The sequence below is a fragment of the Paenibacillus pseudetheri genome, from assembly GCF_924513355.1.
In the GTDB taxonomy this organism is placed as follows: domain Bacteria; phylum Bacillota; class Bacilli; order Paenibacillales; family Paenibacillaceae; genus Paenibacillus_AQ; species Paenibacillus_AQ pseudetheri.
The window spans coordinates 115,343-281,082 of record NZ_CAKMAB010000004.1; the positions used below are offsets into that span (position 1 = coordinate 115,343).

The following is a 165,740-nucleotide window of genomic DNA, read 5'->3' on the forward strand; positions in this document are numbered from 1 at the left end:
CAACAGCAGCATAGTAAATTAAAGGCTTTTTTTCTTAATTTGATTCCTGGAGCAGGTCATTATTATATCGGAAAACGTCCACAAGGAATTGTTTATCTTCTGTTAAGCTTTGGCATCTTGTTTATGTCATTCTTAATAGCTGTGGCTGAAGGAGCTGAGGAAATTTTAATAATGGGTGTGATGGGATTCCTACTCATCGGGATGATCTCGATGGTGCATCTGGTGGTTAAAATGCTGCAGATGCCTGCTCCGATAATGACACCAGATGGATCGAAGTTTGATTTTTCTTCAATGCCCGTTAAGACAGAGGATAATGAGCGTGTACATGTAATCTTATTATCGTTCATTCCAGGATTGGGTCATTTTCATATGGGGTTGATGCAGCGAGGATTGTCTTTCCTCATTTCCTTTTTCGGTTTCATGACCGTGATGTTATTCCTGGCAGGGATTACGTCAAGTGATGCATTCCTTCTCCTATTTGGTGTATTACCAGTGATTTGGTTATATTGTATGTTTGATGCGGTTCAATTAATCCATCGCAAGCAAGCTGGAGAAGAGCTGGTAGATCGCACTTTGTTCGAAGAGATGGAGGCTGGCCGAGAGGAGGGGCGCCGTAGCAAAGTTTTGGCAACACTGCTGTCTGCTTTTCCGGGTGCCGGACAAATGTATCTAGGGCTTCAAAAAAGAGGATTACAGCTCATGTTACTATTCCTAGGAAGCATTTATGTCATGGATCTACTGCGTTTAACGCTACTCTTCTTCCTGATCCCAGTCATTTGGTTTTACAGTTTGTTCGATGGCTTACAGCTTGTCAGCCGACATGGACGTGAACCCCTGCAGGATAAGCCAGTCATAGAAGGATTTTTAAATCATCAAGGATGGCTTGGAGCTGCTCTGATGTGTCTAGGACTGTATTACATTGTAGTTAATGTCGCAGTTCCCGCGCTTGATATCAGATATCCTGAATGGCGTTTGGAGTATAGAGTCAATGAATATTTCAGGACCATTATCGTATCTGTGCTGTTGATTGGCGGTGGTCTGAAGCTAATGGCGGGAAGCAAGAACAATAAAGGGAGAAAAGGGACAGGTGGTCGTTCTTGAATAATCCGACAGAATTACAGCAGGGAGTCATTGTTCCAAGTGAGCGTCCAGTCACTGAAGATAAATCAAGACGCTGGTGTGTAGGAACGTTGTCGATGGGACTGAGCCTTTTATTTCTGGGAGCACTAATTATGGTCTCGCAGTGGAGAGGTGCGGAAGTGTTCGAGACGACTTTAGCTTGGTGGCCGATCATTTTTATATTATTAGGCTTAGAAATAGTAATATACACTTTATGGTTTCGTGGAAAAGGAAAAATGTATTATGACGTGCTAAGCGTTCTGTTCGTAGGGTTTATAGCTGTATGTTGTTTGGTTTTTGCGGGATTTAGTTCTTTAGGATTAACACAGGAATTTCGCCGTACCATTTCAGCTGTGGAAGAAAGCTACGTCTTGCCAGATTGGAAGGGAGCCGTTCCAGAAGGCGTTAGTACCATCATTATCCAAGCAGCTGAGCCATATGGAATTAAAGTGGATCAAACGGGTGGAAACGAGCTGAATGTATTTGGAAGTTATTCTTCAAATATAGGGAAGCTGCAAGAATCACAAGAGCAACAGCTGCTTCAAACTAAGCATGTTGGGAATACGCTATACATCATTTTTGGGGAGACTCCTAGAAATCTGTTATTCGATAATTCTAGGAATACGCTGGACGTGACTGTTGGGGCTCCGGCTAATGTTAAAGTGATTGTTCGAGATACTATGGAAATGTTATAGCGAGCTAATCATGGCCGTTACTTGAAAAAAAGATCGCTTCCTTACCAATGTGGTATGTGAAGCGATCTTTTTTATTTTACGAATGCAGCTCTTTCTCAAGCGCAGCGCCCATTTCACGGGAACGTTCGGCACATCGGTTTACTGCCGCAATGACAGTTTCAAAGAACTCTCCTTGCTCGAGCACTTCTATCGCTGCTTGTGTAGAGCCATTCGGGGATGTCACCTTCTTACGAAGTGTAGCTGGATCCTCACCCGTCTGTTGTACCATTCTGGCAGCGCCTAGCACCGTTTGAACAGTTAGCTGTGTGCTTTGTTCAAGCGGCAATCCACCACGGATGCCTGCGGCGATCATGGCTTCCATCATATAATAAATATAGGCAGGCCCACTGCCGGAGATACCCGTCAAGGTTTCCATACGTTCTTCATCAATGACTGTTGTAAGTCCGACGGCTTCAAAGATGTTGAGTGCAAGGCGTCGGCCTTTCTCATCGACTTCTTTGGAGAAGGCTATGCCGGTGGCGCCAAGACCAATGGAGCTAGAAGTATTCGGCATTGTACGGACGATGGGTTGCTTTTTGCCAAGCAGACCTTGCATCGTTCGAATGGACAGCCCAGCAATTACAGAGACTATGATCTGATCAGGAGAAAGAAGAGGGCCTAGTCCTCGTAGCGTTTCTGCAGCGTCTTTTGGTTTCATTGCTAACACGATTACTGGTGAATTCTTTAGATAATCTGTTTTTTGTTCAGGATCATTTGTACCTATTACGCCGTATCGGCTTCTTAGTTCTGCTAGACGTTCACTACTACTACGGTTAAGCATAACAACATTATCGGATTTCACGATACTACGGCTAATCATCCCGCGAACGATGGCTTCTGCCATAGAGCCTGCGCCATAAAATACAATATTATGATTCATAAGTGGAATGGAAGGTTGCTGACACATGGCTCAAAATCCTCCTAAAAGTGGTGTAATTAAAAACGGATGCATGGACACTAACCCCGAATTTGACCTGTTCCGTAAATCTTATATTTGGTTGAAGTAAGAGCAGGCAGACCCATCGGTCCACGCGCATGGAGTTTCTGTGTACTAATGCCGATCTCTGCACCAAATCCAAATTCAAAGCCATCTGTGAAGCGGGTTGAAGCATTGTGGTAAACAGCTGCAGCATCAACCTCCTGTAAGAAGCGTGAAGCGTTATCCGGATCTTCTGTTACGATACATTCCGAGTGCTTCGTGCCATACTGGGCGATATGCTGCATAGCTTCGTCTAAATCGCTGACGATTTTGATATTCAAGATATAATCATTATATTCTGTGGCATAGTCCTCTAATGTTGCAGGTAATGCCCATGGGACAAAAGATAATGTTTCCTGGCAGCCACGTAATTCAACGTTAATATCACGGAAAGCTTCGGCCAAAGAAAGCAGATACTCGTTTGCGTAATCCCGATGAATAAGTAGCGTCTCCATGGAATTGCAAACCGAAGGGCGCTGTGCTTTAGCATTCAAACTAATGTTCTGAGCCATTTCTGGAAAAGCGCTTGCGTCGAGATAAGTATGGCAGATGCCTGCACCTGTTTCAATGACAGGCACGGTTGCGTTTAGCACAACATTTTGAATAAGTGAACTACCTCCGCGAGGGATAATTACATCAAGTAACCCGTTGAGCTTAAGCATTTCATCAACAGAAGAACGATTGGGATCTTCAATCAGCTGTAGCGCATTTTTCGGCATTGAGGTTTCTGCTAGAGCATTGTGGAGAACTTCGACAATTTTTCGGTTGGAGGACAGAGCGGAGGAGCCACCGCGCAGCAGGACAGCGTTACCAGTCTTAAGACAAAGGCCAGCGGCATCAACAGTTACGTTCGGACGTGCTTCGTAAATGATACCGATGACACCTAGTGGAACACGAAGTTTCTGGATGCCCAGACCATTCGGACGTTCAATAGTTTCTAGCGTGTCACCAATTGGATCAGGTAATACAGCGATTTGTTGAAGTCCTTCTGCGATACTGTTAATTCGGCCTACATCTAACGCTAGTCGATCAAGCATGGACTCAGGAGTACCACTTAAGCGTCCGCGTTCCAGATCTTCTCGGTTGGCAGCAATGATAGCTGGAGCTTCACGGCGCAGCGCATCAGCCATAACTAAGAGTGCTTCATTTTTTTGGCCGGTAGTTAGACTCGCTAATACTCCGGTGGTTTCCTTGGCTAATTTTGCTTTATTGACAACTTCACTCATGACGATTCCTCCTTAAATTTGTATGGACAAAATTTTTACCTCAATGTAATCCATTCGTCACGGTGAATGACCTCCAGCCGGTGTACTTCTCCCAGCTTCGGTACAATCTGACGGCTGGGCAAACCTTGGATACTGCGCAGCTGAGTGTCATCGTAATTCACAATCCCGCGTCCCAGCAATTTGGAGTCTGGTCCAAGGACTTCTACAACATCCCCAGCGTGAAAGTTACCTTCGATCTGCTTGACGCCGACAGGCAGCAGACTATGACCGCCATGAAGCAGCGCTTCAACGGCGCCTTCGTCAACGTACAGGGAACCGAGTGGGGTGGACATGAAGCCAAGCCATTGCTTTTTAACAGGTAAAGAAGATAACTTGGTTGCAAAATAAGTACCTCGGCCCGAGCCTGTCGCTGCGAGTTGTAAATCCCCGGGTTCGGTAGCTCTCCCAACAAAGACGGGCACACCGCCTCGTGTAGCGATCTTGGCAGCATCGATTTTTGAACGCATGCCACCTGTCCCCACACTAGAGCCAGCTCCACCAGCAATAGCATAAATCTCCGGCGTAATATCATCAACGAACTGATAGCGAATAGCGTCGGGATGTTTCCGAGGATCTCCGCTATATAAGCCATCCATGTCGGTTAAGACTAGCAATCTGGTGGCTTTCAACAGGTTGGCAACGAGCGCGGACAAAGTATCGTTATCACCGAACTTTAACTCATCAACGGAGACGGTGTCATTCTCGTTGAATACGGGTACCGCTCCTTGGCGAAGCAGCTCTTCAACCGTCATCATAGCGTTGTTCATAGCTCTGCGACTACAGAAGTCGGTACGGGTTAGTAGGATTTGTGCTGTGGTTATTCCATGCTCGGCAAAAGCTTCCTGATACGCCTGCATGAGCAGAACTTGGCCTACAGCTGCCGCTGCTTGCTTCTCATGTAGCAGCTTCGGACGTGTAGGATATCCGATACTGCGAAAGCCTGCGGCTACAGCGCCGGAGGTTACTAATAACACCTCGCAGCCGTTTCTCTTCAATTCGGCAATCTCTGAAGCGAAGAAGGACACGGCTTCGCGATTCAATCCGCCTTCTGTTCCAGTCAGTGAGCTGCTGCCTATTTTGACTACGATTCGTGTCGTCATATCTGTTCACTTCCTCAGTATTTTTATAGATGCTGAAAACGACAAAAAGCCCCCATCCTTAGACTTAGCAAAGGACGAAAGCTTGTAAACTTCCGCGGTACCACCTTCATTGATGAGGGATCATCCGACTTCATTCTCGTAACGGGAGGATCCGTCCTGCTTAGCACAGGCCGCTCGGGGGTAGGATTCGGAACGAAAACCGCGGTAAATTCTTTCAGCCTATTGGAATTTACTCTCTAGGCGCGGTTAGACTCATTCTTACTGGTCCCGTCTGCACGTTTCACTTATTTTCAATAGAATACCATGGAGATGGTTGCTTTGCAAAGGAAAAACGAAGGAACTATTTCTCGCATTAGAAAGCTTTGATTATTCTGTTTAACCTCTAAGCAAGGGGGTGGAATACTTATAATCTGTTACATACAGGAACACCTAACGATAAAGGACCAGTTAATGAATGTGCGGTTCGGGTTTCAGATGTTCAGAGCAGCCTTCCAAGGGTCTATTCTTCGGTTAATTCAGATACCGTAGATTTAAATGTTTCTACAAAAGCCTTAGCGGCTTTAGATAAATAACGTCCGCGTCGATAGGCTACGACAAGTGTTCGGCTAGGGGCAGGATCAGTGAGCGGTAAGTAGACAGGGACGAATTCACTTCGCGGTGCACGGGCAATAAAATGAGGCACAAGAGTTACACCCATTCCAGTGGCGACCAGCGACTGAACTGTTTCCATGTTATTGCTCTCAAAGACAATTTTTGGTTCGAAGCCAGCGTTTCGGCACAGATCCATAGTCATTTTACGGAAGCCTTGGCCTTCTTTAAGTACGATAAATGGCTCGTCCTTTAGTTCTTCCAAAGAGGTCTTAGTTCCATCTAAGCTACGTTTAGCTAGCGGGTGTTCAGGTGGGACTGCAAGATCGATCCTTTCCTCACCCAGTTCTTCGTAAGCAAGAGCCGGAATTTCGAGCGGCAATGAGAGCAGGCTTAAATCAGTCTGACCACTCGCAGTGAGCTTCTCTAGGTTCATGGAGGAGTCTTCGAGCAGAGAGATTTCTACTTCCGGGTAATTTTGTTTAAAAACCGGAAGCACATGCGGTAGTAAATGTGCACCAGTGATCGGCATACTGCCTACAACGACGCGCCCGGTACGCAGTTCAGAAATATCAGACATTTCTTGTCGCAGCAGTTCTACGCCATCAATGATGATTTGGGCTTGCTCTACGAATTTCGATCCAGCATAGGTCAGTTCAACAGAGCTGGTATTTCGCTGGAACAGCATTACACCGAGCTCTTTTTCCAGCTTGGAAAGCTGCTGACTGAGTGATGGTTGGGCAATGTGCAGCTTGTCCGCTGCACGGGAGAAGTTTTTTTCGGCTGCGATTTGCAGTACATATTGCAGTTGTCTCAGTTCCATGTATAAACTCCTTTAGGAGATTGCTTTTGCTTATAAGTATAACCTATGAAACTGAAGTTTTATATAGGTTCACATGTAAGTTCGTGACGAACGCACTAACCGGCAAATAGGAAGGTATGGTTTACCAGTATTCGCTGGAGTCCTTTATGTTTGCCGGTCTAATTTTGATGCTACGCTATTACGTCTTACTATACTTTGCGGGCTGGAGAGATGCTTTGAGGGTTGTTAAATATATTTCCCGGGTCATATTTAGCTTTGACTCTCCGTAATCTAGGATAGTTTGCTCCATAATATACTGGTCCGGAATTTTTAATTCCCTGGTCTGGAACATTGATGTAGCTCCCCACGATAAATGGCTGCAGTTTCCGACGTGTATTTCGTACTACGAATATATTTCTGGCAGCTTCCGATTTCTTGGTCCATGAGCTATTCCACTCAACATAGAATTTCGCTTTCCGCCAGTAAAACGCTGTAGATTTGGGTGACTTACGGCTCACAGCTCCACCCCAGTTGAGGAAAAAGAAACCTGCGAATTCTCCCTCCACTTTCTCTAAGAACTCACGCATGGACTTAATTGCCTTGCCCGGAAAGGGTTTTCTTACGAAACCGCTGGAGAACTGGTTGCTGACTCTTTGAGTTAGCACTGGATCAGGCGCTAACATAAAACTCACTACTTTTGTATAGGGTAAAGAGCGGATGATTTGATTCGTAGGCGTTCCAACGCTCGTAACGGGCTTTAAGAGGCGGGAAGCCTCTGCCTTTGATCCGAGGAACAGCCCCGTCATAGTGACACTACCGCCTTTTTTCGGACCAATGGATAATTCACTGCCCAGTTTGGTACTAACGCATGGAGCCCAGAGTTGCCAAGCTTTGAATACCTTCACGAACTGATCCCAAGGCCAGGTGATACGAAAAACGGTAGCCGAAGCTGGAGCAGGACGTACTTTGAATTTGTAACTGGTGTAAACACCGAAATTCCCCCCGCCACCTCCGCGGGAAGCCCAGAGGAGATCAGCGTTTCTATTCTTATTGGCACGAATAATTTTCCCTTTGGCATCAACCATTTCGAGTTCGATTAGATTATCACTAACAAGGCCCACGGTTCGCTGGAGCGGCCCGATACCCCCGCCTAGGGTGATGCCACCGATTCCAACTGTAGGGCTATCGCCGAATGGAGCCATATATCCTTGCCAAGCAAGCGTGTGTGCAATTCTCCCCACTGTATTTCCGGTACCCACAACAACAGTTCCTGATTTTTTATTTAGTTTGATTTTCTTTATTTCACTTACATCGATGACAATTCCTCCGGTGACCTGTGAAAGATTAACCTCCAGAGAATGTCTACCGCTTCTTGCACGGATGGGGACTTTATTCTCGTTAGCCCATTTTATGGCGTTCGCAACATCTTGTGTTTTTTGTGCGAAGACAAACACTTTCGGGTATTTGTCAGTATGCGGATCCCAATTCTTACGAGCCGTTTCATACCCTTGATCACCTTTGAAAATAACCCGCCCGGTAAGTCTCGTTCCTGACTTCAATTGTTCCAACTCCTTCTGAGCTAACAAATGCACTGCATTTCAACAACCAGGACCCGATATAGTATGAAGGGCATTCGTCTAAGGAGTGGGCTGACTAGGGTCTCAGTAAAAAAATCATCTTCAATTTATAGGTTAAACCTATCACTTCTATAGATATCATATCTTGGAATTATAAAGACGGTGATGTTATATTTAGATCATTCAAGAGAGACTCCACGCTCTCTTCCAATGAACGATTCTATTAATGAGGTGAAATTATGAGCAACAAGACAATGTTTGAGAAGATTTGGGATAATCATGTTATTCATCAAGAGGAAGGTAAGCCTAGCATTATTTATATCGATCTGCATTTGGTTCATGAAGTAACTTCTCCACAAGCTTTTGAAGGACTTCGCCTCAGTAACCGCAAGGTTCGCCGTCCTGAGCTGACTTTCGCTACGATGGATCACAACGTTCCTACTAAGGATCGTTTTAACATTAAAGATCCAATTTCCAAGCAACAAATTGATACACTTTCCAAGAACTGTGCTGATTTTGGTGTTAGATTGTTCGACCTGAATGATATCGATCAAGGCGTTGTACACGTAATGGGACCTGAGATCGGCTTGACGCACCCTGGTAAAACTATCGTTTGCGGCGACAGCCATACCTCTACACATGGAGCATTTGGTGCGCTGGCTTTTGGTATAGGAACTAGTGAAGTTGAACATGTAATGGCTACCCAATGTTTGCAGCAATCTAAAGCTAAGACTATGGAAGTACGCTTTACAGGTAAAAGAAATCCCGGAGTAACCGCAAAGGATATGATCCTTGGTGTTATTGCTAAGTATGGTACTGATTTTGCAACAGGTTATGTTATTGAGTATACAGGCGAGGCCATTCGTGAGCTGTCGATGGAAGAACGTATGACCGTCTGCAACATGTCGATTGAAGGCGGAGCAAGAGCAGGCTTGATCGCTCCTGACGAAACTACTTTTAACTATCTGCGTGGACGTCAATATGTGCCGCAAGGCGAAGCTTATGACGCTGCTGTTGAAGGATGGAAGAGTCTTGTTAGTGACGAAGGTGCTCAGTATGATACGGTAGTTGAATTCGATGTGGAGACATTGATTCCACAAGTGACTTGGGGTACTAGCCCGGGCATGGGTACAGATATCAACTCTAGCGTACCAAATCCGGCTGACTTCACCACTGAGAATGAACGCAAAGCTGCTGAAAAAGCGCTTGAATATATGGATTTGACTCCTGGAACACCTATTTCTGAAATTCCAATTGATTATGTATTTATCGGTTCTTGTACTAACGGACGGATCGAAGATTTGAGAGCCGCAGCCGTGGTAGCAAAAGGCCATAAAGTCTCTGACAAGGTTACTGCCATTGTTGTTCCTGGATCTGGTCGTGTTAAAATGCAGGCTGAGAAGGAAGGGCTTGATAAAGTCTTTACTGACGCGGGCTTTGAATGGCGCGAAGCGGGATGCAGCATGTGCCTTGCGATGAACCCTGATGTACTGCAACCTGGACAACGCTGTGCATCTACCTCGAATCGTAACTTTGAAGGACGTCAAGGTCGCGGTGGACGCACGCATCTGGTATCCCCAGCTATGGCTGCTGCAGCTGCGATAAAAGGCCGTTTCACTGACGTACGTGATTGGAACTATAAGACGGAAGCTGTCAGCTCATAGAACTAGAGAGAACACGGGAGGATAAAACTATGGATGCTTTTAAAAAATTAACAGGAATTGTTGCACCAGTAGATCGGGTGAATGTAGATACGGATGCAATTATCCCAAAGCAGTTCTTGAAACGGATTGAACGGACAGGATTTGGACAATTTTTGTTCTACGAATGGCGTTTTGATGAAGCTGGTAACGATAACACTGCCTTTGAAATGAATAAACCACGCTATAAGGGTGCTTCAGTCTTGATCTCACGTGCTAACTTTGGCTGTGGCTCCTCACGGGAGCATGCACCTTGGGCGATAATGGATTATGGGTTCAGAGTTGTCATTGCACCTTCTTATGCAGATATCTTCTACAACAACTGCTTTAAGAACGGCATTTTGCCAATTAAGCTTTCGGAAGAGCAAGTGGATGAGCTGTTTAATCGGACAGCCGAGCATGAGGGCTACCAGTTGAACGTGGATCTTGAGAGCAATACACTTCACGATGAATTTGGACTGAGCATCAGCTTTGATCTGGATGAGCACCGTCGTCAGTTCTTGCTGCAAGGTCTGGATGATATCGGACTAACTCTTCAGCATGCAGATGAAATTGCTGCGTATGAAGAGCTTCATGCGGCTAAGTTATTCTCTTAATTATAGGATATAACTGGTTTCAATCTTAACTTTTACAAAAATTACTTAAAACTTCTATTTCCGGGTGTCGGAAATAGAAGTTTTTTTGCTATAATCGAAATATTCATTGGTGATATAGGAAACATTTGGTGATTTCTGTCGTCTTAGTACTTATCTAGATCTATTACTTGCAGAAGGAGCGGGAAAATGAGAAGAGTTGGGTATCGAACGTTGCTACTATTGTTGCTGCCATTATTATTACTATCATTCACTGGACGTGAAGCTGCCGCAGCTGGTAGCAGCTCAGGCAGAATTATTATGGATAATCAAGAGCTTGCTTTACCAAAAGGAATTAAACTTGAGAACGTCAATGGTAGCGTTATGATTCCCGTCAGAGTGGTAGTGGAGAATCTTGGATTTGAGGTATTATGGGAGCAGCAGGCCCGCAAAGTAACGGTTCACCAAGATGGAAAAAGCATTGAGCTGGCTGTAGGGAAAAAAACAGCTGATGCGGATGGGGTAACGTTTGATTTAAATGCAGCACCCAAGCAAAGTGGTGGTACAGTTCTCGTTCCGATTCGCTTCGTAAGTGAGCAGTTCGGTCTAAAGGTTGGCTGGGATAATAGCGATAAAACGGTCTATTTGACGGGTGGACAAGCTTCGGTGGCTACACCAGAGGGAAACGTTACTGGTCCAACAGCAACAAATACTCCTTCTCCAACTCAGATTACTACACCCGGCATGGATAATGGCACAAGCGCTGGAAGTGTTTTGCCCTCACCGACACCACAATCATCCTCAGTACCAGGAAGCACTGGTGTGAATGCAGCAGGTCCGCTAGTAAATGGGGCAGCCTTCACTGAGAATCGATTAATCATCGCTGTTTCTGGGGCTCCTAAACCTAGCATCACAAAAATGAGCAGTCCAGATCGAATCGTCGTAGATTTTCCCGGTGCAGCTTTTGCTCCTGATTTCGTTGGAGGCCTACCGAGTATTACCCCAAACGGAAGTCCGCAAGGGAAGCTGGATGTTACTGGTTACCCTCTAGTTTCTGAGATCCGGTATGCGCTGTTCAGTGTAAGTCCTTCTACCGTTAGGTTCGTGATTCAAACGGTCGGGAGCCAGCCTTATCAATTAAGTACGGATGAAAGTACTGGACTGGTGACACTGGATTTGAATGTTACAGGCAGTGAAGGGAACACCTCAGGCGGTAGTGGAATGACTGGAAAGCCAGTTGTAGTTCTCGACGCGGGTCATGGAGGGACACAATCTGGAGCAGTCAGTCTCACGGGTAAGCTGGAAAAAGACTTCAATCTGGCGGTTATCCGTAAAGTACAAACACTACTTATGCAGGAAGCTTTAGTTGACGTCGTATTTACAAGGACAGAAGACATTACGTTGGGTCTTCAGGATCGAGTAAATATCGCAGAAGCGGCAAAGGCTAATCTCTTTATTTCAGTGCATGGGAATTCACTGGAGCTGGGTTATCCGAATAGAGACAAAATAAATGGCAGTGAAACGTACTATTCGCGGAGTGGGAGTCTGCCGCTTGCTCAGATCATGCACAAACATCTGATAGCAGGTACTGGATTCAAGGACAACGGAGTAAGAACGAAAAGTCTGCATGTTACAAGAGAAACCAGTATGCCGGCAGTACTTCTAGAAGTGGGGTATCTTACTAATTCAGGAAATGAATCAGGGATGTATAGTGAGCAGCTTCAAGACAAATTAGCGAGGGAAATTGTAGCCGGTATTAAGGAATATCTAGGACTTTAATGCTTGATGTTGGTGAGATTTCTCAATTTTTATGGAATATATTCGCAACCTTTATAGATTGTTAGCGTCTAATAGAGGTCTGAGGTTAACGTAGACAGGCCATCACGATCGCCATTCACAGGCGAATACTAGATTTAGAGGTGAAGAATGAAGAAATTCAGTTTGATGTTGTTTTTGTTGCTCTTAGTATTTGTTTTGCCTGAGAACGGACATGCTGCTGCCGGGAATAGCAAGATTTATCTGGACGGCAAGGAGCTGACCGCAGGGCAAAATGTCCCTGTTGAGAATGTGAATGATACAATCATGGTGCCGTTAAGGTTGATCTCTGAAAGCCTTGGATATAACGTGGGTTGGGATCAGAAGAGCAAGACGGTAACGATTGAACAGCAAGGAAAGGTCATCAAACTGGTTGTGAATCAAAAGATAGCCTCAGTTGATGACAAGACAGTAACCCTTACCACGGCACCAATCCTTCGTAGTAATACGACTGTTGTACCGATTCGGTTCATTAGTGAACAGTTTGGATTAAATGTCTCGTGGGACAACGTGAAGAAGAGTGTGTATCTTATTACCCCAGGATCCTCAAATGATAACGGTAGTTCAGGTGGAAATACTGAAAATGGTGGATCTGAGGTTGTACCACCGGTAGATCCTTCTAAGAATTTAACGATGGTAAATGGTGTGAGCTTTAGTGAAAATCGTTTGAGCATTGCTATGGAGGGTAATTCAGTACCGAAAGTGACAGTGATGACTGGGCCGGATCGGTTAGTTGTTGATTTACCTAATGCCACCTTCTCAGACCTTTTTGGTACAGGACAGATCCTTGATCCTGACCTTAACGGTAGCTTGGAAGTGAAAGATTATCCTGATGTATCAGGAGTACGTTACTCCCTTTATAGCACGAATCCTTATACAGTACGTTTTGTAATTGATTTGAACTATGCTAAGAATTACAACGTTAGCGTTACTGGAGACGATTCTAAGCTGGTTGTAATCGATCTAAATGCGGAAAATACTGATGATACTACAACACAACCAGGAAATAACGGCAGAAAGCTAGTAGTATTAGATGCAGGGCATGGAGCTAAAGATTCCGGAGCAGTGGGTGTTACAGGTAAATACGAGAAAAATTTCAATTTGGCCATCGTACTTAAGACAGCTGAATTGCTGAAAAAAGAAAGTAATATTGACGTCGTGTTAACACGAAGTAATGATACATTCTTGGAGCTTAAAGAAAGAGCAGCTATGGCGAATAATTTAAAAGCTGATATCTTCATATCTGTACACGCCAATAGCTCAGGTTCCTCTTCAGCTAGTGGATCAGAAACGTATTATCAACGGGAAGCCAGTAAAGCATTGGCGAACGTGATGCATAAATATCTTGTTCAAGCTACAGGGCTTAGCGATCGCGGTGTACGTTATGGGAATTTCCATGTTATCCGTGAAACGAAAATGCCTGCAGTATTACTTGAAGTGGGATACCTTAGCAACAAAAAAGATGAGGCATTGCTCTTTACAGATGCACTTCAAAACAAAGTTGCGGCTTCAATAGTGAGTGGGATTAAGGAATATTTGGGTATAAAATAACAGACCAGTGGCAGACGAGCGCCGCAAAGTCAGCTTTCTGCTTTTATTTTAAAAGGCAAGAAGTGGTTTTGCGGTACCTGTCTGCCCGTATTCATCTAGAGGAGGCGTTTATTAATGATGAAACAAAAATGGAGTACAATTGGGATCGCTACACTGCTTCTGCTAGTGATTGCTGGCTGTGGAGACAAGCCTACTGCGGCTCCAGCAAATGGTGTGGAGCAAGATACTTCAAATGTTGTAAGTGGTGCGGGAGAAAGTACACCGGCTCCAAGCGATGAACCAGGAAACGAAGTGGCTAGCACTCCGCAACCGACAGCAGATAATAGCAACACAGAAACTCAGGCAACTGCAAAGCCAGTAGCAGATGAGAAGCAAAAACAGAGCCAGAGTATCGATGCATATTATACGGATACACAAGTTATGGATCTGATTCCTGCTAAGACTAGCATTAGCTTCTCTGACGATGTTCAGAAATATACAGAGACGTTCAAAGCATTGCAAAGCAACGAGAATACTGACCTTGTATCGTTATGGGGCAAGATTAAACTGAAATCGTTAAAGTTTGTTGATGGTCAAATTGTGATGGATATTCATAAACCGGATGAAGCACAGCTGGGTGCTGGTGGGGAGTCCTTAGCGATTTCATCACTTGCCAAAACCTATTTTCAATTTGAAGAAGTAAAAAGTATCGAAGTTTTGGTGGATGGTGAAAAGGTTGAAAGCTTGATGGGTCATGTTGACCTAATGCATCCTATGACTAGAGATAATAGCTAATTGTTATTACAACAAAGGATAAAAGCATCTAACTGACGAACTTTAAACTATACTATTTATTTGAGTCATAGAGAGGGGAATAATCTATTGTCCGCGCAAAAAAAGTCAAAACTTCCATTAAAGGCTTATTCTACTAAAGCAGTATCGGCTGTTATGGCTGGAGCCATGATTTTTAGTGGCGCAAGCGCAGTGTTTGCAGATACTGCTGCTACGACAGCAGCAACAACCACTACACAATCTGTAGGCATTTTTAGCGATGTGAAGACAGGCTTCTGGGCTGAAAAGCATATATATAAACTAGCATCACAAGGAATTGTGGTTGGTAATAATGGTTTATTCCGCCCTGGGGATTCTGTAACTCAACAGGAAGCTGTGCTCATGGCATTACGTTTTATGAAGTTGCAGGATAAAGTGGATACTTCTTCAGCTGTGGCCTTGCCAACTGATTTTAAGGTTTCAAATTATTACAAAGATTATGTTGTACTAGCGTTCCAGCAAGGTCTTTTAGACAAAACTTCGGAAATGTCTCCTGATAATTTGAAAACTTCATGGGGAGAACGTAAAGCATCCCGAGAATGGATTGCTGAACTGTTAATTCGTGCACTTGGAAAAAGTGCAGACGCAACTGTAGCAGCTAGCAAACCGACAGGCTTTGCGGATGATTCTAAAGTGTCTGCAAACAAAAGAGGGTACATCAACGTTGCTGTTGATCTAAAATTAGCCAATGGTCTTGACGGTAATCGCTTTGATCCACAAGGGGCTGTGACCCGTGCTCAATTGGCGACTTTTTTCAGCCGTGCGGAAGCTCACAATACGGTTGAATATGACAACACGGCATCAGGAACAATCAGTCAATTAGCAGATGGCAAACTATCCGTTTATAACAACGGAAAGACATCTACATATACCCTGGGAGCGAGCACCGCTTATTACACAAGCGCTTCTGAAAGTAGAATAAATCTAAGTGATATCCAACCTTACACAAGGGTTACTGTAATTGGAGCGACATATAACGCAGCCTATGTTGAAGTGACTGACCCTACACAACAAGTGGAGAGCCTTTCCGGAAGCTTCGCAATGGTAGCACCTGGTAATAAGCTATGGCTGAAATCAGCTACTGGGTTCACTGAATATTATTACGATGAAACGACTACCTTTGTAGATGCGAACGGGACTTCAATTGAACCTGCTTCGCTGGTAGCAGACAGTATAGTTACGTTCCAGCGTGAAACTTATAGTGGTTCACATAAAGTGGTCAAGGTTCAAGTGACTTCAGGCGTTGTTAACAAGACGACAACAGGTACCATTCAAAGTATAGATCTAACTGGGAAAAGCATTACTTTTAAAAATGCTGCTGGTACGGTAGAAACCTTTAAATGGGAGGATGGAACTTCATTATTCACTTATCAAGCATCCGTATTGCAGCCTACAGAATTGAAGACAGGTTCTGCTGTCAAATATACAGTTAAAGAAAATGTGATACGTTCTGTAGAAGTGACAGAAGGTATTGAACGGACCGTTCAGGGTGTACTTACAGAACTGACTAGTTCAACAGTTGTTTATAAAAAAACGGACGGAACTCGTGAAGTTAAGCTACTGGCTACAAAGCCAGCAATTGTTATACCGAACATGAATAGCCCTGTGGCCGATGATCTTATAGCTGATACAGTCGGTGGGGACAAGATTCAGCTTACGCTGAACAGCAGCGATCAAGTCATAAAGATTGAAGTGTTAAGCCGCCAAATTGATCAGTTTAGTGGAGCGACAGTTATTGATTATAATAGTAAAACGCAGCTTCTAACGGTTATGGACACTGATAAAAAAGCCCATGTCGTTCAGTTGGATGAAAAAACAAAACTGTTGATTGAAGGTGCACTTCCTAATTTAGCTAATATCGGTACGAAACTTATTGAGAACCGTAAAGTAAATGTAAAAGCTATAGGACAACGGGCTTTATCGTTGGAAATTGTCACAAAGTATGAAGGAACCTTGGCTGCTGTTAATACTTCCTCTAGAACTATTGTATTGAAGCTTAATGATGGGCAAACTTTAACGATGCCTTATCCACAATTAATTGATCTCTTTGGTAAGACTAGTTCAACTTTAAGTGATGTTCCTGTTGGTAGTAATGTGACAGCCTCAATGACAACTGGTCAGGACATTATTGCAGTACTGAAAGTGAAGACAGCTTTACAAGTTGAAGCAGCAACTGTTAATGCCGGAACCAACCGTTTGAGTGTTAAATGGAACGGTGGAACAAGTGAGATCAATACTGCTGTACTTCCAATAACAAATGAAGCTGGCGAAAGCATTAAGCTGACAGCTGTTAAATCGGGGGATTTTCTTAATGTGACCTTTGATGGAAGCACTCCGCTCGCTATTCAGCTAGTTAAGCTTACAACGGGCCAGATTAGTTCAGTCGATGCTGCAGCGAATAATTTGGTTGTAAAAGAGTATGCTGGAGCGGCACAAAGCTTTGCTGTAAGCGGTGGGGTTAGAATCATTCGTGATGGCGCCACAACAACTGCTCTTAGTAACTTAACAACATCGGACAGAGTAGAGATTCGTAAAGACACGGATGGAGCGACAGTCATTCGTGTGTTACCACAGTTAACTCGTTCATTCTCTCGCTATGACAGTACGACGAGCTCATTGGTGACTAAGAGAGCTAATCTGAACGATAAGTATCAGTTCACTCTTGCTTCAAATGTCTATATTCATCAAGGAGATACGACATTGTCCGTGCAATCTCTTAAAGAAAATGATAATATTATAATGTATTTCAATAATGATATCGTGGTTGAAATTGTGAAACAATAGTAGCAATGGTGGATTTCTGAGTGAATCACCGTCTTGACCCAGGAGCTTTGCCTGCGTCAAGACGTTTTTTTTGAAATATAAGAAAGTATAAGAGTTGTATTTTCTTGAAATGTATGAAACCATACGTTATAATACAGACTTTGCTTATATTTCTTTACATTAGAGAGGACACGCTCATGTGAGTTTTAATGAGCGTAATCGCTCCGTGGAGGGGACACTATGAAAGTTGCAGAGGTCCGCCACATTTTGGATACGATTGGAGACTTGTTCCCTGATGCTCATTGCGAGCTAAATCACAGTAACGCTTTTGAATTAACGATAGCGGTACTGTTATCAGCCCAATGTACGGATGCAACGGTGAACAAAGTGACCGTGGACCTGTTCCAAAAGTACAAAGCCCCCATCGATTATATTTCTGTACCGCTGGAGGAATTGGAGGGGGATATCCGGCGCATCGGCCTATATCGTAACAAAGCTAAGCATATCCAAAGCCTATGCTCGATACTCATAGAACAGTATGGTGGCGAGGTGCCTGAGGCTCATGACTTGCTTGTAACTTTACCCGGTGTAGGTCGTAAAACTGCAAACGTAGTAGTATCCAATGCTTTTGGAGTTCCTGCCATTGCAGTGGACACGCATGTGGAGAGGGTTGCTAAACGACTTGCATTAGCAGGCTGGAAAGATTCTGTGCTGGAAGTGGAAAAGAAGCTGATGAAGGCTGTGCCACGTGACGAATGGACGATCACTCATCACCGGCTTATCTTTTTCGGACGATATCACTGCAAGGCACAGAACCCAAAATGTCAAGTTTGCCCGCTTCTTGATGTATGTCGAGAGGGCAAAAAACGTATGAAAACAGCTGTTGTCAGGAAAGCTAAAGATCATACGCCAAAAAGTTAGAGTTGAAGAAGAGGATGGGATAGAGATGAAATGCATTTCTGTATACACAGATAATTTTGAAGTGTTCTCGGATATTTTTGATCGCGTAGTGGAAAGCCCACTCGAAGAGAACGAAGAGCAAGAAGTAGAAGGTATCACGATCAGTCATTCCGGTGACGTTCCTGAACACTATTTTGAGCGTATGTCAGTGAAACCTGAGGTTGTTGTAATGAGAGATAAATCTCGTGGTTTGACTATTCTGCAGCACGGAAAAGTATTCGAAATTCTGTTGCCTGTTTCGGAAACTGCATAAATTTAGAAGTGATAAAAGGAGTCGGCCCTAGGGCTGGCTCCTTTTTTGCTTTTTACTTTTCTAGCGAAAATAGAAGAAAGATGTTTGAATAACCTCATTTCGTAAGAGATGATAGGTTATTTTGTAAGTAGTGTGTATTTAATTTGTGTCAAACTGGTGATAAACTGTAATTATTATTTATAAAAATAGGTTCTGCGTGACATCACAGAAATTACACCTGTATAAACATTTAAAAATGAGTCTGATTTCGTATTCTTGAATGGGTTATATTCAAAGCATGATTAGATGGTAACAGTGGAGGTGGAGAGTCAGTGAGAGCGGAACAGGTTAGAATCGAGAAAGAGACATTAAGTGAAACGGCATCGCTGCTTTTCCAGTTGCGTGGATTAATGCATCGCTGGGGTGATGAGGGATCTGAACGTATATATGAAGATTTACAACATAAAGAAGGTGGGAATGAACTGACCCTTGCTTTTTGCGGACATTTTTCGGCAGGAAAGTCCAGTATGATCAATCTTCTTTGCGGCAGTTCAGTGCTGCCTTCTGGACCTGTGCCGACTAGTGCGAATATTGTCTCTATTCGCAGTGGAGTTCCACGAGTGCTTATTTATCCTAGAGTTGAAGGAAGTAAAAATGATTCTGCTCCTATAGAGACAACTCCAGAAAGATTACAAGAATACTGTCGAAATGGTGGTGAATATTCCGCAATTGAAGTGTGGAATGAGATACCACTGCTAGGTAAGGATGGCGTACTATTGGATACACCTGGTGTAGATTCTACGGATGATGGTCATCAGGCGGCCACCCGCTCCGCGCTGCATTTAGCTGATGTCGTATTTTATGTAATGGATTATAACCATGTACAGTCAGAGAATAATTTGGCCTTTGCTAAAAATCTTAGTGACTGGGGTAAACCTTTGTATCTGATTGTTAATCAGATCGACAAGCACAGGGAACAAGAGATTTCCATCGAGGAATATAAACGTCAACTTGAAAATGCTTTTGAACAATGGGGGATTCATTGTGCTGGAATTCTATTCACCTCTCTCAAAAAAAAAGAGCATCCTCTTAATCATTGGGATCATCTACTCAGCCTTATAACCGAACTGTTGGAACAAAAGGAGCAGCTACTTCAATATAGCTTGTCTCGTTCCATTCATCATACAGCGGATTCTTCTCTAACTGCATTCCGTCAAGATCAGCAGGAGGAAAGAGCAGCTCTCCTTGAAGATCTAGAAGGTACGAATGCAGAGACAGTGACGAATGAACTGAAATCACTCGAAGAAGAGAAGGAACGACTTGAGGCGTTGCCTCAGCAGTCACGAGCGAGCTTGCGAACTGGCCTAGACACCTTACTTAATAATGCTAATCTAATGCCTGCAGATGTAAGAGAGGCGTCGGGAAGCTATATGGAAAGTGCTAGCCCTACGTTTCGATTAGGGTTATTCTCTACGGCTGCACGGCGGGAGAAGGAACAAAGTAAACGACTGGCAGTCTGGCAAGGACTGTTGACCCGAGAGATTTCCGCTCAGCTGGAATGGCATTTGATTCAGCTGGTACGTGATTGGGCGGAGAGTCTCGGGCTGTGGGAGGAGGAGGCGGAGACGACTCTGAAGCAAGGGTTCCCGGCGGTGAGCCAGGAGTGGCTGGCGGCTGCAGTTAAGCCGGGAACGGGGTATAGCGGTGAGGCGCTGCTCAATTTCTGCCGCACACTTTCGGCTGATATTAAGAGCCAGTTCCGCCGTGCCGCGTTAGCGGTGAGCGATGAGCTGTTAGCGAAGCTGCCACCGCTCATGGATGAGCAGCGTGCCGAACTCCATCGCCGCGAACAGGCTCTTGCGCGGCAGGCGCGCGCCGTTGACGCGCTAGCCGCGCTGGACCGCGCGGCAGCTGCCCGCGCGCACGAGCTCGCGGCGCTGCTGCCGCCGCGCCGGCCCCTCACCCCCGGCATCCTGCCGGAGGTGAGGGTAACCCCGCGTGCGGCCGCACAGAGCGCCGCACCGCGAGAGGCCCAGCCGCCGCAAAGCGCCGCGGCTGGAAGTGCCGCCGCCGCAAGTTGGGCGGCGGGAACGGCTTCGCCGGCGGGAGGCCGCCGCCGGCTATCCGCAGCCGCTGACGCGCTGGCGGCTGCGGCAGAGCTGCTGCGCCGCGAGCCAGCGATGGCATCGGCGGCGCGGAGTTTGGCCGCACGTGCAGAGGATCTCGCCGGCGGCCGCTTTACCCTTGCGCTGTTCGGTGCGTTCAGCGCGGGTAAGTCCTCCTTCGCCAACGCTTTGCTCGGCGAAGAAGTGCTGCCCGTGTCTCCACATCCCGCCACGGCTGCGGTCAACCGCATATTGGCGCCGGAAGGTGACTTTCGCCATGCTAGCGCGGTTGTCACAATGAAGACCATGGCAGATTTCTGGGATGACATCTGCCATTCCTTCAGTGTGCTGCAGCTAGGAGAACCACAGCAAAACTCATGGACAACAGTTCTAACAAACTTGCCTGCAAGGGGAGTTCATCCCTCTGCGTTGCCACATGCTGGATTTCTAAGGGCGGCAGCGGCTGGCTGGGCAGAAGCTGAGCCCTTGCTGGGAACGGTGCGAACGGTTGATTTAGAAGAATACCGAGGCCTTGTAGCGGAGGAGACCCGAGCCTGTTTTGTACAGGGGATTGATTTGTATTATGCCTGTCCATTGACCGAAAGCGGAATTGTACTAGTGGATACACCAGGAGCCGACTCATTGCATGCTCGTCATACCGGCGTAACCTTTAATTACATGAAAAATGCAGACGCGATATGTTTTGTTACCTATTACAACCACGCCTTTTCAAAAGCAGATCGAGGTCTGCTTGCGCAACTAGGCCGAATTAAAGATAGCTTTGCACTTGATAAAATGTTCTTTATTATCAATGCTTCCGATCTTGCTTCAGGCGAAGATGAATTGGAAGAGGTACGAGAGCATGTCGCTCAAAATTTACGTGCAGGTGGCTTACGCTCGCCGAGAATTTATGCACTCTCTAGCTTGCTTGCTCTGGAAGGTAAAACTCAGCATGATTATGAACGCTATGAGGCTTCCCGTTTCCATCATTTTGAGCAAGCCTTATCAAGCTTTGCGGGAGATGAACTTCCTCAGCTTTCACTTAATGCAGCTGCAGAGAGTATCGCATCTGTTCGCCGCAGGGCGGAAGAGTGGCAGAATCTCGCTTCCATGGCGGCAAACGAGCGTGAAGCAGGATTAAAAGAAATGCAAGAACGTCGTCAGTTAGCTATGAAACGGCTATCCCTTTTGGAGATAGAAGAACGTCCAAGCAGAGATCTTGTTCATGAAGGTGAGGAGCTGATCTATCATGTCTGTCAACGGATTAGCTTCTCCTTCACCAGAAATTTTCAGGAATCCTTTCACCCCTCATTACTGCGTGAGGATGCAGGAAATTTAAAAGCTATCTTCGCAGCGTGTGGTGCGGAGCTGATGCGTACCACTCAGCGTGAATTGGAGCAAGAGCTATGGGCGACAACGCTGCGATTAGAGAGTACCGGGCGCAGACTTGTTCATGAAGCGGCTGAAGCTGCTGCTACTGAACTACACTTCTCTACTCAGGAGTTTCATCTGATGGAGAATGAAGAAGCAGCATGGCCTTCTCCTAGTGAACTGGAATGCCAGCTTCAGTCCGTAGAATGGTCAACCTTATGGGGTCATTTCAAATCTCCTCGCTATTTCTTTGAAGGCGCTGGCCGGGAGCAAGTCAAAGGTGCGGCTGAGCCTCTTGTGAAAGAAGCTGTTAATGTTGCGGCGGCAGAGCAGAAGAAAAAATTGCTTGCGCATTATGTCGATTGCATAGCCAGAGAATTAAAGGTTGCTGCAGAACACCTACAAGAAGGGTTAGCGGAGCAAGAGAAAGCGATGTTAGATCTCCTTAAAGGGGGTGAATCCGCAGATCATTGGGGTCAATTAGGTCACCAATTATCTCTCTTGGAACAATCTTTCGTTGATAGATTAGACAAAAATCTTTGAAATTTGTAGGAAAATGTCGAAGAACACTTGCAATCTGGCGTATGATGGATGAAAATAAAGAAGCCTGAAAATATACAATGAAACTGTTTTGTTTTCAGAAAATTATGGAAACGAGATAGTCAAATTGCCGAAAGAGGTTGAAATCGACAATGTGGGGAGCTCCTTTTTCAGCTCAAAGCCGCAAGCTGCTGCTACTGGGCAGCGGGGAACTGGGTAAGGAAGTCATAATCGAAGCTCAACGTCTTGGCGTAGAGACCGTAGCTGTAGACCGTTATAGCGATGCACCAGCGATGGGTGTAGCTCATCGTTCACATGTTATTGATATGCTGGATGCAGAGGCGCTTAAAACGCTTATTCGCTCAGAAAAACCGGATGTTATTGTTCCGGAGATTGAAGCAATCGCTACTCATGCTCTTCAAGAGCTTGAAGAGGAAGGTTTCTTCGTTGTTCCGACCGCACGAGCGGCTCGTCTGACCATGGACAGAGAAGGCATTCGCCGACTTGCTGCTGAAGAACTTGAATTGCCAACAGCGGATTATCGTTTTGCAGATAGTCTGGAAGAACTGCATCAAGCCGTTGCAGAACTAGGCACTCCTTGTGTCATCAAGCCGATTATGAGTTCTTCCGGCAAAGGTCAGAGTGTTTGCAAAAGACCGGAGGATGCGGAAGAATGCTGGAACACTGCTTTTGATGGAGCGAGAGCTAAAGGGACCCGTGTTATCGTAGAGGCATTCGTTACCTTTGAAAGCGAGATTACACTTTTAACGGTGCGGTCCGTGTCTGGCACGATATTTTGTCCACCTATTGGGCATATTCAGAAGGACGGGGATTATGTCGAATCATGGCAGCCTCACTTTATGAAGGCGGAACTTCTGGATGAAGCTCAGTCTATTGCCAAGGCAGTTACCGATCAGCTCGGGGGTTTTGGTATTTTTGGAGTGGAGCTTTTCTTGACGGATCGAGGCGTATTGTTTAGTGAAGTGTCCCCTAGACCTCATGATACGGGGATGGTAACGATGGCAACGCAGGATTTATCTCAATTTGCAGTGCATGTCAGAGCTATTCTTGGTTTTCCAGTCCAGTCAGTACAATTACTGACACCAGGTGCCTCAGCTACGCTGAAGGCTGAAGGAGAAGGACGAGCTTTTGTTGTGACCGGAATTGGTGAAGCTTTGGAACTACCTAGGACTCAGGTTCGGGTGTTTGGTAAACCAGAAGTCCGTCCAGGGCGGCGGATGGCTGTAGCGTTAAGTGCGGCAGAAAATGTGGAAATCGCGCGGACGGTAGCCAAGCAGGCAGCGTCTATGCTAAAAGTGGAGGTAAATGAGGATGAACAGTAGTACCATGGCACCTGTACTGGAAATTCGCAAATGCGGCTTGAATGATCTGGAGAGAGTGACAGCGCTTCTGCGTGAATTCGGCTATCCAACAACGCTTAGCGTGATGAAAGAGAGACTTGAAAGCATGGAGAATAACCATCTTGAGTGCACGCTTGTTGCAGAACTAAACAATGAAGTTGTGGGAATGGTCGGTCTTAGACAAGTTATCTCGTATTACAAACAGACAGATTGTATCACTGAGATTACTGCACTTATCGTATCAGAAGAACTCAGAGGAAACGGACTCGGTAAAAGACTTGTGGCCGCAGCAGAAGAATGGGCACGTGAGCAAGGTTGCTGTCAGCTCTTCTTGAGAAGTGGTAACCGCGTAGAGCGCGCACCGGCACATTCTTTTTATCGTCATCTAGGTTTCGAAAAGACAGCAGGCTATCGCTTTAACAAAGCGTTGTTATAATACTTATAGGTTCCGATCATCCCCATCCCAGCTACGGCGGGATGGTTTTTTTTTGCTCAAAATCTATTTAAATAACTTAACCATAGATGGAATAGTTTGAATCATATAGAATGAATTTTATGACAGTTAAATAAATCGTTTCTAAAGAGGGATGAGAAATGTACAAGCTAATTCTTGCTGAAGATGAAGAAGATGTTAGAGAAGGGGTCATCAGTCAGATTGATTGGGAGGACTATGGCTTCGAAATTGTAGAACAGGCGGAGAATGGACGAGAGGCAGCGGATGCGATTGATCGTCTGCTCCCGGATGTAGTTGTGACTGATATTCAAATGCCTTTTATGAACGGGCTGCAGCTGGCGGAATGGATTCGCGAGCGGCATCCTAATACCAAGATCATTATTCTGACAGGGTATGATGAATTTGAATATGCACAGAAGGCGATTAAACTGCAAATCGATGAGTATATTTTGAAACCGTTTTCTTCACAGGAGTTGATTGATGTTCTGCTAAAGGTCAGAGCCACTATAGAGGCTGAAATCGCAGAGAAAGAGAATGTTTTTGTACTCAGTGAACATTATCGGAAAAGTCTGCCTGTGCTGCGTGAACAGTTTTTATCGTCACTCGTTTCACGCAAGTTACGAATGAATGAAATAGACGAGAAAAGTTCGGAATACGGAATAGATCTACATGGGAAATGGTTCCAAGCCTCGGTAATTAGTGTGGATTATATTCGTCCAGAGCGGGAAACGGTTAGCCTTACTGCAGGTGAGCAAATTTCTTTACGAGACACGGGAGAGAGAAATTTACAGCTATTTGCTGTGCTGAATATTGCAGAAGAATTATGTAATAAGCATAATTTCGGCAGGGTGTTTATCCATCGTGATGAGGTAGTGCTCCTTTCAATTTGTGATGCAAGTGAAGAAGCTGAAATTACAGGGAAGACCTTTGAGATACTAGAAGAAATACGCCACAATGTGCAGCGGTTTCTTAAGCTAACGGTAACCGCTGGTTCTGGAACGGTTTGTCACTCGCCTGCTATGCTATTTAACTCCTTTGGAGATGCCATGCAAGCGTTAGATTATCGTCTCATTCTTGGCAATAACAGAGTCATTTGGATCGAGGATGTGGAGTCACGTTCGAATACACTTTTGGCCTATGATGAATTGACCCAGCAGTCCTTAATCCGAACGATTAAGATGGGAACCGTACAGGAGCTTAAGGAGGTCGTGGAGGAGTTATTTGGCGGATTGAATGCTGAGCAGGTATCTACTCAGGACTATCAGATTTTTTTGCTGGAGATTATTACATCCATCCTGCGTGTAGCCAAAGAGTCCGGTAGTGATGCTGCTAAGTTCGTTGGATCTGGCATTTCCTCATTAACTGAGATGAATAAATTCAATAGTATGAGTGAAGCCAAGCAATGGATTATTACGATCTGCAGCCGACTAATGGACTCCATTGCCTTAGAACGCCAATCTAGCTATAAGCTGCTCATTGATGAAGCTAAAGATTACATCCGTAGCCATTATGAGGAATCGGATATTTCTATCGGAAAGGTCTGTCAGCATTTACATATCAGTACGGGCTATTTTAGCAGTATTTTTAAGAAGGAAATGAAGATGACTTTCGTTAGTTATCTCTTGCAAATCCGATTAGAGGCAGCAAAGGAACTTTTACGCTCCACGGAACTGAAGGCTTTTGAAATTGCCGAGAAAATTGGCTTTGCTGATCCTAACTATTTCAGCTTTTGCTTCCGTAAAAAATATGGTCAGTCTCCCAAAGAGTATAAAAATAGCTCCAGAGGAGGGTAGTTATGCGGCAAGAAAAGCCCTATTTTTTTCGACTGCGGCCGCAGCATCCAACAGGGGGGAAACGTCGATTGTCCTCTAAGCTGCGTAGTATTCAAGTAACGATTACGCTCACTTTTACATCCGTTGCCGTTCTTGTAGCCGTCGTTGTCAGCCTTATGCTGTATAACAAGTTCGCGAAGACAGCAGAAGAGAATGCCAATATGAATATGCAGCAGATTATTGAGCAAGTGAATTACAATTTGGGGATTTATGTTAAAGGAATGCGAAATATTTTTGAAACCGCAGAAGATCAAATTACGAATAGCCCCTCCGTGGACTCCGCTTTACTGATGGAAAGAATGGCTATGTTAATGGGAAGTAGAGAGGATCTGGTTTCTGCAGCAGTTTTTACACCACAGGGGAAATACGTCGTGGGTACAGCAGGACAGAAACTTCGCAGCAACACACAGTTAGAAACCCAGAGTTGGTTTACTACGGCCAAAAAAACATCTGAGATCTCTTACTCAGCGCCCCATATTCAGAACTTGTTTAAAGGTCAATATATATGGGTCGTGTCCATCAGTAAACTCATTCAATATCAGGAGAAGGGTGAACTAAAAACGGGTATCCTCCTGATGGATTTTAATTTTCGCACCATAGATGAGCTGAGTAAGCAGGTTAAGCTTGGTAAAAGAGGATACGCTTACATCCTCGATCAGTTAGGCAACATCGTATATCATCCGCAGCAGCAGCTTATTTATGCTGGCTTAAAGTATGAAAATGTGGAGCCGGTACTGGAATATGCTTATCGCAGCTATTTGGATGAGTCTACAGGTGAAAAACGTTTTATCACAGTACGTACACTAGAACAGACCGGATGGAAAATAGTAGGCGTTGCTTATTATGATGAGATTGTGACCACTAAGCGGGATCTGAACACCTTTTTGTCCTGGTTCTTAGCGGTAGTTATTTTATGTGTAATTATCGTATCCGTCTTTTTATCTGCGCGAATTGCCCGCCCGATCCGTAAGCTGGAACGGACACTTCAGCAGGTAGGAGAAGGGGATCTTAATACTCGAATCGATGTGAGCGGTGCGTATGAGGTGGAACAGTTGTCTAAACGCTTTAACCTCATGCTGCAGCGTATCCGTCAATTGATGGATCAAATTATTTATGAACAAGAGACGAAACGTAAGGGTGAGCTTGAAGTTCTGCAATCCCAGATTAATCCACACTTCTTGTACAATACTTTGAACTCTGTGATCCGACTTGCTGAGCGTGGTAAGACGGAGGAGGTCGTTACAATGATTCAGTCTTTATCTAAGTTTTTCCGAATTAGTCTAAGCAAAGGGAATAATATGATTACTGTGCAGGAAGAGCTTGATCATATTCGTCATTATCTCGTCATTCAGAGCTTTCGTTTTAAAAATAAATTCCGCTACGAGATCATTGCACAGGATGAAGTACTGCAGTGTCAGACGATTAAGCTGATTTTGCAGCCGATTGTAGAGAATGCCTTGTATCACGGAATAGAAATGATGCCTGATGAAGGCTTTATCTCGATCCAAGCAGAACTGAAGGACAATCTTGTCATTATAAGGATTAGTGATAATGGATTAGGAATGTCCAAGGAGACTATGAAGGTTATTTTGACAGGCGGCAGTAAGAGTATGAGTGGTTCCGGGGTAGGCGTAAGAAATGTGAACGAGCGTATTGAGTTGTACTATGGCCGTGAATATGGACTTTCTTTTGAAAGTGAAATTGAAGAAGGCACTACGGTTACCCTTATCTTCCCGGCACTAGCAAAAGGCGAAGGCAATGAAGGGCTTAAGGAGGATGAGACATCGTCATGAAAACCTTTCGTTTTTGGCTAACTTTGTTAATGTGTGCGGTGTTATGGACTACAGTTACCTCTTGTTTTAATTCAGCGCCCAATTACATCAATACAAATAAGACCCGTAATATTCATCTTATTGTGAAAATGAACAGGGGCGATTACTGGAATACGGTTAAATTGGGAGCAGAAGCTGCAGCGCAGGAATTCAACGTCAAACTAACCTTTAAAGCTCCGGACTCCGAGAGTGACATCACAGAACAGGTGAAGATGGTGCAGGACTCCATAAAAGAAAAAGCAGACGTGATTATTTTAGCTGCAAGTAGTTACATGGGGCTTGCTCAGGTTGTAGATCAGGCGGCTTATTCCAAAATCCCTGTCATATCCGTAGATGCGGAAGTAGGTTCAGCAAGAGTAAGGACATATATTGGCTCGAACGGCTATGAGGCAGGTCAAAAATCTGCAGAACGATTGATCAAGCTGTTAAAAGGATACGGCGAGGTGGGCATTATTAACTTCACCAATTCAACACAGAGTGAGGAGCTGGAGTCTTCTAACGGCATTGAGTATGGTGCGAGAGACGCGGAGGAGCGGGAGAAGGGATTTTTAAATTACACTGCACGTTATCCGAATATACAAGTGGTTGAGATTTCATACACGACCTCCAGTATTAAGGATGCAGAAGATCTTACACAACTGATGCTGCTGAAGCATCCGAATCTTCGAGGAATCGCGAGCCTGAATGAGACTGCTTCACAAGGGGCAGCTATGGCTATCCAAAGTCGGGGGTTACAAAATATTAAAATGGTTGCCTTTGATAGCTCCCCCTCCATGATGGAATTGCTGCAGGATGGTACTGTTCAAGCAACAGTGATCCAAAATCCTTTTAGTAACGGGTATTTGGCTGTAAAACATGCCGTTGAAGTGATCGAAGGAATCGATGTACCAGAACGCGTCGATACAGGAACAAAGCTAATTGATTTGGACAATATGTTGTGGCCTGAGAATCAAAAGCTGTTATTTCCGTTTGTTAGATAGGAGCTGTTTTAAAATAGGCACCGAAGGCGTTTATGCTTATACGTTTCGTGTAACGGATACCATCCTTGAATGGGGCGGTATTCGTTTTTTATTTTAGAATATAAGAAAGTATAAATATTTAATGAAAATCATCCTTATATTTCTTCTTGGGTTCATTAGAATTTTTATAGTAATGAGTAGGATTTTATATTCGCAAGCGTTTTCAGGTGATGCATAATATGGATGTACCCGAGACGATCAGGGGCAAACAAAAAAAGAAGTATAAATAGGAGGTCAATGAATAATGAAAAAAATCACTTCCGTTCTATTAGCTAGTGCTTTGCTGGGTGCTGCTCTGACAGGCTGTGGTGGCAACAACAAAACTACAGATAGTGCTACAGACAAGGCAACTAACGCTCCAAAGACTGAGAACTCGGGCACTACAACAGAAACGCCTAAAGTTGGGGTCGCCATTTACAAATTTGACGATACTTTTATGACAGGTGTTCGTAACGCTATCGATAGTGCTGCTAAAGGCATCGCTACAGTAGATATCGTAGATAGCCAAAATTCACAACCAACACAAAATGACAAGGTTGACTTATTCATCACTAAAAAATATAACGGGATGCTGATTAACCCAGTTGACCGTACAGCTGCTGGCGTCATTATCGAAAAAGCAAAAACAGCAAACATTCCAGTGGTATTCCTTAACCGCGAACCGCTTCCTGAAGATATGAAGAAATGGGATAAAGTTTATTATGTAGGTGCGAAAGCAGAAGAGTCTGGTACAATGTCCGGCCAACTGATTGTTGACTACTGGAAAGCACATCCTGAAGCGGATAAGAACGGCGATGGAGTTCTCCAATATGTAATGTTGAAAGGTGAACCAGGACACCAAGATGCTGAGCTTCGTACTACTTATTCTATCCAAGCTATCGAAGATGCAGGAATCAAGGTAGAGAAACTGGCTGAAGATACAGCAATGTGGGATCGCGTAAAAGGACAAGAAAAAATGGCTGCATTCCTGGGCTCCCACGGTGACAAAATTGAAGCTGTTCTTGCTAACAACGATGATATGGCCCTCGGTGCAATCGAAGCTCTGAAAGCTTCAGGCTATTTTACGGGTGACAAATTCATGCCGGTAGTAGGTGTGGATGCAACTGCTCCTGCGATTCAAGCGTTGGAAGATGGAACAATGCTTGGAACGGTGCTGAATGATGCAAATAACCAAGGTAAAGCGGCTATCACAGTTGCTGCTTTGCTTGCTAAAGGCGAAACGCCTACGAAAGATAATGTAGGTTTTGATATCACTGATAACCAATACGTGTGGATTTCCTACAAAAAGATTACGAAAGACAACATAGCTGACGCTAAGTAATTAACCTCGGCTACAGAGTTACTGATGATCATATGACAGCACGGGGAGCGGATAACCGCTCCTCGGTATTTCTTTTAGGCAGGGAACAGGATGGAACCGCTGTGCCTCTCATAAAAAAGAAAAAAAGCGTAGGGGGCGTAACAACATGGAAAAAGCTGAGTTTTTGCTGGAAATGAACAACATTACTAAAGAATTCCCCGGCGTCAAAGCGCTGGATGATGTTAGTTTAAAGGTCAGACCGGGTTCGGTGCATGCCCTTATGGGCGAGAATGGTGCAGGTAAGTCCACACTTATGAAATGTCTTTTTGGTATTTATTCACCGGATGCCGGTGAGATCTTTTTGGATGGTGAGAAGGCTTCTATCAGCAGTTCAAATGATGCTTTAAAAAGTGGTATTTCGATGATTCACCAGGAGCTGCATCCCGTGCCGTTCCGAAGTGTTATGGAGAATATCTGGCTAGGACGTTTTCCAACGAAGGGAATCGGACCGATTCAGTTTATCGACCATAAGAAAATGTACACTGACACGGAAAGTTTGTTTAAAGATCTGGATATCGATCTGAATCCCGAAACATTAGTGGGTATGCTGTCCGTATCCAAAATCCAATCCATTGAAATTGCGAAGGCTGTCTCTTTTCACTCCCGAGTTATTGTAATGGATGAACCCACTTCTTCTCTAACCAGTGTGGAGGTGGAACATTTATTCCGGATCATACGGGATCTCAGAAGTAGAGGCGTAGCTATTATCTATATATCTCACAAAATGGAAGAGATTCTTGCAATCTCTGACGAAGTTACTATTATGCGTGACGGTAAAAAAATTGGTACTTGGCCAGCGGAAGAATTAACTACAGATCTTATCATTTCCAAAATGGTGGGCCGCGAATTGACCAGCCGTTTCCCTGAACGCTTCAACGTACCTGGTGAAGTATACATGAAAGTGGAAGGCTTAACCTCTCCGGAGGAAAGATCTTTTAAAGATGTGTCTTTCGAATTAAGACGTGGAGAGGTCCTTGGTATCGGGGGTCTGGTAGGTGCCCAGAGAACTGAGGTAATTGAGGCGTTGTTCGGTCTGCGAGCCTTGAAATCGGGAAAAATCTCTATTAAAGGCAAGGATGTTACTATTAATTCTCCGAAAGATGCTAAGAAACACGGAATGGCTCTGCTTACCGAAGAGCGTCGTGTAACAGGCATATTTCCAGTCTTGTCTGTTCATGAGAATGGTGCGATTGCTAATCTACATCGTTATCAAAAACCGTATCTCCTGCTGAATAGCAAGAAGAAAAAAGTTGAAGTAGATAAAATGATTGAAAAATTACGAACTAAAACACCTACAACTAAAACGCTAATCATGAATCTTTCTGGTGGTAATCAGCAAAAGGTGCTACTCGCCAGATGGCTGCTTACTGAGCCCGAAATCCTGCTTCTGGACGAGCCGACCCGTGGTATCGACGTAGGGGCTAAATTCGAGATTTACTCCATAATTGCCGACTTGGCCCAGCAAGGGAAGAGTATCATTATGATCTCCTCTGAAATGCCGGAGCTGCTCGGAATGTCTGACCGTGTAATGGTCATGTCGGAAGGACGGCTTACAGGAATATTAGAAGGCGAGCAAGCTACGGAAACCGAAGTTATGCGTCTCGCTGCACAGCATTAAGGAGTATGGATAGGAGAATATGCTTGCGTAATTTTAAGGGGGATCACTACTAATGAACGTTAAAAAAGCTCAATCCTTTGTGACTCAAAACGCAATTTACATCGTGCTGGTACTGCTGATTATGGGGATCATCATATACGATCCAAACTTTATGTCCATCAACACCCTGCGTGACGTACTGATTCAGTCGTCTACACGCGTTATCATCGCACTTGGGGTTGCCTTTATCCTTATTACGGCAGGTACTGACTTGTCCGCTGGACGGGTGGTTGGTTTTACGGCAGTTATCTCCGCTTCGATGCTGCAAATCCCAGACTATTCCCGTCGTTTTTTTCCAGATCTTCCGCAAGTGGAAGTAATCCTTCCTATAGCAATTGCTATCATTGCTGGTCTTCTCTGTGGACTTATAAATGGTATTGTCGTTTCCAAGCTTCACGTTCCGCCATTTATCGCTACCCTGGGTACAATGCTCATCGTGTACGGGCTGAACTCCTTGTACTTTGATATGGACCCGAACCAATCCCAGCCAATCGGCGGTCTGCGTCCTGATTTCACCAAGATCGGCTCGGGCTTCATCGGGAGCGGCCAATATTCAATCCCCTATATCGTGCTGATAGCCCTGGCGGTCGCCGCCATTGTGTGGGTGGTATTCAATAAAACCAAGCTGGGTAAGAACATGTATGCGATTGGCGGAAATATGCAGGCAGCTAAAGTATCCGGTATCGATGTTTCCAAGAACCTGATTTATATCTATGCTATTGCTGGTGCACTTTATGGTCTGGCTGGTGTTCTGGAAGCTGCTAGAACAGGTGGAGCAACTAATAACTACGGTAACATGTATGAGCTTGATGCCATTGCAGCTTGTGTAGTTGGTGGTGTATCTACAACCGGGGGTATCGGTACTGTGCCGGGTGTTCTAGTGGGGGTTATCATCTTTACTCTCATTAACTACGGTCTGACCTTTATCGGCATCAGCCCGTACTATCAATTGATTATCAAAGGTTTGATTATTATAGCCGCAGTCGCATTTGATATGCGGAAGTACTCTTCGAAGAAGTAGCAGCGTGGTGATCGTTTGATGATCGCGTAGTTAGGGGTTAACTCCAGGGAATACTGGGCTTACGAACGCTGTTGTTCTCAGATTCCTAGATTGATACCGCGTTAGCCCCGCTACCTATATCACCTCGCTGGGGTAGGGCAGAAGAAGCGTTTGCTAGTTATCGCAAACGCTTTTTGGCATGTCTGTTTCTATGGCTTCGCTTCGAAAAAATGACAGGTAAAAACAAACAATACACTGTCACAAATAAAACTGCAATAATCAAAACTGCCGCAACTACACTGCTATAACTAACATCGTCGCAACCAACATCACTATATCCAATACCGCTACAACAACATCGTGCGAACACCTTCGCCTACTGCCGCCAGTAATCCTATAGCGACTTAGCCACATCTAAGACCAACTTATATTACTTGCAGACACTTCACTTGTTTTTGTTTGAAATGTGGCAAAAGAACGGTAAAAATCCCGTAGAAGCGGCTGAATTGAGTTATTTGAAGCAGGTGCATGAAGAAACAAGGGTATAAATACCCCAGAAATAGCTGAAACGAGTCATTATAGAAGAATAAAGAGTAAATACCCCAGAAATAGCTGAAACGAGTCAATGTGGAAGAATGAAGGGCATAAATGCTCTAGAATTAACCGATAGGAGCTACGTGAAGGATTAAGAGGTATCACAGCCTTGGATTCGTGGTGAGACTGAATTGACGAAAAACGTTAATAGCAGCTGAAAGAACGGCAGGATAGCGTGCAAGCGGTAGCATTCGTTCTTATCTCTATACTTTAATGCGTGTGTGTTACAAATCAATAAATTTGGAGACAACAGCGATAGGAGCAACGTTTCGTTCGCTGAGCGAACGCCCAGCACAAACCGCCATCCTCAACCACACTCCCTTATTAACTAAACAGCTCCTACGTTACTCCATACCCCGCTCCAAGTACGCTTCGACTTAGCCCCCGAAAATCTCCCCGCCTCGCCTTGTCATAACCTCTGCATCCCACGAACCCGTGACTCCCCTACGGCCCGTTCCATATTCAAGCGCATCCCACAAATCCCAGGAGTCACACGAATCCCCGCACTATCACATCCCCCGTCACCTGCCATAACTACCAGTCATTTCCCCCGCCCAACTCGCTTGAAACGTTTTCAACTTTCTCCCACATCTCAAAGATCAAAATCACATAAACCAACATTCTCCCATATTCTATAGGCAAATGCCTTTGTTAAAGGGGAGCGACTGGATGTTAAGGATTAGATTGAATGAGCTGGGGAAAGGGAATGACAATGGTCCGTTGCAAGCGGATGTATGGAGATGGGACGGCATTGGCTGGAACGAATATATTACGCAGCAAGAAGAAGATTTCATACGTACAGAAGAGGAGCTATTCGTTACGATCCCAGCAGAGGCGGGATTATATCGTGTAGACTACTCTAATAAGCCTTATGAGACGCCGTATGTATTACCGGAGTGGGTGGACGACGAATTAAGGAATACTGGATTACATCCGGCGCCTTTTAATCTTAAAGAGGGCACGCTCTGGGGATATATTAACGACGAAGGTCGTACTCAGATTGAACCTAGATACGAATATGCTGAGGATTTTCAGAAGAATGGGCTAGCCATTGTACAACGAAAAAACAGTAGCGGACTGATCGACAGCTCTGGACGGGAGCGGGTGAAGCCCATTTACTCATTCATTGCGCCTTTTTCGGAAGGACGCGCAGTAGTATCAGATGCGAAAGGGTACACATTTATCGATGAAAAAGGTAAAGAGGTGACTCCAGCCCGTTATGATTATCTAAACTCATTGCATGAGGGACTTGCATTATTTTCGAAACAAAATACAACGGGTGGTCCATCACTATATGGGTATGTAGATGCGCAAGGCAAAGAGGTTTTGCCTGCAATTTATGTGGACGCCAATGATTTCATGAATGGTGTGGCTTTGGTCAAGATTAAAGAGGGGGAGTACGCACTCATTGATCCTGAAGGGAAGATTCTCTATACGTACAATCATCCATTCGTAGGGAGTCCGGGTGATGGGCTGCTCTCCTATCAAGCGACTGAGAACGGTAAGTATGGCTATTTAAACACGGATGGAACAGTAGCTATTCAGCCACAATTCACTTCTGCCTTACCTTTCTCGGAGGGGCGTGCAGTGGTGAATACTGCTGAGAACTATGGCAACGCCTACGGGCTGATTGATAAACAAGGAAAAATGATCATCCCCGCGAAATATTATGAAGTCCTGCAGCTCGGTGAAGGCAGAGCAGCTATAGGAACACCAATATTCCCTAGTCAACCTTATCGAGGCTCACGTTACATTATCGCTGATGCAGAGACAGGAGCGATTCTGAGCAATCACACCCTGCTTGGTGTGAATAATTATCAGGACGGACTGGCGTCTGTGTATGATGCTAAGGAGACTTTTTTTATAGATCGAACTGGAAAAAGAGCAGCTCAGCCTCCAGTTATTCAAGGGTCTGGAACACTTACCCTCAGTGGACGCCTAATTAGAGCAGATATAGATCAACGTATAGCTTATTACGATCGTCAAGGGAAGCAGATTTGGAGGCAAAATGGAGTCATCCCACTGAGACCTCCATATTCCGTAGTCGAGAAGAAGTACAAACCGAACAGGGATTATCTGGTTTACTATCCGGTTGTTGAGGGGATTGCAAGTGCGGAAGTTTCTAGAGAGGTTAATGATAAGTTACGGAAGCTTTCGCTAGTCGAAGACCCAGGTAGTAATGGAGCAACACAGGATTACAGTTATAATGGTGATTTTTCAGTGTCCTTTTTCCGCAAAAACCTTCTAGTGCTGGAGTTAACGGGTTACCGTTATCCTTTTGGAGCAGCCCATGGCATGCCTACCAAAATCTATACACATACTAATTTACGTAACGGAAGGTTCTATAAGCTAGGTGATTTGTTCAAGCCAGGAAGTAGATACGTGGAGAAGCTCAGTAAAATCGTGGGTAAGCAGATTGAGAACGATCCTGAGTACTCCTATGTTTTTCCGGATACGTACAAAGGTATTACCTCGGATCAGCCTTTCTTTGTAGATAATGAAGCATTGTATCTTTATTTCGCACCTTATGAGATTGCTCCTTATTCTGCGGGTTTTCCTACTTTCCGTATTCCTTATGCAGAAATTATGGGACTTATCTCTACTGAGGGAGAATTTTGGCAGTCGTTTCACTAGTTACCTGATATCCATAAGCACACAGAAGTTGCTATTCTCTCGAGAATGGCGACTTTTTTTGCTTTTTAACGTCAATATCGAATGTATTCATGCTCAGGAAACTTACAATCAAGACTATTAAATGTTAAAAATTAGAAGAGCACAGCTGATAGATTTATGCTACAATGACTGAGGAACAAATTACAACTTTGTAACATTTGTAGCTGGTCACTCTAAGCAGGAGCATATATTACACACAAGAAAGAGGAGATGGCAGAATGAAGAATAAGAGATTAAGAGCAATTATTGGTGGTAGTGTAGCAGCTGTTATGGCACTTAGTATTTCTCTTCCACTCGAAGCGAATGCAGCCTCAACTGAAGTAACAGTAATTAAATCAGGTACTAGCTATGAGCAAGTTTTACAATATTTAAAACAAGCTAACCTACAGGGATTCCCTATTTTTAATAGTACAATCGTGGTGTCCAAACCTCAAACAGGAACGGTTCCAAACAAAGATACATCCACCGGGACTCCGGTTACAAAGCCTTCGGATACGACTACTGTAACAAAACCTGTGACTAAACCTACAGAAACTACACCTAGTACAGGTGCTGCGAGCAATAAAGGAACTTATGTTCAACAGATCGTAACGTTGGTAAATAAAGAGCGTGCAGCAGCTGGTCTGAAGCCTGTTGCTGGATTGGACAGCCTTCATAAAGTAGCAGCTACAAAAGCTACGGATATGCGTACTAATAACTATTTTTCACACACCTCACCTACGTATGGTTCACCATTCGATATGATGAAATCCTTTGGGATCACTTATAACGCTGCAGGCGAGAACATCGCTATGGGTCAAAAAACACCAGAAGAAGTAATGAAAGCATGGATGAATAGTGCTGGCCACCGCGCTAATATTTTGAATGCTAACTTCAATTATATCGGTGTAGGTTATGACAATAACTATTGGGTTCAAGAATTTATTGGTAAATAATTGAAAATATTGTTACTGGAATCAAACGTTCTCCGATGAAAATCGGGGAACGTTTTTTTGTGCCCAAACTTTAATCACTAAATTTTTTTGAGAATTTTCGTATTCATATTTGTGTTAAATAAGCGGAGTAGCTGGATTTATTTCTATTTTAGGCATTTGCAAAACCGGTATGGAAGATTTATGTTTATGTACATAGTTAAGATCTTTGTAAAATGTGGAACAATACATAATAGAACGGCACACGGAGGGATGGCTTTGAATGATTCAAAGTGGACATGGCGCACGGTTAGCCTGATTTCCATAGTAACAACAATAATTCTAATTGTAGGTTTAGTTTATGCGGTCAGAGACATCATCTATCCGGTTGGAGAAGCGTCAGGGACCAACTTACCTCAGCAAACAGCCGCTCCAGCGACGGAGACGGTTAAGAAGCTCAAAGTTGTTGCTCTCGGAGATTCGCTAGCCAAGGGAACTGGTGATAACACCGGAGAAGGATTTGTTAAGCGTACGGTTAGTGGTTTATCCGCTAAAGGTGTCGAAGTTGATTTACTAGGTAATATGGGAATTAATGGTTTAACAACTGCAGGACTGCAAAGCAAGCTGGATGAAGATGGTGTAGATTACGCGCTGCATATGGCGAATGTCATTCTGCTCTCGATCGGAGGGAATGATTTATTCAAGGACTCCAATATTTTGCAGAATAGTGGCGCACTTCAAAGTGAATCCACGACCGATCAAGAGCTGACTCCAGAGTCTTTGCTAGCAGCCCTTCCAGAAGCAGTAGGAATTCTAGGTAAGATTCTGGAGAAAGTCACGGAAATCAATCCAAATGCTCAAATTTATTATATGGGGCTATACAACCCCTTTGGAGATATACCAGATCTACTTGTACCAGGTAATCAGGCGGTTGCGAAGTGGAATAATGCAGCAATGGATATTATTAATAAGCACAGCAATATGACATTGGTTCCAACCTTCGACTTGTTTAACAAGCATTTGGACAAATACTTATCAACGGATCATTTTCATCCGAATGGGGATGGCTATCAGCGAATCGGAGAGCGGTTCATTCAGGCTATACACTAGAACACAAGTGAGAGCCAGCTATCTAAGAAAGATGAACTAGCCGAGGAAATGACAGTAACAAGGAGCTAAGGGAAATATGAGAAAAGCGAACAGTGGAGAATCCAGTCCGGTCGTCTTGTCTGTAGACGGGGTACGGAAAAAAATAGGGCGAAAGTGGATTATAGATGATGTTACGTTTGATGTTAGAGAAGGAGAAATTTTTGGCTTCCTCGGACCCAATGGAGCTGGAAAGACAACTACGATTCGAATGCTTGTCGATTTGATTCGTCCCAGTGAGGGCAAGATTACGGTATGTGGTTACAATGTGAACCGAAATCCGGAAAAAGCGTTGCAATTTGTTGGCTCTATCGTTGAGAATCCTGAGGTATATACCTATTTGACGGGATGGGAGAATTTACAGCATTTTGCCCGAATGCAGCCAGGTATAGATAATGAACGTATTAGTGAAGTCGTAGATATCGTTCGGTTGGATCAACGAATCCATGATAAGGTAAGTACATATTCGCTTGGGATGAGACAACGACTTGGTATAGCGCAGGCTCTTCTGGGACGTCCGCGTCTGCTTATTCTGGACGAGCCTACAAATGGCTTAGATCCAAAGGGAATTAAGGAGCTGCGAGAATTTATACGCAAACTAGCAGATGAGGGTTTAGCGGTATTTGTATCGAGTCATTTACTTAGTGAAATCCAGCTTCTCTGCGACCGTGTTGCGATTATTAGTAAAGGGCGAGTACTTGCAGTGGGTGCGGTAGATGAGCTGATCGCTCGAAATTCTCCGTATGTACTTTGGGAGCTGGAGCCTTTTGCTGAAGCTAAGGGATTACTGGCTGATCGCCCAGATATTCAGATTCAGAATCTGGAAGACGTTACCTTGGATGATTCAATAATTGCAGGTATGGGCCCGAATTCTTTAATCACAATTATGGATCAGGATTTGATCCCCGAGATTGTGGCTATTATGGTGACTGCTGAAATCGAAGTTAGGGCTGTGCATAAAATCAATCCGACACTGGAACAGCTATTCTTGAAACTAACGGAGGGTGAGAACGTTGAATAATATGCTTCCGCTAATCCGTAATGAATGTTTAAAAATTATAAAAAAGAAACGGTTTTATGTTATACTGCTGATTCTGATTGTACTGGTGCCTATGTTCACCTACGCTCAAATGCGCTCAGCTGAGCGTAGCCGAGATAAATTCAACTCCGATTGGCGCCTGGAGATCCAGCAGCAGATCATTGATAATCAAAATTCTTTGGGGAGCGACCGAATTCCAGAGGAATGGAAGACTTATCGGCGAATATTTGTACAGCAGCTTCAATATTACCTTCACCATGATGTAAATCCGAACGAACCAAGCGGCGTTACCTTTACCCGTGAGTTTATGGATAATTCCGTTACTTTATTTATTCCGCTACTCATTATGGCGGTAGCCTCGGATTTAGTTTCTGCGGAGCGAACTACAGGGACGATCAAAATGCTGCTGACAAGGCCAGTTAAGCGTTGGAAAGTTTTGTTTAGCAAATTGGCGGCACTGCTTATGTTTGTCTCGCTTATTGTACTCTCCACATTTGTGATCAGCTACCTTATTTCTGGTCTTGCTTTTGGATATAAGGGCTTTAATATCCCTGTCTTTACAGGCTTTAAGATCAGTGGGGACTCGGTGGATATGTCTACTGTACATGCAGTACCACAGTGGAAATATATGCTTATGCAGGGTGGATTGGTCTGGTTTGTTAGCGTCGTAGTTGCCCTGCTTGCTTTTATGATCTCTGTACTTGTAAGGAGCACTGCTGCTAGTATAGTGGTCATGATGGCAGCGCTGATTGCTGGAAATATTCTGACTAATATGGCTTCAGCCTGGACAACAGCGAAATATTTATTTATGGTAAATCTTGGACTGACCGGTTATTTGTCAGGAACTCCCGCACCCATAGAGGGGATGTCCTTGTCATTTTCCATGGCTGTACTGGCTGTATGGGGGGCTGCTTCGGTGATCATTTCATTCGCCGTCTTTACGAAAAGGGATATTTTGAATTAGAATGTACAAAGTGACGAAAACGTTTGTTTGCATTTCTAGAGATATAAGAAAGTATAAGTTTTGCACTTATACTGTATGTCTTATATTTCTCGCTTAAAGGCTTACCGTCTTTATAAGGACGCCGAAGGCGTTAATGCTTGAGTATAGAGAAAAGAAGGAGGAGCATGAATGCTCGAACAGATCGATATGTTTGCTGAAGTTTCTAATAACGGCGAGAATAGCCGTACTGGATACGATGCTGACGACATTCAAGTGCTCGAAGGTCTGGTTGCAGTACGCAAACGACCTGGCATGTATATCGGCAGTACAAGTTCTTCGGGACTACATCATCTAGTATGGGAAATTGTAGATAATGCTGTGGATGAGCATTTAGCCAAGTATTGTACGAAGATTGACTTACTACTTCGCAAAGATGGCTCAGTAACGGTGACGGACAACGGTCGTGGGATTCCAACTGGAATGCATAAGACAGGAGTGCCAACGCCGCAAGTTGTATTTACAATTTTGCATGCAGGCGGTAAATTCGGTGGATCTGGTTACAAGAAATCAGGCGGTTTGCATGGCGTAGGGGCTTCAGTAACGAATGCTTTGTCTGAATGGCTTGAAGTAGAAATCTATCGTGAAGGCAAAATCCATCGTCAACGTTTTGAATATTGGGTGGACAAGAAGGGGAAAGAGCATGTTGGCGAACCTGTAACGGGTCTTGAAATTCTGGGCAACACCAACAAGACCGGTTCGAAAATTACTTTTAAACCGGATATTCGCGTCTTTCCAAATGGAATTGCCCTGAATTATGATACGCTGGCAGAGCGGGTACAGGAGATTGCCTTTCTGAATTCCGGTCTGCGTATTACGCTGCATGATGAGCGGAGCAATCGTCAGGACGAGTTCTTTTACGAGGGTGGAGCAAGCCAATTCGTACAGTTCCTGAATGAGGGCAAGGATGTTCTTCATGACGTTATTCACTTCAGCGCTGAAAAGGACGATATCGAAGTGGAAGTAGCTCTTCAGTACAATGGAGGCTACACAGAAACCTTGGCTTCCTTCGTTAACTCCATTCCTACTCGTAGCGGTGGTACTCATGAGACAGGCTTTAAGACTGCGTATACTCGTGTGTTGAATGATTATGCCCGACGTACACAGTTGCTTAAAGAAAAGGATAAGAATTTAGAAGGAAATGATTTGCGCGAAGGTATGATGGCTGTCATTAGTGTCAAAATGTCCGAGGTTGAATTTGTTGGACAGACGAAGGATCAGCTCGGTAGTGCTTCTGCTCGTAGTGCAGTAGACTATATCGTATCTGAGAATATGGCTCGTTTCCTGGAAGAAAACCCACAGGTAGCACAGAGCCTTCTGAAAAAATCAATTCAGGCTTCGAAAGCTCGGGAAGCGGCTCGTAAAGCCCGCGATGAGATCCGTACAGGTAAGAAACGTAGCGAGAGCTCGAATCTTGGCGGAAAATTATCACCTGCGCAGTCTAAGGACGTTACACGAACTGAGCTGTTTATCGTAGAAGGTGATTCGGCTGGTGGCTCAGCGAAGCAAGGCCGTGATTCAAAGATTCAGGCGATATTGCCGCTAAAAGGAAAACCGATGAATCCGGAAAAAGCTAAGCTGCTGGATATCCTGAAGAACGATGAATATAAAGCGATCATTTCCACGATTGGTGCAGGAATTGGTCCGGATTTTACCGTCGAAGACAGCAATTATTCCAAAATTATCATTATGACCGATGCGGATACAGATGGAGCACATATTCAGGTACTGCTGCTGACATTTTTCTATCGTTATATGAAGCCGTTAATAGATGCCGGAAAGGTTTTTATCGCTCAGCCTCCGCTTTATAAGCTGACCCGCAAAACGGGCAAGCTGGAGACCGTAAGGTATGCATGGAGTGATGAAGAACTGCAAAATTACTTAAAGGAGTTTGGCAAAAACTTCGAGCTTCAGCGTTATAAAGGATTGGGTGAGATGAACCCTGATCAGCTGTGGGAAACAACGATGAATCCAGAGTCGCGTACACTGCTTCAGGTGCAGATTGAGGATGCTGCTAAGGCTGAGCGTCGTGTTTCTACACTGATGGGTGATAAAGTCGATCCTCGTAAACGTTGGATTGTTGAAAATGTCGATTTCACTGAAATTGTAGAGTAGTTGCAGTTAGTAGTGCTGCAAGTGACGATAATCCCGATTTTCAAAAAGCTTGGTGATTCTTGGAACGGTGGGGACTTTTGGAACTGTATGAACGATAGCGCCCGCCTTTGTCTCCGGATTTTATCCGCATAGCGGTATAATCAAAGAAATCTGGAGACAACAGCGGCCGGAAGTCCAAAAATCCCTGGAGTGTTCATGAGAATTACCACACTATTTTAAAACGGGCAGTTTGAGGAACAGAAGGTGAGCAAAGTGAGTAGTTTATCAGAACAATTTTTGCCGGCTTTTCTGGAAGAGGTCGTCGGTGACCGCTTTGGTCGGTATTCCAAATATATTATTCAGGACCGGGCGATTCCCGATGTCCGCGATGGACTTAAGCCTGTACAACGCCGTATTCTTTATGCGATGTACGATTCTGGCAACACGCCTGACAAGCCGTACCGCAAGTCAGCCAAAACCGTCGGGGATGTAATGGGTAATTACCATCCACATGGTGACTCCTCGATTTACGACGGTATGGTTCGTATGGCACAGCCATGGAAGATGGGGCATGTTCTTGTTGACGGTCATGGCAACTGGGGCTCGATGGACGATGACCCAGCTGCGGCAATGCGTTATACAGAAGCACGCTTATCTCCGATTGCAATGGAGATGATGCGTGATATCGAGAAGCGGACGGTGCTGTTTAAGGACAACTTTGACAATACAGCCAAAGAACCTGTGGTTGTTCCTTCCCGGTATCCGAATCTACTCGTAAATGGCACGAGTGGGATTTCCGCAGGCTTTGCCACTGAGATTCCGCCACATAACCTACGTGAGGTTATTGATGCTTGTATCGCAGTGATGCAGAAGCCGGATATTGAACTTGAAGATATCATGACCTTTATGAAAGGTCCGGATTTCCCCACAGGCGGCACTATTATGGGCGGAGACGGCATCATGGATGCTTACCGCACTGGTAAAGGCCGTATTTATTTACGCTCCAAGACTGAGATTGAAAATATGCGTGGCGGCAAGCAACAAATCGTGATTACGGAAGTTCCATTCCAGATTGTAAAATCACGACTAGTTACCTCCATGGAGAATATTCGATTAGAGAAGAAAATCGATGGCATTGCTGAAGTTCGTGATGAGAGTGGACGAGAAGGACTTCGGATTGTAGTAGAACTCAAGAAAGAAGCGGATGCCCAAGGCGTTTTGGCGTATCTGCTCAAAAAAACCGATCTTCAAATCACCTATAACTTCAATATGGTGGCGATCGTCAACAAGGCTCCGCAACAGCTTGGTCTTAAAGCCATCCTGGAGGCTTATATCGCGCATCAGCGTGAAGTAGTGACTCATCGCACCCAATTTGATCTGGAACGCGCAGAAGACCGTGCTCATGTCTTAGAAGGCTTGGTAAAGGCGCTGAATATTCTGGATGAGGTCATCGCTGCCATCAAAGCATCGAAGAACCGTCAGGATGCTCAGAACAATCTCGTGTGGATGTTCGGGTTCAGTGAACGTCAAGCGGATTCTATTCTTACCTTACAATTGTATCGTCTGACGAATTTGGAGATTACTTCACTCCAAAAAGAATTGGATGAAATGATGGCAAAGATTACACATCTGCGTGGCATTTTGGAAAGTGACAAGAAGCTCGTAGCTGTAATCCGTAAGGAATTGCTGGAGATCCGTGATAAATACGGGATCGATCGCCGTTCGCTGATCCAAGGCGAAGTTGAGGAGCTTAAGGTTAGCCTTGAAGCGCTGGTCAACGCAGAGGATGTGTTAGTAGCACTTTCCGCAGACGGTTATATTAAGCGTACAAGTATGCTTTCCTTTACCCGCTCTGGTGGGGAACGTCATACATCAGGCGTAAAAGAAGGCGATCATATCGTTAAGCTGCTCGATGTGAATACCCGTGACAGTCTGCTGGTATTTACGCGCAAGGGGCAGTACTTCTTACTTCCGGTTCACCAGATTCCAGAGTTTAAATGGAAAGAACCAGGTACTGCGATTGTTAACGTTATCGGATTGTCTAAAGGGGATGGAATCATTAGCGTGATTCCGGTCAATAATCTTGATGATCCGCAGCAAAGCCTCGTGTTTATCACCCGCAGAGGTCAGGTTAAGCGTACAGAGCTCAAGGAATACTCTACAAGCCGCTCTGGAGCCGTAGCAGCCTGTAAGGTAGCAGACGGTGATGAGATCATTACAGTGGCTACTAGTACGAATGACAAGGACATTGTACTCGTGACTCGTGAAGGAATGAGTATTAGATTCCATGAGAATGAAGTTAATCCTATGGGCCGTGTTGCATCCGGTGTAAGAGGCATTCAGCTTCGTGAGGGCGATGAGGTGATTTCTTGCTTCTGGGTCAGTGAAGATGAAGGTGAGATCCTTTCTATCTCCGATATCGGATATGCGAAACGTTCATTACTAGTGGATTATCCATCTCAAAGCCGCGGTGGCAAAGGGATGCCAACCTTTGAATTTAAGGAAGGCAAGCGAGTACGACCAAATGGCAGTAAATTGGCAGGGGCTTTCTATTGCAGAGAACCGCTGGAACTTAATGCAATTACACGGGAGAATGCACATCACACATTCTCTTCTGAATCTGCACCACTTGGAGAGCGTCGTTCTACAGGCAAACAGATTGTTCCTGTGGAGAAAAAGGATGAGATTGTTCATCTTTTCCCAGCAGTTAAGTAAAATAAACTAGTAATAAACAGATTTGGTAAAATAACTTATCAAGGTGCTTAGTCAATTCTTCTTGAGAACTGACTAAGTGCCTTTTTTTAATTTTCTCGCTTATCAGTTTAGAAGATTTATTTTTCTTCTTTTGCAGGAAATGGAATTTGTTTCGCGAAAATGTAGTTATACCGGATAGAACCGCAAGGAAAGGAAGGAATCAGTGTGCACGCTTCTGAATTCAGTAAAATTTGGCATAAAATTTTAAAAGATTACAAACTACATATGGACAGTAATCTTGCCCCATCGCTAACGGATGCCCAACTCACTGTACTTGAACTGCTTCAGGAACGTGATGCCATGAAGCCTTCTGATCTGGCTCCACATCTGGCAACCAGTCCTGCAGCGGTTACTATGTTACTTGATCGGATGGAGAAAAATGGGCTTATCATTCGGGAGAGAGATGCTGCGGATCGCCGTATTGTATGGGTGAGTATAACGGAAATTGGAACGCAGGAGACTGTACGTGGTTTGAAGATCCGTAGTGATTTTTTTGCAGAAGCGCTTGATCCGATATCCTCTCATAACCAACAGCTACTACTCTATTTAATGGGCAAAATGGTTGTTACAACTACACCGGAAGGTTCTACACCATGAATATATACAACAACACTTATTTCAAAAAAAGAAGGCCATCCATTAACGGATAGCCTTCTTTTGTAATTCCTTAGACCACAAATCCCAAGGATGGGTTTGCGGGGGCAGGGAAATAAGTTCTACTTCTTCTTTAGTAACAGGGTGGGGAAAGCCTACAAGTGCAGACCACAGTGCAATTTGCTGTCCAGGTCTGTTCACCGAAGCCCCATACTTCTGATCACCGTATAAGGGGCAGCCGATGGAGCTAAGCTGCACTCGAATTTGATGGGAACGACCGGTAAGTAAATCGATCTTGAGCAGGCTGTAACCCTCAGCGCTGCCAAGTACTGTGTAATCCAGAATGGCTTCCTTACCGCCGGGTGTTCCTTTCCGGACTACAGTGACGGTATTGCTCTTGGCGTCTTTAAGCAGCGTATCGGTAAGACGGCCATGAGATGCTGGCGGTTTACCGTGCACGACCGTTAAGTACACCTTATGAAAGCTGTGAGTTCTGACACACTCGGATAGTCTTGAGGCTGCTTTTGATGTCTTGGCAAAGATCATTGCACCCCCAACCGGACGATCCAGGCGGTGGACTAGCCCCATATAGACGTTGCCAGGCTTGTTAAAGCGTTCCTTCACATCTTCTTTGAGCAGGTTGAGCAGATCAGGATCTCCAGTAGCATCCTCCTGAACAGGAATATTCACGGGCTTCACTATGCCTAGAAGATGATTATCTTCGTATAACACTTCAAAGCGCTTCGACATTCCGTCCAGCGGCTCGTTGCTGCCAGATAAATGCTGTGTCATGGCTTACGCCTCCCAGCGTCCCAGAATACCGCATGGCAGGTTCATGCCGGAGGAAGTGATCGGAAGACCGATTTCACCGGAGGTGAGCTTCCCGCCATAACGTTTACCCATGGTCATCGACAACATATTACGTAGGACAGTTGGAGAAATCCCAGTGGTGTATGAATTGATTAGCATAAACAAAGGTTTGTCGCTCATTATTTGCATACAGTTCTCAAGGAATGGATATAAGCTGGATTCCAGCTTCCACATTTCTCCGCCAGGTCCTCTTCCATAGGAAGGCGGGTCCATAATAATCGCATCATACTTACTACCACGGCGTTGTTCACGTTGTACGAATTTGAATACGTCATCTGTGATGTAGCGAACTGGACGCTCGCCCAGGCCGGACAGCTGCACATTTTCTTTTGCCCATTGCACCATTCCTTTGGCTGCATCCACGTGAACAACAGAAGCGCCGGCACTTGCTGCGGCTACAGTAGCTCCACCAGTGTAAGCAAATAGATTTAGTACAGAGATCGGACGGTTAGCAGCCGCAATCTTGTCCATCATCCAGCTCCAGTTGGCCGCTTGTTCAGGGAATAACCCTGTATGCTTAAAATTTGTAGGACGCAAATGGAATTTTAATTTTCCGTAACTAATTTTCCAATCATCCGGAATTGTTTTCTTCATTTCCCATTGTCCACCACCCGCTGAGGAACGGTGATAATGACCGTGTACATCACGCCATTTCGCTGTCTCATTGGAGAGTGGCCAAATAATTTGTGGATCAGGACGGCGCAGGATAATATCACCCCAACGTTCAAGCTTCTCTCCACCGCCAGTGTCAATTACTTCATAGTCTTTCCAGTCGCTAGCTATATACATTTTTTAATCCATCCTTCAAAAATTCATTTAGCCTTTATTGTACATCATTTCACCATATAGCTACAAACAAAATACGCACAAGCCCAACACTCTACTTATTTTATCCAATGAAGATTATGTGTATAATATTTCCATGCTCACAGCTATTATTCTGGCAGATCAAGCAATGATTGTGTATGATCAGATATCAGAGTCTTTACAATATTTATGATCGGAGAATAGCAGCTTATGTTCAATCTCGCGCCTCTATATTTCCCGATAACTGCAAATCCAGCACAAACTAGTGAATTTCTACCTAGTCAAGCTTTGCAGCCATATATTCGCTGTTTCTGGGGCTCTGTTACACCGCGTATTCATACAGAGGCATCCGTTCACGTAGTGGACAAGGCATCTGGTTACGAACCTCGAATGGAAACAATTATTCCAGATACATGCATGGACATTATTTGGAATCTGAATGAATCGACAGGCTTAACAACTACCGTTTTTTCCGGCATCAATGATGCTCCTTTTGAAGTCCCTTCAGACAAGGGGGGAGGTAGGATCTCAACCTTTGGTATCCGATTTCATTTCTGGGCCGTTCATTTTTTTGCGGATGACCATCTCCGTGATGTCCTGAATGCATTTGTAGATGTGGACCAATACTTTTGTACTTTTAAAAAAGAGCTAGGACTTCTGCTGGAACAAGCAAATTCTATGAATGAAAGGATAGCGGCAGCTGAGGCTTATCTTTTTCAGCGTCTTGAGCGTGGTGGACGGACTAATGATCGGATGATGAATGCAATTTATACCCTAATTAAACAAAAGGGTGTGGTAACAGCTGAGGATTTGGAAACCAGCTCTAATCTAAGCCGACGCCAACTCGAAAGACTTTTTCAAGAATACATAGGTGTATCACCTAAAAAAACAGCTGACCTTGTGCGATTTCAGAATGTATGGCGTGAAATGTATCAACTGCCTGTGCAGACGAAGAATATGCAGGATCTTATTTTTACGTATGGATTCAGCCACCAGCCTCATTTTATAAACAGCTTCAAGAAATATGCAGGAAGAACACCACTTGAGGCTTTAGTCTATGCGGGCAGATAAATGTCGCAATTTTGCAATACAAAGGGTAGCTAGCCTTGTTAAAGTAGACCTAAGTAAGAAATGGATACTATGATGATGAGAATGAAAGGGGACAAATTATGATTTCGTCTTTTGAAGGTACTAACATCTACACTAAGGATACTGCAGCGTTGGCTGCATTTTATTCGGAGGTACTAGGGATTCCAATTCCGTTCGAAGGCTACGGCAATTTTGATGGCGCAAAGATTGGATTCGACAAGAAGCAGCCTGGAATCATTATATGGGATGCGACGAAATGGGAAAAGCTCACGACTGGCTTTGTTAATTTAGTATTCGGCTGCGATAATCTCGATGAGACGTATGAGCAGTTAAAGGCTAAGGGACTGGATTGTCAGCCACCGGTTACGATGGCGTATGGCGGGAAAGAAATGAATTTCCGCGATCCAGATGGTAATTACATTACGTTGCTCGAAGGAGCATACTAATTCATTCTTGAATAAAAAAAAGGATTGAACGCAAACATCAACCGTGTGAATAAACGGGAGTTTGCGTTTTTTTTATTTTAATCATTTGACAATGATAATCATTATCAAATAGAATGAGGGTGAAGCACACATCATTTAAATTTTATGTTTAGTAATGGGAGGAACAGAAAGATGACGAAAGTGCTAGTGGCATACGCCAGTCTAACTGGAAATACTGAGGAAATGGCAGAATTAATTGTAGAGGGAATACGTCAAGCAGGCGGTGAAGCCGTTTTGAAATCGGTCACTGAATGTAATGCGGTTGAGATAAATTCATATGAAGGCGTTCTGTTAGGAGCATACACTTGGGGAGATGGAGAGCTACCTGATGAAGCTCTTGATTTCTATGAGGAGATGGATGAGCTTGATTTGACCGCTATGAAGTCAGCAGTTTTTGGCAGTGGAGACACAGGTTACGCGATTTATTGTGGAGCCGTGGACTTATTCGTGGAGAAGTTAAAGGAACGTGGAGCTGTAATATTACAGGATAGTCTTAAGATTGAATATGGCCCGAACGCTGCTGAAAAAGAAGCTTGCCGTCAATTCGGTCGTCAATTTATCGAAGCTTGTATGGTGGCATCATAGGATGGGCGGGCCAGCGGGAAGTTGGATGAAGAAACAAGTGAATTTACATACGCCTCCATATAAACGACTGCATGATTATCGAGTGGAGCACATTATGCTTGGAGGGGCCGAGAATGTATCAAGCGGCGCTCCAGCGACGGGGCTCCCACGCTGGCGCCAGCAAGTTCAATATGCCGTAGGGCATACACTTAACGACTTTTATAGTTTGCTGCCTGAAGTCCGAAGGGAGACGCCGATACAATTTCTGTTAGAGCGTCGTTGGCCACCTAGGGGGGATGCTTTTCCTTCATTGCTGCAATATTGGGATATCAAGACGAGTATAGCGGATGAACTAATGCGTATCGTTTCGACCAATCATCTACTGGAAATTCCGGTAATGCTATACGAGCAGTGGTATGTGCCAGTCCCGGAGCTGAACTTGGAGCTTTCGATGATTACTCAATTAGCTTGGAATTCTACTCAGAATGGTCGAAGCCTAAACATTCAGAAATTTATGGTGAATGGCAATGAGGATACTGTTGCGGGCTTTTTGCATATGACTAACGTCTTTTGTTATGCGGCTTACGGTGAACCTGCGGAGACCGTGGAAATCTACTCCTTGCTAGAGGGTCGTAAATACTCTTACAAGGGAAATGCTGTCCCGTATAAGGAGTCTTTGGATTATGTTCGGTTGCTATCTGTATTTCTGGAGCAGGAAGTGCACGCTGATGGCTCATTAAGCTGCAGTGACCGTAGAAATGATAGAGGAGAAGCTAATGTTGGAGGATTTGGGCTCATGTGATTACTCTAATAATAAAATAAGGCCTCCTGCTCTTCAGGCGAAAATGCCCATTAGAGGGGAGGCTTTATTTCTATGGATTAGCCGATATAACGGTAATAATCCTGTTTATTCTGAATGATAAAGCCACAGCTTTCATATAGCTTAAGCGCATTGGGATTATCTAGAGCGACCTCGAGATTAATTCCATTATAGTTTTTACGTTCTCGTTCGATCGTTTGAAGAAGTGCACTTCGGCCAATGCCTAGCCCCCGAAGCTTCTTGCTGACAGTAAATCCATAAATCCAGGTTTCATTATCTTCGGTCCACAGCCGCATTTTACCAACAGGTTGTCCGTCCATTTCGATCATAATATGTTCTTGCAGGCCTTCCTGTTTCTGCAGGTCATAGAGTTCGGCAGCATCTTCTGTCTTTATGTCAAAACCTCCACAATCCAGCTCAACGAGAATTGGGGCTTCGTCTTCACGAGCAGGGCGCAAGATTACCGTCCCTGTTGCTGAGCTTGCTTCAGAGGAAGCAACCGAATTTCCTCCCCATTTCATTTGGTATTCCGCGTGATTAAATTGTAGGGGGAGAGTCTGAAGGAATGCAGCTCCAGATGACGAGGCAGCGGGAGCGTTTAGAAGTAGGGTAGCAACATTTCCCCGTTTGATAATAGTTTGCGCTCGGTTCCACAGTGAAGTGAAGATGCCCCGTCGCCGGTAGCCTGGTCGAACCATGCCACAGATCTCCATATCGCTTCCGAATCCATAAAGTCCTAAGAAGCCGACGAGTAAATCATCTTCATAAGTCACGAGCCATTCCGTATCTCCTACGCTTGATGGCTGGCGAAGCATATCCCAATTCAATTTCAGTGAAATTCCGTCATATTGCTCACAGCGTTCTTGTAATTCTTCTATATTTCTCAAAGTATCAGTAGTAGTCAAACCCGTTTCCTCCTAAAGTGTATTTGAACTAAGTATATTAGTTCGAATAGGTTAATAAAGCTTCACGGAAACGGGAACGGAGATCAGTCTCGCTCGCCTGTGTTCCCGCTCAGCACGTCCTTATACTCCGGATGCTTCTCAAATTGATGAGCTGCATAGGAGCACACAGGAACAATTTTCATATTTTCATTTCGAGCCTTATCTACAACAGCCCGTACAAGTTCTTCACCGGTACCTTGACCGCGCAGTTCCTCAGAGACACGAGTGTGGTCAATGACCAATTCCCCAGCATCTTTATCCAAACTGTATGTGATCTCGGCAAGGTCCTTACCGTCATTCGCAACAAAAAAACGTCCTGTTCCATTTTGAATTTGCATCTTATGGCTTCACTCCTAAAATGTTATTGCCTATATTTTACTACCATGATTTGCAAAAAGCGAGGAATGAACCAGATTGATTGCTCATCGTTCTACAGAGTTGAGGGCATTACTATTAATTCTGGCAGGCCGTTTGACGCAAATGGACAAAAACACATTGCGAACCATCCGCGGTAACGAGATCGCAGGATCTTCTAGGAGCCCATGTCCTTCCTTAAATCTTGTAATCAAGATCGGTGAACAAATTATGGAGCCAAGGTTGTTGAATTGTTCAACAACCCAAACACCCTTATACTAAAGGGCTGCTCAAATCGAAGCCAGTTATTAATCAGCGGCAAGATGAGCTGTATTCCATAACAGGCCAAGTGCCAAATCTGTTTGAGCTGGTACCCTCTGATGAATATATTGATATGACTATGGGTCGTCAGTATAAGCATTATCTTGATCCGGATGAACTTCCTAAGACGAATGTGGAGATTATGTATGATGAATCGATAGATAATAAATCTAATTCTCACCTGAATGCTGTTTATCGCACGATGATCGAAGAAATGTCTTTGTCGAGTGATCATCTCTTTCATCTACGTAATGTCCGCCATTTCTCTGATAAGGAGATCCAGCTAAGACAATACCGGACGAAGCCAAATACGAATAGACATAAAATTGCTAAAGCTGTAATCAGTCGTGTGAGTGATCAGAATGATTTATTAGGCGTTCCTGGTTTTTTCGCTAAAGAAGGAACCTATGGTTCTTATTGGACTATGGCTGGAGCTGCTGGGCTAATGATTCCGTTCCGATCAATAACAAATGAAATTACAGGCAACCTAATCAATTCGGGATGAGGCGTGCTTGATGATAAACTCTATGTTCAGGGTAAAGAGCTAGAAGTCATCCTTACAGAGAAGGACAAGAAAGAATGTTATTCAAAATCAAAGAAATTTGTATTCAGTGTTGTACTCAAGCAAGGTCTGTGGTACTGGTGGTGGAGTAGCGGTTCCAAAAAAACGGTTCCTCTATCGGTAATCCGCTCCCTTAACAGCTAAAGACTGGATGAGATGGTATCGAAAAGGCAAACGACATGAGGCTTCAGTGCTGCGTGAAGATGAAAAAACGAAAGGTCAATGGGCAATCTGTACACCCCTCAGAAAATCTGTTCAAGCGACAATTTCATGCAGAAGCTCCTCTGCAAAAACTCGTCACGGACATTGCTTATTTGCCATTTGGCGGTAAGATGTTGTACTTCTCCAGCATTCTAGACTTGTACAACGGGGAGATTGTGGCTTACAGTATAGCAGATAAACAAGATACCTCTTTAGTGTTGGATACGTTAAACCAGCTTCCAGAGCAGGAGAAGATGTTACTACATAGCGACCAAGACAGCGTCTATACGTCCTTTGCATACCAGGAAGCTGTAAAAGGAAAAGGCATTACCACGAGCATGTCCCCGTAAAGGAACGCCCGCTGATAATGCCCCCATTGAATCGTTGCATCCCACACTAAAGTCTGAAACATTCTACCTCGAAGATCTCACTACATCATTTAATATAACTCAATTCGAATTCAAGCGAAACTAAATAACCAGTCACCAGTCGATTTCCGGTGACTGGCAGCTTACTTGTAAGGTGTTTTGATCCATTAACCCGCTGTTACATTCCGATTCCGGAAGGATTAGAACTACCTAAGAGAATTATTGGTCATCCATAAATTAATCCAGATACCCTCTTTTTGAAGAGGGTTATGGGCCAACATTACATTCTTGACTGGAGCAATTCTGGATATCATATTCACGAACAAACATTAACCTACTTCCTGGGGGTGTTGGAGGACAAGGCCCTTCATCTCTGTATCTGCAGTTTCTATAATATTTTCCTTCTGGGGAAATGTACTCACAGCATTTTTGAGGCCTACTAAAAAAAGAGTTGGTTGAGTTGGTTGAGCTGGATAAGCTGGATAAGTATAAGGATAAAACCACGGATAATATTGATAGTGCTGAGCCAATTGTTGTGGAATCGCTGTGGAAGCATTGTACCTAACACTAGGTGTAAATCTATACATATATCAGAACCTCCAAAATTTGATGGTATTTCACCTTATATAAGCTTATGCCTAATACATCATGGAGGTGTTAATAACAGGTAACGTTAGTTCAAAAAAACAGCTACGGTTTAAGACTTTTTTTCGTTCCAAGGCTGCCGCTGTCTCTATATCCAGTGAAGGAGTATTTATGGAATCACTATTGGAGCAGCGCCAACAAAATGAATTGGAAGGAAAAGAGGACGTAGCGGTAACGAGTGAGATGGCTTTTGTAGATGATTAACGCCGGATTGATACTGGTTCATTGAAGGAAAGTTCAAGTAGTATGCTTCCGGATAGGCCCGTAGAGAAACAGCATCCGATGCCAGATTCTGCTCCCACAATTGGGATGAGTTGGGGTCCACATTCAGATCCAAATCCTTAAGCACATTGGATAAAGTCAGTGTAGCAGTATCCGATAAGCTCTTTTGCTGCTGTACTTTTTCGTTAAACGTATTTACGCCCAACTCAATTTGTGCAATGAGTTCATCGGCATTAGCTGCTTTGGCTTGATTCTCTCCTCCAAAATAATAAAACTTCTTGCCTGCTTCCGGTGACTCTAAGGAATCTTTGGCTGGTGCACTACTGTATTCTAGTATAGGAGTTATATCATATCTTGCTCCAGAAATAATAGTATCCAACGCTTTGTCCATCATCTATAAGTTGGAAGTAGTAACCCATAATATTATCATGAATATCATACAAGTCTGCACGATGAACTACCTGCACATGATTCCAAAGCCCATAAAATTCATGCTCAGGATTTAAGGATTTGATATCGTTTTCAACAACTTGCATGGCAGTATCAACGGGGATTATTTCACTATTTGCACTTGCCGGAGGTGGGGAAACATGGCTATTGTTTTTTTTACAAACATTCTATCATCTCCTTATGTTTGGATAAATGATCATATTAGTCTATTTTATTCCTTTAATTACATATTATACTATATAATAGAATTTGAGATATGATTTAATTAACTAAATATGGGATTCGAAAAAGAAAAAGCAAGGAATTTTCCGAATTCGGATGATTCCTTGCTTTTTCTAAATAAATAAGCGCAGCTACTTTGCCCCTGCCTTACGTTTATCAAGTTCATATTTATAAAGATCATGAATTTCTTTGTTTTCAATATCTTGACCTACATAAAAAACTAAAGTTGGATCACTCACAGGGTATGCATAAGTAAGGTATGTGCGGTGCATAAAATCAAAGTCCATTTTTTTTAACTTGAATTCAATTTGATATTTATTTTCTAAATAGCTTTCGAATTGTTTTTTCGATGCTATGGACTTCCATGGTAATCCAAAGAATAGAAAGTATATTCCTATAAGGAATATTAAAAAAATCATTAGAAAGAGCGACTTTTTACTGATAATCGGATGTTTCATTATTCACAACCTTCCTTGTGCTATTGAAAGAAAACTATGGGATTTATCAGTGTCGAGATTAGTGAGTTTAAAAGAGTTTTTAAGAAATGATAGCTCATTTATTGCTGTAGATAAAATTCAATTAAAAGTGATCGAAACCTTTAATAAAGTTTGGTTCAGAGAGAATTAATGAAAAAAATAGTTGAGATCAGCATGGGGAAGGAAAATAATTATGGCAATTAGTGCGCAGATACTTGATGCTCAAAATGATTCTGAAAATCGATTATACATTCCAGTTGCTTCTCTATCCTTTTTCAGAGAATGCTGGTTACCTGGCGTCCACGCATTAGGTTTGAGATGGACTGAACTTTTTGAATCAGGTGTTGATGTAACTGTAAAAGAATTGCCAATTATTCTTGATGAACTAGATCAATTGAAAAAGTGGGCAGACCTTAATCTGCATGGTATTAATAAAGACTAATCTCACACTATACGAAGAGAGACTAATATACATACTAGCATCTAGGATTCACCCTGATAATACACAATTTAAGACTCATTTTTTCAAGGTTAAGGATATTGCTGAGAAGCTGGACCTACTGAATCTATAAACGTGTTCGTGATATTGTTGAGGGTTTACAGGATAAAAAGATGATAATCGAAGAAAAGAGCATGCAATCCACTCTGTCAGCACACTGGTTGGCTGCAGCAAGGTACTATCATGGTAAAGGTACGATAGAGCTTAAGTTTTCTTCAATGCTTCGCCCTTATTTACTACAGCTCCAGCAAAACTTTACGAGTGGAATGTGCTTTATTTGAAAAGCTTTTACTCTTCCAAGTTGTACAAGCTACTTAAACAGTATCTCCCGCTCCAAAAGAGAAGATTTACGCTGGACCAGCTACGGGATAGAATGAACATGAGACCGATACAGAAGTTTTCTACCAAAATGCCGGTGAACCCACCTTCTGGCTGTTAATTCTATACCCGGTGTCCCTATGCATAAGAGGTTTGCAGATCTGAAATTCCGGAACGCTGGCAATAACCATTTTGTAGCTTGTCATTTGGTCTGATAGCTGTCAAAGATATAATGATGATTCGCTCTAAGTCTTGAATAATTAATGTTGAATTGTATAATAATAAAATTTGACCTTATTTTTGCCTGTGCTCAAAAAGTTTTTAAGGGTTTCAAAGCCAGGTTAATGGGGTAATTAGAGAGTGGTTAGGTTAGACGTACATATCTAATCGGTCTAGTATAAAATCCCTACTTAGGAGGAATCATCGTGAATACAACAGTACGTTTGACAGAAAGATCCGGCTCGACTTCTTCACAGCGCAGAAAAGGCTTTGTACCGGTCGTCGTGTACGGTGCAGGTTCAGATAGCCAGTCCTTTACAGCGGATGCTAAGACAATTACCGGGATTTTGGCTAATAACCCTCGGGCAGTTCTAACGTTGGAATTGCCAGACTCGGGTAAAAAGAATGTTGTCATCCAAGAAATTCAGCGCCAGCCAGTATCCAAACAACTGCTGCATATTGATTTTCAGCAGATAGACATGAAAGCCAAATTGGACACAAAAGTAGCCTTCCACTTTACGGGTGACCCTGTTGGTGTGAAGAGTGGCGGTGTGCAACAAATTGAATTGCATGAACTTGATATTCGCACACTTCCAGATAAATTAACGGCATCCTTTGAGGTGGATATCAGTGGACTAGATATTGGTGACCAATTGCTGGTATCTGATCTGCCGAAGCATGAAGGCTGGGAAGTATTGACGCCTGAGGACACTTTGATTGTCCGGATCGCACCTCCAGCAGCTCAAGAGCCAACAGATGAAGATGCTGCTGAACCAGCTGCAGTTGAAGCTTCTGGTGAAGATAAAGCAGAATAGAATTGAATCGAATCCAAAGAGCAGATAGATCCTTCCTAAGGAGCTGTCTGCTCTTTTTGTTTTGTCTTCGTGAACACGTAGTAATAAAATAATTGCGGTCTTTCGTATAGTTTCTTAAATGGCAAATATGGTTGTTTCGCCTCATTTAGTTAAAATTTTACAGAAAATCGTTGACGAATTGGCCTCAAAGGCTGAAAATGAGGACAATTACCATGGTAAGGTGTTCAAAAGTTGTTGTTGTCGTTGTTTGAAAACGCTTTATTTACTATGCTTCAAAGATCTCTCATTGCCCAGTTCATCATGATTATGAGGAGGAAAGTTATGAAGATGAGGAAGCTGTTTTCGATCTTAATGACAAGTCTGCTGGTTTTTGGAGTAGCTCTACCTATGGGTGGAAAAGTGAGTGCAGATGCTGCAAGTGACGCTTCAAATCGTGCTTTAATCTGGCTGAAGACTCAGCAAGATGCTACAGCAGGGTATGCTTTTGAAGGCTTGGTAGATAGCTTTGAAGATTTCTGGGGACCTAACAACCCCAAACAGATTGTATACACGTATGATCAAGCGGTTGCAGCCATTGCCTTTATTGTAAAAGGTGAGCGGACACGGGCAGAGCAGGTGTTGAACAAAATGCGGGACATTCAGGACCCTTCGGGCTTCTGGCTGAACTCTTATTGGTATAACAATGGCTACGGAGAAGAAATTCGTAAACATGTGGGGCCGGTTGTATGGATGGCAATGGCAGCTATGGCTTATGAAAAGCAATATAATGACACGCGATATCGTCCGATGGCGCTCAAAGCGCTCGATTGGAGCTTACAGTATAAAAAAGCAAATGGCAGTATCGCAGGAGGATGGAGTGCTTGGAGTAACTCCGATGAGCCTTGGAGCTCTACCGAGCACAATATCGATATTTACCGGGTGCTGCAGTATTATGCATCGGTGGATTCCTCCAAGGCAGCCACTTATAACAGTGCAGCTTCTGGAGTTAAAACCTTCCTGGATAATTATGTATGGGATGACAGTGTCAAACGCTTCAAGGGAGGCTGGAAAAACGATACGAATCTGATTGATCCTAAAATTCCTTTAGACGTGAATCCATGGGGAGTACTGGCTTTAGGCGTATCCGGAACCCATAACTATGGCGCAAGCTTAACTTATGTGGAAAATGCCTCCGGCACCCCGGGTACACTTGCGAATCCGCGTTACAAGCAGACGCTTACTTACAATGATGCTGGAAATACGCTCACCGGCTATGATTTTGATTGGACAGACGAAGTTTTACCGGCATATGACGATAACGGGAATCAAATTGGCAATACAGGTGCTGATGTATGGTTTGAAGGAAGCGCATTTATGTCGCTCGCTTACTATCTGCAAGGCAATGTATCCAAAGCAGATGCCATTAACACTGAAATTATTAAAAAGCAAGGCACAAGCGGCGCTTCGCTTGGGGGAATTCCATACTCGCTGAAAGGGACCAGCAACAGCTATTGGGTTATGGCACAGCAAAACTGCGTGTCCAGCACGGGGTGGTTAATTCTATCACTACACCGGTTTAATCCATTCACAGGTCAATATTTGACGGGTGATGGTAATACTGGAGATACTACAGCACCTACTGCACCCATTAATCTGACGGTAACCAGCAAGACGGATACAGCAGTTAACCTGAGCTGGTCTGCTTCAACTGATAATGTTGGGGTTACAGGATATCTCGTTTATCGCGGAACACAGCAGGTAGCCTCTGTGGCGGGAACTACAGCTACTGTTAGTGGACTAACTCCAAGCACAGCCTATACGTTTACAGTAAAAGCTACGGATGCAGCAGGTAATTTATCATCCGCTAGTAATACCGCAACAGTTACTACTAATCCCACTGGAGGCAGCGGAGGTGGTGATCATGTGACGGCCGACTTTACAGCAGGGGTTACGAGACTTTCTTCGACAGAAGCTAGCATTTATATTACACCTGTGACCAGTGCTCTTTATGTAGATGTGCATTATAAGGTTAACGGGGGACCGCAGCTTAATTACCGGATGACTAACAGCTCAGGTACATGGAAGCAGACGGTGAGTGGATTAAGTGCTGGCAGCAGCATTGAGTACTGGTTCACTTATGAGAAATCCGGGCCACAATATGATTCAGCTCATTATACCTATGTGCAGTGAGGTTCTGAAAGACTTGAACGGTAATATTCGTAGATAGGCAAGTGAAATAGAGAAGGCTGTCCCAGATGCCATAGCAATGGCAAGGGAGAGCTTTCTTTTCTTTTCTTTGTTTTAAATCAGTAAAAGAAAGTTAGCCCTCTGCCTAGCTTAAATCAAAGAATACAATGCGGGTAAAAGAGCGAAGATCCTCCTCCAGACGGAGGTTCGCTCTTTTCTACTGTCGTAAAATCTTGGAGGGAAACATTAATGCAATGATTCGTTGCAGTAGGAGATTTAAGGGGAGTGTTTTGTTTACAACGTAACAGTGTTATGTTACGATGTTTTCAAGGAGTGATCACATATGGAAGATGATTTGATTTCGAAGAAGCAACTGCTGGATTTAACCGGTATTTCATATGGGCAATTGTACCGCTGGAAAAGGAAGCAGTTAATCCCCGAGGAATGGTTTATTCGCAAATCTACCTTTACTGGACAAGAGACTTTTTTTCCTAAAGAGATGATCTTGTCGCGAATTCACAACATTGTGAATATGAAAGATGGGCTTTCTTTGGATGAAATGGCTGATAAGCTATCGGGTAAGGCATCCTTTGAGAAGGTGAGTATAACTGCTAAGGAAATTGTAGAACGTAACATTGTTTCGACAACAACGCTGAGGAAATTTGGAGAAAGTCTTGGTGATGAAAATAAATATACTTTTGAGGGGCTCGTTCATTTATTCGCTGTAGACCGCCTGCTTAGTGCTGGGGAAATGAGTATGGAGGAGGCAGAGCTTCTGTTTCGCACTTTGCAGGAGAAAGTTTCAAGGCTTGAGAATGGAAGCTGGGAGTTGTTTTTTGTCCGGAAAATGGGGGTTTCATCCTTCATTCTGGCTCAAGCGCCAGCGGAGTTATGGTTTGATGAAGGGGTTAGGTTGGTCAGTAAAATGACATATGCAGATTTGATCGAACAATTGAAAGGTAAGCTTGCCTACAAGCTTGTTGAATAGGGGGGAAGAGTAATGGACAAACATCAGCTGCCTGATTTGATAATAAACGGGGTTAGTGGTGGGGCCGGAGGTACTTACAACAACGTAAACATGGATGGTGTAGGTAAAGTTGTCGGACCGATTGTGGCGCGAATGTTTAAAGGAAATGGGCATATGAATTTGAATGATGATCTCGCAGCAGAAGAAGCAGAATGCAACGGGGTCATCAAAGTGATGGGTAATTTAAGTTTTGGTACCCTAAAGGTGGATGGGGTTCTTAATGTAGGTAAGAGTTTTCGAGGTGAAAGCTGTACCCTTAACGGAATGGTGAGTATTAAAGGGGATTGTGAGCTTGAGGATTTCGTAGGTGAAGGTAGCTTTAATGTTGGTGGTTTACTAAGTGCCGGTCATGTGGATTTCAAACTGCAGAGTCAGGCGAAGGCCAATGAAGTTGGTGTGGAGAGCCTCGTGATACGGCAAGTGAATAATGGATTTTGGAGTAAGATGTTTAGCGGAATCATCCCTAAACTTCGGCCTGAGCTATGTGCTCGAACGATCGAGGGAGATTTTATAGATGTAGAATATACAACTGCGGATATCATCAGAGGAAATATTGTCATTATTGGCCCAGGCTGTACACTCGGACAGGTAGAGTATCGGGAACAAATTACAGTGCATCCAGAGGCTAAGGTTGGAAAGGTGGAGAAGGTCGGTGAATGATAATCTGAAAATAATTGGAACGACATCTTCAGCCGGTGGTTCTTTCAAAGATGTTAAGATCACCGGAGAATGCAAATTCGCTGGAGATGTAAATTGCGAGAAGATGAATCTGACTGGAAATGCCAATATAGCTGGAAATCTGCATATGAAGCAAATGAAAATCACTGGCGAAATTGCGCTCGAGGGTAGTCTTGAAGGAGATTCCTTACGTGGACAGGGTGAAATAAAAGCAGCCTCCGTAAAAATCGATAAGCTTCATCTCTACGGAAATCTGGATGTGAAGGATGATTGTGAAGGGGAAAAATTGCAAATTTCCGGTGCCTTAAGTGTAGCTGGATTACTTAGTGCTGAGCATTTGGAGATTAAATTGTTTGGTCCAAGTAGTGCGAAGGAGGTTGGGGGCAGTATCTTAACCATTAAGAAGAGTAAAACGGGAAGACTACTGCATATGATGAAGCCAACTTCGAAAATACTATTTGAAGCGGGGCTAATCGAAGGCGATGTTATTGACCTGGTCAATACAAAGGCTAGTATGGTAAGGGGAGAACGTATAATCATTGGTCCGGATTGTGAAATAGAAACGGTGGAATTCCGCGATACACTAGAAGTTCATAAGCACGCAACAGTGAAGCATCAAGTGAAGATATAAAGACAATTTTATAGTTATTTTTTGAGAAAAAGAGGAGTGGAATATATGAGTGCTGCCAAATCGCCCAATCTGGGTATTGTTATCGCAGGTCTTCTATTAGGAATTCTTATGGCCTCCATGGACAGCACCATCGTTGCTACTGCAATGGGTAATATTGTTGGGGAGCTTGGCGGAATGGACAAATTTGTCTGGGTCACATCAGCTTATCTCGTAGCCGAGATGGCGGGTATGCCCATTTTTGGCAAGCTGTCTGATATGTATGGTCGTAAGAAGTTTTTTATATTTGGAATTATTGTATTCATGGCGGGTTCGGCTCTCTGTGGAACGGCTGATACAATAACTCAGTTAGCTGCGTACCGGGCTATTCAGGGCATTGGCGGTGGTGCGCTGGTGCCAATCGCTTTTGCCATCATGTTCGATGCTGTTCCGCTGGAGACGAGGGGCAAACTCGGCGGGGCATTCGGCGCAGTATTTGGATTGTCGAGTATATTTGGTCCATTACTGGGTGCGTATATTACCGATCATATTGCTTGGCAGTGGATATTTTATATTAACTTACCCCTTGGTCTGTTGGCTTTTGCGATGGTCGTATTCTTTTATAAAGAATCGCATGAGCATTCTAAACAGCCTATTGACTGGTTGGGAGCGGGTACGCTGCTTGGTTCAGTCATTTGCTTAATGTTTGCGCTGGAACTAGGCGGGAAAGAGTATGCTTGGAATTCGTCCATGATTCTTGGTTTATTTGCAGCCTTTGCCATCCTTGCAGCTGTGTTTCTTGTTGTAGAGACTAGAGCGAAAGAACCGATTATTTCCTTTGCTTTGTTTAAAAAAAGATTATACGCGGTGAGCATTATCTGTGCTCTATTTAGCGGTGCAGCTTTTATTGTGGCTTCCGTGTATATTCCGATCTTTATTCAAGGGGTATTGGGCGGATCAGCTACAAATTCAGGACTTGTATTGCTGCCAATGATGGTTGGCTCAGTGGTTACAGCTACGATGGGCGGATTTCTAATGTCAAAAACCAGTTATCGCAGCCTGCTGATTCCTACATTTGCACTTTTGGTGATCGGTACTGGACTTGTAGCGACACTCACGCCAGATGCTTCGCGACTGCTTGTTACTTTGTATATGATTTTAATTGGGCTAGGGATTGGTGCTTCATTCTCAGTGCTAAGTACGGCATCCATTCATGGATTGACCGCACATCAACGTGGCTCTGCCAGCGCAACGTTGAATTTCATTCGTTCACTGGGCATGACGATAGGCATTACCACCTTCGGTATCATTCAAAGTCACTATTTCTCAGGCAGTCTTACCAAGCTACTCTCGGCTAAGGGTGGAGGAGCGGCTCCGGCGGGAGCTATGGATTTTAAAGATCCGCATGCTTTGCTCTCACCTGAGACTAGGGCGCTCATACCACCTGAAATTCTGGGTAAGATTACAGCTGGGTTATCCTCATCCATAGTAAACACCTTTGCTTGGGCGGTGATTCCTGCAGCTTTAGCGTTATTGGCTTCATTCTATATGGGACGTCAGAAGATGGATGCCTCTGCGGAGGGGAATGTTCAGACGTCAGGACATTAGCATGTAGTCTAGAGAATATTCGTTTGATTATGATTCAGTGAAAATAGACATATAAAAAACGACAACCACTTCGGGTACTTCCAAAGTGGTTGTCGTTTTTTTGTCTAAAGTCATATATGCTCTGTATCTCACCAGAAGCTCAGATTCTGATACTCTGAAAACGTAATCAAAATCTGGGTATAGGAGATTCCGATATGGGGTTACCTGCTGGTGAACTGCTTCCCAGCGTCGATCCGGTTCATCGATCACGCTGGAAGATGAAGAACAAACATAAATTGTTCTTCATGGCTTTTCCATTTCTTGTTGTCACCTTTATTTTCTATTATCTGCCGATCAGCGGATGGACTTATGCCTTTTATGATTTCGTTCCCGGAATACCGTTGTCAGACACGCCTTACGTTGGTTTGAAATGGTTCAAGACGATTGTATCTAATCCGACGCAGACCGCAGTAAGAAAAGTCCCGACAACCGTTCTATATACAGAGACTGTGTCGTGGTTACGATGTATTTTAGCGCAGGTCTGATCCCTTGGTACATCACGATGCACAATTTGCATCTGACCAATAACTATCTGGCTTATATTTTGCCTACGATTATTACGCCATTCAACATCATTCTGGTCAAAACGTTCGTTGAGGCCATTCCTCCATCCCTTGAGGAGTCAGCGTCTATGGATGGTGCTGGTTACATGCGGGTGTTCTGGAACATTATTGTACCGCTTACTACACCCATTCTGGCTACGATTACGTTTTTTTTCGCAGTGAATCAGTGGAACTCATTTATTGATACGGCGTTTCTGATGACAGATACGAAGTACTTTACGCTTCAGTTCTTGTTATGGCGTTATTTGAACGAGTCCAGCTCGCTCGCAGCTTTAATTCGTAATTCACCAGATATGGCCGCTAGTGTAGCGAATATGCAGACTCCAACCTCTGTACGAATGACCGTAACGATGATCGTCGTATTGCCGATTCTAATCGTTTACCCATTCTTCCAGCGCTTTTTCGTCAAAGGGATTGATCGGTGCGGTTAAGGGCTATCACCAGTTTCAGCACCTACGAGCCTTCCACAAGTCAGATATTTCGCTATGGGTGTTGCAGGTCAGACAGGGCTCGTGCTGAAGGGTACGGATGGAATGACTATGTATTATTTATCGATTTGACCGGGGGAACACCTAATATCGGGATCCAGCGGGCTTAAATCTGATAACATTAACATCTTCATGCTCTGAACAATAAAAAACAGCAAGTCGCCTAGGTACAAATAGGGACTTGCTGTTTGAGGTTTCTATTAGTTCTTAAAGCTGTGAATTGGAGCAGGAATTCGTCCGCCTCGGTTGATGAAGTTGGCACAATTGAAGCCGTTAACAGCCATGACAGGCGCATATCCAAGGAGGCCGCCAAATTCTACGATTTCGCCTACATCCTTGCCGATGACAGGAATGACGCGAACAGCGGTTGTTTTGTTATTGACCATTCCGATAGCAGCTTCATCGGCGATGATGCCAGAGATCGTCTCTTTGGTGGTACTTCCCGGAATAGCAATCATGTCCAGTCCTACAGAACATACACAGGTCATGGCTTCTAGCTTCTCGAGCGTAAGAGCACCACGCTGTACGGCTTGAATCATTCCGTGATCTTCACTAACTGGAATAAAGGCTCCACTGAGTCCGCCAACATAGGAGGAGGCCATCACGCCACCTTTTTTAACATTGTCATTTAGAATCGCCAGAGCGGCTGTTGTTCCTGGTGCGCCAGCTTCTTCCAGACCCATGACTTGAAAGATCTCCGCAATGGAGTCCCCAATTTCCGGTGTTGGAGCCAGAGATAAATCGATAATCCCAAAAGGCACGTTCAGCCGTTTCGATGCTTCCTGCGCAACTAGTTGTCCGACACGCGTAACTTTAAACGCAGTCCGTTTGATCGTTTCACACAGAGTTTCGAAGTCCTGACCTTTCACTTCCTCTAATGCACGCTTGATTACACCCGGGCCACTGACACCCACGTTGATGACACATTCCCGTTCACCCACCCCATGAAAGGCTCCAGCCATAAAAGGATTGTCTTCGACAGCATTACAGAAGACAACCAGCTTAGCACAGCCGATGGAATCCCGATCCTTGGTGCGTTCCGCAGTTTGAATAATGATATCACCCATTAATTTTACAGCATCCATATTGATTCCACTTCTGGAGGAGCCAACGTTGACGGACGAACAGACTCTTTCAGTGACTGCGAGTGCTTCTGGGATACTGTCGATTAGAATACGATCACCTTTGGTGCACCCTTTTTGCACAAGCGCAGAGAAGCCACCAATAAAGTTAACGCCAACTTCTTTGGCAGCCTTGTCCAAAATTTCCGCTACAGGTACATACGTATCCGTCTTCACGGCACCGGCAGCAATAGCAATTGGGGTCACAGAAATCCGTTTATTAACAATGGGTACACCGAATTGTCTTTCTAGATCTTCACCTGTTTTGACGAGCTTCTCGGCGGATCTAGTGATTTTGTCGTATACGTTTTGGTTAAAGGTTCTCATATCTGTATGCGCACAATCCATGAGGCTGATCCCCATCGTTATGGTACGTACATCCAGATTCATTTCACGGATCATCTTATTCGTTTCTTGTACTTCCACCAGTGATATCATGGTCATCCTCCTAAATGCGGTGCATAATATTAAAAATATCCTCATGCTGAAGCTTGATTTCCACGCCGATCGCTTCGCCGATCAAATGTAAATCTTCAACAATATCCTCAAATGCTTTAGTCGCGCCAGAAATGTCTACAATCATCATCATGTTAAAATAATCTTGTACAATCGTCTGAGAAATATCCAGAATGTTCAAATTGTGCTCGGCAAGATATGTACATACCTTAGCAATAATCCCTACTTTGTCTTTTCCTAATACAGTAATAATCCCCTTCATGATTACAGCCTCCCTTTGTATATGGTGATTACGCCGTGTGAACGGAATGAACCATTCCAATCATTATTACAAATGCTGAAGCAAGCTTCAACCAAAGGTTTTTTGTCAGTTTGATCATTTTTATATAAAGTCCTATGAATTTAAAGGAAATTCGATTGACAGTATATGAAAAATATGATGAAGTGAGAGATTGATACGATACTCTGAAGGAGTAAATATGACTACACAAAAATATAAAGATATGGTTGAAGAGCGGACCAAACAAACCCTCCAGGAATGGTCGGAACTGTCGGGAGTTAACGAGAAGGACATTTATCGTTTTTTGCATAATTTGAAAGGCACGGCAGGAACAGTGGGATTACAAGAAGTTGAACAGTTTGCCAATGCAACGTTGCCCTATTTCATGGAAAGTAGCCTTAAGAGCTGGTCTATTGAAGAGTGGGGCGAATATTTGTATCCGCTTATTCCACTGTTTGATCAAAATTCATCGGTTTCTCTAGGTTCAGTTAAGCTGTTAGACAAACATGGTGACACTGGTGCTCTCCCGCAGAATGATATTTTGCTTATTGATGATGATGTAGAATTAGTAGCTTATTTAAAAGAATCGTTGGAGAAGCAGAACTATTATGTAAGTATTGCCTTGTCCGCTGAACGAGGTCTTAAGATTTTTTATGAAACCAAACCGGATCTAATTCTTCTGGATATTCTTTTGCCTGATATCAGCGGGATTGAGGTCTTGAATCAAATTATCGGCAAAGCCAAAAAAGAACGTATTCCAATCATCATTATAAGTGGGGAGTACTCCAAAGCGACGCAATTACATGCCTATAGGCTGGGCGTGATGGATTTTTTATCGAAGCCTGTAGATATTGATTTATTTCTGGCTTTGATTAAAAACCGCTTTGAGTTAAAGCGGGAATGGCAGGAATCCATCATTGTGGATGAATTGACGGGTGCGTTTAATCGAAAACACTTTAATCAAGTGATGAAGCAGCTGATTTGCGATTTTAAGCGCACGGAACGGGTGTTTTCTTTAGCTCTGATTGATCTGGACTATTTTAAAAAGATTAATGATACATATGGTCATCTAATCGGAGATGAGGTATTACAGTCCTTGTCTGAGCTTGTACAGGGTTCGATTCGTATGGAAGATACCTTTTGCCGCTTCGGTGGAGAAGAGTTTGCTGTGTTCCTGCCAAATACGGATGCGAGTTCTGCATTGACAGTAATAAACCGTATTCAGGAGCGATTTGCTGCCACTGACTTTTTTACGAAGAATGAAGTCTTTCATGTGACCTTCTCGGGTGGGATATCAGAGGTAACAGAAGCTGAGAATATTGCCGATAAAATTGTAGAGGAAGCAGACCAAGCTCTCTATGCCAGCAAAGATGCCGGAAGGAATCAGACTACACTTTACACTGACCATTTATCGTCGACTAAAAAGCATTCGGTTCTAAATGTAATTGTTGTGGATGATGATGCGTTGATTCGAAAAATAGTGACTCATCAGATTGATACTTGGGAGCCGGAGGATATTGCAGAGGTGAATATCAGCAGTTTTGCGAATGGGCTGGATTTCTTGCAATCGGATTGGTATTCCATAGATGAGAAATATATTATTCTACTGGATGGTGTGATGCCGGAACTTGATGGCGTTGAAGTCCTGGAAAGAATTCGCAAGACGTATCCGGAAGTGAATATATTAGTGATCATGCTGACAGGGAGAAATAATCAGGCGGATATTGTACATGCCCTGCAGATGGGTGCCGATGATTATGTAGTAAAACCTGTCCATATGCCTGAGCTGTTGTCCCGAATGGAACGGTTGGCTCATAGATTCTTGTTCTAACACGAAGGGAATTGTACAAATATGCAAAAAATAATGGTAGTGGATGATGAAGAAGTATTACGGATGTTAATCGAGGATACATTGGAAGATTTGGAGAATGTTGAGATTCACACAGCCGAGAATGGGCTGGAGGCTCTAACCAAGCTATCTGCGGATCCTTATGATTTGGTGATTCTGGATTATATGATGCCGGAAATGACCGGGATTGAAGTGCTTCAGCAGCTGGATGAGGAGAAGAAGAAAACTACAGCTATATTAATGTTAACGGCCAAGGCTCAAGATGTAGATCGAATTCGAGCAGTTGAAGCAGGCGCGCGTTACTTCATGCCAAAACCATTTAGTCCGATGGAACTCTTGCAGATTGTGGAGGGGATCCTGCTTGGTGAAGGAAAGTAACGCTAATCACAGTATCAAAAATAAATATTTCCGCATCATTGTACTTGTGTTTTCTTTAATCATTCTTATGGGAACTGTTTTTTTCATTTTCATAAACTACGAGCAAGATGAATTAAGTAGAGAACGTGAAAGTTTGCAGTATAAAGCAGACACGATCAGTGAGATGGCGAGCACGTTAAATGAGGTGTTTTTTCGAGCTAGGGGATTCACTTTGCTTAAGGACGAGAATGAATTAAAGCTCTTAAATGCAGCCCTAGTTAAATTTGATCAGATACTGGATACGTATTCTAATCTTAATTTATCAGCCGAAGAAGCCTTGTTTAGAGATGGTTTAAAATCATTTTATGTCCAGTATAAAAATAAAACCTTACCGGAAGCGATTCGGCTTGTCGAGGCTGATGATTATGCAGCTTTGAGAGTTTTATCCGGAGACGGTATTACTAAATCAGTGAATGATTTTCTAACGTATACGAAAGAGTACAGACAGCGATCCGATGCAGCATTAAATACTATGGCTATGGATTATATCAAACGAGCTAACGAATTCACTTTTATCGCTTTCTTTTTTAGCACGATTATTCTACTGTTCTTTACCTTTATGATCTGGCGGATTCTTAAGAACTTAATTAATCCTATTTTGAAGCTGGAAGCGGCCACTCATTCCCTGGCTGCCGGTGAGGAAATTCTTCTGGGCAAGCTTAAGCATCAAGATGAGATTGGTCGACTTTATAATGCATTTCTAAATATGGCCAGAAGTATTCAGGACAAAGAAGAAGAATTGATGATGCAGAATGAGGAGCTACACGCGCAGCAAGATGAACTTCAGGATCAGCAGTACAGACTGCAACGTTCTCTTAGTGAAATAGAGAGTATGATGAAGGCACTCGATCAATCCTCAGCGGTGGGGATCCTTACAGATAAAGGCGTATTTACCTATGCGAATGATAATTTAAGCAAATATACCGGCTATAAAAATTCTGAAATTATCGGTTTTACCTATAAGTTATTTGAACTCTATAATATATCTAGAGAACAAATGCAGAAGATCTTCAATAAATTAAATACGGGTGGGGTATGGAGCAATGAACTCCAGATTCTGACTAAAGACGGATCGCCAATCTGGATGCATCTGACTGTCGTGCCGTATCTGAACAATGAGGGTGTGATTTATCAGTACATTCTTATCGCGTATGATGTCACTTCTATGAAAAGAATACAGCTGGAGCTAGCGGAAACGCTGAAGAATACGGAACAGACAAAAAAAATGCTTGAGCTTAATAATCAGCTGAATCATGACATTACTTACACCTTAGATAAACATGAATTTGCAGATAAGTTTATTCAGTTCATGCATAACCTGTATTCATTTGATTCGAGTTTCTTCCTTCTTGTAAAAGATAAGATCGCGGCTGTTAAAGGGATTCCTCAGGAAAATGTAGAGCGTTATCTCGATAATGAGAACAATGAAATGTTATATCGTTTGAAGACGGAAAAAACCTATCTGATTAAGCGCCTAGCTACGCAATCGGAACAGGGGATTTCTGCAAATGAGGTCTACTGTTATGATTTCTATACCACTGTTGTAAATGCAGAAGATGAGATTCTAGCTGTATTTTGCGGAACCCGGATTGGACATTCTTTCAGTAAAGAAGAGATTAATGAGGTTCAAGGAATGATGAACCGCGTAGCTCTGGCGATTGAACGTTTGTTCATGTACGAAGAGATTGAACATGGACGAAAGCTGAACCGCGATATCGTGAATAACGTAAACGAAGGCATTCAGTTCGTGAGTACAGAAGGCATGATGCTTCAGATGAATAAGGCGTTGTGCAACATCGTTAACTATGACTGGATCGAAGGAACACTGACTCCTAGACAAGAATGGATGGATTATTTCATCGAACGCTCGAATGAGAACCATGAACTTCGGTCGTTTTTTGAACAAGCAATCTCTGAGGATGCTCTGGAGTCCAGCAGTATGCAATACTCCATTGGAACGGAATCCAAGAAGTATATTGATGTTTATGCGATTCCTGTTTTCCGCCGGGAGCTTAGAATTGGTACATTGTTTGTATATAGAGATATCACTAGGGAGTACGAGCTGGATCTTATGAAATCTGATCTTGTCAGTACGGTAAGTCATGAGCTGAGAACACCATTGTCGAGTGTATTAGGATTCACGGAACTGCTATTGTCAAAAACCATGAAGCCTGAGAAGCAGCTGAAGTATTTGGAGACGATTCATAAAGAAGCGAAGCGGTTGACAGAGCTTATTAATGATTTTCTGGATCTGCAGAGAATGGAGTCAGGGAAGCAGCAGTATATCACGGAGCATGTAAATCTTAGTGAAATTGTCCTTGGGGTTATCGATCAATATAAACTTAGTAGCACACATCATGTGCTATTGGTGGATGAGGCTCTCAATGCAGAGGTAGATGTGGACAAGGATAAGATCGTCCAAGTTCTAACGAATTTGTTAAGTAATGCGATCAAGTTCTCACCGTCTAATAATGAAGTGAAGGTACTGCTGCATAATGAGCCGGATCATATTATTGTGCGTATCCAGGATAATGGTCTGGGCATTCCAAAGGATCAAATCGGACAGCTATTCCAAAAATTCAGAAGAGTGGACAACAGTGCCTCCAAAAGAATTGGTGGAACAGGTCTCGGTCTTGCCATCTGTAAAGAAATTATTGAGAAACAAAAGGGAACCATCGGTATTGATTCGGTAGAGGGAGAGGGGACAACCGTTTGGTTTAGCCTCCCAATCCTTAATGCAGAAGCAAGCCGACAGCAAGATGAGCTGAATAAATGGAATGCCGATAAAGAACTCAAACCTAATGTAATGATTGTTGAAGATGATTATAGTCTTTCGTTGCTTTTATCAGAAGAGCTTAAAGGGAAGGGGTTCCGTGTTACCCATCACTATCATCCACAGCAAGCTTTTGATCAGGCCTTGAAAACACCATTTGTTGCGATCGTGGTTGATTTGATGCTTGGTGAAGAACTGGACGGCTGGGATTTGATCCGAATGCTAAAAGAGGATTCGAGAACAGAGAATATTCCGATTGTAATCTCTTCTGCTCTGGATCAATCAGATAAGAACCAACTGAATGATGGGATACAGAAGTATTTAACGAAGCCTTATCCGCCAGGTGAGTTATCGAATGCGCTAGAAGAGATTGTGAAGATAAAGACGGGGGTAGGCGAGGTATTATTTCCCGAAAGTAAGAAGGATTTATAGTTTTTATTTATCACAATATTTTATAAATAGTATCATTTTTTATAATGAAACCGATCAAATCAGGGTAAATCATACTGTTTTGATCGGTTTTTGCGTGATTTATAGATGTTTTTTCTATAATTAACATTTATTAGGTTAAAATGACTTCATTGATCGTTTACAATTATTGTGATAGCCTGATTTTATGAGGTTCTATAAAAGGCTCAGATCGATTTAAATGAGGTACGGATCATAACCAGATTTCATGTTTAGGAGAGGTGGATATTGTTGCAACTACAGGTAACGAACAGTCCTTTTAACGAGAATCAAGTCGAGCTTCTCAATTGTCTTCTACCATCCTTAACGGAGACTCAGCAAATATGGCTCAGCGGATATTTGTCCGCGATTGGACGTACTGCGGTATCAGCGCCGGCGGGTGCCGAACTTCAAGTGCCATCGAATGCGATTAGAAACGCGGAGGTTGGCGCGGCTGTAACGAGTCAACCAGCAGCATCACGGGAAGTGATCATATTATTTGGATCGCAAACGGGGAATTGCCAGCGACTAGCGGGGAGCTTATCCCGCAAGCTGGAAGAGCAAGGATTTCAGGTCACACTCTCCGCGATGAATAACTTTAAACCTACAGCGCTTAAAAAGGTTGAGAATCTGCTTCTATTGGTGAGCACTCATGGAGAAGGTGAACCACCTGATAATGCACGGATTTTTCATGAATTTCTTTACAGTAAAAGAGCTCCTCAATTAGAGAACCTGCGGTTTTCTGTTCTGGCTCTGGGAGACACCTCTTATGAATTTTTCTGTCAGACGGGTAAAGAGTTCGATCAGAGGTTAAAGGAACTTGGTGGTAAGCGCCTAAGTCCACGTGTAGATTGTGATCTCGATTATGATGATTCCGTTGCCGAATGGTTTGAAGGTGTAATTGGTGCATTAAATGCAAATTTAATTGCTCCAGCCATTGCTGCAAAAGTGGTTCAAGCCGCAGAGGACGCAGAGTCACAAGAACCCCTATATACTCGGAATAATCCTTTTAAGGCAGAGGTACTGGAGAATCTGAATTTGAACGGACGCGGCTCGGACCGGGAGACTCGCCATTTGGAACTATCGCTTGAAGGCTCTAATATACAGTTTGAACCTGGGGATGCACTGGGAGTATACCCAGAGAATCATCCCGAACTGGTGGACGTTATTATTCATACTATGGGCTGGAATCCTAATGATAAGGTTCCATTTAATAAGAAAGGTGATGAAGGAGCCTTACGTGAGGCACTTCTGCATCATTATGAAATCACTGTATTGACCAAACCTTTGCTGGAGCAAGCGGCAAAGCTGTCTGCTTCAAACAAGCTGAGTGAGTTATTAGCTCCAGACCGTGCTTCGGAACTTAAAGAGTATATTCAAGGACGCGATCTACTCGATTTGATTCAGGACTTCTCACCGTGGGAAGGTCCAGCCAGCAGTTTTGTGGCGATTTTGCGGAAGCTTCCTGCACGCCTATATTCTATCGCTAGCAGTTATAAAGCTAACCCGGATGAGGTTCATCTAACCGTCAGAGCTGTACGTTATGAGGCTCACGGAAGGGAACGTTACGGTGTCTGCTCAGTGCATTGTGCAGAAAGAGTAGAACCGGGGGATACATTGCCTATTTACATTCAGCATAATCCTAACTTTAAGCTGCCGACAAATCCGGATGCACCGATCATCATGATCGGACCGGGCACAGGTGTTGCACCATTCCGCTCTTTCTTAGAGGAACGCGGAGAGCTGGGAGTAGAAGGAAAATCTTGGCTGTTCTATGGGGATCGGCATTTTGTAACAGATTTCCTGTATCAGACTGATTGGCAGAGAATGCTAAAGGATGGCGTTCTAAGCAAGCTGGATGTCGCCTTCTCACGTGATACCGAAGAGAAAGTATATGTACAACATCGCATTTTACAAAAGAGTCGTGAGGTTTATGAATGGCTGCAAGAGGGTGCTCATGTCTACGTTTGCGGCGACGAGAAGTACATGGCGCATGATGTTCATTCTGCACTGCTTACGGTGATTCAGAGTGAGGGCGGACTTAACCCTGAAGCGGCAGCGGCTTATCTGGAAGATATGCAACAGACGCAGCGTTACCAGCGTGATGTCTACTAATGGATAGATGGAGTTATCGAATGACTTCGGGAGGAGATAACAACAATGGAAAACAATGAGAAGGTTAAGCCGATCGGCGGGCCTCCAAGTGATGTTGAGCATATCAAGTCGGAGAGTAACTATCTGCGGGGTGCATTGGTTGAGACACTAAGCAATCCGATTACGGGTGGTCTACCTGAAGATGATAATCGGCTGCTAAAATTTCACGGAAGCTATATGCAGGATGACAGAGATTTGCGCAATGAACGGGAACGTCAGAAGCTGGAGCCAGCATTCCAGTTTATGCTTCGCGTAGTTGCCCCAGGTGGTGTAGCTACACCGGAACAATGGCTGGTGATGGATGATCTGGCACAGAAGTATGGTAACGGAACCTTACGTCTGACTACAAGACAGGCATTTCAAATGCATGGCGTTCTCAAATGGAACTTAAAGAAGACCATTCGAAGCATCAATGATACGCTAATGACAACCCTTGCAGCTTGTGGGGATGTAAACCGTAACGTAATGAGCAATCCGAACCCTTATCAATCTGAGGTGCATGCAGAAGTCTATGAATGGGCGCGCAAAGTTAGTGATCATCTATCCCCACGTACTCCCGCTTACCATGAAATTTGGCTAGACGGTGAAAAGGTAGTGGATAGTTTAGGAGATCGGGAAGAAGTTGAACCGATCTATGGTCCGGTATATTTACCGCGTAAATTCAAGATTGGTCTTGCGGTACCCCCTTCAAATGACGTAGATGTGTTCTCGCAGGATCTAGGCTTCATCGCTATTCTTGAGAATGATAAGCTGGTAGGGTTCAACGTTTCTGTAGGCGGCGGTATGGGAATGACGCATGGCGATACCAGCACGTATCCTCAGCTTGGCCGTATCATTGGTTTTTGCCGTCCTGATCAATTGATCGATGTAGCGGAGAAGACAGTAACGATTCAGAGGGACTATGGAAATCGTTCTGTCCGCAAAAATGCACGGTTCAAGTATACGATTGACCGCCACGGTCTGGAATGGTTTGTCGATGAGCTGCATGAAAGACTCGGATGGCAGCTTGAGGCGGCACGTGAGTACCATTTCGACCACAATGGAGACCGCTATGGCTGGGTGAAGGGCACCAATGGAAAATGGAATTTGACGCTTTATATCCAAAGTGGACGGATTCATGACCAAGAAGGGTACACATTGATGACTGGACTGCGGGAAATTTCCAAGATTCATACCGGGGATTTCCGGCTTACGCCGAATCAGAATTTAACGATTGCTAACGTAACCACTGCCAAAAAGCGAAAAGTGGCTGAGCTGGCTAAACAGCATGGACTTACGGACGGAGCTCATCTGTCTGCGCTACGACGCAGTTCGATGTCTTGTGTGGCGCTACCAACCTGCGGACTTGCAATGGCTGAAGCAGAACGTTATTTGCCTTCGTTGATTGATAAGCTAGAGCTTGTCCTTGATGAAGCTGGTCTACGCGATGAGGAAATTGTGATCCGGATGACAGGCTGTCCTAATGGATGTGCAAGACCGGCACTAGGCGAAATCTCGTTTATTGGTAAAGGTCCAGGCAGATATAATATGTACTTGGGAGCAGGGTTTACGGGAGATCGCTTGAATAAAATGTATAAAGAAAACATAGATGAAAAAGAAATTCTGGAGACGCTGGAGCCGATTCTTCATCGTTATTCGAAAGAACGTCTGCATAGCGAGCATTTTGGAGATTTCGTGATCCGTACAGGTTATGTCAAAGCGGTTTCTTCAGGTCTTAATTTTCATGATTAATCTAATATAGACTGAAATGGGTGTCCCAGAGCCTGCATGATGGCTACTGGGACCTCTTTGTGGGTTGGCCTTACCCTAACCACATTTTTATAAGAATAAGGGGAGTTTTTTAGTTTCAGACAGGAATAAATATTTTTTTTGCTTAATGATTTGGATTTCTCGTGTTTTTCTTTCATAATATAAAGGGGAAACTAAATACAAAAGAAGAGCCATTGCCCGAGAGTGATGTGTTCTGTACAGAAGAGGCGATATTATGATTATCATGAAAACGATGGAAGAGATCGAAAAAATGCGCGCGGCGGGAAAAATTCTCGCTGAATGTCATCGTCAAATTGCGCAAATTCTACAGCCGGGAATTACTACCTGGGAGATTGATGAATTTGCAGAAAAATTTATACTGTCTCAAGGAGCGACTCCTGAGCAAAAGGGATATAACGGATATCCGTACGCAACCTGTGCATCTGTAAATGATGTAATCTGCCACGGATTTCCGAAGAAGGAACCACTTAAAGATGGAGATATAGTAACCATAGACATGGTAGTTAACTTAGATGGCTGGTTGGCAGATTCCGCGTGGTCATATGGGATTGGCAACATTAGTGAGCAGGCGACTAAATTGCTAGACACCACAAAAGAATCTTTATTCCGTGGTATCGAGCAGGCAGTTGCAGGCAACCGTATCGGGGATGTCGCTCATGCTATTCAAGTTTACGCAGAGTCTAATGGTTTTTCTGTTGTGCGTGATTTTATTGGCCATGGGATTGGTTCAGAAATGCATGAAGCACCAGAGGTACCTCACTATGGTCCGGCTGGCAGAGGACCTCGTCTTAAAGAGGGGATGGTATTTACCATTGAACCGATGCTGAACACAGGCAGCTACAGAACAAAGATTGATGCGGATGGTTGGACAGCACGTACCATTGATGGCAGTCTGTCAGCACAGTATGAACATACGCTAGCTATCACCCCACAAGGAACCATTATCCTGACTGAACTTTAATTTAGGGTTGAAAATAGACCTGGTTAGCTTCATCTTCTCATGATGTTGCTGATCAGGTCTATTTGTTGTTCAATTAATCAGTTAATCAGTAATGTTGCGAGTATAATATTCAATGATATCTTTTCGACGAATAATTCCGACAAACACGCCTTCTTTATCAATCACAGGAACAAAATTCTGATCTGCGGCGAGCGTCAACATATCCTCCATTTCGGCATTTATGAGAACGCTCTCGTTATGAACATGTTTCTGGATATCACTTACTGGAACTTCTCCTATATTGTCAAAAGTTAGATCTGCTGTGTTTTTCAGCTTCCACAATAGATCACCTTCCGAAAGTGTTCCTACATATTTTCCTTCATTATCAATAATAGGGATAGCCGTATAATGGTGCTGCTCTAATTGTTCTAAGGCTTCCAGCATGGATAGTGAGTTAGTGATATAGGCAACTTGATCTTTAGGCAACAAAAAAGAGGATATTTCCATCGGCATGAACTCCTTTGTATTGAGATTTTTTTAGTTAGGCTACTTTTATTTAAACATACTTTTTGAAGGGATAGGTGTTTTAAATTTTATTATTTAATTATAGGTAAAAAGACCTATTTAATGATAGTCGTATTTTGTCGATTAAAGATAAGGTATATTATCCTAGAGTGGAGTTGTTAAGATGGCGTTATATCGTAGGCTTTCTTTAACGGTTAAATTTGTTCTGGTAGTAAGTTTAGTTATCATTGTTATCTTTTTCTTTAGTCTAATCGCGAATCTGCTTAATCTGCGAAGTGTGAGCATATCGAACGGTGAACTAGGGGCGGAAGTTGCTGGACGAAGTTATGCGGAAACTATTCAGAATAGTATGGTAGACATAGAGTCGGCAGCAAAGGTATTCACAGAAGTACTGGTTGAATCAAGAGAACATCAAACTTTGAGTCGTGAAGAAGTTATTTCTACAATGAAATCGATGCTTGAGAATAGACCCGAGCTTTTTGCAATTAGTACAGTGTGGGAACCCAATGCCTTCGATCAAAACGATAAGGCCAATATCAATAAGACGCCATATGATGATGGTACGGGGCGTTTTATTCCTTATGTTCTTAGGAATCAAGGATCAATAACGGTCGAACCCTTAAAGAATTACGATGTAGAAGGTGCGGGTGATTATTACCTTTTACCTAAAAAAGAGAAAAAACCGATCTACATTGAACCCTATTCCTATGAGACGACTGGTGGGGCTATAGAGATGATTTCGGTTATGCTGCCCATTTTGGACAAATCGGGCACTTTTCTTGGGACGGTAGGATTTGATGTTTCGTTATCAAAGCTCCAGGAGGATGCTGATAAATATAAACCTATGGGTGGATACGTTTCTCTAGTCACGGGTAATGGTAAATATGCAGCTAATCCTAATGATCCAGAAAGTGTACTTAAAGATTTCGGTGATACGGAAGAGAAAGCTACACTGTGGAGACAAGTGAAGAATGGGAAGACGGTTCAGGGGTACACCCTTAATTCCAAAGGAGAAAATGTACTCCGTATTTTTGTTCCGATTCCACTGCCAGAAAGCGATCAGGTATGGTATGCGCAGACTGCGATTCCTAAAGCTACAATCATGGCTGACTACGAACAGACGAAAACAGAATCATTTATCATCATGCTTGTTGGGATGCTGATTCTAGGAATAGTTATAGTCTTTCAATTATGGTTAATGGTGATCAAACCGCTTCGAGTATTATCTGAGAAATTGCAGCTTATGGCTCAAGGGGATTTAACACAAACCTTGCAGGTTCGAAATGATGATGAATTCGGTAAGATGTCTTCACATTTTAATCAGATGACACATAAGCTTCGAGAAATGTTTGGACTTGTGGCTGATTTATCGATGTCAGTGGGTGCTACTTCTGAAGAGTTGACAGCGAACGCTGAACAGACAGGGAAAGCTGCTGAACAGATTGCTGTGGCTATCGGACGAGTCGCCGAGGGAGCGCAACTGCAGAATGGTTATGCAGGAGAATCTTCTCTGGCCATGAGCGATCTTAGCGTTGGAGTGCAACGAATCGCTGACTCTTCATCAGCGGTGTCTGCATCTGCAGATGAAGTAACCGATCAAACGAAGAGAGGCAGTGCACAGCTTCAAATGGCAGTGAACCAGATGACAGAGCTTAAGCAATCCGTGGACGAGACCAGTCTGGCGATTGAACGATTAGGTGAAAGATCTGTACAGATTAGTGGGATTATTGGTCTGATCTCGAATATTAGTAAACAGACTAATCTATTGGCATTAAACGCAGCGATTGAAGCATCCAGAGTGGGTGAACAAGGTCGTGGATTTGCTGTAGTAGCTTCGGAAATACGGATGTTGGCGGATCAAACGAAACAAGCCGCCGAACAAGTTACTGAATTAGTCGAACATGTGGTCCAAGATACTAATCAAGCCTCACAGGCTATGGCCGTTGGTAATGAGCAAGTACGTATCGGTGTGCAGGGTGTATCTGACAGTGATCTTTTGTTTACATCGATTCTTGCTGAAATGACACAGGTTACAGATCAGATTCAGGAAGTATCTGCAGCCGCACAGCAGATGACTGCTGGTACAGAGCAAATTTCAGCTAGTGTAAAAGTATTAGCCGAACTTGCATCAGAAGCGTCCGCGGATTCACAAAGTGTAGCAGCAGCCTCAGAGGAGCAGCTTGCTTCTATGGAAGAAATCTCAGCTTCGACGGAGTCCCTCAGCTCAATGGTGCAAGATTTGCTGGACAAATTGTCTTATTTTAAAATTTAAACTGATGTGATATCGTGATTACAGGTGGGAAACCCTGTCCTTTTCTAAAGGATCAGGGTTTTTCCACTTTTTATACCCTGCTAAAGGGTATCTACATGACTTTAGATGTGATATAATCAATATATCGAAAGTAGTTACCTGCTAATTCACATAGCGTAGAGGGTTATTCTTAAGATGACAATAACCTTGTACCATATGTGAATTTTTATTTTTTAGAGATTTTGTAAGAGATTTTTTTGGGATAAGAATAACATGTAAATTTAAAAAAAGGTGGTAATTCTATTATGCTAACAGGAACAGTAAAATGGTTTAACGCAGACAAAGGTTTTGGTTTTATCGAGGTTGAAGGTGGAGAAGATGTATTCGTACATTTCAGCGCAATCACTGGTGACGGATTCAAGTCTTTGGATGAAGGACAACGTGTAGAATTTAACGTAGTTCAAGGCAATCGTGGTCAACAAGCTGAGAATGTTGTAAAACTCTAAAGTTGTGAAAAAAATCCCCGAACTTAGTTTGGGGATTTTTTTAAATATAAGAAATTATAAGTTTCACACATTACTTTATGTCTTATATTTCTCGCTTAGTAGAAAGGTGGCGGATGTAAGTGCAGGTGTTTGAAGACTGGAATTTAAAAGTGAAGAAAACCTTTAACGCTACAAGTAACAAAGAAGTATTGACTGTGTCTGAAGCCGGTAGCTTGCTTGGTCTGTCTAAAGATCAAATGAAAAGCTATGTAGACCAGCACAAGTTAACCAAAGTTCCAATTATGAGAAGTGTTGTCAGGTATCTTTTACTGAAAAGTGAAATCGATACGATCCTGAACAAAATCTAATGTAACCTCAATAAACCCATCCTTGATTAGGATGTGGTTTTTTTTGTCTCAAAAATTTCTTATAAAAAGAAACTTATCGATCCGATGATCGTCTATAATAATGGGATATTTAGGTAATGGGGGGAGGCATAAATAAAAAGTGATGTTCATTAATGGTGAGAAGTCGCATGTACAGAAAGGGTAATTCATCCAAATGAAAAATAAACAGAGCACTCATCCACCTGCTTCATTTGCTTTAAGTAGAATCGAGAAAAAGAAAGTGAAAAAGAATAAAATCAGCAAGAAAATGAAGATTTGGTACATTTCGATCGCTACCTTACTTCTTGTTGGGCTGGGATCTTTTATTTTTCGTAAAGAACTAATGATTTTTGGGTTTAATAATGTTGTAGCACCAACTATTGAACACACCCTTAAAGAGTCCTATGTGCCGTTAGAAGACACTGAAGAATCTGGATTACAAGCAACGTCGGAGAATAAAGGCCGTCCTTTTTCTATCCTTCTACTAGGCACCGATCAGCGTGGCAAAGAGAATGGACTTTCTGACTCCATTATTTATACAGTTATTCGACCTGAAGACCATAAAGCACTGCTTGTCTCCATTCCCCGTGATTCATATACTGAAATTATTGGAGCAGAAAATATCAAAGGAGCACGAAAAGAAACCAAGATTAATGCAGCGCATTCCTACGGTGGTCCTCAGATGAGTGTGGATACCGTTAAGAATCTACTGAACGCACCTATTGATTACTATGCTACTATTAATTTTAATGGGCTTGTGGGTGTTACAGATGCGCTTGGAGGAGTGGTGCTTCCAATCACCAAGGTGATAGAGAATAAGAGTCCCGATCATGAGAAACTAAGAGTTGAGCCGAACAAACCGATCTATTCCGGTAAGGAAGCTTTAATGTATGTAAGATATCGGGAAGACTCTGACTTTAAGAGAACAGAGAGACAACGGATTTTCCTAAAAGCAGCGCTTGATCGGATGAAAAGAATAGATAATATTCTTAATATACAGAACATTATCGAAATTGCTGGCAGTAACTTTAAAACCAATATGAAGTCAGATTTTATTTTGGATTTGGCTAAGAAGGTAATTCTTGAAGGTAGAACCCCTGAAATAACGAGTCATATGCTCCAAGGGGAAGGAAAACATACGGATCAATGGTATTATATACTCGATGAAAATGATGTAAAGCGTACCCATGATATGATCGGGATTTGGCTTAATCCAGAATCTACGGAGGCTGAACTAATAACTGCTTCTAAGGATGATGCTGCATAATATTTTTGCTATTCTATTCTATTTTATATTCAAACGGAGGTTAGCTTCTATGGCAGTAAAATCAAAGGAGCAAATGATACTCGAATATAAGTCTCTCATTCCATTCGTGAAATCATTAGAAGAGGTGCCAGATAAACATTGGGATAAGCCTATAGCTACTGGTAAATGGACCGTGAAGGATATTCTCTGTCACCTCATGCTCTGGGATAAATATTTCTATGAAGGTGCTATTAAGAAGATTATTTTGAAAGAACCATTAACAACGAAGCATTTGGATTTTAACGAATTTAATGCTAACGCGATTGAGTATGCCAAATTGTTATCCAAGCAAACCTTGATTGAACAATTTGTGCTCTACAGATCTAGAATTTTAGATGCAGTCTCTGGATTAACAGATGAAGAATGCGATTTGGAATATAAGGATGGAGACCGCAAGAAGTTCAGTGTTCGCAAGTATTTGAGAAGTTTTATCCCACATGATAAACATCATAAAAAACAGATTGAACAATTTCTAAAATACATACAGCAAGGTTGAAAGCTTGCCTTTTATGGTTTAAGCTTTAGCACGATTCTGAACTAATTTCATGGATTGGCGAATGAGTATTGGGCCGAACATGCTTCCGGCTGAGGCGGCTATAAAGGAATGTAAGGGAAACCTTATGGCAAAGTAAATGACTGTTCCAGCTACAAAATCAATAAGGATGAATTTCTTGATCTCGGATAGTGGGATTGTGACGAATATAAATGATTCTTTATTTTTCAAATGGTTGACCTCCTAATTGATAATGAAGCATATTAATCCACTGTTCATTCTATTTTGCGAATAAGATGTCCCATTCGAAAAAATTAGACTACCGCATAGAAGAGTTTCGTCTAAATTTACAATCGAACCGTAAGTAAAATAAATAGAAGTATAGTTGTGACTGAAATGCACCCCTTAGAATAAACATTGGAAACCCCTCTGGTTTCGATGTCTTTCTATGAGGTGCATTTTTGCTCAGCTTCTGCAACAGTTAAGATCTCAATGTTAAAAAGACAAATTTCCACTTGGAAAATTTGGTTTTCATAGGTGATATCCCATATTCCGCCGGCTTCCTCTACCGCCTTCTTTACGCTTTTTAGACCAACACCATGAAAATGCTTGTCTCGTTTTGTTGTGGCTAGTTCACCGAAATGGTTAGTACGTATTGAATGCTGATATGGATTCTGTATTCTGATAAATAAAGTACCCTTATGATAATGAAGTTGGAAATTAATATAGGGCCGAGTCACACCTGGATGCTTGCATGCTTCAATGGCATTATCAAGGGTGTTCCCTAGAATAATGCTAAATGTATAAGCATCCAGGTCAAGCTGAGGTGGAATTTTAATGTCCGTTTGAAAGGAGATATCCAGCTTTTTGGCAAATTGAGACTTGTAATTAATGATGGAGTCGATTAGGATGGAGCCGGTATTACAACCCCCTGAAGAGAGTTCGATCACTCCAAGAAGCTTATCCACATCATTCAGTCCGGCTTCTTTCTCCCCAGCTTGTAATTGAGACCTCAGGCTGAGCAAGATATTCCTGAAATCATGTTGAAACGTAAACACTTCTTGCTGCCTTTCTTTCGTGAGCAGATATTGGTTCATATAGTAGGTGTTTTGTTGTTCCAACAAATAGTTTTTATTCTGTGCCGATTGTATGGTTAATACGCGATCACACAAAAGAATGATCAGGAAGTTGATCAACAGCATTCCACCGGACAAAATCGGATACAAGGCGGGATATTCCCGTAATGACAGCTCGCCCGATAATTTTGCAATACTGAGAATGCTGATAAACGGAAAACAGAACAGCCCGATCCAATACCAACTGCTTAGATTCCCCTCGCCAAAGGCTTTGGTAAAACGAAGCGTGATCTTCACCAGTAAAAACATCAGAATCTTAGACAAAAACAAGGTAAAGATGTATTCGCTGGTCGTATACACAGGCGCAGTAGCTGCATCTGACAGCATAATGAGTGCGACGATGAATAAACTGGCGCCAATACGCCATTGTATTTTTCCTTTGTACAAAAAGGACAAGAGAACGATCCCCGTTATATTGAGCCCAAGCATCAACATGCCGGGGAGAGGACTGTGATGCAGGAGCAGTACAAAAACATAATAGGCAGTGTATACGGAATAAAGGATTACTTTAGATTCCCAAAGCCGTGGGAAACAATGGTCATAGAAATAATGAATGATAAATGGGAGAGCTGCCAGTGTGAGGGCATAGAACAGCTCATCCAGTAGAATATTATTCAAGCAGATTCCCCCTGAATTGCAAATAACTCTTTTTCACTACGGTGCTTTGCTTATCGCTAATCGGAAGTTCTTCCCCGTTCGTTAATACAATTTTTTTGCCCTGAATTTGTTTGATGTAATCGAAATTCACAAGATACGATTGATGAATCCGCACAAACTGCTTCGAAGGTAGCTTTCCTTCTTCTATAGATAAAGTACTGTAATATTCTGTTTGATCTTCTGTTGTTTGCAAAATGATTTTTCGGCGATCACTTGCCAAGTACATAATATTACGGATTGGAATAAGCAGTTTAGTTCCACTTTGGTGTACAGGCAGTAATTTTGGTTGGTTTTGCTGACGCTTAACCTTTATTTGCTGAATCATAGAGATTAGTTTTTTTTCAAAAGACTCGTTATGTATAGGTTTCTTTATAAAACCAGAAGGTTGAACGTCAAATAGTTGAACATGATACTCTTCGTGGCTCGATACGTAAATCAACCGAACCGTATCATTATCACAATCTCTCCGTAAGATATGACCCGCTGTTATTCCGCTTATTCCCTTCATCTCAATATCCATAAAAATAAGATCAAATGGACAACCATGTTGAATTGCTTTCGTGAAACTTTCACCAGAATAGAATATGAATACCTCTATTTTTACGGTCTGCTGAATGGGATGGTTAATGATCAATCTCTCAATATATTCCGTTGCCTTGAAATCATCATCACAAATAGCAATATGTATCATGTGAAATTCCCCTCCTGTGTTATAAATAATAATACATTATATGGGAGTGTAATCAACCTTTATCCTTTTAGGGATCACTTGGAAGCGGCGAAAGTTACATTTATTCCCGTGTTTTTTACCATAGCGATTAGTAATTCTAGTAAATATGCTAATTTGATATCAATTAGTAGTAGACGGTATGGAGGAGTTGAAAAATGAATACAACAATCTTTGAAGCTGAGGGATTAACTAAACAGTACGGCAGTGCAAATGCGCTTCAAAATATAAATATGCAGATTAAACAGGGTGATATCTATGGCTTTGTAGGTGAGAATGGAGCAGGTAAAACCACACTCATGAAAATAATTAGTGGATTAGTTTATCCTACAAAAGGGACTATCCAATTGATGGGTAAAAGTGGTGAGAAGGACATCGCACGGATCAGAAAAAAAATGGGAGTTTTAATAGAGCTCCCTGCCCTCTACCCCCATATGAATGCCGAAGAGAATTTAAACTTTTATTGCAAGATTCATGGGATTTCGGATTTCAATAGAATTAAAGATGTACTGCATCTAGTGGGACTAACGGACGTTGAAAACAAAAATACATCAGACTATTCTCTGGGTATGCGTCAACGCTTAGGGCTGGCCATCTCCCTTCTCAACGAACCAGAATTTTTAGTTTTGGATGAACCGATTAATGGACTTGATCCTACAGGAATCGTAGAGATGAGAAAATTATTGGCTAAGCTGGCACATGAAAAAGGGGTTACCATCTTGATTTCTAGCCATATTTTGAGTGAACTCCAATTGCTCGCTACCAAATTCGGATTTATTCATAAAGGGCAGTTAATTAAGGAGGTGTCTGTGGAAGAACTTTTGCAATCAGCCGAAACGCAAATTTGTATTAAAACCGTTGAAATAGAAGCAGCAATAAACGTGCTTAGGAACGATCTTAATATTCATTCGATTACATTGTCAGGATCCGGGGAAATATGGGTTCCCAAGGATTTGACAGATCTTGAACAGTTGATGTCAACGTTAATTAAACATGGGATTCCACTTGAAGGAATCAACCTGTCCACTGCAAATCTTGAGCACTATTACATGGATCTGATAGGAGAATGAGCAATGAGGGATTTTCTGAGAGCTGAGTCTTACTTTATGAAAAGGGATACCATGTTTAAGGGGATTTCTCTGCTGTTCCTTATAGCCAGTCTGGTACTAGCATTCTGGATTGGCAGGAAATCTGGTTTTGAAATCGGTAATCTCGCGGAACCCTTAACGATTGTGACACCTTTATCTTTATTTTTTTATTTTATTATTCCAGTCTACGTATGTTTTTTTGCAACCGAAGGATTTGAATATGGATCTATCAAAGTTATCCTGGCTTCTGGACAAAGTAGGTTTATCTATATCACGGGGAAATACCTATCTGTTTTAAAAATTATTATATGGTGGATTTTACAATTTACAGTAGTGTTTTATCTCGCTTACATGATAGCTGCTTTGATAATTGGGACTGACATCGGTAATCGTAATTTAAATGCTGACTTGATTCAGGTTTCCCGTGTATTGGGATTAAATGTCCTTTATTTATCAGCTTATGCGGCTCTAATCATTATGGTAGGCATTTTTATTAAAAGAACGGCTTCGGCGGTGGTTGTAACTTTTCTAATTGTATTCGGTGATTTTATGATATCGGGTTATTTCCGTGATGTGTCCTCTGCATGGTTAAGGGCGGTTTCAAACCATACCTTAACGACCCAAATTATGAAGTTTTCCGGAATCTACGTCGTTAATTCACAACATATAGTCCTAACTGGAGCAAACAGCTTTATGGAAGTTGTGTTGATTCCTGTGATTATCATAGCTATCAGTTTGTCTGTTACCTATATTTCGTTTGGAAAAAGAGATATACATGCGTAGATAAAAGGAGGAATTGAAATGGATAGGGGCAATAGATCACCTAAAACGATCGTTATTGTAGGTGCGTTGATAGCTATTGTAGTTTTTGTTGTTCTTTTTGTTGGTATTGAGATGGGATGAGGCTAATATACAATCTCCGGCAACAATATTGCCAGGGGATTTTTTTTGTTCAGGGCTTGTTTTTGATTGGACTGTTATCGGAAGAGTACTGAAAGTCACAGAGGATTATTTTAATTATCGATATAATGAAAGCGTTATCTTTTTATAGCGGTTTATACTTAAATTAAAAGGAGATAAGCTATGAGAGTGAGCAAAGTTTCTTTTAACCAGCTTGTGTTTATTTGTTTAGGGATTCAATACATGTTAATGCATTTGTTCTCTGCAGGCGAGGCGATTGTCATCACATCCATAGAGCTTGTTATATACATGGTTTTTACAGTTTTTGGCCTTGTAGGATTATTTATGCGGAGCAGAAAAGTGGATAGTGAGGCTATTTCCGGATTGGTCGCATTATTCTTCAGTGTATTATGGATGGTATCTTTATTCTCGCAATTTAAGAAAGAAAGCTACCCAGATGCTTTAACGGTAATTAATTCGCTTGGCGTAGCTACTGCCTTACTTGTGCTTCTGGCTGAGTTCATCATTATAGCTAAGGCCTAGCGTAAACACGAACAAAAAACAAGACAGGTCTATTTAAGACTTGTCTTGTTTTTTATGCATCCCCAGAAATGAAAGCTCACTCTGAGCATTCCGCTTAAATTCATATTCCGAATCATGCTTCGTATGATGGAATCTTGTTTCCGAGATTGGGTAAAACGGAGTGACCTCTACATCATTCCAGACAAAATAGTAGTCTTGCCCACTACGCTCCACGCTCGCTTTGCAGCCATATCCCTCATAGGATCCCATATATGAAGCATAAATGCTGTCATCAAGCGGGAAGGCTTGCGGGAATATCGGCATCTCGGCAGGTTCACCGAATACTAATCCAGATAGAGATTCCGTTAACTTGGTAATGGGGACACAATCATAATTGGTCAACATGATAACGCTCGTTTGATCTTCAGGATATCTATGCAGTTCGCTTCGGAAGCCGCGATAGGCACCGCCGTGATACATTCTTTTTCGTTCAAAACGTTCGTCCAAGAACCAACCAAATCGATATTTGAGATTACTGGAATGAAAAGCCATCTCTAGGGTGTTATGAGACACTAATTGATCGGAGTATAAGGCTTGATCCCACAGGAAAAGATCGGCAGCCGTCGAATACATCCCGCCAGCGGATAAGATAGAGCTCATATCTATGTATTCTCCCTGAGTATACTCTCCCCAAGAAGAATGATAAGGTGAGGCTAATTTTTGAATAATCTGCTGATTGTTATAAACTCCTGTATTTACCATGCCTAGAGGCTGTAATATAAAAGTAGTGATATAATCTTCAAATGTCATCCCTGTAATCTTCTCAATAATCATTCCCAGCAAATAATAACCTGAGTTGTTATAGGCAAATGAAGTGCCAGGCATAAATGCAGGGGGCTGACTCACAAATAGCTGTAACATCTCCTGTGGAGTCAGTTTTAGCTTATTTAATTTTTGATTATATTCGGGTATGGAAGTGTAGTTGGCTATACCAGAGGTATGTCCCAGCAGGTGAAGGATGGTAATCCCCTCTAGTGCATGCTGCTGAGGAAGATATTTTAGGATTGGATCTTCCAGCCTAAGACGTTTTTGTTCTTTTAGCATCAGGATAGCCATGCCAGTGAATGATTTGGTAAGTGACCAGATCCGGAATCTGGTATCTAAAGTGTTCGGGACCTGATGTTCAAGATTCGCATATCCGTACGCTTTATGTAACTTGATTTCTCCACGCTGAGCTATTAAGACTGTGCCGCTTAATGGCCAGCTTTGTTCGTATTTATCTAAATAGTGCTCCAGACGCTGGAACTGTGTATCCACAGGTAACCCCTCCTTAAAGGCATATTCTAACATAATAATAAATTCAGTTGAAGCGGAGAGAAATCGATGAGATATGATTGTTTGATTATTGATGATGAAATTGAGCTTGCGGAGACCACCTGCGAATATTTTAATTTGTTTGATGTTCAAACCGCATTTGTTACAAACGCCGATGCCTGCCGGAGCTTTTTGAGTGAGCATCAGGTGTCGATGTTACTCCTTGATATTAATTTAGGCGGTGAATCCGGCTTCCAGTTATGCAAAGAGCTGCGTCAGACGACTGGAATTCCCATTCTATTTATTAGTGCCCGCTCCAGTGAGGATGATGTATTAATTGCGCTTGATATCGGGGGAGATGATTATATTCATAAGCCGTATACCCTGAGAGTGCTGCTGGCAAAAGTAAAGGCGGTGCTTAAACGGTACAACAACGAAGTTGTAGCTGAGACCTCCCTTCTTGAATCCGGACCCATCCAGATTGATCCCGAACTCAGAAGGGCAAGCCTTAACGGCGTACCCCTTAAGCTGAAAACAATGGAATATAAATTGCTTAAGTTTTTGATCCAGCATAAAAATCGGGTAATCCCTAAAGAGGAGCTATTTACAGGGGTATGGGGGGATGTTTTTGCGGGAGATGGCACCTTGAATGTACATATCCGTCATCTTCGTGAGAAGATTGAGCAGAATCCTAACGATCCACAGTACATCCGTACCGTATGGGGCATCGGTTATGCTTTTGAGGATAAATAGCTATGACTAAAAAACTGCTGATAGCTCTGATGCTCACTATACTCACTGCAAGTACAACTCTCTTATTGCTGATATTTAATTTGAAGGTGGAGACCTCAACAGACCGAGTGGCGATCAATACCATTGTTAAGCTTACAGAGCAGCATTGGGATAAGCTTGGGCCGAAACTGTACAAGGAAAGTCCTTATGATTTCGCCATTATTGATACCTCTGGTGAACTAAAATATCAGACTGAAAATGCGATTTCCGTTAGCGTTAACGAAGCTATCAATAATCGGGATACCTTAGTTGATGTTGTTGTTAAGGATCAGCTGGTGGGTAAAGTAATTATTAATAATGATTACCGTACGATTTTTATACATATGAAACAACAATTTATACAAGTTTCTGTTGTGATGCTGCTTTTGCTTACAATTCTAGGCATCCTATATATTTGGTTCCTGAATAGATCCATTCTTCGTCCATTTCGCAAAATGCAGCTATTCGCGAACCATATCGCAAGAGGCGATCTTGAAGTGCCTCTGGAGATGGATCGTAATCATCTATTTGGTGCTTTTACCGAAAGCTTTGATATGATGCGGGAAGAGCTTGCGGCGGCTAGGCACAGTGAATATTTAGCGAACAAGAGTAAGAAGGAGCTGGTTGCTAGTCTCAGTCATGATATTAAGACACCCGTCGCTTCGATGAAGGCGATTACGGAACTGATGTTATTAAGCGCAAGAGATGAGAAGACAAGCAGACAGCTAAACACCTTGTATTCCAAAGCGGATCAGATTGATCGTCTGGTCACAGACATGTTCCATTCCACCTTGGAGGAACTGAATGAACTAAACGTCAGCTTAACGGAGGAGCATAGTCACCTGCTGACCCAAATTATAAATAATGTGAACTTCTACGAACGTATTTCAGCTGCATCTGTGCCAGACTGCATCATTATGGTGGATCCCTTACGGCTGCAGCAGGTCATCGATAATGTGGTGAACAATTCCTATAAGTATGCCTACCCCGGTACACCCATCGATATTAAATTCGAGATTAGGGATCATTATCTGGAGATTGATGTTCTGGATTATGGTCCGGGTATTCCTGAGGAGGAATTGCCATTAATATTCAATAAATTCTTTCGGGGCAGTCTGGCCGTAAGCCAGAACGGTGCAGGTCTAGGTCTGTACATTTCTCGTTATATGATGCAAAAAATGCAGGGCGACATTGAATGCTCCAATCGGGAGGATGGATTTACTGTAAAGCTGCTGATTCCTTTAGCCGGGTAGAATTAAGAATTCGCTAAGGATTGCACAAAGACATGTTAAGAACATTTAACGTACGATAAGGTTGCAATTACGAATGAGTCTGTGATTGCAGCCATTATATTGTGCGTAGAGCCAGGGTTACTATTAGCGCAATGAATGAGCATGAATGTAAATGGAGTGTTCAACATGAACGAAGTGAATAATAAAGTATTGATGCAAACCCATAAGCTTGGAAAAACCTTTTCCCATGGAGGAACTCAGCAGCATGTATTAAAAAATCTAGATCTGACCTTATATCATGGTGATTTCACGATTATCATGGGCAGCTCTGGTTCTGGTAAATCAACACTGCTGTATGCCATTTCGGGAATGGATAAGCCAACGCTTGGAGAGGTTTTGTTTGAAGGTCAGGATATTACGGCGATGAGTAATGATCAGCTGGCGATATTCCGGAGGAAGAATTGTGGATTTGTATTTCAGCAGATCCATCTACTCGATTCAATGAGTGTTCTCGACAATGTATTATCAAGTGCTTTTCTTGTACAAAAGGATAGAGCTGGAGCTGTGGAAAAAGCCAAAAAGCTGCTCTTAGATGTAGGCCTGGATGACTCCATCTGGGGTAAGTTTCCGGCGCAAATCTCAGGAGGCGAAGCTCAGCGTGCCGGAATTATCCGGGCCTTAATCAACAGCCCAAAGGCGGTATTTGCTGATGAGCCGACTGGAGCGCTAAATAGCTCAGCTGGATTAGGGGTACTGCGTGTCCTGACAGAGGTGAATAAGCAGGGGCAAAGCATAATTATGGTAACACATGATCTCAAAACTGCGCTGCGTGGTAATCGGATCTTGTACCTGCAGGATGGAGTAGTCATTGGAGATTTGCGCCTTTCCCCTTATAGCGAAGATAGTGGACCTGAACGACAGCAGCAATTACAGTCCTTTCTGACCGAATTGGGGTGGTAAGGATGAGAAGCCTAATTGGAAAACTTGCTTGGTCCAATATTCGCAAAAGAAAAAGTGCAACGATTACGCTCTTCGTATTGATTATGATTGCTGCGTTGCTGCTGAACATTGGCCTCACGGTCAGCTTGAAGCTTAATTTTTTTCAGCAAGAAAAAATATCAAAGCTAAATACACCTGATATCACCGCTTATTTTCCTAAAAACGAGCATGTGAAGGATTATGAATCTCTGGTGGATAGTTATCCATATACTGAAACATGGGAGAATGAGTCGGCGCTTCTGCTGCCGGACGTAAAGATTAACTACGGGGGAAACAATACAGCTATTGCTTTTTTGATGCTTAATAAGGATTCGCAGCGGTCCATGGGTTTATTTAATACAACGTCTCGGTTGGAAGCTGCGGATCAAAATACAATTTATTTGCCGTATATTTTTCACGGAGGCTCAGGGTATAACCTTGGGGATACGATCTCGTTTGAATATGATAACAACAAATTCACTTATACTATCGGCGGCTTTACGGAGGAACCCCTTTTCGGGACATTGACGAATGGGGCTTTGAAAATATTTTTAAACGATGAAGGTTATAAGCAATTGGAGGCAAGCCTTGGGAAAGAGGTCCAATTTAATTTTTTATCTGTACAACTAAATGAACGGGCGAAAGAGGTCAAGCTGGAGCAAAAGCTGAGTGAACAGATTTTTGGCTCAGGAAATGCGAGTTTATTTTTAGTCATGCGGACAGAGGTAGGTCTCGAAGGCAATCGTGTTTTTGTGAATATTTTAGCCGCCATCCTGATTGTATTTGCACTGATTATGGTTGTAATCTCTTTAATTGTGATCAGGTTTCAGATCTTCGGGAATATTGAGGATAATCTAACCAACATCGGTGTTTTGAAAGCAAACGGTTATACGTCAAGGCAGATCATATCCTCATTTCTGTTACAGTTCGTCTCAGTTTCTATAATGGCTTCCATACCGGGGAGTTTGATATCCGTTCTAGTCATGCCTTTAGTAGGTAATATGATCTCGTCTTCGGTTGGACTGTTGTGGCCGACAACCTTTGAATTAGTAAGTGCTATATTTAGTTTGCTTATCGTTACGGTACTGATTCTGTTTGTTGCCTATCTGTCTAGTAGGAAGATTCGTAGGATTACTCCAATAGCAGCTCTTCAGAGCGGGCTTCTCACTCATAATTTCAAGAAAAATCACTTTCCACTAGCAAGCACAACATTGAATTTGCAAATCACTTTAAGTCTAAAGTCTTTATTTAGGCAGACCAAACAGAATTTTATGATTGTTCTGATCGTTGCAGGATTGACCTTTTCTAGTATTTTTTGCTCTATCCTTAATTTTAACTTTAAAGGGGATACTTCAGCCGTTTTAGATTTAGTGGGTTTAGAACGTACCAATTTGCAACTTGATCTAAAAAAAGCTGATCATGATCCAAGGATATTTGCAGAAGTAGAGGCTATGCCTGAGGTTCAGAAGATCTCCATATTGGAAGGTAGAGTAGCTTCTATAGATGATTCCAGCTTTATGCTCCGTGTATCTGATGATTATGCCAAGTTGGAGACGCAGACGGTCTATAAAGGTAGGCAGCCCATTTATGATAATGAAATTGCGATATCCGGTGTAATTGCGAAAATGAAAAATAAATCGCTTGGGGACGAGATTCCAGTCACGTTTAATGGTGAGACCCAAAGTTATTTGATCACGGGTCTTAGCCAGCAGATTAATCAGTTAGGGATGGTTGCTACCATAACAGAAGACGGAATGAGGAAATTGCAGCCGAATTACTCAGTCCAGTCCATTAATGTGTATTTAAAGGAAGGGGAAGATCCTCAAGTGTTCATCCAAAAGCTTGAAGAGCGTTTCTCTGGACAATGGAATGTAACGAACATTTTAGATATGTTAGAAAGCACGCTTAGTACATTCACTGCAGCAGTATCTTCTATGACAGCAGTCATTACCGCGGTCACAATTATAGTGGTTAGTCTAATTTTGTATTTGGTGATTAAGACATTGATTATGAAACGTAAGCGGGAATTCGGTATTCTTAAAGGTATCGGATATACGACCTTTAATCTGATGACACAGATTACGTTCAGTCTTTTTCCGGTGATTGTAGTTGGAGTATTATTGGGGAGTTTAGCAGGTTATTTTTTCTCGGACTCAGCTTTTGTGTTATTGCTTTCTAGTCTAGGGATTTATAATGTTCAACTGGCGGTTAGTTTGCCTCAAGTGCTTCTACTGTGTGCGGTCATTCTAGTGGTTGCTTATGTGGTGTCTATGCTAGTTGCAAGGCGGATTCGGAAGGTTAGCGTATACGATTTGATTATGGACTAAGCGATTGAACAAAAAAACGAGCTGGAGGTAGGCTGCACCCGTAGTAAAAGGATTCGCAGCCACTCCAGGCTCGTTGTTATTCTGTATTACATATTCATGCGTCCGTCATCATAATTGAATTGCCAATCGATGCCAAACTTATCTTTTAGACTACCATAACAGCTGCTCCAGAAGGTTTCTTGTAATTCCATACCTACTGTGCCGCCTTCTTTAAGCTTATGAAAATAGTTCTTTATGCCATCCAAATCTTTACTAACTACCGAAAGACTAATGTTGTTTCCTTCCACAAAAGGCATGCCCGGAAAAACATCAGAGAACATTACATTACTACCTTCGATATTCAAGCGAGTGTGCATAACTAAATCTTTGGCTTCTTCAGGAAGAGTGAAATTGGGATCGGGTGGTGTTTCGCCAAAGGTCATGATTTGTGGACGTTCAACGCCAAACACCTCTGCGTAAAATTCTGCGGCTTGACGACAATTCCCGTTGAAATTCAGATACACATCGATAGACATTTACTTCACTCCTTAAAAGTTTTGTTGGTATCGAAAGCATTGTTCAAAGTTAAAATTTAAGATATCTCACGACTTCCATATTGTATCATTTACCAGTTCATAAACAAATATACTTATAGTCTCATTTGGTATGAACTTTTATATGATTATCAAAAAGAGCCGCTGGAGTGTTATCCAGAGGCTCATTCCTTATGATTTAATTCGTTTACCGAGCAGAATTAGTAGCCATATGATACCGGCTCCTACTATGGCATGACCGAGACCGGCAATATGCGGTAAGAAGCTGATATCAGTCCCGTTAATTTGCAGCATCCCACGAGTAGCCATGGTTCCAATCGTAATTAAGAGACCAATGTTATATACAATGTACCATGCGCCAAAGGATTTAGCCTCATGGATATTAAATAACTTGGCTAGGATCAATGCAATTATAAAGAAGAAGAAGCCCAGTACAAGGATATGAGTATGAAGTGCAACTAAGATGGTATTTCCTTCAAAATCATTCATTTTGGTAATTTCACGATAAGCAACACCTGCTATCAAACCAAGAATGGCATAGAAAAAAGACGTGTAATACAATTTTTTCATGATCATGACTCCTTTATTTATTGTTATATTGAAATCATATCTTGCAAATAAGAACGCAGTATGAACAAATGATTATATAGTGATTAATTTCACGAAATTGACAAAAATTAATCTCTTTAGCATGTCCCACATAGTTTCCACACAATATTCATCTATAATCATTAATATTATTGAACCCCGCTATTTATTGGATTCAGGGTGTTCGATGGCACGGGAGGATGAATATGAAAAAAGCGGATTGGATCATAGCCATTCTAGTTATGGGAATGGGTCTGATGTGCATGTTGGTTTCAGCAAATTTTTTTCGTATTGATTTTCTCCGTATTATAAAGTAGGAGATGGTTTTTTTGAAAAGAGGAGTATTTGCAGTAATCTGTGTTGTTATTTTGTCATTTGGAATTGGAACAGCAGCTTATGCTGCCGGGTTTGCTCCAAGCACTTTTAAAGAGATGTTGCCCTTTATGAAAGAAAGACATCCTAACTTAGGGGATTCCGAGCTAGAACAAATGTATAAGAGCTGTCATCAACAAGAGGGCATTTCTAATACTCGTGGAATGATGTAAGGCAATGTTGATGTAGAATCAACTATGATCAACGCCTTTTAATAAGAACCCTTTGTTGCAAACAACAAAGGGTTCTTATTTTATCTTTATCATCGCATAAGTATCGTATTACAATCTTAAGTTGCGGGGTTCAATGCTCCTTGATACTCATACATTAAATTGTCGATAATCTGCTGTACGGACAATATCTCTTTAATCTCATGAACTCTGGACCCGGCAAACACTAATCCGTTCTTAACATCTCCTCTAAGGGAAGTTAGGAGGGATTCCATGGTACAGAAGCGATGCGAACATACCTTTAGACAATTAGAGCATTTGGCAATTTTTAATTTGGCATCATCACTAATACGTTCTGTGAATTCATTGCGAATCGCTCTGCCATCTAGCCCCACTGTAGACTTAATTAGAATAGTATCACCTTGCTGAGCATCTACATATTTTTGTTTAAAGGCCAAAGGAGCATCACATTCATGGCTAGCCACGAAACGAGTCCCCATCTGAACACCAGAAGCGCCAATCCGAAGGGCTTTTGCGATATCATCTCCTGTCAGAATCCCACCAGCAGCAATAACTGGAATCGAAACGGCTTCTACAACCTCAGGAAGGATTTCGAACATGGATCTCTCTGTGCCCAAATGGCCCCCAGCTTCAAATCCTTCCACTACGATTGCAGAGGCACCAAGTCTTTCGGATATTCTGGCTAATTTGGCGGAGGAAACAATAGACACCACAGGAGTACCATACTCTTTACCCCAAGCATAAATATCTCTGGAAATCCCGGCTCCGGAAATAATAAAGTCCGCTTTTTCTTCCAAAGCGACCTTCATTTTATCAGCAAAATCCTTCATCGCGAATAGAACGTTCACACCGATATATCCAATCCCTTTTGAGAGCTCTCTTGTTTTGCGAATATGCATTCTCAGTTCATCAGTGGTGATTCCTGTACCAGAAATGGTGCCGATCCCGCCTGCATTGGCTACGGCAGCAGCTAAGCCACTTAAGGATATGCCTACGCCCATACCCCCTTGAATTACAGGAACCTTGGATTTAATATGCCCAAATTGGATTGTTGGCAGTTTCATATACGCACCTCTTTCACTAGTTGTAGAACGTTATACAATGTCTACTGGAGTAACAGCTATAAAGGTATCACAGTTAAATCTTTGCAGATGTGACTGTGCGCATGCTCAAACTATGTTAAATATCATGTCCATCTTATAGGAGGGGGAAATATAGAAATCCGTTTATGATACAATAAATAGCAATATCATAAGGAGAGAAGGATTATGTATGGAGTTTGAATATTTACTTCGTGTAGTTGGAGCTGGGATTTGTGGTGTTTTAGTTGGCTTTGAACGAAAAACTCGGATGAAAGAAGCGGGAGTTAGAACGCATTTTATTGTTGCCTTAGGTGCTGCACTTATGATGATCATTTCAAAATATGGATTTCAGGATCAAGCTGCTTGGTCTAATGTTAAATTCGATCCCGCACGTATAGCTGCCCAAGTAGTAAGTGGAGTGGGATTTCTTGGCGCAGGAATGATTTTCATGCATAGACACACTGTGAAGGGTCTGACAACTGCAGCGGGGATTTGGGCAACGGCGGGACTAGGGTTGGCGATTGGATCGGGCCTATATATTCTTGGTGGAGGAGCAACGATTATTATCTTGCTTGGGCAAAAGATTTTGCACGGCCGATACAGTTGGCTGGCCTCACCGAAAACGCAACAGATTGTGATCTGTCTGAATAATACAGAAGGAGCCGTGAGTAGAATTCAACAGCTACTTGAAGAAAAAAATATTACCATCTTAAGCTTTCACGCTGAAAATAATAGTCTTGCCTCCGAATTGAATTTAGAAATTATTGTAAAATTTCCTGAATCGTATAATGCTGTGAATTTGTTGTCACTGATACAAGAGAACGCGTCTGTTAAGGCAGTAGAGTTTCAATAATTTTTTAACACCCGTATCAAAAGTTAGTTTCTATATGAAGAACTTGCTTTTGATGCGGGTGCAATCTCCATTTCACTGTCAATCCGCGCACGATTCTACCCCTTCTTCAATTTTCAGATTCACAAAACATCTGCATCGATCCCAAACCTCTTTTTGTTTTTGGAAATATTTCCTTCACCTCTTAATTAGGTTTTTCCTATTAATAGTTTCCGCTCGGTCTATTACGAGAAAGGTTTTGACTTTATATGTTATGTTCATGTTATGTATCTGATGAGATTGTTATAAAAATCACATATTAAACGCTTTCATTTATTTCAAATAAAAAATATGTCATTTATATTGACATACAATCAATGAGCCTTTATTATTAATCCCATCACTGGAGAAACTAAACTAAAATTTAAATCGAATAATACATTACCGTAGCTTAATTGGCAAATTCTTCTTGTTTTTATAGTTTTATTAGTTTGATTAATGCACTGAAGAAAATAATTAGGAGAATGCCTGTGAAAAAGCACGATCAGGACTTTATGAAGCGGCAAAATCGTTTGACGGTCTTCGAAATCATAAAAAATCAACAACCGATTTCTCGCGCTTCCATCGCCAAACAAACGGGTATGAGTCCTACCACTGTAAGTCGAATTGTTGGGGAATTAACTGAACAAGGATATCTACTGGATTCAGATCAGGTATCGTCAGGATTAGGTCGGAAATCAACGTTGATAGCTATGGTTGACGCTTCTGTGTTGTCGGTTGGGGTTGAATTGGATCGCAGTCTTATGAATGTTGGCATCGTAGATTTACAAGGCAAGCTTCTCTGCGGCAGACAATACCCACGTATACCGGATGAGAGTGTAGACAAGACGCTAGATCGAGTTAATGAAGCGATTGAACAACTGACGCAGCAGCATGTGATTGACAGAACACGTATCGTCGGTATTGGCGTTGGACTTCCCGGCATTGTGAATAACGAAGAAGGTATTGTTGTCTTCTCTGTTCAGCTTGGATGGAAGAATGTTGCCTTAGCAAAACGACTAAAGGAACTAACCGGTTTTGAAATTGCTGTTGATAATGAGTTGAAAGTTAGAGCTCTTGCTGAACACCTCAAAGGTGCTGCTGTTGGATCTGTCCGTACCGCACTATTGGGCTTCGGGCAAGGCGTTGGCTCGGCGATGATCCTCGAGGGAGAGATTTATCGCGGGGTGATGAACAGTGCTGGTGAAATAGGGCATACGACAGTGGATCCTAACGGAATGATGTGCGAGTGCGGTAAGGCGGGTTGCTTACAGACCTATATAAATATCAGTTCATTGTTGTCAGAAGCCAATCGGATTCGCCCGATTCGCACGATCGAGGAGTTATTTGAAGCAAAGGATGCAGGAGAGCATTGGGCGGTTCATTTGATTGAGCGTGCGCTCATGTATATGGCGATTACAATCAACAATGTCGTATGCATGTATAACCCCGATAGTGTGATCTTGAGTGGAGAACTCGTAGACAAATTCCCGGATATTTATGAAGCAGTCGAGAAGTTATATCTTTCACGCTTTACATGGGAACCCCTTCGAGGGTCTTTCTCCATTCATCGTTCGATGTTGAACGAGAATGGTGTAGTTATCGGATCGGGACTACTATCGCAAAATCGTTTTTTCGCATTGGATTAAAATAATTACATCGAGGGAGGTTGTACAGATGGGGTTTACAACATTAGTAGAAGAATATCGCGGTGGCTTACTGGAGAATGTCCATTATGGTGCAGTTAGCGTGGTCGATGAGAAAGGTAACATTTTGTATAAAGCAGGTAATCCGGAGCATATGACCTATCTTCGTTCAGCTGCTAAACCATTCCAAGCTTTACCGGTTATGAAGCGTCGGATCGATGAAGTTTATGGTTTGACGAGCAAGGAAGCCTCACTCTTTACTGCTTCGCATCGGGGAGAGGCTTTTCATATTGAAGCACTTGAATCTCTTTTTCAGAAAATGGGATTAAAAGAAGAGGGGCTTCATTGTTGTTCTACATACCCTCTGAATGAGGAAGCCAAGGCAGAACGCCATCGGGCGAATGAGCCCACTCGCAAAATCTTTCATAATTGCTCAGGTAAACATGCAGGGTTGATGGGCCTTAGCAAATATATGGGTTGGGATATAGATACTTATTATGATCCTAACCATCCCGTGCAACAGGAGATCATTGATATCATGGCCTATATCGCAGAGGTATCGAAGGAATCCATTCCTCAAGGGATTGATGGTTGTGGTCTTCCTATCTTCGCACTCCCTCTTCATAAAATCGCTTATTCATATTTAAAGCTAGCCTGTCCTGATTTGATTGAGAATACGGAAATACGTAACGCAGCTGCTGCGACTGCAAAGCTTATGAACGATAATCCGGTGATGATTGCAGATACGAAATTCGTCTGCTCAGAGCTTCTAAAGGATGATAATCTGACGGCAAAGGGCGGCGCTAAAGGCGTATATGGGATTGGACTCCGAAAGGAACGAATCGGTATCTCACTAAAAGTATCCGATGGATCCGAACAAGTCTGGCCTTGTATTATCGCATCGATTCTGGAACGTTTAGGCTATAGCAATCAAGATACGATTGATCGTTTATATGCACTCGTGCCGAACACTATTGTTAATGATGGCGGCACAGTTGTAGGCGAACGCCGTGCTGTATTCCAATGGGAAGTCTGATTATAAGGAATCGAGAATAATCTTCAAGTCTAATAAGTAATCGGACTGGAAGCTTTTCTAATACATCGTTTCTAAAAGGGGAGTGTAAAACATGAAAGCAAAAGGAAAAGTATGGTCAATGTTCATGCTGTTGCTCATTACCGTAGTAGTGACTGCAGGCTGCGGCAACAAAGCGAACAACGAGGGAAAAGGTGGCAATACCGCAAGTGGAACTGAAACTAGCACCCCAACTACAAAAAATGATAAAGACATTGTAATTGCCATCAATTCTAACTTTATTACGCTGGACCCTCATAACGCAAGCGATACACATTCAATCAGCGCTGCCAGAACGATGTACGAAGGTCTGATGGGTTTTGATGAGAATATGAACGTCGTTCCTGTTCTTGCTTCAAGCCACACTATAAGTGAAGACGGATTGGTATATACATTCACACTGCAAGAAAACGTTAAATTCCAAGACGGCACTGATTTTAATGCCGAAGCAGTGAAGGAGAATATTGCCCGTATTCAGGATGAGAAGAATAATCTGAGACTGCGCAAAAGCTTCGCGAAGGTTGCCAAAGTGGAGACTCCTGATGCCAAAACAGTCGTTATTACACTTAGCGAGCCGTACAACGCATTCTTAAACAAGGTTGCAATGGCGCCAATCATTAGCCCGAAAGCTATAAAAGAGAATGGGGCCGATATTTCAAAAAAACCTGTAGGTACTGGTCCATTTAAGTTCAAAGAGTGGGTGCAAGGCGATCGTCTAGTTGTTGAGAAGAATCCGGATTACTGGCAAAAAGACTTGCCGAAAGTGGATAGTATCACCTTTAGACCCGTACCAGAGAATGGATCACGGATTGCGATGCTGAAGACTGGTGAGGCTGACTTCATTTATCCAATGCCAACCGAGCAAGTATCTGAGGTTGAAGGTCTTGAAGGAATTACAGTAGATACCATCGATTCAACCATTGTTCGTTATGTAACGTTGAATACGATGAAAAAACCTTTTGATGATGTAAAGGTACGTCAAGCGATTAACTATGCTATCAACAAAGAAGCTTATATTAAGGTTGTAAAGTCGGGTCTTGGCGCTAAGCTTGATTCCACGATGTCATCCAAAACACAATATTATTCCCCACAAACAGGTTATGACTATGACATTGAAAAAGCGAAGCAACTGCTTGCTGAAGCGGGTTATCCAGACGGATTCGAAACCGAAATTTGGGGCGAGAATGAATCCGAAACTATGAAGGGTATGCAATTTATCCAACAACAGCTAGCGCTTGTAGGCATTAAAGTAGAAGTGAAGTCCATGGAAGGTGGTACTTTATCCGACCAAATTAACGCTGCTAAAACACCTGAAGAAGCAAAAATTCAAATGTGGTATGTCAGCTGGTCTCCATCCTCCGGCGATGCAGATGGTGCTACTAGAGGGTTGTTCAGTAGTGAAATGTTCCCACCTGCTGGCTCGAATACAGCTTATTATAAAAATGAAAATGTAGATAAATGGATTGCTGAAGCAAACAAATCTGTTGATCCAGAAGCGGCTAAATCCATTTATGCAAATATTCAAAAAACAGTATGGGAAGATGCTCCGTGGGCATTCATGGGCGTTGACCAAATCATCTCAGGCAAAAGATCGAATCTGGAAGGTGTCAAAGTCTTCCCGGATGGTTCCATTAATGTCCTCAATGCAGAAGTAAAATAACGCTAAACAAATGTAAGATATAATTTCCCAAGAATTGAACGAGGCCGCTTCTTAAGAATGGTAGGAAGCGGCCTCAACTAAATCATTTGTCGATACTGAAGGGGGCTTATGAGTTGGGTAGATATGCTTTACAAAGACTCCTCGGGGTTATTCCGTTGCTATTCATTGTATCGGTACTAGTCTTTTTGTTTATTCACTTAATTCCGGGCGATCCGGCCCGGCTTATTGCGGGTAAAGACGCCACGCTTGAAGAGATTCATGGCATTCAAGAGCAACTAGGTCTCAATCTGCCGCTGTGGAACCAATACATAAACTACATGAGCGATCTACTAAGTGGTAATCTGGGCAATTCGATTCGATCAGGGATTCCAGTAACCGATATGCTAGAAAGTAGAATAATGCCTACCTTGTGGTTAACGTTTCTCAGCATGGCTTGGGCGCTTGTCATTGGTCTTCTAATTGGTGTTATTTCAGCGGTTTATCGTAATAGATGGCCTGATCACTTAGGCACATTGACAGCCATTTCGGGGATGTCGATTCCTGGATTCTGGTTAGGTTTGGTACTCATTCAAATTTTCTCGGTAGAGCTTGGCTGGTTTCCGACCGGTGGTGTAGATTCCTGGAAGTCGTATATTCTTCCTTCCATTACACTTGGAATGGGAATTATGTCGATGCTGGCTCGTTACTCACGGTCATCGATGCTAGAAACGTTACGGGAGGATTATATCCGTACTGGACGTGCGAAAGGCTTACGCGAGTATGTTGTTATTAGCAGGCATGCGCTGCGCAATTCGCTTATACAGGTCGTTACTGTAGCTGGACTTCAATTTGGATTCTTGCTTGGTGGATCGGTAATGGTTGAGACGGTTTTCAGTATTCCTGGTCTTGGTAGACTGCTGGTGGATTCCATTTTGTTCCGGGATTATACAGTTATTCAAGCTTTGCTGCTGTTGTTTTCAACACAATTTATCCTTATCAATTTAATTGTAGATTTATTGTACGGCGTACTCAATCCGAAAATCAGGTTTTCTCAGTAAGCTAGAGTAACTGGGAGGCAGAATTACGATAGTTTTCTATAGGGTGAATATAGGATTAGGAGGGATATCATGAGGGACAATTCGGCGGTAATGGGAACTAATTCTCCTATACCCGGAGAGGTAATAGCCCCGGAGAAAACAAAAGGCCGTGCGGGTGTTTTTTTTCGCAAGTTCAGCAAACAAAAGATGCCCCTTGTGGCTGCATTTTTTATCATATTGCTTTTTTTAATTGCCATTTTCGGGCCATTTCTGACCCCTTATAATCCTGATGAACCGAACTATGATGCGCTAATGCAGGGCCCATCTGCCAAGCATTGGGCGGGAACGGATGAATACGGCCGTGATATTCTAAGCCGCTTAATTGATGGTACAAGGTTGACTCTGGCGGTCAGTCTGAGTTCCGTATTGATTGCAGGTGTACTTGGAACCATCCTTGGTCTTATCAGTGGATACTATGGCGGTTGGCTGGATCGGATTATTATGCGTGGCAGTGATGTATTGTTCTCATTCCCTGATTTACTGCTTGCCATTGGGATCGTCGCTATACTCGGGCCTGGTTTATCCAACGTTGTGATTGCAGTTGCAGTCTTCGGTACACCCTCGTTCGCCCGCATTATTCGGAGCGTAACATTGTCTGCGAAGGAAACGTTGTTTGTTGAAGCTGCCCGTTCCATGGGTGCAAAGAATCGCCGAATCATTTGGCGACATATTTTTCCTGAGACGGTCCCTAGTATCATCGTTAATCTATCCATGAAAATTGGCGGGGCAATCTTAGCCGCTGCGTCATTGAGCTTTCTTGGAATGGGTGCAAAGCCAACGGAGCCCGATTGGGGGGCAATGTTAAGCATGGGGCGCGATTATTTAAGTATTGCTCCACATATCGTTTATTTTCCGGGTTTAGCTATATTTTTGACAGTACTTGCATTTAACCTGGTCGGGGACGGACTGCGCGATGCTCTTGATCCCAAAATGAAAAACTAAGGAGGGACAAGACATGACTCAAAATTTGCTGGAAGTACAAGGGCTGAAAACGGAGTTCAAACGCGGTGATGGAAGTATAACGGCAGTTGCAGGTGTTGACTTTGTGATTAAGAAAGGTGAAGTGCTGGGTCTAGTTGGAGAATCCGGCTGTGGCAAAAGTGTTACCTCACTGTCGATTATGCGGCTCCTTAAGGATACGCCTGGCAGAATTTCTGGTGGTTCTGTTCGGTTTGAAGGAACGGATCTGACAAAGGTTACGGACAAAGAGATGCGCCAGATACGGGGAAATGAAATGGCGATGATTTTCCAGGAGCCGATGACTTCGCTGAATCCTGTGCTGAAGATTGGTTTGCAATTGATGGAGCCGATCATGTTGCATTTGGGTTATGGCCGGAAGAAGGCTCGTGAACATGCCATTCATATGTTGCGGTTAGTGGGTATACCACGTGCGGAAGACTTGGTGGATGAATATCCGCATCAGCTTTCTGGCGGTATGAGGCAGCGTGTAATGATTGCGATGGCGATGTCTTGCCACCCGAAACTGCTGATTGCAGATGAACCAACAACGGCGCTTGATGTAACGATTCAAGCTCAAATCCTTGATCTAATGAAGCACCTGAAAGAAGAACAGGATATGGGAATGCTACTCATTACCCATGATCTTGGTGTAGTAGCTGAACTATGCGACCGTGTCGTCGTTATGTATGCTGGTCGTGTAGTGGAGGAAGCTTCCGTTCATGACCTATTTGCAAAACCACAGCATCCATATACGAAGGGATTAATTCAATCCGTTCCAAAGCTGCGTCAAAACGTACGTCGCTTGGATTCCATTAAAGGGAATGTACCTGACCTTTCACAAATGCCAGCAGGTTGTAAGTTTGCGCCACGCTGCGATTATGTCACAGAGCGTTGTCTCTCGCAGGAGCCAGAGTTACTCCCGATTGAGGGACTAGAGCGAAAGAGTCGTTGTTGGCTTACACAGCAGGAGAACACGGAAGGAGGGGAACGTTTGTGAAGGAGACTCCACTCATTGAAGTTAAAAGTCTGAAGAAATTTTTTTCGGTGAAGAAGGGCTTTTTCGGAACTACTAGATATTTGCACGCAGTTGATGGGATCTCATTCGCTATACGTAAAGGAGAAACGTTCAGCCTTGTGGGTGAAAGTGGCTGTGGTAAATCTACTACGGGTAGATTAGTGACTCGCTTGCTGGAGCCGAATGACGGTACAGTATGGTTTAAGGGTCAAAATATTAGCCATATCTCAGACAATCAAATGCGGCCTATTCGTAAAGATATGCAGATGGTGTTCCAAGACCCCTATGCTTCGCTTAATCCACGGATGAAGGTGAAGGATCTTGTGGCTGAACCTCTGCTCATTCATACAAAGCTCTCGTCCAAAGAACGGGATAAACTAGCATGTGAGTTACTAGAGACAGTGGGTTTGAATAGTATCCACGCCGAGCGCTATGCTTTTGAGTTCAGCGGTGGACAGCGACAACGGATTGGGATCGCCCGAGCCTTGTCTGTTCGCCCAAGCTTAATCGTGGCAGATGAGCCTGTGTCAGCACTGGATGTTTCGATTCAGTCACAGGTGCTAAATCTGTTGCAGGATCTGCAGGAAGAGTATGGCCTGACGTACTTATTCATTTCACATGATCTGAGTGTTGTTGAGCATATTAGTGATCGAATCGGAGTTATGTATCTTGGTTCCCTGGTAGAGACGGCGGATAAGGATACCTTGTATGATCGTCCAATGCATCCATACACACAAGCACTGTTATCTTCTGTACCTGTACCCGATCCTACCTTAAAGAAGGAGCGCATTATTCTAAAGGGAGATCTTCCAAGTCCGGTTGATCCACCGTCGGGATGCCGTTTTCATACAAGATGTCCGTCCTGTATGGAAATCTGTAAGCAGCATGTACCGATATTCCGAGAAGTCGAACCAGGTCATGAGGTTGCATGTCATTTATTTGATGAAGAATGCTGAAATTAGAGCGGTAACTGAAATTGTGAGATAACTTTACGGAAAAGAAGGGTCAGCGATGAATATCTTATTCGATTCCGCTAATGTGGCGGATACTATTGTCTATTTAGCTTATGACGAGGAGTCTTTTCCTTTTAAGCTGGGAGCACCCCACAAACAGTGCAGCCGTGTGACTTGGTTACATGCTCGCACTGAGGAAGAGTCTGATGTGTTAGCGGTAGGAATGGGAAAGCACAAGGATATTACGCTTGAGAGGATTCGCCGAGCGGGTGGAGCTTCTGCTCGTGCAATTCTGAAGGAAGGACGCAGTAGTGCTTCACTTGTTCGCTTAGCATCCGAGGCTATAAATAGGAATAGGGATATTTCTGCTGCTGATGAATTACAAGCTTGGATGGAAGGCTGGATTCTCGGCTTGTACCGTTTCCAAACTTATCGGGGAACTACCAAGGTGGAAGGCTCTGTTGATTTACAGCTTCAATCGATAGATTGGCCTGAGCTGTCATCGATTGAATTGGAAGCTGTACGGGTTTCTGCACAGATACGCGCTGAAGGAGCCGTAGTTGCTCGCGATCTTGTGAATGAGGTACCTGGGACACTGAACCCTGATCGTTTTGCGGAATGGATGGCAGAATTTTTCGACCGTGATGATGCTGCTTTGAAAGTCCATATCTATCAAGGACAGGAGCTTGTGGAACTTCAGATGAATGGGTTGCTCGCAGTTGGAGCAGGAAGTAAGCACGCTCCAGCCCTAGTTGAAATTCGTTACAAGAGTAACCCTGAATTACCGATGTTAGCACTGGTAGGTAAAGGTGTAACCTTTGACTTAGGTGGCATGAATGTGAAGACGGCTAGCGATATCAGCGATGCACGCATGGATATGGGTGGTGCGGCTGCTGTAATTGGGGCTATGGATATTTTGATACGGAAGCGTGCCAATGTAAATGTGACCGCACTTATTCCAGTCGTTGATAATGTGCCAGATGCTGAGGCAATGTTACCTTCGTCTGTTATCCGTTACCCTAACGGGCTAACCGTTCAGGTTGCGAATACGGATGGCGAGGGTCGACTTATCATAGCGGATGCGCTTATTCATGCCGCGAATATCGGAGCAAACCAAGCTATTGATATCGCTACCCTAACTGGAAATGTCGGTGCGGCGCTCGGATTAGGCATCGCGGGCATATGGGGCGATGCAGATATAACGCAGAGCCTAGTTGAGATCGGTGAGCGCAATGGAGAACGACTGTGGCCCATGCCGTTAATGGATGAATATGAAGCAGATCTTCGGAGTAATTACGCTGATCTCCGCAATGTTAGTACTTCCCCCTTTGCAGGTGCGATTACAGCAGCCTTATTTATTCGGCGTTTTGTAGCAGAATCGATGAGCTGGGTTCATATTGATATGGCTGGGACGGTACAGTACAAACAGGATGTAGGGTACTCAGAAGCTGGAGCGACGGGATATGGTGCACGCCTGCTCGCCGATTATGTCATGAAGCAAGTGCATCATTAACAACTGGAAGAGTGGGTGAAAGTTATGAGATTGGAAATCATCGCTACATGTATGGATGATGCTCTGACGGCTGAGGCGAATGGCGCAGATCGTCTTGAGCTCATTACTGCCATTACGGAAGGCGGATTAACACCAGGAATAGGGTTGGTGGAGCAGGTAGCCAAATCGGTTAGCATTCCTGTCTTTGTTATGGTCCGTCCGCACAGTCGATCATTCAACTATTCCAAGGATGATATTTTGACCATGGCTGCAGAGATCAGGCAGATTGCAGCCAGTGGTGCTTCGGGAGTCGTTCTTGGCGCATTAACACCGGAAAAAAAGATCGATGAGCATGCGCTTGAAATATTATTGCCGTTGACAGATGGCTTACAAGTAACCTTCCATCGTGCTTTTGACGAGCTGGAGGGCCAAATTGCAGGTTATCGGACGCTTTGTAATTACCCGCAAATCACTCGTATACTTACCTCGGCTGGACCAGGTCCGGCACCTGAAGCCATTCCCGCTATGCGTAGGCTAGTAGAGGAATCAAGAGGTAGTTCGATAAGTATATTGGCTGGAAGTGGTTTGAAGCCAGAAGGTATTACATCGTTTATTCAACAGACCGGAGTCACAGAAGTACATTTTGGATCGGCTGTACGTCATGGCGAAGACGCTTTGTCGCCAATCGATCCAGTAGCCCTGCGGGCGTTAGCTAAGAATATTCATTCGAACGGCTAATAATAGATAGTGAAAAGGTGAATGGTTATGCATAAGGCTGAGAGCTATGTAGTGGGAATTGATTTAGGCGGAACAAAAATTGCCGCAGCATTATTCGATTCAAAGGGTATCGTGTTGAATCGGGAATTAATGGAGACAGCTGGCGCGCGCACCGCTGAAGAGGTGGTGCAGCGAATGATTGGAATGATCCGCTCTGTATCCGAAGAGCGACCGCTGATTGGGGTCGGACTGGCTTCTCCTGGAGCTGTGAATAGCCAGGATGGAATCGTAATTCACGGTACCAATCTTCCTGAATGGGATAATGTTCCACTGAAACATTGGATGGAGTCAGAACTTGGCATAGAAGTGAAAGTGGTAAACGATGCGAACGCTGCGGCTTGGGGCGAGTATGTAAGAGGAGCTGGCAAAGGCTCGAACAACATGGTGTATGTTACCTTCAGCACAGGAATTGGAGCTGGAATTGTCATGGATGGTGAGCTACTGCTCGGCACGAACTCATTTGCAGGAGAACTCGGTCATAATATTATTGACCCGAACGGAACGGAATGCAGCTGTGGAAGATATGGATGCTGGGAAGTATTTGCTTCGGGTACAGCGATTCGGGACATGGCATTGCGGAGTATGGAGAGCAGAACGTCGATGATTACAGAGCTGGCTAGTAGAAGTGGTGAAAAGATTAATTCTCGACACGTCTTCGAAGCGATGGCACTAAAAGATCCGGTGGCTGTCGAGGTGATTGAGCGGACGATTCATTATATGGCGATTGGATTAGCTAACGCAGTACATACGTTTAATCCTGATCGTATTGTCATTGGTGGAGGCGTAAGCAAAGCTGGTGAACTACTGTTTCCGGCGCTGAGAGAGAAAACAGAGGAACTTGTCATGAAGCCGTATAAAGGAACTTATACTATTGAATCAGCAGGTCTGAAGGATGATGTAGGTCTTATAGGCGCTGCGGCATTATTTCATACCGTTTAGACTATCTGCACTATTTATCAAAGCTATCGAAAACGGAGGAGCTGAAGAGATGGGTACAAGAGAAGAAAGAACGAGATGGTTCTTGCAGGATAGATTCGGTATGTTCATTCATTGGGGATTATATTCCATTCCAGCACGAGGTGAGTGGATACGTGGGAACGAGCGAATGAGTAGAGAGCAATATATGACGTATTTCGATGAATTTGACGCATCTCGATATGACCCGAAGAAGTGGGCTAGCGCAGCAAAGGCAGCGGGCCAGAAGTATGCGGTTCTTACGACCAAGCACCACGACGGATTCTGCTTGTTTGATAGCAAGCTAACAGATTTTAAAGCGACTAACACGCCTGCTGGACGTGATCTCGTTCGAGAATATGTAGACGCTTTCCGGGCGGAAGGTATTGCTGTAGGTCTGTATTACTCTATTATTGATTGGCATCATGATGATTACCCTGGATATGGTGATAAAGCTCATCCGGATCGGGACAATGAAGCGGCTAAAGACAAGCCAATTGATTTTGATCGATACTTGGAGTATATGCATGGACAAGTGAAGGAACTATTGACGAATTACGGCAAAATCGACATCATGTGGTTTGACTTCTCTTACGACAATATGACCGGAGAAAAATGGAAAGCAACGGAGCTAATCCGTATGATTCGCTCTATCCAGCCGGATATTATTATCGACAATCGTTTGGGTGGGAATATCCGCGCGGCCGAGCTAGAAGAATATGCTGGAGATTTCTTTTCTCCAGAGCAGATCATTCCTCCCGGTGGCATTGTTGACGTGAATGGTCAATCCATACCATGGGAAGCATGCATTACGCTTAACGATAACTGGGGTTACCATTCCGAAGATAAAAATTATAAATCAACGCAGCAGGTCATTCGCTCAATGGTCGAATGTATCAGCAAGAATGGCAACCTCCTCCTTAATGTTGGACCGGATGCTAAAGGTGAAATGACAAGGGAATCTTTGGTTATCCTTGACGAAGTTGGGGAGTGGATGCGCCTTAATGGCGATAGTATTTATGGATGCGGGAAGTCTTCGCTGCCTAAGCCAGAGTGGGGACGTTATACGCAAAAGGGTAACAAGTTGTATGCGCACGTCTACGACCGTGGAATTGGCCCGATCTATTTCCAAGGCTTGAAAGGGAAGATTAAAAAAGCTAGATTACTACGTGATGGCACTGAGCTAAAGGTGGAGGTGCCGTGGATGGCTGAGGAATATTCGGATGTTGACGGTGGAGCGTTTATTACATTAAAAGGGGCTAAGCTTCCCGACGAGATAGATACGGTTATTGAGCTGGAGCTTTTTGCATAATTGTTATTAATTTATATGATCTCTCACGAGAACAGATCCTAGGGCCCTTGACCTTAGGATCTGTTTCATTTTTACTGAAAATATTAAATTCTGGCCTTGCGGAAGCCTTCGTATATATTGATAGCCGCAACAATAATCAATAAGGCAATTCCGCCACCAACTAACCCCGTTTCAAATTGATTAATTGTAGTGGTTAATAAATTAGACATGTAGTTAATGAATTCTTGGTTAAATACATTTGGATTTATTAGGATAATAGCGAATACAATAAGCACTAAAAGCTCGAGGCCCGTATTACATAATGCTAATTCTCTAGTCCATTGTCTCTTGATTAATTTATATATAGTTAATGCGACTTCTAATCCGATCACAATAAAAATAATAGGCCAATAATCAAGTAACACATGCTGATTAAAAACTGGGGCTACGAAGTTATGTGCGCCTTCTCCCCCTCTATAGACTCTAATCAGGTGTTCAGCATTAAAATAAACAGTAGCCCAAATGGCAGTCCACAGTAAACTTCCGAACACTTCGAAGCTTGTAATTGCTTTTTTCTTATGGACAAGCGCGATATCCTTCAAATCATCAGGAGTCCATTTCCTTAATTTTGTAGTAAGTGGATGACCTTCCTTTCCTTTATCCCCACGTTCGATAATAGCGAACACAACAGTTATCCAAAAAAAGACTTGGATTCCTACTTCAAGGAAGGTTCCAATTCCTGTACTTATAACTGTAGTAACAATATCCGCAACTGTTTTATCGCCGCTATATCCAATTAAGTGATCAGCAACCAGAGCGATTAAAGAAACAACTACAGCGATCGGTATAATCATTTTTAATAACGTAACATATAAATCGAAATAGCGTGGGCCGATGAGATACATGGGCTGATCGCGATACTCACTTGCTAAAATAGCGGGATTGCCCAATTTTGTAAGGACGGCTTTTACCTCTTTTTCGTCATAATCATCCGGTAACATATCCTCGATGGTTGATCGTAATTCTAAAGCGATGTCTTCCCGATTTTGTTCTGGTAACCTCCGAGTCACTTCATGAATGTAAATCTCAATCAGCTTCATGGTCATCCTCCCCTTGTAATAGGCCGTAGAGTTCTTTCGAATTCTTAAGCCATTCTTCCTTTAGCTGTAAAAAAATTTCTACGCCATAGTCACTTAGAACATAATACTTACGGGGTCTGCTCTCGGATGTGTCCCAGCTGCTCGTTACTAATTCCTGTTTCTCTAATCGGCGAAGTAATGGATATAGGGTGCTTTGATCGATGGTGATGCTGGATTCCTCCAACAATTGAACGAGCGAATATCCATACTGGGGTGTTCGTAATTGACTTAAAACGGCTAGCGTTAACGTACCTCTTCTAAGCTCTGTGATTAAAGAATTTAATAAAGTACTCATTCACCCACCTCATTATTTAAAATATAAGGATTTATAATCTCTTATAAATTGTTCTTATATTTTTGGTTTAAACGCTTGCTGTCCTTGAGAGGACGTCGAAGCCGCTTATAATTACTATGTGTCATACAGTATTCGATCTATACTATGCATCATACACTATTGTTGTTCCAACATCAATTGAATAAAATAATCTTCTAAGAAATAAATAAGAAAATTTTTCTATTTTGTGAAGCAGTTTGATTAAAAGGAGGTTGTGAATTGATTTCATTCTATAGTGACATCCCGAATGCTTCTACATGGGTGGTATTTGAATCCGTTCATAAGGGTTGATCAAAGGATAAGAAAAACTACATAAAGACCATTGGCGGTAGCGAACTGTTGCTGAGAACGTCGGATATCTCTCAATATGATCAGAAAAAACGGGAATACGAAGCTATCCTGCTATTGGAGGATAAAGATATTTTAATGTCGAGACCCCTTCAGTTTGGAGTGTGCAATGCAGGTCAGACTGTATATTTCCTTATTGACTGGATTGATGGGGAGGATGCGCAAGAAGCTATTCCTTCATTGGACGGATTATTATAATACCTATATTCCGAAGTGGTATTTGGCAAGCGTATAGGATTTCTACTGAGCTTGACTCCTCTTCAGTTTACTAGTATACTCATATTAACAAATCAAATAACACATAAAATAAACAAACGATGGACGTGACCAAATGAGAAACAATGGATTCACTGAAGATAACCAATTAAGCTTATTGATCTGGTTGCGGCTGGTTAGGGTATATGAGAATAGTAACGATCTTTCCAATGAATTCTTGAAGCAATTTAACTTAACAGTTAATCAATTCGATACCTTGGTACAAATATTATTACATCAGCCTGTAACACAGATGGAAATTGCCGAGCATCTAACCATTACTAAAGGTGGGGTATCCCATATGCTTGGCAGATTAGAGAAAGAAGGATGGATTGAACGCAAACAGGATTGGAAAGTGAAGTACATTACTTTAACGGAAAAGGGCCAAACACTTATTGAAAAGGTACTGCCCTTGCAATCGGATTTCCAAGCCTCGTTATTCGATCCATTGACGGACGAGGAGAAGAAAGTGTTCTACAACATGCTTAAGAAGATTCATCGGCATAGTCAAGATGTGAATCGACTCCCACGAGGTGTTCAGTAGTAACGACAAGCTTTATTGATAATAAAGCTTACTTTTTTTCTCATCAGTATACTAGTAAACTTAAATCCAACACAATTCATTTAGGAGGTTTTTAAAATGAAACATCAACCCATAAACGGACAACATCATGTGTCTATGCTTACTAAGGACGCTAAACAAAACTTATGGTTTTATACAGAGGTACTGGGACTGAGACTTGTAAAGAAAACGGTCAATCAAGATGATCCATCCATGTACCATCTATTTTATGGAAATCGTAATGGTGCTCCTGGAACCGAAGTATCTTTCTTTGAAATGCCAAATGCAGGTCAGACCCGTAAAGGGACGAACAGTATTAGCTCTTTCTCCCTTCTTGTTCCTAACGATGAAGCCTTGTCGTATTGGGCTAGTCGATTAGATTCTTTTGAAGTTCCTCATGAAGCGATTGTAAGTATCGGGGAACGTAAGTCGCTTACTTTTTATGATAGAGATGAATTGACGGTCCATTTAGTATCGGCTGAAAAAGATAACGGTATCGAGCTAGTTGAACCGTGGATTACAGAAGACATCCCTCCAAAGTATGTCATCGTTGGGTTAGGACCCGTTGAATTGACTGTACGTGAGGCTAGTCGCACAAAGGCGGTTTTGGAAGATATCTTAGGCTATACACAAGTTCGGACAGTACCCTCCATGGGGGATTCGAAAGTGATGGTAGATATATATGAAACGGGGAAGGGTGGTTTATACACCGAGCTCCAGGTCAAAGAAGTAAATGACAAAGATCGGGAGAGACCAGGTAAAGGGAGCATCCATCATGTGGCTATAAGAGTGAAGGATGTCGAAGAATTAACCGAATGGGCCGCCAAGATCACTGCTGCAGGCTTTGAAAATACAGGGGTTATTGATCGTTATTACTTCCATTCCTTGTATTTCCGGGATCCGAACCATATTCTTTTTGAGATTGCTACAGATGGCCCGGGATTTGAGATTGATGAAACTTTTGACGCGCTAGGAGAGAATTTGACCTTACCTTCATTTCTGGAAGAACGTCGTGAAGAGATTGAATCGAAGCTTCATCCTATCCGCTAAACCTAATACAATTATGAAAAGAGGACATAATCATGATGGAACAATATAGAATCGATGAGAAAAAAGGGTTGGAGCTAGGTTTATACACGTTAGGTGATCACACCACAGACGCCTTAACAGGAAAAGCAATTAGTGAACGACAACGGATTCAAGAGATCGTAGCGGCTGCCAAATTAGCTGAGGATGCTGGATTAGATGTATTTGGAGTAGGCGAGAGTCATCAACCGAAATTCATTACCTCAGCAGCCTCGGTAGTCCTTGGAGCCATTGCAAATGCAACCGAACGTATAAAGCTTGTCAGTTCAGCAACTGTGCTAAGTACAGCAGATCCTGTACGTGTATATGAGGACTTTGCAACATTGGATTTGTTATCAGGCGGTAGAGCAGAGATTGTTGCTGGACGTGGATCGCGTCTCGGGGCCTATGAACTTTTTGGTTATGACGTAAGAGATTATGAAGAATTGTTCGAAGAGAAAATTGAATTGCTCATGAAAATAAATGAGTCCGATCGTATTACGTGGGAGGGTAAATCCCGCCCTGCATTAAATGATATGGAAATCTTCCCTAAGCCCTTAAATGGAAAGTTGCCAATTTGGCGAGCGGTTGGGGGACCTCCAGCAAGTGCAATTAAGGCGGGAAGAATGGGGATTCCGATGATGCTGACGACCCTTGGTGGACCGTCATCTGCATTTAAGGGTTCGGTGGACGCATATCGTATGGTTGCAGCGCAATCAGGATTTAATTCAGCGGAGCTTCCTGTCAGCACAACTTCATTAATGTATATCGATCCGGACTCACAAAAAGCATTCCGCGATTATTATCCTTATATCAATCACTTGATGAAGGAGCTTCGTGGGTCTTACTATCCGAAGGAACAATTTGCTGAAGCAATGAGTGTGAGAAATGCGCTGCTCGTAGGAAGCCCACAACAAATTGTAGAGAAGATCCTCTATCAACATGAGATGTATAGCCATAACCGTTTTCTAGCTCAGATTGATGTGGGTGGTTTACCTTATGCTCAAGTAGAGCAAATTATTGACTTGTTTGCAGCTGAAGTAGCACCAGCCGTAAGACGCGCTACAGCTAAGAAATAAGAAGGAGGGGTTATTATGAAGATCATTGGGATATCAGGGTCTATTGTTGGATCGAAGACTAGAATCGCAGTACAGCAAGTACTTAATAATATTATAGAGAAGCATCCGGATTTCGAAGTAGAACTAATAGATCTAGGCGATTATAAGCTAGAGTTTAGTGATGGACGAAGCTACATGGACTATACAGGTGATACCAAATTCGTTCTGGAGAAAATCATGGAGGCCGACGCGTATATCATCGGAACCCCTGTTTTTCAAGCTTCGATCCCAGGAACACTCAAGAATCTATTTGATTTACTCCCGGTTAATGGGTTTAAGGATAAAGTTATCGGTATTGTAGTAACTGCAGGTTCTTCAAAACATTACTTAGTGGCAGAACAACAACTGAAACCGATCCTCTCTTATATGAGAGCGGCGGTGGTTCCTAAGTATGTTTTTATTGAAGAGAAACAATATGACCGAAAAGTAATTGTGGATGATGATATTATTTTTAGACTGAATAGACTAGCTAATGAATTGGTGAACACCACGAATGCGATGCAGCAAGTGAAGCAAGCGGAAGAAGAAGCGTTTTTCTTTTAAAAAGTAGGGCTTTGTTAAAGAAAACACCTCTTTCGTGTAGTATTAAGGGCAATTCAACCCTTACGTTGTATTTTGTGCAACAGAATAGATCTGAAAGTAAGCGGATCTGATTTCTGTTGCATTTTTTACAATCAAATGTAGGCTGAATCTCTTTTTTGAAGGTTTTCAGTAAATTCTAATGTACGAAGTGCAACAGAAACCTTTTTTTGAGGTCTGTATATGACTTTCTATTGCACATTATGCAATGGAACGGAGTTCATATCCTAATTTATTCTCGTAATTCAATAGAATCAATAGTAATATCGACATAGACATGAGCATGAAGAACTTAGCTATTTCATCGAATTTTTGGAAGTGTATAATTTAAGAATTCATTTCTGAAAAGGAGGAGTAATGTGACTAATACCCTTATTGCTAATAGCAGGTTGTATAATCAAATGATTTCAGGCTCTTTACATCACACACCAGAGCAGGTCGTGAAAAAAATGGGGGCTATGCAAGCGCAAGACTATATGCAGGCGGTTTGGGCCATCGGACTACGTTCTCCTGCTACGAAATTAGCTGATATAGAGCGTGTAATCGCTGAGCGTAAGATTATTCTTACTTGGACGCTGCGAGGTACGCTTCATTTCGTCCCGGCAGAAGATGTGAAGTGGATGCTACAGCTCTCTGCACCACGTTTAGCATCACAAACGAAGCGGCGAATGGCTGAGCTTGGACTTGATGATCAAACACTGGAGCGCTGTAGAGAAATTATAGTGGATGCTTTAAAGGGCGGGAAGCAAATGGATCGTTCGGTCCTACTTCAGCTAATAGAAGAGGAGGGCATCCACACGGGGAATCAACGCGGTTATCATATGCTCTGGAATAGTGCCTATCAAGGACTGATTTGTTTTGGCCCGATGAATGGTAAACAGCAAACGATTGTATTGTTAGAGGAATGGGTGCCAGATTGCCGAGAGCTATCTTACGAACAATCGTTGCAAGAACTCGCATTGCGGTATTTTACAGCTCGTGGATTGGCGACCGTTCAGGACTTCGCTTGGTGGGCAGGCATAACCCTTACAGATGCCAGACGAGGGCTAGAATCTGTGAAAAAAGAACTTCAATCGACAGATATAAATGGCAGTGAGTATTGTATGTCTAACCATCGAGTAGTTCCAGCGGATGAAGAGTCAGGTATCTATTTACTTCCGGGTTTCGATGAGTACATTCTTGGTTATAAAGACCGGAGTGCTGTACTTGAACCTGAGACGGCTCCTTTAATTGTTCCTGGCAACAACGGTGTTTTCCTGCCTATGATTGTCGTAGGTGGCCAAGTTATAGGTACATGGAAACGTTCGATTAAGAAAAAAGGAATTGAGATAGTCATTCATCCTTTTAGAGAGCTTGGAAATGCTGAAGAAGCTGTGTGTAAAGCTGCTGAACGATATGCTGCTTTTATTGACCTATCGATACTGGAAATAAATGTATTTAGTTAATTAATGTACAAACCTTTCCAAGTGCCGTTTGGAATATCATGTTCTGAAAATCACAAGGTTTTTAGTGCAAATGAAATCCCTAAGGTAAGATAAGAAATGATCCGGATAAGTCTTGATTCTGAATGTAAATGAGATGAATTATGAATTAACCAAAAGAGAGACCCTAGGGTCTCTCTTTTGGTTAATTGAATATAGAATAGCTTAAGCTTAGGAATTGATACGTTTATAATTGTCATGTGCAATACTGAGTAGTGCAGTATACAACGGTTGAACGTTGAATTTTTTCCCGAATTCAAATTTATAGAATGCAATCTGTAAGTTGTTGGATTTGTGATAGGGCGAGGTAATATAGTGGAGGGTGACTTCACAATCATCGAATCCGGTACCTCCCGTCTCCATAGTGACCTCATAAATAGAGCTGAGATGGATCGAAGCTACACGGGTCTTTTTCCCAGTAGCCCCTTGGTGATCAATAAGAATTAATCTATCATCTGTAATAATGAATGCATCACGGATCAACTTAAAGCCCATTTGAATTTCTTCCTGAGGCATAAGATAAGCTCCGTATTGACTCTTTAATTCTGGAATAGTTACCTCTGAATAGTTTCCCAATAAGCCGCCCAAAAAATTGCCCATTAAATTCCCTCCTGATTGTAGTTCCTAATTGTGGATGTAAAAGAAACTGTACTTTGTTGATATTCTATATTAGGATATATTTTCCTTCTCCCGTTTTATCGAATTTAGTAAAAATCAAAAAGACTAACCAAGAAAGTCTGGCTAGTCTTTTAACCTGTTGGATCTTATTATTTCACTTTAATGCCCATGGCTTGCGCGATCTTAGTTAATACTTCGGTATTTTCGTATACTCCAGTAAACAACTGAGCGTTTTTGCCCATGGCCGTAATAGGAATATCCACTGCTGTATGACCTGAAGTCGTCCAGTCTACAACGAAATTTTGCTTGGAGTTAGCGATGGAGAACGGACCATCCTCTTTGGAAATGCCGTCACCTGATTCATCTTCAGCGTCTATGGCTTCAATAGAGAATCCACCTGTTTCATGGTCGGCGAGAACTAAGACAAGGGTATCGGGATTCTTTTTAGCAAAGTCTCTGGCGACCTGTACGGACTTATCCAACTCTTGCCCCGCTTTAATCGTCATCTTGGCATTGTTTTGGTGTGCGAATTCGTCAGTACCCTCTTCTTCAACCATCAGGAAAAATCCGTTTTTATTTGCTGCAAGAGTATCTATCGCTTTTTTCGTCATTTCAGGCAGGGATACAACCGGGTTGTAGATATCTCCTTCACCCTCTGGTTCTTGCTGGAACATTTCCTCATTTGCAAATAACCCGAGAAGCTTGCCACTTTTCGCCTTTTGCATATCTGTTTTGTTCGTTACGTAAGAGTATCCAAGCTGTTTAGCTTTGTCTACAAGGTTCCCTTGCGTACCTTTGCTCTTCTCTGAAGGATCTTCAGCTGGCTCATCTGCGAACTTACCTGGATTTCCTGCCGGATACCAGAAATCTTCGCCTCCACCGAGAAGAACGTCAACTTTGCTCTTGGTCAGGAGCTGCAGAGCGATGTCACTTTGTTTGGAGCGATCTTCGACATGAGCACCGAAGGCAGCGCCTGTAGCATCAGTAATTTGACTGGTAGTTACAACACCTGTAGATTTCCCTGTTGATTTTGCATACTCCATAATGGTTTGGACGGACTTTTTATCTGCATCCATCCCGATGGCTCCATTATAAGTCTTGACTCCGCTGGCATAGGCCGTGGCTGAAGCAGCTGAATCTGTAACAGGGACAGTGGAGCTTGTATGAATTAGTCCAGCATATGGCATAGAATCCATCGCTAGATTTCCTTTTTCACCTACTGTAGCTAGGCGGATGGCATTGCGCTGGGCAGTACCCATTCCGTCACCGACAAACAGAATCACATTTCTTGTGTTCGATGAAGCTGCATTGGCCTGATTTGGTGCTTGTGTAGTGACTACGCTGGAAACGAAGAGAGCAGTTGCTGCAGTCGCTACAATTGCCGTCTTAACGCCGTACTTTTTCGGTGATTTCATAATTTCCCTCCTAATGTATGTTTACAACCTCATACTATAGTAATTACATTAAGAGAATGTTTTCGGATATTGTAAAAAATGTAAATTGTAGCGTGCTTGAACGGATAGGATTTACAGTAAGTAAGGGTTCAAAATAAAATATATCTAGGTGTATTATTACAATATTGAATATATTCATCTCCAAATACGGACTTTAAATGTTGCTCTTCCTGAAGAATTAGTAAATGAATGGCAACAATGTTAAGAATGAAGATAATAAGTGTTAATGGATTTGGATACATAAGATACAATCCCAGAAACATGAGATCAAAACCGACAAATGCGGCGTTTCTGCTATATTTATATATACCGTGCGTGATAAGCTTTGTTACAGTAGACTTATCAATCCCAACTCTCCACGAAGTGCGCATGGCAATCATTGCTTGTATGAAAATGGAACATCCGAGGGCTACTACACCAACACCGATAAAGTGAATCGCCGGATGATCAAAATGTTCTCCTACTAGTGTAACTATGTATGACTCCGCTAAGGAAACCGTAAACCACGCTGCTCCCCACACAAAAGTAGTAGTCTTAACGAATAGCTCGGTATAATGGATCATAGATCGTTTTTTTCCTTTAGCTAATACGTTTCCTTTAATGTGGTTCTTCTTGTAAAGTATTACGAGCTTCAAAAGGTAAGAAATAAGGAATATGGAGAAAAGAATTAGGGATAGGATATTTTTTAGATTACTCATTGTAATTTCCTCCTCACTAATACATATGAATGATTGCTCATATGTTTGGTTATATCTTATTTCCTCATGCTGGGCATGTCAACCAAATATCGATTTAGGGGGATAATGTGAATACATCAACGTATAAAAGATGGTGGTTATGGATCCTGATTATTGCGGTTATTGCATTAGTAAGTACTGGAATCGGAATGCTGCTCAAGCCATCGGGGTTGTCAACATATACTTCAAAAGAGTATAAGGTCCGTTTGAAGTATCCCTTCAAATGGGTAGTGAATCCAGAATATGCGGAGAGGTATCAGGGGAACGACGGATTTTTTCAATTATCCGCTATTTCTGGAGAGAGGTTATCCATCGATGAAGTAGCAAACATGGATGCGTTTCATCAACTGAAGCCTTATGGCTCCGATCCACAAATCATTGAACTGACACTAGAGGGGCTAAAATCGGAAGAGAAAGCACGATTGATTGTGCCTTCTGCTGATCAGGAAGAGAATGGAATCATCAGGCCGCTATTATTATGAAATATCCAGAAGCGGTGAAAATAGGAGATTCCTTGTATAATTATTTTATTTTATGGGCGGAAAAGAAACATGTTGAGGAGATTGGTCAGACCGTATTATTTACCGGGAAATTATAAAGCATTTGAGAACGAAGGAAGTCTAATGGCTTATCTGTTGGTATTTCTAAGAAATATTCCAACTGCCATTTTTGCGTCTTTAGAGCCTGACGACTCGTGGGATTATCCCATGGCGGGTACACACGGATTGCTCTTTTTCCACCCTCACCTTTATTGGATAATATATCTTGATTACCTAGGACAGCTTTAGGAAATATAAATTGACCAAAGTGATTCTCTTTGCGCGTACTTATAACGAAGAGATCGGCAGGATCTGATATATCATAGGGTTGGATGGGGCCATCTCCAATTCTCTCCCATAGCGTGACAAACTGCCCGATCTTTGTAGGTGTGATTTTTGCAACACGGAATCTAATGGTAAGAGAATTTAAGTTGAATAAATAAGCTCCATAGTCAGCATTTTGTGGTTCAAGAATAGGTTTAGACCAATCAAACTTGCAAGGGGTATATACAAGTTCTTTGGTGGCAAGTAGATCACTATGTATGGTATCTAAAAACTCTTTATTGTTAACTTTCATCACTTCAAATCTCCCGTTTGAGTTCAATAGAATAAACTTTGAAATCCATACATACATAAATTAATTGGAATTTTTAAGCTAAGTGTCTTAAATATTGAAGATGTTTCGGAGTCGTTTAGTTCTGAATTCTATAAACTTACTCTTATTAACTCAACTTTCGCACCTGGAAAATTGGCATAAGCCTCTGAGGGCGTAAGAAGAATTCAATATATTTACTCGTATTGACAAAAAACACCTCACTTGACTTTTTTGGTATCATGGAAGTGCGACCAACCATGCCAACAAGAAAGGTGCGTAACCCTATGTTACAACAACACTCCCTGTCTGAACAGTCTCGCTTTGCCAAACTTTTTACCACTCTCCACATCGGTAAAGTCTTACGGCACGCAGGCATTTCCAAATCCTTTTCTCTTTGGTCTTCAAAGAAAAGAACTGGTTTCGGCTCTTGGAAAGTAACCGTGGAACAGATCTTCCCGGCAAAGACGTCATCTATCGATTTTTGAATCAAGCTTCTTTTGCTTGGCGGCGCTTTTTACAGATCTTAAGTCTTCGCATCGTGCAGGGTTTCGAATCGCTTATCTCTTCTACGCGTGTGCGAGTGTGTTCATCATCGACGATTCCGTTTTGAACCGAGACCGGAGCGAAAAAGCAGAGTTACTGGCACGAGTCTTTGACCATTCCACGGGCAAATTCATCAAAGGTTATACCATGCTAACCCTAGGTTGGTCAGACGGTTTTAGCTTCGCTCGCTTGACTTTGTCATGCTGTCTTCAGCCAAACTGGCCAATCGGTTGTGCGAAATGACTTCGAATCTTTCGAAACGCAGCAGCGGGTACAAACATCGAATGGAGGCCTTTTTTCGGAATCCCGATGCGGTTGTTGCCTTGCTGGAACGGGCTTTGGGTGCAGGATTCACTGCGGATTACATGCTAATGGATTGCTAGCTGGTTCGAGGAAAACGACTGACGCTGCCGAAGTCTTGTAAAGTCATCCCCCATCGAATGCCAAAGAGATCAAAGGCTCCGTCATCGTACACACCACCTGCGTTTTGCCTGTGACTAATTAAAGAGATTCAAGTTTTGATCGTGACTGTAGTTTTGTTCTACTTGACGTTGCTCCAATTGATCGGTGCCCATCCCGATGCGCTATTACGTGTTTTTAGCTCTTTTTTATAAAATGCCAGACCACGTTTGTCACCTGCTGGATCAGAAGAGGAAACATACTTAGAGTATCCAAGCTTGTTAATATCCCATTTTTGATGCTGGTAAGCATAAGCCACTTCATGAGCAAAAACGTAACGAACGGGCTCATCTCCAGCCATCTTAAATTGTTCTTCAGCTGAGAGTTTAATAGGCATCGATGGATTCGTTACGCAGGAATAAGCTTATGCTTAGGTTTAACAAGCAAATAAATTTCATTGCTATTTGCAATTCTTGTTGGTAAAATATTTAGTAAATTAAATCGAAAGTGTGATGATGAATTGGTCACAATAAAGGATGTTGCGAAAAAAGCGGAAGTTTCTAGTGCTACGGTTTCGCGCGTATTGAACAAAGACTATACATTACAGGTTTCAGAAGATACGAGACAGAGAATCATTGCGGCGGCTAAAGCATTGGGTTACCAAAAGGGAGGAACCCATTCAAAAAGACTGGTTGATACAGAAATAGTGAAGAAAAACGTAGGGCTGCTTATTACGTGTTCGGAGCAATTGGAGTTTTCGGACCCCTACTTTTTGTCTATTCGACAAGGAATTGAACAAGAATGCGTTAAACAAAACATCAACGTATCCAAGATATTCCGGCTCATGGATGAATCTGAGCTTGCTATCGACTCGTATAAGCTGGATGGTTTGATCATCATCGGAAAAGTACACAACGAGCTTCTGAACCACTTGACACGGATGAAACAAGTTATTTCCATTGACTACATGATCGATGATAAATTCGACTCCGTTATGTTCGATTTGCAGAAGGCGACTAGACAGGCCATACAACATCTAATCAATCTTGGTCATCGAAAAATCGGTTATATCGGCGGAATCAGTTATATTCGTAAAATAAGCGGTAGATGTTATGCTACGGATATTCGTCAAGTTGAATACGAAGCGATCATGAAGGAAGCAGGATATTATAATCCGAAGCACGTTTTTGTGGGGGAATGGCGAACAGAAGAAGGGTATGCGCTCATGAGACAAGCATTGGAACAGGATGATCGACCTACAGCTTACTTGATTGGGAGCGATCCAATGGCGATTGCGGCCTTGAGGGCTGTGAGCGAGTCCAAGTTCAAAGTACCTGAAGACATTGCTATCGTGAGCTTTGACGATATTACGCTCGCTTCTTTCGTCACTCCTCCGTTGACAACCATAAAAATATTTTCCGAAGAGATGGGAAGGACAGCCGTAAAATTAATGGTCGATCGCTTCAATGGGCGTGTAATCCCTCTTCATGTCACAATACCTACAAATCTTGTTATTAGGAATAGCTGCGGATCGGAAAGCGGAAATACTAGTATTGATTTACTAAATAGTGATGCTAAGAGCTAAATGCCCCGTATGGAAGAACTGCTACGAGCTTCCTGAACTCCCGGTATTTGAATAGAACTTCGATAAAAACGGCAGTCTAACTCGGGACTGGATTTATTGGCTTTCGTTCGTTTGATCTTGCATGATGAATTACCCTCTCTTCCAAACCTGAAGCAACTTGTTTTTCCCTCCCTCACATGGTAAGCAGTGAAGTCGTTCTTGCCCCCCCTAACCAGCAACTAAATCCCTTATTTGCTGCAGTTCATTTCACTCAGAAAAGTATCGATGTTCAAGTGATACTCTTCTGGGTAAAATATTTCAGTAAATGTATTGAAATTTAGCGATAATATTAGTAAAATAAATCCACGGTCATTGTTTGTTTTACTAAATAAACATGCTGTGCATTGTTGACGAGTTTGAAAAAGGGGAAAGTCAGTGCGTGCGGAAGGAGGAGCATTTTTTTAAGGCTCGGAATGAAAGCGGTATCATTATGGGATGTTAACTTTATTTTTAACGAGAGAAGGGATTTCTGTGAAAAAAAGCTTAATGGTCGTTCTAGCGTTTATCTTGGTCCTGTCCACGCTTGTGGCATGCTCACAAAAGAATAATGGCGGCAACGAGTCGCAAGCTACCCCATCCGCTTCTGAATCCGCACCCTCAGCTACGGAGGCCAAATTGAACGAGTTTGGTTGGGAACTGCCGAAGAAAACGATTGAATTTAGCTATTATGCAGGTCAAGCCAATCCAGATAAAGCGGAGAAAAACGCTAAGCAACTGCAGCAGTACATCCTCGATAAATTTAACGTAAAAATCAACAAGCTCGTTTACGACGTTAAACGCGACGAAAGACAAAACCTGATGCTCGCATCGAATGATTATCCCGAAGTTATCACCGGTATGGACGAAGCAACCGTATCCAAATGGGTTGCCCAAGGCAAGGCGATCGAGCTTAGCCAATTCATCGACAAGTTTGCTCCTCACATCAAAGAGCAGCTTGGCGACCTGTACAAAACTTACTTAACCGACGGAAAGTTGTATGCGCTTCCGAGCTATTGGGGACTATTGCCGATTCCGGATTTCGCTGCTCATATGCGATATGACTATTTGAACGAATTGGGCAACCCGACATTCGAGACGCCCGACCAATTCTACGATGTTTTGAAGCAAATGCAAGCCAAGCATCCAAAGAACGATAAGGGAGAAAAAACGTATGCGCTTACGGCATACGCTCCGGTTACGACCTATACTGTGCCGACGCTTGCGGGCATTTGGGGTCTTAAAGACGGTTATAAAGTCACGCCGGAAGGCGTAATGACGCATTGGGTCAATACGCCGGAAGGTCTCGAATTGACGAAATTTATGAATAAAATTTTTCGGGACGGCCTGCTTGATCCCGACTCGTTCATCAATAAATACGAAAATATGAAAGCGAAAATGTCCACCGACCGCGTAATGGGCTATGTCGGCGCTTGGTGGATCGGCTGGAACGCCGGCCACGAAGTGTGGCAAAAAGCGGATACGAATTGGTCGGAAAACAAGCGCTTCATGCAATATGCCTTGAAAGCACCTAATGCGGAACAATCGTATATGTCCGGTAAAAACGCTAGAAGTGGCGATATGACGATTATTACGGACAAAGCGAAAAACCCTGATGACATCGTCAAATGGTTGGATTTTACCATGACGGATATCGGAACCCGGTTGATCGGGTGGGGCGTTCCGAATACGGATAAATCCATTTGGAAATTCGAGAACGACCAACCGAGCTTCGTTGAAGCGGCAAAGCAAGCGATTCTCAATTCGACGTTCGACTATGACGCCGGCGAGCTGATCGGCATGGATCAATTAAATTTGGTTTCGCCCGATGGAACGATGAAGGACGATGGCAAGAGCACCTACTGGTTCGATCAAAATTTCAACCAAGAAGCGAAATGGAAAAAAATGTTGAACGACAACCTAAAAGATACCATCTACGACAATACATTTGGCAACATTCCGATCCTGGCTGACAATCCGTTGGCAGTAACCGATAAACAAATCACCGATTTGCTAGAAACGTTATGGTCGAAAGCGGTCATGAGCAAGACCGAGGAAGAAAGCGTCGCGAATTTCAAAAAGATGCAGGATAAGTTGAATGCTGCGGGTCTGAACAAGATCGAACAATTCAAATCGGAAGAATACCAAAGAAGATTGAAGGATTGGAAGTAAGGACGCCCGGGAGGAAGGGGGGGGTTCCCCTTCCTCTTGTTAAAAAAAGAATTGGAGGCGTATGCGTGAACAAATTGAATCAATTACATCCGACGGCACCATCGCAAATGAAAATTCGGAACGCGATGAGACGCTTGTATCGGGAACGGCAATTATGGCTGATCAGCATCCCCATGATCATTTGGGTTCTAATATTCTGCTATACGCCGCTGTATGGTATTTTGATGGCTTTCGTCAATTACATCCCCGGCAAATCGATTCTCCAGAGCGATTGGGTAGGGCTTACCCATTTTAAGATGTTCTTTGATTCGCCGGACTTCTCGATCGTCTTGCGAAATACGTTGGCCATTAGCGGACTGAGTATCTTATTCGGATTTCCGGCGCCGATCGTGCTGGCCATCTTGCTAAAGGAGCTGAGCAACAAACGATTCAGAAAGACGATTCAGACGATTTCTTATTTGCCGCACTTTATTTCATGGGTTGTCGTGGCAAGCATTCTGTTCACCCTCCTAGGCAACGAGGGTATCTTGAACGACTTGTTCATGCGATTCGGCATCATTGATCAACCGATCTCTTATCTGGGCGAAGGGAAATATTTCTGGGGGATCATCACTTCAGCTAATTTGTGGAAGGACGTCGGGTGGTCCACCATTATTTATTTATCCGCGATGGCGGGCGTCGATTCGGAGATGTACGATGCCGGCAAAGTCGACGGGTTGAACCGATTCGGACTGATCTGGCATATTACGCTTCCAAGCATTCGGTCGACGATCGTACTGCTCTGGATACTCGGCATCGGCGGCATCTTGAACGCGGGATTCGAACAGCAGTTGTTGATCGGAAACGCGCAAACAAGGGAGTACTACGAGGTTATCGATACGTATGCCTATAAATACGGCATCGAGCTAGGGAACTACTCGTACGGTGCAGCCATCGGACTATTGAAGGCGATTATCGGGATTACTCTCGTGTTCGGCGCGAACAGGTTCTCGAAAAAAGTGCTGGATACGTCGATCATTTAATGCGATACATTTCAATGGCAGGAGGCGCGACCCATGAATTCGTCATTTCTAAAGAAGTCGCTCGGAAGCAAAATTTTTGATTATGTCAATGTCGGCTTTATGTTGCTTTTTTCGGTGCTTATGATATATCCCTTTCTGAATTTGCTGGCCCTCTCGTTGAACGACGGCGCGGATGCAGCGAGAGGGGGTATCTTTCTTTGGCCGAGAGTGTTTTCGACCGATGCATACAGCTTCATGCTGCATGAGAATAAAATGTTTTCGGGGTTCGGCATTTCAATCCTGAGAGTGCTTGTCGGTACGATCACCTGCGTGATGGCAACAGGTTTGCTGGCTTATATTAGCACGGTCCAGCATTTTTCAGGCAGAAGAATTATGCGATTAATGTTTTTGATTACGATGTACATCAGCGGCGGATTGATTCCGACGTATTTGCTGATCGTGAAGCTGGGGTTGATCAATTCATTTCATGTTTATTGGATCCCAAGTTTATTGAATGCGTACTACATGCTCATTATGGCTTCCTATATGCAAAATTTACCCGAATCGCTATTCGAATCGGCGCGTATCGATGGGGCCAACGAGCTTGGCATATACTTCCGGATTGTCATTCCGATTTCGTTGCCGGTATTCGCGTCGATCGCCGTCTTCAGTGCGGTCGGACATTGGAATTCTTGGTTCGACGTCGTCTTGTACAACTCGAACGGGCATTGGGATACGCTTCAGGTTTACTTGCGGAAATTGCTGCTCGAAGTGGAGTCGTTCGAAGAGATCAAAAATCAGCAGATCGCACTTTCCAAATTCAGAACGTTGTCTCCGGTCACCTTGCGGGCTGCGGTTACGATGGTCGTGACCATACCGATCGTGTTTGTCTACCCTTTCCTTCAAAAATATTTTGTTGGGGGTATTACGCTGGGTGCGGTAAAAGGTTAATCCGACGCGATAGAGAGGAGTTATGGTATGCGTAATATTTCTTCAGGCGGTTATATGTTTGCCTTGACGGGGGGAGAAGAAGATTTTGATGTTTCGCTCTCCTTGAAACAATCGGCAACCGGCATCATTCGTTTGAACTTGAAACTTCAGTCCGATGAACCTAGAATTCCCGGCACGATGGAGTTGACCTGGAAACTTCCGGTTATCGACGTGTTCGCCAGCTGGCATCCGGGCTTTTATCGGAACAAGAGACTGCGAGTGGACTGGGAGAGCGGATACCGTTCGAAGGCGACGTCGTCCGCACCGGTTTGCGTCCTTTACGGCTTCCAAGGAAATAACAAGATGACGTTTGCTTTCTCCGACGCGCTCAATCCGGTCGAATTGAAAGCGGGCATTCACGAAGAAACATCGGATTTTCTTTGTTCTGTCAAGCTGTTTCAGGATCAGAGCTCGCCGATCCGGTCTTACGAAGCGACGCTCCATATCGATACGCGTGATATTCCATACGAAGAAAGCCTTGCGGACGTGCAACGATGGTGGTCTACACTGCCGGGATACGAACCAAGTCCCGTTCCGGATACGGCAAGGCTTCCTATGTACGCGACCTGGTACAGCTTTCATCAGCAATTGTCGCCAGAGGCGGTCGAACGACAATGCGAGCTGGCCAAAGCAATGGGCTGCGAAGCCGTCATCGTTGACGATGGGTGGCAAACGGCGGACAACGCACGCGGGTACGCCTATTGCGGCGATTGGGATGTGTTCGAGGGCAAAATTCCCGATATGAGGGCGCATGTCGATCGTGTTCACGAGATTGGAATGAAGTTTCTGCTCTGGTATTCCGTTCCGTTTGTCGGCAAGCACAGCAACGTCTGGCCAACGTTCGAGAATAAGCTGCTCGGTAAACTTGAAGATTTGGGTGCGGGTGTGCTGGATCCGCGATTCCCGGACGTCAGGGAATATATTATCGGAACGTACGAGAACGCGCTGAGGGACTGGGGTTTGGACGGGTTTAAGCTCGATTTCGTGGACAGCTTTAATCTCACATTCGCCAGCGATATCGAAGGAAGAGACTACGAATCGGTACCGGAAGCGGTCGACCGTCTCTTGAGCGACGTCATGTCCAGGCTAAGGACGATCAAGCCTGATATTATGATCGAATTCCGCCAATCGTACATCGGACCTCTCATGCGCAAATACGGCAATATGTTTCGTGCGATGGACTGTCCGAACGATGCTCTGGAGAATCGTTCACGTACGCTGGACGTTCGGCTGCTCGCTGGAGATACCGCCGTTCATGCCGATCCGCTCATGTGGAATCCGGAAGAGCCGACGGAGAACGCGGCGCTGCAATTGGTGAACACGTTGTTTGCCGTCCCGCAAGTATCGGTGTTGCTGGATCGCCTTCCCGAATCCCATCTCCGGATGTTACGGTTCTGGCTGTCATTCTGGCGCGAGAAGAGAGAGGTTCTGCTGGATGGGCGGCTGACTGCGAAGCATCCGGAGCTGGTCTATCCGCTTGTGACTGCCAGTAACGATGATGAGGCCATTACGGCTGTTTACGCGGATATCGTCGCGAAACCGGGCTCCCGAGTACCGAAAACATGGTTCATCGTCAACGGCACGCTTAACGATAGAATCGTGATCGAGCTCGAGGAAAGCATGGGCAAGCGAAACGTCGTCATCCGGGATTGTCAAGGTCAGGTTACGGCTTCGTACAAATCAGTGTTCGCGATGGGGCTTCATCCGATAGCGATCCCTCCGGCGGGTATAGCATTATTCGAATCGTAATCCCGACCGTGATCAACAATCCATGAAAGGAGAATCCACCAATGAGCATACATGATCCACAACTCGGACGATCGACGATCGACTCCTCGAGTCCACAACTTATTGCAGGCTTCGACTGGGCGAAGAGACAAGCGCTAGCCTATGTCTCGGACGGAACGCCGGTCGGCAAATTTTACGAAGCCGCGCTGCCGGGCAGGGATGCTTTCTGCATGCGCGACTTGAGCCATCAGAGTGTCGGGGCTAATGTGCTTGGGCTGCAGGACTATACAAAAAACATGCTGTTCAAGTTCGCGGAGGGCATTTCCGATTCTCGTGATTGGTGCACGTACTGGGAGATCGACAAATACGATCGCCCAGCTCCGGTCGATTATACGGATGATTCAGACTTCTGGTATAACCTTCCCGCGAACTTCGACATGCTGGATTGCTGCTACAAGCAATACCTGTGGACGGGAGACCGCGATTACGTGGATCATCCGGTATTCCGGAATTTCTACGAGCGGACCGTCACCGATTACATCGATCGTTGGGATAAGGACAAGGACGGGTTTCCGGAGCATTACGTTCCTTACGGCCGAAGAGGTATCTCCTCCTACGTGGAAGACGGCCTTCATCCGCTTCTTGGAGGCGATGTGTTGGCGGCTCAATACGCGGCGTTCGGCGCCTATTCCCGTTTTCTCGCGATTAGTGGACAGGCGGCTCTGGCAGAGCTTTACGAGAATAAGGCGAAAGCAGTCCGGGAGCTGTACAACCGCGAGTGGTGGAACGAAGAGAATGGCAGATTCAACGGCGCACTTATGCAGGATCGCCGGGGTTATCCTGGTTTCTATTACTCGGCTACCTACTTGCCGTTCTATTTCGATCTAGTAGAGCCGGGCGACAGAAAAAACCGCGCCTTAAGGGATGTTGTCCATCACGGCGGCTCGAATGTCGAGGAAAAGTCCCACTTGGCTGAGATTTTCTACAAACACGGCTTGAATCGGGAGGCCTATTCGGCCTTGCTAGAAATGATGGATCCGCAACTGAAGAGACGGGAATATCCCGAAGTGAGCTATAGCGTCATCGGAGCTATGTTCACGGGCGCGATGGGCTTATCTGCAGATGCTCATCGTCAAAACTTGGTCACCATGTCCCGCCTGACGGATTCGATCGAATGGATCGAAGCGAAGAATATTCCCCTAATGGGCGGACAAATCGATCTGGCTCATGCGAACGGTCGCGAATCGACGTTGACGAACGGGACGGGGCGCACGATTCGGTGGGAGGCGCGATTCTCCGGCAGCCATAAGAAGTTATACGTGAACGGAACCGACACGCCTGCGGCGATCGGTGGCGACGGAAATGGAGAATTCGTGAGTACGGCGTTCGTCGAGTTGAACCCAGGCGATCGGGCTACGGTAAAAATATAATCTTGCAACTAGATACATGGAGGTAATTACATGTCAAAAATTACTTTTCTTGGTGCTGGGAGCACCATTTTTGCTAAAAACGTTTTAGGGGATTGCATGCTGTCGCCAGCGCTTCAGGATTTCGAGCTTGCGTTGTTCGATATTGACGAGGAACGTTTGAAAGATTCGGAGAACATCATTCTGAACTTGAAACAAACGCTCGGCAGCAATTGTTCAGTCAAAGCCTATCGTAACCGTAAAGAAGCGCTTCGTGGGGCGAAGTATGTTGTTAACGCGATCCAGGTCGGCGGATATGATCCGTGCACGATTACAGACTTCGAAGTTCCGAAGAAATACGGCCTGCGGCAAACGATCGCCGACACGATTGGCATCGGCGGTATCTTCCGCAACCTGCGGACAATTCCGGTCATGCTTGATTTCGCCGAAGACATGAAGGAAGTTTGTCCCGATGCGTTGTTCTTGAACTATACGAATCCGATGGCCGTGTTGACGAATGTCATGAATACCTACGGTGGAATTAATACGGTAGGCTTATGCCATAGCGTTCAAGTGTGCGTCCCTCACATTTTCGACCATTTGGGGATGGATCATGAGGGTGTGCAATGGAAAATCGCAGGCATCAACCATATGGCCTGGTTGCTGGAAGTGACGAAAAACGGCGTCGATTTGTATCCGGAAATCAAACGGCGGGCGGCGGAAAAGCAAAAGGAGAAGCACGACGATATGGTGAGGTTCGAGCTGATGTTGAAGTTCGGATATTACATCACGGAATCGTCCGAGCATAACGCTGAATACCATCCGTATTTCATCAAACGGCAATATCCGGAGCTGATCGAGCGATTCAACATTCCGCTGGACGAATACCCTCGTAGATGCGTTAACCAGATTGAGCGTTGGAAGACGATGCGGAACGAATTGATCGGGAACAAAAACCTGACGCACAAGCGGACTTCTGAGTATGCTTCCTATATTTTCGAAGCGATGGAGACGAACGTACCGATCAAAATCGGCGGTAATGTCATGAATACGGGCCTTATTACGAACTTGCCTAAGGAAGCCTGCGTCGAAGTGCCGTGCTTGGTGGACGCAAGCGGTGTCACTCCGACATTCGTCGGGGATTTGCCGCCGCAATGCGCGGCGCTGAACCGCACGAATATCAATACGCAATTGCTAACGATCGAAGCGGCGATGACGGGCAAGAAAGAACATATATATCACGCTGCAATGCTCGACCCGCACACATCCGCGGAATTGTCTATGGACGAAATCGTTTCCTTGTGCGACGACCTGATCGAAGCGCACGGAAAATGGTTACCTGAATTCAAATAAGCGAAATGTTACGCTTATCAAATATCGACATGTTGTCGCGTCTGTCACTTTGCGTCGTTTTGTTGTCGACCGGGATGACGTTGGTCTGGCCGATCAACGTCGTGTATATGCACGATGCGTTCGGACGGACAGCTTCTGCGGCGGGTTTGGTGCTTCTCTTCAATAATGGTGCGTCTTTCATCGGCAATGTACTCGGAGGGTTTATTTATGACCGCTGGGGCGGCAAAACGACGGTATATGCGGGAATTGTTGGTTCTGCCTGCATCGTTGCGACCATGGGGATCGTTCGCGACTTTTATGGTTACGCTGCTTTGCTGACTCTGCTAGGATTTTTTGGCGGTCTCGTCTATCCGGTCATCAATGCCATTGCGGTCTCCAGCAGCCCGGGAGAGGAACTGAAAGCTGTCAATCGGATATTCGTGTCGCATAATATCGGCATGGCATTGGGTGCGGCATTAGGCGGCTTGATCGCCGATATGTCCATCAGGGCTTTGTTCTTCGGGAATGCATTGCTGTACGCTTTGTTTCTGGTCGTGTTCGCCGCGTTTATCCGTGAGCCGAGCATGCCGGGTCAAGCCGCGGATTCGAATCGGAGCGGCGATGGCAGGGAGGTCGCGCACGGGAGCAAGTTTATCGTCATCATATGCATCGCCTTTGCCATGTCGTGGCTTTGCTACAGTCAGTGGGCCGCAATCGTGCCGCTGCATTCGCAGGCAAACGGTATTTCCTTTCGTTCGTACAGCATGCTATGGACGATTAATGGAGCGCTCATCATGCTCTCCCACCCGGTGAAAATGAGATTATTAAACCGCTATTCCGTTACTGCGAGGAAGCAGGTTGTTATCGGCTCGATTCTGTTCGGACTGGGCTTGTTGGCCGTCGGATTGTCCACCCATTACAGCCAGTTTGTCGTCGCTATGATGGTCATGACACTCGGGGAAATTCTTGTTTTCCCATCGGTACCGGCTTGGGCACTGGAGAAGGCGGGCCCCGGGGCAAGAGGCAGAGTCATGGGCTGGGTAGCGGCTTCTTCTACGGCGGGCAGGATGGTTGGACCATTTATTGGCGGCATCCTATACGAAACCATTGGCGGCAAAGGTATGTTTGCGATCATGGCGGTCGTCTGCGTCGCGGCCATCGGCTTGTATTTGATCGCCGACAAGCTGTCCGATGCGCAATGGGCGCGGATAACTTCCGATTAATGCGAATAACCCATGCGGCAAGAGATCCCCGCTCCCTCACGGGAAGGGGATCTTTTTATATTTACGGGAGCGGTCCGCAACAAATCGCAAGGAATCGCCTTGATGAATGACGGCAACTTAGGGGTTCGATTCGTTGATCAGAGAAGAGAAGATCAGGCGCAGTCCATTGGCGATTTTCCATATCGTCGAAATGGAAGGGCTGGACTCGCTTTATTCGGATGTAATCACAACCTGAACCTGAGAATAAAGTATATTGAACAAAAAGAAGAAGGGGAGATGGGAATGAGCAGTAAAATTCTAATGACGTTTCTTCAGAACGGCCTATCCGAATTGAAGAGCAAAGGTTTATATAACGAAATCGATCCCCTGGAGGGACCGAACGGTCCGATCATTATGATCGGGGGCGTGAAGCGGATCAACCTATCGTCCAACAATTATCTTGGGCTTGCAACGGACGATAGGCTTATTGCCGCTGCCGTGAAGGCAACTGAGAAGTATGGTGCCGGATCAGGAGCCGTTCGAACCATCAACGGAACGTTCGACCTGCATGTGCGACTTGAAGAGAAGCTCGCCGAATTCAAGCACACGGAGGCTGCAATTGCATACCAATCCGGTTTTAACTGTAATATGGCCGCCATCTCGGCCGTCATGGACCAACATGATGCGATTTTGTCCGATGAGCTGAATCATGCCTCCATCATCGATGGATGCCGCTTGTCCCGAGCGAAAATCATTCGCTATCGCCATTCTAATATGGAAGATCTACGCGCAAAGGCAGAGGAGGCTACCAGATCCGGTGCATACGGCAAGGTAATGGTGATCACGGATGGCGTGTTTTCGATGGATGGAGACATTGCGAAGTTGCCCGAGATTCAGGAAATCGCTGAAATATTCGACTTGATTACGTATGTAGACGATGCTCATGGCTCAGGGGTGCTGGGAGGCGGAGCTGGGACGGTCAAGCATTTCGGGTTGTCCGATCGAATTGATTTTCAGATCGGGACATTGTCCAAGGCAATCGGCGTGGCAGGCGGTTATGTAGCAGGGCGTCGCGATTTGATTGATTGGCTGAAAGTACGAAGCCGTCCGTTCCTGTTTTCTACTTCGCTCCCTCCAGCGGCAATAGGAGCTTGCATCGAGGCGATCGGTATTTTGGAGCGGAGTACGGAGTTGCAAGATCGTCTTTGGGCAAACGGAGACTATTTGAAGCAAGGGCTTATTAAGCTCGGTTACAACATCGGAGCGAGCGAAACACCGATCACCCCGTGTATCATCGGAGACGAAGCTTTGACCCAAACGTTCAGTAAACGGTTGATGGAGGAAGGCGTCTATGCGAAAGCGATCGTGTTTCCGACAGTACCGAAGGGTACGGGACGCATTCGCAATATGCCAACTGCGGCGCATACGACGGATATGCTCAATGAGGCATTAGCCGCATATGAACGGGTGGGACGCGAGATGGGCTTGATATGACAAGACTATCGGGGAAGGAGAGTTATGCAGTATGAAAAAGATCCTAGTAACTGGTGCCCTCGGGCAAATCGGATCTGAACTGGTGTGCCATCTGCGTCGACTTTATGGCGAGGCTCAGGTGGTGGCAACAGATATTCGATTAAGCGATAATGCTGCGGCTCATTCGGGGCCTTTTGAGCTGTTGGACGTCATGGACGGTGCGTCGATGCTGGAAATTGCGAAGGCGCATCAAGTAGATACAATCCTGCATCTGGCCGCCATACTGTCCGCTACTGCCGAAGCCAAACCGCTTCTAGCTTGGAACCTTAACATGGGGGGATTGACCAATGCCCTAGAGGTCTCGCGGGAGTTAGGCTGTTCGTTCTTTGCGCCGAGCTCGATCGGCGCGTTCGGGCCCGGCACGCCAAAAAAGGGAACACCTCAAGATACCGTTCAGAGGCCGGTAACGATGTATGGTGTGAGCAAAGTAGCGGGTGAACTGCTCTGCGACTATTATCATCAAAAGTATGGTATTGATACGCGTAGCTTGCGATTTCCCGGGTTAATATCGTACACGGCGCCTCCGGGGGGCGGAACGACGGACTATGCCGTCGATATGTACGTCGAAGCCCTTGCAAAGGGACAATATACTTCTTATATTGCAGCGGGCACCTTTCTAGATATGATGTATTTACCGGACGCATTGGAGGCGATCGTGAAGCTGATGGAAGCAGATCCAGCACGTCTTCAGCACCGCAATGCTTTTAACGTAACGGCCATGAGCGTCGATCCGGAGACCGTTGCAACGTCGATTCGGCGTTATATCCCTGGCTTCGTACTGAACTATCATGTGGATCCGGTTCGTCAAGCGATTGCAGAGAGTTGGCCGAATTCGCTCGATTCGACCTCGGCAACGCAGGAGTGGGGGTTTTCTCCAGTATACGATTTAGAGGGCATGACCAAGGATATGCTTGAAAATTTGAGAGGGCGTTTGACTAAGCATTTTGCCCCATAATATAACCCGCACTGCCTAAAAAGGATATGTTTAGTCGTAACTTTTCCAGTTAATCACTACAAGCAATCTATTAAAAGCAACGGTTACGTTTCCCTAGGTAAACACGAACCGAGAGCTTGAATGGATGATTTCTCGAGGATGAAGGTCCCTCATTAAGCCAACTAAATGCTATAAGATAATCCTCCTCAGAATCAGTCAGAGGAGGATCTTTCATGCCCAGAGAAGATGCTCGAAACAAATGGGAAGCCCGTGTCATCGCCTTCCGGTTTGCTTTTCGTAGATGATTACCTTTTCCACTAGCTGGCAATGATCTTCTTGATCTCATGAATGAATCTGGCGTTCGATGTATCTTAGCAATAGGTTAGCTTTGTTCTTAATTCTGTATTACTCACGGTCTTGTGAGAATTTTGTAAGAGTGGTTTAGTAGAATTTAATGAGATTTGGTTTTCTCCGAGGCTTCGGGCACCCTAGTAGTTATTTACATTTGTTAAACGAAAGGTTGGTCACAAAACGAAAGAGAGAAAGAATGGGGAAGTCTACGTTAATTGGGAACGTCGAATGGAACATTGATGACAAATGTAAGTTCAGGTGTTGCAACCTATACCGATCTTAGCGCGTTAAATGACGCCCTAGGGGAGGGAGCGCAGCTTGCTTTCGAAGAATTTGCCCACTTTAACAGTTGTGATAAGTATAAAAAAGCGAGATTGTTCAGACACGGAAGGTTGTTGTAACATAGAGTTATGCACCTTTCTTGTTGGTTTGGTTGATCGACACTTCCATGATACCAAACAAGTAAGGTGTTTTCTGTCAAGATGAACAAATTTATAGAGTTAGTCCTACTGTCTCTAGGGATTTGGATGATTTTCTAGCTGCGAAAGTTGAGTTATTAACTTAAAAAATGTATATGTTAAGATCTCATATAATAGGGATAAAATAGTTCGTGAATTTCAGATGCTTGAAAGGCTAAAGGGTGTTGTTCCTGTTCCGACAGTATTGGATTATAGCGGTATAGCAGAGATCTATAGGAGGAATGAATCCATGAGGAGAAATATGAAATTACTTTATTGCATGCTGGGGAGTGCTGTGCTTGCTTTATTGAATAACCCTACCCTTAGTTACGCTAAACTTGGAATGTTCAGAGGTGGTTATGGAGGAAGTATATTTGAATTTTAAGGAAAATAAAAGTGAATAAATAGAAGTGAAATGTTTTAGTCATCTATGGGGGAATAGAAGCTTGAAAATGAAGAATGAACAAGTTAAACAACGGTATTGTCCATTATGTAAAGAATTAAATCATTGTGGTGCTGACAGTGAGGAATGTTGGTGTTTTCATACGGAAATTCCTACTGAACTACTAGAACGTGTACCTATAGAACTAAGAGGTAAAGTCTGTATCTGTCAAAGATGCGTTGAGGCGTTTAAAAAACATTAACCCGAAATTCAACTAACTCAAGACGAAAACAGTAATTACATTGTGTATACTTAAATAGTAATTTAAAAAAACATATGGGGGACACAGATGAGAAAGCCAATAATTGCAGTGGATATGGATGATACCATATGCCATCTAGTCAAGCAAGCTATATTCCATAACAACAATGATTTCCCCACTCATGTGCTGAAGTACGAGGAAATGCTTGATTGGAATACGGACCATTTACGTCATCCAGATTGTACACAAGATGTATTCTATGGGCGGCCTGGTTTATATGAGGAGCTTGAATTGTTCGACGAGCATGTTGTAGGAGAAATGGAGAAGCTACATAACGCGTATGATGTTATTATCGTTACGGCAGCCCAGCCCAATGCAGTTGTTGAAAAATGGAACTGGCTACAGAAGCATATGCCGTTTATTCCTATTGATAATTTCTTCCCCTGCAAGCGAAAGAATCTTATAAATTACGATCTTCTGATCGATGACGGGGTTCACAACTTGGTTCCTGCATTGCAGGATGGAAGGAAAGTGCTCTGCATTCCGCATCCATGGAATTTGAGAGCCCGCGAACAATATGGATTTCCATTATTGACCTCCTGGGAAGGTGCAAAAGAGAAAATTGATCAGATCTTAGGGACTCAAGAGAATCGCTGATTTGTGGAGAGTTGTTCACTTAGAACAATTCTCTTTTTTTATGCGGTTATTAAAGAAAAGAATGATTGACACAATGGATTAATTGTATATAATTGGAATAGACCGACGGTCGGTCAGTTTGTGAAATGGAGAGGATTAACATGAGGGTTTCCAAAGAAGCGGAAGAACGCAGAAATGAAATATTAGATACAGCAGAAATGCTTTTTTTTAATAAAGGATATGTGAGAACTACAGTGAACGACATCCTGCAGGAGATTGGGATTGCCAAGGGCACGTTCTACTATTATTTCAAGTCGAAGGAGGAGGTTATGGATGCGGTGGTCACGCGATTCATTGATGCTGGAGTGGATGCTGCCAAGACCATTGCTGCTGATCCAAAGCTCTCCGTGCATGAAAAGCTACTACAAATCATAATGGCGCAGAAACCTGATTCGGAGAGAAAAGGTCAGATGATCGAACAGTTTCATCATGCAGAGAATGCGCTAATCCATCAGAAAAGCTTGACTGAAACCATTTTGAAACTCACCCCTGTTTTGACAGAGGTGATTGAGCAGGGAATCAAGGAGAGCTTGTTCCACTGTCCATATCCTAAAGAAACGATGGAATTTCTGTTGGTCGCCTCACAATTTCTGTTTGATGAAGGGATTTTCAAGTGGCAGCCGGAAGAGATCATTCTCAAAATTCAGAGCTTTATTTATATTATGGAGACTACGTTGGGAGCTGAAAAAGGAAGCTTTTCCTACGTAACGCAAATGTTTGAGTAAGGTCCGAGCAGGGAGGATGAATGAGACGCAGGGGAGAGGGACTCAATGCTTCTACAAATTGTGAAAAAAGATTTTCAAAGAAATAAAATTATAACGATCGTCTTATTTATTTTTATGATGTTATCGGCGTTGCTTGCTGCCTGTGCTTCTCAAGTCATCATGGAATTGTCTGGTTCTTTAAGTAATTTGTTGGATAAATCAAAAGCTCCCCATTTCGTTCAAATGCATGCTGGACCAATAGATAACGCAGGTATTCAAAAATTCGCTTCCACAAATCCACTTGTTAAGAAACAACAGACAGTAGAAATGCTAAGGATAGATGGCTCCAGTGTTGTCTTAGGTAACAATAATAAGTCGGAAGAGAACAGCGTGATGGATATCGGCTTTGTAAGGCAGAACCCATCGTTTGATTTGCTGCTGAATTTAGAGAATCAAGTAATAAGGGTATCCGAAGGAGAAATCGCAGTTCCTATTTATTATAAGAAGGAGAATAATCTGAACATTGGTGATCAGGTCACCCTTTCAAATGGACAGTTAGATAAGAAATTCATTGTTACTGATTTTGTTCGTGATATCCAAATGAATCCAGCTATTGTTAGCTCGAAGCGCTTTGTCGTTAATGATACGGATTATAATGCACTTAAGAAGAACCATGGAGAAGTTGAATACCTAATTGAATTTCAAATCACCGATTTAAGTAGACTTAGCGAGTTCCGTAATGCCTATCAATCCTCAGATATGCCCGGCAAAGGACCCATGATAGACTATCCTTTGTTTAAGACGCTGAATGCGCTGACAGATGGGATTATTGCAGTAGTCATTATTTTGGTAAGCATCCTACTAATGATTATTGCTACCTTATGTTTAAGGTTTACGATGATCGCTACCTTAGAGGAGGATTATAGAGAGATTGGTGTCATGAAAGCAATTGGGATCTCGCAGCGAGATATTAGAAGGATCTATTTGGCAAAATATTTGGTTATGGCAGCGTGCGCTTCACTGCTAGGATATTTATTATCTTTGGGTGTGGTGCGGTTGTTTACAGCGAATATCACATTGTACTTGGGGACTGCTCCGAAAACGATCCTTCAGCCTATTGTTCCAGTCTTAGCGGTCGGTTTGATCTTCGGGATGATTATGTTCTTTTGCAGAGTTATTCTTAGAAGGTTTAATCGTATTACAGTAGTAGAAGCTTTAAGGTCAGGGACTGTGGGAGAGTTGAAAGGCAATAAGAGTAGAATAGTGCTGAGTAAACGCAGGCATATAAATGTGAATGTTTTTCTAGGCCTAAAGGATGTTTATGGACGCTTAACCATGTTCGGATTATTGTTCTTCGTATTTGTGATTTGTTTGTTTATTATTCTTGTGCCAGTGAATTTATTGAATACTATTCAGTCCCCTCGGTTTATTTCTTATATGGGTGTAGGTCAGAGTGACATGAGAATAGATTTGCAGCCATCTGATCAAATAGAGAAACGATTTAATGAACTGATAACCACGCTAAATAAGGATCCCGACATAGCTAAATTCTCACCATTAATTACTTCTCGATTTAAAATGCTAGGCAGCGATGGCATATGGGAGAATATCAATGTTGAAACAGGAGATTTCTCTATTTTTCCGCTCACCTATGTTAACGGAGGAACCCCTGAAAGTGGGGATGAGATTGCCCTTTCTGATCTGAATGCCAAGGAATGGAACAAAAGGGTAGGGGATAACGTTCTTCTGGAGGTAGATGGCACTTCGAAAAAATTGACGGTTAGCGGGATCTACCAAGATATAACGAATGGAGGTCGAACTGCAAAAGCCCGATTACCTTATGACCCGAAGTCCGTGCTATGGTATATCGTAGCTTTAGATGTGAATCCGAATGTTTCCGTTCAGGAGAAAATGGATCAATATGCAAAGTTATTTTATCCAGCCAAAGTTACTCATCTAGATAGCTATTTATCTCAGACGCTTGGGAATACGATTCGCCAATTAAAGCTGGTTACTGGCTTATCCATTGCCATCTCGATATCAATTTCAGTATTGATTACAGCTTTATTTCTAAAAATGCTGCTAGCGAAGGACGTCTCGCAAATTGCAATTTTGAGAAGCATTGGCTTTACGTTAGAAGATATTCGAAAGCAATATCAGGTAAGGCTACTACTGGTTTCTGGTCTCGGAATCATTCTCGGAACCTTTGCAGCTAATACCATCGGTCAAAAATTCGCTCAATTACTCGGATTTTTTATGGGAGCATCCAACATACAGTTTGTAGTTAATCCGTTAATAGCTTATCTTGTTCTCCCTCTTTTTTTCATGCTCATTGTAGCACTCACAACCGTAGTAAGCACGATATCGATGAAGAAATCCAATTTATCTAAACTGATTGTCGAATGAGGGAGAGGTGGTAGTATGTTCATATTAGAGACGAAGGGTTTAAATAAAACCTTTGTAACCGGGCAAGGAACCCCGCAGACGGTATTAAAAGATGTTCATCTACAGGTATCAAAGGGAGAATTCGTAGCTATAATGGGGCCTTCTGGCTCAGGGAAATCAACATTGCTCTATACGATCAGCGGTATGGATCGGATGACTTCAGGAAGTGTTGTTTTTAAAGGGCAGGACATCAGTGGTCTTTCTGAGAGTGAATTAGCTGAACTGCGTCTAAATCAAATGGGATTTATTTTTCAGCAGATGCATCTTTTAAAAAACCTGACGATTCGGGACAATATCATCTTATCCGCTTATCGAGCTAAAATCGTTAGTCGTAGAACCATCAATAACAGAGCCACTGAGCTAATGAAAAAAACCGGAATCTCCGCACTCGCTGAGCGTGATATTACACAAGTGTCGGGTGGACAACTGCAAAGAGCAGCGATCTGCAGGTCAATCATCAATGAGCCTGATATTCTCTTTGGTGATGAGCCAACAGGTGCACTAAACTCTAAAGCTGCTAGTGAAATTATGGAGATATTAACAGATATTAATCAGACGGGTACAACGATTCTACTAGCTACGCATGATGCGAAGGTTGCTGCTCAGGCAGAACGTGTCTTATATATGCTGGATGGCAGCATAGCTTCTGAGCACAGGCTTGGTAAATTCAATCGCATAAATGGGGACTTAAAAGAGCGGGAAGAGAAGTTGTCGACGTGGTTGTTTAAATTGGGATTCTGATTGATAGGAAAGGGATACATAACATGGGAAATCTGAATTATAACTTAAATTTTGAAACGCTATGTACAAAATATGAGTTAGGTCATTTGAAAAATGAACCTGAACAGGTAACAGGTGGTCTTCTGCACAGAATGTATCGCCTACAAACGGACAAAGCGCTATATGCAGTGAAAGCTTTAAATCCTCAAATTATCAGCGGGATACTGCCTTATCCAACTGTACTCTTTCAGAAAAAGTTTACTGATTGGTGTAGCCAAGACTACAAAAGGAGAACTTATTTATGAATGTAGTAAACGCTACGACGGAAGATATAAGAGGGTGGCTGGAGCTGGCGGCAGAGGTAGAGTCCCTTTTTGGACCGATGGTAGATGATCCGAATTTCACTCTAGCTTTAGAAAAAAACATCAGTCGAGAAAGTGCTTTTTGTGTACGAGAAAACAATGGTTCGCCAGGTTCAGGATTACTTGGAGGCATATTATTTTCTTCAACCAATGCCCCTAACTACAAGATTGGCTGGTTGTCAGTTTTAAAGGAAGAAAGAAATAAAGGAGTCGCAACAGCCCTGATTAATCATATACTCCAAAGTGTCGATACCCCATCAGAGGTTCTCGTTACTACATTTGGTGAGGATCATCCAGAGGGTCAACCTGCTAGAAGATTTTATCAGAAGTTAGGTTTCGTTCCTATGCATGATGAGGTTCCAAATGGCCTCGAAGGTGGCTCAAGACAAAATTTTAAGCTGACGATTGCTCACAAGGGTTCGTTATGAAAAAAATAGTTGTTTTATCGACGATTTCATTGTTCTTGTTAGCGATTTCTTTTAACCCATTATTCAACTATATCCGAGAGTATATTGTTTCAGATCAAATCAATCAGCGTTATGAGATAAACCATGCTGAAAAAGGATATAACACGTTAAACGTTCAAGAACTAACGGTTGATAATAAGCGAATTAAGATCCTAGAAGAAAATACAGGCAGGAAAGCAGAATTGACCCTTTGGGATGAAGAGGAAAATGTCCCGCCTGGTGATATTGTCAAAGTTCAGTTTTTATTAAATGATCAAAAAATCTCAACCTCTGATGAAGTATGGCTGTCTAATCGGGAACGAGGAAGCAGATATTTTTCATGGATAGATATTCTCACGGTTAAGGATCGAAAGACTGGAGAAAAAGAAATTAGTATAGTCCAAAGACTTACAGATGATAGCCAGCCGATGGATAAGAGAAAATGGAAAATAATCACGATTTCACATGATGGGAGTATAGAAGAAAAAGTGCTGAGTTATGCTCAAAGAAGTGATAATCATCTAGGTGTCAAGCTTATCGAGTTCTCTGGTACATCGCTTATGGGTATGGGCTTCTATTCAGATATTAGTAAAAGTTATCCAAGCGTACTTTTCCCTCTAATTTATCCGTTTTTAACAGGTGTCGTGGGAATTTTCTTATTGATCATTATAGTTGTTCAATTCCTGATTGAGCTTCGTGATCGGCGTGTAATTAGGAAAAACGGGCGACAATGATCATTAGATAGGATATAAAATTACTTATAATTACGAATCACCTTTAACTTGGTCAAGGTTAATAAAGCAAACAGTAGTAGCAGGACTCCGATGGAACCCATGACAGGGGCTGGACTGAAGTGATCGGACAGGAATGATACGGCTGTAAGACCAAGTGAGGGTGCTACACTCATAATGGAACCTAGTACACCGAAGACTCTACCTTGTATATCCTCCGAAACTTCCAGCCTGAGGATAGTATTTATCAGCAATGTACAGAATGAGAACATAAAGCCAATAAGAAGAATGATGGGAATGGCTAATGCAGCAGTAGTGACGAACGATAACAGGAGGTATAGGGGACCCAGACATAGCAGTCCAGTCATGATAAAGAAGCCGCGATTCTTTAATTTGGAGCCGAGAAACAAGATCATGCTGGAACCAATCATATAACCTAGTGGAATACAGGCTTCCATGAGTCCAAACTGAAAGGGGCTAGAATTCCATACTTTGACGGCCATAACTTGCGTTAGCATCAGTGAAGGCATAAAGAACAAAGTGAGCGTGGGGAGCATGACGATTATTGCTCGGGCGAAGGGGTATCTCCAAATATAACGAACGCCATCCGCAAGATCCTGTGTAAATTTTCTTTTTTCTTTAGGTCCGGTATTCACTCGGTTTAGGAGTGGAAGGGAACGGACAGCAAGAACCAGTAGAAAGGAAACGAAAAATGTAGCTCCATCAAATAATATGGCATCTGCCGGTCCAAAACTCGCTACAAAAATACCTCCAGCCGAATACCCAATCGTCCGACAGACATTCTCTGACAGGTTCAGAATCCCGACTGCTTTTTGCACATGTTCTTTGCCAACTACAGTGGTAATTGAAGCTTGATACGCAGGGGATTGGAATAATGCTGAGACTGTCGTAAGTCCCGTTAATATGGCCACGATAATGAATGATGTAGAAGACATGGAAATAGCTAAAGCAAGCGTAACTGCTAGACCGCAGCTTATCAAATCTGTGATTAACATAATGGTTCTGCGATTGATCCTGTCTGCGAATGTGCCTCCTATGGATCCAAGGAAAGAACTGAGCAATAAATTGATTATTGTAATAATAGCTATCATTTTAGCACTTCCGGTCGTCTGAAGTACCCATAAACTTAAAGCAATACTGTGAAAGGTATTTCCAAACAAGGAAATGGAATACGAGCTGAGTAGCAGCATGAATCTCCGGTTTCCCCAAAGGGTTGGATAGGATTGAACAGCGGTGGATGTATGTTTTGCTAAACCAGGATCTGTCATTAGTAACTCTCCTTTAAACTTAAACGCTTAAGTTAATGCTAAAAAAAATTAATCAACAAAATAACGATTATTCTCTTGTTCAGAGTAGTCAGAACGATGTAATAACTCCTGCATTAGTTCAAAAGCAGTGCCTGATTTATCCCCAGTGAATATGAATTTCTGAACATCTTCTCCAAGCATTTCTGGGCAATTGCAGGTACATAGAACAGAAAGACGTGCGAATACCCCGGATTTTTCAACATAACTTCCGATAAACTCATTAATAACTATAGCTTCTTTGTAGATCCCCTCCGATAAGATTGTATTCAATTCCTCCAGATTTTGAACTTTGAATATCGCTTTCTCAGGTAAAGGAAGACTGTCTTGGATAAAGTGAGTGAGCAGGGTGTTATTGAAATTCTCCATAATCAAACATACCTGTGAAAGATCCATAGGCATTATTTTTTGGAGAGCTGAACGATAATTGTAAAGAACTTGCTTAAACAGTTTATCTTCAATCATGCTGTCGATCAAAATCAAGGGGATGCCTTCTACAAATTGCTTGGAAATCGAATAGAAAGATTCATCACGGACATCGATCAGAAAGACAGCTTCGAGTTTTCTTTCGACGATGATATCTAAAGAAGGATGGTCAGTACCAAGAGAGTATAACAGCGTATGGTATCCAGCATCTGTTAAACGTTGTTCCAGAGCTCGAATAAATGTGAACTGGGCATAGAGTTTCCAAGGTGGCATATAAGCAGAATTATTGACAAGTACGCCTATCAATCCCGTTTTTTTATTGGCAAGCGAACGGGCTGCTAGATTAGGAATGTAATGAAGCTCTTCGGCAAGCAACAGAATTTGATTGCGGGTCTTCTCAGGAATGGTTTGGTTATCGACGCGGTTCAGAACATAGCTTACAGTTGCAACGGAGACATTAGCTCGTAGCGCGATGTCCTTCATTGTAGTCTTTTTCACCAGTAAACTTCTCCCTTGCTGAGATATTTATTTCCAAATATTATCATCAACACTTAAGCAGAGTCAACGATTGACTTTATACCAAGAAAAAATTGATTCTTGTGATCATTTTAATAATTTGGGTAAATAGATTTAAGAACCTAAATTAGTCAACGAGAAGAGGTGTAACTCATGGATACGAATTCTACACGAGAAGAAAGAGTGCTGTGAAACCGCTTTATATACTGACACAAATTTGTGAAATCATTCACTTAATTATTAAGAATTTTAATATATAATTAATTCATAATCAAAATTAGGGGGAAACGAAATGAAACTATTTAAAATGATTTTAGTGGCAGGGGTTTCGGTAGCGGTATTGGCTGGTTGTGGTGCAAATGAGGATAAAGCAACCAATTCGGCGGCAACTTCAGCTCCGGCTGCTGAGCAGACAGATGCAGTCACTACTGCCTCGATCGTGAATCAAGCAGATGCATTTACGAAGGCTGTAAGCAAAGATGGAAACTGGATTATTGCGATTCTAAATGATGTAACGATTGCTGAAGAGGTTGTTGTAGCTGGAGAATTCCATGATAAAGGCGCAGCTGATGGCGACATCTATCGTAAGATTGCCCTTTACTCGCAAGACGCTGATCACAAGATCACTGCCAGTTATACACTAACTGTACCAAAGTTTACTGTACAAAGTGAAAATTTGAAAGTTGAAGGCGGAACGATTAAAGGCGATGTTTATGTAGAAGCGAAAGGTTTTACTCTGCCTGAAACCGCAACGATTGATGGTAACCTTTACTTCACAAGCGAAGATCTGAAAGCATCTGCAAAGATTGATGGAAAAGTGACTGGAACAACAGAAGTTAAATAATTTTCGTAATCATCTCAAACAGTAGAAGCCAATCCATAGACTATGGGCGGGCTTCTTTCTTTTTGTGATTATGTGAACTTCAGTTGATTTTCTAAATATTGATCTTATAATATTACTACCACTACTAGGAGGAACACATATGTCTAAGGAGTATTCACGTACGTATATTGAGAGTGTAAAGCTTGAAATGTTAAATAGATTGGGACTTAAGCAAGTGTTCTTTAAGGAGCAAATGGGTGACGGGCTGATTTTTGAAGCGGTGGGATTTGATAAAGGGAGCAAACATCGTTTTTGCGTGAGACCCAAGACGAAAACGATTGATGAATTCATTTCAGGAAAATGGATGAAGGTCCGTAGCTTTACAATCAAAAGTGTAGAGATTTAAAGTTGAAGTCTAAAAAGGTAACCCCGTCTAAATCGGAGTTGCCTTTTTTTAGACTGATTTATTGATAATGTGATGTATCGCCGTACAGATCAATGGTTGTATTGTTTTCAGTTAGGGTTACTTTACATAATGCTGTGGAGAGAATATCCGGTAGTTCCCCTAATTCCTGCAATGTTTTATTGAGAAAATGAGCCATAATGACTTTCAGGGTCATCCGATGCGTGACAATAAGTACCTCATGTCCTTCGTTATTGTTAATGATACGCTCAATAGTCGGCGTTACTCTTTGTTCAAGCTGACTATAGGTCTCACCTGGGGCTGGAGGAATAAAAAGATCAGGTCTGGTGAAAAAATGGGTGTACTGTAAAGGATATTCTTGTTCAATCTGATCTGTGTTCATTCCTTCCCAAATGCCCATGTTAATTTCCATTAATGAAGCTTGCTGATGAATCGATAAACTCCGATTTCCTCGTAAAATCTGCGCAGTATGCAATGCTCTTGGACTAGTACTAGAATAAATTGCACCTATATTTTCGCCTTCCAAACGATCTCTCAACCATTCCGCTTGCTGTTCGCCCAAGGTTGTTAACGCTGAATTTTGATGTCCTTGCATTCTTTTCTGCAAATTCCATTCGGTCTGCCCGTGACGGGTTAGAAATAATACTGTCTCTTTCATTAACGAAACCTCCCTTTTGAATAGTTGTAAGTATAAGATAAATAATTATAAATAAACAATATATAATAGTTAATATCCATAAAGTATAGTTATAATAAGAAGGCCGAAGGTCCGTTAAATATGATTTTATTTTATATAGTTAGGAAGAAATCAGGATGAACTATCATGTATTAAAATTGTTTTATTATGTTGCGATAACAGGAAGTGTGACCAAAGCCTCTGAACGTTTGCACATTAGTCAACCCGCTATATCAGCGCAGATCCGCAAATTTGAACGGGAGAATAATATCGTATTATTAGAGGTCATAGGAAAGAGAATGGTGCTAACACCGATTGGGATAAAACTGATTGAACCACTTGAAAGGTTATTTGCTATGGGTGAACAGGTACAGCAGATTATTGAGGATTATCATAAATTTCCTGCGGGCCATATTCGGATTGCAGGTAATTATCTGGCCACAAGCATACTCATCCCCCGGTGGGCATCATTATTCAAACAATCTTTTCCGGAGGTTAAAATTCAGATCTCTACTACTAATTCTCATGAAGTCATGGAACAATTAAATAACTTTGAAGCAGACGTGGCGATTTATAGTGATATGGCGTTTCCATCACATAATATAGGGGTATTCGAACATCGGGAGTTATACAAGGACGAGTATGTGTTCGTAGTTTCTTCAAATCACTCTTTTGCCAAGCAGGAGGTTAGCTTTGAGGAGGTGATGGCTGAGGCATTTATTATGAGGGAAGAAGGTAGTGCAGCCAGAGAGAGAATTGTACAATTATGTGAAGAAAGAAAGGTACAACAACCGAAGATCGAGCTTCAATTTAATGGAGTAAATGAAGTTATTCAAGCCGTGATTGCCGGTTATGGGATTAGTTTTGTATCTGCGTTGTTAGCAAAGCCTTATCTTGATCAGGGTATGTTAGCCAAGGTTGAAGTGGAAAATGTAGTCTCTAAGCATTCGATATGGATGAGCCACAGAAAGAAAGAGCTCCAAGAAAGCTATATCCAGTCATTTATTAAGCTCGTCATGAAACAATTAAAAGAAAAGAAATAATTTATACACCCACTAGCTCATACACCTTAATCATTATTATTAATGAATTAAGATGTATAAGCTGAACTGAGATCAAAGATTGGAATGTAATTGAAGTAACTCAGGTGCACTAATGTCTTCTGCTTCAGATGATTTAAATTGAATGTTATATAATTGTGAGTATAGTCCATTCATTTCTAATAAAGACTCATGTGTACCTTCCTCAACAATCGAACCCTGATTTAACACGATAATTCTAGATGCTTCACGTATGGTGGATAGTCTGTGTGCAATAACCAATGTGGTTCGATTCTTCATTAATAAATCAAGTGATTGCTGAATCATTCGCTCAGATTCGTTATCGAGTGCGGAAGTTGCTTCATCTAGAAGTAGGAGCGGAGCATCACGAAGAAAAGCTCTGGCAATGGCTATGCGTTGTCTTTGTCCACCAGATAAAGTCGATCCATGTTCACCTAGGATAGTGTCATAACCATGGGGCATCTTCGTAATAAACTCTTCTGCACCTGCGAGCCGAGCGGCTTCTCGAATATCCTCTTCGCTAGCTGTACTAGAACTGAAGGCGATATTGTCTCGTATAGTTCCTGAGAACAAATAAGGGGTTTGGGGAACATAGGTAATCATTGCACGTGCTTCTTCAAGCTGATCATGTACAGACTTTCCATAAACCGTGATGCTTCCTGCAGTAGGCTCATAAAGTCCATTACATAATCGAACGAGCGTCGTCTTCCCTGACCCGCTTGGCCCGACAACCGCGATAGTTTCTCCATGTTGTATATGAATATTAAGCCCTGTAAATAGGGAGGCTTCATTATCCGTTTTACCCGAATAGTTGTAGTGGACATCCTCTATTTGTAATGCAGCCACCTCTACGGAGGCAAATGTTGATGAGCTGGATTCTGGCAAAGGATGAGTAGCTCCTTCATCAGGTGCATCAAGTATAGCGAATACGCGGTCAGCTGCACCTAATGCCTCCTGCACACCTCCCCATGTTTGAGACATATGAACAAAAGGCCATTGAACCCTACCCATCAAAATAATAAAAGCGAGTACTTCACCTGCTGATGTTCCGCCACTTAGAGCTGATAACGCAATTAAAGCGGCGCATGTCACCATTACGAGATTGTTGATAAAGGCAGAAGATTGCCATAAGAGACCATTTAGAAGCGATTTTCGCAACTGCATTCTTCTTAACTGCTCACGTTCTAACGCATATTTATTTAAGAGAGTTTCTTCAAGCGAGAAGGCTCTGACGACCTTCATTCCTTGAAGCGTTTCTTGTAAGATTCCTCGTAATTCTGCCTCTTTTGCATATATTTGAGTAGATAATTTTCGTAATCTGCGATCAAAGAAACGTCCGGAAAGAAAAACAAGGGGGCCCGATCCAAGAGCTAACAGGGCGATCCAGACATCCATTTTAGCCAAATATAGAAAGGAAATGAAACAGAGAAGTAGATTATAGCTTAAATCGTATACGATGCTGTTTATCATCCCCATGGCCATCCCTGCATCCTTAGTGTTACGCGAAGTCAAATCACCTGAATGCATGGACTGAAGGTAACGGAATGGAATTCGGTGACTTTTGTCAAACAGTTTCGCACGAATATCCCAAGCCATTCGACTCTGCATAACGAAACGGAAGTAATGCTGCACCATAAGACAGCAGATAATGATAATACAAGCAATGGCACAGATTACAGTTACGCGTGTTAATGCATCCATATTGGCGTTGTTGATCGTATCAATAAATACTTGCTGAATGGCTGCAAATCCTATGTCCATTACGAGTTTAGCAGAGAGCAGGAGTACAGCCACAATAAACCCAATTCGATAAGGGCTGGCGTAAGAGATTAATCTACGCAGAGCATACCCCAGTTTAAGATTCTTGGATTCCATCTCATTCATATCTCAACCTCCCTGACCAGAGCAGAAATATCAGCCTTCTTCATTGAGGTCTCAACCATATTGTAATACTGTCCTTGTAAAGTCATTAACTCCAGATGAGTCCCAGCTTCAACAATAGAACCCGCCTCCATATAATAAATATGATCTGCATCTCTGATGGTAGATAGTCTATGAGCGATAACAACCGTTGTACGATCATGCATGAGTTCTTGCAGGGCCTGGCCGACAATCTCCTCATTATGGCTATCAAGTGCAGCTGTGGGTTCATCAAGAAGGAGAAGCTTAGGCGCTCGGACAAACGCTCTGGCAATAGATAGCCGCTGCCTTTCGCCGCCAGATAAGGTATGGCCCCGTTCCCCAATAGAAGTCTGATATTGAAGTGGGGTTCTCATTATAAATTCATGTATCCCCGCACTTTTTGCTGCTTTAATAATTTCTTCATAGGTTGCGTCTGGCCTTCCCCAAGCAATATTTTCATATAGAGTTCCAGTGAACAGATAAGGCTCTTGAGAAACATAAGCCAAATGATTACGCCAAGCCCGAGGGGGAATGCTGCTTAACGGCAACTTACCAGATTGGATGACCCCTTCATTAGGTTCATAGGTTGCGAGTATTAATTGAAGGAGGGTGCTTTTTCCACTGCCGCTAGGACCTGCAAACGCAGTTACTTTACCTGGTTCTATGGTTAGATTGACGTTAGTTAATACTTGATGATTACCATAATGAAAACCGACGTTCTCAAAGGTGATGGGGTACAAGCCACTAATCGCTTGGTTGTTATTCATCGGCGTTTCTTTATGAGAATCTTCCTGATTACATTCACGGCTTACGTCTTCTTCTGGTAAATCAAGGACTTCAAACAATCGCTTACCTTGCGCCAGCGAGGCTTGTAATTCTGTCCATAGATTAGCCAGCTTTGATACAGGGTTTGTAATTTGCTCGAAACAAATCAGAAATGCCGCTACTGCCCCCACATCCAATCTCCCTTGGATAACTAGATATCCGCCGTATGAGAGAACATATAGTAATCCACTAAGAATAACGGCAAAGGGCATATTATAGCCCACAGCTTCTAAGCGTGTGACAGGTAAATGAATGTTGAAATATTGCCTAATACGTTGTGTGAATTGATTATGCAGCTTAGGTGCAAGGGAGAAGGCACGCACAACCTCAGCTCCCTGTACCGTATCTTGTATAAACATTTGTTGAGCGGTTTCAATTTGCTGTCTTTGCTCGTGCATGGAACGTAGACGGGAAGTGAAGGGAATCATTACAAGTGGAACTAGCGAGCAAATCAATATAGTTCCGAGCGTTAAGGCATATTGGAGTGAGAGCAGATAAGTTAGAAGAAATGTAATTTGCATCAGATTACTGAATAGTTCAATCGTCTTCTGATTGATACCTTGCTGAGCAGCTGGGGCAGAATCATTGATACGACTAATGAGATCAGCAGAATGATAACGATCCAAATCTTTCATCTCTACGTTTAATAATCTAGCTAGCAGTGATACCTGAAGCTTGGAGGTCGACTTGAATTCAAGCACACCTGATAAATAAGTCAATAAGAAGCTGGCTAAAGCATCTACAATAACGATTACTAGAGCAAAGATAGCACCAGACATCAAAAAGGACATGTTCTGATTCGTAGCAGCGTTGATTATACGTCGTAAAGATTCGGCTATCCCAACTGTTGAAAGGGAAACAACGGCTGCTAAGAGACATAATATGAGGTACCAGCCTAAATAGGGTTTTCCAAGTTTCAGTAAACGCATAAAAGTGTTAGAAACTACTCTGGATTTTTTAATCGAGTCTGCTTCTATGTTTGTAGATCCATTCATTTTAGACCCTCCCCACTATGGTTTGAATTTGCTGACGGTTCACTTAAAAGATAGGAGGTTCCTCATCGAGCATGACTTTTGTGGTGACGGCAAGTAATTCTCTCAATTTATCCATTCGAAGATGGTAATATAATCGATGATCGGTTCTTTTTAGTTCGATAAGGTCTAAAAAGAATAGGAAGTTGGCATGATAAGTTACTGCCGCGGGCGTTATGCCAAGTGCTGATGCAATTTCTTGTCCATAGTGAGGGCGATTCCTTAAGAGCAGCAAGAAGTCTAAACGTCGTTTATCCGAGAATGCTTTTAAAAAAAGTTCAGTTTTCTCTCGATCAGCAGCCGGTCCGAATACATGATCATTAAAAATGCCGAATATAACCCAAGCGATACGAGAACTTCCTGCGTAAAAGAAGAGAACATGATTCCCAACTTGTGAGAAGAAGCTGACATGAAAAGTAGTGGGAACATCATAAACTGCAGGTTCATTTTTGTTGATATCACGAATGAATCTTTCAGGATTCGCTAGGAACAGACCTTCATAACGCTGAGAGGCTTGTTCAGACTCCCTTTTTAACTCCTCTTTCCAAAGTGAAAAGACATCCTTGTAGAACTGGTTTAAGAGCTGCATATAACGTAGCTTAGTTTCTTCGGGATAAGCAAGACACTCTAGTAATGGCCCCTGCGCTTCAATCACATCCAGCTGCGGTTTTGTTCTTGCCACAAGCTCAGCCATTAAGCGGGTATCCTTCTTGACGATTTCCCAATCGTTTCCTTCTAGCAACTCATCTAATTTATCGTAATACACACCATATACCATTTCAGCGACTACCTTTTCTGCAGGACTCTTTTCCAGTCGATTTATCCATGCTTCAGCTGTTTGTGGTTCTGGACAGGTGCAAATGGATTCATAGAAAGCAAAATCGAGTGCTTTATGAAAAAAGTTGTACTGGAAAAAAAACTGAAGTTCTCGGTAGGAGTGTGGTGACAACCGTGCTCGTGCATCTTTATGATAAGACAACGCTTGTGGGTCCATTTCAAGTTTGTAATCCTCTGCTGCCTTAAGCAACTGCTCTTCACAAGCAATCATTCCCATAGAAACAATGAATTCCAAAGCTTCGTTGTACGCAAATTTTATGTTCGATAGTAAGGTATCTTTCATGTTATCTTCCATCATAACCTCCGATATATATTGTTATAAAATTTAAATCTTGGGATAATACGACTAATATTTAATGATTACTTAATGTTAAAATAAACCATCCGTTTTCTTTTGTAAAGAGATATTTTTACAATTCGTACTAACTGCTGGGATTCGGTTGTTGTGCATGGTAAACTATGGATAAAAAATAGGAGGGGCTATGATGGACCAAATCGTGTTCAAACAAATTGAATTTGTACGTAGTGTTACTGTTCGTGCAGTTGAAGTTCTTTCCGAGGAACTACTAGATATCATTCCACAGGGCTTTAATAACAACATTAGATGGAACTTGGGACATATTTATTTGGTGCAAGAGAAGTTCGCTTTTCATTCCGTTAGGGAGCTTATGCAATTGCCGGAAAGCTTTGAACAATTATTTGCAAAAGGTACTAAGCCTGCTGAGTGGAGCGAGAAACCACCAACACTTGAAGTGTTAATAGAGATGCTTTCGGAGCAACCCAAACGTATTCAGGAAGCTATGCACAATCGCTTAAGTGAGCAAGTAACCCCTCTTACAACGGGTAGTGGATTAACTTTAAATACAATCGGAGAATTCATAAATTTCACGCTTTACCATGAAGGGATGCATTTTAATACAATCAAACTATTAAATCGATTTGCTGATAAAAGTCTTTAGAGATCTTTAGAAGACAAAAGTCTAAGGTCAAGGAGGTATTCGATGGAGGTTGGAAGAATTTTAGGTATTGCTTATAATGTGATCCCAGTTAAAGACTTGGAGAATTCTGCAGCTTGGTTTGTGAAAGTGTTCGAGGTAAGGGACCATGATTGTGAACTGGTTTATAGCCTCACAAAGGATATCGAGTTCAATCGATATCTTTTGTTATATATTGGAACGAAAAAAGATTTGTAATGAAAACGGTTTTATGATAATCTAATTAATGTAATACATGTAACCGGTTACACATTGGGGGATGAAATGAATCATGATGACGATTAAAGATGTTGCAAAAATAGCTGGAGTATCAGTAGCAACCGTTTCTAGGGTGTTAAATGAATCTGGTTATGTGAATATCGATACTCGAAAAAAAGTTGAGGCAGCTATCAAAGAAATGAATTATACCCCTAATGAGGTTGCAAGGTCATTGTATAAACGGAAATCCAAATTAATAGGACTACTATTACCTGACATTACGAACCCATTCTTCCCGCAATTAGCACGTGGGATAGAAGACCGGATGCAGGAGCATGGTTATCGGATAATCTTTGGTAATAGTGATGAGAACGAGGAAAAGGAATTGGATTATATTCAAACCTTTATCCAAAATAATGTCATTGGCATGATCTCATCCACTAATTTTCCTGAGAAAGATATTTATTCTAATTTGAAAATTCCGGTTGTATTTCTTGACCGTACTTCTAATGACAGTCCCTCCGTATATGCAGATGGCAGAAAGGGCGGACGACTTGCTGCTCAAGAAATCATTGCACGGGGAAGCACCAAGATTACAGTCATGCAAGGACCGGCGCATATTAAACCGGCGCAAGATCGATTTCAAGGTGCGATTGAAGTACTTAATGAAATGGGAATCACTTATCAAGTGATCCAGACTTCATCCTTCTCCCACACAGAAGCGGAACAATGGGCTGTAGAGTTGTTTGATAAATATATAGATACAGATGGTGTAATTGCCAGTAATGATATCGTGGCGACAGCAGTTATTCATGAAGCACATCGCTTAGGTAAAAGAGTGCCACAGGATCTCCAAATCATTGGATTTGATGATATCCCACTTAGCAGTTTGTTGTCACCTTCGCTATCAACCATTCGTCAGCCGGCGCATGACATGGGCCGAGAAGCGGCTGGTTTACTTATTAAGTTAATTGAGCAAGATAAAGTAGAAGATAAAATCATTCAATTACCCGTCAGCTTTGTGGAGCGGGAAACAACAAGAAGAAAAGAATAGATGACAACATAAGAAAGGTTGATGGACATGGCTAAGATTTGTGTAATCGGAAGTTGTTCAATGGATTTGGTGGTGACCTCATCCAAGCGACCTCACGCAGGGGAAACTGTTCTTGGAGAGAAATTCGCTACCGTTCCAGGAGGCAAGGGAGCGAATCAGGCTGTAGCTGCTTCGCGTTTAGGGGCAGACGTTACGATGGTTGGTTGTGTAGGTGAAGATTTCTATGGTACGGAGATCATGGAGAATCTTAAGAGAAATCGGGTTATTACAACCAATGTGGAACCGGTTACACATGTCAAAAGCGGGATAGCTCACATCATTTTAGCAGAAGGTGATAATAGTATTATCGTTGTAAAAGGAGCTAATGATTTAGTCACTCCTAAGTTGGTTGAGCGAGCACTTGATGCTATAAAAGGGTCTGATATGGTGCTAATCCAACAAGAAATACCCGAAGAAACGGTGTCTTATGTAAGTGAGCTTTGCCATAAATTCAATGTACCTATGCTGCTTAATCCAGCTCCTGCTCGTCCCATCAGTGACACGATTATAGAAAATGCCGCCTATCTGACACCGAACGAACATGAATGTACGATTTTATTCCCCGGGATGAGTACTATAGATGCTTTACGGAAGTATCCGAACAAGCTGTTTATAACAGAAGGAAGCAATGGCGTACGATTTTACGATGGAGAACAAGAAGTTCTGGTTCCTACTTACAAAGTGAACGCTATAGATACGACTGGAGCGGGAGATACTTTTAATGCGGCATTTGCAGTTGCTTTAGCTGAAGGCAGCTCCATCCTGGATAGTGTAAAGTTTGCCAATCGAGCAGCATCTTTATCCGTTACTAAATTTGGTGCTCAAGGTGGTATGCCAACAAGAGCAGAGGTGGAGGCGAATCTGTAATTATGAAGAAACACGGAGTATTAAATAGTCATATTTCCAAAGTGCTTGCGGACTTAGGTCATACCGATACAATTGTCATCGCAGATGTTGGACTTCCAGTTCCACCAGGTGTTCCGAAGATTGATCTAGCGGTTAAACTAGGGGTCCCTAGCTTCCAAGATATCGTTGATATGATTTCAGAGGATATGGTCATCGAAAAGGTGATCGTTGCAGAGGAATTAGAGACTGATAATAAAGTCACCTCTCAATACTTGAATAATAAATTTAAGGGAATACCGATAGAGGCGTATTCACATGAGCAATTTAAGCAGCTGACCCAGCAGGCTAAGGTTATTATTCGCACGGGTGAAGCTAAGCCATATGCAAACTGTATTCTACAAGCCGGGGTCTATTTTGGATAAAAAGGGGGTTCTAAGTGTATGCACATTACGATGAAAGATATTCATAAGTCTTTTGGCGCTAACCGTGTATTGACCGGTGTGGATTTTGAACTTAAGGATGGTGAAGTTCATGCCCTGATGGGTGAGAATGGCGCAGGTAAGTCTACGCTGATGAATATTCTGATCGGTCTGCACCAACGTGACCAAGGCACCATTCGTATAGATGATCAGGAGAAATACTTTGCGAATCCCAAAGAGGCAGAACAATATGGCATTGCATTTATCCATCAGGAGCTGAATGTATGGCCAGATATGACGGTTCTGGATAATCTGTTCATTGGCAAGGAACGAACATCCAAATTCGGCCTGTTAAATAGGAAAGAGATGAAAGCGTTAGCAAATGAACAGTTTGCTAAGCTCTCTGTGACCATTCCTTTGAATCAAGAGGCGGGGGAATGTTCAGTAGGTGAAAAACAGATGATTGAGATCGCTAAAGCGCTTATGACTCATGCGAAAGTTATTGTTATGGACGAGCCAACCGCTGCATTAACCGAGAGAGAAATACAGAAACTATTTGAAGTCATTGCCTCACTGAAGAAAGAAGGCGTCTCTATCGTCTATATTTCGCATCGGATGGAAGAGATTTTTACGATCTGTGATCGAATCACCGTTATGCGAGACGGGAAAACCGTAGATACGAAGCCTATTCCTGAAACTAACTTTGACGATGTAGTCCGGAAGATGGTAGGTCGTGAATTAACAGACCGATTCCCTGAGCGAACTTCTAAACCTGGAGAAGTAGTTCTTGAAGTTAAGAATGCATCCAAGAAAGGGCAATTTAAAAATGCTAATTTCTCTGTGCGAGCTGGTGAAATCATAGGATTTTCTGGATTAATGGGATCTGGACGTACAGAAATGATGAGAACCTTATTCGGACTGGAATCTTTAGACCAAGGTGAGATTTGGGTGAAGGGACAGAAGATTACCATTCGGAATCCCAATGACGCTATGCAAGCTGGAATCGGCTTTGTTACCGAAGACCGCAAAGATGAGGGGTTAGTCCTAGATTTCTCTATTCGGGATAATATGGTGCTGACGAATTTATACGACTTCGCCCCTAAGGGTGTAATCAATGCTAAGAAGGAACAAGAATTCGTCGACATGCTTATTAAACGGCTACACATTAAGACACAATCATCATCCACTTTGGTCCGGAATTTATCTGGGGGTAATCAACAAAAAGTAGTTATCGCCAAATGGATTGGTATTGGCCTCAGTGTTCTTATCCTTGATGAGCCTACACGCGGCGTCGACGTTGGGGCTAAAAGAGAAATCTATCAACTCATGAACGAATTAACCGAGCGTGGCGTCGCCATTATTATGGTATCCTCAGAACTTCCTGAAGTCCTAGGGATGAGTGACCGCATCGTTGTTGTTCATGAAGGGGAAATCAGTGGAGAACTTTCACAACAAGAAGCTACACAAGAAAAAATCATGACGTTAGCTACAGGGGGGCAATAGTAATGACTACTATCAAAGATGAGAGTGTAAAAAAAGGGTTCCAAATGGGGCAAATCACGCAGAAATTAGGGCCATTACTAGGGCTAATCATTCTTATTATTATTGTAACTGTGCTGAATCCAAGCTTTATGGAACCTCTAAATATACTGAATTTACTTAGACAAGTCGCAATTAATGCGCTTATCGCTTTTGGAATGACCTTTGTTATTCTGACAGGTGGTATTGATTTATCAGTAGGTTCTATTCTAGCCTTATCCAGTGCCTTTACGGCCAACTTGATGTTGTCTGGTTGGGATCCGATCTTAGCTATTATTGTCGGTTGTTTAGCGGGTGGACTGATGGGGATGGTCAACGGACTGATGATTACGAAAGGCAGAATGGCGCCTTTTATCGCTACGCTGGCGACCATGACTATTTTCCGCGGATTAACGCTTGTATATACGGATGGTAATCCGATCACAGGTCTTGGTGACAGCATGACGTTCCAGTTGTTTGGTCGTGGATATTTACTAGGAATACCTGTACCTGCTATCACGATGATAATTGTATTCGCTGTCCTGTGGATTGTACTGCACAAAACGCCATTTGGCCGTAAAACGTATGCCATTGGTGGTAATGAGAAAGCTTCCATTATTTCAGGGATTAAAGTAGACCGCATCAAAATAATGATCTATTCCTTAACCGGTATGTTATCAGCATTGGCTGGTGCTATCTTGACCTCGAGATTGAATTCAGCACAACCAACAGCGGGTACATCCTATGAGTTGGATGCGATCGCGGCAGTAGTATTAGGGGGGACGAGCTTAACAGGTGGCCGTGGACGTATTGTAGGCACATTGATTGGTGCCCTTATTATCGGGATTCTGAACAATGGCTTGAACTTGCTCGGCGTATCATCATTTTACCAAATGGTAGTTAAAGGGATCGTTATTGCGATTGCTGTACTCATAGACCGTAAGAAAGCCGTATAAGGGGGATTCCACATGAAAAAGCTCACATTAATTTTTACTTCCTTACTCTTGATTCTTATGACCGGCTGTTCCTTAGAGCCTCCAGAGTGGGCTAAGCCAAACAACGGCGGGGGCCCAGGGAATATGAAGCTTGGATTATCCATATCTACCTTGAACAATCCGTTCTTTGTATCTGTAAAAGATGGAGTTTTGGCAGAAGCTAAGAAGCTAGGTATGGAAGTTCTCGTGATCGATGCACAGAATGATTCGGCCAAGCAAAGTAATGACGTTGAAGATTTAATGCAAAAAGGTGTAAATGCGCTGTTAATCAATCCAGTAGACTCTTCAGCGATCTCGACGGTTGTTCAGACAGCTAACAGTCTAAATATTCCAGTCGTTACTTTGGACCGTTCTGCAGATAAGGGAGATATTAAAGCCCTTGTTGCCTCTGATAATGTAAAAGGTGGATCGATGGCGGCTGAGTATATTATAGAGCAGCTTGGAAAAGGTGCAAAGGTTATTGAACTAGAAGGATCACCAGGAGCTTCAGCTACCCGCGAACGTGGGAAAGGATTCCATGAAATTGCCGACACTCAGCTTGATGTCATTGCGAAGCAAACCGCTGACTTTGACCGTACGAAAGGGTTGACCGTTATGGAGAACCTACTCCAAGGAAATCCAGATGTACAAGCGGTTTTTGCTCATAATGATGAAATGGCTCTTGGTGCTATAGAAGCGATTCAGAGTTCAGGTAAGAATATTCCTGTCATCGGTTTTGATGGAAATGAAGATGCACTTAAATCCATTGAGGCGGGTAAACTCACAGGAACCGTTGCTCAGCAGCCTGCATTAATTGGACAGTTAGCAATTCAAGCAGCGAAAGACGTGTTAGATGGCAAGACGGTTGAGAAACTGATCGCCGCACCTCTAAAACTGGTCGTAAAAGAATAAGTAAACGGATATAGAAAAACACTGCATTCACCCATTTGGTGTATGCAGTGTTTTTGGTATATAAAAGCTTATTTTTCCTCAATCACTCTATCCGGTAACTGTGTCACATAACTATCGGACAAATGAAGAAGCTCTAACGCACGATCGAACTCATCTTCTGTCGTTTGTTGCGCGTGGTTACCATCACCAGATAAGGTATAGTGCTGACCATCCTGGAAGCCGCTGCCAGATAGAAAGAGCTCTTCATTATTTACGAAAGATCCTGTTGGCAAATAATACCGCTGAGGAAGTAGGTTATAAGTCGATTGATTCAATAAATCTTGTCCGAAATGAATATGATCCGCAAGAGAAACACCCAATAAATTAGATACAGTAGGCAAAATATCCACTTGTCCGCCTAGCTGTTCTTTTACACTTGGCGTTGTAATTCCCTTCGCTGATAGGATCAACGGAATATTAATCAATTCGCGTTCCGTATATTTATGACCTAGGATCTCCTGTAATAGGACGTGATCGTCCTCTTTTAGAGAGAAGATAGGAAGCCCGCGGTGATCTCCGTACAATGCAATCAAGCTGTTATCCCATACCCCGTTTTGTTTGAGCTCATCAATAAAAAGTCCAAGTGCATAGTCAGCATAATTCTGAGCACGAATATAATCTCCGACTAACGTTCCTTCGAATCGTTCTGGAAGGGCCATTTTGTATTTATCCTCAGGGATCGAGAATGGATTATGCGCTGACATCGAAATAACATGAGAGTAGAAAGGCTGATCCTTCTGATCCATCCTTGCTAGCTCTGCAGCTGTTTTCTCATACAATACTTCATCAGAAGCCCCGTAAAATACAGTGTCCTCTTCACCATAGTATTCCTTATCGTAATATCGATTAAATCCTAAAGCATTATAAAGCTCGCCACGGTTCCAAAAGTCGACTTCATTCGTATGGAATGTTGCCGTATCATAACCTTGCGCTTGAAGTAGCTTAGGTAGGCTTGGAAGTTCTTTGGGCGCATACATTTGAGTGGCTGGACCATCGGGTGGAACATAGAAAGAAGTATTTACAATGAATTCGGCGTCCGAAGTGTTTCCCTGTCCAACCTGTTGGTAGAAACGCGGAAAGTAGTAACTGCTAGCCGCAAGCTTATTCATATTCGGCGTAATTTCTACTCCATCAATCTTTAGATTGATTAAGAAGTTCTGGAAAGACTCCATCTGAAGAATGACCAGGTTCTTTCCTTTGGCGGCTCCAAATTGAACCGGATTTGAGGTTGCTTGAATTCCTTTGGTCTCGTTAATTGCTGCTTGTGTAATCTTAGCGACGTCGATTTGTTCTTCTTCTTGATTGGCTAATAGAGAGTAAGCTTCATAATTGAGAATGCCCATTTGCTCGGCTTTAACGGTTTCGTTCATACTGGCTCGGTTAGGAAAAATATTCATTGCGCAAATGACGATGGAAATACAGAACAAGATCGCAACCGCTTTCCGGTTACTTTTACGCGACATGGCTTTTTTCCAATTAAGTGCCTTCTGTTTTCTTAACATGACCAAACCAATGACAATGATATCCACGAAAATAAGCATATATTGCGGACGCATGACCGAGAAAATACTTTTCTTAACGGCTCCAACTTGTTTGACCTGATCTAACACTTGCGAAGTAGCAATAATGCCAAAATGATTATGATATACAATGAGTGAGAAAAATAGGGTAGTGATCAACACATTGACCAGCATGTAGATGGCAATTTTTCGTTTCGTTGCGAACCATTCAATCATGCAAAAGACTAGAAGCACAAACGGGATTTCTTTTAGCCATGTGGTCCACGTAGGCCCGTCTTCAAAGAGAAAATACCAAGCAAAATAACTTTTAACTAGCATAATGAGAGAGAAAAATAAAAGGGATCTTTTACTGAGTGTACGAGGTTCTTTAAACGGCATCTCTTATGCCCATCCTTTTCTTTTAGATTAGTTCATTCTATTACTTGAAGTGTTTAAAATCAACTAGATTGGGGTATAAGAGAGACTTATTTTCCTTAATATTACATTTGGGTGAATGAAACCATAGATTTTATATATAAAATTAATTTTTATGGGAAATGAACTTTTTAAGGTACTCCTAACTCTTATAGGGGAGAGAGGTGAAAGCATGGATGTCGCACGATGGGTGAAAAAAGCCAAAAAGGGGAATAAAGAAGCATTGCTCCACTTAATCATGTCTGAAAAAGACGTTTTTTATAGGCTAGCGTTCAGCTATATGAGGAATGCGCATGATGCCATGGATGCCATGGAGGAAATGATCGTCACGCTTTATGAAAAGATCGGTCAACTAAAGAAAGAAGAAGCTTTTTATAGCTGGAGTAAGACGATTCTGGTGAATGTCTGTAAACAACTACTTCATAAGCGCGGGAAGCTGGTGCTGTTAGAGGATTGGAGTATCATTGACGATAGTGAATTAGACCAAGCTGTGAGTAGTGATCCTTATCGTAGAAGTGAGCAACAAATGGATATCGAGGCCTTGTTGTTACAAGTAAATGAGCATCAAAGAGAAGCGATTCAATTAAAATATTTTCATGATTTCGATTATCAAACGATAGCTGACATTACAAAGGTTTCGATAGGAACGGTTAAATCAAGAATTTACCATGGATTACAAACGCTCAAAAATCAGTACAGAGGTGATGTTGATGAACAATAACGTCGAGCAACGATTAGCTGATGAGAAGAAGCACATAGCGTCCATTACCGCACCTGAAGAATTAGAAATGAGATTAAGAAGGGCTTTGAATTCGGCTCCCGCAAAAAGAACGAAAAAAATAGCACCGATTTGGAAGATCGCGGCAGTTGTTTTATTGGTGACAGTAATATCTGGACAAAACTACAATGCTTTTGCTTATTATGGCAAACAACTTTTTGGCTTTGATGAATTGCTTAATGGCACAACTTTACAACAGCTAAATGAAAAAGGGTTGGGACAAAGTATCAACAAGAAAACTACGTTACTAGACGGAACAACTCTTACCATTAACGGAATTATGGCGGACGCCAATCAATTCATTATGTATTACACCTTAACTAACTCAAATGGACTAGAGGATATGTCTGTAGACGCTTTTAGACCCTCTAAAATAAGCGGGTTTTTAACTGATTCTAACATAGTAAGAGGGACTGCATTAATCAATGAAGGGCATACGGAGATTAAAGGACAGATGTCGTTTGATAGCGTAAATCCATTTTCAAAAAAACTAACGTTACATTTTTGGCAGCAGCTAGTTGAGAACGGTCAGATGAGCGAAGGAACAGTTACGTTCCCTTATAACCCCAATGAGGCCATGGAAACTCAGATTAAACAATCGATTAACAAGAAGGTTAAAGTCGACAAAGGTACGATTACCTTCAAATCGATCACAGCTACACCGACGATGACTGTAGTAAAAGGGAAGCTGGATGTCGATAATTTTGATCGAGTGAAGCTTGGATTACATGGGATACAATTAATTGTCGATGGAACACCTGTAGAGATCTTGGGTAGTGGCAATCAAACCTCATTAGGTGGAAGAACATTTGATATTCGCTTCGACACATTGCCTAAGGAGCTACATTCCATGCAGCTAGTCGTTAAAGAGTTTCCTGGATATCAAAAGCTGGACGAAAAGTATTCCCTGACTTCCCTTAGTGATAAGCCATTTATGCTGGGCGACAAAGAATTATGGGTAAAGAATGTATCCAAAACCTCTGAGGGGATCGAACTAACGATCGCTTCTGATGATGATGTAATGCTGGATGGTGTGTCTATAGAAACGAATAACGGGAATACGCCTTTAAAAACAACGATCAATCAGAAAGAGACAAAGCAAGCGGACGGTAAACTAATGAAGGAACGAACTTTATTATTTGATACACAAGCAGAGCCTGAGTCACTACTTATAGAAGGAATGTATTACTTGAAGGCATACAATAAAGTGATTGAGATTCCTGTGAAGTGAATAAAAGTGCGATATCCATTTTTTATAACATATGGTAATCTATATGGACGTGAGGAAAGGAGGGGCACATGGATAATATAGGAGTATACGAGGTGAGTCGTCCTTCTTTAATGTCACTTCTGCTATCAATGATTTTTTCAAGTGGCATACTTTTGACAAGCGTCATAAAAAATACGAACGGTAAAGTACTTTCGTATATCGGATATTTTTGGGTAATCTTTTGTCTGATAGTTGTAATCGTACTGCTTTATAGGATCATTACGATTAGAAGGTTCATTGAAATCAAGATTCTTCCGGACTCAATAATAGTTGAAAATAAAGAAATTAAAGCAAACCGAATTGAGAATATTTATGTAAAGGGCTATTTCAAGCCAGTAATAGGGATTAAGCCTTTAGATCATAAATTTGCCCCCTATAGATTATGTTTTAGTTTTCTTGACCAAGAATACAGGGGAATGAAAGAACTAACCAAATGGGCTGAATGTAATCAAGTTAAACTGTCTCACAAAAGATTTATGAGATGGCTCTAAGGGGCTGTGACAATATAAGGGGTGTTCCGAGAGCCTTGAAATGGCTGATGGGGCGCCCCATCTTTTTTCTCCTAACACCAAGATGTAATATCCATTTTTTATAACATATGGTAATCTATATGGACGTGAGAAAAGGAGGGGCACATGGATCATATAGGGGTTTATAGAGTAAGGCGTCCGTCGTTAATACCACTGCTGGTGTATATCAGTCTGCTAATGGGGATTCAAATATTTCAAATTTATAACCTGAACTATCGCTATACAGCTAGCGACGATTTGGTGCTTTCTTGTTTACTTTATGGTCAGGCTATTATTTGTCTGATTGTCGCATTCGTGTTAGTCTACAGGATATTTACCATCAGAAGAGTTGTTGAAATTCAGATTCAACCGGAATCTATATTAATAGAAGATCTAAGAATAGAAGCAGAGCGGATTAATGATATTTATATAAAAGGATATTTTAGTCCTGTAGTTGGGATTAGACCTAAAGTGAATAAATTTGTTCCTTATAAATTATGTTTTAATTTTTTGTCACAAAAAGATGAAGATGAAGTGATGAAACAGTTAAAAGCTTGGGCCGAACGAAATCAGATCAAAGTAACTCATAAAAATTTTTCGAGATGGCTCTAAGCTCCTCTAAACTAATATACGAAATGAAAGACACTGACGACTTTGATATGCTCCCATCATAGTAGACAGTAGAAAAAACAAAAATTTCTACTGCTACAATGATGGGAGTTTTTCTAATGTCTAAAAGAAGTCCAGCCTCTTTAAAAGTAAAATTACATGTCGTACGGCTGTGCCTTGAGCACAAATCAAATCCAAACTATGAGGCAAAACAGCTAGGTCTTAGTTCGCACACGGTTAGAGAATGGATCAGGAAATATAAAGCGGATGGTTTGGACGGGTTGAAGGAATCAAGAACATGGAAAACATACTCAAAGGAATTGAAACTAGCTGCTGTTAACGAGGTGTTGTCTGGTGATTCTTCCATAGAAGAGGCGACAAACAAGCATCATATTTCAAATAGAAGTGTTTTGA

General features: G+C 42.9%; 152 protein-coding genes and 4 pseudogenes (1 of these 156 cut by a window edge). 119 read left to right on the top strand and 37 right to left on the bottom strand.

Annotated features, from left to right (window positions below):
* Together L1028_RS04980 and L1028_RS04985 are read left to right on the top strand one after the other, a co-directional pair.
* Positions 1-1,101: the 3' portion of a hypothetical protein gene (locus L1028_RS04980; RefSeq protein WP_234531978.1), read on the top strand. Its footprint begins 3 nt before the window's first position; the window shows 1,101 of its 1,104 coding nt (coding positions 4-1,104); its start codon lies off the left edge, out of view; it ends in the stop codon at positions 1,099-1,101.
* A complete protein-coding gene (locus L1028_RS04985; RefSeq protein WP_234531980.1) occupies positions 1,098-1,814 on the top strand; it encodes a hypothetical protein in 717 nt (238 codons plus the stop codon). The genes L1028_RS04980 and L1028_RS04985 overlap by 4 nt, the downstream gene beginning before the upstream one ends.
* 76 nt (positions 1,815-1,890) lie before the next feature.
* Here L1028_RS04985 and proC read toward each other — a convergent pair whose 3' ends face one another.
* From proC to L1028_RS05010, 5 genes are all read right to left on the bottom strand, one after another.
* On the bottom strand, positions 1,891-2,760 hold the full coding sequence (proC, locus tag L1028_RS04990) for a pyrroline-5-carboxylate reductase (RefSeq protein WP_234531991.1): 870 nt from the start codon (positions 2,758-2,760) through the stop codon (positions 1,891-1,893).
* Positions 2,761-2,810: 50 nt separating this feature from the next.
* Positions 2,811-4,058: a glutamate-5-semialdehyde dehydrogenase gene (locus tag L1028_RS04995; RefSeq protein WP_234531993.1), complete on the bottom strand. Its 1,248-nt coding sequence runs from the start codon at positions 4,056-4,058 to the stop codon at positions 2,811-2,813.
* A gap of 35 nt (positions 4,059-4,093) precedes the next feature.
* Positions 4,094-5,197 (bottom strand): glutamate 5-kinase, encoded by a 1,104-nt coding sequence (gene proB, locus L1028_RS05000; RefSeq protein WP_234531999.1) that lies wholly within the window; start codon positions 5,195-5,197, stop codon positions 4,094-4,096.
* Positions 5,198-5,696: 499 nt separating this feature from the next.
* Positions 5,697-6,608 (bottom strand): LysR family transcriptional regulator, encoded by a 912-nt coding sequence (locus L1028_RS05005; protein WP_234532000.1) that lies wholly within the window; start codon positions 6,606-6,608, stop codon positions 5,697-5,699.
* A gap of 188 nt (positions 6,609-6,796) precedes the next feature.
* Positions 6,797-8,146 carry an FAD-binding oxidoreductase gene (locus L1028_RS05010; RefSeq protein WP_234532002.1) on the bottom strand — a complete coding sequence of 450 codons (1,350 nt, stop codon included), beginning with the start codon at positions 8,144-8,146 and terminating at the stop codon, positions 6,797-6,799.
* Positions 8,147-8,403: 257 nt separating this feature from the next.
* On the opposite strand from L1028_RS05010, the gene leuC reads away from it, so the two are divergent.
* The 25 genes from leuC to L1028_RS05135 all read left to right on the top strand — a co-directional run bounded on the left by leuC (position 8,404) and on the right by L1028_RS05135 (position 45,906).
* Positions 8,404-9,828 (top strand): 3-isopropylmalate dehydratase large subunit, encoded by a 1,425-nt coding sequence (gene leuC / locus L1028_RS05015; RefSeq protein ID WP_042190084.1) that lies wholly within the window; start codon positions 8,404-8,406, stop codon positions 9,826-9,828.
* A 29-nt stretch (positions 9,829-9,857) separates the two neighbouring features.
* Positions 9,858-10,460 carry a 3-isopropylmalate dehydratase small subunit gene (leuD, locus tag L1028_RS05020; protein WP_234532004.1) on the top strand — a complete coding sequence of 201 codons (603 nt, stop codon included), beginning with the start codon at positions 9,858-9,860 and terminating at the stop codon, positions 10,458-10,460.
* Positions 10,461-10,646: 186 nt separating this feature from the next.
* Positions 10,647-12,215: an N-acetylmuramoyl-L-alanine amidase family protein gene (locus tag L1028_RS05025; protein ID WP_234532006.1), complete on the top strand. Its 1,569-nt coding sequence runs from the start codon at positions 10,647-10,649 to the stop codon at positions 12,213-12,215.
* 147 nt (positions 12,216-12,362) lie between these two features.
* Positions 12,363-13,802: an N-acetylmuramoyl-L-alanine amidase family protein gene (locus tag L1028_RS05030; protein WP_234532008.1), complete on the top strand. Its 1,440-nt coding sequence runs from the start codon at positions 12,363-12,365 to the stop codon at positions 13,800-13,802.
* Positions 13,803-13,916: 114 nt separating this feature from the next.
* Positions 13,917-14,576, top strand: a complete 660-nt coding sequence (locus L1028_RS05035) for a GerMN domain-containing protein (protein WP_234532018.1) — start codon at positions 13,917-13,919, stop codon at positions 14,574-14,576.
* An 87-nt stretch (positions 14,577-14,663) separates the two neighbouring features.
* Positions 14,664-17,396, top strand: a complete 2,733-nt coding sequence (locus L1028_RS05040) for an S-layer homology domain-containing protein (RefSeq protein WP_234532022.1) — start codon at positions 14,664-14,666, stop codon at positions 17,394-17,396.
* A 219-nt stretch (positions 17,397-17,615) separates the two neighbouring features.
* On the top strand, positions 17,616-18,296 hold the full coding sequence (gene nth / locus L1028_RS05045; protein ID WP_042190074.1) for an endonuclease III: 681 nt from the start codon (positions 17,616-17,618) through the stop codon (positions 18,294-18,296).
* 25 nt (positions 18,297-18,321) lie between these two features.
* Positions 18,322-18,588, top strand: a complete 267-nt coding sequence (locus tag L1028_RS05050) for a hypothetical protein (protein WP_042129455.1) — start codon at positions 18,322-18,324, stop codon at positions 18,586-18,588.
* 311 nt (positions 18,589-18,899) lie between these two features.
* Complete coding sequence (locus tag L1028_RS05055; RefSeq protein WP_234532024.1) at positions 18,900-22,586, top strand: dynamin family protein; 3,687 nt, start codon at positions 18,900-18,902, stop codon at positions 22,584-22,586.
* 149 nt (positions 22,587-22,735) lie between these two features.
* Positions 22,736-23,926: a formate-dependent phosphoribosylglycinamide formyltransferase gene (gene purT, locus L1028_RS05060; RefSeq protein ID WP_234532241.1), complete on the top strand. Its 1,191-nt coding sequence runs from the start codon at positions 22,736-22,738 to the stop codon at positions 23,924-23,926.
* Entirely contained in the window at positions 23,916-24,380 is a 465-nt protein-coding gene (locus tag L1028_RS05065; protein WP_234532026.1) for a GNAT family N-acetyltransferase, read from the top strand. Before purT ends, L1028_RS05065 begins: the two co-directional genes overlap by 11 nt.
* 158 nt (positions 24,381-24,538) lie before the next feature.
* A complete protein-coding gene (locus L1028_RS05070) occupies positions 24,539-26,191 on the top strand; it encodes a response regulator (protein WP_234532028.1) in 1,653 nt (550 codons plus the stop codon).
* Between the two features lie 2 nt (positions 26,192-26,193).
* Positions 26,194-28,023 (top strand): sensor histidine kinase, encoded by a 1,830-nt coding sequence (locus L1028_RS05075; RefSeq protein ID WP_234532030.1) that lies wholly within the window; start codon positions 26,194-26,196, stop codon positions 28,021-28,023.
* Positions 28,020-29,042 carry a substrate-binding domain-containing protein gene (locus L1028_RS05080; protein WP_234532032.1) on the top strand — a complete coding sequence of 341 codons (1,023 nt, stop codon included), beginning with the start codon at positions 28,020-28,022 and terminating at the stop codon, positions 29,040-29,042. The genes L1028_RS05075 and L1028_RS05080 overlap by 4 nt, the downstream gene beginning before the upstream one ends.
* Before the next feature lie 283 nt (positions 29,043-29,325).
* Positions 29,326-30,402: a galactose ABC transporter substrate-binding protein gene (locus L1028_RS05085; protein WP_143759461.1), complete on the top strand. Its 1,077-nt coding sequence runs from the start codon at positions 29,326-29,328 to the stop codon at positions 30,400-30,402.
* Positions 30,403-30,547: 145 nt separating this feature from the next.
* Positions 30,548-32,059 (top strand): sugar ABC transporter ATP-binding protein, encoded by a 1,512-nt coding sequence (locus tag L1028_RS05090; protein WP_234532035.1) that lies wholly within the window; start codon positions 30,548-30,550, stop codon positions 32,057-32,059.
* A 52-nt stretch (positions 32,060-32,111) separates the two neighbouring features.
* Entirely contained in the window at positions 32,112-33,119 is a 1,008-nt protein-coding gene (mglC, locus tag L1028_RS05095; RefSeq protein ID WP_076284599.1) for a galactose/methyl galactoside ABC transporter permease MglC, read from the top strand.
* Positions 33,120-34,361: 1,242 nt separating this feature from the next.
* A complete protein-coding gene (locus L1028_RS05100; protein WP_234532037.1) occupies positions 34,362-36,326 on the top strand; it encodes a WG repeat-containing protein in 1,965 nt (654 codons plus the stop codon).
* Between the two features lie 257 nt (positions 36,327-36,583).
* Positions 36,584-37,300, top strand: a complete 717-nt coding sequence (locus tag L1028_RS05105) for a CAP domain-containing protein (RefSeq protein WP_234532039.1) — start codon at positions 36,584-36,586, stop codon at positions 37,298-37,300.
* A 255-nt stretch (positions 37,301-37,555) separates the two neighbouring features.
* Complete coding sequence (locus L1028_RS05110; RefSeq protein ID WP_234532049.1) at positions 37,556-38,386, top strand: GDSL-type esterase/lipase family protein; 831 nt, start codon at positions 37,556-37,558, stop codon at positions 38,384-38,386.
* Between the two features lie 76 nt (positions 38,387-38,462).
* On the top strand, positions 38,463-39,443 hold the full coding sequence (locus tag L1028_RS05115; protein ID WP_234532050.1) for an ABC transporter ATP-binding protein: 981 nt from the start codon (positions 38,463-38,465) through the stop codon (positions 39,441-39,443).
* Positions 39,436-40,425, top strand: coding sequence for an ABC transporter permease (locus L1028_RS05120; RefSeq protein WP_042190048.1), 990 nt, complete (start codon positions 39,436-39,438; stop codon positions 40,423-40,425). Before L1028_RS05115 ends, L1028_RS05120 begins: the two co-directional genes overlap by 8 nt.
* Before the next feature lie 168 nt (positions 40,426-40,593).
* Positions 40,594-42,576, top strand: a complete 1,983-nt coding sequence (gene parE, locus L1028_RS05125; RefSeq protein WP_042190046.1) for a DNA topoisomerase IV subunit B — start codon at positions 40,594-40,596, stop codon at positions 42,574-42,576.
* Positions 42,577-42,828: 252 nt separating this feature from the next.
* Positions 42,829-45,270: a DNA gyrase subunit A gene (gene gyrA / locus L1028_RS05130; RefSeq protein ID WP_234532051.1), complete on the top strand. Its 2,442-nt coding sequence runs from the start codon at positions 42,829-42,831 to the stop codon at positions 45,268-45,270.
* Positions 45,271-45,474: 204 nt separating this feature from the next.
* A complete protein-coding gene (locus tag L1028_RS05135) occupies positions 45,475-45,906 on the top strand; it encodes a MarR family winged helix-turn-helix transcriptional regulator (protein WP_234532054.1) in 432 nt (143 codons plus the stop codon).
* Between the two features lie 42 nt (positions 45,907-45,948).
* Here L1028_RS05135 and L1028_RS05140 read toward each other — a convergent pair whose 3' ends face one another.
* Both L1028_RS05140 and L1028_RS05145 read right to left on the bottom strand, forming a co-directional pair.
* Positions 45,949-46,695: an RluA family pseudouridine synthase gene (locus L1028_RS05140; protein ID WP_231573316.1), complete on the bottom strand. Its 747-nt coding sequence runs from the start codon at positions 46,693-46,695 to the stop codon at positions 45,949-45,951.
* Positions 46,696-46,698: 3 nt separating this feature from the next.
* Positions 46,699-47,562 (bottom strand): class I SAM-dependent methyltransferase, encoded by an 864-nt coding sequence (locus tag L1028_RS05145; RefSeq protein WP_234532059.1) that lies wholly within the window; start codon positions 47,560-47,562, stop codon positions 46,699-46,701.
* Positions 47,563-47,790: 228 nt separating this feature from the next.
* On the opposite strand from L1028_RS05145, the gene L1028_RS05150 reads away from it, so the two are divergent.
* From L1028_RS05150 to L1028_RS05165, 4 genes are all read left to right on the top strand, one after another.
* Positions 47,791-48,651, top strand: a complete 861-nt coding sequence (locus L1028_RS05150) for a helix-turn-helix domain-containing protein (RefSeq protein ID WP_234532060.1) — start codon at positions 47,791-47,793, stop codon at positions 48,649-48,651.
* Positions 48,652-48,749: 98 nt separating this feature from the next.
* Positions 48,750-49,115, top strand: a complete 366-nt coding sequence (locus L1028_RS05155; protein ID WP_234532067.1) for a VOC family protein — start codon at positions 48,750-48,752, stop codon at positions 49,113-49,115.
* A gap of 171 nt (positions 49,116-49,286) precedes the next feature.
* Positions 49,287-49,739, top strand: coding sequence for a flavodoxin (locus L1028_RS05160; RefSeq protein ID WP_042190032.1), 453 nt, complete (start codon positions 49,287-49,289; stop codon positions 49,737-49,739).
* Complete coding sequence (locus L1028_RS05165) at positions 49,660-50,520, top strand: hypothetical protein (protein WP_234532068.1); 861 nt, start codon at positions 49,660-49,662, stop codon at positions 50,518-50,520. The genes L1028_RS05160 and L1028_RS05165 overlap by 80 nt, the downstream gene beginning before the upstream one ends.
* A 77-nt stretch (positions 50,521-50,597) precedes the next feature.
* On the opposite strand, the gene L1028_RS05170 is transcribed toward L1028_RS05165, so the two are convergent.
* The gene (locus L1028_RS05170; protein WP_234532069.1) at positions 50,598-51,443 is read right to left on the bottom strand and encodes a GNAT family N-acetyltransferase; all 846 of its coding nucleotides are present in this window, start codon (positions 51,441-51,443) and stop codon (positions 50,598-50,600) included.
* An 83-nt stretch (positions 51,444-51,526) separates the two neighbouring features.
* Positions 51,527-51,820, bottom strand: a complete 294-nt coding sequence (locus tag L1028_RS05175) for a GNAT family N-acetyltransferase (protein ID WP_234532071.1) — start codon at positions 51,818-51,820, stop codon at positions 51,527-51,529.
* Between the two features lie 255 nt (positions 51,821-52,075).
* On the opposite strand from L1028_RS05175, the pseudogene L1028_RS05180 reads away from it, so the two are divergent.
* The 3 genes and pseudogenes from L1028_RS05180 to L1028_RS05195 form a co-directional block, all read left to right on the top strand.
* A pseudogene (locus tag L1028_RS05180) lies at positions 52,076-52,230 on the top strand (oligopeptide/dipeptide ABC transporter ATP-binding protein); the annotation flags it as partial.
* Positions 52,231-52,665: 435 nt separating this feature from the next.
* On the top strand, positions 52,666-52,863 hold the full coding sequence (locus L1028_RS05190; protein ID WP_234532075.1) for a hypothetical protein: 198 nt from the start codon (positions 52,666-52,668) through the stop codon (positions 52,861-52,863).
* A 44-nt stretch (positions 52,864-52,907) separates the two neighbouring features.
* Positions 52,908-53,423, top strand: a pseudogene (locus tag L1028_RS05195) (DDE-type integrase/transposase/recombinase); the annotation flags it as partial.
* A 194-nt stretch (positions 53,424-53,617) separates the two neighbouring features.
* Here the strand turns inward: L1028_RS05195 and L1028_RS05200 are convergent.
* From L1028_RS05200 to L1028_RS05210, 3 genes are all read right to left on the bottom strand, one after another.
* Positions 53,618-53,875 (bottom strand): hypothetical protein, encoded by a 258-nt coding sequence (locus tag L1028_RS05200; RefSeq protein ID WP_234532076.1) that lies wholly within the window; start codon positions 53,873-53,875, stop codon positions 53,618-53,620.
* 167 nt (positions 53,876-54,042) lie between these two features.
* Positions 54,043-54,549, bottom strand: coding sequence for a hypothetical protein (locus tag L1028_RS05205; protein ID WP_234532078.1), 507 nt, complete (start codon positions 54,547-54,549; stop codon positions 54,043-54,045).
* Positions 54,550-54,958: 409 nt separating this feature from the next.
* The gene (locus L1028_RS05210; protein ID WP_234532080.1) at positions 54,959-55,285 is read right to left on the bottom strand and encodes a YfjL-like protein; all 327 of its coding nucleotides are present in this window, start codon (positions 55,283-55,285) and stop codon (positions 54,959-54,961) included.
* 211 nt (positions 55,286-55,496) lie between these two features.
* Here L1028_RS05210 and L1028_RS05215 point away from each other — a divergent pair, with 211 nt between their 5' ends.
* From L1028_RS05215 to L1028_RS05255, 11 genes are all read left to right on the top strand, one after another.
* Complete coding sequence (locus L1028_RS05215) at positions 55,497-55,745, top strand: hypothetical protein (protein WP_234532081.1); 249 nt, start codon at positions 55,497-55,499, stop codon at positions 55,743-55,745.
* Positions 55,726-55,875, top strand: coding sequence for a RepB family plasmid replication initiator protein (locus L1028_RS31610; RefSeq protein ID WP_423803014.1), 150 nt, complete (start codon positions 55,726-55,728; stop codon positions 55,873-55,875). Before L1028_RS05215 ends, L1028_RS31610 begins: the two co-directional genes overlap by 20 nt.
* A complete protein-coding gene (locus tag L1028_RS31615; RefSeq protein ID WP_423803016.1) occupies positions 55,868-56,083 on the top strand; it encodes a RepB family plasmid replication initiator protein in 216 nt (71 codons plus the stop codon). The genes L1028_RS31610 and L1028_RS31615 overlap by 8 nt, the downstream gene beginning before the upstream one ends.
* A gap of 462 nt (positions 56,084-56,545) precedes the next feature.
* Entirely contained in the window at positions 56,546-57,154 is a 609-nt protein-coding gene (locus tag L1028_RS05220) for a 50S ribosomal protein L25 (protein WP_234532087.1), read from the top strand.
* A 321-nt stretch (positions 57,155-57,475) separates the two neighbouring features.
* Positions 57,476-59,323 carry a fibronectin type III domain-containing protein gene (locus L1028_RS05225; protein WP_234532089.1) on the top strand — a complete coding sequence of 616 codons (1,848 nt, stop codon included), beginning with the start codon at positions 57,476-57,478 and terminating at the stop codon, positions 59,321-59,323.
* 340 nt (positions 59,324-59,663) lie between these two features.
* The gene (locus tag L1028_RS05230) at positions 59,664-60,308 is read left to right on the top strand and encodes a YhbD family protein (protein WP_234532091.1); all 645 of its coding nucleotides are present in this window, start codon (positions 59,664-59,666) and stop codon (positions 60,306-60,308) included.
* A 12-nt stretch (positions 60,309-60,320) separates the two neighbouring features.
* Positions 60,321-61,007, top strand: coding sequence for a hypothetical protein (locus L1028_RS05235; protein WP_234532093.1), 687 nt, complete (start codon positions 60,321-60,323; stop codon positions 61,005-61,007).
* A complete protein-coding gene (locus L1028_RS05240; RefSeq protein WP_234532094.1) occupies positions 61,000-61,656 on the top strand; it encodes a hypothetical protein in 657 nt (218 codons plus the stop codon). The genes L1028_RS05235 and L1028_RS05240 overlap by 8 nt, the downstream gene beginning before the upstream one ends.
* A gap of 45 nt (positions 61,657-61,701) precedes the next feature.
* Complete coding sequence (locus L1028_RS05245) at positions 61,702-63,240, top strand: MDR family MFS transporter (RefSeq protein WP_234532095.1); 1,539 nt, start codon at positions 61,702-61,704, stop codon at positions 63,238-63,240.
* 194 nt (positions 63,241-63,434) lie between these two features.
* A complete protein-coding gene (locus L1028_RS05250; RefSeq protein ID WP_234532096.1) occupies positions 63,435-63,764 on the top strand; it encodes a hypothetical protein in 330 nt (109 codons plus the stop codon).
* The gene (locus L1028_RS05255; protein WP_234532242.1) at positions 63,743-64,273 is read left to right on the top strand and encodes a carbohydrate ABC transporter permease; all 531 of its coding nucleotides are present in this window, start codon (positions 63,743-63,745) and stop codon (positions 64,271-64,273) included. Before L1028_RS05250 ends, L1028_RS05255 begins: the two co-directional genes overlap by 22 nt.
* A gap of 257 nt (positions 64,274-64,530) precedes the next feature.
* On the opposite strand, the gene L1028_RS05260 is transcribed toward L1028_RS05255, so the two are convergent.
* A complete protein-coding gene (locus tag L1028_RS05260) occupies positions 64,531-65,886 on the bottom strand; it encodes a PFL family protein (RefSeq protein ID WP_245237908.1) in 1,356 nt (451 codons plus the stop codon).
* A gap of 13 nt (positions 65,887-65,899) precedes the next feature.
* Entirely contained in the window at positions 65,900-66,169 is a 270-nt protein-coding gene (locus L1028_RS05265; protein ID WP_042189980.1) for an ACT domain-containing protein, read from the bottom strand.
* A 217-nt stretch (positions 66,170-66,386) separates the two neighbouring features.
* Between L1028_RS05265 and L1028_RS05270 the strand changes: the two genes are divergently transcribed.
* The 6 genes from L1028_RS05270 to map all read left to right on the top strand — a co-directional run bounded on the left by L1028_RS05270 (position 66,387) and on the right by map (position 76,558).
* The gene (locus tag L1028_RS05270; protein ID WP_234532111.1) at positions 66,387-68,018 is read left to right on the top strand and encodes a diguanylate cyclase; all 1,632 of its coding nucleotides are present in this window, start codon (positions 66,387-66,389) and stop codon (positions 68,016-68,018) included.
* Between the two features lie 21 nt (positions 68,019-68,039).
* Positions 68,040-68,414: a response regulator transcription factor gene (locus L1028_RS05275; protein WP_234532113.1), complete on the top strand. Its 375-nt coding sequence runs from the start codon at positions 68,040-68,042 to the stop codon at positions 68,412-68,414.
* Positions 68,401-71,658 (top strand): ATP-binding protein, encoded by a 3,258-nt coding sequence (locus L1028_RS05280; RefSeq protein ID WP_234532115.1) that lies wholly within the window; start codon positions 68,401-68,403, stop codon positions 71,656-71,658. The genes L1028_RS05275 and L1028_RS05280 overlap by 14 nt, the downstream gene beginning before the upstream one ends.
* A 267-nt stretch (positions 71,659-71,925) precedes the next feature.
* Positions 71,926-73,788, top strand: coding sequence for an assimilatory sulfite reductase (NADPH) flavoprotein subunit (locus L1028_RS05285; RefSeq protein ID WP_234532243.1), 1,863 nt, complete (start codon positions 71,926-71,928; stop codon positions 73,786-73,788).
* A gap of 45 nt (positions 73,789-73,833) precedes the next feature.
* Entirely contained in the window at positions 73,834-75,558 is a 1,725-nt protein-coding gene (gene cysI / locus L1028_RS05290; RefSeq protein WP_234532121.1) for an assimilatory sulfite reductase (NADPH) hemoprotein subunit, read from the top strand.
* Positions 75,559-75,811: 253 nt separating this feature from the next.
* Entirely contained in the window at positions 75,812-76,558 is a 747-nt protein-coding gene (gene map, locus L1028_RS05295) for a type I methionyl aminopeptidase (protein ID WP_234532130.1), read from the top strand.
* Positions 76,559-76,639: 81 nt separating this feature from the next.
* Here map and L1028_RS05300 read toward each other — a convergent pair whose 3' ends face one another.
* Positions 76,640-77,044: a CBS domain-containing protein gene (locus tag L1028_RS05300; protein WP_234532132.1), complete on the bottom strand. Its 405-nt coding sequence runs from the start codon at positions 77,042-77,044 to the stop codon at positions 76,640-76,642.
* 181 nt (positions 77,045-77,225) lie between these two features.
* Here L1028_RS05300 and L1028_RS05305 point away from each other — a divergent pair, with 181 nt between their 5' ends.
* The 5 genes from L1028_RS05305 (at position 77,226) to L1028_RS05325 (ending at position 81,986) form a co-directional block, all read left to right on the top strand.
* A complete protein-coding gene (locus L1028_RS05305; protein WP_234532133.1) occupies positions 77,226-79,334 on the top strand; it encodes a methyl-accepting chemotaxis protein in 2,109 nt (702 codons plus the stop codon).
* Between the two features lie 284 nt (positions 79,335-79,618).
* Positions 79,619-79,819 carry a cold-shock protein gene (locus L1028_RS05310; RefSeq protein WP_234532134.1) on the top strand — a complete coding sequence of 67 codons (201 nt, stop codon included), beginning with the start codon at positions 79,619-79,621 and terminating at the stop codon, positions 79,817-79,819.
* 119 nt (positions 79,820-79,938) lie between these two features.
* A complete protein-coding gene (locus L1028_RS05315) occupies positions 79,939-80,166 on the top strand; it encodes a MerR family transcriptional regulator (protein ID WP_060622798.1) in 228 nt (75 codons plus the stop codon).
* 193 nt (positions 80,167-80,359) lie between these two features.
* A complete protein-coding gene (locus tag L1028_RS05320; protein ID WP_234532135.1) occupies positions 80,360-81,451 on the top strand; it encodes an LCP family protein in 1,092 nt (363 codons plus the stop codon).
* Positions 81,452-81,500: 49 nt separating this feature from the next.
* Positions 81,501-81,986 (top strand): DinB family protein, encoded by a 486-nt coding sequence (locus L1028_RS05325; protein WP_234532136.1) that lies wholly within the window; start codon positions 81,501-81,503, stop codon positions 81,984-81,986.
* A gap of 18 nt (positions 81,987-82,004) precedes the next feature.
* Here L1028_RS05325 and L1028_RS05330 read toward each other — a convergent pair whose 3' ends face one another.
* The 3 genes from L1028_RS05330 to L1028_RS05340 form a co-directional block, all read right to left on the bottom strand.
* Positions 82,005-82,214, bottom strand: a complete 210-nt coding sequence (locus L1028_RS05330) for a hypothetical protein (RefSeq protein ID WP_076284634.1) — start codon at positions 82,212-82,214, stop codon at positions 82,005-82,007.
* A 215-nt stretch (positions 82,215-82,429) separates the two neighbouring features.
* Positions 82,430-83,737 (bottom strand): ATP-binding protein, encoded by a 1,308-nt coding sequence (locus tag L1028_RS05335; RefSeq protein WP_234532137.1) that lies wholly within the window; start codon positions 83,735-83,737, stop codon positions 82,430-82,432.
* Complete coding sequence (locus L1028_RS05340; RefSeq protein WP_234532138.1) at positions 83,730-84,467, bottom strand: LytR/AlgR family response regulator transcription factor; 738 nt, start codon at positions 84,465-84,467, stop codon at positions 83,730-83,732. Before L1028_RS05340 ends, L1028_RS05335 begins: the two co-directional genes overlap by 8 nt.
* A gap of 194 nt (positions 84,468-84,661) precedes the next feature.
* Here L1028_RS05340 and L1028_RS05345 point away from each other — a divergent pair, with 194 nt between their 5' ends.
* The 3 genes from L1028_RS05345 to L1028_RS05355 all read left to right on the top strand — a co-directional run bounded on the left by L1028_RS05345 (position 84,662) and on the right by L1028_RS05355 (position 87,034).
* Positions 84,662-85,573: an ABC transporter ATP-binding protein gene (locus L1028_RS05345; protein ID WP_234532139.1), complete on the top strand. Its 912-nt coding sequence runs from the start codon at positions 84,662-84,664 to the stop codon at positions 85,571-85,573.
* Positions 85,574-85,576: 3 nt separating this feature from the next.
* Positions 85,577-86,374, top strand: coding sequence for an ABC transporter permease (locus L1028_RS05350; protein ID WP_234532140.1), 798 nt, complete (start codon positions 85,577-85,579; stop codon positions 86,372-86,374).
* Between the two features lie 300 nt (positions 86,375-86,674).
* Positions 86,675-87,034, top strand: a complete 360-nt coding sequence (locus L1028_RS05355) for a hypothetical protein (protein ID WP_234532142.1) — start codon at positions 86,675-86,677, stop codon at positions 87,032-87,034.
* Positions 87,035-87,067: 33 nt separating this feature from the next.
* Here the strand turns inward: L1028_RS05355 and L1028_RS05360 are convergent, their stop codons facing one another.
* A complete protein-coding gene (locus L1028_RS05360; protein ID WP_234532144.1) occupies positions 87,068-88,330 on the bottom strand; it encodes a serine hydrolase domain-containing protein in 1,263 nt (420 codons plus the stop codon).
* A gap of 66 nt (positions 88,331-88,396) precedes the next feature.
* Between L1028_RS05360 and L1028_RS05365 the strand changes: the two genes are divergently transcribed.
* The 4 genes from L1028_RS05365 (at position 88,397) to L1028_RS05380 (ending at position 93,635) form a co-directional block, all read left to right on the top strand.
* The gene (locus tag L1028_RS05365) at positions 88,397-89,080 is read left to right on the top strand and encodes a response regulator transcription factor (protein WP_234532146.1); all 684 of its coding nucleotides are present in this window, start codon (positions 88,397-88,399) and stop codon (positions 89,078-89,080) included.
* A 2-nt stretch (positions 89,081-89,082) separates the two neighbouring features.
* Complete coding sequence (locus L1028_RS05370) at positions 89,083-90,351, top strand: HAMP domain-containing sensor histidine kinase (protein WP_234532148.1); 1,269 nt, start codon at positions 89,083-89,085, stop codon at positions 90,349-90,351.
* A gap of 165 nt (positions 90,352-90,516) precedes the next feature.
* A complete protein-coding gene (locus L1028_RS05375) occupies positions 90,517-91,290 on the top strand; it encodes an ABC transporter ATP-binding protein (RefSeq protein WP_234532149.1) in 774 nt (257 codons plus the stop codon).
* Positions 91,291-91,292: 2 nt separating this feature from the next.
* A complete protein-coding gene (locus L1028_RS05380; protein ID WP_234532151.1) occupies positions 91,293-93,635 on the top strand; it encodes an ABC transporter permease in 2,343 nt (780 codons plus the stop codon).
* 86 nt (positions 93,636-93,721) lie between these two features.
* On the opposite strand, the gene L1028_RS05385 is transcribed toward L1028_RS05380, so the two are convergent.
* On the bottom strand, positions 93,722-94,150 hold the full coding sequence (locus L1028_RS05385; RefSeq protein WP_234532153.1) for a VOC family protein: 429 nt from the start codon (positions 94,148-94,150) through the stop codon (positions 93,722-93,724).
* Between the two features lie 189 nt (positions 94,151-94,339).
* On the bottom strand, positions 94,340-94,738 hold the full coding sequence (locus L1028_RS05390; RefSeq protein ID WP_094870196.1) for a DUF2871 domain-containing protein: 399 nt from the start codon (positions 94,736-94,738) through the stop codon (positions 94,340-94,342).
* A 347-nt stretch (positions 94,739-95,085) separates the two neighbouring features.
* Between L1028_RS05390 and L1028_RS05395 the strand changes: the two genes are divergently transcribed.
* Positions 95,086-95,301, top strand: coding sequence for a hypothetical protein (locus L1028_RS05395; RefSeq protein ID WP_234532155.1), 216 nt, complete (start codon positions 95,086-95,088; stop codon positions 95,299-95,301).
* A gap of 116 nt (positions 95,302-95,417) precedes the next feature.
* Here the strand turns inward: L1028_RS05395 and L1028_RS05400 are convergent, their stop codons facing one another.
* Positions 95,418-96,383: an NAD(P)H-dependent flavin oxidoreductase gene (locus L1028_RS05400; protein WP_234532157.1), complete on the bottom strand. Its 966-nt coding sequence runs from the start codon at positions 96,381-96,383 to the stop codon at positions 95,418-95,420.
* A 208-nt stretch (positions 96,384-96,591) separates the two neighbouring features.
* Here L1028_RS05400 and L1028_RS05405 point away from each other — a divergent pair, with 208 nt between their 5' ends.
* From L1028_RS05405 to L1028_RS05460, 12 genes are all read left to right on the top strand, one after another.
* Complete coding sequence (locus tag L1028_RS05405) at positions 96,592-97,254, top strand: MgtC/SapB family protein (protein WP_234532159.1); 663 nt, start codon at positions 96,592-96,594, stop codon at positions 97,252-97,254.
* Between the two features lie 500 nt (positions 97,255-97,754).
* Positions 97,755-98,918 carry an ROK family transcriptional regulator gene (locus L1028_RS05410; RefSeq protein ID WP_234532161.1) on the top strand — a complete coding sequence of 388 codons (1,164 nt, stop codon included), beginning with the start codon at positions 97,755-97,757 and terminating at the stop codon, positions 98,916-98,918.
* A gap of 28 nt (positions 98,919-98,946) precedes the next feature.
* The gene (locus tag L1028_RS05415) at positions 98,947-99,951 is read left to right on the top strand and encodes an asparaginase (RefSeq protein ID WP_076286572.1); all 1,005 of its coding nucleotides are present in this window, start codon (positions 98,947-98,949) and stop codon (positions 99,949-99,951) included.
* Between the two features lie 91 nt (positions 99,952-100,042).
* Positions 100,043-101,647, top strand: a complete 1,605-nt coding sequence (locus L1028_RS05420; RefSeq protein WP_234532162.1) for a glutathione ABC transporter substrate-binding protein — start codon at positions 100,043-100,045, stop codon at positions 101,645-101,647.
* 113 nt (positions 101,648-101,760) lie between these two features.
* Complete coding sequence (locus tag L1028_RS05425; protein ID WP_042189920.1) at positions 101,761-102,684, top strand: ABC transporter permease subunit; 924 nt, start codon at positions 101,761-101,763, stop codon at positions 102,682-102,684.
* Positions 102,685-102,753: 69 nt separating this feature from the next.
* Positions 102,754-103,665, top strand: coding sequence for an ABC transporter permease (locus L1028_RS05430; protein ID WP_234532163.1), 912 nt, complete (start codon positions 102,754-102,756; stop codon positions 103,663-103,665).
* Positions 103,666-103,678: 13 nt separating this feature from the next.
* Positions 103,679-104,680: an ABC transporter ATP-binding protein gene (locus tag L1028_RS05435; protein WP_234532164.1), complete on the top strand. Its 1,002-nt coding sequence runs from the start codon at positions 103,679-103,681 to the stop codon at positions 104,678-104,680.
* Positions 104,677-105,654, top strand: coding sequence for an ABC transporter ATP-binding protein (locus L1028_RS05440; RefSeq protein WP_279306833.1), 978 nt, complete (start codon positions 104,677-104,679; stop codon positions 105,652-105,654). Before L1028_RS05435 ends, L1028_RS05440 begins: the two co-directional genes overlap by 4 nt.
* A 55-nt stretch (positions 105,655-105,709) precedes the next feature.
* Complete coding sequence (locus tag L1028_RS05445) at positions 105,710-107,164, top strand: leucyl aminopeptidase family protein (protein ID WP_234532165.1); 1,455 nt, start codon at positions 105,710-105,712, stop codon at positions 107,162-107,164.
* A 24-nt stretch (positions 107,165-107,188) separates the two neighbouring features.
* A complete protein-coding gene (locus tag L1028_RS05450; RefSeq protein WP_234532247.1) occupies positions 107,189-107,881 on the top strand; it encodes a copper homeostasis protein CutC in 693 nt (230 codons plus the stop codon).
* A gap of 27 nt (positions 107,882-107,908) precedes the next feature.
* On the top strand, positions 107,909-108,859 hold the full coding sequence (locus tag L1028_RS05455) for an ROK family protein (RefSeq protein WP_234532166.1): 951 nt from the start codon (positions 107,909-107,911) through the stop codon (positions 108,857-108,859).
* 49 nt (positions 108,860-108,908) lie between these two features.
* Positions 108,909-110,186, top strand: coding sequence for an alpha-L-fucosidase (locus L1028_RS05460; protein WP_234532167.1), 1,278 nt, complete (start codon positions 108,909-108,911; stop codon positions 110,184-110,186).
* 83 nt (positions 110,187-110,269) lie between these two features.
* Here L1028_RS05460 and L1028_RS05465 read toward each other — a convergent pair whose 3' ends face one another.
* The gene (locus tag L1028_RS05465; RefSeq protein WP_234532168.1) at positions 110,270-111,265 is read right to left on the bottom strand and encodes an HAAS signaling domain-containing protein; all 996 of its coding nucleotides are present in this window, start codon (positions 111,263-111,265) and stop codon (positions 110,270-110,272) included.
* Positions 111,252-111,599 carry a PadR family transcriptional regulator gene (locus L1028_RS05470; RefSeq protein ID WP_234532169.1) on the bottom strand — a complete coding sequence of 116 codons (348 nt, stop codon included), beginning with the start codon at positions 111,597-111,599 and terminating at the stop codon, positions 111,252-111,254. The genes L1028_RS05465 and L1028_RS05470 overlap by 14 nt, the downstream gene beginning before the upstream one ends.
* 378 nt (positions 111,600-111,977) lie before the next feature.
* On the opposite strand from L1028_RS05470, the gene L1028_RS05475 reads away from it, so the two are divergent.
* The 6 genes from L1028_RS05475 to L1028_RS05500 all read left to right on the top strand — a co-directional run bounded on the left by L1028_RS05475 (position 111,978) and on the right by L1028_RS05500 (position 117,010).
* A complete protein-coding gene (locus L1028_RS05475; RefSeq protein ID WP_234532171.1) occupies positions 111,978-112,184 on the top strand; it encodes a hypothetical protein in 207 nt (68 codons plus the stop codon).
* A 133-nt stretch (positions 112,185-112,317) separates the two neighbouring features.
* Positions 112,318-112,785: a MarR family winged helix-turn-helix transcriptional regulator gene (locus tag L1028_RS05480; protein WP_234532172.1), complete on the top strand. Its 468-nt coding sequence runs from the start codon at positions 112,318-112,320 to the stop codon at positions 112,783-112,785.
* A 96-nt stretch (positions 112,786-112,881) separates the two neighbouring features.
* Positions 112,882-113,853, top strand: coding sequence for a ring-cleaving dioxygenase (locus L1028_RS05485; RefSeq protein WP_234532173.1), 972 nt, complete (start codon positions 112,882-112,884; stop codon positions 113,851-113,853).
* 32 nt (positions 113,854-113,885) lie between these two features.
* Positions 113,886-114,947, top strand: coding sequence for an LLM class flavin-dependent oxidoreductase (locus L1028_RS05490; protein WP_234532174.1), 1,062 nt, complete (start codon positions 113,886-113,888; stop codon positions 114,945-114,947).
* Between the two features lie 15 nt (positions 114,948-114,962).
* On the top strand, positions 114,963-115,529 hold the full coding sequence (locus L1028_RS05495; RefSeq protein WP_234532175.1) for an NADPH-dependent FMN reductase: 567 nt from the start codon (positions 114,963-114,965) through the stop codon (positions 115,527-115,529).
* Between the two features lie 395 nt (positions 115,530-115,924).
* Positions 115,925-117,010 (top strand): winged helix DNA-binding domain-containing protein, encoded by a 1,086-nt coding sequence (locus L1028_RS05500; RefSeq protein WP_234532176.1) that lies wholly within the window; start codon positions 115,925-115,927, stop codon positions 117,008-117,010.
* Between the two features lie 207 nt (positions 117,011-117,217).
* Here the strand turns inward: L1028_RS05500 and L1028_RS05505 are convergent, their stop codons facing one another.
* From L1028_RS05505 to L1028_RS05515, 3 genes are all read right to left on the bottom strand, one after another.
* Positions 117,218-117,646, bottom strand: coding sequence for a PH domain-containing protein (locus tag L1028_RS05505; protein WP_234532177.1), 429 nt, complete (start codon positions 117,644-117,646; stop codon positions 117,218-117,220).
* Between the two features lie 167 nt (positions 117,647-117,813).
* Positions 117,814-119,079, bottom strand: coding sequence for an alkaline phosphatase (locus tag L1028_RS05510; RefSeq protein ID WP_234532178.1), 1,266 nt, complete (start codon positions 119,077-119,079; stop codon positions 117,814-117,816).
* Positions 119,080-119,207: 128 nt separating this feature from the next.
* Positions 119,208-119,816, bottom strand: a complete 609-nt coding sequence (locus L1028_RS05515) for a methyltransferase family protein (RefSeq protein ID WP_234532179.1) — start codon at positions 119,814-119,816, stop codon at positions 119,208-119,210.
* Between the two features lie 107 nt (positions 119,817-119,923).
* Here L1028_RS05515 and L1028_RS05520 point away from each other — a divergent pair, with 107 nt between their 5' ends.
* Entirely contained in the window at positions 119,924-120,337 is a 414-nt protein-coding gene (locus tag L1028_RS05520; RefSeq protein ID WP_234532180.1) for a hypothetical protein, read from the top strand.
* Positions 120,338-120,422: 85 nt separating this feature from the next.
* Here the strand turns inward: L1028_RS05520 and L1028_RS05525 are convergent, their stop codons facing one another.
* A complete protein-coding gene (locus L1028_RS05525) occupies positions 120,423-120,971 on the bottom strand; it encodes a MepB family protein (RefSeq protein WP_234532182.1) in 549 nt (182 codons plus the stop codon).
* 302 nt (positions 120,972-121,273) lie between these two features.
* On the opposite strand from L1028_RS05525, the pseudogene L1028_RS05530 reads away from it, so the two are divergent.
* Positions 121,274-121,909: pseudogene (locus L1028_RS05530) on the top strand (transposase); the annotation flags it as partial.
* Between the two features lie 164 nt (positions 121,910-122,073).
* On the opposite strand, the gene L1028_RS05535 reads toward L1028_RS05530, so the two are convergent.
* Positions 122,074-122,328, bottom strand: coding sequence for a hypothetical protein (locus L1028_RS05535; protein ID WP_234532184.1), 255 nt, complete (start codon positions 122,326-122,328; stop codon positions 122,074-122,076).
* Positions 122,329-122,388: 60 nt separating this feature from the next.
* On the opposite strand from L1028_RS05535, the gene L1028_RS05540 reads away from it, so the two are divergent.
* The 8 genes from L1028_RS05540 to L1028_RS05575 all read left to right on the top strand — a co-directional run bounded on the left by L1028_RS05540 (position 122,389) and on the right by L1028_RS05575 (position 133,383).
* The gene (locus L1028_RS05540; RefSeq protein WP_234532186.1) at positions 122,389-123,516 is read left to right on the top strand and encodes a LacI family DNA-binding transcriptional regulator; all 1,128 of its coding nucleotides are present in this window, start codon (positions 122,389-122,391) and stop codon (positions 123,514-123,516) included.
* Positions 123,517-124,026: 510 nt separating this feature from the next.
* A complete protein-coding gene (locus L1028_RS05545) occupies positions 124,027-125,703 on the top strand; it encodes a type 2 periplasmic-binding domain-containing protein (RefSeq protein ID WP_234532188.1) in 1,677 nt (558 codons plus the stop codon).
* A gap of 65 nt (positions 125,704-125,768) precedes the next feature.
* Positions 125,769-126,725, top strand: coding sequence for an ABC transporter permease (locus L1028_RS05550; protein WP_234532190.1), 957 nt, complete (start codon positions 125,769-125,771; stop codon positions 126,723-126,725).
* Positions 126,726-126,758: 33 nt separating this feature from the next.
* Positions 126,759-127,655: a carbohydrate ABC transporter permease gene (locus L1028_RS05555; protein WP_234532193.1), complete on the top strand. Its 897-nt coding sequence runs from the start codon at positions 126,759-126,761 to the stop codon at positions 127,653-127,655.
* 27 nt (positions 127,656-127,682) lie between these two features.
* The gene (locus tag L1028_RS05560; RefSeq protein ID WP_234532194.1) at positions 127,683-129,443 is read left to right on the top strand and encodes a glycoside hydrolase family 36 protein; all 1,761 of its coding nucleotides are present in this window, start codon (positions 127,683-127,685) and stop codon (positions 129,441-129,443) included.
* 41 nt (positions 129,444-129,484) lie between these two features.
* On the top strand, positions 129,485-130,852 hold the full coding sequence (locus L1028_RS05565; protein ID WP_234532196.1) for a glucosidase family protein: 1,368 nt from the start codon (positions 129,485-129,487) through the stop codon (positions 130,850-130,852).
* Positions 130,853-130,882: 30 nt separating this feature from the next.
* Positions 130,883-132,181: an alpha-glucosidase/alpha-galactosidase gene (gene melA, locus L1028_RS05570; RefSeq protein WP_234532198.1), complete on the top strand. Its 1,299-nt coding sequence runs from the start codon at positions 130,883-130,885 to the stop codon at positions 132,179-132,181.
* Positions 132,182-132,210: 29 nt separating this feature from the next.
* Positions 132,211-133,383, top strand: coding sequence for an MDR family MFS transporter (locus tag L1028_RS05575; RefSeq protein WP_279306835.1), 1,173 nt, complete (start codon positions 132,211-132,213; stop codon positions 133,381-133,383).
* 120 nt (positions 133,384-133,503) lie between these two features.
* Here the strand turns inward: L1028_RS05575 and L1028_RS31620 are convergent.
* A pseudogene (locus tag L1028_RS31620) lies at positions 133,504-133,590 on the bottom strand (DNA-binding protein); the annotation flags it as partial.
* 75 nt (positions 133,591-133,665) lie between these two features.
* On the opposite strand from L1028_RS31620, the gene L1028_RS05580 reads away from it, so the two are divergent.
* The 11 genes from L1028_RS05580 to L1028_RS05625 all read left to right on the top strand — a co-directional run bounded on the left by L1028_RS05580 (position 133,666) and on the right by L1028_RS05625 (position 143,389).
* A complete protein-coding gene (locus L1028_RS05580; RefSeq protein ID WP_234532249.1) occupies positions 133,666-134,856 on the top strand; it encodes a glycine C-acetyltransferase in 1,191 nt (396 codons plus the stop codon).
* A gap of 31 nt (positions 134,857-134,887) precedes the next feature.
* A complete protein-coding gene (locus L1028_RS05585) occupies positions 134,888-135,850 on the top strand; it encodes an NAD-dependent epimerase/dehydratase family protein (RefSeq protein WP_234532202.1) in 963 nt (320 codons plus the stop codon).
* Positions 135,851-136,888: 1,038 nt separating this feature from the next.
* Positions 136,889-137,023: a hypothetical protein gene (locus L1028_RS31240; RefSeq protein ID WP_279306834.1), complete on the top strand. Its 135-nt coding sequence runs from the start codon at positions 136,889-136,891 to the stop codon at positions 137,021-137,023.
* Between the two features lie 67 nt (positions 137,024-137,090).
* Positions 137,091-137,282 (top strand): cysteine-rich CWC family protein, encoded by a 192-nt coding sequence (locus tag L1028_RS05590; protein WP_234532251.1) that lies wholly within the window; start codon positions 137,091-137,093, stop codon positions 137,280-137,282.
* An 87-nt stretch (positions 137,283-137,369) separates the two neighbouring features.
* On the top strand, positions 137,370-137,939 hold the full coding sequence (locus L1028_RS05595) for a 5' nucleotidase, NT5C type (protein WP_234532204.1): 570 nt from the start codon (positions 137,370-137,372) through the stop codon (positions 137,937-137,939).
* 140 nt (positions 137,940-138,079) lie between these two features.
* The gene (locus L1028_RS05600; protein ID WP_234532205.1) at positions 138,080-138,703 is read left to right on the top strand and encodes a TetR/AcrR family transcriptional regulator; all 624 of its coding nucleotides are present in this window, start codon (positions 138,080-138,082) and stop codon (positions 138,701-138,703) included.
* A 45-nt stretch (positions 138,704-138,748) separates the two neighbouring features.
* Positions 138,749-141,088 (top strand): ABC transporter permease, encoded by a 2,340-nt coding sequence (locus L1028_RS05605; RefSeq protein ID WP_234532206.1) that lies wholly within the window; start codon positions 138,749-138,751, stop codon positions 141,086-141,088.
* Between the two features lie 15 nt (positions 141,089-141,103).
* A complete protein-coding gene (locus L1028_RS05610) occupies positions 141,104-141,868 on the top strand; it encodes an ABC transporter ATP-binding protein (RefSeq protein WP_234532207.1) in 765 nt (254 codons plus the stop codon).
* A gap of 23 nt (positions 141,869-141,891) precedes the next feature.
* Positions 141,892-142,152 carry a hypothetical protein gene (locus L1028_RS05615; protein WP_234532208.1) on the top strand — a complete coding sequence of 87 codons (261 nt, stop codon included), beginning with the start codon at positions 141,892-141,894 and terminating at the stop codon, positions 142,150-142,152.
* A complete protein-coding gene (locus L1028_RS05620) occupies positions 142,149-142,637 on the top strand; it encodes a GNAT family N-acetyltransferase (protein ID WP_234532209.1) in 489 nt (162 codons plus the stop codon). The genes L1028_RS05615 and L1028_RS05620 overlap by 4 nt, the downstream gene beginning before the upstream one ends.
* On the top strand, positions 142,634-143,389 hold the full coding sequence (locus L1028_RS05625; protein WP_234532210.1) for a hypothetical protein: 756 nt from the start codon (positions 142,634-142,636) through the stop codon (positions 143,387-143,389). The genes L1028_RS05620 and L1028_RS05625 overlap by 4 nt, the downstream gene beginning before the upstream one ends.
* A 20-nt stretch (positions 143,390-143,409) precedes the next feature.
* Here the strand turns inward: L1028_RS05625 and L1028_RS05630 are convergent, their stop codons facing one another.
* Together L1028_RS05630 and L1028_RS05635 are read right to left on the bottom strand one after the other, a co-directional pair.
* On the bottom strand, positions 143,410-144,675 hold the full coding sequence (locus L1028_RS05630) for an MFS transporter (protein ID WP_234532211.1): 1,266 nt from the start codon (positions 144,673-144,675) through the stop codon (positions 143,410-143,412).
* A 48-nt stretch (positions 144,676-144,723) separates the two neighbouring features.
* The gene (locus L1028_RS05635) at positions 144,724-145,635 is read right to left on the bottom strand and encodes a LacI family DNA-binding transcriptional regulator (protein ID WP_234532212.1); all 912 of its coding nucleotides are present in this window, start codon (positions 145,633-145,635) and stop codon (positions 144,724-144,726) included.
* Between the two features lie 310 nt (positions 145,636-145,945).
* Between L1028_RS05635 and L1028_RS05640 the strand changes: the two genes are divergently transcribed.
* The gene (locus L1028_RS05640) at positions 145,946-146,497 is read left to right on the top strand and encodes a polymer-forming cytoskeletal protein (protein ID WP_060622855.1); all 552 of its coding nucleotides are present in this window, start codon (positions 145,946-145,948) and stop codon (positions 146,495-146,497) included.
* Positions 146,498-146,636: 139 nt separating this feature from the next.
* Complete coding sequence (locus tag L1028_RS05645) at positions 146,637-146,882, top strand: hypothetical protein (RefSeq protein WP_234532215.1); 246 nt, start codon at positions 146,637-146,639, stop codon at positions 146,880-146,882.
* 58 nt (positions 146,883-146,940) lie between these two features.
* Here L1028_RS05645 and L1028_RS05650 read toward each other — a convergent pair whose 3' ends face one another.
* A complete protein-coding gene (locus tag L1028_RS05650; RefSeq protein ID WP_234532218.1) occupies positions 146,941-147,558 on the bottom strand; it encodes a histidine phosphatase family protein in 618 nt (205 codons plus the stop codon).
* 155 nt (positions 147,559-147,713) lie between these two features.
* Between L1028_RS05650 and L1028_RS05655 the strand changes: the two genes are divergently transcribed.
* Positions 147,714-148,619, top strand: a complete 906-nt coding sequence (locus L1028_RS05655; protein WP_234532219.1) for a LysR family transcriptional regulator — start codon at positions 147,714-147,716, stop codon at positions 148,617-148,619.
* Positions 148,620-148,691: 72 nt separating this feature from the next.
* Here L1028_RS05655 and L1028_RS05660 read toward each other — a convergent pair whose 3' ends face one another.
* From L1028_RS05660 to L1028_RS05670, 3 genes are read right to left on the bottom strand one after another with little or no spacing between them, the layout of a single operon-like run.
* Positions 148,692-150,521, bottom strand: a complete 1,830-nt coding sequence (locus L1028_RS05660; RefSeq protein ID WP_234532221.1) for an ABC transporter ATP-binding protein — start codon at positions 150,519-150,521, stop codon at positions 148,692-148,694.
* On the bottom strand, positions 150,518-152,359 hold the full coding sequence (locus tag L1028_RS05665; protein ID WP_234532223.1) for an ABC transporter ATP-binding protein: 1,842 nt from the start codon (positions 152,357-152,359) through the stop codon (positions 150,518-150,520). Before L1028_RS05665 ends, L1028_RS05660 begins: the two co-directional genes overlap by 4 nt.
* A 43-nt stretch (positions 152,360-152,402) precedes the next feature.
* Complete coding sequence (locus L1028_RS05670) at positions 152,403-153,530, bottom strand: helix-turn-helix domain-containing protein (RefSeq protein WP_143759557.1); 1,128 nt, start codon at positions 153,528-153,530, stop codon at positions 152,403-152,405.
* Between the two features lie 184 nt (positions 153,531-153,714).
* Between L1028_RS05670 and L1028_RS05675 the strand changes: the two genes are divergently transcribed.
* From L1028_RS05675 to rbsB, 8 genes are all read left to right on the top strand, one after another.
* On the top strand, positions 153,715-154,191 hold the full coding sequence (locus L1028_RS05675; RefSeq protein ID WP_234532226.1) for a DinB family protein: 477 nt from the start codon (positions 153,715-153,717) through the stop codon (positions 154,189-154,191).
* A gap of 42 nt (positions 154,192-154,233) precedes the next feature.
* A complete protein-coding gene (locus tag L1028_RS05680; RefSeq protein WP_234532227.1) occupies positions 154,234-154,425 on the top strand; it encodes a hypothetical protein in 192 nt (63 codons plus the stop codon).
* 73 nt (positions 154,426-154,498) lie between these two features.
* On the top strand, positions 154,499-155,479 hold the full coding sequence (locus tag L1028_RS05685; protein WP_234532228.1) for a LacI family DNA-binding transcriptional regulator: 981 nt from the start codon (positions 154,499-154,501) through the stop codon (positions 155,477-155,479).
* Positions 155,480-155,506: 27 nt separating this feature from the next.
* The gene (rbsK, locus tag L1028_RS05690) at positions 155,507-156,385 is read left to right on the top strand and encodes a ribokinase (protein WP_234532229.1); all 879 of its coding nucleotides are present in this window, start codon (positions 155,507-155,509) and stop codon (positions 156,383-156,385) included.
* A 2-nt stretch (positions 156,386-156,387) separates the two neighbouring features.
* Positions 156,388-156,786: a D-ribose pyranase gene (rbsD, locus tag L1028_RS05695; protein ID WP_234532230.1), complete on the top strand. Its 399-nt coding sequence runs from the start codon at positions 156,388-156,390 to the stop codon at positions 156,784-156,786.
* Positions 156,787-156,804: 18 nt separating this feature from the next.
* Complete coding sequence (locus tag L1028_RS05700) at positions 156,805-158,286, top strand: sugar ABC transporter ATP-binding protein (protein ID WP_234532231.1); 1,482 nt, start codon at positions 156,805-156,807, stop codon at positions 158,284-158,286.
* Between the two features lie 2 nt (positions 158,287-158,288).
* Positions 158,289-159,257, top strand: coding sequence for an ABC transporter permease subunit (locus L1028_RS05705; protein WP_234532232.1), 969 nt, complete (start codon positions 158,289-158,291; stop codon positions 159,255-159,257).
* A gap of 12 nt (positions 159,258-159,269) precedes the next feature.
* The gene (rbsB, locus tag L1028_RS05710; protein ID WP_234532233.1) at positions 159,270-160,187 is read left to right on the top strand and encodes a ribose ABC transporter substrate-binding protein RbsB; all 918 of its coding nucleotides are present in this window, start codon (positions 159,270-159,272) and stop codon (positions 160,185-160,187) included.
* 68 nt (positions 160,188-160,255) lie between these two features.
* On the opposite strand, the gene L1028_RS05715 is transcribed toward rbsB, so the two are convergent.
* Positions 160,256-162,124, bottom strand: coding sequence for an LTA synthase family protein (locus L1028_RS05715; protein WP_234532234.1), 1,869 nt, complete (start codon positions 162,122-162,124; stop codon positions 160,256-160,258).
* A gap of 208 nt (positions 162,125-162,332) precedes the next feature.
* Here L1028_RS05715 and L1028_RS05720 point away from each other — a divergent pair, with 208 nt between their 5' ends.
* From L1028_RS05720 to L1028_RS05740, 5 genes are all read left to right on the top strand, one after another.
* The gene (locus L1028_RS05720; RefSeq protein ID WP_234532235.1) at positions 162,333-162,881 is read left to right on the top strand and encodes a sigma-70 family RNA polymerase sigma factor; all 549 of its coding nucleotides are present in this window, start codon (positions 162,333-162,335) and stop codon (positions 162,879-162,881) included.
* The gene (locus tag L1028_RS05725) at positions 162,829-164,169 is read left to right on the top strand and encodes a DUF4179 domain-containing protein (RefSeq protein WP_234532236.1); all 1,341 of its coding nucleotides are present in this window, start codon (positions 162,829-162,831) and stop codon (positions 164,167-164,169) included. The genes L1028_RS05720 and L1028_RS05725 overlap by 53 nt, the downstream gene beginning before the upstream one ends.
* A 68-nt stretch (positions 164,170-164,237) precedes the next feature.
* Entirely contained in the window at positions 164,238-164,699 is a 462-nt protein-coding gene (locus L1028_RS05730; protein WP_234532237.1) for a hypothetical protein, read from the top strand.
* Between the two features lie 144 nt (positions 164,700-164,843).
* Positions 164,844-165,329: a hypothetical protein gene (locus L1028_RS05735; protein ID WP_094874760.1), complete on the top strand. Its 486-nt coding sequence runs from the start codon at positions 164,844-164,846 to the stop codon at positions 165,327-165,329.
* Positions 165,330-165,445: 116 nt separating this feature from the next.
* Positions 165,446-165,740: helix-turn-helix domain-containing protein (locus L1028_RS05740; protein ID WP_234532238.1), on the top strand; the 295-nt coding region annotated here is incomplete at its 3' end.

What these genes read in the sequence shown, in the direction of transcription:
- proC (WP_234531991.1), bottom strand. Translation starts at nt 2,760, where the DNA reads ATGTGTCAGCAACCTTCCATTCCACTTATGAATCATAATATTGTATTT.
- L1028_RS04995 (WP_234531993.1), bottom strand. Translation starts at nt 4,058, where the DNA reads ATGAGTGAAGTTGTCAATAAAGCAAAATTAGCCAAGGAAACCACCGGA.
- proB (WP_234531999.1), bottom strand. Translation starts at nt 5,197, where the DNA reads ATGACGACACGAATCGTAGTCAAAATAGGCAGCAGCTCACTGACTGGA.
- L1028_RS05005 (WP_234532000.1), bottom strand. Translation starts at nt 6,608, where the DNA reads ATGGAACTGAGACAACTGCAATATGTACTGCAAATCGCAGCCGAAAAA.
- leuC (WP_042190084.1), top strand. Translation starts at nt 8,404, where the DNA reads ATGAGCAACAAGACAATGTTTGAGAAGATTTGGGATAATCATGTTATT.
- leuD (WP_234532004.1), top strand. Translation starts at nt 9,858, where the DNA reads ATGGATGCTTTTAAAAAATTAACAGGAATTGTTGCACCAGTAGATCGG.
- L1028_RS05025 (WP_234532006.1), top strand. Translation starts at nt 10,647, where the DNA reads ATGAGAAGAGTTGGGTATCGAACGTTGCTACTATTGTTGCTGCCATTA.
- L1028_RS05030 (WP_234532008.1), top strand. Translation starts at nt 12,363, where the DNA reads ATGAAGAAATTCAGTTTGATGTTGTTTTTGTTGCTCTTAGTATTTGTT.
- L1028_RS05035 (WP_234532018.1), top strand. Translation starts at nt 13,917, where the DNA reads ATGATGAAACAAAAATGGAGTACAATTGGGATCGCTACACTGCTTCTG.
- nth (WP_042190074.1), top strand. Translation starts at nt 17,616, where the DNA reads ATGAAAGTTGCAGAGGTCCGCCACATTTTGGATACGATTGGAGACTTG.
- L1028_RS05050 (WP_042129455.1), top strand. Translation starts at nt 18,322, where the DNA reads ATGAAATGCATTTCTGTATACACAGATAATTTTGAAGTGTTCTCGGAT.
- purT (WP_234532241.1), top strand. Translation starts at nt 22,736, where the DNA reads ATGTGGGGAGCTCCTTTTTCAGCTCAAAGCCGCAAGCTGCTGCTACTG.
- L1028_RS05065 (WP_234532026.1), top strand. Translation starts at nt 23,916, where the DNA reads ATGAACAGTAGTACCATGGCACCTGTACTGGAAATTCGCAAATGCGGC.
- L1028_RS05070 (WP_234532028.1), top strand. Translation starts at nt 24,539, where the DNA reads ATGTACAAGCTAATTCTTGCTGAAGATGAAGAAGATGTTAGAGAAGGG.
- L1028_RS05075 (WP_234532030.1), top strand. Translation starts at nt 26,194, where the DNA reads ATGCGGCAAGAAAAGCCCTATTTTTTTCGACTGCGGCCGCAGCATCCA.
- L1028_RS05080 (WP_234532032.1), top strand. Translation starts at nt 28,020, where the DNA reads ATGAAAACCTTTCGTTTTTGGCTAACTTTGTTAATGTGTGCGGTGTTA.
- L1028_RS05085 (WP_143759461.1), top strand. Translation starts at nt 29,326, where the DNA reads ATGAAAAAAATCACTTCCGTTCTATTAGCTAGTGCTTTGCTGGGTGCT.
- L1028_RS05090 (WP_234532035.1), top strand. Translation starts at nt 30,548, where the DNA reads ATGGAAAAAGCTGAGTTTTTGCTGGAAATGAACAACATTACTAAAGAA.
- mglC (WP_076284599.1), top strand. Translation starts at nt 32,112, where the DNA reads ATGAACGTTAAAAAAGCTCAATCCTTTGTGACTCAAAACGCAATTTAC.
- L1028_RS05100 (WP_234532037.1), top strand. Translation starts at nt 34,362, where the DNA reads ATGTTAAGGATTAGATTGAATGAGCTGGGGAAAGGGAATGACAATGGT.
- L1028_RS05105 (WP_234532039.1), top strand. Translation starts at nt 36,584, where the DNA reads ATGAAGAATAAGAGATTAAGAGCAATTATTGGTGGTAGTGTAGCAGCT.
- L1028_RS05115 (WP_234532050.1), top strand. Translation starts at nt 38,463, where the DNA reads ATGAGAAAAGCGAACAGTGGAGAATCCAGTCCGGTCGTCTTGTCTGTA.
- parE (WP_042190046.1), top strand. Translation starts at nt 40,594, where the DNA reads ATGCTCGAACAGATCGATATGTTTGCTGAAGTTTCTAATAACGGCGAG.
- L1028_RS05140 (WP_231573316.1), bottom strand. Translation starts at nt 46,695, where the DNA reads ATGACACAGCATTTATCTGGCAGCAACGAGCCGCTGGACGGAATGTCG.
- L1028_RS05145 (WP_234532059.1), bottom strand. Translation starts at nt 47,562, where the DNA reads ATGTATATAGCTAGCGACTGGAAAGACTATGAAGTAATTGACACTGGC.
- L1028_RS05150 (WP_234532060.1), top strand. Translation starts at nt 47,791, where the DNA reads ATGTTCAATCTCGCGCCTCTATATTTCCCGATAACTGCAAATCCAGCA.
- L1028_RS05155 (WP_234532067.1), top strand. Translation starts at nt 48,750, where the DNA reads ATGATTTCGTCTTTTGAAGGTACTAACATCTACACTAAGGATACTGCA.
- L1028_RS05160 (WP_042190032.1), top strand. Translation starts at nt 49,287, where the DNA reads ATGACGAAAGTGCTAGTGGCATACGCCAGTCTAACTGGAAATACTGAG.
- L1028_RS05165 (WP_234532068.1), top strand. Translation starts at nt 49,660, where the DNA reads ATGGCCCGAACGCTGCTGAAAAAGAAGCTTGCCGTCAATTCGGTCGTC.
- L1028_RS05175 (WP_234532071.1), bottom strand. Translation starts at nt 51,820, where the DNA reads ATGCAAATTCAAAATGGAACAGGACGTTTTTTTGTTGCGAATGACGGT.
- L1028_RS05200 (WP_234532076.1), bottom strand. Translation starts at nt 53,875, where the DNA reads ATGTATAGATTTACACCTAGTGTTAGGTACAATGCTTCCACAGCGATT.
- L1028_RS05205 (WP_234532078.1), bottom strand. Translation starts at nt 54,549, where the DNA reads ATGATGGACAAAGCGTTGGATACTATTATTTCTGGAGCAAGATATGAT.
- L1028_RS05210 (WP_234532080.1), bottom strand. Translation starts at nt 55,285, where the DNA reads ATGAAACATCCGATTATCAGTAAAAAGTCGCTCTTTCTAATGATTTTT.
- L1028_RS05215 (WP_234532081.1), top strand. Translation starts at nt 55,497, where the DNA reads ATGGCAATTAGTGCGCAGATACTTGATGCTCAAAATGATTCTGAAAAT.
- L1028_RS31610 (WP_423803014.1), top strand. Translation starts at nt 55,726, where the DNA reads ATGGTATTAATAAAGACTAATCTCACACTATACGAAGAGAGACTAATA.
- L1028_RS05225 (WP_234532089.1), top strand. Translation starts at nt 57,476, where the DNA reads ATGAAGATGAGGAAGCTGTTTTCGATCTTAATGACAAGTCTGCTGGTT.
- L1028_RS05230 (WP_234532091.1), top strand. Translation starts at nt 59,664, where the DNA reads ATGGAAGATGATTTGATTTCGAAGAAGCAACTGCTGGATTTAACCGGT.
- L1028_RS05235 (WP_234532093.1), top strand. Translation starts at nt 60,321, where the DNA reads ATGGACAAACATCAGCTGCCTGATTTGATAATAAACGGGGTTAGTGGT.
- L1028_RS05245 (WP_234532095.1), top strand. Translation starts at nt 61,702, where the DNA reads ATGAGTGCTGCCAAATCGCCCAATCTGGGTATTGTTATCGCAGGTCTT.
- L1028_RS05250 (WP_234532096.1), top strand. Translation starts at nt 63,435, where the DNA reads ATGGGGTTACCTGCTGGTGAACTGCTTCCCAGCGTCGATCCGGTTCAT.
- L1028_RS05255 (WP_234532242.1), top strand. Translation starts at nt 63,743, where the DNA reads ATGTATTTTAGCGCAGGTCTGATCCCTTGGTACATCACGATGCACAAT.
- L1028_RS05265 (WP_042189980.1), bottom strand. Translation starts at nt 66,169, where the DNA reads ATGAAGGGGATTATTACTGTATTAGGAAAAGACAAAGTAGGGATTATT.
- L1028_RS05270 (WP_234532111.1), top strand. Translation starts at nt 66,387, where the DNA reads ATGACTACACAAAAATATAAAGATATGGTTGAAGAGCGGACCAAACAA.
- L1028_RS05275 (WP_234532113.1), top strand. Translation starts at nt 68,040, where the DNA reads ATGCAAAAAATAATGGTAGTGGATGATGAAGAAGTATTACGGATGTTA.
- cysI (WP_234532121.1), top strand. Translation starts at nt 73,834, where the DNA reads ATGGAAAACAATGAGAAGGTTAAGCCGATCGGCGGGCCTCCAAGTGAT.
- map (WP_234532130.1), top strand. Translation starts at nt 75,812, where the DNA reads ATGATTATCATGAAAACGATGGAAGAGATCGAAAAAATGCGCGCGGCG.
- L1028_RS05300 (WP_234532132.1), bottom strand. Translation starts at nt 77,044, where the DNA reads ATGGAAATATCCTCTTTTTTGTTGCCTAAAGATCAAGTTGCCTATATC.
- L1028_RS05305 (WP_234532133.1), top strand. Translation starts at nt 77,226, where the DNA reads ATGGCGTTATATCGTAGGCTTTCTTTAACGGTTAAATTTGTTCTGGTA.
- L1028_RS05310 (WP_234532134.1), top strand. Translation starts at nt 79,619, where the DNA reads ATGCTAACAGGAACAGTAAAATGGTTTAACGCAGACAAAGGTTTTGGT.
- L1028_RS05320 (WP_234532135.1), top strand. Translation starts at nt 80,360, where the DNA reads ATGAAAAATAAACAGAGCACTCATCCACCTGCTTCATTTGCTTTAAGT.
- L1028_RS05325 (WP_234532136.1), top strand. Translation starts at nt 81,501, where the DNA reads ATGGCAGTAAAATCAAAGGAGCAAATGATACTCGAATATAAGTCTCTC.
- L1028_RS05340 (WP_234532138.1), bottom strand. Translation starts at nt 84,467, where the DNA reads ATGATACATATTGCTATTTGTGATGATGATTTCAAGGCAACGGAATAT.
- L1028_RS05345 (WP_234532139.1), top strand. Translation starts at nt 84,662, where the DNA reads ATGAATACAACAATCTTTGAAGCTGAGGGATTAACTAAACAGTACGGC.
- L1028_RS05350 (WP_234532140.1), top strand. Translation starts at nt 85,577, where the DNA reads ATGAGGGATTTTCTGAGAGCTGAGTCTTACTTTATGAAAAGGGATACC.
- L1028_RS05355 (WP_234532142.1), top strand. Translation starts at nt 86,675, where the DNA reads ATGAGAGTGAGCAAAGTTTCTTTTAACCAGCTTGTGTTTATTTGTTTA.
- L1028_RS05365 (WP_234532146.1), top strand. Translation starts at nt 88,397, where the DNA reads ATGAGATATGATTGTTTGATTATTGATGATGAAATTGAGCTTGCGGAG.
- L1028_RS05370 (WP_234532148.1), top strand. Translation starts at nt 89,083, where the DNA reads ATGACTAAAAAACTGCTGATAGCTCTGATGCTCACTATACTCACTGCA.
- L1028_RS05375 (WP_234532149.1), top strand. Translation starts at nt 90,517, where the DNA reads ATGAACGAAGTGAATAATAAAGTATTGATGCAAACCCATAAGCTTGGA.
- L1028_RS05380 (WP_234532151.1), top strand. Translation starts at nt 91,293, where the DNA reads ATGAGAAGCCTAATTGGAAAACTTGCTTGGTCCAATATTCGCAAAAGA.
- L1028_RS05385 (WP_234532153.1), bottom strand. Translation starts at nt 94,150, where the DNA reads ATGTCTATCGATGTGTATCTGAATTTCAACGGGAATTGTCGTCAAGCC.
- L1028_RS05390 (WP_094870196.1), bottom strand. Translation starts at nt 94,738, where the DNA reads ATGAAAAAATTGTATTACACGTCTTTTTTCTATGCCATTCTTGGTTTG.
- L1028_RS05400 (WP_234532157.1), bottom strand. Translation starts at nt 96,383, where the DNA reads ATGAAACTGCCAACAATCCAATTTGGGCATATTAAATCCAAGGTTCCT.
- L1028_RS05405 (WP_234532159.1), top strand. Translation starts at nt 96,592, where the DNA reads ATGGAGTTTGAATATTTACTTCGTGTAGTTGGAGCTGGGATTTGTGGT.
- L1028_RS05410 (WP_234532161.1), top strand. Translation starts at nt 97,755, where the DNA reads ATGCCTGTGAAAAAGCACGATCAGGACTTTATGAAGCGGCAAAATCGT.
- L1028_RS05415 (WP_076286572.1), top strand. Translation starts at nt 98,947, where the DNA reads ATGGGGTTTACAACATTAGTAGAAGAATATCGCGGTGGCTTACTGGAG.
- L1028_RS05420 (WP_234532162.1), top strand. Translation starts at nt 100,043, where the DNA reads ATGAAAGCAAAAGGAAAAGTATGGTCAATGTTCATGCTGTTGCTCATT.
- L1028_RS05430 (WP_234532163.1), top strand. Translation starts at nt 102,754, where the DNA reads ATGAGGGACAATTCGGCGGTAATGGGAACTAATTCTCCTATACCCGGA.
- L1028_RS05435 (WP_234532164.1), top strand. Translation starts at nt 103,679, where the DNA reads ATGACTCAAAATTTGCTGGAAGTACAAGGGCTGAAAACGGAGTTCAAA.
- L1028_RS05445 (WP_234532165.1), top strand. Translation starts at nt 105,710, where the DNA reads ATGAATATCTTATTCGATTCCGCTAATGTGGCGGATACTATTGTCTAT.
- L1028_RS05450 (WP_234532247.1), top strand. Translation starts at nt 107,189, where the DNA reads ATGAGATTGGAAATCATCGCTACATGTATGGATGATGCTCTGACGGCT.
- L1028_RS05455 (WP_234532166.1), top strand. Translation starts at nt 107,909, where the DNA reads ATGCATAAGGCTGAGAGCTATGTAGTGGGAATTGATTTAGGCGGAACA.
- L1028_RS05460 (WP_234532167.1), top strand. Translation starts at nt 108,909, where the DNA reads ATGGGTACAAGAGAAGAAAGAACGAGATGGTTCTTGCAGGATAGATTC.
- L1028_RS05465 (WP_234532168.1), bottom strand. Translation starts at nt 111,265, where the DNA reads ATGAAGCTGATTGAGATTTACATTCATGAAGTGACTCGGAGGTTACCA.
- L1028_RS05470 (WP_234532169.1), bottom strand. Translation starts at nt 111,599, where the DNA reads ATGAGTACTTTATTAAATTCTTTAATCACAGAGCTTAGAAGAGGTACG.
- L1028_RS05480 (WP_234532172.1), top strand. Translation starts at nt 112,318, where the DNA reads ATGAGAAACAATGGATTCACTGAAGATAACCAATTAAGCTTATTGATC.
- L1028_RS05485 (WP_234532173.1), top strand. Translation starts at nt 112,882, where the DNA reads ATGAAACATCAACCCATAAACGGACAACATCATGTGTCTATGCTTACT.
- L1028_RS05490 (WP_234532174.1), top strand. Translation starts at nt 113,886, where the DNA reads ATGATGGAACAATATAGAATCGATGAGAAAAAAGGGTTGGAGCTAGGT.
- L1028_RS05495 (WP_234532175.1), top strand. Translation starts at nt 114,963, where the DNA reads ATGAAGATCATTGGGATATCAGGGTCTATTGTTGGATCGAAGACTAGA.
- L1028_RS05505 (WP_234532177.1), bottom strand. Translation starts at nt 117,646, where the DNA reads ATGGGCAATTTTTTGGGCGGCTTATTGGGAAACTATTCAGAGGTAACT.
- L1028_RS05510 (WP_234532178.1), bottom strand. Translation starts at nt 119,079, where the DNA reads ATGAAATCACCGAAAAAGTACGGCGTTAAGACGGCAATTGTAGCGACT.
- L1028_RS05515 (WP_234532179.1), bottom strand. Translation starts at nt 119,816, where the DNA reads ATGAGTAATCTAAAAAATATCCTATCCCTAATTCTTTTCTCCATATTC.
- L1028_RS05525 (WP_234532182.1), bottom strand. Translation starts at nt 120,971, where the DNA reads ATGAAAGTTAACAATAAAGAGTTTTTAGATACCATACATAGTGATCTA.
- L1028_RS05535 (WP_234532184.1), bottom strand. Translation starts at nt 122,328, where the DNA reads ATGCCTATTAAACTCTCAGCTGAAGAACAATTTAAGATGGCTGGAGAT.
- L1028_RS05555 (WP_234532193.1), top strand. Translation starts at nt 126,759, where the DNA reads ATGAATTCGTCATTTCTAAAGAAGTCGCTCGGAAGCAAAATTTTTGAT.
- L1028_RS05560 (WP_234532194.1), top strand. Translation starts at nt 127,683, where the DNA reads ATGCGTAATATTTCTTCAGGCGGTTATATGTTTGCCTTGACGGGGGGA.
- L1028_RS05565 (WP_234532196.1), top strand. Translation starts at nt 129,485, where the DNA reads ATGAGCATACATGATCCACAACTCGGACGATCGACGATCGACTCCTCG.
- melA (WP_234532198.1), top strand. Translation starts at nt 130,883, where the DNA reads ATGTCAAAAATTACTTTTCTTGGTGCTGGGAGCACCATTTTTGCTAAA.
- L1028_RS05575 (WP_279306835.1), top strand. Translation starts at nt 132,211, where the DNA reads ATGTTGTCGCGTCTGTCACTTTGCGTCGTTTTGTTGTCGACCGGGATG.
- L1028_RS05580 (WP_234532249.1), top strand. Translation starts at nt 133,666, where the DNA reads ATGAGCAGTAAAATTCTAATGACGTTTCTTCAGAACGGCCTATCCGAA.
- L1028_RS05585 (WP_234532202.1), top strand. Translation starts at nt 134,888, where the DNA reads ATGAAAAAGATCCTAGTAACTGGTGCCCTCGGGCAAATCGGATCTGAA.
- L1028_RS31240 (WP_279306834.1), top strand. Translation starts at nt 136,889, where the DNA reads ATGAGGAGAAATATGAAATTACTTTATTGCATGCTGGGGAGTGCTGTG.
- L1028_RS05590 (WP_234532251.1), top strand. Translation starts at nt 137,091, where the DNA reads ATGAAGAATGAACAAGTTAAACAACGGTATTGTCCATTATGTAAAGAA.
- L1028_RS05595 (WP_234532204.1), top strand. Translation starts at nt 137,370, where the DNA reads ATGAGAAAGCCAATAATTGCAGTGGATATGGATGATACCATATGCCAT.
- L1028_RS05600 (WP_234532205.1), top strand. Translation starts at nt 138,080, where the DNA reads ATGAGGGTTTCCAAAGAAGCGGAAGAACGCAGAAATGAAATATTAGAT.
- L1028_RS05605 (WP_234532206.1), top strand. Translation starts at nt 138,749, where the DNA reads ATGCTTCTACAAATTGTGAAAAAAGATTTTCAAAGAAATAAAATTATA.
- L1028_RS05610 (WP_234532207.1), top strand. Translation starts at nt 141,104, where the DNA reads ATGTTCATATTAGAGACGAAGGGTTTAAATAAAACCTTTGTAACCGGG.
- L1028_RS05615 (WP_234532208.1), top strand. Translation starts at nt 141,892, where the DNA reads ATGGGAAATCTGAATTATAACTTAAATTTTGAAACGCTATGTACAAAA.
- L1028_RS05620 (WP_234532209.1), top strand. Translation starts at nt 142,149, where the DNA reads ATGAATGTAGTAAACGCTACGACGGAAGATATAAGAGGGTGGCTGGAG.
- L1028_RS05625 (WP_234532210.1), top strand. Translation starts at nt 142,634, where the DNA reads ATGAAAAAAATAGTTGTTTTATCGACGATTTCATTGTTCTTGTTAGCG.
- L1028_RS05630 (WP_234532211.1), bottom strand. Translation starts at nt 144,675, where the DNA reads ATGACAGATCCTGGTTTAGCAAAACATACATCCACCGCTGTTCAATCC.
- L1028_RS05640 (WP_060622855.1), top strand. Translation starts at nt 145,946, where the DNA reads ATGAAACTATTTAAAATGATTTTAGTGGCAGGGGTTTCGGTAGCGGTA.
- L1028_RS05645 (WP_234532215.1), top strand. Translation starts at nt 146,637, where the DNA reads ATGTCTAAGGAGTATTCACGTACGTATATTGAGAGTGTAAAGCTTGAA.
- L1028_RS05650 (WP_234532218.1), bottom strand. Translation starts at nt 147,558, where the DNA reads ATGAAAGAGACAGTATTATTTCTAACCCGTCACGGGCAGACCGAATGG.
- L1028_RS05655 (WP_234532219.1), top strand. Translation starts at nt 147,714, where the DNA reads ATGAACTATCATGTATTAAAATTGTTTTATTATGTTGCGATAACAGGA.
- L1028_RS05660 (WP_234532221.1), bottom strand. Translation starts at nt 150,521, where the DNA reads ATGAATGAGATGGAATCCAAGAATCTTAAACTGGGGTATGCTCTGCGT.
- L1028_RS05665 (WP_234532223.1), bottom strand. Translation starts at nt 152,359, where the DNA reads ATGAATGGATCTACAAACATAGAAGCAGACTCGATTAAAAAATCCAGA.
- L1028_RS05670 (WP_143759557.1), bottom strand. Translation starts at nt 153,530, where the DNA reads ATGATGGAAGATAACATGAAAGATACCTTACTATCGAACATAAAATTT.
- L1028_RS05675 (WP_234532226.1), top strand. Translation starts at nt 153,715, where the DNA reads ATGATGGACCAAATCGTGTTCAAACAAATTGAATTTGTACGTAGTGTT.
- L1028_RS05680 (WP_234532227.1), top strand. Translation starts at nt 154,234, where the DNA reads ATGGAGGTTGGAAGAATTTTAGGTATTGCTTATAATGTGATCCCAGTT.
- L1028_RS05685 (WP_234532228.1), top strand. Translation starts at nt 154,499, where the DNA reads ATGATGACGATTAAAGATGTTGCAAAAATAGCTGGAGTATCAGTAGCA.
- rbsK (WP_234532229.1), top strand. Translation starts at nt 155,507, where the DNA reads ATGGCTAAGATTTGTGTAATCGGAAGTTGTTCAATGGATTTGGTGGTG.
- rbsD (WP_234532230.1), top strand. Translation starts at nt 156,388, where the DNA reads ATGAAGAAACACGGAGTATTAAATAGTCATATTTCCAAAGTGCTTGCG.
- L1028_RS05700 (WP_234532231.1), top strand. Translation starts at nt 156,805, where the DNA reads ATGCACATTACGATGAAAGATATTCATAAGTCTTTTGGCGCTAACCGT.
- L1028_RS05705 (WP_234532232.1), top strand. Translation starts at nt 158,289, where the DNA reads ATGACTACTATCAAAGATGAGAGTGTAAAAAAAGGGTTCCAAATGGGG.
- rbsB (WP_234532233.1), top strand. Translation starts at nt 159,270, where the DNA reads ATGAAAAAGCTCACATTAATTTTTACTTCCTTACTCTTGATTCTTATG.
- L1028_RS05715 (WP_234532234.1), bottom strand. Translation starts at nt 162,124, where the DNA reads ATGCCGTTTAAAGAACCTCGTACACTCAGTAAAAGATCCCTTTTATTT.
- L1028_RS05720 (WP_234532235.1), top strand. Translation starts at nt 162,333, where the DNA reads ATGGATGTCGCACGATGGGTGAAAAAAGCCAAAAAGGGGAATAAAGAA.
- L1028_RS05725 (WP_234532236.1), top strand. Translation starts at nt 162,829, where the DNA reads ATGGATTACAAACGCTCAAAAATCAGTACAGAGGTGATGTTGATGAAC.
- L1028_RS05730 (WP_234532237.1), top strand. Translation starts at nt 164,238, where the DNA reads ATGGATAATATAGGAGTATACGAGGTGAGTCGTCCTTCTTTAATGTCA.
- L1028_RS05735 (WP_094874760.1), top strand. Translation starts at nt 164,844, where the DNA reads ATGGATCATATAGGGGTTTATAGAGTAAGGCGTCCGTCGTTAATACCA.